This is a genomic window from Stenotrophomonas sp. GSD10 (genome assembly GCF_056172695.1).
Window position 1 is genome coordinate 1,886,326 of record NZ_JAOCMC010000002.1, and the last position, 227,601, is coordinate 2,113,926.

Consider the following 227,601-nt stretch of genomic DNA (forward strand, 5'->3'; position numbering starts at 1 on the left):
TCGATTGGCGTCACGCCATAGGTGCGGCGCGCGTAGTCCAGCCGATAGGAAAGATGATCCACCATGAAGATGGCCTCGGCCCCCAGCAGGCGGCAGCAGGCCGCGCTCATCAGTCCCACCGGACCGGCACCGAAGATGGCTACCGTCGAGCCCGGCTTGACTCCAGCGTTCAGGGCCGCCTGATAGCCCGTGGGCAGAATGTCCGACAGGAACAGCACCTGCTCGTCGGCCACACCTTCCGGGATGCGCAGGGGGCCCACATTCGCCTTGGGCACTCGCACGTACTCGGCCTGTCCGCCGGCGACGCCGCCATACAGATGGCTGTATCCGAACAGTGCGGCCGGAGGCAGAAGGCCCTTTTGATTCAGCGCGGCCCCCTGCCCGGGTTGGTCGTCTCGCAGGCGGCATATTCGGCCAGCCGACAGTGGAAGCACTCGCCACAGGCGATCACGAAGGGGATCACCACACGATCACCCGGCTTCACCTGGGTCACGCCGCTGCCCACCTCTTCCACCACGCCCATGAATTCGTGTCCCAGCACATCGCCGTTGTGCAGGTCGGGAATCTTGCCCCTGTACAGGTGCAGGTCAGAGCCGCAGATGGCGGTGGCGGTAACGCGCAGGATCAGATCGTCATCTGCCGCCAGCACCGGATCCGGCACGGTCTCGACGCGCACATCCTTGCGGCCGTGATAGGTCAATGCCTGCATCGTGCTTCTCCAGGGAATCGGAACTCCAGCATCGCAATGCCGCCATCCCTCTTCAGTGACATCCCGGTGTGCGCGGTGTTCATTCTGCGACGTCATCGCGTTAACCCGGGACGGCGCAGGGTTCTGTTTCCTGCCGCAGGAGTTTTTCCCATGAACGACAAGCTGCCTTTCAACCCGACGACGGACGTGGACGATCAATCGAAGGCGCACACGCCGGACAAGCGGCGCAATGATCGGGCCAGGTGGAAGGAACACGACATGCCCGACGACGGCGATGGACCCAAGGCCGTGCCAGAGGACTACGAGCGCCTCGATCCCGATCCAACGGGTAAGCGTTGAGCCCGCCTCACACGCTGGTCGCGCCGGATTCACGAGCATTTGTCGGCCATCCGAGCAGGCTGCATACCGCCCGCTGCAACGATCTGGACGGGGTGCTGCATGTGGAAACGTAATGGTCTCTCGCTGGTGCTGCTCACACTCACGGTCGCATTCATCATCGGGCAGGCGGTGGCGGGGCACCACGTGCACAATCAGGATCTGGTCCAGCACGGACAGGCTCCCATCGACCTTTGGCACTACCTGGCTACTGGGCACTTTGTCAGCGCTACCTTCGAGAACTGGGAGAGCGAATTCCTGCAGATGGGAATGTACGTTCTCCTGACGGTCAGCCTGCGCCAGCGCGGGTCGGCTGAATCGCGGCCCTTGGACCCGGATCAGGAGCAGAATCGTATTGAACCAGGACCCACGCCCTGGCCTGTGAGGCGCGGTGGTGTGTGGCGGGCGCTGTACGCCCATTCCCTTGCGATCGCCTTCGGCCTGTTGTTCCTGCTCAGCTTTACTCTGCACGCATTGGGAAGCTGGCGAGCGGAGCAAGCCGAACAGCAGCTGCAGGGCCAGCCGCCGCCGGGCTTCATGGAGCATCTGGCCAGCAGCACGTTCTGGTTCGAATCCATGCAGAACTGGCAAAGCGAGTTTCTGGCGGTGCTGTCCTTGGTGGTGCTGACCATCTTCCTGCGCCAGAAGGATTCACCGCAGTCCAAGCCAGTCGAGGCTCCCCATGCCCAGACAGGAGATTGAGCCATGGCGACGCATCCTTCGACCGCCCTGTTGATCATCGACATGTTCAGCCGCTTTGATTTTCCAGGCGCAGACGAGCTGACGCCGGTGGCAGAAAGAGCGGCCAGGCAGATCCTGCGGATTAGGGATCATTTCGACGAGCGGGGGTGGCCCGTGATCTACGCCAATGACAATTTCTCGGACTGGAAGAAGGACTTCCGCCAGCAAGTGGAGCAATGCCGGAAAGCGGGAGGCCACGCCGCGCGCATTGCCACGCTACTCTCTCCCCTGCCCGATCACTACTTCGTGCTCAAGCCCAAGCATTCTGCGTTTCTGGCAACGCCCTTGCCTATTCTGCTTGCCAAGCTGGGGGTGCGCCGCCTCTGCCTCAGTGGCATGACGGCCGAATCGTGCGTACTGGCCACCGCCCTGGATGCCAACGCCCGGGAGTACGAGGTCGTGTTGGCGCTGGAGGCTGTGGCAGGCACCCCTGATCAGAAGCGACGCGCATCGGCTCTGCTCGCTGGGTCTGGCGCAGCCCGGGTCGTTCGGTTGTCTTCTCTTGTCTCTGCGTGACGGTGCTGAAGGCCGCTCAGGCGCGGTCGGCTACGCCCTTTACGCCGGCATGACCGGCGCAATGCGCGCAGCAGAAGATCTGTCCGCTTCCTTCAATGCCGTGCCCGATGACCATGCAGCCGCAATGGCCGCAGCGCGGGGCGAACGCATGGATGGCGCACTCGAAGGAGTCGAAAGTGCCGCTGCGCCCGCCCTGCTGAACAGTGAAGCTCTTGTCGTAATTGTTGCCGCAAACATCACACGTGGCCATGTGACACCTCGTGCCGAGGAAGGGACTGCAGTGTCGCGAACCTGGATGTCGGCAGTCGTGAACGTGCCGTATTACTCGCGTGCAGAAGGGTGATGTCCTTCTACTTCGGGGTGTATAGGCCCGGGCATTCTGCGGCGCCTCACGGTCAGCGAAGAGGTTCAACCGGCAGCGAGTCAGACTCGATGCGGACCTCCACCGGCCCCTTCTTTCGAAGGTGCTGCAACCCGCCTTCTACTCGGCCCAGTCTGACCAGGCCTTTCGAGTAGGCAAACGGCCTATGGAAGATCGCCAGATTTCCCCATGGCGCATAGAAGGCGATGTCACCGGGCAACGGCGTGATTCCTCCGGCTCGCCCGTCACGTTGAGACGGCGCGGAAGTTGCGCGATCTTCTCGGTCTCTGCGTAGTCCTCCAGCTGCAGTGTCAGTGGCAACTGGGCGATGAACTCGCGTGCGGGAAGGCTGTCTTCCAAGGTGGCCGACAGCCGTTGATCGTTGATGATCAGTTGAATCTTCATGGGATGAACCTCTTGGTTGGCCCCAGCCTTGGTGGTCGCGATGGCTTGATGATCGGGCGCGGCAGAGCATGCTGCTGCCCCAAACGTAATGAAGAGCACGAGCAGCTGCGCGGCGATCGACGTAACGCGCGTCATCGCTTCAGAGCCTCCCTGCCAATCGCCGCTGACGGTGTGTGGACGTCCTCTGCCGCCGTGGCGTAGGCAAGCAGTGCCGCAAGCACGAGTAGACCCGCACTGGTCAGGAACGTACTGGCAAAGCCGAGGCTGTCGAACAGCAGTCCACCAAGAGCGGCGCCCAGCGCGATGGAACATTGCACCACCGCGACCATCAGCCCGCCACCCGCCTCGGCATTGTCGGTGAACGTGCGTGCCAGCCAGCTCCACCAGCCGACCGGTGCGGCCGTGGCCAGCAGGCCCCAGGCCGAAAGCAGCGCGGCAGTCGGCCAAGGATGGGACCCCAGTGGAATCAAGGTGACGGCAATCAGCGCCATCATGGCCGGAAGGGTCACCAATGTACGGTAGAGCCCGCGCCTGATGAGTGCACCGATGGCCAGTGTGCCCACGAAGCCGCTCACCCCGATGGCCAGCAGCACCCACGGAACAGCAGCCAATCCCGCATGGGTCACCCGCTCCAGAAACGGCCGCACATAGGTGAACAGGGCGAACTGCCCCATGAAAAAGGCAGCGCAGGCCATCATGCCCATTGCCACCACGCGTCGCCGGAACAGCACGACCACCCCGCTGCGTGATTGACCTTCCTCCGCGGCCATGGACGGCAGACAAACCCACTGCCATGCCAGGGCGACAGCGGCTACCGGCAGAAGGCAGAGGAAAGCGCCGCGCCATCCGATCATGCTGCCGAGATAGCTACCCAGTGGCGCCGCAATGACCGTTGCAAGCGCGTTGCCACTATTGAATATCGCCAAGGCTCGCGGGACCTCGGCCGCCGGTACCAGTCGCATCGCCGTTGCGGCGGACAATGACCAGAAGCCACCGATCACCACGCCGATCAGCGCACGGCCCGTCATGTAGACCGGATAGTTCGGGGCCAGCGCTACCACCAGGCCCGACACCGCCATCAACGCCGTGAGGATCAACAGCAACGTTCGCCGGTTCACGTTGCCCGCCAACCGGGAGATCGACAGGCTGGTCAGCACCGCAAAGGCACCCGAGATCGCAATGCCGTAGCCGGCCAGACCTTCGGTCACGCCCAGATCTGCCGCCAATGGAGTGAGCAGGCTCACCGGCATGAATTCCGAGGCGATCAGCGCGAAGACGCACAGCGTCATTGCGAGCACGCCGCCCCAGTTGGCGCGATCTGCGATGGCATCGGTGCGGCTCATTTCCCGGCCAAGCTGCGCTGGAAGAATTTGGCCAGCTTGTCAAAGGGAATCAGCGGGATGCGGTCGTAAAGATCCACGTGCCCGGCGTCCTTCACCCAGTAGAGCTCCTTCGGCCGCCCTGCCCTTCGATAGGCATCTTCGCTGAACTCGCGGGAATGCGCGGCGTCGCCGGAGATGAACAGCATGGGCCGGGGTGAGATCGTCTCAATGTCGTTAAAGGGATAGAAGTTCATGAATTTGACCAGGCTGCTGAAGAGCGGCTGGGTTGTGAGTTCGGCCTTGTCACCCTTTGGCGTGTAGGCGCCGCGCGGGGTGCGGTAGAAGTCGAAGAACTCACGCTGGATGGCGGGCGTGTCAGCAGTGAGATGGTTCACGGTGCCAGGTACGAACACCGGCGCCCCGCCCTTGAATTCGGCCAGACGCTGGTCTGTCGCGGACTGGATCACCGCCTTGCGCTGCTCCAGCGATTGGCCACTGTTCAGCCCCTGCCGTGCTGCCGCGCCCATGTCGTACATGCTGACCGTGGCGACGGCCTTGATGCGTGGGTCGATCTTGGCGGCGCTGATCACAAAGCTGCCGCTGCCACAGATGCCCAGTCCGCCGATGCGGTCAGGGTCGACAAACGACTGCGTGCTCAGGAAATCCACGGCTGCGCTGATGTCGTCCGAATAGATTTCCGGCGCCACCAGATGTCGAGGGGCGCCGGCACTCTCGCCCCAGAAGGAAAGATCGATCGCCAGCGTAACGAAACCCTGCTCGGCCAGCTTCTGCGCGTAGAGCTGGGAGCTCTGCTCTTTTACCGCTCCCATCGGTGCCCCACCACCAGCGCAGGGGCTCGCCTGCTGCCCGTCAGACCCTGGGGGCGGTACAGCGTGCCCACCACTTCCATCTGGTACTGGTTGAGGAAGGTCACGCGCTCCCCGGTAATGGTGGGGCTGCGGTAGAAATTGTCCGCCCCAGCGGGTCGGGCCGCCGACCGCACGTCAGCGGCAGAAGCGGAAATCGGAAGGATCTGGCTGGCAAGCAACGCCAGCAGGAATGTGGTGGGTTTCATATGAGTGCGGCCTCGGCGTGGGAGCTCAGGTCGCCACGATAGGCCTGCCCCGCTACTGCGATAAGCCGCCTTAAAGTTGATGCATTGCTGAGTTGAGCTCACAATTGACCGATGAGTACCGTGAAGACCAATGACCTGCAGGCCTTCTTGGTCGTGGCCCAGGAGCAGAGCTTCACCAAGGCCGCCGTTCGCCTAGGGGTTACGCCCTCTGCGCTGAGCCATTCGATGCGATTGCTGGAAGAACGCCTGGGCATCCGCCTGCTGGCCCGCACCACGCGCAACGTATCGCCTACCGAGGCGGGCGAGCGACTGATGCGCTCGATCGCGCCGCATTTCGAAGCCATCGGGGCCAGCGTGGAGGCGCTGGGGGACCTGCGCGACCGGCCCGCTGGAACGCTGCGGATCTCCTGCACCGACGATTCCATGGAGACCGTCATCCGCCCGCGGCTGGCCGGGTTCCTGGCCGAGTACCCGGACATCACGCTTGAGTTCTACGTGGACTACGGCTTCACCAATGTGGTGGAGCAGCGTTTTGATGCGGGCATCCGGCTCGGAGAGGCGCTGAGCAAGGACATGATCGCTGTCCGGGTCGGTCCGGATTGGCGCCTGGTGGTGGTGGGGTCTCCCGACTACTTCCAGAAGCATCCCAGGCCCAGGAAGCCTGCCGACATCACCCGACACCGCTGCGTGCACATCCGGCATCGCCCGAATGGAGCGATATACGCCTGGGAGTTTGAAGAAAAGGGCAAGGAATTCACGGTGCGCGGCGACGGACCGTTGGTCTTCAACAGCATGATCCACGTCATCAATGCCGCATTGGATGGTCTGGGCCTGGCCTACGTGCCGGAACCACTGGTGGCCGAGCACATCGCGCACGGCAGGCTGGTGGCCGTGCTGGACAGGTGGTGCGTCCCCTTCCCCGGATACCACCTCTACTACCCGAACCGTCGGCAGCCGTCGCCGGCATTTGCTGCACTGGTTGCGTGGTTGAAGGTGGATGTGTGATGTGGAGGACGATGCGGGCAATAGTCCTAATTCCCCTTAAGTGTCCTGTATGGGCTGGAAATGGTCACCAGCCCTTCCCCGATAAACATCCCTAATCCACGGGCGACCTTGGCCTACTTTGGCCTTCTGCCTTAAGGCCAGACCTAAACTTCGATTTCAGCCCCTAGCGTATTTGACTCCCGCGACCTAGATCTCTCCTAGATCCTTGAGCACGGCTTGCCCCTTCTGCAGGAACCCAACCAGCAGTCGACCTCCTGCTACTTTCCGGCCCAATTGCTCATTGAGGTAGCTGACCTGGAGACGCGCATGGGCCAGCAGATCCGTCTGGGCCATGCTAGGGGGCACGGCCTGGAGCGGTTCGCCCGGCGACGCCAGCTGCCCCCGATCGGCTGGACAACGCACGGGCGCCGGCTGTCACTCTTGGCATACGCCGTGGCCATCATCCGGCCGTTCTTCGGCGACCATCCACCAAGCACCAACTCAGTCCCGAGCTGCTCGATCGGCAATCCCGCTTCGGCTACCGCTTTCTCAAAGTTCGGCCACAGTTGGTCCACCACCAGCCCTAGCTCGGCAGATAGCTTTTCTATTGTGAAATCTGCGCGGAAGCTGGCCTGCAGTGCCAGCTCGTAGATGCGGAGGAAGAATTGCGTAGACCCACGCGTAGCAAGCACCACGTTGTGCTGAGGGATCAGCAGCAGCTTTGCCCCGCGGAATGTGCCCCTGTGAGAGCATCCTCTGCCAGGGTATCCGCTGCGACGACAAGGTGGTCACGAGTGAGCAGAACATTGAGGATGCTCATGGCGGGCTCGTCTAGACGTTTGCAGACTATCGCCTTCCCCTCCCCTCCTGTCCAGACTGCCATGACCTCTGAGATCACACAAATTCTTGATCGCCTCAATGCTTGCGAGACCGCACTTGAGATGCACCGCGGCTACCTCAAGGCAATGGAGTATGCTCTGCGGCTTTCGTTTCTAACACACCAAGATCCAAGGCTTCTGCTCGACACGTGGACCAGATTGCTCCCCTTGATCGCTCAAAGCCACGAGAGAGACGGCAGCCAGCCATTTGCGGCCGCATTCCAGCAATCCTTAGCAGTTCTCACAGAGCAGATTGGCGCGGAATGCAGTAGGCCCTAAGAAGCGGACAACGCGCTTGCTCGCGCCTGTTTTCGGTGCCGAAGGTCCTGGATCGCGTCTCGGACCGTGTGGTGATGCTGTCCGCGGCGCTTGCAATGGTCCTGACACTTGTCGCTCTGATTGGCGAGTGGGTTGTTCTCGCTGGTCGGCTCGGATGGGGCACGATTCTGCCGATGTGGGCTCTGTTGGGCATGGCATATGCGGGCCTGGTGACACCCGGCGGCCGCCTGCTGCGCCGGTCAGCTGAGTCCGCTGACTTGCCGTTCCTCTTCGCAGTCCAGTCTTCTCTGTCACACGTGTGCTGGCTGATCGCTTATCCGCTGGCTGGCTGGGTTGGAGCACGCTATGGATTGAACGTTGCGCTTGCAGCGCTGGCTGTTCTGGCGGTGCTGGGATTCATAGCGGCCTGGCGCAGATGGCCGGCACATGACCCCGATGAGATTACACATGAGCACGAGAACCTCGCGGAGGATGATCCACACGTTCTGGAGCACCGTGACGCTGAAGGCAAGCATCGCCACCACTTCGTCATTGACCACCTCCATACGCGTTGGCCGGGTTGACGTAGATAGTCTTTACCCAGTCAGGTGGGGCCTAGTCGCGGGTTTCGTTGCAGACATACATATCTACGTCGCTGTCGTAACGGCATGACAGGCCGCATTCGTAGGATCCCGCTGACGAAGGGCTGGCTGCAGGAGTGTGGTCACGCAAAGCGGCTATCGCAGCCGCTTTACAGTGTTCGAAAGTGTCGTAGTCACCAAGGGCGGCATGGCGAACATCCTGCGTCGTTGCGCCCGGCGGATAGACAAACGCGGTCCATCGATCCTGCGATCTGTTGCAGGCAGCTACGACCAAAGCCAGGGCAAGCACCCAGACAATCCGGCCAGCGTTCATGGCCGAATGCTAGCACCAGCTAGGTACTTAAGCTAACAGGTGGCGTATTCAGCTTGCTGGTGGGCCGCGCCCCAGGAGTCGTCAATCCCCACCCTCTACACCCTTTATGCTGGATCTGAGGGGGGGCGGCGCCGTCCGCCCGATACCCAGGTTACAGTCTGAAAGACAAGATGCCGCCTACAGATCCGTGATGGGGACCAAAGTCAACCTCAAGCCGAGTCTACGCCAAGCTTGGCACCGATTTCGACAAGCAACGCCTGCTTTGTCTGACTGGCCGGCATCGTTCGTACGAGATTGCGAAGCAATCCCAGATCCTGTGCGAGCCCTAGTCGATCACTGAGTCGATGCAGTGTCTTGAGTCGTCGGACAAGGCTGCGATCCTTCGGCTGAGTCTTCCAGAGACCGCCGAGCTCAGGCCCAATCTCCAGTTGCATGCGCAGCCGACGCACACGTCGACGCCAACGATGCACCGCCTCTGGTTCTCCATTGCGAGCCAAGACTTCCGCCCTGACTACCCTGCGGAGACTACGGGATAGCGAGGCGCGTACCTGCGATCGTTGCAATGTGTCCCAAGGCTTCTCCTGCAGAAGCGCCCGGACATGCTCTACGCTCTGCCGGCGGCGTGTAAATCCGGGGTCGGCCGCCAGGATGCGGCCCAGGATCGCTTCCCTGCGCGTGATCAGCCTTATGACGACGCCATTGCACGTGGCATCGCCGTGCGCGCCGTGTAGTTCCAGGGCGAGCTCCACAGCGACGTGGGCGTCGCGCAGGCGACCCAGCCGCTGCAGGGCGCGGTCTTCGTCCTGCAGTGCCATGGCGCCCTCGCTGAATAGTGCCAGCAGGGCGCGTGTTCGCCTGATTGCCTTTCGCGCAGTGTGGATGGACCGGTGGACATCTCCATCCGCAGACAGGGAGGCAGAAATGGACTGAAGCTCCCGCATCAGAACGGCCTTGGCTAGTGCGCCCGATTTGTCAGCCGACATGGGTCCATCCCGATTGGGGTTCGGCGAATCGTAGGCGCGTTGCTGTGGATCTGAAATGAGTACGGTCAATGCCCGATGCTTTCGAGGCTGGCTGGCCTATTAGCACCAACATCGCGAAACTTTGGCTAAGACCGGAGGGGGCGATTGCCGAACCCACGATAACGATCACTAATCGATATCCATGTCAATCATCAGTCCGAGGTAGACGGCGACACCCTGATGTACCCTTGGCCGTAGACCGCTCAAAGTGTTTCGGAGAGGGGCAAAAGCATGTCCTGCCCCTGCGTGACGGGCGATAGGCATTGCTCTTAGACTCAGTGCGTCAGAATCCTGAGGAACCTCCATGCCAGAGTCCCTGCGATGGCTTCAGCAACCGCTTGGAGTCACAATCTTCTGGCTGTTGCTGGCGTTCCACGTCGCGGTTCTGGTACGCGCGATCACCCGGCGTGACCGAACTCCAGCCTCAAGAATCGCTTGGGTGGCGGTCGTTCTTTCCCTTCCTGCACTGGGCACAATCGCCTACCTCCTCCTGGGCGAAACCAGCATTGGTCGCGGTCGGATATCACGCCTTCATCGGGCCGAACGGATGCTTGGAGCCATCCCGATACCCCAAGCTCCACTGCTGCCTCCTGCTGCTCAGTTACTGTCCAATCTCTGCGCGACCACCAATGGACTGGGGCCTGTCGGCGGCAACAGGATCGAGCTGCTGGGCTCGTCTTCCGCCCTACCGAACGAGCCGATGCTCGACTCCGATGCGGCCATCGAAAGGCTGATTTCCGATATTGCTGAGTCCCGTGATCACGTACATGTCAGCTTCTACATCTGGCTGGACGATGGCAATGGCGGCAGAGTTGCCGATGCCATTGCCGCAGCAGCTCTCCGAGGCGTGGCATGCCGGGTAATGGTCGATTCTCTGGGGTCACGGTCATTCATCCGTAGCCGACGCTGGCAACAGTTGCGGGAAGCCGGAGTTCGCTTGCTTGCAACGCTGGACGACATCCCTCGTATAGGGCATCTGGCGCTGGGGCGACTTGACCTGCGCAATCACCGTAAGCTGGTCGTCATCGACAATGCAATTGCCTTCTGTGGCAGTCAGAACTGCGCGGACCCTGAGTTCAGGGTGCTTCCAAAGTACGCTCCTTGGGTAGATATCTTCCTGCGATGCGAAGGCCCTGTAGTGAGACAGGCACAGTGGCTGTTTCTGAGCACCTGGATGGCTGAAACCGGCGAGGAGTTGGAGTCGCTACCGTCTCAGCGCCCTTTGCCGGCCCTCTTTGCCCAAGGTGCGGTGGCCCAGATGTATGGCTGCGGTCCGTCAACAGTTGGCGACGCCATGTCGGATTCATTTGTCGGCGCGGTGTACGCCGCACGGCGAGAACTGCTGATCACTACCCCCTACTTCGTTCCAGACGAGGCCCTCCTACGGGCACTGTGCGCTGCGCCGCGCAGGGGCGTAAGAACCACGATTGTGTTTCCGAAACGCAACAACTCACTGTTGGTGGCTTACGCATGCCGCAGTACCTACCGTGACTTGCTTCAGGCTGGAGTATCCATCTACGAGTATCCACTTGGGCTACTTCACACCAAATCACTGACGGCAGATGGGCAATTCGCATTGGTTGGATCCGCCAATTTGGATCGTCGTAGCCTGCAACTCAACTTCGAGAACAACCTCCTCATCATGGATCCACTGGCAACGTCGGCTATCACGCATCGGCAGGAAGGCTACGTAAGTGTGTCTGAGCAGATAGCTCTCGAGGCGGTGGAGGCGTGGCCTTTCCATATGCGGCTTCTTCAGAATGCCATCGGCATGATGTCGCCCGTTCTCTAGAGGCGCCGGGCGATCAAGCTACGCCAGCGTCACCACAACATTCACGACCGCGGCGAGTAGTACGGTGTTGAAGGCGAAGGCCACGAGCGAATGCAGCAGGCTCACGGCTCGAATCTTCGACGAAGAGATGGACACATCAGCCGTCTGTGCAGCGACTCCGATGATGAACGCAAAGTAGAGAAAATCGCGTGCCCCAGGCGGCTTGTTCCCGGGGAAAAGCAATCCCGCGTGATGGCCATCCTGCTCACCTTCGTTCTCGCAAGACTTATCCGACTTTCTCCAGTACATGTGCGCGTAGTGCCAAGCCATCATTGCGTGGATGGTGGCCCAGGCGAGAGGCAGTGATGCCAGGGTCAGCCCCAGTTCTAGAGGCTTGTGTTGCTTCCCGCTTACGGAGATGACCAGCCCCACCGCCAGAGCTGCCGCTGCCAATGTAATGATGAACACCATCCACAGGGGCTCATCCCGGTGGCCTGCGTTCAGTCGGAGCCGTTCAGCGTCGTAAGTGGGGACGGAAGCCAGTGTCCTTGCCAGATAGGCAACAAAGAAAGCATCCACGCCTACCACCAGGGCCAGATACGGCGCAGAGTGAACTGCCCAACCCCAGGCGAGAAACCCTGCTCCGGCCGCCAGGTAGAAGCTTGCCCTAGCATGCGAAAGCTTGATCACGTTCCGGCTCCATTTGATGTCCAGCCAGCGACCTGGCGGAGATTCGACGAGGCTTGCCTGTCATTTCCGAGCGTCATTGGACTGCGATTGCGGGGATAGTCCATCAACTGGCGCCTCATTCAGTCACCTTGTTTTGTAGAGTCTGGATGCGCAACTCGAACAATGGCGCTGGCCATGGCGACACCATTTGGAATCACGACCTCGTTCCCTTGTGCATCCCGGAGGGTTGTGAAACCCAGAGAGATGCCCTCTACCCGGGCTTCGATGACTCCATTGGGAGCATACACGCGGACGGTATCCCCCACGCGCATCGCCTTTGACATGAGAAGTGAGAATCCTGCTATCAGATTACCGAGGGTGTCCTGGGCCGCCAGTCCTACTACAACTGAAAGGATGCCCGCCCCCGCAAGCATCGTCGACCCGAGGGTCCTGAGCTCAGGGATAAGGTGGGCATAGAGGCCGACGGCCAGCAGGTAGATCAACCACTGTCCCAGTACGCTTGCAAACTGGAGCGTGGTCCCATCCGTAAGCCGTGCGCCGATACGACGAGCTGATCTCCTGAGAAGTGCGGCACTGATCATGGCGAGAAGTGCGATGAGCGCCCCAATGGCCACTGCGCCTATGATGGATGAGGGATTCACTAAGGCGTTGACAGTAGTCTGCATCTCAACCTGCCATTGCCGCGAGTGCGCTTCTGGACGGAACAAAGAAGACGTTGCCAGTCACAGCTCTTGAGAAATCAAGAATTCGGTCGTGAAGCGGCGGCGGGTTGCCGATGAACATTCGCTCAAGCATCTGCTCGACCACCCAGAGATGTCTTGAATAGCCAATGAAGTAGGTCCCGTACTCGGCATCTGACGGCCTTGCAAAAGGCATGTTGTCCCGCAGGATGTCGTGTTCGACCCCATCCTTTGTAATGGTACACAGCGTCTTGTGCGACTTCTGATCTGCCTCTGGTGCGTCTGGAAGCTCGGTGTTCGTGAACTTTCTGCGACCGATGATCTGCTCTTGGACTTCAGTACTAAGGCCCTTCCAGGCTTTGAGATCGTGAAGATACTTCTGTGTGACAACGTAGCTTCCACCCGCGTGCGCGGGATCTTCGCTTCCGACGATAGTCGCCTCGGGGAGCGCCAAACCTACTGGATTGGCAGTACCGTCGACAAACTCCAGCAGATCGCGACCGTCAAAGTATCTGAATCCACTGACTTCGTCCTGCGCTGCAACTGTCCCTTCCAAGCCCTCGAAGAGCATCTGCTGGAACGCGACGATCAGATCCATTGACTTGGCGCGGATATGGAACAGGAGATCGCCTGGTGTGGAGACTGCCACATGCGCTGCGCCTCGGATCTCCCTGAACGGGCGTAATTCAGCAGGTGGCGCCGTGCCAAGGAGCGGGCCCCATGCGTTCGCGCCAATCCCGACGTTGCAGGTAAAGGTGCCGGTCACATCTCTGACGAGCACGTTCTTGATCAGATCGTCCAGGCTGCACAGGACCGTTCGAACGGTAGATAGGGACGAGGCGTCCCGCTCAATGGTAAGAACCAGGAAGGATGCAGCGATCGACAGTGGTGCATCGATCGGTTGCGGTTCGGGGGATTGCGGCGTCGCGTAGCTCATTGAACGCTCCTGGAGTGGGTCACCGATCACGCATGGCCAGCAGCAACCGCCGCAATCCATGCACCTGCTCGATCAGTTGAAGCGCAACGTCCACCCCTGCCTCATTGACCTCCATTTCAAACATAAGGTCGCGAACCAAAAGTGCTCTACTGAGATCTACACGCGTGTAGATCAGTCCATCCTCACCCTGCTGTGGAGAGATCCACTCCAGCTGGACCCAATGGCTCAGCACAGCCTCCTCAACGCCGGCCTGGTCGAGGATATCCTGAACACTGACAACCTCATTCAATGCGCTCATGCTGCACCTCCTTCCCGCGGATTGAAGGACGCACCCGTCTCCCAGGTCTTCACGAACTGGGCCAGCTCCACGTCCATAGGCTTCTGTAGAACAATCTTCAATCGGACGAACTCATCGCCTCGGCCACCGGAGCGCAATGGCATGCCCTGCCCTTTCAGCCGAAGCCGGGTGTTGCCATCTGAGCCAGCAGGCACGCCCACCTCGGCATGACCGGTTGGTGTCGGCACGGTAATGCGTGCGCCCAACACGGCTTCCTTCAAGGAAATGGGCACATCAATCGTGAGCGAGTCGCCCTCGGCAAGGAAACGTGGGTCTGGTGCAATCTCCAGCTCTATGAAGGCATCGCCGTCTCCCCCGTACCAGCACCCTTTGCGCCCTTGCCTCGAAGGCGGAGTGTTTGCCCCTGGGTGACGCCCGGTGGAATGTTCACATCCAGGGTGCCGCCATCGCCCAGGACCACGCGCTCAGCGCCTCCCTCGATGGCGCGCGCCAGGCTGATTTCGAGGTGATAGCGGAGGTCCTGGCCACGGCGGTTTGCGCGGGCATTCGACGTGCGACGGAAGAACTCGGCGAACGGATCACCGGCTTCGGCAAAGTCCGCGTAGCCGCCAAAGCCGCCGTCGCCATAGCCGGCATCGGCCTGGGCATAGTCGCGGTAGTACTCGCGGCGCGGGCGCTCCGCTCCGGTTTCGTCGATCGCCCCTTGGTCAAACAGCGCCCGCTTCTCCGGATCGACGAGCAGCCTGTAAGCATTGGCGACATCTTTGAACTTTTCTTCCGCGGCCTTGTCGCCTGGGTTCAGGTCGGGATGCAGCTTCCTGGCCAACCTCCGGTACGCCTTCTTGATCTGATCCGTCGTGGCGTCACTGGCAACACCAAGCGTTTCGTATGGACTGCTCACTCCAACCTCCATTCGTTCATGTCATTTGAGGAATTCAACGCGCTGGGACGGTCCTCGGCCGCCTCTGGCATCCACAGTTCAACGACGGTCCCGGCTGGCCCCGTACTCGCCACAGAGAGGCTTCCGCTATGCCGCGACGCCAACATTTGGCTGATCGAAAGGCCGAGCCCGGTGCCCTGATGGTGCTTGGTCGTGAAGAAGGGCTCGAAGATCCGCTCCAGGATGTCCTGCGGGATGCCGCCGCCGGTGTCGGAAATCCGCAGCGCCACTCCAGGTGCACCGTGGATGTCATCCGTGTCCTCGGTGGCTAGTCCCAGGACACCGCCGCCCGGCATGGCATGGAGTGCATTGATCATGATGTTCACCAGGATCTGCTGGATTTCCCCTCTGTTGGCCCTGATGAGTCGGGTGGAATGAAACCTCTTCTCGATCATGACGGGCTGGCGTTTGGTCAGGTGCTGTACCAGCGGTAGCGTTTCCAGCAGCAGGGATGAAGGTTCCAACAGTTCGTATTCCGCTGCGTGCTCGCTGGGTTTTGAGAACTGAAGCAGCTTGGACACGATCGTACTGATGCGCTGGATTTGATCCTCGATGAGGTCAAACTCCTCCTTGCCGCCTGGTCCGAAATCCTGGAGCACGACTTCACGCAGGAGCTCCAGATTTCCCTGCATCACTGCGAGCGGATTGTTGATCTCATGTGCGACACCTGCGGCGATCTCGCCAATAGTTGCCAACTTCTCTTTCACAATCAGGTGCTGCGTTGCTTCCTCCAACTGACGGTTGGCAAGCAGCAGTCCCGCCGTCCGCTCCTCTACCCGCGTGTTGAGCTCCTCGTTCCAGGCCATCAGCTGCCGCTCGTTGTCCTGCAGCTGGTTGAGCATCTGGTCCAGCTGCGATGCCAGTCGCCCGATCTCGTCGTTGGAGCCACGCGCGCCTGCGCGGGCGTTGCGATCGCCGGCGTTGACCCGCGCAATGGCTGCGTCCATCCTTTCCAGCGGACGAAACACGCCGCGAGCGATATACAGAAACAGAGGGACGGTAATTGCCGCAACCAGCAGGCAACCGAGGACTATCATTCCGATGGCGTTCCGTCGCGCGGTAGCGAATGGCTCGTCCGAAAACCCAACGAAGAGCATGCCGACCGGCACACCCTCACCGTCCCGAATCGGCATATAGCCTGAGACATACCAGTCATTGACCACGAAGGCCTTTGCCAACCACGTTCTGCCTTGACCAAGAACCGCTGCGGCCACTTCCGCTGACGCTCTCGTGCCGGACGCTGGGCGCCCGCCGGGCAGCTTGGCATTCGTGCTGATGCGGGTATCGCCAAGGAAAAGGGACGCGATACCGGCACTTCCGGTGCGCATGCCGTTGTCCCGATAGATCAAGTCCGTGATCTGGTCGATGAAGTGCGTGTTGTGGTTCAGCAGTGTGCCCGCGACCAGCACTCCTGGTTGCTGGCCGGGCAAGTTCACTGGAGTGGCAGCCTGGATCATCAGTGCGCGCCGTTCATATGTGCTCGGCGGCGCCTGCTCTCCCGGCTCTGGCAGACGGACTATCTCCGCACGCGCCGCCAACTGGGGCGAGAGCGCTCGCAGGTCATCCTCTTGCACTACGCCTACCTGCACGTCGGAGACGCCGTTGAAGGCCTTCTCAATCACTGGCCACTTGAGCAACACGGCCTTCTCCGATGACGGTTCGCTGCTGGCCAGGAGATGGCCATCTCGATCAAGCAGCGCAATGAAGTCCAATGCACCTGGAAGGGCTTTTGATGCAAGCAATGTGCTGACAGCGTCCCTATCACCACCAACTGCGCTATGAAAGCCCTCCGAGTCAGCGATGGCAGCAAGTGATGCACGGTCGTTGATCAGCAACTGGTTCATGTACTGCCCAGCAATCTTCAGATCACTGCCGACCTTGGAGGACAGCAGTTCATCGAAACGCTTGTCCCACTTATAGATGAGCACGCCAACGATCATTGGCAGGATCACGACCATCGGAAGGATCGCGATCAGCAGCAGGCGATGGCGGACGGAGCGCACTCGTTTCATTGCCGTTCCCTAAGCTGATACGTTCCAGCTGGAACATTTGCGGTCGATGGTCTTCCGCGAAATCCCCAGAATGCCGGCTGCCTGTTCGCGATCTCCACCCGTTTCGCGTAGTACCGCCAGGATGTGCCGACGCTCGACCTCGGACAGAAGTCGACTGCGCGGATCAGACAGAGATTCGAGCCGTTCAAGATGCGACGGAAAATGGCCCAGGATAAGGCTGCGCTCCACGTAGTTGTGCAGTTCGCGGACATTGCCCGGCCAAGAGTAGTGCTGGAGATAGGCACGGGTTCGTTCATCGAACGGAATGGGATGTAGACCAAGCTGCAGCCCCAGTTCGCGCATGAATCCGGCCGCTAGTTCCAGTACGTCCGTCCCCCGGTCGTGCAGGCGCGGTATCTGCACCTCCAGTACATTGATGCGATAGAAGAGATCGGCCCGGAAGGTGCCGTCCTTCACTGCTGCGACCAGATTCTTATTTGTGGCGAAGACGAAACGGACATCGATGGGAGTCTCACGCTCTGCCCCGACCGGACGTATCCGCCTATCCTCAAGCATGCGCAGAAGCTTGCCTTGGAACGCCAGTGGTAGGTCGGCGACCTCATCGAAGAACAGCGTCCCACCTTGAGCATATGACACCAAGCCTTGGCGTGATGCTTGCGCCCAGTTGAACGCCCCCTTCAGATGGCCGAACAGTTCACTGTCAATCAGCTCGGCCGGGATCGCTGCGCAGTTGATAGGAATGAAGGGGTTCGAGGCGCGCGTGGAGAGCGAATGCAACGATCGTGCCGCCACCTCCTTGCCCACGCCGGACTCTCCAGTGAACAAAACACTGCTGGGCAAGGGCGCCACTTTTGCGATCAGGTCGCGAGTGGCTTGGATCACTCGCGAGCTGCCGGTGAGCTTGTCGCGCAGTGGTGAAGGCGCGCCCGATCCATGCAGTTCGTGGCGTAGAACAGCATTTTCGCGCTGCAGTCGACCGCGCTCCAGACAGCGAGACAGGGCCGCCAGCAGCTGGCTGGTTCGGAATGGCTTGAGTAGGAAATCAGCGGCGCCTGCACGGATCGCCCCGATGGCCGAGTCCAGGTCCGCGTAGGCGGTGATCAGAATGAAGTCAGCCGACGTACCCTCCCGGCGCTGCTCCTCCAGCCAGACGATGCCACTCTTCCCAGGCATCACGTTGTCGACAACGACTATGTCGAAGTGGCGCTCGGCCAGATGCTTCTCTGCTTCTTCAGTGTCTGCAGCCGCTTCCACAGCCTTGCATCTTGGCCGCAGGGCGCGTACCAAAAAACTGCGCATACCTGGCTCGTCGTCGACGATCAGGATCGACGAATCTGAAAGATCCGGCCAAGCGACATCGCCACCGGCGTGCTCTTCGGCTGCATGAATGGCGCTCTTGGGCGTCATATTTCCCTCGGTTCTGTATGTGCTGCGTTAAACGCTGTGTGATTTCAATCGGAGACGTGCGACGGCGCCTGCCACTTTCGTCGCCTCATCTCAGTGATCGTTCTGTCCGCTCGCTGGCAAGTTCTTCCCACGGCTTCCATTGCCGGCGTCGGTGTTGGCGAACTCTAGGATCGACATCATCTCGCGCTCAACTATCTGCCGCAGCGAATACAGTGGGAGCGCGTTGGGTGCAAGGCTGAAGGGTTCTTCCAGCTGGTGCCCGAGTGCGTCAAGACCAAAAAACGTGTAGGCCACTATCAATACTGGCAATAGCGTCCACCAGCCGAGTGACCCAGCCAGTGCGAACGGCAGCATGGTGCAGAACACGATGGCGGTGCGGTGCAGGAGCAATGAGTATGAGAACGGCACCGGCGTATTGAGGATGCGCTCGCAGCCCCTTGGATACGAGCTAGCGTGCTGAGTTGGCCGTCAAGGACAGAGTACTGGATCGAGTCGATCTTGCCGCTCCTGACGAGTTGCAGGCAATGATTTCCGACACTTTCAAGTACCGCATTTGTTGGATTGGGACCCTTTGCGGCGGCTCCGATATTGCACCAAAGGCCGATTGCGTCGGCCTCGCTGTTTCTCCGCAGCCTGGCCGTCAGGCCTGCCGTGAATCCACAGAGGCCATGAATGATCTGCGTTCGATCCTCAGGAGCAAGGGCCGCCGTCTGCCGTGCTAGCGATCTACAGGCGATGATCAGTTCTCCCCATAGATGCCTTGCTTCCCACCATCGGGAATAGCAGGCATTGTTGCGGAAGCTCATGAACACCGACAGCGCGATGCCAATTAGCGTGAACGGAACGGAGCCGAACCGGGCGAAGATACCCGGGTGCTCAAGCGACGCAAGAATGGCGATGATGCTGATCAACGCGATCAGCATCAAATGCCTCGCGATCTTCGGAAGAATCGTGCCTTTGACCGCAAATGCAATGTCCCACATCGTCGGTTGGCGCCGCATCCTCATTTCGACGTCCTGGCGTACGTTCCTCATGTCGACCTCTTGCTCGTCAATGGGACTGCCGTAACGCCCCGCTCCACTGAAGGGGCTTGTGGTCAGCGACATGGCTGCACTCTTCCTGCGATGGTCAGGCAGGTATGCAGGCCAGTAGCCTGGGGAGAGCTTTCGCTTGTTGACGGAATGATCATGTCAGTTGAGCCACTTGGGAAGCACCTGTTGCAGGAGTAAGGTGCACTTGGGGAAACTGGATTCACTGTTCGTCCGGATACCCTTCCCCAAACCCTGCATGAGCATTGACGGACAGGGGGAGGCACGTGGACGCATTGGTTGTAAAGACCTCTACCGAGAGATTGCGAGGCGGCAAGGGTGGGTAAACCTGGGCTACCAGCTGGACTATCTGGACATTACTGTCCGGAGCTGTACTGAGTTCTTTTCCGTGTACCACCTGGCCCGACTCCATATGCACTACCTGCTGCCCGAAGAAGCGGATGTCCTGAGGGTCGTGACTGATCAATAGCAGCGGGATGCTCGTCCGGGCCAGCACTGCCTGCAGTTCATGACGCAGGTGCTGGCGCAGGTCATGATCGAGCGCGGAGAACGGCTCGTCCAGCAGCAGCGCCCGGGGCTGGGTCACCAGTGCCCGCGCCAAGGCCGTGCGCTGCCGCTGTCCGCCGGAAATCTGTGATGGCAGCAGATCCCCCACCGTGTCGATGCGGAAGGCGTGCAACCACTGCTCCACCGCATCGAAGCGCTGGCCCACGCGCGGATTCAACCAGCCCTTCTGCAGCCCGAACGCCACGTTCTGGCGCACACTCAGGTGCGGGAACAACGCGTAATCCTGGAACACGTAGCCCAACCGGCGGCGCTGCGGCGGCAGGTCCACACCGGTGGCCGCATCGAAGAGGGTCTGCCCCTGCAGGCGCACATGGCCCTGCCCTGGCCGCAGCAGCCCCGCCACCGCCTTCAGGGTCAGGCTCTTGCCTGCACCTGAAGGTCCGAACAGCACCACCTGCCGCTGCATGCACTGCAGCGTGACGTCCAACACAAAATCCTGGCCGGCCGCCTGCAGGCGACGCTGCACCTGCAGGTCAAGCCACATCGCGCAGCTCCTGGCGACGCCCGCCTGCCAGCCGCGCGGCCAGCAACAGGGTCACGATGCAGACCACCGAGGTGAGGATCACCAGTGCATTGGCCTTGTCATCCTGTCCGGCCTGCACCGCCTCGTAGATGGCGATCGACAGCGTCTGCGTGCGGCCCGGAATGCTGCCCGCCACCATCAATGTCGCGCCGAACTCGCCCATCGCGCGCGCAAACGCCAGCAGCAGGCCGGCAAGAATGCCGCGCCACGCCAGCGGCAGCGTGACGCGAAAGAACACCGCTCCTTCGGACACGCCGAGCGTGCGCGCAGCCTGCTCCAGCTGCCCGTCCACGTTCTCGAACGCGGCGCGTGCCGGCTTGAACACCAACGGAAACGAGGCCACCGCCGCCGCGATCACTGCGGCCTGCCAGGTGAACACCAGGTTGATGCCGAACCACGATTGCAGCCACGCGCCGATCGGGCCGTTGCGGCCGACCAGCACCAGCAGGTAATACCCCAGCACCGTCGGCGGCAGCACCATCGGCAGGGTCAGCAGCGAATCTAGCAGTTCACGGCCGGGAAAGCGCCGACGCGCCAACAGCGCAGCCAGCGCCACGCCCAGCACCAGATTGATCGCGGTAGCCCAACCGGCCACCTTCAGCGACAACCCCAGCGCGCTCCAGTCCAGGTCCATGCGTCAGGGCTTGCCGAATCCGTGCCTGGCCAGGATCGCCTGGCCCTGCGCCGAACGCACGAAGGCAGCGAAGCGCCTGGCTTCCGCCGGCTGCGTACTGGCCTTTGCCACTGCCAGCGGATAGGCGATTCGCCCGGACACCGGCACCACGAACGCACGGCGCACCCGCTCGGGCATCGCCTGTGCATCGGTGGCATAGACGAAGCCGGCATCCACTTCGCCGCGCGCCACGTAATCCAGCGACTGGCGCACGTTCTGCGTGGTGATGGCCTTGCCCTGCACTGCCGGCCACAGCCCGGCCGCTTCCAGCGCGCCCTTTGCGTAGCGGCCGACCGGTACGCTGTCCGGGTTGCCCAGTGCGATGCGCTGCACGCCGGCACCGGTCAGGTCCTTCAAGGTACGCGGTGCAGCCTTGGCCTGCGGCGGCACCACGACCCACAGCGCGTTCACCGCGAACACCTCGCGGGTGCCGGCCGCCAGCAGATCCTGCTGCTGGGCCTGGTCCATGGTGATTTCATCGGCCGACGCGAACACATCCACCGGCGCGCCGCGGCTGATCTGCTGCAGCAACACGCCAGAGGCGGCGAAGTTGAAATCGACCTTGGTCCCCGGGTGCGCCTTCTCATAGGCGGTGCCCAGTTCGCGGAAGCTCTCGGTCAGGCTCGAGGCCGCCGACACCGTCAGATCGGCCGCCCAGGCCGGCACGGTCGCCAGCAATCCCAGCAACAGCAGTCCCACTCGCTTCATTATCGGATCCTTGGTCAGTGGGGTTGCGATCAGTTTCACCGCCAATCGTTCGTATCGCAGGCTATGCGTAGCCTTCCTTTTCCTGGCTCATTCTTGGACAGAGGGTGCGCGACGATGCGGACCTCGTTGGCGCAGGCTGTCTCGTACATCCACGTCGAACTGAATTTGCAACGAAATGTCATCGAGGGCGATGCTGAAACCCAGGCCATCTCGACAAGGCAATCTTGCAGCCAAGGTCCTAATCGCTTCGCGGGGAAGCACCAGACGGCAGTACTCACCTGCACTGAGGACCACAGCCTGTTCCCCAGCGTGCAGCGACAGCACGACGCCCCAACCGTAGTCGCCGCCGAGCCGCGTCATGTTTTCCAGTGACTCGCCAACCAGCAATCGCGCTAGCTCCTCCTCATCAACGCGCAGGCGAATTGCTTGCCGTTGCATCTGGACTTTCATGATGCGATGGACTCCAGATCGGCTGGGCTATTGCAGTTAAGAAGCAGCTTGCGTTCGTTGTCTGCCAGTGGCAGCTCGATCGCCCCCAAGCGTTCCTGAACAGCGCGCAGCGAACGGTGGGCTGGTGACTTCTCGATCAGTTCCTGCAACACACGCCGGCACTTGCTATCAATCTGCAACCGCATCGGCAATGGTTCGTCCGTGAACAGCGTGCAGGCTGCTGTGGGCTCAGCAAACAACCGCTGTAGTAGCCCTGGGGTCACATTGGGCATGTCCACCGGCAGCACCAACGTAGCGCCTTCGGGCATGCACATGGCCACGCTGTAGAGGCCACCCAGCGGGCCGCAGCGTGCCAAGCGATCTGCAATCCCCCCGAAGGCTGGATAGTTGCCACTCACCCATACCCGTCGGCAACCGGCCTGCCGCAGCAGGCCGCGCACGTGCTCAAGCAGGGTGCGTCCGTGCCACGGCAGCAGCGCCTTGTCGCGTCCCATGCGGGTGGACAGGCCGCCGGCCAGCACGATGCCATCAATGGGAATGTTCGTGATCGTGCGCATGGTCATGGCCGGGTTCGCTGTCGGCATGGCACAGGCTGCAGCCCTCGCTCCACGTACTGTCGCCGTCCTCGTAATGCTCCTGCTTCCAGATCGGGCACTGGTGCTTCACCACCTCGATCAACTGCCGACAGGCCCGGAACGCCTCGTCTCGGTGCGGGCTGCCGGCGGCCACCACCACCGCCACATCGCCGATGCCCAACCGGCCCTTGGCATGGGCCACATACAGCTTCAGCTTCGGCCCGAACGTGGCTTCGACCTCGGCGGCCAGGCGCTTGAACTCATTCAGCACCAGCGGCTCGAACAGGTCGTAGGTGATCCCGGTCACCCGCCGGCCCACATTGACGTCGCGCACCTTGCCGATGAACACATCGATGCCGCCGAAGCCCGGATCGGAGACCGCCGCGATGCCCTCGGCCGGATCGATCGCCGCCTGCGCGCGGTCCACTACCTTGGCGATGTTCTTCTCGCTCATCGGTCAGCCCCCACTTACCGGTGGCAGGATCGCCACCCGGCCATCGTCGGGCAGCGCGTCGTGGTCGCGCAGCACCTGTTGCTGGTCGGCGAATGCCGAGTAATCCAGCAGGCCGGCACGGAAACCCGGCCAACGCAGCGGCAGCAGCTCTCGCAGCGCCTGGCGCAGATCGCCCACGGTGCTGCCAGCCACCTCCACCGCGATTTCGCGGCTGGCATCCAGATCGGAAAACGCGCCGAACAACTGCAGATTTACCTGTCTCATCACGGCTCCTGGCTCGCCAGCTGCACCGGGTCATGATGACCCCAGCCCTGCACACGCACCGGCGTGCCGGCAGGGGCCAGACCGCCCTCGCCTTCCAGCACCACCCAGGCGTTGGCCTGCAGCATGGACATCAAACGGAACGACTCCTGCCCGGCGAGCACGCGCGCACTCAGCCGGCCCTGCGCATCCACTTCCACCCGCGCCCGCGCGTGGAAGCGCAGGCCAGGTGGCGTGCGGACGTCGGCCTGCAGGGGCAACGTCAACACCGGTTCCGGTGCCAGCCCCAGCAGGCGGCGCAGTACCGGCTCGACGAAGAAGCGCTGGCCGACCGCAGCCGACACCGGGTTGCCCGGCAGGCCGAAGTACAGCGCACCATTGGGCAGCACCGCGAACAGCAGCGGCTTGCCTGGGCGGATTGCCACCTTGTGGAAGATGATGATGGCTCCGCGCGCTAGCAGTGCATCGGGAACGAAATCGTAACGGCCGGCCGATACCGCGCCAGTGCTGATCAACAGCTGCGCACCCGCGTCCAGCGCTTCATCCAGCACCGCATTGAATGCGGCCACGTCGTCGCCCACCGTGCCCTGCCAGACCACCTCGGCACCGGCGGCCTGCAGGCGGCCGGCCAGATACGGCCGGTTGCTGTCACGGATCTGCCCGGATTCCAGCGTCTGCGCCGCCTCTGTCACAAGTTCCTTACCGGTGGCGATCACCGCGGCCCTTGGCCGTGCCACCACCGGCACTTTACCCACGCCGATGGCATGGAGCAGAGTGCGCGCGTTGATGTCCAGCACCTGCCCGGCCTGCAGCACGCGCTCGCCGTCGCTAACGTCTTCGCCACGCAGGCGCACGTTCTGGCCCGGCTTTACCGTGCCCTTCAAGGCAATGCGGGTCGGGCGTCCTTCCTCGCTGGCGAGGATCTCCACGTTCTCGACCGGTACCACCGTATCCAGCCCGGCCGGCATGCGCGCACCGGTCATGATTTCCCAGGCACCCTCGCCGCCTTCGGCACCTGCATCACCGGCTGCCTGCCAGCCCTGCACAGCGAACTCGGTACCAGCTTCGAACGTCGCGCCGTTGGCGCGCAGCGCGAAGCCGTCCATCGCCGAATTGTCGAACGGCGGCAATGACTGATCACTATAGATGTCACTAACCAGCGTTCGGCTATCGGCACTCTCGAGCGGCAAGCGCTCAGCCGGCAGCGGCGTGGCAGTAGCCAGCATTAACTGCAGCGCTTCGCTATAGCTGATCATGCGCCCTCCCGCTCGCGTTGATCGGCAGATTGGAGACCAGAGAAATGTCGCCCTCCCTCTACCATCGCCAGCGCATGACCCAGCACCGGTGCCAGGATGTCCAGGCACTGCGCCGCAGCCTTCGGGCTGCCCGGCAGTGCGAACACCAGCATGTTGCCCAGCTGCACCACCTCGGCGCGGCTCAGCCAGGCCATCGGCGTGTGCTGCGCACTCAGCGCCCGCACCATCTGCGCCAGGCCATGCACCGGCCGCGCGTTCAAGGAACGCAGCGCCTCCGGGGTCAGGTCACGCGGGCCCAGCCCGGTACCTCCGGTACACAGGCACAGGCGCACGCCCTCGGCGGCCAAAGCCTGCAGGTGACCCGCCAATGGCTCGATGCCATCGGGCAGTACTTCGGCGGCCACCACCTCGCCACCCAGCTTTTTCAGGCCGGTCACCAGGGTCGGGCCAGAGATATCCTCATAGGTGCCTTCGCTGGCGCGATCACTCAGCGTGATCACCGCGCAGGCCGCACCCTCCAACCCCTTTGGCGCACGCGGGTTGAAACGCTCACGCTCGGCCTCGTCCATGCCATCCGGGTGCAGCCAGACCCCGCGCTTGCCGCCTTCCTTGAACAGCAGGCGGATGCCTTCGATGCGCAGTGCCGGTTCCACTGGCTTGCTCAGGTCGTACAGGGTCAGCAACGCCGCGTTGACCCCGGCCAGTGCTTCCATCTCCACGCCGGTGCGCGCTTCGCTGGCGCACTCGCACCACACGCGGATCGCCTGCCGCTCCGGCACCGGCGCGCAGAACACCTGCACCAGTTCCAGCGGCAGCGGATGGCACAGCGGCATCAGCATCGACGCCATCTTCGCACCCTGCAGGCCGGCAATCTCGGCCATCACCAGCGCATCGCCCTTGGGCAGGCGCCGCTCGACGATCAGTGGATACGCCACCGGGCCGGCATGCAGCTCGCCCACCGCCACCGCACGGCGGCGGCTGATGCGCTTGTTGCGGACATCGGCCATGTGGAAGGCCGCGTTCAATTCCCCACTCATCGTGTTGCTCATCCTCCGATGGAGGCCAGGTGCGGGGTCAGCCCGGTCTGGCCCTGGTGCAGTCCGTGCCCGGCCGCTTTCAGGCCAAGCTGGGTAGTGATACGTGCCAGCAGCGCGTCATGGTCATCGTCGCGCTGCAGCAGCGGGCGCAGCGGCACGCCGAACTCGCCGAACAGGCACAGCCGCAGGTCGCCCCTGGCGGTCACCCGCAGGCGGTTGCAGCCCTTGCAGAAGTCACGCGAATACGGCGCGATGATGCCGATGCTGCCGCGATGGTCGGGGTGACCGAACTCGCGCGCCGGGCCGGCATCGGCCGCGCGCGGCTGCTCGTGCCAGCCCGCGGCCAGCAGCTGCTCGATCACCCGATCGGCGCGCAGGTGGTGGCGCTGGAAATAGGCTTCGTTGTCGCCGGTGCGCATCAGCTCGATGAAGCGCACGCTGAAGGGGCGGTCACGCAGGTAGTCCATCCACTGCGGCAGCTCGTCGTCGTTCAGGCCGCGCAGCAGCACCGCGTTGAGCTTGATTGCCGAAAGGCCCAGCGCCTGCGCCAGGGCCAGGCCCTGCTGGATCTCCGGCAGGCGGTCATGGCCGGTGATGGCGTGGAAGCGCTCGCGTTGCAGGCTGTCCATGCTCACGTTCAGCGCAGTCAGGCCTGCCCGGTGCCAACCCGGCAGGCGCCGCGGCAGCAGCGTGCCATTGGTAGTGATGGCCACCTTGCGGATGCCCGGCACCGCCGCCACGGTGGCGATGATCTCGTCCAAGTCCTTGCGCAGGCTGGGCTCGCCGCCGGTCAGGCGGATCTTGCTCATCCCCAGCGCGGCAAAGGCCCGCACCAGTCGCGCGATTTCATCCACCTGCAGGAAGCGCGGGTGGCTATCGGCCTGGTAACCGTCGGGCAGGCAGTAGCTGCACCGGAAGTTGCAGGCTTCGGTGAGCGACAAGCGCAGGTACGGAAAACTGCGACCAAAGCCGTCGGTGAGTTTCCGCGCAGGCTGCCCCGACCCGGCCGGGGCCGGCGCTTCTGGTACCCGGATGAGCTGGCCTGACATGTTTCCTCCTCCCGACGGCGCGTCGGAATTGTTACTGCGAAATGACCACGCGCACTGGGATCGACTTCGCTGCGGGGGTCCCGCTGATACGGTCGAAGTAGTCCAGCGGCAGCAGCGGATTGAGTTCAGGGTAGTAGCCCGCCACTGCGCCCCGTGGCATGGGATAGTCCAGCACAGTGAGACCATCGACCCGGCGGTGCACCCCATCGCTGGAGATCGTTTCCAGGCTGACCTGCCCTTCCTTGCTGATCCCGCGCGCCACACGATCCTCCAGGTTCATGAAGAGGATCATGCGGTCGTTGTACACGCCACGATAGCGATCGTTATAGCTGTAGATCGTCGTGTTGTACTGGTCATGGGAGCGCACCGTCGCCAGCCGCAGCATGGTCGGATCGTCGACCACATCATTCACTTCCAGTCCCGGGAACACCAGGATGTTGGCCTTGCCATTAGGTGTCGGCCATTCTCGACGGCGTGGCGGAATGTCCAGGTGGAAGCCTTGCTTCGCTTGGATCCGCTCATTGAAGCCTGTATAGATTTCGGGATAGACCGCCGCGATCAGATCGCGGACGTGGTCGTAGTCGTACATGCAGGCGGCCCAATCGACCCTGCTGTCGGGCAGTGCTGCCATTGCCATGCGGCATACGATCTCCACCTCCGGCAGAACATGCTCGCTCACCGGCTGCAGCACGCCTCGCGAGGCGGTCACATTCGACATCGCGTCCTCGATAGTGATGAATTGCTCGCCCAATGGTGTATGGATCCATTCCGACCGCGCTACCACGGGAAGGATCAACGCCTCCTTCCCGTGCACCAGATGGCCACGGTTGAGCTTGGTGGCAATGCCAACAGTGAGTTCCAGATTCCGCATGGCCCGGTAGGACACCTCGGTATCGGGCACGGCGTGGATGAAGTTGCCGCCCATGCCAATGAAGACCTTGGCAGTTCCCGCCAGCATCGCCTCGAGTGACTCCACGACATGGTGCCCATGCTCGCGTGGTGGCTCAAAGCCGAATACTTCACGGACCCGGTCGAGATAGCGTTGCGTCGGCTTCTCGTCGATGCCGACAGTGCGGTCGCCCTGCACGTTGGAATGTCCACGGATGGGTGCGATACCTGCGCCAGGCTTTCCGAAGTTTCCGCGCAGCATCAACAGGTTCGCCACCTGCTGCAGTAAGCGCGAGCCCTGCTGGTGCTGGGTCAGACCCATGCCGTAGCAGATGATGGTCGCACGGGAGCGGACGTATATCTCGGCGCAGCGCAGGATCTGTTCCTTCTTGATCCCGGACACCCGCACAATCTCGTCCCAGTCCTGCGCCATCACCTCGTCGCGCAACGCATCCAGCCCGACCGTGTGCTCGGCCAGGAATTGGTGGTCGAGCACCGTTTCACCGGCGGCTTCCCGCTCGAACATGGCCTTCATCATGCCCTTGATCAGGGCCAGATCACCACCAATCCGAATGTGAACGAACTCGCTGGAAATCTCGGTGGAACCGAACGTCGCCATCTGCACGACGTCCTGCGGCTCGGCAAAGCGGATTAGAGCGCGCTCTGGCATCGGGTTGACCGCAACGATCGGAACCTTGCGCTTTCGTGCCTCCACAAGGTTGGTCATCATTCGAGGTGAGTTCGTACCCGTGTTCTGCCCGATGACGAAGATGGCCTCCGCATGCTCGAAGTCATCCAGCACGATGGTGCCCTTGCCGATACCGATTGCCGGCGGCAGACCGCGGCTGGTTGGTTCGTGGCACATGTTGGAGCAGTCTGGGAAGTTGTTGGTTCCGAACTCCCGAACGAAGATCGAGTACAGGAACGCAGCTTCGTTGGGTGTGCGCCCAGATGTGTAGAACTCTGCCTCATGCGGGCTCGACAAAGAGCGCAGGTGACGTCCGATCGTCGCAAAAGCGTCATCCCAGCTGCATGGAACATAGTGATCGGTCGCCGCGTCATAGCGCATGGGCTCGGTTAGCCGGCCTTGCATCTCCAGCCAGTAATCGGATTGCGCCATCAGCTCCTGCACTGTGTGCTGGGCGAAGAACTCACGAGTCGCGCGATGCTTGGTCGCTTCCCATGCCAATGCCTTGGCCCCGTTCTCGCAGAACTCGAGCTTCTTGGTGTGATCAGCATCCGGAAACGCACAGCTGGGGCATTTGAATCCTCCCGGCTGGTTCATCGACAGCAGGGCCTTGGAGCCCTTGGTGATGACACTCTGCTGCATCAAAACCTTGGCTGTCGCACCTGCGGCTCCCCAGCCACCGGCGGGATGATCGTAGGCCTTGTAACGGGGGATCTTCTGCTCTGGCATGACAGGCACTCGCGACACAAGTTTTGGGAGTGAGCAAAGTTAAGCACGCAACAGATTCGGCAGCTACGGACAGTGTGTCCGGCCCTACCGGACAGTCCGCCCTCGCTGCGACCGGGCGCGACGCAGTGGCGCGGAAAATCACATTGACTGTCGCAAACTGTCAGAGGGTCGGTGACGGTTGAGCACAGTCATCACAAAATTTTCACATCGCGCACCATCAAAAGAATTCCTTTGAATTCAGACGCCTCTATGTCCCCTCGCCGCCTACATGGCACTCCATCGGCGTGCCGTGGCCCAAGCTGTCCGTTCATTTGCGTCAAATTGTCCATGCACGCGTATTCGCTGTTTTTGGACGTAGTAGCGTGCGCGTCCTAGGGATAGTCTCTCCAACATTGGAGCCCTACACGGATATCGTGGCGCCCTGCCCTGTCAACGGGCCGGCTGTCGCGTACACCCCGGCTCCCCAACTCGCCAGGCCACTTCATATGTTTGAGCCCAGCCCAGTGCTCGCGGGAGACACAGACGGCATCGCGCGCCGGCGGACCATCCAATGGCGTGGTGATGTACGCCGCTCGATCATGGACAGCGTCGCTGAAGAAGTCCCGGTGGCCATGCTCTACAACGATGTTGCGTTCTCGGTGATGATGTCGAGCCCTGCGAATCTGGAGGATTTCGCCCTCGGCTTCTCGCTGACGGAAGGACTGATTGCTGACCCAGCCCAGTTCCTAAGCGTAGAAGTCCGCCCGCGCCTGGAAGGCATAGAGCTGGCCATGACGGTTACCAGTGACGCGCCGGTCCTTGCTGCAGCCACAACAAACAGAGGGCGCAACCTGCCTGGCCGTAGTGGTTGCGGCATCTGCGGGGCCAGCCAGCTAGAGGAGGTCATTCGCAGGCCAACGCCACTTGACCATCCCGCAACCTGCTCTGCGGCTTCAGTGCGTTTGGCTTTGGCCTCGCTGAAGCAGGGCCAGCCGATGAATGCTGCTGCAGGCTCAACCCATGCGGCAGCTTGGGCAGACCAAGATGGCCGCATTCTGCAGGTTCGCGAAGACGTTGGCCGGCACAATGCGCTCGACAAGCTGATCGGCTCCCTCGCGCGACGCTCGATATCGACAAGGGCCGGCATCCTGGTGCTATCCAGCCGCGCCAGCTATGAAATGGTCAGCAAGGCTGCCATTGCCGGAATGGCAATCGTCGCTGCAGTTTCGGCTCCGACCGCGTTGGCTATCGACCTTGCAAAAGCAGCAGGGATCTGCCTCGTTGGCTTTGCGCGCAGTGAAGGCTTCAATGTGTACTCCCACACCAACCGTCTGTTGGAACTGGACTCCATTGCACTTGCTCATGCATGAGCACCTAGCCAGCACGATTTCCGATCACGTTGCCGAGACTGAGGGCGCCACGATGCCTCCCGAGTGCTTTGATCTATACACGAATCCAGCCCGCCCAACATTGGCGCTCTACGTGCGTAAAGGCGCCGGTCTTCCGGACCTTGCCGATTCGTCGGGCTGGTCGATCGAGGGTGAAATCTGGTCTAACGAAATTCCTCCCGATGTACTGAAGACCCTGGAAGCCAATGGGCACGTCTTCCAGGAGCTGGGTGCCTGATCTGATAAGCCCGGCCTTGCAGATGCCGGGCCAAGCGACGACCGCTATGCCTGGGCACGGTAGGCCTTTGCGGTTGGCTGAAGGACTTCAGCCTGTACGAACTGTGCATTTCACCGTTCGCGATGAAGTGCATGCTTCCAGCGACTTTCTGCCTCCTTTCTCCGCTCCATCGAACCCTCGAGACCTCTATGGACGCACTTATCCTGTCGCGGATCCAATTCGGCTTCCTCATCAGCTTCCACGTGCTGTTTCCGGCGTTCACCATTGGCCTGGCGAGCTGGCTGGGTTTCGTGGAGTGGCGATGGCTACGAACCCGGAACCCTGTCTGGCGTGAGCTCTTTTTCTTCTGGCAGAAGATCTTCGCAGTCTCGTTCGGAATGGGGGTGGTCAGCGGCATCGTCATGGCCTTCCAGTTCGGCACGAACTGGCCACGCCTGAGCCAGGTCGCAGGAACGGTGATCGGCCCGCTGCTGACCTACGAGGTCCTGACCGCATTCTTCCTGGAAGCCAGCTTCCTTGGGGTGATGATGTTTGGCTGGGGCCGGGTCTCGCCGCGTCTGCACTTCCTGTCCACTTGCATGGTCGCGCTTGGAACGCTCTTCTCGACCTTCTGGATCCTGGCATCCAACAGCTGGCTGCATACGCCTGCCGGATACGAAATGGTCAATGGCGTCGTGCATCCAGTGAACTGGGCGGAGGTGGTCTTCAATCCGTCGTTCCCGTTCCGCCTGGCGCACATGGCGCTGGGTTCCTTCATCACTACCTGCTTCGTCATTGGCGGCGTGGGTGCTTGGTACCTGCGACGCAAGGAGCACGCGGAGGCCGGCAAGAAAATGCTGAAAGCAGCAGTTGTCTTCGCCGCACTCATCGTCCCAATCCAGATTTTCGTAGGCGATATGCACGGCCTCAACACCCTTGAGCACCAACCAATGAAGATTGCTGCCGTTGAGGGCCATTGGCACCAGGGCCCGCCCGGCGAGGGCGTTCCGCTTGTGGTCTTCGCCGTACCCAACGAACAGCAGGAGCGGAACGATCTGGAGATTGCCATCCCGCGGGTCGGCAGCCTCATCCTTACGCACTCTCTGGACGGCACATTTGCGCCGTTGACGTCAGTACCTCCCAGTGAACGGCCGCCGGTGCTTCCTGTCTTCTATGCATTCCGGATCATGGTTGGACTGGGCAGCCTGATGTTACTGGTGGCTTGGCTCTCAGCACTCGCCCTGGTGCGCAAGAAGCTATTCGGGTCACCACTGCTGTTGCGCGTATGGAACTGGATGCTTCCAAGCGGCTTCATCGCGCTGGTCGCAGGCTGGTTCGTCACTGAGATGGGACGCCAGCCATGGATTGTCTATGGCGTTTTGCGTACCGCCGATGCGGTGGGGCCACAAACTGCCTGGATGACCGCGCTTTCGCTGGCGGTCTACATCGCAGGTTATGCATTCGTCTTCGGTTGGGGGATCTGGTATCTGGTCAAAATCCTGCGCTACGGCCCGCGCGCTCATGATGCCGGTCCATCGCTCGAGGGCGGCGACCGTACTCCGGCGCGCCCGATCTCCGCTGCCGATCAATCCCTCTGAGGAGCGCTGACATGGACTCGATCACGTGGTTGCCCGTTGCCTGGTTCGGCGTCATCAGCTTTGGTGTTCTGATGTATGTCGTTCTGGATGGCTTTGTGCTGGGTATCGGCATTCTGGCGCCGTTTGCGGAGGACGAAGAGCAGCTGGATGTCATGATGAACACCGCCGCCCCAATCTGGGACGGCAACGAAACCTGGCTGGTGCTGGGCGGCGCTGGATTGCTGGCGGCTTTCCCCAAGGCTTACTCCGTGCTGCTTTCGGCGCTTTACCTGCCTGTGCTTCTGCTTCTCGTATCGCTGGTTTTCCGCGGGGTGGCCTTTGAGTTCCGGTTCAAGGCTCATCGTTCGAAACGCCTCTGGAGTGTCGCGTTTGGCCTCGGCTCACTGTTGGCGGCGTTCTCGCAGGGCGTGATCCTGGGCACGGTGGTTCAAGGCGTGCCGGTGGTGAATGACGCATACGTCGGGGGTCCCTTCCTGTGGTTCAGTCCCTTTGCCATGCTCACCGGTGCCGCGCTGGTGGCTGGCTATGGTCTGCTCGGCGGTACGTGGCTGATCCTGAAGACGGAAGGGCGGACCCACGCCTTGGCCAGGCGCTTGACCCGCCCGCTGGTGGTCGCGGTGATCGTGGCGATGGGGCTGGTCAGCAGCTGGCTCCCGTTCCTCGACCTGCGGTTGATGGCCCGGTGGTTCAGTGACGGGAACTTCTGGTGGCTGTCCCCTGTTCCGCTGCTCACTCTGGCCGTCGCCGTGGCCCTGTGGCGGGCCGAGAAGCGTCCGGCACATCACCTAGCGCCCTTCGTGCTCAGCCTGTCGCTGTTTATTCTTGGCTATCTGGGCCTTGTGCTTGGGATGTGGCCCTATCTCCTGCCGCCGACACTGACGCTCTGGGAGGCAGCTGCACCGGCATCCTCGCTTGGCTTCAGCTTGGTCGGTCTGGCGGTCATGCTTCCCGTTATCCTGGGCTACACCGCGTGGTCCTACCGTGTCTTCCGCGGCAAAGTTAGTGCTGAGACCAGCTATCACTGAACACGTAACAAAGCCTGGATCGTAGGCGCCGGACAGAAACAGCAAGGGCGCAACGGGATTCCGTTGCGCCCTTGTACTGTCTGCCCTTGGCGTGTTGAATGGCGCGCCAAATTGCTTTTACTTGTCCTTGACCTCGGTGAAGTCCGCATCCACGACGTCATCACCGCCGCCGGCACCGTGGTCAGGACCACTGCCGCCCGCCTGTGGCTGCTCCTGCGACGTAGACGCTGACAGAAGCGGAGCGGCCACACGCTCCAGGGCCTGCGTCTTCGACTCAATCTGGGATCTATCTTCGCCCTTCATCGCCAATTCGACGCTGGACAGTGCCGCTTCGACTTCGCCGATGACTTCGCCGCCGACCTTGCTTCCATGTTCGCGTACCGCATTCCGCACCGTATAGACCAAGGCATCGGCTTGGTTTCGGGCAACAACCAGTTCCTGAAATTTCAGGTCATCGTCACGATGCTTCTCTGCATCGCCGACCATGCGTGCGATCTCTTCCTCGGACAGGCCTGAACCGGCCTTGATTTCGACCTTCTGTTCCTTGTTGGTCTTCTTGTCCTTGGCCGACACGTGAAGGATGCCGTTGGCGTCGATGTCGAAGGACACTTCCACCTGCGGCAGGCCGCGCGGGGCCGGCTCGATGCCGGTCAGGTCAAACTTGGCCAGCGACTTGTTGAAGCGGGCCTGTTCGCGTTCGCCCTGCAGTACGTGGACAGTTACGGACGGCTGATTATCCTCTGCGGTCGAGAAGGTTTGTGAAGCCTTGGCCGGAATGGTGGTGTTCTTATCGATGATCTTGGTGAACACGCCGCCCATGGTCTCGATGCCCAGCGACAGCGGGGTCACGTCCAGCAACAGCACGTCCTTGACGTCACCGGCGAGCACCCCGCCCTGGATCGCCGCACCCAGCGCCACGGCTTCGTCCGGGTTGACGTCCTTGCGCGGCTCCTTGCCGAAGAATTCGGTCACCGCCTGCTGCACCTTCGGCATGCGGGTCTGGCCACCGACCAGGATCACGTCGTCGATATCGCTCGACCGCAGGCCAGCATCGTTCAGGGCGACGCGGCACGGCTCGATCGACTTCTTGATCAGGTCGTCCACCAGGGCTTCCAGCTTGGCACGGGTGAGCTTGATGTTCAGGTGCTTCGGACCGGAGGCGTCAGCGGTAACGTACGGCAGGTTCACTTCGGTCTGCTGGGCACTGGACAGCTCGATCTTGGCGCGTTCGGCGGCGTCCTTCAGGCGCTGCAGGGCCAGCGGATCCTTGCGAAGGTCAATACCCTGTTCCTTGTTGAACTCATCCACAAGGTAGTCAATAACCCGCTTGTCAAAGTCCTCGCCGCCCAGGAAGGTGTCGCCGTTGGTGGCCAGCACTTCGAACTGCTTTTCACCGTCGACAGTGGCAATCTCGATGATCGACACGTCGAAGGTGCCGCCGCCCAGGTCGTACACCGCGATCTTGCGATCCTTGTTGTCGCCCTTGTCCAGGCCATAGGCCAGCGCGGCCGCGGTCGGCTCGTTGATGATGCGCTTGACGTCCAGGCCGGCGATGCGGCCGGCGTCCTTGGTTGCCTGGCGCTGGCTGTCGTTGAAGTAGGCCGGCACGGTGATGACCGCCTCGGTGACCTTCTCACCGAGGAAGTCCTCGGCGGTCTTCTTCATCTTTTCCAGCACCTTGGCCGAGATTTCCTGCGGGGCCATCTTCTTGCCGTCGCTGGTGGCCACCCACGCGTCGCCATTGTCGTGGGAAATGATGCTGAATGGGACCAGGCTAAGGTCTTTCTGGACCTCAGGATCCTCAAACTTACGTCCAATCAGGCGCTTTACGGCGTAGAAGGTGTTCTTCGCGTTAGTGACCGCCTGGCGCTTGGCAGGTGCGCCCACCAGGATTTCCCCTTCCTTGGTGTATGCAACGATCGACGGCGTAGTGCGATCGCCCTCTGAGTTCTCAATCACGCGAGCCTTTGTGCCCTCGATGATCGCCACGCATGAGTTGGTCGTGCCCAAATCGATACCAATGATCTTGCCCATCATCTTCACCTTGGGTTGTCTGGAACTGCAATGCCACGAGCGGTGATGGCCCTTGTCGATATGGTCACCCCGCTCGGCTCGATCAGGTACTCCTGAAGACCAAATGCCCGCCCTCATTGCCGACTTCGATGGTATCGCCGTTGACGAAGGCGCCCGACAGGATCTGCTGCGCCAGCGGGTTTTCCAGCTGCGACTGGATTGCGCGCTTCAACGGCCGCGCGCCATACACCGGATCGAAGCCGACGTTGCCGAGCAGGTCGAACGCTGCGTCGGACACCATCAGCTTCAATCCGCGCTCGGCCAGGCGCTTTTCCAGGCCACGCATCTGGATGCGCGCGATCTGCTTGATCTGCTGCGTGTCCAACGGGTGGAACACCACGATGTCGTCCAGGCGATTGATGAACTCCGGACGGAAGTGCGCCTGCACCACGCCCATCACCGCCGCCTTCATCTGCGTGTAGGCCTCCGGGCTGTCGTCGGCGCTCATGTCCTGGATCTGGTGCGAGCCCAGGTTCGAGGTCATCACGATGACGGTGTTGCGGAAGTCCACGGTACGGCCCTGGCCATCAGTCAGGCGGCCATCGTCCAGCACCTGCAGCAGGATGTTGAACACATCCGGATGCGCCTTCTCCACTTCGTCGAGCAGGATCAGCGAGTACGGACGCCGACGCACGGCCTCGGTCAGGTAGCCGCCTTCCTCGTAGCCAACGTAACCCGGGGGCGCGCCGATCAGGCGGGCGACGCTGTGCTTCTCCATGAACTCGCTCATGTCGATGCGGATCATCGCGTCGGCGCTGTCGAACAGGAACTCGGCCAGCGACTTGCACAGTTCGGTCTTGCCGACGCCGGTCGGGCCAAGGAACAGGAACGAGCCAGCCGGACGATTCGGATCGGACAGGCCCGCACGCGAGCGACGCACGGCATCGGAGACGACCTTGATCGCTTCCTCCTGGCCGACCACGCGGTTGTGCAGCACTTCTTCCATGCGCAGCAGCTTGTCGCGCTCACCTTCGAGCATCTTGTTGACCGGAATGCCGGTCCAGCGCGAGACGACCTCGGCGATCTCCTCGTCGGTGACCCGGTCCTGCACCAGCTTGAAGTCCTTGTGCTCGGCTTCCTGGGCGGCGGCCAGCTGCTTTTCCAGCTGCGGCAGCAGGCCGTACTGGATCTCGCTCATGCGCGCAAAATCCTGGCGGCGCTGCGCGGCTTCCAGTTCCAGCTTGGCCTGCTCCACCTGCTCCTTGATCTTCGTCGCGCCCTGCAGCGCGGCCTTCTCCGACTTCCAGATTTCATTGAGGTCGGAGAACTCGCGCTCCAGCGCATCGATGTCGTTCTCCAGGTCGGCCAGGCGCTGCCGCGAGGCTTCGTCCTTCTCCTTCTTCAGCATCTCGCGCTGGATCTTCAACTGGATCACACGACGTTCCAGGCGGTCCAGTTCTTCCGGCTTGGAGTCGATCTCCATGCGCAGGCGCGAGGCCGCCTCGTCCATCAGGTCGATGGCCTTGTCCGGCAGCTGGCGATCGGTGATGTAGCGGTTGGACAGCGTCGCCGCGGCCACGATGGCCGGGTCGGTGATCTCCACCCCGTGGTGCACCGCGTACTTTTCCTTCAGCCCGCGCAGGATCGCGATGGTGTCCTCCACCGACGGCTCACCCACGAACACCTTCTGGAAGCGGCGCTCCAGCGCAGCATCCTTTTCGATGTACTTGCGGTACTCATCCAGCGTGGTTGCACCCACGCAGTGCAGTTCGCCACGTGCCAGCGCCGGCTTGAGCATGTTGCCGGCATCCATCGCGCCGTCGGCCTTGCCGGCGCCGACCATGGTGTGCAGTTCGTCGATGAACAGGATGATCTGCCCTTCGCTCTTGGCCAGATCGTTGAGCACGCCCTTCAGGCGTTCCTCGAATTCTCCACGGAACTTGGCGCCGGCAATCAACGCGCCCATGTCCAGCGACAGCACGCGCTTGCCGCGCAGGCCCTCGGGCACTTCGTCGTTGATGATGCGCTGGGCCAGGCCTTCGACGATCGCGGTCTTGCCCACGCCGGGCTCGCCGATCAGCACCGGGTTGTTCTTGGTCCGGCGCTGCAGCACCTGGATCGTGCGACGGATTTCCTCGTCACGGCCGATCACCGGATCGAGCTTGCCGCTCTCGGCACGCGCGGTCAGGTCGATGGTGTACTTCTCCAGCGCCTGCCGCTGTTCCTCGGCGTTCTCCGACTGCACGTTCTCGCCGCCACGCAGCTTGTCGATCGCAGCCTGCAGGCGGGTCTTGTCAGCACCGGCGGCGCGCAGCGCCATGCCCAGCGTGCCGCCGTCTTCCAATGCCGCGAGCACGAACCACTCGCTGGCAATGAAGGCATCGCCGTTCTGCTGGGCCAGCTTGTCGGTCTGGTTCAGCAGGCGCCCCAGGTCATTGCCCATCGAGACGTTGCCGGCCTGGCCGGACACCTTCGGCAGTGCATCCAGCGCCTCGGTCAGGCGCTCGCGCAGCACCGGCACGTTCACCCCGGCCTGGGCCAGCAACGGGCGCGTGCTGCCGCCCTGCTGGTCCAGCAGCGCGCTGAACAGGTGAACCGGTTCAATGATGCTGTTGTCGCGGCCCACGGCCAGCGACTGTGCGTCTGCCAGCGCCTGCTGGAAACGCGAGGTGAGCTTGTCCATCCGCATTCGACGACCCCGATCGTTGATAAATGAATGTGCAAGGAGGGTAGCGCCTATGGGATATCCGACAGCCCACCACGGAACTTCAAGGGCTATTCAAGGCTTCCATAAGGTTGCTGCCCAGCCAGAACCGCATCGAATTCGTGACCAGCGTAGCCTGACGACCGATGCCCAAACAACGGCCAAAATGTCTGTGCGTGCGGACAATTTGTCCAATCCAAGACCATCACATGGAAACAACATTGTGGCGCCCAGTCTCCTGCTACGGAGGGGCCAGATGGCTCCTGAAGTACCCCGCGCCAAGCGATCCGAGACCCTCCCCTCTTCTGGGTCTCTCGCTCGTTATCCCATCTATCGATGTACTGACACATGAGGTGGTGCTATGGCAGAGAAGGACATTCCCGGCATCCGTAAGTACGACGCGCCGGCAGGTGGCTGGGGGGCGCTGCGTGCAACAGCAAAGGCAATCAGTGAACAGATGGTGGCGCCTGAGGCAGCAATCACGCTGTTCCGGACAAACAAGCCAGAAGGCTTTGACTGCCCAGGGTGTGCATGGCCAGATCGTAAGCACACATCGACCTTCCAGTTCTGCGAGAACGGTGCAAAGGCCGTGACATGGGAGGCCACGAAGAAGCGGGTGACCCCGGAATTCTTCGCTGCCAACACTGTTACGTCACTGCTGGAATGGACGGACTATCAACTGGAAGATCAGGGCCGCCTAACAAATCCGATGGCCTACAACCCAGAAAAGGACATCTTTGAGGCAGTTGATTGGGACCAGGCACTCAGTCGAATTGGCGGGATCCTGCAGTCACAAGCAGATCCGAACATGGTTGAGTTCTACACATCTGGCCGCGCCTCCAATGAAGCGGCCTTTCTGTATCAGATCTTTGCCCGTGAGTATGGGACCAACAATTTTCCGGACTGCTCCAACATGTGCCATGAGGCGACCAGCGTCGGGCTCCCTCAGTCGATCGGGATCGGAAAAGGAACCGTTTCGCTGGACGACTTTGACTCCTGCGAACTGATCATCGCCATGGGACACAATCCCGGCACGAACCATCCACGCATGATGGGCACCCTGCACGAGGTATCCAGGCGTGGCGCACCCATCATCGTATTCAATCCATTGCGCGAGCGAGCACTCGAGCGCTTTGCCGATCCGCAGGACGCATTGGAAATGGCGACCTTCGGTGCAACCGAGATCGCTTCAACCTATTTGCAGCCACGCGTCGGAGGTGATGCCGCGGCGCTGAAGGGCATCATGAAGGCCCTACTTGAGATGGATGCCATCCACGGGGAGGCCGCCAACATCCTCGATCGCGAGTTCATAAGTGGGCACACACACGGCTTTGAAGCCTTTGCTGACGATCTGCGCTCTACTGTTTGGGGCGATATCGAGACTCAGTCCGGCCTATCCGAAGACGACTTGCGCAAGGTCGCGGCAGCCTACGCCAAATCCAACGCAACCATCGTTACCTATGGGATGGGTGTGACCCAACACAGCACGGGAACCGAGAACGTTCAGCAGATTGCAAACCTTCTTCTGCTAAGGGGGAATTTTGGGAAGCCTGGCGCCGGCATATGCCCATTGCGGGGGCATTCAAACGTCCAGGGGGATCGCAGCGTCGGGATCACCGAGAAGCCTAGCGCAGACATGATCGACAGGATCGAGAAGCGGTTCGGGTTCCGTGCCCCAAGCCATCACGGTCACGACGCAGTTGCCGCCATGCAGGCGATCATTGACGGACGCTCACGGGCTCTCATATGCCTCGGCGGCAACCTGGCGGTTGCTCTGCCGGACTCAGACGCTTGCTTTGCAGGCATGCGAGGGTTGGAGCTGTCCGTGCACATTGCGACCAAGTTGAATCGAAGCCATTTGCTGGTCGGGAAGAACACATTCATCCTGCCGTGCTTGGGCAGAACCGAGCAGGATATGCAGGCGACAGGCCCCCAAGCAGTGACGGTCGAGGACTCCATGTCCATGGTGCACGCATCGCGTGGAAAGCTTAAGCCTGCCTCCGATCTGTTGCGATCGGAACCCGCAATCGTTGCAGGGATTGCCAGCGCGACCCTGCCGTCCAGCACGGTGCGCTGGTCGGACATGGTCGCAGACTACGACGTGATACGTGATGCAATTGAAGGGGTCTTCCCTGAATTCTCGGATTACAACGCCAGAATTCGCATCCCTGGTGGATTCCGCCTTCCTCTCCCTCCCACTGAGCGGGTGTGGCCGACCGCCTCGGGAAAGGCTGAGTTCATCCGATTCCGAGGATTGGCAGAGGATCCTACACCAATCGATTCTGCTGTCCTGAAGCTCGCCACTCTGCGCAGTCATGATCAGTACAACACCACCATCTACAGCCTCGATGACCGCTACCGCGGTGTGTTTGGCAGGCGCGACGTAGTCTTCATGAACGAAGATGACATGAGCGAGCGAGGCATCCAGCAAGGCGATCAAATTCGCATAACCACCGCGCTCGACAATGAGCAAAGCCGGGTCCTGGAGAACGTCATTGCCATTAGCTACAAGATCTCCCGCGGCTCCGTGGCAACATACTACCCGGAGGGAAATTGCCTAATTCCGCTGAACTACATTGATCCAGTGAGTGGAACACCTTCGTACAAATCGGTACCGGTCCACATCACCTTGGCGTAGACAGAGCTTCGCCTCAGGTTGCGAAGGCGGATAGAGCTTTTTGAGTCGGCCCATCACGATGGCAGTGTAGCTCGTGATGGGCCCCGCAGAGAGTCCGCGAAGGTAGATCCCTCGAGTACTTACTTGAGGTTCAATGCTCCGTTTCCATGGGATCGCAGCGTGCCCGCCATGCACTCTCGCTCCCGTGACGGCATCGCTATCACCTAGCCTGCTCAACATCCGCTATCTTCCGTAAGCAGGCGCAATCTCTACCTCTGATAACGCACCCTAATCGCAGGCCGATCTAGTGACTTGCGCTCGGCCGGCTCGACCATGGTCGGGCGATCGCACAGTTTGCTCCCGTCGTGCAGGCCATTAGTGCATCGCAGCGCTTGACTACCCGGCTGCCCTGCAGCCGTCCTGGTGCTGGATCCAAGATCTGCACCGCGTCGGGCCTGGCGAATCGCGGATAAGGACCGCGAAGGACGCTGAAAGATATCGGAAGATCAGATAGACGTCGGGGCGGCAACTTGCTATGCTTTTCCACTGGCGAGCGATTCGAGGGCAAAGTGGCCTATGTCGTTAACCAACCGACCCTCCTCGCAACCTGGCCAGAACTGGACACATTTGTTCGTTCGGTTGGCCCTCTGCTAGCGTGCGCATGGTGTGCGCTTGAGAGATCGAGGAATGAGAGCAGTCCGGTCGCTACTGAGGGGCTCGCGGCTCAAGCGCTTGAAACTCTCTCAAAGCTCCGGGTTCTAGATGCGGTTCCCCTCCCTCTTGCTGGCAATGCTGCGCGATCACGGTATGAGCCGCTCGCTTGGTCATACCGCGCCCCATGGAGTCGCCCTGATGTTGATCTCGGCTACGCCTTGACCACCATTCTCCTGGCCTGGGCTCGAGAGTGCTCGATCGACTCCAAGCGCCGGCTCTGGTTGACGCTGGCCGAAGGTGAAGCCAATGCGTACCTTACAAGCCTGCTGCGCAAGCACCGAATGGCCCCTGAGGCAGCGAAGCGCCTGCGCTCGCTAGCTGGCAGTGACTGGGAGCAACTCAGTCTTGGTCGGAAGCGCTATGTTCTATGGTCGAGCATGCGCGGCGCTGCCTCGGAGCTTCTTCGAACCGGCATGAGTGAAGATCGAGCGATCGCAGCCCTAGACCGAGAGATTAGAACAAAGTGTAAGTGGCTTCTGCAGCGCGAGCAGGCTGGCGGGCTTGCCCCTACTGACTATTGCTTCTTTCCCAGTCCAGACTGGCGTCGACCTTTGATACTCGATGTGGCGTTGGCGACTTTTCTCCCAATCGGGAACGCCTATTGGGCCTGGCCGGTCGGTCGCTGGAAGTTTTAAGTCCGCACATCGGCGGCGACCGTCGGCCATTCGTGCGGCTCATGGGGTGCCGCCAATCGTGCGGGAATGCTACCAAGGTGCTCGCGCATTTGCCCCCCTATTCCTCGCCGGGCAGCCCGCGCACCCATCCGTGCAGAAATGCCTCCTGATCTCGGGTCTCGATGGCGCCTGGGCGCACCGCTCTAACCATGCTCATCGCCTGTTCGGCAGTGACCGCTGCACCGGTCGCAAGCATTAGCATGCTCGCCACCGTTCCTGCGCGGCCAAGCCCTCCTTTGCAGTGAACAACCAAACGTCCTCCAGCGAACAGTTCCTGCACCAAAACTGGCTCCAGCGACTGCCACCGGGCAAGGAATCCATCATTAGGCGCTGCCCCGTCGCGAATCGGAAGTCCCACCCATGTAAGTCCATGGGTAGGTGCGACAGTCGGCAGCTGCGGGATCTTCAGCTCATCGAATTCCCACGGCTCAATCAGCGAGATCAGGCGCGTGCCGCCCCAAGTGCGGATTGCATTCAAATCGGCGTCCATGTCTCGCGCCCATTTGCCGGTCATCGCAGCATCTTGGTGCTTTCCGGGAGCGAATGTGACGCCGATCGCTCCACCATGCAGGCCGACAACCAGTTCAGCGATCTCAAGTGGATGCGTGTGGCTGGTACGGATCATTGGCGACCACGGGAACCTGACGGGCCCATTTCCGTGCATGTCGACTTGCTGCCTTCCGCGCCATGATCGACGCACCTGACACCAGTCAAAACACCCGGCCTCAGGCGGCGCCCGTTGGCAAGTGGGCGTGGATGGTGCCAACGCCACAGCGGGACATCGCAGCTGTTAGAGGAGGTGAAGGTCCAAGTGGGCGCGTTGGGTGTCATGATGCTCAGAAGATTGGGTAGTGGTTGTTGTGTGACCGAAGCACGGCGGGTCCGCACGGCTCTAGCGCAACCTCATATCTCAGAACTAAAGCTCGGCAAGCCTTCTACGCACATTCTGCAGCGCTTGGACCAGCCCCTGATCGCAGGCCTCATAGGGCGAGGCAAAAAGCGGCACGTGGACCCACCAGCGCTCTTGACCAGGGTGCACATAGGCGGCGTGGTCATCGAGCAGCAAAGCTGCACCAAGTTCTGGGGTGACAAAGCGCAAGTCCTTTGTCGCGCCATGCCACTGGGTGAAGTCCAGCCGGGAGAACCACGAAGGAGCATGCGCCTCCCGAGTCAATAGCTCCACGATGCTCCTCGCTCTGGGTTCCGGAACGCTGGTGAACAGCACCAGTCGTTCGAAATCATCATGAACGGAGCAAAGGAACTCACTCAGTCCCGGGCGCGGAATCTGACTGACGGCATTGGAGACCAGTGTCCCCTCCAGATCTAAAGCAAGTATGGTCGGTCGCATCCTTCACACTCCGGTACAACAGCGAGAGGCTTCCCGGCGCAGCAGTGGCAAGCACCGTCTGCCCGGTCATCAGCGCCCTGCCCTGTCGCTTTGATCATCGCCCCTCCAACATGAGGTATGAGGATATCTGGTTTTTAGATATCTGAGAACTGGATATAGCTTCGGAGGCCGCTCAGACAAGGCGCGGCCGTGACCAAGACCATCCATCGCAAGGAGTATTCGGCGCTGATCGAGGTGGTTCGCCATGCGCGGCTGGCGGCTGGCCTCACACAGGCTCAGGTTTCAAGCATGCTGGGACGCAGTCAGTCATTCATCAGCGATGTTGAGACTGGGAAGCGCAGACTTGACTTAGTTGAGCTAAGGGATATAGCTGAGTTGACGGGACAATCGCTCTCCAAGCTAGTCGCTAACTTCGAGAAGCGGATCAAGGGCTGAAACCCCGGTTCTGCCATCTGCTCCTCTCTGCGCCTCCCAACTTGGCCGTGGGCGTTCCACTCAGTGGTCGCCGTGCCTGTGCCTGCAGCAGCGCGGCAAGCAGAGCGTCCGCGGGACTCTTCATTCTTCGATCCAGCGTCGCGCGCGGCGCGAAGCGAATGCCTCAGGAATGGAGGCATGGTAGGTGACCAGCCTGATAGCGGCGGGCCGAGCCGGTTTGCCGCTTACTCCAGCCCCCTGCTTGTATCGTGTTGTCAGACTTTTCCTGATGGTGTCGCACGGCATCAGCGATTAACCTCACCCCATGCCTCATTCCTTGAGCGAGTATGTCGAGTAGCAACTCCGGCCGAGGGCCTTCTGCTGGAGGCCCCCTTCACTGCGCAATGGGCCAGACACTGCTCTCCCTTTCTCTTGCGCCAGAGCCAACCAGTGAGGGGCTTCGCGCCGCCGCCGCTGCGATAGTCAGCTGGCAAGTACGGCTCGATCTTGCCCGCAGACATATTGCTCCAGGCGGGCCCGTACCCCTCCAGATCATTGGCCTCACGGGCTCGATCTGCGGCGAGACCTTAATTCGTGCGGTCGTGCCGTTCGTGATGCATGAGCGAGCTCTTGTCCAACCCAGTGCGGCCGCATTGGTGCCATTGGACCGACTCTTGGGCGACAGTTGGCGCTGGACTACAGGAGATGTTAGGCCTGACGACGTCGATCGCCTGCGGGAGTGGCTCAGCCATCCAAATCGCAGTGACCTAATGCAAAAGGACGCGGCTAGCTATGTTGGCTTGCCTGCTTTGGGCATCTATTGGGCACATGAGGGCAAGAATCGAGTTCAATTCCTGCGCGACTGCGGGCACACGCATGTGCCTGCCCATCTGACGCTCTACGCATACCCTAGCCACGAGCGCATTGATCTCTTTAGGGTCCTTGTCTCGGGGCGAATCGAGCTCTGGGCGGTTCTAGAGCGTCGATGGGTCCAGCCTATTTTGCTGCCTGAGCTTGGCGAGCGGCTGCTAAGAGAATACGGCGTTGCTCCGCCTTCTCGTTGGCCCGCGAACTGGCCGGACGCAGCTTCAGTGGCCGAAGAACTCTATCGACATGTAGATCCTGAGTGGCAAGGGCCATTTAACTGCATCGACCTACTTCCACTAGAGAGACGCCGCCTCCTTAGAGTGCGCGGCCGTGAGAAAGTACACGCGTCAGTTATGGATTTGGAGGGCGTGGGCCCTAGGTGGAAGTACATTGGAAAGCTAGCCTTGGCTTCCGCAGCGCTTGCCGGGTTAGGACGCGTCATCGGGTCGGACTCAGGCGGAATCGTGACGGGAGTGGGTATTGGTTTCGGCCTGATGTTGCTCGCGCTAATTTCTTGGCCATTGTTGGAGACAAGTCGAAGAATGTTGAAGCCTACTATCGATGACATTGCCAACCAGGACATGGCACCTCTTCAGCCCCCGCGCGATAAAGGTTCGTCGTTGAGAGCGTGCGATGATCATTGTTGCCCTGACTAAGGTCAGGCAGCATAGTGTCGAGTCGGCTTGTCAGCGCGACATAGGGCTATGAAGATACAGACGTCATCGACGCAAGAGCTTTGGTTATATCTGCTCTTCTTTGAATGGACGAAGTTGTCGCTCGGCGATCTACTTCGCATTGGCAAGCCCAGATGCACTGCGCTCTGATGCAGTAGTCGACCTGGTTTTGAGCTCAACAACCGTGCGCCTTTCCCCTCGCCTTTTTCTTGATTGGCAGGAACGAACAGCCGATCAAGGATGGCTAACCTTCAGTCATCGAAGCTAAAGCCGAAAATCTGACGCCTCACTGCTTTGGGGGCCACACGCTGTCGACTACCGCTATCAAGGATCTCTTTGCCCCACGCCTTTAACGCTGTGCGGGTGGCAACAAACCTTGCCGCGTCTACTGATGTGGCACCCGGCCTGAGCTTGTACCCGGGTGAGAGCCCGTGGAGGAGGTCATCGCCCAGGGAGCCGTCCAGCATCATTCGCCACCCTGAGGTGTCCCCAGGCTGGTGATCTCCAACCTCCCCCTCATCTTCCAGCCGCGTCTGATGGACGAGGAAATCATCTGCGGTGGCCAGCACGTCCATCAAAGATGGGTTGATGATCACGTCATCTGAACTCGCCAAGGGAAATACGTGCCTGTGAAAGAATGCGATGAGGGAGGATCGCATGAGGAATGGAACGCCAGACGATACCGTCATGAGTAGGATTCCGTGAAGGTGGGCACCGACCTCTAGACACGTCTGCTGATCGCCATTTTCGCAGGCATCGCGTAGCACCCAGACTGCTGCGCAAAGCGCTTCAATGCCGTTGACGCAGGCAGCTAGTTCATCAAGGCAGAGGTCTTGGAGCGCCTTGGTCTTAAGGACCCCCGACCGCTAGCGGCCCGGTTGAACAACGCATCGAAAATAGCGGGTGCTAGCTGCCTCAGCGCACCCTCATCCGCATGTAACGGGCGGGAGCAGTTGAGCAATCGCCAGTGAGGTGCGTCAATCCAGTCTCTCGCGCCAGGAGTCAGCAGATCAAGCTGGTTGAGTGTCCGGACAGTTGGCCGATGTATGCCGGCGGCATATCGCGACCATTTGTTCGTTGTATAGCCGTCTTTCCCTGGAATGTAAGTCGTGGGTTCCAAGCACTTGCCTACAGCGTAAGCGGTAAGCGGGCATCCGCTTTCGTTCGTGCCCACGCTCAGACGAACGGCCTCAAACCAAGCGCCGGTCTCGAGCACACTTATTTGCCTGTCTGCAAAGCGAACAGGGTCCCCGCCCTCCACGCGGCTAAGAATCACGGCCGCGCGCTTGAGGTCATATGTTGCGTAACCGTTATCGGACATCAGGGCGTCTCCAATGAGTGGCCCAGTAGTACCAGAGTAAAGTTCGCGCTCAACTTTACTCTAACCCCTCCAGTCAAAGGTGGGCTACCGTTGTCTAGACGAACCTGCGTGGAGGTGGTCAGTGAGTGGCGCGCTATCAGCTAGCCGGTCGTTCTCCAGAGAGGATCTCGAAGATATCCTGGCCCGGGACTTGCTTTATCGCTATGGCCCACTACTCGGTCAAGACGAGCTTTGGCGCGCCCTCGGTTACATGTCCTTGGACGGCCTGCGCCAGGCGCAGGCCCGCGGAACTGTTCCAGTCCACGTATTCAGCTTAGAGAAGCGGCGAGGGAAATTCGCACTGTCACGGGATGTGGCCCACTGGCTCGCCTCTCAGTTCCTGGCTCCTGACCAGGCAGTACCAACCTAAAGCTCCTGAGCACGTCTGCGATCCATGGTCCGCCGCAGCCATGGTCGAAACAGGTGAATGCGCCGACCTAACACGGGCGCCCCAAGAGCATGTTGTAGCGGCAGATGCCAGAAATGAAAACGCCCGGCGGCAACCGGGCGTGGAGTAGCTCTAGGGCGTGCATTCCAAGCCCGAAACTACTCCCATTTCGCCCCTTCGTCCACCCCTTTCTTTCAGAAAGTTCGGGTGCGGGAAAGAGCTGACTGGAGTAGGAGAATGGCTACGAAATCGGAATCATCTCAAAAGGGTGCGCCTGAATCTGCGGGACCTGGTCGCCGGCTAGATCGGGTGCGTCATGACTAGCCCCCGCTCTGACGCCACGCAGGCTCCGTCTCACCTCCCCTATTCAGCGAGGAACCTCTCGGCCAGGGAGCAGATCAGGCTTGACGCCTATCACTTCCTCTCGCCGAAGAACGGCGGCCGACCCATCGCCGTTGTCGAGCCCTGCCGGCTGGCCCTAGCCTTAGAGCTAGAGTTTGACTTGTCGGTGGCGAGCTACGTGGAACGTCCTCGCACTCTCGCCGTCGAAGGCCGTGAGATCGAGCTTTGCTTCTGGCTGGCCAAGACTGATGGAGCGGAGAGCTTCATCGCGTTCCGACGGCAGACTAAGCCCACTACCAACGCAGAACGCGCTGAAAACACGGCTTGCGCCAAGCTCATGGAAGCAGCGAAAGCCACTGGAATCGCCCTGACGATCCGCAAGCCGCAGTCACTGCTCACGGCACGGATCGCCAATGCGACACGTCTTGAACTTCTACCGTATGTCCAGTCTGCGGCCGACCTCAAGGCCGTGGATGTGTTCATTGACGCTGTTTGCCTTCACATGAATGCCAACCCCTTGAGTTCGTTCTACGGCATTGAGACCAGTCTGAACGGTACGTTCGACTGGCGGGATGTTCGGTGTGTTACATGCCTGCTAATCCATAGGGGCGTACTCAGCATCAATTTCAGTGAGCGCCTCACCGCGAGAACACAGGTGCGCCTAGAGGTCGCAGGCATATGAGCATGCTCACTCTGAAGCAGATCTCATCATGGGATCTGATTGCTCCATCACAGCTGACGCCGAAAGCCTATCGAAGCTACAAGGCCCGATGTGAAGCCCTTCAGGCCGTAGCCGCAGGCGTTCCTATCGCATGCGCAGCTAGGCGTCATGGGGTCAATCCCGGCACGTTAGGATCCACAATCAGAAACGCGTTGCAGATGGCCCCCGACGGTAGGCCTTGGGGTTGGCGTGCGTGCTTGCCGCACAAAATCCGAAACAACATCGCCGCCTCACCCGCAGACTTTCCCAAGTTGGCAGGCCCCGGAGCCTTCAAGAAGGTGCTGAAACTGCTCCCCGAGCTTGAAGAGCGACTGACAGCCTACTCAGGGCAGCTGCCAAAGCGGAACATTCCCAGCAGAACTTTCGAGAACTTCTTCAAGAAGATTAAGCGCCTCGTTCGCAAGTTGGTTCCAGGTGATCGTTACCCCGCAAACGACACAACTTGCGCCCGACGTAGCATCGTGGAGTTCATCAAGGATTCTCGCCGCGGCACACCTTTCGTCGACGAAGACTTTGAAGTGGAAGACGCTGTCAGCGCCGGCCAGTTGCAGACGGTCTTTGCTCTCCAGTACGGCGATTGGGTCCAATACGATGGTCACAAACTAGACGTCTCCTTCTCCGTAGAGGGCCACGATGCCGATGGCAATCCGTTCATGCAGAAGATCGACTGCGTTTGGCTTATCGCTGGGTGCTTTGCGCTACTTCGCATGTGCTGCAGTTGGACACTGGCATTCGCAAAGAACTACAACGGCACTGACTTCAACACAGTTTGCGCGAACACACTTCGGAAGTGGGAGCCCAAGGATCTGGTGTGTCCCCGCATGAGGTACGTCCCGGGTAGCGGAATCGGCACCGCACCTGCGCTCGGCTTTGTATCAAGTGGAGCTATCACAAGCCTAGACAATGCTATGGCTCACCGGCTTGGTGTCAATCGCCAGCGCATGATCTCGGAATTACGGGGGTCATCCACTTCGGCGCAAGTGGAGTTCCGGAAACGCGTGGCCTTCTTGAGGCATGGAACAAGCGCAAGGAAGAGACTGCGATCCGCCTACTGCCTGGTGCGTTTCGCCCCCGGGGCGAGGAAGCAGAGAAGAGCCTCACCAGTGGCAGCGATCCAGATCACTATCCTCTGCAGCGAGACGCACTGGAAGATCTCATGGATGTGATTGCTGCCGCTTCGAACGTCGAAGGCCATGGGTCTCACCAAGGACGCGATCCTTACGAGGTCCTCCGGAACTACGCAGCATCCGGAGGCTGGCTTTTCGCGACCCGAAACAATGAGGAGCGGGCAGTTGCCATGTCGATCATGAGCACTCGAGCCCGGATCAAGGGTGACAAGGGCCGCCGCCGGCAGCCCTATGTTCAGTTCGCACACACGCGATATCGGTCAGTCGCACTGAAAAATCGATGGGACTTAGTGGGTGCTGTCTACTCTGCTGAAGTGGACATCACTGATGGCCGAACAATGTACCTCTACACCGAGGAAGGAGAGCTGTTCGTTGTGCTTCGGGCACTGCGTCCATGGGCAAGGACGCCGCACAGCCTTGCCTTGCGCAGGCTAATCCACAGGCGGGCCGCTCGAGGTGATATTGACCTATCGGGCGTCGAGGATGCAGTTCTAGCCTATAAGGAACACTTGCGGACGCGCTTCCGTGACAGCAAAGAAGCGGCTTCCATTCAGATGCAGCACAAGAACAGCCTCGACGCGGCCGAGACTCCTGAGGGACCCCGAAAACGATCGCTAATCGTCCACTTCAAGGCACGCCTCAAGCAGCCATCATCGCGGAACTGGTAATTCCCCTTTCGGGAAGGGTGAAGCTCGGCAGGAGGGGGCATAAGCAATGAATGCCAATCACGAAGTGAATCTCGATCCGGGCCTGGGAACGTTCAAAACAGTTTTTTCTGAAAGGGGGAGCCCATTATTGAAACCGTCGCGATGGAAGAGGCCCTAACCAAGATCGTCCTTGCGATTGAGAAGGGATACCGCGGCATTGGGTTGCATTCACAAACTCGCTATGGCAAGACTTTTCTCTCCCAGTACATCTGCAAAAACCTCGACTGGTGCCCCTTCAGTTGCGTTGCCGTGTCTGCAATTGTTCGCGCAATTGGCATCACCGAGTCTGCATTTATGGATTGGACGATAGCCCAGTTGGGGCAGCGGCCTATCGCGAGACAGTCGGCCCAGAACAGAGTTGATCGTGTCATCAATACCATCGAGATGATATTGAACAACGCCAACGTGGATCGACTGCTCTTGGTCATCGATGATGCCAATTTGATTGAAACAGCAGCGCTGCAGCATTTCGCAACACTTGACAACGAACTGGAGAAGCGCGGGAAATCGATCTTTGTAATATTTCTGTTCCAGGATAACCATACTTCCGACAAGCAAGAGGCAATCAACAAGCTCCATGCCCCGCCTCAGATCAGGGGGCGCTTTTTCACGCAGTTTCATCAATTCCATGGTATTCGCTCGGCAAAAGACCTCGAGGTCTTTCTTGAGCGTTTTGAAGACGACGCTGAGATGGCTCCTGGGGCCGGCGTAACATTGCCTAGGAGTCTGGCACCGCACCTCTACGATGGCGCGTTCAGGATTGCCAAATGCAGCCAAAGATTGTGGGATTGCGGAGTACAGCAGAGAGCCGCTGCCGGTCGGAAGGAATACGATGAGTGGCCGCTGCAAGCAGTGAGCGTTATGGCTCACTACATTGCAAGACGGATCATCACCAGGCCTGGCTTTACTGAGATGACAGACAGGGATCTCAAGATGGCCATCGGGTACTCGGACCTCGTTGAGTACGACAGTGCCTGTGCGGAGCTGAACTTCACCCCTGATCGGGGAAACCTGGCTGGCCCTGAGGGCGAGGTGGAGTATGGCGATGTCTGACGGAGGTTCGTTCGATGCGATTCTTCACCATTCCCCCGACCGACTGCTGGGCATCTCACCATTAGGATTTGTAGCTCAGACTCTCAGGCTCAACTGCTTAGACTGCCATGACAGTTTGGGCTTGCTAGGGGTTAGGCCAAGGTACTCGGATGATTGGTGCAGACACCTCTGTCATTCACACAGTGCACAGACCGCGATCATACACAGGGTGCCGGCGGCCAATGCGTTGGCAGCATTGTGGGACCCACGGAAGTGGCAAGCGCTCAATGGTGCGGCTGCTCAATGGAGGCCCTATCTAACGGTCTGCCCGGAGTGTCTCAAGAGCAGTTATCATTCGATGCTGTTCCAGCTACCCTGGGTCAATCGGTGTCCCTGGCACCGGGTTCGTACGGTCGCTCAGTGCGCGTCTTGCGGAGCGCCCCTCTGGAAATCTTTTCAATCTGACGCTGCGCCTTTCATCTGCTCTTGCGGGCGCGACCATGTTCGACCGTCTCTACTCCTGTCCGATCCAGAGGGGAAAGATGGGGCGCGAGAATTCCATGTGCGGCGATACCTTGCGTGGGCTGATGCAAGTCGCTCGCGTCGGGACCTCTTTGGCTGCGAGGGAGACTCCCGCGTGACCGAAGCGACCTCTGGGTTGTTCGTCCCGCGAGGAGCTGCCTGGCATGGAGGAGCTGAGGGAAGTTCAGGCCTACTCGTCCGCTCGTCGGTGGTAAAGCACCCATGCACGCCAGGGCAGTCCTTGTCATCAGAAGCTCTAGCGGGTTTGGCACCAGCCATTGCGGATGCAGCGGAGTTTTTCTAGAACTCCCTCAGGAAATGCGGAATGCCCTTGAGAGGATCACATTCTCCATAGCCTCAAAGTTCCCGCCGGGGGACTTCTCTGAACGTGAAAGGCGTTTGCTAGGCATGTCGACCACTGATGATTCGCCGCGCCGATTCTCAAGAGTCAACGTCATCCTCCTGGTTGCGTATGCTGTCCACGGAAGGCTCTTCTTCGACGGGAGGGTGCTGTCACGATCCGCTCAAGCGACATTGCGGGAGATAGCCGAAGCAATTTCCAGGCGCACCGGCGAGGGTTCACGATTGGCCGCTTACCACCGCGCGTTTAGTCGCATCCTATTCAGGGCCTATGCGCGGGCCGCATTTCAGGTCCTAAGCGAGGTTGAATACTCCGCATGCAAAAGGCCGCCCCGCCGCTGCGACCTATTGCGCTGACACGAAGCAGGCTGCGCTTCAGTGACGTAAAGCTTCTCTGGATACCGGAAGCAACCTCAAAGTGAGTGGCCTAGTACCGCCCGGCCTGAACAAGGCCCCGGAGACTTGCCACGCGTGCTGGCATAACATGTGTGTCACCAGATCGCGTCGGGAGTGCTGAGTCCATCTGGTGGCTCTAAAGACGCACCGGCGCGCTGAAAAGTTCTGCAATGGTCAGCCGCAAGTCACTTTCTTCTGCGATGATCGTCGGAGCATCAGTGATTTCTACGATGATCTTTGGTGCATCAAAATGTTCTGCAATGAACAGTCCTGAGTCAAAATTGTCTTCAATGTCCGACGCAGATATGCCCTTCAAATTGACGGGCTGCTCCCTGTAAATCAACAAGATGCACGCCGCAGGCTACTCGGCGACGAACAAATGTGGTCTATCTGAGCCCTGGGCCATGTACAACCCGAATTCATTGCTCGCGGCAACGCTGCCACCCACCGGCAGGCGCGGAAACCTGTTCCCAACCATTTCGGAGTTTCCGGAACGCTTGGCCGCCAATGCAGGCGAATCCTGAGCGCTTAGCCGCATCGCTCCCGAGTGACGGCAGCGACACGACGCTATCGGATGGACCGGGGCGGCCTGCGCGGCGCGCTTCGTCCTGGAGAGTGCGCGCCTCAAGACCGTCGCAGTACAGCTTCATGCCCGGGTGAGGGTGATTTGGCCAACGGTACTGCTCACAGTTGAATGGCGTTGTGGTCTTTGCCATTGAATTGTGTGCGGCCTTGGGGGCCGCTGGGATTGGCTTTGGTGCCGGGCCTCTGGCCGAATGAATCTGCTGCGCTGAAGCTGAGGTGGCAACGGCCAACAGTACGCACATCGCCCCAAGTCGAATATCCATATTCCCCCTTTTTCTGCAGGAGATGGTACTCGATAAACGTGATGCATCACGTCAGAAGCGTGGCGGCACGATCATGCCGATCCAGCAGCCACGACGCGATGCGAGCAGCACTGATGGAGGCGGTGGCAATGGCCGCCAGCAGCACAAGGGCCAGCACAGGCTCCGTCATGGCAGAATCCCACGCACTACACAGGTGCCACAGGGGGTGGCGTGAAGATCGAGATCAAGCTTGGGCTGAACCAGTCTTCGATAACCCTTCTTTTCTTCTCCGGCTTCTTGCTTGGCGTGGTGATCGCCGGCGTTGCATTGCTCGGGAGCCAGATCCCCCTGAAGTGCTTCGAGGCGGGCAATGCCGCAGATTGGGCTGCCGCAGCAGGTACATGGGTTATCGGTTACGGTGCGTGGAAGTACGCGCGAGTTGCTCATCTTCAGCGCGTCAGGGAGCACCGTCTTTCCGAGCGGAGTTTCATCGAGGCCAAGATCCGCCGATTCAACATGATCTATCTCAAGCTGATAAAGGTCCGGAGCATGGGGAAGGCGGCGCGACATTCCCTGCCGAAGGAGGCCTCTGGACCACTGCAAGATCCCAGGATAAATACGTCCTTGTACGTAGTTTCTATTCTGCTCAAGACCATTGAATGGCCCGCAGAGGAAGTGGTTCTTCTCAGTCTTGAATCGCAGGCTGCCCTTAGTCGTATCGAAAGGCACCTTCTTGCGATTGATGCCAGCATCAAGATCATGAAAGAGCGTGACAAGGATGTCGGTCCATTCCAGTTCTGCGTCGACTATGCCGCGATTTCAGGCAGCCTCCGCACATGCGCGGACGAGGCAAATGCGCTTGCCGGACGAGTGAAGTCGCGCCTCAAGGAGTTGGAGGCAGAGATAAATTCGTTGCGGATCTAGCACTTGCTTTTCACTTCTTGGCCTCCGATAGGTTCGGCCTGTTCAAGTAATCGATCAGCCACTCAAGCTCTCGTCCGTACGCAGTGGGCTCCGACTCAGCGTCGAAGCCCTTCTCGCACAGTTCGGCCGCAATCACTTCGATGATCGCTTTGCGGTCATTCGACGTAACCTGGCCACCTGCCAATCGCTCTGCAAGCAGAGGCGCAGCATGTCGAGCGGCAAGAACCCTTTCGGCCAAGGACAACATCTGTTGTTCGCCTTTCGCAGAACGTGCAGTCATCGAATCTCCGCTGCGCTTGTTGCCCAGGAGGTGATCACCTTCCCTTGGTGGTTGACGATCACCACCGCATCTCTCCCCTTGATCGTGAAGCGCGCACGACATAGTGACACGCAGCGCCCCACCTCGCAGAGCCCAACCCAATTAACGTGACGCGTCACGCCCAGTCACCCCACCCCATTGGCGCCCCACCCCACCCCTCTATAGTTCCAGCCCCCACACGGACGAGGCGGCACACATGCCCTATATCGGACTCGGGCTCCACGTACTGGCAGCTATCTATTTCGCGGTGCACGCCATCCGCTCAGGCCAGAGCCTCTACTGGCTGATCCTGCTTTTCTCCTTCCCGCTGCTGGGCAGCGTGGTCTACTTCCTGGCGATCTACTTCCCGGAAGCGCGCAACTCGCGCGGCGCGCGTCAGGCCATCCGTTCGGCCAAACAGCTGATGGACCCGGGCCAGGACCTGCGTAACGCTCGCGCCGAGCTGTCGCGAACGCCCACACTGCAGAACCGGGTTCGCCTGGGCATGACGCTGCTGGAGGCCGGCCAAACGGAGGAAGCCAGAACGTTGCTCGAGCAGGCCGCCACCTCGCCGCTCGGCGACGATCCCTACATCCTGACCGGGCTGGCCCGTGCGCGCCTGGAGTGCGGAGACGCCGCGCCTGCGGCCGAGACACTGGATGGCCTGTTTGCCCGCTGCCCGGATGTGCAGCGCAAGCCGGAACAGACGCTGCTATACGCGCGGGCACTGGCCTCGGCCCAGTCGCCCGACACGCGCGCCGCGTTCGAGCGCGCGGTGGAATGCGGAAACGATGCGGCCGCCCGCTGCCTGTACGCCGAATGGCTGATGGCGCAGCCACAGCCCGACGACCGCGATCAGGCCCGCAGCCTGTTTGCCAGCATCATCGACGATGCCCAGCACTGGTCGCGCTATGCCCGTAGCCACAATGCGGCCTGGTTGGAGCGGACCAAAGCCGCATTGAAGGCGCGCTGACTGTCGCATTCGCCTCGCCCACATGCCCGCCGGGTGGATGACGACAGGCAGCACACCCATACCACCGGCATCGCCGATCGCATTGCAGCGCAAGGCTCCACACGCACTGCGCGATCTACAACGATTCTGAAAACGTTGAATGTGGTGACGGCATCGGCCTTACTGGATTGGCATCGCGCACAACCGGGCGTATTCCTTGGCGTGCCACCGGAAACGGGTGGTCGGGGCTTCGAATCCCCGGTTCTACGCTGAAGTAAGCGCTTGCCAGTCGGCATCACTCCCTGGGTGATGCCGGCTGGCAACCGTCGGCCGACTATGGCGGGCGGTGCGTGGGGGCCTTGTGCCCGCCGGCTTAGCGTAGACCGGGTTCGAACCACGCATCGTCCGCCACCTTTATCGGTGGCGGCTTCTGCCTGCACGCAAGGAGCCCAGCCATGACCCAGCATCACTCCCTGCCCCGCAACCCGTCCACGACACGCCGGTAGAAAGCCAGGCGCTGGACCCCAACACCCTCATCGCCCTGCTGCACAGCATCGGCGCAGGCGCCGCCTCCGATGGCCAGCCCTGGCCAGAACGCCATCAACTGCCCGGCCGACGCATCGCCCTGGCCGATACCGACTGTTCGCTGGCGGGCCTGCGCGTGGTGATGGAGATTCTGCTGGCCGCACAACGCGCCCGCGAGAACGGCGAGCTGGCGCAGTACGTTGGCCCCCGGGTGATGGAGGGCCTGATCATGGCCGGACTGGGGCTTACCGCGCACGCCAGTACGCGGGTGCGGCCGGAGACCTGAGGGTGGGCTGGCGTTGGGCGGCCACGGCGCTGTGCCTCGCAGTGGCGGTGGCACCGCCCGTCCTTTGGCTGTCGCCGTCCGTGCCCGAGCGGCTGGCGTTCCAGGGCATCGCGGATGATCGCTTTTCGCAGCTGCGCCAGCAGGCGATGGCGTTCGTGGAGGCCCGGCAAAGGCAGGGCTTCCGGTTCGTCGAGACGCAGCGGGGTGCGTCGTTGCAGATTCACTGCAAAGGCGTTCCGGTGCTGTGGCTGGAGCGGCGGCCTCAGCATCTGACGATGCGGGTATCGCTGGATGCGGGGCAGCGAGCGCCCGATGTTCTGCTGTTGCGGTCGCTTCTGGAGCGGCGGCTGGAGCCCTTGGACTACATGGAACAGGTGCTGGTTGGGGTGCCGGAGCCGGTCTTGATGGATCGCGTGTTGTTGGCGATGGCGGGTGATGTGGCTGGGGATGCGCGTTGTGAGGGTTGGTCGTAGTCGAGCAAGCTCGACTCTACGGGGCGGTGGGCGGCGTGGGCTCGGGTTCGTGGGTGGAGCCTTCCAGCAGGGCGACGTAGGTGTCCAGGCGCGTGCGCAGCCCGGTCAATAGCCATCCTGTGAGGTAGAGCAGTACGAGCGCGTAGATGAGGAATGCGCCCAGCTGGCCGACGTCAAAGGCGCTGCTCCAGTCGCCCCATTTCCACTCCCGGAACTGCAGGTAGAGGGCGATCAGCAGCGGAAATGGACCGAGGCGTTGCAGGCCGCCGTAGATCAGCCCCATGCGCTCGATCATGCTTGTGCGCAGGTGGGTGACGTACTTGAGGCGCCGCTCACGCTCGACCCTGGGAAATCCGCGAAGCTCGGCGATCACCGCTTGCCATTGGGCAAATTCGCCATCCATTTCCTGCGCATGCGACAGCCGTGGCTGCACGAACTGGCGGATTCCACGGCGGGCTGCGAGAAACCCGCCGATGACAAAGCCTCCGATCTCCACCGCCAGGCACACCCTGACCAGAAGCAGCGCGGCTGTAAGCGGCAGCCATCGATCAGGCAGCTGACTGCCGAGAATGCCGATGGCGGCCGCCAGGGCGCCCACGCGCAACGACCACCTCTCCAGCCGGCTGGCCTTGGGGTAGATGCTGTGCGCAGCCAACCCCTGCACCCGCTGGTAGAGCCAGTGGAAGGTCAGTTCCTGCTGCTTCGTCTGGTCCGGCGAATCGACTCCGGTCCTTGCCTGCATGTCCATTGCGTCCCCTGCCCCGCCGGCGCGGATGCCGGCGGCACCATCCTAGCCGACTGCCGCGACAGTTGCTTCATGCAGGGGCAGCTGCCTGCCTGGGGATCACCTTCTGCTGTTGGCGATCGTTGGTGACAGGCCGGGTGAGGCGCGATGTGAGGGTTGGTCGTAGTCGAGCAAGCTCGACTCTACTTACATGAAGTACGGTTTGTCGCCGTCGCTGCCTGGCTTGTTCACTCCCAGGTTTGCGCCGGCGTGGCGAGCCGGATTGGCGATGATCTGGTTGATCAGGTCGGCCACGCTCCTGCGGGAAACCACGGTTCCCTTGAACGGCTGGCCCTTTTCAGTGGTCTCGTAGTCCACTTCGTCCTCGTCGGTCAGCCAGGCCGGGCGCAGGATCGTGTAGTCCAGCCCGGACGCCTCGATGGCATCGGCCGCACGCCGGAACGGTTTGAGATCTTCGCCGATGATGGCGTTGTTCCATTCACCGAACTTGCCCGGAACCTCGTCATGGATGCCCAGCGAGAGAACGAAGATCAGGCGCTCGACACCTGTGGCCTTCATCGCCGCGATCACCGCCTGCGCCTGCTTGTCCAGGTCTTCGCCGGTAAGGTTGGCATAGACGATGTCCTGCCCGGCCACGGCATCGTTCAGCAGCTTCTTGTCCAGCACATTGCCGATGACCACCTTCGCGTTGGCCGGCTCCTTGCCCGTCAGTTTCTTCGGGTCACGCAGCAGCAGGGTCTGCTGCACATCCTTCTCTGTGGCGAGCGACGTGATCACCCACCGGGCAATCTGGCCGGTTGCGCCCAGGATCAGTACGTTCTTCATGATGCAACTCCTTTATGGTCAGGCGCCGATATAGGCGCCGTTGTCCACCACCAGTACCCGCCCGGTGACGGCGCGTGCCATGTCGCTGGCCAGATAGAGGATGGCGTTGGCCTGGTCCTCGGGCTGGGTGAACGGCAGGGTCTGGTCGGTGTGCCTGGTGATGTAGGGAACCATGGTCGATCCCCCAGTGAGCTTGCCGGCTGCCCAGTCGCGGGCCATCGGCGTATCGGTGTTGCCCGGCGCCACCGCGTTGCAGCGGATGCCGGTGCCTGCGAAGCGGACCGCGATGTTGGTGGTCATCGCGTTCACGGCGGCCTTGGTGGAGACGTACGCCAGGCCGCCCAGCGGCAGTGATCCGTTCACCGAGGTGACATTGACGATGGTTCCGGTCCCTCGCGGCATGAAGTGCCCGACCGCCTCGCGGCAGAAGCGGAATACACCGGCGTAGTTCACCTGCACCACTTCGTCGAAGTGCTCGTCGGTGTACTCCTCGATGGACATCATGTCGCCATACCCGGCGTTGTTCACCAGGATGTCGACCTGCCCGAACGCTTCGATTGCTTTGCCGAACACACGCCCAGGTGCTGCAGGATCGGCCGAGTTCGCGACGATGCCCAGCGCGTGGCCGCCTTTGGCCTGGATGTCTTCCACGACCGCATCCAGTTCGGCCTGATTGAGGGCGGTGAGGACGACGTTGGCGCCGTGCTCGACAAACAGCGTGGCCGTGGCCAGGCCGATACCCTTGCTGGCGCCGGTGATGACGGCGGTTTTTCCAGACAGAAGAGCATTCATGTTCACGTCCTTTGCTTGCGGATTGACGACCTGCCGGCCGGTCAGAGATGGGCCTTGAAGAACGGAACCACCTGGGCCATCGCGATCGCGACCGGCTCCGGCTTGTCGTACAGGTCGTAGTGCGACCAGCCTTCGGCCACCACGATCTGCTTGTGCTCGGACGCAGCGCGGCCGTAGATCTCCCAGCCATCGCGATAGGCGCCGAAGCCGCCGGGCTTGTCACCGATCACCACCATCAGCGGCTGGGTCAGCAGCACCTCGGCATTGAGGAAGGCATCCCAGCCCATCGCCGCGCCGCTGAAGGACATCAGTTGGCGGGTGGCGCCGTTGGGCTGTTGGCCGCGTGCGGTCTTGTAGTACTCGGTGGCCTCCAGTACATCGATATCCGTGATGCCCGCAGCCCTGCCCGCTTCCACCGAATCCGGCAACAGGTTGGCAACATCACGCGCAGCGCCCTGCGCCTGGGCCGTGCGCATGCCGGCGATGTCGGCCGCCAGCTGGCGCGGCTTGAACTGTGCAAAGCCCTCGCGGATCAACCGGCCGTAGTTCACGCCGGTGATGGACACCAGCGCCTGGAGGCGGTGGTCGGTGATGCCGGCGTGGATGGTGTAGGCCCCGCCGCCGCAGACGCCGATGGCACCGATGCGGCCGGCATCGACATACGGCAGCGACTGCAGGTAATCCACGGCGAAACGGATATCCGAAACGCGGATCGCCGGATCTTCAATGAAGCGCGGCTCGCCGCCGCTGGCACCCTGGAAGCTGGCGTCGTGCACCAGCACCACGAAACCCTGCTCGGCCAGGCCCTTGGCGTACACATTGCCCGCCGTCTGTTCCTTGCAGCTGCCGATGGGATGGGTGCTGACGATGGCCGGGTATTTCCTGGCTTCATCGAAGCCGGCCGGCAGATAGAGATCGGCCGCAGTCTGCCAGCCCAGGTTCTGATAGCTGACGGTCTTGATCGAAATGCTGTTCATGGCGTTCTCCTGATCGTGCGCCGGACTTACTTCAGGCGGCTCTGGAAGAACGGGGCCAGCACCGAGACGGCTTCATCCACGTAGTTCGGCACGTCGTACAGCGACATGTGGTTGGCCCCTTCCACAACGTGCAGCGCCTTGTCCTTACTTGCGGCCCGCGCCAGCAGGTCATCGCTCATCCACTTGCTGCCGGCCACGCTGCCGGCCACCGCCATGATCGGCTGGGTCAGGAACGCTTCGGCCTTGTTGTAGGCGTCGTAGGTGATGATCTGGTTGAGGTTGCGGGTGAGCGCGAAGCCCGGGGCGTTGGGGTGCTCGGCGCGCGGGGTGTGGTAGTACTCCCAGGCTTCGCGCAGCTCGGCATTGGGCGCGTCTTCTTCGCGCAGCGGTGCCAGCGGGATGGTGGCGAACTGGCCAGAGGCGATGTCGGTGGTGCGTGCATTGGAGCTGAAGTCCAGGTAGCCCAGGGCATCGGCATCCTTGACCGTGTTCTCCCAGCCGTTGCGGAACATCTGGCCGATGTTGACCGCACTGACCATGCCCAGCGCCTTGATGCGGCGGTCGTTGATGGCGGCGTTGGCGCTGTAGCCTGCACCGGCACAGATGCCCATGGCACCGATCCGGTCCGGGTCGACATACGGCTGCGTGGTCAGGTAGTCGATGACCGCACTCACGTCTTCGGTGCTGATGTACGGGTTTTCCAGCTGACGTGGCTCGCCGGTACTGGCACCCTGGTAGGAACGATCAAACGCGATCGTGATCAGACCGGCGTCGGCCAGCTTCTTTGCATACAGGCCGGCGGTCTGTTCCTTTACGCCGCCGCCCGGGTGGGACACCACCACGGCGGGGTACGTGCGGGATTCGTCAAAGCTTTCGGGGAAGTACAGGGTGGCCGCCGTGGTGACGCCCTGGCCGTTGAGATTCTTGAACGTGACGTTGCGCATGTGCCTGCTCCGCTGCGGGTAATGGGGTGGCCGGTGCTTGTACCGACGAAGCCCATGCTATTGACCGGATTGGGCCGGATAAATAGTCTTCCGAAGACATGAGCCGTAAGTGGAGCTAAACAATGCCCATCGAACCCTCTCTGGTCAGCTCGCTGACCTGGTTCGCCCACATCGCCCGGCACCGCAGCTTCACCAAGGCGGCCACCGAGATGGAGATCACCCGCGCCGCCCTCTCCCAGCACCTCAAAGCGCTGGAAGAGCGGCTGGACGTCAGGCTGCTGCACCGAACCACCCGCAACATGTCGCTGACCGAAGAGGGGCAGCAGTTGCTGTACGTGCTGCAGCCGGCATTGACCGCCATCGAACGGGCGGTGGAAGAACTGGGCGAAGTGCACGCCGAGCCCTCGGGGGTGATCCGGATGAATTCTTCGCGGATCGCCTCACGGCTGCTGCTGGAACCGCACATGGGCGAGTTCCTGGCGCGTTACCCCAAGCTGCGGCTGGAACTGGTCATGGATGACGGCTTTTCCAATCTGGTGGCCAACGGCCTCGATGCGGGCATCCGGCTTGGCGAGAGCCTGGATGAGCACATGGTGGCCGTTCCCATCACGCCGCCCCTGGAGATGGCGATTGTCGGCTCGCCGGCCTACTTCGAGCGGCACGGTCTGCCGCAGAGCCCGGCCGATCTGATCCGGCACAACTGCCTGGCCTACCGCTTCACCTCCAGCGGCGCCATCGACCACTGGACGTTCGCGGCACCAGGCAGCGAGGGGCGAAAGCTGGTGTTCGAGCCGCAGGGCAATGCGGTATTCAACGACGATGACAGCATGCTGCGGGCGGCACTCCAGGGGTGGGACTGGTTCGCCACATTGATCTGTGCGTTCGCGAGCACCTCGACAGCGGCGCGCTTGTGCGTGTCCTGGCGCCGTGGTGCCGGCCTTTCCCGGGCTTCTTCCTGTACGTGCCATCCCGCGCGCAGATGCCGGCAAAGATCCGGGCACTGATGGACTTCCTGGTGGAACGCCGCGAGCAGCTGGTTTCTCCTCGCCACCCGCGCGTCGCCACCGAGGATCGTCGCGTGAAAAGAAGGCATGGCAGCCGGGGCAGGACGGTGTCGGGCCAATAGCAGGTTGCGCTGGCGGTCGATAGCCGAGCATGGCTCGGCGCTACAGAGGAGGCAGCTCGCGCGCCAGGAACGGCGCCGTCCTGCTGCCTTTGGCCCGGGCGACCTGATGCGGCGTTCCCTTCGCCACGATGGTGCCACCGGCACCGCCTGCACCCGGCCCCACGTCAATCACCCAGTCGGCCTGGGCGACCGCGCGCATGTCGTGCTCGATCATCACCACCGTGTTTCCCGCGTCCACCAGCCGCTGCAGCTGCACCAGCAGCCTGTCCGCGTCCGACGCGTGCAGGCCGGTGGTGGGTTCGTCCAGTACGTAAAGCGTGCGCCCGCGCTGGCTGCGCTGCAGTTCGGTGGCCAGCTTGATGCGTTGCGCCTCACCGCCGGAGAGTTCGGTAGCCGGCTGGCCCAGCCGCAGATAGCCCAGGCCGATTTCCTGCAGCAGCTGCAGCGGCCGGGTGATGGGCGCTTCCTCGATGAAGAATGCCTGCGCCTGGTCCACCGTCATCTGCAGGACCTCGGCGATGTTGCGGTTGTTCCACAGCACCTTCAGCGTGGCTTCGTTGTAGCGGGCGCCGTGGCAGGTGGGGCACGGCGCATAGACGCTGGGCATGAACAGCAGTTCGACGCTGACGAAGCCCTCGCCTTCGCAGGTCTCGCATCGGCCCTTGGCCACGTTGAACGAAAAGCGGCCGGCATCGAAGCGGCGACGGCGCGCGGCCGGGGTGGCGGCGAACAGCTTGCGCACGTGGTCGAACAGGCCGGTGTAAGTGGCCAGGTTGGAGCGAGGCGTACGGCCGATCGGCTTCTGGTCCACTTGCACCACCCGCTGGATGGCGTCGACATCGCCTGCCAGCTGGCCGTGTGTGGCTTCGATGACGGTGGGTCCTTCGGCAGGCGCGTTCTCCGCGCCGTCGTCCACCGGTTCATGGCCCAGGTGCAGCAGCATCAGCTCCGGTAATGCCTGGGCCATCAGGCTGGATTTTCCTGAGCCTGAAATGCCGGTCACTGCGGTCAGCACCCCCAGCGGCAGCTGCGCATCCACGCCCCGCAGGTTGTGGCGGTGGATGCCCTTCAGCTCCAACCAGCTGGCGGCGCTGCGCTGACGGCTGGCCGCTGCCGGCACCTGATCGAACAGGTACAGGGCGGTGCGCGAATCCTGCACCTGACGCAGGCCGTCGGGTGTGCCGCTGTACAGCACGCGGCCTCCCCGCTCTCCGGCTTCTGGTCCCACATCCACCAGCCACTGCGCGCGGCGCATCAGTTCCAGATCATGTTCGACCACGAACACCGAGTTGCCGCCATCACGCAGGCGGTCCAGCGCGTTGTCCAGCGCCTGGCTGTCGGCCGGATGCAGGCCCGCCGAGGGTTCATCGAGCACATACAGCACGCCAAACAGCAGCGAGCTGAGCTGGGTGGCCAGCCGCAGCCGCTGCAGTTCGCCGGCCGACAGCGTTGGCGTGGCGCGATCCAGCGAGAGGTAGCCCAGGCCCAGCGCACGCAGGTGCCGCACGCGCGCCATCACCCCTTCAGCCAGCCGCTGTGCCGCCAGCCGCTTCTCTTCAGACAGGGCCGACGTCAGCCGCACATCGGGAGCCGTCGCATGGACGGCGCGGCCACTGGCTGCCCGCGCGGCGCGGTCGCGACGTGTGGCGTTGCCGCTGGCGCGTGCGCCTTGGCGCTGCGCGCGGAAGTCACCCTGCGCGATGGGCTCCAGCAGATCGGCCAGTTGATCCAGCGGCAGCCGCATGAACTCGCCGATATCCACGCCGGCAAAAGTGACCGAGAGTGCTTCCGGCTTCAGGCGCTTGCCGTGGCAGGCCGGGCACAGCTTGCCTTCCATGTAGCGCGAGACCCGCTTGCGCATCAGCGCGCTCTGGGTATTGGCAAAGGTGTGCAGCACGTAGCGACGCGCGGCGGTATAGGTGCCCATGTAGCTGGGTTCGAGCTTCCGCTTGAGCGCGGCGCGGGTTTCGGCAGGCGTGAAGCCGGCATAGACCGGCACGCTCGGCGTTTCCTCGGTGAACAGGATCCACTCGCGGTCCTTCTTCGGCAGCTTCTTCCACGGCACGTCGATGTCGTAGCCCAGCGTGACCAGGATGTCACGCAGGTTCTGCCCGTGCCACGCCGGCGGCCACGACGCGATGGCGCGCTCGCGGATGCTCAGCGATGGGTCCGGCACCATCAAGGCTTCGGTCACCTCATAGACGTGCCCCAGCCCGTGGCAGGTACTGCAGGCGCCCTGCGGCGTGTTGGGCGAGAAATCCTCGGCGTAGAGCATCGGCTGGTTGGCCGGGTATGCCCCGGCGCGCGAATACATCATGCGCACCAGGCTGGACAGCGTGGTGACGCTGCCCACCGATGAGCGTGCATTGCTGGCACCGTGCTGCTGCTGCAATGCCACCGCGGGCGGCAGCCCGTCGATGGCATCCACATCGGGCACGCCGGCCTGGTCGATCAGGCGCCGGGCATAGGGCGCGACCGATTCGAAGTAGCGCCGCTGCGCCTCGGCGAAGATGGTGCCGAACGCCAACGAGGACTTGCCGGAACCGGAGACGCCGGAGAACACCACCAGCGCGTTGCGCGGTATGGAGACATCAACGTTCTTGAGGTTGTGTTCGCGCGCGCCACGCACCTCCACGAAGCCGCTCGCGGCGGCGGCACATGGCGATCCAGCAACGGGGGTGTGGGACATCTTCGCGATCCTGCAGGCAGTGAGCGACGCGCACCCGTGCGCGTCCAGAACTGCATTCTCGCTGCTGCAGGGTGAATGCGGGTGATGGGAATGATCGCGTGACGCATCGCGCGTCACGTCCGAACCTGATCCGCGTGCCGGCTAGGCAGCCTGCACGTGTGGCGCCACGGCGGCCGCCAGTACATCGATACCCCACACCGAGCCTTCGATGTTCTCCGGTTCGCTGATCTTGAAGCGCGACCAGTCAGCCCGCGCCAGCCTACCCACCAGAAGCTGGTCGGCGGGAAGCTGCTGCATCGACCAATAGGGGAACTGCCGGGTTGAAACACGGCCTCGCGCCAGCTCGACTAGGCCGGTATGGCTGCTCGATTGCAGCACACGCTCATACACGCTGGCCACCCCGTCTTCGGGGCCTTCGAAGTACTGCACGAACCGAACGCCATCGTGCAGCAGCACGCCGGTTACGCCGGCAACCCGGTTGAACCTCGCCGCATCGGCGACGAGCGCTTCCAGGTGCTCAATCGAAAGACCCTCGGCTACTTCACTTGCATATACAACGGCCCGGATGGGCATGGTCTTCGCCTTGGAAAAGCAGTGCCACGTCGGCACGCACTCACACTCTAGCATCCCGTTCAAGATGCAACCCGGCGCTGCATTCTTAACTCTTCAGAATTCACCCGGCCCTGGGTCGTGTGCCAGCAGGCATGATGGGCGCCTCACGTTCAGGGCTTTGTTCATCTTCATGCGTGACATCGGACAGTTCTATGTAACAAGCGTCGAAGGAGTGACACGTGCAGATGGCACCCTGCTGCAGGTCACCCGCATTGATTGCGCCTGCTTGAAATGCTCAAGGCAGTTCCGCGCCATTCCCGGCCACGGGCTGGTCGACCTCGATGGGGCGGCTGCGCTCAGCTGCCCGGGTTGTGGCAATCACCAGTCGGTCAGCCGTGCCAGGCTTGAAGAATTCAATTCGCGTGGTGGTGACTGAATCCGGTTCCACCTCGCCTCAACACCGCATCAACGCGCCTGCCCTCTGCCCGGCCCTATCTTTCTGCTGTAGACCTATTCTGGCGTTCCGATGAGTCATACCGGCATTTTCAAGATCACCAACCTCACCTATCGGCTGGGCGCAGAGGGCGGGTTGGCCCGTGCGCTGCAGATTGAAGCCACCTGCACGGCCTGCGGCGCGGCCAGCGTCTGGAGCGAGCAGGACATGGAGCATGTGGCCGGGGGCACTGTGCTGGCCTGCCCTGCCTGCGGCACGCGGCAGGCGATCAGCAATGCCGGCCTGGTGAGTTGCCCGCCAGACATGCGCCATCCCCAGCGTTGACCGGTACGACAGGCTTCACGCGCCACGTGAGCAATTGGCTCTGCGCGCGGCACCGCGATGGCGACGCAGATGCGACTACGTGTCGTATATGACCTCTTTTGCTCCTCGACCCTCCGGGCGAATGGGGCTCAGGGCCCACGGGCGGGCCAACTGCTGGCATCCCTTGCTGGGCAAGCGTCTGGCGCCTTTCCGTGGTGTGCGACAATGCCAAACGCGTCAAACACCGTGACGGCATTGACCTCACTGTGTTGGCATCTCGTGCAGCCGGGCGTAATTCTAGCCAGGCCACCGAAAACGGGTGGTCGGGGGTCGAAATCCCGGTAGCACGACTGTTGTTTGCACCTGCCAGCCGGCATCACCTAGCGTGGTGTCGGCTGGCACTCCGTCGGCCGGCTATGGCGGGCGGTGCGTGGGGGCCTCGTGCCCACCCGGTCTAGTCGTGCTCCGGATTTCGAACCACGCATCGTCCGCCACCTTTATCGGTGGCGGCTTCTGCCTGCACGCAAGGAGCCCCGCCATGACCACGCCGCACTCCCCTGCCCCACACCCGATCCACGACGCGCCTGCGAATGGGCCCGCGCCGGACCCGAACACGCTCATCGCCCTGCTGCACAGCATTGGCGCAGGCGCCGCCTCCGATGGACAGCCCTGGCCAGAGCGCCATCAACTGCCCGGGCGGCGTATCGCCCTTGCGGACACCGACTGCTCATTGGCGGGCCTGCGGGTGGTGATGGAAATCCTGCTGGCCGCGCAACGCGCCCGCGAGAACGGCGAGCTGGCGCAATATGTTGGCCCCCGGGTGATGGAGGGCCTGATCATGGCCGGCTTGGGGCTGACCGCGCACGCCAGTACGCGGGTGCGCCCGGAGGTCTGAATGGTCTGGTTCCGCTGGGCCACCACGGTGCTGAGCCTTGCCGTGGTGGTGGCGGTGCGGCTTCGATGGCCAACGCCGCCCGTGCCCGAGCAGCTCGTGTTCCAGCTCATCTCCGACGATCGCTTCCTGCAGCTGCGCCGTCAGGCAATGCAGTTCGTGGAGGAGCGGCCACGGCAGGGCTTTCACTTCGTCGATACGCCGAGAGGCGCGTCTTTGCAGATTCACTGCCGCGGCGTTCCGGTGCTGTGGCTGGAGCGGCGGCCGCAGCGTCTGCTGATGCAGGTATCGCTGGATGCCGAGCAGCGGGCGCCGGATGTTCTGCCGTTGCGGGCCTTCCTGCGATGGCAGATGGAGCCGTTGGGCGCGCTGGACCAGATGTCTGCCGGCGTGCCGCAGCCTGTTGTGATGGACCGGGTGTTGCAGTGGTTGGCAGGTGGCGTGGCTGAGGATGATCGATGTGGTTGAGAGCTTTAGCCGAGCATGGCGATGCCGGCCGTCCTGGCCGGCATCCTTCGGGCCGTCGCCAGCGACGTTGGCGGCGGCTCCTGCCGCCACCTTCGGCTCTACAAAGGGGGCTCTGGCTCATTACCGACTCGATCCAGTCGATGTAGCGCGAGACGCGGACGTTGTAGACCATCTGGCCGTAGAAGCCCGCTTCCAGCGCATGCTCGGGCACGGCGGTGATCCACGAGCCCAGACCGATCAGCTGCTGTCGGTCGCCCACGGTGATCAGCAGCGGTCCACCACTGTCGCCGCCGCCCAGCACGCCTTCCAGCGGCAGCCCCTGCGGCGGCGCATCGAAGCGATACCAGAGATAGCGATCATTGCCACCGGTAATGGCGTTGTAGGCCCGGCGCAGCGACGTGCGATGCGACCCGCCCGGCACCAGCCCAGTGGCGCCGGTGCCGGTGGCGCCCTTCCCGATCAGCACGGCAACCTGCCCGGCTTCGCCGGCGCCGCGATAGAGCGCGACCGGCGGCACATCGTTGACCGGCGTCGCCAACCTGACCAGCGCGATGTCATCGGAGGTCGCCAGGAACGCATGGATCTTCGACGCGCTGCCCGTGGCCATCGCCTCTTTCCCCAGGGCTTCCGGCATGCGCTTGAAGCCGGGATGCAGGACGACCCGTTCGACGCCGTAGTTCGCCCCGTTGATGGCGACGGTTGCGCCCATGCCTTCCATCGGCGCCGCATGCGCTGCGGTAAGTACCCAGCGCGGCGCAATCAGAACGCCATGCCCTTCGCCCGGCATGTCGGCCAGTGCCGGGAACGCGGCGGCCTCGATGCGGTAGCGGGTATCGTCAACGTCATGACGGATCACCACGGCACCGGCGGCGCAGGGAAATGTGGCAAGGGCCAGCAACAACCATCGGTTCATGGGTCCCTTCAATCTGGCAGTCAGTGCGCGCAGCCTAGCCGAACCCGCCGCTGCGGAAGAAGACCTGCGACGAAACGCCTCTGTGGCTTGACGAAGCCCGCAAAAGCGGGCCTCGATCGTGCGCGGGCCAGATCGTTCAGCGGCTGCCTGGGGTGCCACGCTGCCGATACGCATCGATCCAGTCCAGCGAGGGGGCGACGCCGCCGAACGGGAAGACGTGCGGGCTGACCGGGCCATCGTCGTCGCGCAAGCCCTGCATCAGACGATCCACGAACACCTCCGGGCCTGCGGTTCCCAGCAGCCGGCCAATCGAAATGCCATAGCGGGCCAGCATCGAGGTGCTGGCACCCACGCCGCACATCGTGGCGTAGCGCACCAGCCGCGCAATGCTGGCGGGGCCCGGCACGCCCAGCAGCACCGGATGGCTGATGCCGTGGCCACGCAACGCGTGCAGCCAGGCCAGCACCAGGTCGGCATCGAACGCGAACTGGGTGACGATCTTCGGCGCCATGCCGCGTGCTTCGATGGCCTGGCATTTGTGCGCCAGCACCTGCCAGCGCTGCGCATCGTCCATCACCGGGTGGCCTTCCGGGTGCCCGCCGATGCCGACCGACTTGATGCCGGCGCGCTCGAGGATGCCGGTAGCGATGATCGAGGCACTGTCTGCGAAGGGTCCAGCGGGCGTGGACAGATCGCCGGCAATCAGCAGGCAGCGCTCGGCACCGGCCTCGCTGACGGCGCGGCCGATGAAGCGCTCAAGCGCCGCGCGCGACGGCACGCGGCGTGCAGAAACATGCGGCATCGGCGCAAAGCCCAGTTCGCGCACCGTGCGCGCCGCGGCCAGCCGTGCCTCGTCGTCTTCGCTGGCCAGATAAGGGATGGAGACCAGCGTGCCGGGTGCGATGCGGGCAGCCTGTTCGCGCAGCGCCGGCAGCGCCTTGGCGCTGACTTCCAATGAAAAGGCGTTGATGAAGGCGCGCGCCCGCGCGGAAAGCAATGCGGACATCAAGCAACCCCGTGTGCGGCGCGGGCGATGGGCGTGCTGTGGCGGGCCAGCTCGATGAAGGCCTCCAGGTAGTCGATGCCGGTGTCGCTCTGGCGCGCGCCCAGGTAGATCTGCTTGGGGATGCCTTTTGCCCCCAGGCGTACCGGCACCACGTCCATGCGCGCGGCGTACTCCTCCACCAGCCAGCGCGGCATGGCCGCCACGCCGCGGCCACTGGCCACCATCTGCATCATGATGTCGGTGGTTTCGATGGCCTTGTGGCGCCGCGGGGTGATGCCGGCCGGTAGCAGGAACTGGTTGTAGATGTCCAGCCGCTCGAACGGCACCGGGTAGCTGATCAGCACTTCCTGGGCGAGCTGGCGCGGCTTTACATGATCCACCCTGGCCAGGGCATGGTCCTTGGCCACCACCAGCACCTGTTCGTAATCGAACACCGGGACGAACTTCAGGCCGGGCTTCATCAAGGGATCGGGGGTGACCAGCAGGTCGATCTCATAGCCGAACAAAGCGCCGATGCCGCCGAACTGGAACTTCTGCTTCACGTCCACATCCACATCCGGCCACGCGGCCAGGTACGGCGAGACGATCTTCAGCAACCACTGGTAGCAGGGGTGGCATTCCATGCCGATGCGCAGCGTGCCGCGCTCGCCCTGGGCGAACTGGCCCAGCCGCTCTTCGGCCAGGTCCAGCTGCGGCAGCACCCGGTTGGCCACGGCCAGCAGGTATTGCCCGGCCTGGGTCAGCCGCAGGCTGCGGCCCTCGCGCAGCCAGATGTCGGTGCCCAGCTGCTGCTCCAGCTTCTTCATGCTGTGGCTCAGCGCCGATTGGGTGAGGTTGAGCACGCCGGCGGCGGCGGTGAGCGAGCCCTGCTGCTCGACCTGCTGCACGATGCTCAGGTGGATCCGCTCCAGCATGACGATGAATCCTGCTCATGGATTGGTGAAGTAATACCATTTTACGTCATGGAAGGGCGTGGCTATCATCGGCTCATGCTTTCGCCTACCCGCCCCCTCCGCACCGTCGCCGTTTCCGGCGGACTGCAGCGCCCCTCCCGGGCCGCCACACTGTGCGAGCACCTGCTCGATGTGATTGGCGAGCACGCGCCCAGCGACCCGCACCTGATCGAGCTGGGCCAGCTGGCCCCGCATCTGGCCGGTGCATTGTGGCGCTCACAGCTGCCGGACGCCGTGCAGCACGCGCTGGCCAGCGTCGAGCAGGCAGATGTGCTGGTGGTGGCCACGCCGGTCTATCGCGGCTCGTACACCGGCCTGTTCAAGCACTTCTTCGACTTCATCGACCAGGACGCGCTGGTCGATACCCCGATCCTGCTGGCTGCCACCGGCGGCAGCGAGCGCCACGCGCTGATGATCGACCACCAGCTGCGGCCGCTCTTCAGCTTCTTCCAGGCCCGCACCCTGCCGTTGGGTGTGTACGCCACCGACCGCGATTTCGCCGACGGTCGGCTGCACAGCCACGCCCTGATCGAGCGGGCGCGGCTGGCCGTGCAGCGGGCGCTGCCGCTGCTGGCGTTACCGCGTCGCTGCGCGCCGGCCCTGGCCGCGACCGCTGCCGCTCTTTGAATGCCGAACGCCCTCCCCTTTGCCTTCGGATGCCACCTTGCACCACGGAACGCCGCCCATGACCACCGACGCCTTCACCTTCCGCATCTCGCGCATTCCCTTCAACGAGGACTACCAGCCCGCTGACGGCACGCGCATCACCACCAATTTCGCCAACCTGGCCCGAGGCGACGCGCGCCAGCAGAACCTGCGCAACACGCTGGGGATGATCAACAACCGCTTCAACGATCTGGCGCACTGGGACAACCCGGGCGCCGATCGCTACAGCGTGGAGCTGGACATCATCTCGGTGGAGATGCACATCGACGATGCCAGCGATGCAGACCCTTTCCCGCTGATTGAAGTGCTGCGGCCGACCATCGTCGATACCCGCACCGGCGCGCGCATCGAAGGCATCGTCGGCAACAACTTCTCGTCCTATGTGCGCGACTACGACTTCAGCGTGGTGCTGCCGGCCAGCAACGAAGGCAAGGCGACGTTCGGCATACCGGAAGGCTTCGGTGACCTGCACGGCAAGCTGTTCAAGCACTTCCTGCAGTCGGAGGCCTACCGCGCCAACTTCAGCAAGGCGCCGGTGATCTGCATCAGCGTGTCCAGCAGCCAGACCTACCATCGCACCGGCAACCACCACCCCATCCTGGGCATGGAATACCGCCAGGGCGAGTTCTCCGCCACCGACCAGTACTTCGACAAGATGGGCCTGCAGGTGCGCCACTTCATGCCGCCGGGCAGCGTCGCGCCGCTGGCGTTCTATTTCCGCGGCGACCTGCTGGGCGACTACTCCAACCTGGAGCTGATCGGCACCATCAGCACCATGGAAGCCTTCCAGAAGATCTACCGCCCGGAGATCTACAACGCCAATTCGGTGGCCGGCAAGGTCTACCAGCCCAGCCTGAAGCACCAGGACTATTCCTCCACCCGCATCGTCTACGACCGCGAAGAGCGCAGCCAGCTGGCGGTCAAGCAGGGTCGGTTCACCGAGGAACACTTCATCAAGCCGTACCGCGCCGTGCTTGAGCAGTGGGCCGCCCGCTGATCCATCGCTTTTCATTCGCCGCCTAGGAAACACGCCGCAATGCCGACGAAGATACTGCTCCCCACCTCCACCGCGGGCAGCCTGCCCAAGCCCTCCTGGCTGGCCGAGCCAGAAACGCTGTGGTCACCCTGGAAGCTGCAGGATGACGGCCTGGTTGAAGGCAAGCAGGACGCCCTGCGCCTTTCGCTGCAGGAACAGCAGCACGCCGGCATCGATATCGTCAGCGATGGCGAGCAGACCCGGCAGCATTTCGTGACCACCTTCATCGAACACCTCAGCGGTGTCGACTTCCAGAAGCGGGAGACCGTGCGCATCCGCAACCGCTACGACGCCAGCGTGCCCACCGTGGTCGGCGCGGTCAGCCGCCCCAAGCCGGTGTTCGTGGAGGACGCGACGTTCCTGCGCCGGCAGACCGCGCAACCGATCAAGTGGGCGCTGCCCGGCCCGATGACCATGATCGATACGCTGTACGACGCCCACTACAAGAGCCGCGAGAAGCTGGCCTGGGAGTTCGCCAAGCTGCTCAACGAGGAAGCGAAGGAGCTGGAGGCGGCCGGCGTGGACATCATCCAGTTCGATGAGCCGGCCTTCAACGTGTTCTTCGATGAAGTGAACGACTGGGGCGTGGCGGCGCTGGAACGTGCGGTTGAAGGGCTGAAGTGCGAGACCGCCGTGCACATCTGCTACGGCTATGGCATCAAGGCCAACACCGACTGGAAGCAGACGTTGGGTTCGGAATGGCGCCAGTACGAAGAATCGTTCCCGAAGCTGCAGCGCTCCAGCATCGACATCATCTCGCTGGAATGCCAGAACTCGCATGTGCCGATCGACCTGATCGAGCTGGTGCGCGGCAAGAAGGTGATGGTGGGCGCCATCGATGTGGCCTCGCACACGGTCGAAACACCGGAGGACGTGGCCAACACCTTGCGCAAGGCGTTGCAGTTCGTTGATGCCGACAAGCTGTACCCGAGTACCAACTGTGGCATGGCCCCGCTGCCGCGCGCGGTGGCACGCGGCAAGCTGCGCGCACTCAGCGCGGGGGCGAAGCTGGTGCGTGAGGAGCTCTCCGCTCTGGCCTGATGCCGGGCAGCGCGTCCTCCTTCAGGGGGACGCAGCCGGGTTCGCTGCGGTTTCGCGCGCGGCGATCCTTTGCACAAGCGAATCGACGGCCGCTTCCATGGCGTGCGCGGTCTGCTCGCCACTCTGGTTGGTGATGACGAAGATGCCCAGATCATGCTTCGGCATGATGTAGATGTAGCACTGCGAGCGGGGCACGCCGCCATGATGGGCATAGTAGGTGCCCTTCAGGCGATCGCCGGCAACGATGTTCCAGAAGTAGCCGACGCTGAATTCGTCGTCGAACCGGGCCAGGGTGCGGTGCGATTCCTTCACCACCGGCCCGTTGGCCAGTTGGAACTGCAGGTACTTCACCATGTCGGGCACGGTGGCCTTCACGTTGCCGGATGCTCCCCATGGCAACCCCGGCATGGGCGTGGTCGGCACCGGGTTGTCGCTGTGGTAGCCGACCGCCAGTCGCGAGGCTTCGGCGTCACTGAGGGTGATCGTGACGCCGGTCATTCCAGCCGCGTCGCTGAAGAACGCGCGTTGCAGCGCCTCATAGTCACGCCCATGGACCCGTTCCAGGAGGTGTGCGGTCAACTGGGATCCGGCACTGGAGTACGCGTACTCCTTGCCCGGCGCCCGGGGAATCCGCACGGCGTGCAGATCGTTGAGGAAATCGACCTTGCCGTAACCGGCGTAGAGGGCATTGAGTTCAGCCGGTGTGCGGTGATCGGTGAAGTCGGCCAGTATCGTGTTCGCGCGCTCGGGCAGCATGTTCGGCAGGCCACTGGTGTGCGTCAGCAGGTGGCGGATGCGGATCGGCGCGCCCTGGTACTGCAGGTTCGGATAGTCGCCCTGCAGGTAGGTGCGAACGTCGTCATCCAGCCCCAGCTTGCCTTCCAGCACCGCATTGGCCACCAGCGCGCCGGCCAGGGTCTTGCTCAACGAGCCGATCTCATAGAGGGTGGCATCGGTCGGCGCGTCGGGTTTTCCGGGCTGCATGGTGCCGCGATGACGGATGAACGTCTGGCCACGGTGGACCACGCCGATCGAGGCCGAGTGCAGCAACGGCTGCTCGATCAGGGTCTGGGCCACCTGGTCGATATCCGTACCCAGATCGTTGGCTGGCACCGTTGTATCGGCGCAGCCGGCGGCCAGCAGCGCGGTGGACAGGACGAAGGCATGAAGCCTCCATCGGGTTCGGGCCGTGTTCGGTGTGGCGTCCATGCGCTGGCACGTGGGAGCGGTTGGGGCGCTCACGATAGCGGATCGGCGGCGGTGGCCGGAGGTGCCATCCGGCACCTCCGACCGATCCGCCTCAACCCGGCGCTCAACCCTGCCCGCTTGCTCAGCGCTGGTAATCCTTCAGGAACAACCAGGTGATCAGCGTGGCATCGGGCCCCTTCGGGTCGGTGAACGGCAGCCCCGACTGGCTGCCACTCCAGGCATGGCCCATGCCCTGCACCACATAATGCTGGGCCAGCGTGCGGCCGCCGTAGCGGTAGGTATCCACGGTATAGGCGCGCCCACCCGGTACCTGGCCGTGATAGGTGCTGGTCGGCTGGTGCTTCACTGAATCGTTGTCCAGGCCATCATCGGCCAGGTCGTTGGTCTGCAGGAACTGGCGCACGGCCTGCTGCCCGTTGACCGGGTTGACGGTGAGATCGGCGCTGCCATGGAACACCAGTACCGGCAGCGGCCGTGGCGAGGGCGAGCCCGAGCACTGCCAGGCTAGGCGCCCGTTGCTGTCCGGCGAATAGATGCTGCCGGCCAGGAGCGCATAGGCGCTGCCGGAGATGGTGGTGGCGCCCTTGAACATGCCACCGGAATGGATGGCGCCGGCGGCGAACACATCCGAGTAGCAGGCCAGCATGATCGAGGTCATCGCACCGCCGGCCGAAATGCCGGTCACATAGACCCGATGCGGATCCACGCTGTAGTCGGCCTTCACCTTGTCGACGATGCCGGCCAGGATCGACGGCTCGCCGCTGTCGCGGGCCTGGTTGATCGGCAGCTGCCAGTTCCAGCAGCGTGCCGGGTTGGAGGTAACGTTCTGCCGTGGATAGACCACGAGGAAGCCCTCGGTGTCGGCCACATCGTTGAACCCCGAGGCCTCGCCCATCAGGTTCGGGCCGTTGACGCAGCCGTGCAGGACCAGCAGCAGCGGCAATGGCTGGGCGCCGTCGTAGCCGGCCGGTACCCAGACCTGATATTCGCGGGCACCGAACAGATTGCCGTACAGGGCGATGTCCCAGTGCCCGGCCGGCGCGGCAGCGAAGGCGCTGCCCATCGTGGCCAGGCCGGCGCACAGCACCAGCAACATCGCCTTGATTGAATCGACTGCGGATTTCATGGCCAGATCCTCCTGCATGAGTCGTGGATGACGGGGTACCGGGCAGCACGTGCGGCGGGGGGCGCGTGGCCAGTATCCGCATCCGCACGCGCCTGCCGACTGGACCTAGGTCCACTCGTGAGCGCCGGATGACACCGCTAGCCTTGGCAGCAGGGGTGGCATCGGGCCATCTGCAATGGACCTGCCTGGGGAGGATGGAATGAAACGGAACGGCTTGAGCCTGATGATCGGCATGCTGCTGGCCTCCGCGCCGGCGCTGGCGCAGGAGGCGCCGGCGACCGGACCGGCCACGGCCCGCTCTGCCACCCCGACCAACCTGGACAGCATCAAGGTGACCGCGCGCAAGCGCGAGGAAACCCTGCAGGAGGTGCCGGTGGCGGTCACCGCGTTCACCTCCGAGGCGCTGGACAGGATGAACGTGCAGGACATCAGCGACCTCGATGCGCAGGTGCCCAACCTGACCATCTATGCGGCACGCGGCGCCAGCAGTACGGTCACCGCCTATATCCGCGGCATCGGCCAGTCCGACCCGACCTGGGGCGCCGACCCCGGGGTGGGTATCTACCTGGATGATGTGTATATCGCCCGGCCGCAGGGGGCGCTGCTGGATGTGTTCGATGTATCGCGCATCGAAGTGCTGCGCGGGCCACAGGGCACGCTGTACGGCAAGAACACCATTGGCGGTGCGATCAAGTACATCTCGCGCGGCCTGCCCACCCAGACCGAAGGTTTCGCCCAGATCACGGTGGGCAACTACAGCCAGCTCGACGCCAAGGCCGCCCTTGGTGGCCCCATCGGCGGCGCAGACAGCGGCCTGCGTGCCCGCGTGGCGGTGGCCAGCATGAACCACGATGGCTTCGGCGAGAACACCTTCACTGGCCAGCCGGTCAGCGACAAGCAGATCAACGCGGCGCGCCTGAACCTGGGCGCCTACGCCGGCGATGACTTCGACGTGCAGTTTGCACTGGACTGGATCGATGACCAGTCGGGCATGCGCGGCTCGAAGATGCTGGCGCCCAACCCGTTCCTGCGTGCCTACCCACCAATGGACAGCCGTTACGACATCCGTTCGGGCATGCGCAACCTCAACAACGTCGAGACCAAGGGCGCGTCGGCCACGGTGAACTGGCGACCGGACGAAAACGTCGCCGTGAAGTATGTGGTGGCCAAGCGTGAATCGGACAGTGAAGCCAACATCGACTTCGACACCACGCCGATCAAGCTGGCCGACGTGGGCGGCACCTACCACGACGAGCAGGTCAGCAACGAGGTGCAGCTGAACTACGATGCCGGCGGACGGGTGCGCGGCGTGGTCGGCCTGTACCAGTTCAGCGGCGAGGCCGGTGGCCAGATCCAGAACAACTACTTCAGCGCACAGTTCGCCGACAACCAGGGCAAGGTACTGACCGACAGCATCGCCCTGTATGCGGACTGGACCTTCGACCTGACCAGCGCGCTGAAGCTTGACCTGGGCGCGCGCTACACCGACGAGGACAAGCGCGCGATCGTGCTCAACCGCCTCTACGCCGACCCGGGCTTCAGCCGGCCGGTGGCGGTGACGGCGGACTTCGACAAGAAGACGAACTTCAAGAACGTCTCGCCCAAGGTCTCGCTGGACTACCAGATCACCCCGGACATCATGGTCTACGGGCTGGCCACGCGCGGCTTCAAGTCAGGCGGCTACAACATCCGCGCCAATGCCGTGGCGGTGCCGCGCTCGGCCGAGCCGTTCGATGACGAGACCGTGGACAGCTATGAGGTGGGCAGCAAGATGGCCTTCCTCGACCAGCGCCTGTTCCTGAACCTGTCGGCCTTCTACAACAAGTACAAGGATATCCAGCTGTCGGTGTTCACCGGGCTGGATACCAATGGCGATGGCATCGACGATTCCTTCTTCGGCGACTTCACCAATGCCGGCGCCGGCACCGTCAAGGGCCTGGAACTGGAGTACCAGTACCTGCCCAGCCGGCACTGGCTGATTTCTGGCAACCTGGCCTGGTTGGACACGAAGTACGATGAGTACATCGACCGCGGCGTCAATGTGGCCGACCAGATGAAGTTCACCAATGCTCCGGACTTTTCCGGCGCGTTGAACGTGGAGTACCGCACCGACCTGGCCAACGGCGGCAATCTCTCGGCGCGGGTGAGCTACAGCTACCAGAGCGAGGTCTGGCCGACCACCGACCTGAGCCCGGTGATCCGCCAGGACGGTTATGGGCTGGTCAATGCCGGTGTGATCTGGCGGTTGGATGACGCCTGGACGTTCTCGCTGCAGGGCACCAACCTGGCCGACAAGGAGTACCGCACCACCGGTTACAACATCCCGGCGGTCGGCACCCTGATTGGCTTCTACGGACCGCCGCGCCAATATAGCCTGAGCGTCCGCTACGATTTCTAGGAAACCTCTGCATGATGCAGTCCTGCGTAGATCTGTACTGGAACAGCAGCGATGGCCTGCGCCTGCATGCGCGCGACCATGCCCCGGCCGCCGGGCAGGCGCCGCGCGGCACGGTGGTCTGCATCCCGGGCCTGACCCGCAACGGTGCCGACTTCGATGCGCTGGCCGATTCACTCACTGCGGCGGGCTGGCGGGTGATCGCCGTTGACCTGCGCGGGCGCGCCGGCTCGGAACGTGCGAAGGACCCTGCCAGCTACAACCCGCGCACGTATGCCGATGACATGGTGGCGCTGCTGCACTCGCAGAACATCGACTCGGCGGTGTTCGTCGGTACCTCGCTGGGCGTGCTGGTCACCATCACCCTCGCCTCGCGCGCACCGGGGCTGATCGCTGCGGCGGTGCTCAACGATGCCGGCCCCAAGGTGCCGCGCGAGGCACTGGCGCGGATCGGCAAATATGCCGGCAAGCCGGTGCCGCCGATGGATCTGCCGCAGGCCACCGCCTACGTCGAATCGATCGGCAATGCGGCCTTCCCGCGTTTCGGGCCGGACGACTGGCGCGCGATGGCGGTGCGCACGTTCCGGCCGCGCGGCGATGGATTGCTGGAACTGGACTACGACCCGGCGGTGATCCGCACCACCCGGCCATGGCTGCTGTGGCTGTTGCGTCCGGTGCTGTGGCGGGCGGTGCGCGGCCTGACTTCGCGGGTGCCGGTACTGGTGGTACGCGGCGCACTGTCGGACATTCTGCCGGCCGATGTTGCCCGGCAGATGGCCAGCAGCTCGGACACTGCACGCCTGGTGGAAGTACCCGAGGTGGGCCATGCGCCGATGTTGAACGAGCCCGAAGCGCGTGAGGCGATCCTGGCCCTGCTGGACCGGGTGCGATGAGCGACGGCGCGCTGCCCGCCGCGCTTGTGCCCCTGCAGCAGTGGGCTGCACGCGAGCGGCTGGGACGCGCCACGCAGCTGGCGCAGTCGCGCATTGATGCCTTCGCCGATGCAACCGGCGACCACAACTGGATCCATGTCGACCCGGCGCGGGCGCGCAGCCACCTGCCCGGCGGGCAGACCATCGCGCACGGCTTCCTGCTGCTGTCGCTGATGGTGGAGGACGACGTGGCGGCCCTGACCGGCTTCCCCGGCATTGCGCATGTGCTGAACTACGGTTTGAACAAGGTGCGCTTCCTGGCACCGGTAGCCAGCGGAGCCGAAGTGCAGGTGCGCTCGCGGCTGATTTCGCTGCAACCGCGCCAGCCCGGGCAATGGCTGCTGACCCAGCACAAGGCGGTCGAGCGGGTTACCGATGGCGCGCTGGCAGTGGTGGCTGAGCAGCTGTCACTGATCGTGCTGGCCGGCTAGCGCCGCCCGGTCCGGGTTCTCTCTACACTGGAGCGATGTTGACGCCTTCTGTCGTCCTGTTCGCCTGCATTGCGTGGACCGTACTGCTGTTCGGCGTAGCGCTGTGGGGCGAGCGCCGCGGGCATCGGCTGGCCCGGGTCTGGCCGGTGATCTATGCGCTGTCGCTGGCCGTGCACTGCACGGCGTGGACCTATTACGGGGCGGCCTCGCAGGGCGTGCAGTGGGGCGTCCCGATTCCGCCGACGCTGGTCGGCATGGCGCTGATCTTTGCCTTCGGCCTGCCCTTCCTGGCGCGCCTGGGGCGGCTGGCCAGGCAGCACAACAGCGCCACCATCGCCGACCTGGTGGTGGCACGCCTGCGTGCCGATCAGGGGCTGGGCATCACCATCACCCTGGTGGCGCTGTTGGGCATCATTCCCTACATCGCGCTGCAGCTGAAAGCGGTCAGCCAGGGCCTGGGGGCGCTGCTGGGCGATCGCTTCGCGCCTGCGGGCTGGCAGCTGGACATGTCCTTCTGGTTCGCGTTGACGATGGCTGCGTTCACCCTGCTGTTCGGGGCGCGCAAGGCCTCGGCCACCGAGCACAACCACGGCATCGTGGTGGCGCTGGGGCTGGAATCGATCCTGAAGCTGGTGGCGTTGCTGGCCATCGGCCTGTACGCCGCGCATTCGGTGCAGCAGGCCGGAACGCCGCTGCTGCAGAAGATGGCGCAGCTGCCAGCGCCGGCCGTGGTGCCGGACTACCTCACCATGGTCGCACTCGGTGCGATCTCTGCCTTCACCCTGCCCCACCAGTTCCACGTGGGCGTGGTGGAGCTGCGCCAGCCGTCGGACCTGAAGACGGCGCGCTGGATGTTCCCGGTCTACCTGCTGCTGATCGGACTGCCGTCGGTACCGATGGCGCTGGCCGGCAGCGCGGCGTTGCCTGCATCGGTAACGCCGGATCTGTATGTGCTGGCCCTGCCGCAGGCCGGCGGCCACCACCTGCTGGCCCTGCTGGCCTATCTGGGCAGCCTGAGCGCGGCCACCGGCATGATGATCCTGTCCGGCCTGACGCTGTCGATCATGCTCGGCAACCATGGCTTCGGTTCGCGCCTGCTGGGCGGGATCGAACGCGGCGTGGCCAGCGCCGACCTGCGGCCGCGCGTGCTGGCGTTCCGCCGCGCCGGCATTGTTGCCGTGTTTTTGATGGCGTGGCTGTACAGCCGCGCGATGAGCGGCACCGAGGCGCTCAGCGACTTCGGGCTGATGTCGTTCACTGCGCTTTCGCAGCTGGCACCGGCCGTGCTGCTGGCGGTCTATCGCCCGCGCACGCCCTCCCCGGCAATCATCGCCGGCATCGTGCTGGGCTCGCTGGCCTGGCTGTGGCTGGTGCTGCTGCCGATGGTGATTCCCACCGCATCGCCGTCGTCCGACACCGACGCGCTGCACTGGCTGAGCGTGGTCTCGCTGCGCCTGCAACCGGGGCATATCGCGCTCAGCATGGGCGCCAGCCTGGCGGTCAACCTGCTGACCGTGGCCCTGGTGGCGCGCGCGGTGCGGCCGGCACTGCCGCCCCGCCAGGACGCGGTGGCGGCGGCCTCGCTGCGCAGCACCGCAGGTCGTTTCCTGGGGCAGGAACGTGCGCGCCAGTTGATGGGAGGGCACGCCGGACAGCTGCTGGATGACGATCGGGTCACGGCCATCGAACGCGAGCTGACGGCGGTGGTCGGCGCCGGCATGGCCCGGCTGCTGGTTGAAGCCGCACGCGACGGCGGTGCCGCCCCGCTGGAAGCGGTCACCCGCGCGGTGGGTGAAGCCACCCAGGTGCTGCGCTTCAACCAGCGCCTGCTTGAGGCGGCGCTGGAGAACATGAGCCAGGGCATCAGCGTGGTCGATGCGCAGTTGCAGCTGGTGGCCTGGAACAGCCGCTATGCCGCGCTGTTCAAGTTCCCGCCGGAGCTGCTGCATGTGGGGCAGCCGGTGGTGAACCTGACGGCGTGGGCGCTGGGGCAGCTGGACATCGGCAACACGGCCGGTGATTCGCCCGCCAGGGCATTGCAGCGTCGCGTGGCGCACATGCGCCGCGGCACACCGCATCTGTCCGAGCGCGTGTTCCCGGATGACACGATCGTGGAGATCCGCGGCAATCCGATGCCGGGCGGCGGCTACGTCGCCACGTTCACCGATGTCACCGCGTTCCGTCGTGCCGAAGATGCGCTCAAGCGCAGCAATGAAACCCTCGAGCGTCGGGTGCAGGAGCGCACCGCGCAGTTGCAGCATGCCGTGCAGGAGGCCGAGCGCGCCAATGTGGCCAAGACCCGCTTCCTCACCGCGGTCGGTCACGACCTGATCCAGCCGCTGCACGCGGCGCAGCTGCTGACCGATGCGATGTCGCAGCACATCGAATCGGAGTTCCTGGACAGCTTCCTGCGCCAGATCCGCAGCGCCCTGGATTCCACCGATGACCTGCTGTCGGGTCTGCTGGACATCTCGCGCCTGCAGGCCGGCGGACTGGTCGCCGATCCGCGACCGTTCGCCTTGTCGAGCGTACTGGACCCGCTGGCCCGGGAATTTGCCGTGCTTGCCGCAGCCCGCGGGCTGCATTTCGGCTACGCGCGGACCCGTGCCTGGGTCCACAGCGATCCCCTGCTGCTGCGCCGGGTGCTGCAGAATTTCCTGGCCAATGCGATCCGCTATACCCGCCACGGCGGCGTGCTGCTGGGCGTGCGCCGGCAGGGGAGCGGTTGTCGATCGGCGTGCACGACAGTGGCGCGGGTATCGCCGCGGAGCAGCAAACGGTTGTGTTCGAGGAGTTCCATCGGGTCGACCGCAGCAACGGCCAGGGACTGGGCCTGGGCCTGACCATCGCCCGCGGCATCGCCGACCTGCTGGACGCACCGCTACAGCTGCGCAGCGCGCCGGGGCGCGGCTCGGCCTTCTCGATCAGCGTGGCACGCGCCACGCCACCGGCCACGCCAAGCACCGCGCCCGCGGCCATCGGCAACAGCACCCTCAAGGGCGTTCACGTGCTGATTGTGGACAACGACGAAGAGGCGCTGCAGGCGCTGCGGCAGCTGCTGCTGTCCTGGGGGTGCGAGGTCACTGCGGTGACGGACGCCTCAGCCATCGGGCCCTCGGCGCAACAGGCTGCGCTGTGGCTGTTCGACTACCACCTGGATGAGGGCGATACCGGCGTGGCGCTGTGGAAGCGCCTGGCGGCCCGGCACGGCCCCCGCCCCACCGTGATCCTGAGCGCCGATACCGGCAGCGCCACCCGCGACGCGGTGCGGGCGGCGGGCCTGTCGCTGTTGAGCAAACCGTTCAAGCCCCTGGCCTTGCGCTGGGCGATCAACCATCTGCTGGCAACGGCCAGCACCACCTGATCGTCAACGGTCCGGCGCTGCTTCGATCTGCCGCGACGGATCGGCGAGACCCATTTCGTGCAGCACGCGAATGGCCTGTGCGCGGTTGCGCACGCCCAACCGCTCCATGATGCGGGTCATGTGCGCCTTGACCGTGCGCAGCTGCACGCCCAGCCGATCGGCGATCTGCTTGTTGAGCAGGCCTTCGGCGACCAGGCCAAGTACCCGGTACTGATGCGCGGACAGGCTGGCCAGGCGCGCGGCCAGGTCGGCGTCCTTGCTGAAGGGCGCCACGCGTGCCACCGGCTCGCGCAGCAACGGCGGGATCCAGCGCTCACCTTCCAGCACCGAGCACAGTGCGGAGTGGAGTTCGGTCAGGCCCGAGCTCTTGGGCAGATACGCCGCCGCGCCGAGATCGAGGGCGCGTCGGATGACCTGCGGCTCTTCATTGGCCGAGACGATGATGACGGCCAGGCCGGGTTGCAGGGCGCGCAGCGTGGCCAATCCGGCCAAGCCGTGATTGCCGGGCATGTGCAGGTCGAGCAGGAGCAGATCGACCGACTGGTGTTCGAGGATCTCCAGCATTCCATCGAGTGATGCGGCTTCGCTGATCTGCAGGTCGGCAACCACCTCCTCCGCCGCGCGGTGCAGGGCCGCGCGGAACAGCGGGTGGTCATCGGCGATGAGCAGAGTGGGCATGTCCTGGCGAGCGTAGCAAAAGGCCGGCAGGCCGGCACGGGGACCTAGGTACGCTGGCGCGCACCGCTGGCAGGACTAGTGTGGGCTGACACACGCCGGCCGCAGGCCGGGTTCCCACAAGGAAGCGCCATGCCATCCACCTCTGATCACACTGCACATGCCTATCCCCTGCTGATCAAGCAGCTGCTGCTGACGCCACTGGCGATGAGTCCCCAGCAGGAGATCGTGTGCGGCGACCATGTCCGCTTCGACTACCGCACGTTGCAGGAGCGCATCGGCCGGCTGGCGGGCTTGCTGACCGCGCTGGGCGTGCGGCAGGGCGATACCGTGGCCGTGATGGACTGGGACAGCAACCGCTATCTGGAGAGCTACTTCGCCGTGCCCATGATCGGCGCGGTGCTGATGATGGTGAACATCCGCCTGGCCCCGGAACAGATTGCCTATACCCTCAACCACAGCGGCGCGGGGGTGCTGCTGGTCCATCGCGAGTTCCTGCCCTTGCTGGACAGCCTCGACGGGCAGCTGCCGGACATCCGCACGCGCGTGCTGCTGCAGGATGACGATGGCCCGGTGCCGGCCGGCTTCGCCGCCGAGTACGAGGCGGCTCTGCGCCAGGCCACGCCCGTCACGGATTTCCCGGAGTTCGACGAGAACACCCGTGCGACCACGTTCTATACGACCGGGACCACCGGCCTGCCCAAAGGGGTCTATTTCAGCCATCGGCAGCTGGTGCTGCATTCGCTGGCGGCGATGGCCGCGCTGGGCAGTGCCGCCAGCCAGGGCCGGCTGCACCGGGATGATGTCTACATGCCAATCACACCGATGTTCCATGTGCACGCGTGGGGGTGCCCTATGTGGCCACGCTGCTGGGCATCAAGCAGGTCTACCCGGGGCGCTACCTGCCGGGCACGCTGCTGGCACTGATCGCGCGCGAAAAGGTGACTTTCTCGCACTGCGTTCCGACCATCCTGCATATGCTGCTGGAGCATCCCGCCGCCGCGGGTACCGACCTGAGCCGCTGGAAAGTGATCGTCGGCGGCGCCGCGCTGCCGCGTTCACTGGCACAACGGGCGTTGGCGCGCGGCATCGACATCTTCGGCGGCTATGGCATGTCCGAGACCTGCCCGCTGCTGACCCTGGCCCAGATCGACATCGACGCCGCTGACGGGCCGGAGCAAGCGCTGTCGCTGCGCACCAAGGCGGGCATTCCGGTGCCGCTGGTCGACCTGCGCATCGTCGATGGCGACCTGCGTGATGTTGACCACGACGGCATCGCCACCGGCGAGGTAGTGGTGCGTGCGCCCTGGCTGACCCAGGGCTATCTGCACAACCCGGACGCCTCGGCCGCGCTGTGGGACGGCGGCTATCTGCATACCGGAGACATCGGCAACATCGATGGCGGCGGCTACCTGCGGGTCACCGACCGTATCAAGGATGTGATCAAGACCGGCGGCGAATGGATCTCCTCGCTCGCGCTGGAGGACATCATCGCGCTGCATCCGGCGGTGAGTGAGGTGGCGGTGATCGGCATCGCCGATACGAAATGGGGCGAACGCCCGCTGCCGCTGGTGGTCACCCACGCCGGCAGCGAGGTGACCGAGGCCGAGATCATCGAGCAGGTGGCGGCGCGCAGTCGCGCCGGCGACATCTCCCGCTACGCGATTCCCGAACGCGTGCAGTTCGTGGCCTCACTCGAGCGCACCAGCGTCGGCAAGATCAACAAGAAGAAGCTGCGCTGCCTGCATGACCCGGCGGTGGGAAGCCCTGGCTGAGGGCGGTTGCGCGCCTGCGGGTGGGGTGGCCGGTGCGTCAGGCCAGCTGGCGGAATCCAACGTGGGTGCCGGTTTCGTGCTCGTCCTCGATGACGAATGCCACCGCTTCATGCGGAAAGTGGATTCGCTGCTTGATGGTGCGGGCACCGTGCATGAACGAGCGCACCGCGAACAGGTAGGTGGGGTGCGAGGCATCAAGCTCGGAGCACACCACGCATGGCTGGCCAAACCAGGTGCCGTCCGGGCCCTTGCTGGCGTAGCACCTGCTGGTGGTGGATTGCGGGTCGAGTACGACCAGATAGCGCATGGCGGAATCCTGTAAGGGGGTGATCCACCGCAACGCTAACGGGCCAAAGGCCCGATGAACATCGTACTTTTCCGAAACTGCATCGCCAGTCCGGCAGGAGGCACCCGGCGTTCAGCCGGGCGGCGTCTCCTGCGCGAACCGGCGGCCATTCACGGGGTCTTGCCGTTGGACAGTACGCGCTGCTTGGCGGCTTCGAACTCGGCCTCGGTAAGCGCGCCGCTGGCCTTCAGCTCGGCCAGCTGCTTCAGTTCATCGGCAAGCGAGCCTGCGCTGCCGCTGCCGCTGCCCGCGCTGCCTGCTCGCGTCGCGGTTTCCGCCGGTGCCGGCGGCAGTGAGGCCACGGCCTTGGCGCACGCCGTACCCACCAGGTCCAGTTCGCGGCTGTTGCCCATTTCCAGGTACTTCACCTGGCCCTCTTCACCCAGGACCACGACAAACGCATTGGTTCCCACATAGCCGCCCATGCGGTTCTTGGCGTTCACCGTGCCGCAGGTCCAGTAACCGTCCACGGCCTTCTGCAGCAGCGGCCTCCAGCTGCCGCGCAGGAAACCGTAGGGCATGTCGATGCGGGCAGATTCCGGGTCGAACAGGCGGCCACGCACCGCTTCCTGGGCAATACGGCGGAACTGGCTCTGGTCGATCTCGGTGCGCTTATAGAGCGTTTCCGCCCCCGGCCAACGCTCGGTTGCTGCCACCAGCTCGGCGTATCGGTTCTCGCCCAGGTACTTTTCGATCAGCACCCGCTGCTTGCGCATGACATCGATCATGTTGCTGCGCGCGTCCGGCTCCCACTGCGCCTCGGCGATTCGCTGCTTCAGCGCTTCGTGGATCAGTTCGGCCTGCCGCGACGGGCCGATGCTCTTGGCGGCTTCGCCACACTGCGCCGCCAGCACGGCCATGCTGCCACCCAGATCCTTGCGTGCACTGAGCGTATCGGCGCACGCCTGGTAATTACCGCTCGCAGCGGCATCCAGGCCGCTCAGCACCGCCTCCATGCGCGACCGGGCATTGCCACACGGCAGCGACAGCTCCGTGCGGGTGCCGGCGCGTTCCACCACCACCGGTACGGTCACGTCGGGTCCGATACCCCTGAGCACGACACCCACTGCATCCTTGGATCTGCCGGCGACATCCTGGCCGTTGAGGGCAAGCAGGCGGTCGCCCGGCTGCAGTACGTTACCGCCGGAAACACTGGTGACTACCGCCGTGTCATTGGTGGTGGCCGCCAGATTGCAGCGATCCATCGGCTCTCCCAGCCTGCGCATCTCCTTGGCTGCCGCCTTGGCCTGACTCTTGAGCGAGCCGCTCTGCGCGGAACTGGTAAAAGGCGTGGCCAATGCTGCAACCAGCAGCAGCGATCCGCCGAGAATTCCGTTCTTCATTGCTTCCCCCTGGGAATCCGTTCGCATTGATGAATCCGGCGATTGTAGCGTGTGCCGATGGCCGGCAGCCGCCTCGCGCAGCGATGGCCTGGCGGACGCTACGGGTGCGCGTTGTGATCCTGTGCACTGTCGACCGGATCGACCAGTGCGCCCAGGACTGGGGCATGCCAGGGGTCGGTTACGATCCGCACGTGCGAGTAGCCCAGATCGATGAGCGCATACAACCGGTGCCGTCCATCGACGATGCGTACCCGTCCGTGTTCGCTGCCCAACCATGGGGTGTAGATCGGGGCGCCCTCAAGGATCGTCGCCATGGCGCCGTCGTACTTCCACGCCTTGAAGGTTTCGTCATCGCGCTGGAACGCCGTGTCCGCCCAAAGCGAGTTGCCGCGCAGTGCGTTGCGCAACAGGGTGAGGTTGACGCGCAGGTAGACCTGCTCTTCGGATTGCGTTGTTGTATTCAGGTAATGGGGATAGTCCTTCGTCGCGGCCCCCGCACCTTCCCATGCACGTCTCCATGCGGATGAGTGGAATCCATTGCTGCTCCATTTCCTGTGGTCGCTCCCGCTAGCGGCCGCAGACCGGCATTCTTGAGCCCTCACCCAAAGCGCTGCATCCATCTGCGTGCCGGCAACGTAGCTTAGGTGCCCGCATCTGGTGGGCGCCCAATCGAGGGACGTACCGTGAACGTTCTCCAGCGTATTGCCACTGCCGCAGGTCTGGCTGTATTCGCTTCCGCCGCAACGATCAGCTTTGCAGCCGGCCCGGTCATGGTCGGTGGTGCAGAGATGTATCCGACCCGCACCATCGTCGCCAATGCGGTCAATTCCAAGGACCACACCACCCTGGTGGCTGCCGTGAAGGCCGCCGGCCTGGTTGACACCCTGAATGGTGCAGGCCCCTTCACCGTTTTCGCACCCACCAATGCGGCCTTCAACAAGCTGCCGCCCGGTACGGTGGATACGCTGGTGAAGCCTGAAAACAAGGCCCAGCTGACCCGGATCCTCACCTACCACGTGGTGCCCGGCAACTACAGCGCCATGCAGCTGATGGCCGATGCCCGGAAGCATGGCGGCAAGGCCACCCTGAAAACCGTCGAAGGTGAGCCACTGACCGTTGCGCTGCACGACGGAAAGCTGTGGCTTGTCGATGCCAAGGGCGGAAAGGTCGCGGTCAGCATTGCCGACGTCGCCCAGTCCAATGGCGTGATCCATGTAATTGATTCGGTACTGATGCCGAAGTAGCGGCGGCACTGCGGCGGATACGCTCGCCGTGTCCGCCGTGGCCGTCTGTCTGCGTGACGCGTCACGCCAGCGTTCACACCCTGCCGCCACGTGCTCGGCAATAGTGGCGTTCTCCCGCCTTGGAAGGTGAAACCCTGATCCTGATGCGCTACCGGCACTGGCCCCGACCGTTACGCGTGGCGCTGCGCGCACTGCTTGTGGTCTATGCCGTCTATCTGCTGGCCGGCAACCTGTTCCTCAATACACCGCTGTTCGATCAGGTCACCAACCGTAAGCCCCAGAAATTCGTGATGACCACGGGTCCGGCCATCACCGTGCTGCCCGGGCATGTCATTGCCTGGAACGTGCATATGCGCGGGCATGTGAACCATACGGTGTACGTGCTGCACGCCGAGCGCGCCAGCGCCCGGCTGGCCGTGCTGCCGCTGTTCCAGCGCCAGGTGCGGGTGCCACGACTGCAGGCCACCGGCGTTTCAGCCGAGATCAGCCGCGTGCAGGAGGCCATTCCCTCGCCACCGCGCAGCGACCAGGGCTGGACACTGCGCTTTGATGCGATTCACAGCGACAGCATCCGCAGCGCCCGCTTTGGCAAACTGCTGATCATCGGTCAGGGCCAGGGCACGGTCGGTTTCGTCAAGCAGCTGCGCGGTGGCCCGTCGGAACTGCTCGACTCCACCGTCACCTTCAAGGAAGCCGACACCAGCTTCGATGGCGTGCAGTTGCTGGGCGACATGAACCTCACTGCGCGCTTCAGCTATCCGCGCCACTATCGCGACCAGGCGCCGGGCCTGGCCAAATTGAAGCTGCTGACCGCCGCGCTGAGCGTCGATGCCCGCAGCCAGGGCCTGCGCATGGATACCGAGGCGCTGCGGCCGAAGGTTGCCAGCTCGCCCGTGGCCGGCCGGCTGCGCGCCGAGTTGCATCTTGCCAACGGGCAGCTCCAGCCCGGTGACCATGCGCTCTGGCATGTGCCCTTGCAGATGGGCGACGGTGCACCCGATCGCGGCGTGCTCGCGCTCCAGCTGAATGTGGCCGACGATCTGCGCCTGCAGGCGCGCCTGCCGCCACGAACGGGCTCGGGTGCCGAAGTCGACGCGGACCTGCATATCCTCGGCCGCGACATCCCGTTCCAGCAGCCCTCCCAGCTGCTGGAGCGCAGCTCAGGCACGGTGCGTGGCGAATGGGCCTTCACGTCGCTCAACTGGATCCCTGCCCTGTTCGTGCGCAAGCCCTGGCTGCAACTGGACGGCGGCGGCACGCTGAAAGCCGACCTGCGCCTGCGCAATGGCGAGCTGATCGAAGGCAGTACGGTGGACATTCCTGCCGCTGAGGCGGTGGCCGAGGTCGCCGGCGTTCGTCTCGCCGGCACGGCCAGTGCACATGGCGAGTTGAAGGCAGGCACACCCCGCCAGGCGCTGCTTGCGGTGCGCCTGCCACGCTTCAGCGCACGCCCGAGCGACGCCAGGGACGTGCGACTGTTCGATGGCCGGGACCTTGCGCTGGACCTGAGTGGCGATGGACGCCTGCAGGAACTGCGCAAGGGTGTACGCGCACGGCTGCGCTTCAGCGAGGCCGACATTCCCGATCTGGCCGCCTACAACCGCTATCTGGGCAGCCGGCAGGTCCGACTGCTGAAAGGCTCGGGCGTGCTGACCGGTGATGTCACGCTGGATACCGAAGGCCGCGTCGGCCACGGCAGCGCACGCCTGCTCGGACGCAGTGCGAGGGCCGAGGTGGCCGGCTTGGGCATGGGCGGTGACATTGAAGTGAATGCCACGCTGCGACGGGGCGATTTCAGCCAACGCCATTTCGACCTGTCCGGCACCTCCGTCGCGCTGCGTAATGTGCAGGTCGATGGGGCACCGCGCACGACGTCCTGGCAAGGCGATGTGGCCTTCCGCCAGGGACGCATCGACGCGCAATCCCCGTTCCAGGTGGATGCCACCACTGACCTCACGCTCAGTGATGCCCGGCCCTTGCTGGCGCTGTTTGCCGAGCGCACCGACTACCCGCGCTGGACACTGTCGCTGCTGGATTCGGGCCGGGTGGACGCGCAGGCGCGACTGCAATGGCGCCCGGGCCATCTGGTCGTGGATGGCCTGAGGGCGGAGAACCAGCGCTTGTCGGTGCGTGCACGGCTGGACCTGCTGGAGCGCCGCAAGCGCGGCGACCTCTATCTGCGCTGGGGCGTGCTCGGTGCAGGCGTCGAGCTGGAGGGCGACCGGCGTCAATGGCACCTGATCAACGCGCGCGAGTGGTTTGATCAGCGCCCGCCGCTGCTGCCTTCCAGCGACGGGCCGGGTGCCACCGGCGCTGGAGGCTGATCTGCCCTGCCGGCCCGTCGTGGGGAGTCAGTTTGGGCAGGATCCGTCGTTGATCCAGCAGCCACCCTAAAGCTTCACGAACCGCTGGATCTTCCGCGCCAGCCAGCCACTGAACACCAGCGGTGCATCCAGCGCAGACACGCAGATGCAGGGCACGCCAGGAGCCGTCACCGGTTGATGCTCGATGTCCTCATCCAGATCGGCCATGTCGCCCGGGGTGAACAGGCCCAGTGCATCGTTGTAGGAGCCCTGCAGAATCTGGGTCAGTTCCGAGCGGCCGTGGCTGTGCATCGGCAGGCATTTGCCGGGGGCGATCTTCAGCATGATCAGCGACGGCATCTGCTCGGCGCGGATGCAGTGCACGCCGGGCGCCATCCAACGCCACGGCAGGCTGCGCAGCGAGCGCCCGAAGTACGGATGCAGCGATGCCGGCAGGGCGTCGGGATCGGCGCCGGGCTCGACGCGGCCACGGGGCGCAGGCGCACGGCGCGGGGTGGCCTCGCCGGCCAGATCCAGCTGCGCCAGCATGGCGCCGCGCAACTGCGCGTGCCGCGATTCCTGCGTCACCGGCTGGGTCTGTTCCAGCAGGGCCGCGCCGATGGCTTCAGCCTCACGCAATCGCTTCCGGCAGTGTGGGCATTGCTCAAGATGGACGCCTGCCACCACGCTCAACGGCGCAGGCAAGGCGCCGGCGGCGTAGCTCATCAGAGTAGATTCGTGCAGGTGGTGGCGCGGGCTCATGCGCCACCCCTACCCTCGCCTGCAGCTGCAGGAATGCGCGCCGCAGGTGCGATTTCACCGTGCCCAGCGGCATCCCCAGCGCCTGCGCGATCTCGGCATGGCTCTTGGCTTCGAAGTACGACATGCGCACCAGCCGTGCCTGTACGGCTGGCAGTTCATTGATGCGCTGGCGAAGCCGCATCTGGTCGGCGAACTGTTCTGCGCTGCTGCGCTCCACCAGATCGGCGCTGGCAGCCTCTTCCACCGCCGCCTGCACCTGCATCCAGCCGCGCTCATGGCGCACCCGGTCGATGTGCAGGTTGCGCGCGATGCGATACAGCCAGGTACTCAGTGCGCCCTGGGCGGGGTCGAAATCGGCCGCACGCAGCCACAGCCGCAGCAGGCATTCCTGGGCCAGTTCCTCGGCCACCGCAGCGGGAGCGCCCAGACCACGCAGGTAGACGCACAGCCGCGGCATGAAGTGGTCGTAGATGCGCATGAAACAGTCGCGGTCGCGCAGGCGCGCGACGCCGTCCATGTCGCCGCTCCAGTTCATCGGCTCGTTGTTCGGCTGCTGGGAACTGGACACGATGCGGGCGGTGTCGAAGTCATGGGAGGTGGGGGCGGCGTCAGGGTACATCTGCGTTCGCGGCGGGCGGGTGAAGGTTCGCCTCCTCTACGGCAGAAGGACGCAACTGGATGCAGGCCACCGCTGCATCCATCTGCCTGAGCCGGCCGTAGGCTCTGCAACCCCCACCGGAAGCAAGCGCATGCGTATCGCCTGGCTCCTGTTGTGCCTGCCCCAGGCGGCCTGGTCCACCCCGATGCTGCGAACCGAGGGAGCGGCCAGCCTCGCCGATGGCACGCCGGCCTATCGCGAGGTGCACTGGATGCAAGGCACCGAGGAAGGTGCCGAACGCTGGGTGCAGTATCTGTGCCCGGAGGGCGCCCCTTTCGCCCGCAAGCGGCTGCCCTCCAGCAACCTGGTGCAGGCCCGCGGCTATCAGCTGCAGGACCGGCGCAGCGGCCAGGAGGCGAGCGTGCGCGTCGATGGCCCCAAGGTGGAGGTGCTGTGGAAGGAATCGCAGTCCGCCACGGCGCGCACGGGTGAGCTCGAACTGCCCGAGGGCGCCGTGGTCGATGCCGGGTTCGACGCCGCGATCCGCCTGCATTGGCAGGCGTTGATGCGCGGTGAGGTGGTGCGCATGCCCTTCCTCGTGCCTGGCCGGCAGCGCTTCTTTCCGGTCAAGGTTGTCCACCGCGGCGCGGTGCGCTGGAAGAACATCGCCGCGCAGTCCTTCGAGGTGGGCCTGGATGCGTGGTATGGAAGCGTCGCGCCGCGCCTGGCACTGACCTATGCCGATGCCGATCGACGCCTGCTCGAATTCCGCGGCACCAGCAATCTGCGCGATGCCCACGGCCGCTACCCACAGGTTGTGGTGCGCTTTGCCACCGCACCAGAGCCGAGCGACGAAGCGCAGTGGCGGCGCGCATGGGCACAGCCGCTGGTCGCCACTTGCGCTGTTACGGAGAAGTGAATTCCACACGCTCTGCATCCAAACCCGCCGATGCTGCGTAGAGGATGCAGACGCCCACCCGGATCGCATGATGGCCGCTGTCGAGTCCCTACCCCGTCGTCGCCATCGCCTGTTGCGCACACTGCAACGGTGGTTCGACACCGGCAGTGCGCCCGACGCTGCAATCGAGCGCGGCGAGCGTATTGACTGGCTGCGTGCGGTGCCGTTCGCGCTGATGCACCTGGCCTGCCTGGCGGTGATCTGGGTGGGCATTTCGTGGACGGCGGTCATCGTCGCCGCGGCACTCTACGCGGTCCGCATGTTTGCCATCACCGCGTTCTATCACCGCTATTTCTCCCATCGCACCTTCCAGACCTCGCGGGGGTGCAGTTCGTGTTTGCGGCCATCGGTGCCGCCAGCGTGCAGCGCGGGCCGCTGTGGTGGGCCGCGCACCATCGCCATCACCACCGCCATGCCGACCAGCCGCTGGATCCGCACTCGCCGCGCGAGGGCGGCTTCTGGCGCAGCCACATGGGCTGGTTCCTGACCCGTGACGCCTTTGCGACCGATCTGTCACGGATACCGGATCTGGCGGTCTTTCCCGAGCTGCGTTGGCTGGACCGCTTCGATACTGCGGTGCCGGTGCTGCTCGCTGCCAGCCTCTATGCCACCGGTGAAGCATTGCAGCGCTGGGCGCCGGCGTTGCACACCGATGGGCCGCAACTGCTGGTGTGGGGCTTCTTCATTTCAACGGTGGTGCTGTTCCACGCCACCGTCACCATCAATTCGCTGGCACACCGTTTCGGTCGCCGCCGCTTCGATACCCGTGACGACAGCCGCAACAATCTCTGGCTGGCCTTGCTGACCTTCGGCGAAGGCTGGCACAACAACCATCACTTCTTCCCCGGCACGGTGCGCCAGGGGTTCCGCTGGTGGGAGGTCGACCTGACCTGGTACGGCCTGCGCGTGATGGCGCTGCTGGGCCTGGTGAAAGGACTCAAGCCGATTCCGGCCTGGGTGCTGGCCAAGGCGAGGTACTGACATGCGCATCGCCATTGTCGGATCGGGCATTGCAGGGTTGGCCAGTGCCTGGTGGCTGGACGGAGAACACGAGGTCACGCTGTTCGAGGCGGGCGACCATCTGGGCGGCCACACCCATACCCACCAGGTGGACGTCGACGGCCTTCAACTGGCCGTGGATACCGGCTTCATCGTCTTCAACCCGCTGCATTACCCGCTGCTGACGGCCCTGTTCGATGAACTGGGGTGGCCTCGCAGCCGACCACCATGAGCTTTTCGATGCACAGCGAGCGCAGTGGCGTGGAATACAACGCCACCTCGCTCGACGGCCTGTTCTGCCAACGCCGCAACCTGGTCTCGCCACGCTTCTGGGGCATGCTCTCGGATCTGCGCCGGTTCTATCGTGATGCGCCACGATTGCTGTCCGAGTCCGAAGGGCCGACGCTGGGGCAGTACCTGCGCAGCCAGCGCTACGGCAGTGCCTTTGTCGAAGAGCACCTGCTGCCGATGGCATCGGCCTTGTGGTCCTCGCCCAGCGCCACCGTAGAGGCGTTTCCTGCCCGCTACCTGGCCCAGTTCATGGCCAATCACCAGATGCTGCAGATTCGCGGCCGCTCGCCCTGGCGGGTGGTCAGTGGCGGCTCCGCGCGTTATGTCGATGCGTTGCGCCAGCGCTGGCGGGTGCATGAACGGCTGCATTGCCCGGTCCATTCCATCGAGCGCATGGCGCACGGCGTGCGGGTGCGCAGCGCAGCCGGCGTGGAGGGCTTCGATGAGGTGATCCTGGCCTGCCACAGCGATCAGGCACTGGCGCTGCTGCGCGATGCCGACGCTACCGAGCGCGAGGTCCTGGGCGCCATCCGTTACCAGGACAACGAGGTGGTGCTGCATACCGACGCCTCGTTGCTGCCGCGCAACCGCAAGGCCTGGGCCGCCTGGAACGCCCATGTGCCGCGCGACCCCGATGCGGCCTGTACCGTCAGCTACTGCATGAACCTGCTGCAGGGCCTGCCGGGGCGCACGCCGCTGGTGGTCACGCTCAACCGCAGCCAGGCCATCGACCCGGCCAAGGTGCTGCGCACCCTGAACTACGCCCACCCCGTACACGACCACGCCGCAGTGCGCGCGCAACAGCGCTGGGCCGAGCTGCAGGGACGGCGCCATACGTGGTTCGCCGGGGCCTACTGGGGCTGGGGCTTCCATGAGGATGGCATCCGCAGTGCGCGGCAGGTGGTGGATGCATTGCGCGGACAGATGCAGCAACGGCCGGTGCCGGTACCGGGAGAGGTGGCTGCGTGAGCGCCAGCGCCCTCTACTTCGGCCAGGTGGTGCATCGCCGGCACCAGCCACACCCCCATCAGTTCCGCTACCCGGTCGCGCAGCTGCTGCTCGATCTGGACGAACTGGAGTCGGTGTTCGCCGGTCGCTGGTTGTGGTCGGTGAACCGCCGTAACCTGGCCGAGTTCCGCCGCAGCGATTACTTCGGCGATGCGGCCAGGCCGTTGGCCGAGGCGATTCGTGATCAGGCCGCGGCCACCCTCGGCCATCGCCCGGCCGGGCCGGTGCGCCTGCTGACCCATCTGCGTTACGGCGGGCATGTCTTCAATCCGGTCAGCTTCTACTACTGCTATGCCGCTGACGGCAGCACGCTGGAGTGCATCGTTGCCGAGATCACCAACACCCCATGGAAGGAGCGGCACGCCTACGTCCTGCCGGTGGCGACCGCCAGCCGCGAAGGCGCTTCGCTGCGCTGGCAGTTCGACAAGAGCTTCCATGTCTCGCCGTTCATGGCCATGGACTGCCGTTACGACTGGCGCTTCAGCCTGCCCGGGCAGGATCTGCGCGTGCACATGCAGGTGCTGCAGGACGGCGTGCGCCAGTTCGACGCGACCCAGACCCTGCGGCGGCGCCCACTGGACGGGCGCGGCCTGGCGCGGGTCCTGGCCTGCTATCCGCTGATGACCGTGCAGGTGGTGGCGGCCATCCATTGGCAGGCCCTGCGCCTGTGGTTCAAGCGCAACCCGGTGCACGACCACCCTTCCCTTGCCGAGAAGCCACGATGAACGACGCAACCCCCGCCGTGGCCCTGCCCCGGCCTGGCGCCCTGGATACCTTCCTGCGCCGGCGACTGCTGGCACAACTGGCACCGATGCGGGGTGGATGCCTGTGTGTGCGCGATGCGCTCGGCGAGGTCTGGCTGGGGAAACGGATGCCGCGCTGCGGGTCACGCTGCACATCGACGATCCGACCTTCTTCCGCAGGGTGGCCGCACAGGGCAGCGTCGGCGCCGGTGAGAGCTACATCCTGGGCGAATGGCAGTGCGATGACCTGGTCGGGCTGGTGCAGCTGCTGGTGCGCAACCGCGACCTGCTGGACGGCATGGAGCACGGCCCGGCCCGTATTGGCGGCTGGCTGCTTCGCGGGTGGGGCCGGTTGCGCCGCAACAGCCGCGAAGGAAGCCGCCGCAACATCGCGGCACACTACGACCTGGGGAATGATTTTTTCAGTCTGTTCCTGTCGCCCGACCTGATGTACTCCTCGGCCCTGTTCGCCAGTGAAACCGAATCGCTGGAGACGGCCTCGCAGCGCAAACTGGAACAGGTCTGCCGGCAGTTGCAGCTGGGGCCCGGGGACCGGGTGATCGAGATCGGCACCGGCTGGGGCGGTTTCGCCCTGCATGCCGCGCGCCATCATGGCTGTCATGTCACCACCACCACGCTTTCGGCCGAGCAGCACGCGTTGGCCACCCAGCGCGTGCACGCCGCCGGCCTGCAGGACCGCATCACCCTGTTGATGCAGGACTACCGTGACCTGGAGGGACAGTTCGACAAGCTGGTGTCCATTGAGATGATCGAGGCCATCGGCGCCGAGTATCTGGACACCTACATGGCCACCCTGCAGCGGCTGCTGAAGCCCGATGGCCTGGCGCTGCTGCAGGCGATCACCATCGAAGACCACCGCTACGAACAGGCGCGACGCAGCGTGGACTACATCAAGCGCTACGTGTTTCCGGGCAGCTTCATTCCTTCGATCAACGCGATCATGACCGCCAAGACCCGCGCCAGCGATCTGCAGCTGATCGCCCAGCAGGACTTCGGCCATTCCTATGCGCTGACCCTGCGGGCCTGGCGCCGGCGCTTCCTGGCCCAGCGGGCGGCGGTGCATGCGCAGGGCTTCGATGAGCGGTTCTGCCGCCTGTGGGAGTTCTACCTGGCGTACTGCGAGGGGGCTTCCTGGAGCGCTCGATCGGGGTCTCGCACCTGCTGATGGCGCGACCGGATCACCGACCGAGCCTGGCGCCGGGGCGGGAAGGCTGAGATGCGCCGGCCCTGGGTCAACCTGGTGGGCAACCAGCTGGTGTGGCTGTGCGCCGTGGCCGGCGCGGGCCGCGGTTGGCAGTGGCCTGCGCTGCTGAGTGCGGCGTTGTACATCGGCAGCCAGCTGTCGAGCTCTCCCCACATCCGCCTTGACCTGCGGTTGATCCTGCTGGCGATGGCGTGCGCCTGGCTGGTGGATGCCAGCGCCGCCGCCAGCGGCACCGTGCGCTATGCCGCAGCACCGCTGGGCTGGGCGCCACCACCGTGGATCCTGGCGCTGTGGGCGGCGTTCGCGATGACGCTCACCTCGTCGATTCGCTTCCTGCAGCGCCATGCCGCGCTGCCGTTCCTGTTCGGCCTGCTGCTGGCACCACTGGCCTATCTTTCCGCCGCGCGCGGCTTCGACGCCGTTCGGTTCATCGCGCCGGCCTGGCGCGGCGTGCTGCTGCTCGGCGCAGGCTGGAGCATCGCGCTGTCTGTGCTGTGCCTTGCCGCTCGGCGCTGGGCACCGGCGACGCCGACGCCACCGCTTGCAGGAGTGTCACCATGAGCGCGCTGCTGTGGGTGCTGCTGTACGCGGTGCTGATCATGTGCTGGGGCTGGGCCTGGCAACGTCGCCACCGCAATATCGGCGTGGTCGATGTGCTGTGGGCCAAAGGCGTAGGCGCATCGGCCCTGCTGCTGGCGGTACTGGGTGACGGCGCGACGGCGCCACGGGTGGCACTGGGCGTGCTCGGCGGCCTGTGGGGCAGCCGGCTCGCGCTGCACCTGTGGCATCGCGTGCGCCATGAAAGCGAGGACGGGCGCTACCGCTACCTGCGCGAGCACTGGCAGGGCGATCAACGGCGGATCTTCGGTTTCTTCATGGCGCAGGCGCTGCTGGTGGCCCTGTTCGCCCTGCCCTTTGTGGCCGCTGCCGCCAACCCACGCGCGGGCCTGTCGCCCTGGCTGCTGGCGGCCGTGGGTGTGTGGCTGCTGAGTGTGGGCGGTGAAGCGCTGGCCGACCGCCAGCTGGCACGCTTCCGCGCCGATCCGGCCAACCAGGGCCGGACCTGCCGTACCGGCCTGTGGCGGTACTCGCGGCATCCCAACTACTTCTTCGAATGGCTGCACTGGTTCACCTACGTGCTGTTGGCGGTGGGCTCACCGCTGTGGTGGCTGGCCTGGACCGGGCCCCTGTTGATGTACGTGTTCCTGCGCTACCTGAGCGGCATCCCGTTCACCGAGAAACAGGCCCTGCGCAGCCGCGGCGACGACTATCGCGATTACCAGCGCAGCACGCCGATGTTCTTCCCGTGGTTTCCCCGTCGTACCCAGGAGCAGCCAGAATGACCGCCACCGTTGCATTGCCCGCCAGCGACACGAAAGAGACCGGCCTGATCGCCTGGGCCGAGCGCGGCCTGGTGCCCGATGCGGCGCTGCGCGCGGGCATCCGCCGCCTGTGCGCGCAGCGCCTGCATGAAGAAACGCGCGGCGGCATCGAGAGTCAGTCCGCGCGCTTCCGGCAGCGCCTTGCCGAGCTGGCCGGCAGCGCGGTGGCACTGCACACCGACGCGGCCAATCGCCAGCACTACGAGGTGCCCGCTACCTTTTTCAGGCCTGCCTGGGCAAACGCCTGAAGTACAGCAGCTGCTATTACGCCAGCGGGCAGGAAAGCCTGGACCAGGCCGAGGAAGCGATGCTGGCGCTGTATGGCGAGCGCGCTGCGCTGGCCGATGGCCAACAGATCCTGGAGCTGGGCTGTGGCTGGGGCTCGTTGACGCTGTGGATGGCCGAGCGTTATCCAGATGCGCGGATCACCGCCGTATCCAACTCGCACAGCCAGCGCGAGCACATCCTGGCGCAGTGCGCTGCACGTGGGCTGGGCAACGTCGAGGTCCTCACCTGTGACGTCAACCAGCTGGCGCTGCCCGACGCGCGGTTCGACCGCTGCGTTTCGGTGGAGATGTTCGAGCATGTACGCAACTACCCGCAGCTGCTGCAGCGCATCGGCCGCTGGCTGAAGGCCGATGGCGCGCTGTTCGTGCACATCTTCGCGCATCGCACCCTGATGTACCCGTTCGAGACCGATGGCGGCGACAACTGGATGGGCCGTCACTTCTTCACCGGCGGCCTGATGCCGGCGGCCGACACCCTGCTGCATTTCCAGCACGACCTGCGGCTGGAGCAGCGTTGGCTGCTCGATGGCACCCATTACCAGCGCACCGCCGAGCATTGGCTGGCCAACCAGGATGCGGCACGCGAGCGGGTGATGCCGGTGCTGATCGCCACCTACGGCGAGGCCGCCGCCCGGATCTGGTGGCAGCGCTGGCGGATGTTCTGGATGGCCTGTGCCGAGTTGTTCGGCTACGACGGCGGCCAGCAATGGCTGGTGGCCCACTACCTGTTCCGCCCCCGCTGAGGTGATCCATGCGCCTGTTCTCCCTGCTCCCGTTGCTGGCCGTGGGCCTGTTCGGTTCCGGCTGCAGTGCCCAGGACACCCGTGCGCTGCCACGCCCGCCCTCGGTGGATGTGCCACGCTTCATGGGCGACTGGTACGTGATCGCGCACATTCCCTCGTGGCCGGAGCGCGAGGCCTACGACGCGGTTGAGAGCTACGCGTTGCGGCCGGACGGGCGCATCCAGACCACCTTCACCTATCGCAAGGGCAGCTTTGCCGCGCCGCAGCGGTCGATGCACCCGATCGGACGCGTAGAGAAGGAGGGCCAGGGCGCGGTCTGGGGCATGCAGTTCATCTGGCCCATCCAGGCCGAATACATCATTGCCTGGCTGGACGATGACTATGGCCAGACCATCGTCGCGCGCAGCAAGCGCGACTACGTCTGGTACATGGCGCGCACGCCGAAGGTGTCCGAGCAGGATTACCAGCAGGCCGTGCAGCGGATCGCCCAGATGGGCTACGACGTCCGCCGGCTGCGGCGCGTGCCGCAATCGATTCGATAGCCGCCAGGCGGCGCAAGGCCGCCGCGGCAATCACCGTTTGAGCCGCTGAGGCAACGCCCGGCCTGTCCAGGCCCGGGCGGCGCGCGCGCGTTGCCCGCGCAGGGCGTGCGGCGCAATCAATGCATCGATTCGACCGGGTTCCGTCGAATCGCACCGCATTTTCCGTGGCTGGCGCCAATCGTCCGTTCCGACCGGTCCCTAGAGTGATTGCACGTCAATGCAACGTGCCGTGGTCCAAAGCGCTGTGTTGCCGCCTCCACCCCTCAAGCCCGCAGGAGCGAGACATGGCAACGCCTTCGTGGAACCCAACAGCAGCGTGGTGCACAGCCACCGTCCCTCATCGTCTTCTGCGAGTGGGAGGGTGATGCCATGAACCAGGTCTATGTCGCTTTATGGGATGGCGACCACTATCTGATCACCCGCAAGCGGGTGTTCAACAGCTGGTGGGGCAGCAACGCCGTCGTCGTGCTCTCTGCCGAGGCGATGGTCGCCGTGCTGGCCATCTGCACCTCCGGTACCGCCGCCACCGAACAGCAGTGGAACCAGGCGGCGGACCTGTTGTCCGATGCCCTGCGCGCCGCTGATTCAGTGGCGCGCGATGGCGAGCGTTCGCTGCCGCAGACCGGCGACGCGCTGGCGCAGGCCCGCGACAACGCGGATCACAGGGCGCCCATTGCCGAGGTGGCATTGCAGACCCTGGCCGCGCTTGAATTGCTGTACACCGAGCGCCCGGAGACACCGCCGCCTGGCAGTGTGGCGCGTACCACCGTGGCTGAGTTGTCGGCGGCGTTGCAGCCCGAGGCGGGAACCGCGCCGGACTGGGCCGGCGCCCAGGTGCTGGCCGCGCGCCTGGTGGTGGAGGTTCGCGAATGGTCGGATGCGATCGTGCCGGTGCTGGTCAACCAGGCAGGCCAGTGGTCGTTGCCCGGCGGTGGGCGCTTGAACGACGAATGGCGCGAGCACACCGCACGCCGCGAGTTTGCCGAAGAGCTGGGCATCTGGCTGTCGCAGGGACACGCTGCGTGTGACCTGCGTGCACGCGTGTTCCCGGAAGGCGGCGGCAGTTTCTCGCTCGTCCGCTTCCGCACCACACCGCACGAGCTGCAACGGGTTGCGGATCTGGCCGCGCGCAACACCCGCGGCCTGCTCGGCAGTGCGCGCCCTGCGGCAACGGCTGTTTCGGACTGGGAAGTGGACACCGCCGTGCTGGTCGCCACCCGGGATATGCGCCGGTATCTCGGTGTGCGCATACCGGTATCGGTACCCGGCGCGGCCCGCGCGTTGGCGCGTGCCCGGCGCAGCAGCCAGGCCATCGACTGGTACGGCGCGATCGCCGCACTGCTGGCCCCGCGCTGAGCCGCCCCCTGCCCCACTCTCCCTGCGAGGCTCCCCATGAAAGAAAGCACGCCGGAACGCGAGGCGCGTCGCCACATCAGCAAGCAGCTGACTGCGCAGATCAACAACGCCCAGGCGTACCCGGAGGTGCGCTCGGTGGTGGTCAAGGCCCTGTCGGACATCAAGGACCGCCTGCGCAGCCTGGTCAGCACGGTCCGCCGCGACTACAACCTGAGGCCTGAGCAGGCGCTGCTGTTTTTCTACGTAAAAGGTGGCAACGCCCTCGACGCGTTGATCGAACGCCCGGCAGAGCCGCCGCCGACCCTGTTCGACTTCGGCAGGTCCGACTGGGACACCCAGGTGGTGATCAATCCCTGGATTCCGATTCCGGCGCAGGACGCCCTGCACGGAGGTGTGGAGGACATCGTGATCGAGGTGATGGGCCCGGCCGGTCTGAACATCGCGCTGGAGATCAGCCTCGCCCCGCCCGCGCAGAACCCCTTGTGCGGCCAGGTGGTGGATCTGACCACGGTCGACATCTACGTTCCGCCGGGCCAGTCGTGCCTGGTGACCTGTGACAACCCGCAGACCTTCCGCAAGGTCTACGAGCGCGACCGCGCCGGGCTGCATCTGTTCACCAGCACGCCGTTGAAGGGAATCGGATCGACCAAGGCAGCGACCGCGCCAGCCAATGCGCCGGTGCTGCCGGCGCCGGTGCCGCCGGGGGTGCCGCCGGTGCAACCCGCGCCGGCGCCCCCACCTCCACCGGGGATCATCCTCAACGATGGCATCAAGCCGTTCGTGCTGTATCGCCTGGGGTACACCTGGCATGCGCGCTGGGTGAAGGATCCGCGCGCGCCCACCGGCGATGACCCGGTGACGCCACGGCCGATCCTGATGGAACTGATCGATGTCACCACGCCGCGCCGCGACACGGTTGAAGCCATCACGGTGTGGTCGGACATCGTGCGCAACCACCTGGTGATCACCGAAGATGCCGGTGCCGATGAGCGCTGGCGCCTGCCGCTGCCCAGCATGGAATATCACCTCTGGGAAGGCTTGACGATGCTGTGCGAGATCGCGGCCTATCCGAACTGGCCCGGCGCCGACAAGCTGGACAAGCGCCGCCGCAACGTACAGCGCATCCACGACTGGTATCTGAATCAGCAGCGTGATCTGTCGGTGTTCCAGCGGGTGATCGACGGCATCTCCGCCACGCCGGTCCATACCGCTGGCGCTGACTGCATGAAGCAGGTCGACGCCTGCATGACGGCGGTGAAGGACGCCATGCGCGATGCCATGGCAGGCGTCGAACAGGGTGCGCTGACCGTCCGGCAACGGAATCAGCTGATGGCCGGGCGCCAGTGGGGCATGCAATGGATGGAGACACTGCTGCAGCGCTTGGGTGCCCCTCTCGGTACCGCCTGCGGTTTCAGCGATGACCTGGCGCTGGTGGCAACACTGGCGCAGAACCCTTACCTGGACCTCAACCGGGTGCCGGTCTCCGGCGTGGACTACGCGGTGGTCATCCGCACCGACTACGCCACGCTGTGCCGTGCGACGATCGCCAACTGCATGCAGGCGCTGGACTGGATTGACGGTCGGCACGTGACCATCGAAGACACCCTGCACTCGACGGTGCGCCCCACCGGCATCAGCTACGAGCGCACGCTGGTGATCTTCCACGCCAAACGCGCGCCCTCGGCACGCCTGGCCAAGGCGATCATCACCCTGACCACCGCCGATGCGGTCGGCTGCCCGTTCCGTGACTCCCCCACCGGTGCCGGACAGGTCGCCCCGCTGCTGGACATGGACAACCAGCGCAAGGTGGCCGCGTCGATCATCCAGGGCTTCGTGCAACGGGCCACGCTGTCCAAGCAGCACGAGGCGATCCGGACCCTGCTGCCACAGCCGCTATGAGCTGTGGCATGCAGGCTGCCGGTGCGCCTCAGTGCAGCGGCACCTTCAGCAGCGAGGGCGACGCGGCCGGCGAGCTGAAGGTCACCGCTCCGCCCAGCTGGCTGATGCCGGCGTAGCGCAGATCCACCGTGTCGATCACCAGCGTCAAGCGGCTGCCGGCCGGCAGGTTCCAGCTGCTGGCCTCCAGGCGCAGGTCCAGGGTCTGCGCCTGGCCCGGCGTCGCATCGCGCAGCGTGTAGGGTTTGTGGCTGATCAGCTGGCCATTGCCAAGTACGTCTTCGGCGTACAGGTAGGCATACAGCGTTGTATTGGCGCGGCTGGGCGTCACCGTGACGCGCAGCTCGGGCGTGCCATCGAGGCGGCGCGCGCTCCACTGCACCGGGCCCTGCCAGACGCCGGCGGCACTGCGGCCCACGAACGGAATGTACGCGCCCGGTGGCAGGTTGATCATCTGCAGGGCGCCCGAGGCCATCGCCACGCCCGAGTTGGCAGCGGTCAACAGGCCACTGCCGATGCGATAGTTCCAGCCGGTGCTGCGGCCGTTCTCGGCCAGGCCGCCGGTGGGCAGCAGCAGGCCGCCGGGTGCAGTGAGCGCGTAGCTGACGGCGCCATTGCCGGTGGCCTGCCAGCTGGGATAGCGGCTCCACAGCCCCTTCTGCGACTTCAGCTGCACCGGCGCCTGGCGATCGATGCCGTTGTCCACGCCCTTGAGGTAGTGATCGAACCAGTCGCCCGCCTGCTCATAGACTTCATTGGGAATACCCAGCGCACCGAGCAGCTCGTTGAGTGCGTGATCGCCGTGGCGCAGCTGCAGCTGCTTGGGCCCTTGCAGACGGTTGAAGAAGTCCACCAGCTGTCCGGGTGGGAACAGGCTGTCATTGAAGGCATTGGCGAGGAACACCGCCGGCCGGTTGGCATTGATCTCGTCCACGCTGCTGGCCGGGCTGCGCTGGGCCGCGACCGGCAACAGCGAATCGACTGCACCCTGGAAATTGCCCAGCAGCACGTTGTGGTTGATGGTGGCCAGCTCGGAGCCCGGGCGGCCGGTGGCCAGCCCGGCCGCCACCAGCAAGGCGATGCCCTGCGCGCTGGGGGTGCGGTTGCTGTACAGCGAGGCCTCCAGGTCGGCCCAGCCGCTCAAGGCGGCCACGACCTTGATGCGTGGATCACGCGCGGCCGCCAGCAGGCTGGTGCCGGCGCCATAGGAGATACCCGAAACGCCGATCCGCGCCGGGTCGGCGCGTGTGTTGTCCAGGGCCCAATCGATCAGCGCACTGACATCTTCGACCGTGGCCGGGCCGGCGATGTCGATGCTGCCGCCCGACTCCCAGAAGCCGCGCGAGCTGTAGCTGATGACGATGTAGCCTCGGCGGGCCAGGGCCTGCGCCACGCCCACGTATTCGGCGCTGGGCACAGCCCAGCTGCTGGGCATCACCAGCAGCGGGAACCGTCCGCTGCCGGCGTCCTGTGGCTCGATGACGAAGGCGCCAAGTGGCGTTCCGTCCCAGCTGTTGATGGTGGTATGGGTGGTCTTGACCGTGGCCGCCCAGGCGGAGGGTGCCAGGCCCGTCAGCAGGATCAACATCAGCACCAGCTTGCGCATCGTCGTCTCTCCCCGTTGTTGGTATGCAACGGGCTGGACCGTACCAGTGCGAATGGTGGCTGGCACCTTGCGACGCAACATGCCGTTGGCGGCATGTTGTCGGGCATTCAATGCTGAACAGGGGCGTTACCCGCCCCTGCCCGCGTCCCTCGACTACAGATCGACGCCGAAGCCCATGCCCGCCGACTTCTCGCCATTGCTGAAGGCCCCACCCAGCGAGAACGAAGCGCGCTCGCCGATGCGCTTGCCGTAGCCGATCGACAGCGCCTGCTCACCGCCCTGGAAGCCGGCACCCACCGCAATGCGACCGCGCGGGCTCTGCGAGCCAGCCGCATTGATGGCCATGTTCAACATCGCCGAACTCATGGCGCCCATGCGATCGATGCGCTGATCCTGGTGGCGCAGCCGGCGCTCCATCTCCTGGCGCAGGCCGTTGTTGTCCACGGCGAACTGGGCCAGGCGCTGATCGGTGTAGGCGTTGGCCGTGGTGACCGCCTGCGCCGATTTGGTGTCGGTGTAGCCATTGGCCGACGACAGCGTGGCTGCGCTGCTGGCATCGGTATAGGCGTTGGCGGTGGTGACGGCGGCCGCGGCGCGGGTGTCGGCGTAGCCGTTGGCCGAGGACAGCGTTGCTGCACTGCTGGCGTCGGTGTAGGCGTTGACCGAATTGATCGTGGCGGTCGCGCGCGCATCGGCATAGCTGTTGGCCGACGACAGGGTGGTGGCGTTGGCGGCATTCATCTGGTTGAGATTGACTGCATCGGTGCCCTGGGTGGCAGCGGCCACATTGGTCAATTGACGTTCGTTGCCGGCACTGCCGACCGAGACCGAGTTGGCACGATCGGCCACCGAGCCGTTGCCGAGTGCAACGCTGTCGTTGGCCGAGGCCACGGCACCGTTGCCCAGTGCGCTGCTGTTGGTACCACTGGCTTCGGACAGACTGCCCACCGCCGTGCTGTTCTCGCCGCTGGCCGTGCTGCCGGCACCGGACGCCGTTGCGAACGAACCGGTGGCGGAGCTGCCGGAGCCGCTGGCGCTGCTGAAATCACCACTGGCGGTGCTGCTGTCACCGATCGCGGCGCTGTTGGCGCCGGACGCAGAGGCGCCCACGCCGACCGCCGCGCTCTGGTCGCCCGAGGCACTGCTGGCGGCACCAATGGCGGTGCTGCCGGTGCCGCTGGCGCTGGCGCCGGTACCGACGGCAGCGGACAGATCGCCACTGGCATCGGCGCCATTGCCACAGGCCATCGACGCGGCGCCGCCGGCGGTCGCGCCGCCACTGGAAACGCCACCGAACCCATCGTCCAGCTGGCAGGTATCACCGGCCCACGCCGGCGCGGTTGCCATGGCCAGCGCCACGGCAAGGATGTGCTTGTGCATCGTCTTCACGGTACCCCCAAGGTCCATCAAGGAAGGTCTCCGGCCACGGCCGGAAACGCTGGAGAACGGGCCGGCCCCGGCGGGACCGGCCCGGATGCTGCGCGCGCCTTACGGTGTGACCGTCAACGCAACACGCACGGCGGTCTTCGGCGTGGTCGGGTCATTGCTGCCCACGCAGACGAAGCCGGAGTAGTTGCCTGGCGCCAGCCCACCGGCGTTGATCTGCACCTGCGTGGTCTGGTTGGCACCGGCCACGATGCGGCCAAGCGCGCGCGAGGGCGTTCCGATCCAGCCGGCACCGCAGGCGTTGCTGCCGCCCAGCCCGTAGGCCAGGCCCGGCGCACCGGTGGTGGCCGACCAGGCCCCGCTGCCGTCCGGGTTGATGATCGCGCCGCGGTACACGCTGTCGCCGCTGGTGGCGTTGAACCAGAACCAGCTGGTGGCCAGCGGTGCGCGCACTGATACCACCAGCCAGTAGCGGCCCGCAGGCAGGCTGACGTTCTGCCCGGCGGCGGCCATGTCCAGGTTGATGCTGGCCAGGGTGGCAGACGTGCTCACGCCCGCGCTGCCAACGGTCGCGGTATGCGACCACACCGCCAGTTGCGGGCTCGATTCCGGATTGCCTTCCGGATTGCCGCCGACGTCGCGGAATATCGACCAGTTGAGGTTGGTCGAGGTGGCCAGCGAGCCACCGTTGACGAAGCCATCGGCCACGATGCGGGTAATGCCGGTGGTCTCGCCAAGGGTGAAGTCATCGGCGGACAACTGCGCGCGCGCACCGACCGAAGCGGCATCGGTGAAGCGCGTGGAGCGGCGCCCGTTGGCGTTGTTCGGCGCCTGCGCGACCAGCGTGCGGGTGCCTACCCCGGAGTTGTCGATCTGCCATTCCAGCGGCGAACCGCCGGTGTTGGTGATCTGCAGGTTCACCGAGCCACTGCCACCGGTCGGCAGGGTCAGCGCGCTGGTCGGCGGCGTGGCGGCGATCTGCGGCGGCGGCACCGAAACCGCAATCGGCAGGCGCAGCAACGGCTGGCTGGTGTCACCGCCCTGCGGCGCCACGGTCAGGCGTGCGAACCGCCAGCTGCCATCGTTGGGCACCGCACCGGTGGTGACGATCACCCGAACCGCCTTGCTTTCGCCTGGCGCCAGGGTGAACACCGACGGCGACACCACTGCGGTCAGGCCGGTCACCTTCGCCGTCCAGGTCTGCCGGGTCGGCAGCACGTTGCGGAACACGCGGGTGAAGCTGCAGCTGTCCGGGCACTTGCGCTTGCCCATGCTGGCGATGTTGAGCGAGGCCACATCGCCGCCGTTGGCGGGGTTGGCGGCCAGGAAGTTGGTCTTGGTCTCGTTCAGCACCAGACCGGCGCGCAGCGCCTGATCGACCTGGATGCGACCGGCGCCCATCGCGAACGGATCGGCCGGGGTGACGCCGTCTTCCTTCATCACCTCCTGGCGCGCCGTCATCATCAGCGCCGAACGCGCTTCCTGCACGGTCCAGTCCGGTCGTGCCTGGCGCAGCAGCGCGGCCGCACCGGCATGATGCGGTGAGGCCATCGAGGTGCCGTCCATCAGACCGACCGCGTTCTCCGAGCCGGTCACGCTGGTACCGGCCACCACCGCCAGCACGCGCACGCCCGGCGCGGTCACGTCCGGCTTGACCAGATCGAACACGCCGGCCGGGCCACGCGAGCTGAAATCACCGAGCACATCCGGCGTGTTGCTCACCTTGGTGGCCGGATAGGCGATGCCGCCGGTAGCGGCATTGCCCACGCTGTTGGCAAAGGTGCGCAGCGCATTGGCGTCGGCCTGGTCGATGGCGAAGGCCGGGATGGTGGCGCCCGCCACGTTGGGCAGGATCGGCGTGGGCTGGTTGTTGGCGATCAGCACCGCGATGGCACCGGCACCGGCCGCATTGTTGACCTTGTCGCTGAAGTTGCACGAGCCACGCCGGATCACCGCGATCGCGCCCTGGAAGGTGTTGGCCGGGAATGCGGCGCAGCCATCATTGGCGGTGTCGATGCCGGCACTGACCCGCAGCGGCGTGCTGGCGGCAATGGGCGTGGTGAACGGCACGCCACCGGAGCCCTCGGTCAGCAGGATCACACTCAGCTCCGGCGGCACTACGCCAGGCCCGCTCACCGCGGCGTACAGCTCGATGTCGCCGCGCCCGTGGGTAGCTGCGGCGGTGCTGCCGGTCCACGGTTCCAGATGCCCCAAGGTATTGGGCCCCGGGCCGGAGTTGCCGGCCGAGGTCGCCACATAGATGCCCGCATCGGACGCATTGAGGAAGGCCAGCGACACCGCTTCACCCCAGGGTGCGGTGCCGCCGGCAATGGAGTAATTGATGACATCGACCACACCGTCGGCCAACGCCTGGTTCACGGCCGCCAGTGTCGAGGTGTTGGGGCACAGGCCACGGCCGCTGGACACCTCGGTGTAGCAGGCGTCATAGGCGATCAGGTTGGCGCGCGGGGCCACACCGGAAATGTGGATCTGGTTGCCACGGTAGGACGCGGTGTGCGGATTGCCCGCCGCAGTCGACGCGGTGTGGCTGCCATGACCGTTGGTATCGCCGAATCCAGGCTCTTCGCGCACATCGGCCACGCCACACTGGTTGCCCGGTGCGGTGCAGACAAAATCGTAGCCGCCGATCAGCTTGCTGTTGCAGCGTCCCTCATCGACACCACCGGGGGCACAGGTGCCCAGATAGGTGCCAGCCCCCAGCGGATTGATGTGCTCGTAGCCATCTTCAGCGCGGGCAGTGAAGGCCGGGCTGCCGAAGTTGATGCCCGAGTCGATGACGCCGACCACAATGCCCTCACCGCGATACGGCGTCGGGGTGGCATTCCACAGCGCGGTGGCACCGATCAGCCCCGGACCGACATCGGTGTCCTGTTCGTACTCCTTGTACTCCTCCACCAGTTCCACTTCGGGCAGCTGCCGCACCTGCTCGGCTTCCTGCGGATTCATCTGCAGCACCGAGGCGTTGATCGCGTGCTGCATCCGGCGCTCCACGCGCACGCTGCGGCCGAGCGTGGCGTTGATGCGCGCTTCGTGCTGCGCCTGGCGACCGGCCAGGAAGCGCACGTAATCGCGCGAGCGTGCGCCCTGCACGGCGATGCGCGGGGTGGGCGTATTGCCGGTGGCCGCCGCGGCGCGTGCAGCGCTGGCCGAGGGTCGCAGGCGTTCCGGCGCTGCCAGGCCCTGGATGTCCCCCTTGTAGGTGGCCAGCGGTTCCTCGCGGTAGACCACGATGTAGCGGTTGGACAGCTCACCCAGGCTGCTGCCGGGGCCGGTGGCGGCCGGACCGGCAGGGTTGCCGGCACGTGCGTCCACCGAGGGATTGCCGGTTTTCGACTGGGTAGCGGTACTACGCACGCCGACGGCAGCGGCCGCCAGAGCGGCACCGGCCACCAGTGTCAACGCGACCCATTTGCTTCGTTTGATCCATGCATTGCGCATCGAATACCCCTTCAATGAAAGCCCAAGATGCACGCCGGCGCAGCGCCGGCGCTGTGGTGTCTGGTGCTTCAATTGCTGGTGCCGCGCGTCGTCCCCAACGCTGCACACCTCGCTGCGTCCCCGGCAGCGACCCCGACACTACCCTAAAATTTGACGTGTCGCACAGTTTTTGCGGCACGGCGGCTCGGCGCCTCGCTGTACGCCCGGGTATGGAAGGCACCATCGCCCCGCCAACGATGATCGGCCGCAACCGCTACCATGCGCGCACGCCACACACCGATGCAGGGATGCCATGGAGTTGCGACGTTACGCACTGATGTGCCTGTTGCCCTGCCTAATTGGGCGGGCGGGCGCGGTTGAAACACCGATGACCGATGCTGCGGCGCATGCTGTTTTCAGGGAAGCCGATGCGCTGTGCCGCGCTGACGACGGCGCGCTGTGGGGCGCATCGCTGTGTGGACCGATGATGCTGGTCGATGCCGCCAGCCGTGAACTGACGGCATCGCAGCAGGACGCGCAGGGCGCCCTGAGCGCGCGTGGCGCGATCTTCGTCGGCCTACTGCCCGCCGATGCACTGGTGGCCAACACCGCCATCGACTGGTCCGGCACACGCTGGACACAGCTGCTGTGGCCACTGCCACAGGATGACGCGCGGCGCCGCACGTTGCTGGCGCACGAGATGTTCCATCGCCTGCAGCCGGCACTGCCCATCGCCACGCCGGCCGAAGGCGGCAATGATCATCTCGACACCCTCGATGGGCGCCATCTGCTGCAACTGGAATGGCGGGCACTGGCCGCTGCACTGTCGGCCAACGACGGCGACGCCCGACGCGTCGCGGTGAGCGACGCCCTCGCCTTCCGGGCCGAGCGCCATCGTCGTTTCCCTGCTGCCGCGAAGGAGGAAGCGGCGCTGGAATTGAACGAGGGCCTGGCCGAATACACCGGCGTGCGGGTCGGCAATCCGACACCGGCCGCACGTATCGAGGCCGCGCTGCACGATCTTCGCGCACACGTCGACGACCGCAGCTTCGTCCGATCCTTCGCCTATGCCACCGGCCCGGCCTACGGCCTGCTGCTGGACCAGGCCGCACCGCGCTGGCGCAGCGCGCTCGGCCAGCACGCCCGCGATCTCGGCACGCTGCTTGCGCAGGCGTCGCACATCGAACCGGCCCTGGACGAACCGGCGATGCGCGCGGCGGCCAACCGCTACGACGGTGCAACGCTTCACCGCGCCGAAACGCTGCGCGCGCAACATCGGCAGGCACAGATTGAACGCAACCACGCGCGTTTCGTGACCGGGCCGGTGCTGCGGCTGGATCTGCGCCGCATGCGCATCCAGTTCGACCCCAACAGCGTGCAGCCGTTGCCGGGCAGCGGCGCGGTGTATCCGACGCTGCGCCTGACCGATGACTGGGGCACGCTGCAGGTGACCGACGGTGCGCTGATGCAGAGCGACTGGAAAGCCGTGTTCGTGCAGGCCCCGGCAGCAGACGGGCCGCTCTTGCAGGGCGACGGTTGGTCGCTGCAGCTCGCGCCGGGCTGGTCGGTGGTGGCCGGCGCACGCGCTGGCGACTACGTACTGAAGGCGCAGCCCTGATCTGTTCGGCAGGCACGGCCTGGCCTTAGCACGCACGCATTTCACCCACCCATCGCCTGATCTGACACGTTGCCAGTGCTTGCGCACTGTCACAGCTTCGCCTTTTCCTCGTTGACCGAAAGCCGACAGCTTGTGACGCTTGTGACACCGCACGGCCGGTCTGGCCGCTTCGCCGCGGTCACGCTCCACCGCAATCGGCAGCACCCGCATTCCGCATCCGCAGTGTCTCCCCATGACCTCGCCACGGCCAGGTCGAGGCGGACGGCTGCGCCCTGAATCTTCTGCTGGAGAACCGCAATGCGCTTTGCAAGCTTCGTCTTCGCGTTGGTCCTCAGTGCCTTCGCCGGCGCCGCCCAGGCCCAGGTCGTCACCCTCAACAAGGGCGGCTTCGTGCTGACCTACGATTGCAGCATCCACAGCGCCACTCGTTACGAATACACGCTCACCGCTGACACCGGTTCGGCGGCGCGGCCGTCCAGCTTCTACAAGGACCCGGACCTGCCGGCCGGTTGCCTGGGCCAGAACAGCACCGCCTCCTACGCCAGCATCCGCTCCGGCTACGACCGCGGCCATCTGGTGACCTCCAACCACATGGACTACAACGCGACCTACATCCGTCGCGCCAACTACATGACCAACATCGTTCCGCAGGAATCCAGCTTCAACCAGGGCATCTGGGTGAAGGCCGAGAACGTGGCCGAGTGCTACCGCGACATCGCGCCGGTGGACGTCTACGGTGGCGTGGTCTACGGCGATGCCGCCAACGACTACTTCCTGGCCAGTCATGGCATTCCGACCCCGGAGTTCTTCTGGAAGACGATCATCACCCGCGACCCGAACACCGGTACCGCCAAGGCGATCAGCTGGATCATCCCCAATGAAGCCAACCTGGGCAGCCTGGACAGCTACCTGGTGACCATCGCCGATCTGGAGGAGCTGCTGGGTGCCAGCTACGTGGCCATCAACGCACCGGCCTCGCTGAAGAACATGCTGCCGGCCACCACCTGGCCGCAGCCGGCCGGCTGCGACCTGGGCTGAACGGCGCAAGGGCGGCATCCGGGCATGCGGCACTGAGCGCATGCCCGGCTTCGAACGCTGTGGGACAATGGCCGGTCATTGCAGCGCAGCCTTGTTCCAGGAGCTTCAGATGTCCACCTACCCCTTCGATGCCGTGCTGTTCGACTGTGACGGCGTGCTGGTCGATTCCGAGCCGCTGGTGGCCCGCGTGCTCTCGGAGATGCTGACCGAGCGCGGCTGGCCGTTGACCCCGGCCCAGGCCGGCGAAGTCTTCCTCGGCCAGTCGGTGGCCCACCTGGCCGGGCTGATCGAAGAACGCACCGGCAAGCCGTTCACCGAGGCATGGCTGGAGGAATTCCGCCTGCAGCGCAACGTTGCGCTGGAGCGTGACCTTCAGCCGATCCAGGGCGCGCCGGCGGCGGTGCGTGCGATCGCCGCGGCAACCGGTGGGCGTATTGCCTGCGCGTCCGGCGCCGATCTGCACAAGGTGCAGCTGCAGCTGGGCAAGGTCGGCATCCTCGATGCCTTCGGCGGCCACGTCTACAGCGGCCAGGACCAGCCGAACACCAAGCCGCACCCGGACGTCTACCTGGCGGCTGCGGCCGCGTTGGGCGTGGACCCGAAGCGCTGCGCGGTCATCGAAGACACCGTGACCGGCGCGACCGCCGGCATTGCGGCCGGTGCCACCGTGTTTGGCTTCAGCGAAGGCGGCCCGCACCACAGCACGCCAGAGGCACTGCGTGCGGCCGGTGCCCAGGTGATCTTCCAGCGCATGGAGGATCTTCCGGCACTGCTGGCGGCCTACGCCGCCAACGCTGCAGCCTGAGCCTGCATCACCCCGCAGCACCGGGCGCGGTGCTGCGGCGTCTGCCTGCGTAATGCAACGCGAACAGGTACAGGCCGGTGAACAATTGCAGGAACAACGGCGGCAACGGCGAATAGGTGATCCACGCCGCCGGCTCCCCTGTCCCAGGCCACGGGCAATGAAATTGGCGATCACCGCCACGGTGAACACGATCGAGGTCCAGCGATGCACCGGTCGCGCCCAGCTGCCGCGGCTCATTGCCGCCGCCTCACTTCGGAACGGGCTTCAATCATCTTCCAGCCGTTGCCGGAGGGGTCACGGAATCCGGCATCGATCGCACCGAAACGCTCGATCGGTTCCTGGGTGAACTCCACGCCCTGCGCCTGCCATTGCGCATGGCGCGCCCGGCAATCCTCCACGGCCAGCACCAGCGGCGGCATCGCGCCCTTGGCCACCAGCTGCTGCAGGGCCTGTGCCGTCGCCGCATCGTGGGTCGGCGGTCCGGGCACGAACAGGCCCAGCTGGAATCCGTCCTGGCCGGGACTGCGCACAGTCAGCCAGCGATAGCTGCCGTTGCGGACATCGGTATGGACTTCGAAGCCCAGTTTGCCAACGTAGAAATCGAGCGCTTCATCCTGGTCGCGTACATACAGGCCGACCGTGTTCACAGTGTTCGTCATGGGACCTCCCTCAGGTGGGGTCCACGTTAGCAACCGCCTGGCGGCGACGCTTCTCCAAAACTGCGATGTTCAGGTCCGGCGCTGCGCGGCGCGGGCGTGGCATTCGGGAACGTGATCGGCGCCCGCATGGCCGGACCGCTCGCGCAGGCGCACATTGCCCGGGCTGTCGCCGGTGATGTCACGGAAGATCCGGCCGAAGGTACCGAGGCTGGCCCAGCCGGTCTGCACCGCGATCTCGGTAACTGGAAGATCGGTGTCGCGCAGCAGCGCCACCGCCCGCTCGATGCGGCGGCTGAGCAGGTAGCGATGCGGCGGCAGGCCGAAGGCCTGTTTGAAGGCCCGCGCGAAATGCGCCGTCGATACCGCACTGACCTCGGCCAGGCGCGAGACCGGCCAGTCTTCGTGGCTGGCATGGTCCATGCGGTCCTTGGCACGCAGCAGGCGGCGCAGCAGTTCAGGGCTCTGGCTCATGGCATCACCGCACGGGCCAGGTGCTGGCGTGCAGTACGCCGGGCCTGATCGGCCTGCTCGCCAAGCCAGTCACGGAATGCGCAGACCTTCCCGCTGCGACTGCGTGCAGACGGGGCCACGAACCAGAAGCTGCGCCCGTCGCTGGCCACGCCCGGATGTGCCTGCAGCAGGCGTCCACTGTCGAGCTCGGCCTGGAACAGGATCGGCGACCCGATGGCGATGCCCTGTCCTGCAATCGCAGCACCGATATCCAGATGCTCGGCGGCAAACGGGCTGACCACGCTCTCCGGCGCTGGCGCGGGAACATGCCCGTGCGCGGCAAACCACAGGGCCCACCAGTCCGGCCGCCCGAGCAGCGGAACATCCAATACCCGACGTCCAAGATCCGCAGCCGCAGGCAGCAGGGAAGGCGCGCACAACGGAGTGAAAATGCTGGGAAACAGCAGCGTGGCCTGCAGCCCGGGCCACTGGCCATGCCCGTTGCGGATGGCCGCATCGAAACGCCCGGCGGCCAGGTCCTGCGGCTCGGCCGACAGGTCCAGCTCCAGCACGATCTGCCGATGGCGCGCGCGGAAGCTGCCCAGCCGCGGCGTCAACCAGCTGGTACCGAGTGTCGGCAGCGCGGAGAGGCGCAGATGCGACGCATCCATGCCCGCCGCACGCATGAAGCCGGCACGAAGCGCATCGAAGGCCCGTGTGGCCTCCTGCGCGGCGCTGGCACCGGCTGCGGTCAGTTCCACATGCTGCGCATGTCGCAGGAACAGGCAGGTGCCGGTCTGCGCCTCCAGCCGCCGTACGTGGTAGCTCACCGACGCCGCGCTGGTGTCCAGTTCCTCGGCGGCACGGGCAAAACTGCCCAGCCGCGCCGCCGCCTCGAAGGCGCGGATGGCGACAAGCGACGGCAGCTGGCGTTGGTTCACCATAAGTGTGGCTTAGCCTGAGCCCCGATACCTGTGTGGTCAATCCCCCTGCCACCGCAAGCATGGGGCATCTTCGGCGCAGGATCACGCACATGGATCGACGGCAGTTCCTGGCCTCCCTGGCCATCGCAGCAGCCACCCGTGCGCTGCCCTCCGGCGCCGCACCCGCAGGCCCCGGCGAGGATTGGCGCTGGCTGCAGGGCAACTGGCAGGTACGCCACCAGCGGCTGAAGGAGCGCCTGGTGGGCGATACGCGCTGGGAGTCCTTCGCTGGCAGCAGTGCGGTCTGGCTGACCCTGGGCCGACGGGGAACCATCGATGACAATGTGATGGCTCTGCCTTCAGGCGCCTATCGCGGCCTCGGCGTGCGCGCCTTTGATCCGGTGTCATCCACCTGGTCGATCTGGTGGATCGATGGACGCAACCCTGGGCGCATCGAGCCGCCCGTGCGGGGGCGCTTCAACGCAAACGGCGGCACCTTCAATGGCACCGATCGGCTCGACGGACGGCCCATTGACGTGCGGTTCCGCTGGCACGACATCCATGGCAAGGAACCGTGGTGGGAGCAGGCCTTCTCCGCCGATGGAGGCATGCACTGGGAGATCAACTGGCGCAACTGGTTCCGCCGTACCGCTGCGGCACCGGATCCCCTTCCGACGCTGCCGGATGCCCCGGCTGATTTCGACTTCCTGGTGGGCCACTGGAACGTCCACCATCGCCGTCTGCGTGCCCGTCTGGTGGGCAGCGATGCCTGGGAGCATTTCAACGGAACCCTGCACAACTGGCCGGTGCTGGGCGGGTACGGCAACGTGGGCGACAACCTGATGGACGTGCCTGCTGCGCCAGTGCGCGGAATGGGCATCCGCGCCTGGAACGCGCGCAGGCGGCACTGGCTGAGCTGGTGGCTGGATGGTCGCGCACCCACCCGGATCGGCGCCCCCTGCGAGGCGCCTTCGAGCGCGGTGTCGGAAGGTTCTTCGGTGAAGAGCAGCACAACGGTCACGCGGTGCAGACACGCGTGGTCTGGTCGCGCATCACCCCACGTTCGGCGCGCTGGGAGCAGGCCGCCTCCGTCGATGGCGGACGCAGTTGGGAAACCAACTGGGTCAGCGATTTCGAGCGACAGGCATGAAGGCGCTGCTGGCTACGGTGCTGCTGGCATCGACAGTGCTCGTGCCCTCACTCTCCCGGATGCTGAAGTTCCTCGATCCGGTCGAACGCTTCGCGCCCGGGGTCGCATCCACGCGCTACGACGAGGTGCGGTTGACGTTGAGCCCCGACGGCAACACCGCGCTGTGGTTCAGCCGCAACCGCCCCGGCGGTCCCGGCGGCCATGACATCTGGATCTCGCGGCGTGATGGAGCACGCTGGCGACCGGCGACGCCGGCGCCGTTCAACACGCCTGGACGTGATTTCGATCCCGCATTCTCTGCGGACGGGCGCGTGGTGTATTTCTGCTCGGACCGCGCAGGCGGCCAGGGCGGTGACGATCTGTACCGGGTCAGCATGGATGGCGACGGCCGCTTCGGCCACCCCGAGAATCTGGGGCCCGCAGTGAACAGCGCGGCAGACGAGTTCGCGCCGATGCTCTCGCCGAACGGTCGTACGCTGTTGTTCTCCAGCGATCGCGCGGGCGGCGCCGGTGGACATGATCTCTACAGCGCCGGCATGCAGAACGGGGAGGCTGCGCCTGCGCGGCGGCTGCCAGGAGACATCAACACCGCCGCGCAGGAGTTCGATGCTACCTTCCTCGACGATGGCCACACGGTGGTGTTCGCGCGCGCCCTGGACTTCGGCAAGGCACCGGTCCGCCAGTTCATCGCCTCCGCATACGGCGGCCGCTACGGCGCGGGCGACCCCTTGCCCTCGCCGGTGAACGAGCCCACAGGCGACAGCTACGGTGCCATGCTGGATGGTTCGCACCCCAGCACGCTGACCTACTCAGCACGACGTCCCGGTGGCGAAGGGCTGGACCTGTACCGGGTCCGCTACCGCATGGAGCCGCCTTGAAGGCGGCGGTTGTCGATTTCCGGCATGGCGGTTCGTCGAGAAGGTGAACACCCCAGGAGAAGATGCAGATGCCGTCTCAACAGTTGCTGGCCTGCGCCTGCGGCCAGGTGCGCCTGACCGTCACGGGCAGCCCCATCGCCACCGTCGAATGCTGCTGCGACAGCTGCCGCAGGGCGGGTGTGCAGCTGCAGTCGCGGCCCGGCGCCCCCGAGGTGCTGGGGCCGCATGGCCAGACGCTTTTCGTCATGCATCGCAAGGATCGCGTCAGCATTGACGCAGGGCACTCCCTGCTGAGCGCGCTCCGGCTATCGACCCAGGGCGGCAGTCGTCGCGTGCTGGCACGCTGTTGCAACACACCGCTGTTCCTGGAGTTCAGCGGTGGCCACTGGCTGAGCCTGTACGGACTGCTTTGGCCCGCATCGGCAAGACCGGCCGTGGAAATGCGCACGATGGTCGGTGACCTTCCCGATCCCTCGGCCCTTCCCAACGATGTGCCGAACCTGAAGACCCGCTCCCTGTGCTTCTACGCCCGCCTGATGAAAGCATGGATCGCCATGGGCCTGCGCAGTCCGCGCATCGAAATCGCCGGAGACCCTCATGGCTGAGTCCGGGCGGATCGAGATCGAGAGCATCACCACGCCCGGCCACACCCAGCGCGTGGATCGCGCCAAGTACATAGCCATGCGCAGTGCCTTGCTAGACGCGCTGCCAAAGCAACCGCCGGGGATGACGGTGGCGCAGGCCAAGCAGGCGCTGCTGCCGGGGCTGCCCGCATCGCTGTTCCCGGCCGGTGCAACGGCCGGATGGTGGTTGAAGGCCGTGCAGCTGGACCTGGAAGCCAAGGGCGTGATCGAACGTGTCCCGGGCAAGCCGCTTCGGCTGTTCAAGCACATGGCCGCGGACTGATCAGCGCTGCGCAGGCAGCTCCAGCCGGTGCTTGCGGCACAGGCGGTACACCGTCACCCGTGAAATCTGCATCTGCCGGGCGCATTCGGACACGTTGTAACCGGTCTGGCGCAGGGTCTGCAGCAGCACATCACGCTCGGCCTGGCCGCGCGCATCGTGCAGCATCGCACCGGGCAGCGCCTGCACCGGTGCGCCCAGCTCCAGATCACGCTCGTTGATCAGCTCGCCCTCGGCCATGATCGCCGCCCGCTGTACCCGGTTCAGCAGCTCACGGACATTGCCGGGCCAGTCGAAGCGGCGCATCGCCTGGATCGCCGCCGGCGAGAAGCCACGCGCGCGTACGGCATGGCGCAGGCGGAAGCAACGCAGGAAGTGCTCGGCCAGCAGCTGTACATCGGCGCCACGCTCGCGCAGGGGCGGCATCAGCAAGCGCAGCACGTTGAGGCGGTAGTAGAGGTCACTGCGGAAGCGGCCATGGGCCACCGCGTGTTCCAGTTCCACGTGGGTCGCGGCCAGCACCCGCACATCGGCGCGCAACGGCTGGCTGCTGCCGACCCGCTCGAAGGTGCCTTCCTGCAGCACGCGCAGCAGGCTGGTCTGCGCCTCTGCCGGAAGATCGCCCACTTCGTCGAGGAACACCGTACCGCCCTGCGCGGATTCAAAGACACCGATCTGGCGCTTGTCGGCGCCGGTGAACGAGCCGCGCTCGTGCCCGAACAGCTCCGACTGCACCAGATTGGCCGGAATCGCCCCGCAGTTGACCGCAATGAACGGCTTGCCCGCACGCCCGGACAGCGCGTGCAGCGCGTGTGCGGCCAGTTCCTTGCCGGTACCGGTCTCACCGGTCACCAGCACCGGCAGCTCCACCGGAGCGAACTTGTGCAGTACCGTGCGCACCGCATGCAGCGCAGGGCTCTCGCCGATCAGTGCGCGCGGCCCCTGGCCGCTGCACGCCGCATCAGCGGGCAACGGGTCCGCATCGAACTGCTGGCGCATCGCGCTGACCAGATCCTGCAAGCCGAATGGCAGCGTGAAGCGTGCCAGGCAGTGCTGCAGCAACGGCAGCCACGTTGCCGGCATGGCACCTGCGCTGGGCGGCAGAACCGCCAACCATGGCAGATGCTGGTGCTGCTCGATCCACGGCATCAGCAGCTGCAACGCGGCTGCATCCAGATGGCGGAGGTCCAGCACGGCCAGCAGCCGGTCACGCCCGCGCAGCCCAATGGCCATGCCTGGATCAGGATGGATGCTGCGCACGTACCAGCCTGCGGCCGCCAGCGCACTGCGCTCAATCGCCAGCGGTTCACCAAACCAGAGTACGCAACGCGATGTAGAAGCCTCCGGGACCGCCGCCATGCTTCCCCCAGCAACCGGACACCGTCGGCGGACTGTCGGGCAATCACCGGCGTGCCGCCCCCGCCGGGACCTCTAACGGCCACCACGGCGGCCTTTGTTGGGCGGATCCTAGCGCTGCGCTAAACGGCTGCGCAATGAGCGCCGCGTCAAGATGTCGCCGGCTGAAGCGGCACCGTTGCAGTCGGCGGCCGCACCTGTAACAGGAATGCGACAGGCCGCTGCCCGCCTTGCCCTGCGGCACTTGGGGCTGCGCAATCCCAACACTTTTCCCACACCGTTGTAACACCCCGGCGCCACCCCGGGCGCGCACGCCCCGGCCATCTGTTGGCGGGCGGGCCTCCTGAAGTTGGCACGGTTGATGCGTCCCTCCGCCGCACCCACCGCGGGAGATCGGCATGGACGGCACTACCCTCATTCGCAGCCTGGCAGCCGCACTGGCGCTGGCCTCGTTGTCGGCTGCCCCCAGCGTCGGCGCCTCCGGTGCCCGCCAGGGGTGAAGGCGCAGCCGGGCGAAATTGTCCTGCTGCGCGACGTAGCGGCGCGGCCGGCCTACCGGATGGCCCCGCCGGGCATGGCCCTGATCGCCGACCCGAAGCCCCAGCGCGAAATCGCCACCTCACTGGGCACCGGTGCCGCGGGCGGCGGGATGGACGAACTGAGCGAGGAAGACTACGCCGGCATGGGCGCCGGCCGCAGCGCCGGGCCCGCAGCGCCACACGGCACCACCGTCGAGCGGGTGACCCAGCAGGCCCTGGGCGGCACGCTCGGCCGCAGCAGCGAGGGCATGCTCGGCAGCAGCCTCGGGGGCGCCATGAGCGGTCCACTGGGCGCGGTCGGCAACAGCACACGTGGCATCGGCGATACCGTTCGCGGTGCGCTTGCGCAGTTCCCGCTGCAGGGCCCGGCCCCGGCAGGTGGCAAGTGAAACGCCACTGCTGGCCTCTGCTGATGGTGGCCCTGGCGCCGCTGCAGGCACACGCTGATGACTACACCGGCATGCTGGCCTACCTCGACGTGACCCGCATCGACGGCCGCGCCCTGGCCGGCGCCAGCGGTGCGATCGCGGTGAACCAGGCCGCCGGCGATCTCAACCTGCAGGGCAATCTGCGCGGCATCGCCAGCGGCGAGCGCGCCGACGTGGCCATCAACGCGCAGCAGGTGCACGCCGGCAACCGCGTGCTGTCGGCGCCACTGCATGCACGCGCCGACATCGGCGGCGATGCACTGGCGGGCGCCAGCGGCATCGCATCGATCAACCAGGCCAGCGGCATCGCCAACACGACGCTCAACGTCGTCAGCGCGACGCTGGCCCGACAGGGCATACGCGAAACCGACGACACGGCCTTGGCCGCCGAAGGTTCCGCGTTGGCAGAGGGCGGGACGACGCCGGTCGCGGCGTTGCGACGGGCACCCGCAGCGCCGGTGTAGCCAGCACCGCGCTGCGGGGATTCGACGGAGTCCTGCAACTCAATCAGGTCGCGGGCAGCGGCAACGATACGGCCAACGTACTGGGCCTGGTCGTGCAGGACCGCCCGTGACAACCACCCAAGCGATGCACCATCCGATGAGAGAGAGGGCACCATGAAAGCGACCGTCAAACAGACCATGCTCGCCATGGCGATTGCCACTGCCTCGACCGCCGCTGCGGCCAATGGCTGGGACAACCAGAACGCCAACGCGAACATCAACCACAACCACACCGTCAGCGAGACCCGCAACGACACCCACAACCACACCGACAACGACGTGCGCAACCGCACCGTCAATGTCAACGTACAGAAGCACAGCAACATCCAGGCCGACGAACGCAAGGAAAAGAACAACCACGGCGTCGACGTGAACCTGGAAAAGGACCTGCGCCTGAGTACCGACGTCAATTTCTCCGGTGACCCGAGCATCAGTGGCGACATCGACCTGGACTCGGCCGCGATCGCGGTGATCGACAACCGGCAGTCGATCAGCAACAACGCCACCAGCAACAGCCTGGTCACCAACAGTGCGTCGATCGGTGACAGCGTTGGTGCCGGTGCCTCGGGCAACCTCGGCTTCAATGTTGTCTCTGGCGACAACAATGCGCAGGACAACGCGGCCTCGCTGTCGGCGGCCGACGCCTCCTTCAGCTTCGGCATGGCCGACGCCGAAGTGTTCGTCAACCAGGCCGGCTTCGGCAACGCCACCATGAACTCCGGTGTGACCAACGCCGCGGCGCTGGGTGGCAATGCCTTTGGTGGCGCGTCGGGCAACATCGGGGTGAACATCGCCTCGGGCAACAACAACGAGCAGAAGAACGCACTGGCCGCATCGGTGGCCACCACCGCCGTTGCCCAGTCCAGCATCAGTTCCAACCAGGTCTCCACCGGCAACACGGTCAGCAATGCCGGCTTCGTGCAGTCCTACACCGATACGGTGCAGGTCGGCATGCACGGTGGCGTCAGTGGCCTGACCCTGGCCTACGGCGCCGGCACCTACCGTGGCACCGGCAACGCCTACCAGATGGCCAACTACTACCTGGATACGTGGAGTGGCGATCTGCCGCACCCGGGTGGCAACAGCACCGGCCATATCGATCTGGACAGCGAGATCCAGAACGCCACGATGAACCCCAACCGGCCGGGGGTGGGCGGCCTGGGCTTCGATACGCGTGAAAGCGGCACCAGCCAGTTCGTCGAACTGGGGGTGGCCGACCTGTACGCCAGCCTCAGCGGCACGGTCAGCACCACGCGCTGGGTGAACGTCAATGCGACCAACACCTCGGCGCTGTCGGGCAGTGCGTTCTCCGGCGCCTCCGGCAACATCGGCGTGAACGTTGCCGCCGGCACCGGCAACCTGCAGGCCAACAGCCTCGCCCTGGCGGTCGCCCAGCCCAGTACGGGCGGCGGTGGTGGCAACGGCGAGTAAGCGCAACACCCCGGCCGTCCGCCAATGGCCGGGTCCCCGGGAGCCCCTGTTCCTCCTCCCCTTGGAACAGGGGCTCCCCCTGCTGACGGAGAACGACATGTTCGGTTGTCGCGCGTGGTTGCTGCTGATGACCCTGTTGCTGCTGGGCACGGGCCCGGCGTGGGCGGGCGATGTGCGCTTCAGTGGCGTGCTGCCCAACGGCGCACTGTTGCAGCAGAAGGTGGAGAGCATGCAGGAGCGGCGCTACCGCAACGTGGTGCGCCAGCACACCGACTACAGCTGCGGTGCGGCGGCGCTGGCCACCATCCTGCGCCACGCCTACCACCTGCAGACCGATGAGGCGACGGTGATCGAAGGGATGATGGGGGTATCGGATCCTGCGCTGGTGGCCGAGCGTGGCTTCTCGTTGCTGGACATCAAGCGCTACGTGGAGTCGCTGGGCATGCGCGGGCGTGGCTATCGCATCGACGAGGCGCGGCTGCGCACACTGCGCGTTCCCGGCCTGGTGCTGATGGATGTGCGCGGCTTCCGCCACTTCGTGGTGCTCAAGCAGGTGCGCGACGGCTACGTGGAGGTGGCCGACCCGATTCTCGGCAATCGCAGCCTGGCCCTGCCCGACTTTCTGGCGGCCTGGCCATCACGCGCCGTGTTCGTGGTGATCGGCAGTGATTTCGACCGCAACACCGTCCTGCTGCAACCCAGCGAACGGCCCAGTGCACGCGCGCTCTACGCGCGACAGGGGCCGATCACCGATGCGGAACTGGTCGACTTCGGCTTCAGCCACGCCGACCTGTTCTGAAGGAGGCATGCACATGTTTCGTCAATGTTGCTGGATGGCCCTGCTGCTGGCGACGCCTGCCCTGCCGATCCGGGCAGCGGAAGCCGCCCCGGCCGTGGCCTGACCGAGATTCCAGACCCGGAACTGAACCTGATGCGGGGGCGCTACACCGTGGGCGGCAACACGGTGGCCTGGTTCGGGGTGACCATGGTGTCGCAGTGGCAGGCCGGCAATGGCGCCGCACTGCAAGGCGCACTGACGCTGGGCATGGATTTCCGCGGCGGCGGCGCCCCCGGCTGAGCTTCCAGCCCAGCGTGCAGGTCACCGCGGCCGATGCGCCGCTGCCGGACACCTCCGGCCGCAGCATCGACAGCAGCGGGCTGGCCAATGCCAGCGGACTGGTGCAGAGCGTACAGGTGGCCGGCGATGGCAACGTGGCGCGCAACGCGACCACGCTGACCGTGCGCGATGGCGCCGTGCCTGCCGGCTTCACCGACGGCGCGCATTCGGCCAGCGCACAGCAGGCCGGCATCAATGCCACTGCGGCATTGGATGGCAACCAGGCGCGCCTGCTGTTGCAGGTGGATGGACAGGGCCTGGTGCAGCAGTGGATACGCAACGGCAGTGTCGGCCAGGGCATTGCCCTGGTGGGCGATGGCCAGAGCGCCAGCAACCAGCTGCGGCTGGAGCTGGTACGCGATACCGCGGGTGGCAACCTGCCGTTGAGCCAGAACGTGGCCCAAGCGATTGCACTGAACCGCGGCATGGGGCCGGGCCAGTAACAGCGGCCCGGCATTGGGGGAAGCGAGTCACAACGCAGGGCACGAACATGCACACCCTACTGAGGATCACCCCGCTGGCGCTGGCGGCGCTGGCAGGCACCGCGCTTGCCGCGCCGCCCACACCCGGCGCTGGCGCCGACGATGGCGCCGACGTGCAGGCACTGGCCAACCAGCTGGAGCAGCTGAAGAGCAACTATGCCCAGGAAGTGCGACGGCTGCGCGAGCTGGACATGCAGGTACAGGCGATGCAGGCCCGCCTGGCGGGCCGGGCCGGTCCGGACGCCGCCGCTCCTGCGGCGCCGCTGGCACAGGCTGCGGCCGCCGCCGTTCCTCCCAGCAGTGAAGGCTATGCCAGCACTGCCGCCGAGGCACAGCAGGCCAAGCAGGAATCGCGACGCAGCGTGGATGATGTGAAGCAGCAGCAATCGGCGCTGTTCTCGCGTCGCTTCACTCTCGAAAACAGCCTTACCTACGCGCGCTACGATCGCAAGCAGCTCACCCTCAACGGCTTCCTGGCGCTGGATGCGATCTTCCTGGGCAACATCGCCATCGAGAACGTGGAATCCGATTCGCTCACCTACAACCTGGCGGCGCGCTGGGGCGTCAGCCCGAACCTGACGTTGAACCTGGACGTGCCGTACCTGGCGCGGCGCACCGTCTACCAGAAAGGCGGCGCCGGTGGCGCGGCGGCGGCGATCGCGCAGGAAGAGACCAACGGCAATGGCCTGGGTGACATCGGCCTGAGTGCGAACTACCGGTTGTTCGGGGAGCGTGGCTGGCGCCCGGAAACCGTGCTCACCGCCGGGGTGACCGCCCCCACCGGGCGCGCACCGTATGGCCTGGACTGGAAAGTGATCGAACGCGACGACGATGACTACATCCGCTTCGCGGTGCCACGCGAGCAACCCACCGGCAACGGCGTCTGGCAGGCCAACCTGGGCCTGTCGATGGTGAAGACCGCCGATCCGGCCATCCTGTTCGCCAATGTGGGTTACGTGCACTCGTTCGCGCGCAGTTTCGACGATATCGACAGCAACCCCGATACGGTCAATCCCGGTGAAGTGAAGCTGGGCGGATCGGTGTACTTCGGCGCGGGCGTGGCCTTCGCCTTCAACGAGCGCACCAGCCTCAGCCTGTCCTTCAGCGACCGCATCAGCGCCCGCGCCTCGACCCGCTTCGAGGGCGGCCAATGGGTGAAGGTGATCGGCAGCGACGCCAACGCCGCGTCGCTGAACCTGGGCGTGACCTATGCGCTGAACCAGCACACCACCCTGGTGACCCTGCTGGGCATCGGCCTGACGCCGGATGCCCCCGACTTCACCCTGGCGTTCAAGATCCCGTACATGCTCTAGCAGCCCCTGCGCTGCACCGGCAGGGGCGCACGGCCCCCTGCCCCGCGGCATCGACGGTGCCGATCAGCAGATCCACCGCATCCCGGCCGCGCCTTCACGGGGATCGCCCCGCATTCTTCGTCGATTCCGCCAATCCGGCGGCGTCGTCATTTCCTACGCTGGGCCCACGGTGAAGCACAGGCAGTTCCCCCAAGGCACCGTGACTACCCCGCACTTCCACTTTCCGCAGGAGCAGCACATGGCATTTCCAACCGCGGTAAACGACCAGATCACCGACTCGGTCACCCAGGCCAACACCAAGGTGCTGGGCGATGCGCCCGCCGTGGCAGTGGGCAATCTCTACCAGGCCACCGCACAGGCGCTGGCCAACGCCGCCCACAACGCCACCAACGCGCAGCAGCAGTCCTACGTGACCGCGCAGTCGGCGACCACCATGGGCGTGGCCACGCTGTACTCGATCGATACCGCCACCACCGCCGTGGCCAGCAAGGAAATCCTCAGCACCCGCGTGCGCGGGCTGGGTTCCTGATCCGTCGTTCCGCCGCTGACCCGCCAACCCAAAGGAGCAAGACATGGCATTCCCGACCGCTGTCAACGACCAGATCACCGATTCGGTCACCCAGGCCAACACCAAGGTGCTGGGTGACGCCCCCGCCGTGGCGATGGGCAATCTCTACCAGGCCACCGCGCAGGCGCTGGCCAATGCCGCCCACAACGCGACCAACGCGCAGCAGCAGTCCTATGTGACCGCGCAGGCGGCCACCACCATGGGCGTGGCCACGCTGTACTCGATCGACACGGCCACCACCGGCGTGGCCACCAAGCAGATCCTCGGCGCGTAACGCGCCGGCAGGCAAGGAGCTGATCCATGGCGTTTCCCACGGCCGTCAACGACCAGGTCACCGATTCGGTCACCCAGGCCAACCTGCAGGTGCTGGGCGTGGCACCGGCCACGGCGATGGGCACCTTGTACCAGGCCACCGCCCAGGCGCTGGCCAATGCCGCCCACAACGCGACGCTGGCCCAGCAGCAGATGTATGTCACCGCCCAGGCGGCCACCACGATGGGCGTGGCCCTGCTCTATGCCGTCGATACCGGCGCCACCGGCGCCGCAACCCGGAAGATCCTCGGCTGATCCAGCTGAATGTCGTCGATCTCCGTCCCTGTAGTGCAGTCCATCCAAGGAGCTTTCACCATGGCATTTCCCACCGCCGTCAACAGCCAGATCACCGACTCGGTCTCGCAGGTCAACACCAAGGTTCTCGGTGATGCGCCGGCGATCGCAATGGGCAACCTGTTCGTGGCCACCAGCCAGGCGCTGTCCAACGCCGCCCACAACGCCACCAACAACCAGCAGCAGTCCTACGTGACCATGCAGGCGTCGACCACCCAGGGGGTGTCCACGCTGTATGCGATCGACACCGCCTCCAATGGCGTGGCCACCCGCGAAATCCTGGGCCTGCGCTGACGTGTTGGCCCGGCGTGACGTCGCCCACCGCGCCCCCGCCCCGGGTGGCGTCACGCCGGGCCCCTGATTGATGGCCGCCCCGCCCGCCATCGGCTACCTGCTGGATGCCACCAGCAGTGGGTCCGCGCTGGCGATCGGCGTTGCCCCGTCGTTTGCGATGTCCGCCACCTACCTGGCGATGGCCGACAGCATCGGCCTGGCGATGCAGAACGCGGTGGCAAACCAACAACGTGGCCAGGTAACCGCCGGCGCGAGCCTGGCCCAGGTCCTGGCCCTGATCATCCAGAAGGGAGCCGTTCCATCATGAGCAGTGACAACACGGTCAACAGCCAGATCGTCGACAGCGTCAGCGCCGCCGCAACCTTGCTGGTCGGCCAGGCGCCGGCGCAGGCCTTCGGCATGCTGGACATGGTGATGCTGGAGACCCTGGGCACGGCCATGCACAACGCGGTCGCGCGCCAGCAGGGCGCCGGCATGGTCAGCTCGGCGGCGGTGACCGCCGCCTGCGCGAAGATGATCAACGCGCCGTGGCCGGTACCGCCGCCGCCGCCCGCACCGGCACCGCCACCGAACGTGATCCCGCTGCCCGGCCCCGTGCCGGCCCCACCCTCGCCGACGGCGGTGATCGCCGCGGCCACCGCAGAAGGAAAGACCGCCATCAGCGTCCTGCAGGCACAGACCCACGGTGCCACCGCCGACGCTGCGGCCGCCACCGCCAGCCTGCACACGCTTGAACAGCTTGCAGGTGAAGGCGCGGCGCCCGCGCCCGGTCCTGCGCCCGACTCCACGCCCGGTCCGGATCCGGCAGCGGGTCCCGCCCAGGACCCCGCGCCCGACTCCCCTTCCACCCCGGCGAGCGACGGCACTGATCCCGCCGCGTGACGCCGCGCCGGATGCGTCCGGCCGCCCACCGCCCCTCAAGGAGCCTGTATGGACCCGAGCAACGTCAACGCCCAGGTCATCGATGTGATCAACCAGGTGCAGACGGCCACCATGGCCAGCACCGTGGTCAAGACCAGCGGTGCCGGCAAGGCCTACCAGTCGGTCGCGCAGTCGGCGGCGATCGCCGTCCAGGATGCCGCCGATGCGCTTCGCAACGTCTCCACCATCGCCACCACCGCCGCCGGTGTGGCCATGGCCCAGTACCTGGCGACGGGAGACGAAAAGTATGCGAGGGTACTGACCCAGGCGCAGACCATGATGCAAGGGGCTACCGACGACTTCACACGGGTCGGCAGTGCGGCTGCGACCGTCCTCAAGGATTTTCCGGCCGCATAGGGCCGCAAGGAGAGCCACGCATGAGCGTTTTCATTGACGGTCGTTCCATTCCTCACCTCGGCCAGCTCGGTCCACGCACCCGGCGCGTGCTGCACTTCATCGACGGCGGCCACTACTGGCTGCAATGGGCGATCGATTCCCACGAACACCGCTACATGTTCGCCGACGAAGGCGCGATGCTGGACGGCGTACAGCAGGGCCTGCATGGTTCGCGCATGACGTGGTTGCCGCAGGCTGGCCTGCAGGTCAGCCCCATCAAGCTGCTCAGCCTGGGAAACGACGAACTGGATGTGCTGCGCCAGCTTGAGATGGGCCCGTCCAGCAGCCCGCTCGTCAACGAGACTCACGCGGTGCTGACCCGACACGGTCTGCTGAGCAACACCCAGCTGGAAGCCTTCCGCCCGTTCCTCGTGGCCGTCGGCGCTGGCGATGCGCCGCTGCTGCGCCAGCTCGATTTCCGTGAGTCGCTGGCGTTGTACCAGCTGGCCGCCGAGCAGGGCAGCACGGGCCAGGCGACCGAGGCCCAGGCCGAGGCAGCGCGGTTCGCCCTGCTGCATGCGCGCAGGCCGATCGAATTTGCCGACTACTATCGCTTCTACCAGCGCGTGCACCCGACCGGCAGCAGCAGCGAACTGCGCATGGAACGCGCTACGCATGCGCTGCAGACGCTGTTGCCGATGCTGTTCGGTTACCTGGATGGGCCGCAGCTGCCCAGCCTGCCGTCGCCGGACCAGGTGCGCGCGGCGATTGCCGAGACCCTGGCCGCGAACCGCCAGATCGGCTACGCGCGCATCTCGCTGGCGGCGCAACAGGTCGCCCTGTTCCTCAACGATGGTTCGGGTCTGCCGCCGGACGGTGAACGCCTGCGCGAGGCCACGCGGCGACAGCTGCGCAGCGCGCAGGTCTTCCTCAACGAACATCCGGTTGCCCGTGGCCAGCTTGGCCAGGATGGCGCAAGCCTGCTGTTCGCGATCGATGGTTCCAAGGAACAGGCGCGCGTGCAGGTGGAGGACAACGTCATCACCCTGCAGGACTATCGGCGTATCCGCCATTTCATCCACGATGAAGCCGAGCAGGGCTTCGAGGCGGGCGCAGTGTGAGCCCGGACCGGCCTGCCGCGCCCGAAGACGGCGTTCCGGCCGCCACCGCCGCTCTGGCCAGCGCCGCCGGAGTGGCCGTGGCCGCTGGCCGGCTTGCGGCGCGGCAACAGGCGCAACAGATCCTGGCCGATGCCCAGGCGGCATTGCGCCACATCCTGGGCGGCCACCGCGACGGCGCCCCATCCCCAGCCCCAGAAGGAGTTCCTGCGATGACCTTCCCGACCCCGCTGCCCTCACCGCCCACCCCGGACAACCCGGGTGGCAAGACACCGATGCAGATCGCGCAGGAGATGGCCGACGCGGCCATGGCCGCCAGCGAGGCCGGCATCCGCGCGGCGATGGCGGTCTCACAGCAGGCGGTCGAGGCCGCCAGCGAAGCGGCGCGGCGTGCCGACGAGGCGGCCGAAGAAGCGGTCCGCCGGGCAACCGAAGCGAACGCCAGGTAGCGCCCGCTGCGGCGGTGACTCGGCCCGGCCAGGCTTGCGCCTGCGCCGGGCTTTTTCATTGCTCCGGCGTGCGGCGGTAGCTGCGCGGGCTCACCCCGACCACCCGGCGGAAGCTCTTCTCGAAGTGGCTCAGGTCACCGAAGCCGACCTGCAGGGCGACATCGGTGATACGCAGGCGCTGGCCGCCGCGCAGCAGCTGCTTGGCATGTTCGATGCGCAGTTGCTGCAGCAGCAGCTTGAAGGTGGTGCCGAGTTCGCTGCGGAACAGGAACCCCAGGTGCGACTGGCTCACATGCGCCTGGCGGGCCAGGTCGCCCAGCGTCACCGGCTCGGCGGCATGGTCCTTCAGATAGGCCAGCGCCCGTTTCAGGCCATCATGCAGCCCTTCATGTGCCGACACCGGCGCGGCCACCGCGTCGTCCTGCCGGCTGGCCTCGGCCGCAGGCGGGTCGATCGCCGCCAATACCGGCACTGGAGGCGCTCCATCGGCGCTGGCCACCAGTCCCGGCGCGTGGCGCAGCACGTCCTCGCGACGGATGCTGCGTCCACCGGTCATCACCGCCAGCCGCACCACCACCCGTTCCATTTCCAGCAGGTTGCCGGGCCAGTGGTGGCTGCGCAGGGTTTCCAGCACGTCACCGCCGATGACCTGCGGGTTGAACCCATGCATCTGCAGCGAACGCGCCACCAGGGCACCGATGTCTTCGGTGCGCTCGCGCAGCGGCGGAATGTCCACGGTGAGGAATTCCAGCCCGGCCAGCAGCGCACGCGAGAACTGCCGCTCGCGCACGCGCTGTTCCAGGTCGGCGCTGGTGGAAGCGATGACCCGGATGGCGTGCACCGGGTCGGCGTCGACCGTTGCTGCCTGCAGGCCGCGGATGCTGTGCGAAAGCTGGCCCTGCAAAGCGGCAGGCAGCTCATCCACTTCATGCAGGTACAGGGTGCCGCCGCCGGCACGACCGAACCAGTCGGCCGGCTCACCCTGGGCGTGCGCACAGTTGATCTCCACGAACGGCCCGCGCCGTCTCGGGCCGCCGCTGTGCAGCGCCGCGGCCAGCTCCATCTTCTCGGTGCCGAACTCACCGCGCAGCAATACCGGCAGACGGCTGGCGGCTGCGCGTTCGACAAACTCCTCCATCCGCTTCAGCGCGTCACAGGCACCCACCAGCAGCAGCGGCCGGCTCAGGGCCTGCTCGGCCCAGGCCTGCGCTTCGTAGCGCTTGATCAGATGCGCACAGCGGTGCGCGAACAGCTCGCCCAGCGCCAGCGCCCGGCTGTCCAGGCCGCCGGGCTCTCCTCCAGCTGCAGCTCACCCAGCACCTCCCCCGTAGCGGATCGGCACGCGTTGGCTGGCACCAGGTGCCTGCGGCGGCGACGCTGCAGTCGCCGCGTCCTCCGCGCTGCCGGTGCCACGCAGATGTACGCGCCCACCACGCAGGGCCTGATGCTGCGAGAACTCCTTCACGAACGCGCCCAGCAGATCGGGCAAGGACCGGTGTGGTCGATAGGCGCGCTGCAACATCTCACTGACTTGCCTGTGCATTGAAACTCCCCTTTCGAATGGCGACCCGGTGCCGTTGCACCAGCCGATCGCGCAATGCGTAGCGTTCTGGCCTCATTGCGTGATGCTGCGATGCCGTCGCCGCACCCCGCGCCAGCCGTTGCATACGCAGATCAACGTTCACGCTGTCCGCCCCCATGCCCCCAGGGAGTTGCCGTCGGTAGCTCGACGATGCGGACGTCGGACGGATCGGAATACCTGCAACACCCTGGCCGGCGTCGCTGCTCCCGATTATCGAAAGCGAGTTTCATGAAAATCGTGATGATAATCACGTGAATATTCAGGCCCGGCGTGTCGCTCCCCGTAATGGAGGCGCCAATGGCAGGCCTGGACATTGCTTTGGCGCCTGCCAGTGATGACTGGTCATCGCTCAGTGTTCAGCCCGTTTCCAGCGCCGTACGCGGCGTACATAATCCGCGGCCCAATCAAGGAGATTCACTGCATGGAACGCATCACCGGCACCACCACGGCCCCGAAGAACTACCTGATGTGGGCCATCCTGAGCATCTTCGGTGGCTTCTGGCCGTTCGGCATCGTCGCCACGGTCTACGCCAACCGCACCTCGTCACTGGTGGCCGCCGGCCAGATCGGTGCCGCCACCGTGGCCTCGCGCAAGGCACTGCGCTGGCTGATCGCTTCGTTCGTCACGCTGCCGTTGTGCGTGCTGCTGCTGGTCGGTTACGCGTTGATCCTGCGCGCCGGCGCCTGAGCCAGGCAGGACCGTTCTGCGGCATGATGGGCGCCCTGCCATGATCCGGAGCCTGTCATGCCTGTTGGATTCATCGGCCTGGGCGTGATGGGAACGCCGATGGCAGGTCACTTGGCGCGCGCAGGCACTGCGGTGCTGGGCTGGTCGCGCTCCGGGCGTACCTATCCCGCCGCGCAGGCGGCGGGCATCGGGGTGTGCGCATCGCTCGATGAGGTGTTCGCGGCGTGCGACACCCTGATCCTGATGCTGGCCCATGACGAGGCCATCGACAGCGTGCTGGAGCGCCACGGCGCGGCCTTCCGCCAACGCGTGCAGGGCCGCCTGCTGATCAACATGGGCACCAGTTCCGCCGCGTTTTCACACGCCTTGTGCGAACAGGTGCGCGGCGCGGGCGGGCGCTACGTCGAAGCGCCGGTGTCCGGATCGCGCGTGCAGGCCGAGGCCGCACAGCTGGTCATCCTGCTGGCCGGGGCGCAGACCGATGTCGAGCAGGCCACAGCCCTGCTGGCGCCACTGGGCCGGCAATGCGTCGCCTGCGGACCGGTTCCGTCGGCGCTGCGCATGAAGCTGGCGGTGAATCTGTACCTCATCACGCTGGTCACCGGGCTGGCCGAGGCGGTGCACTTCGCCGAAAAGCACGGCATCGCGCTGGAGCGCTTCGCCGAGGTGCTCAATGCCGGGCCGATGGCCAGCGACGTGTCGCGGATCAAGCTGGACAAGATGATCCGCGACGATTTCCTGGTGCAGGCATCGATCACCGATGTGCTGAAGAACAGCGGCCTGGTGGCCGGCGCGGCGCGCGAGGCCGGCATGCACGCCGCACTGATCGAGGACAGCGACGCGCTGTTCGCCCGTGCCCAGCAGATGGGCCTGGGTGGGTTGGACATGGCTGCCGTACTGCTGGCCATCCGTGCCGGCCGGGACGGCACCGACCGGCACTGACCCGCGCTGCCCCGGGTTCATCTTCCGGCACCACAGCGGTCGGCGCCCGCTGCTATATTCGGTCCAGCTTGGCAGGCATGGTGCCTGCCCACGAATCTCAGGGAGCGGATCATGGGTCTGGTACAGGCAGTGAAGGGTGCGGTCGGCGGCGTGCTGGCCGACCAGTGGAAGGACTTCTACACCGTGCCGACGGGGCTGCCGTCCACCGCCGCACTGTTCGCCGCGGTGGCCCAGGGCACCAATGCCGGCCGCGGCTCCAACACCAGCGGCTCGTCCAACATCATCAGCAACGGCTCGAAGATCATCGTGCCGGAGGGCTATGGCCTGCTGCTGTTCCAGGACGGTGCCATTACCGCGTTCGTTGCTGAACCCGGCGGCTATGAGTGGCGCTCGGACGATCTGAATTCGCAGTCGATCTTTGCCGGTGACGGCCTGGTCAGCACCTTCATCAAGCAGAGCTGGGAACGCTTCAAGTTCGGTGGCCAGCCGGGCTCGCAGCAGGCCGCCTATTTCGTGTCGTTGAAGGAACTGCCGGACAACCGCTTCGGCACCCAGTCGGAAATCTATTGGGACGACGGTTTCCTCAATACCCAGGTCGGCGCGGTCACCCGTGGTTCGTACACGCTGAAGATCGTTGACCCGATCCTGTTCGTGAAGAACTTCGTACCGGCCAGCTACCTGCGCCCGGGCCAGGTGTTCGACTTCACCGACCTGGACAATGCGGCGGCCAGCCAGCTGTTCAATGAAGTGGTCGGTTCGCTGGCGCCGGCGTTCAGCCTGTACACCAACGATCCCGGCAAGGGCAACCGCATCACCAAGCTGCAGCAGGATTCGCTGGGCTTCGCGCAGAGCCTGTCGGCCGCGGTGGAACAGGGCTACCAGTGGAAGTCCGACCGCGGCCTGGCCATCGTCAAGACCGCGATCGTCTCCATCGAATACGACGCCAACACCCGCGAACTGCTGAAGACCGTGCAGCGCGCCGATGCGCTGTCCGGTTCGCGCGGCAATTCCAACCTGCAGGCCAGCGTGGCCCAGGGCATCCAGTCGGCCGGCGAGAACGGTGGCGCGGCGGGCCTGGTGGGCGTCGGCATGGCCTCGGGCATGTTCGGCGTGGGCGGCATGCAGCAGCCGGTGACGCCGGCCGCCGATGATCCGGTGGCCAAGCTGAAGAAGGCCAAGGAGATGCTGGATCTGGGCCTGATCACCCAGAGCGACTACGACGCGCTGAAGGCCAAGGCACTGGGCCTGTAACCGGCAGGACGCACGACGACCATGTCCGATCCCCGAAACGGCCCACCGCCGCTGCCCGGATCCGCGCCTGCGACACCGCCGCCGCTGCCGGCGGCGTCGCTCGATGGCCCGGGTTCGCCGCAGGACGTGCCTCCCCTGCCCGGCAGCTTCCCGCTGGATACCTCGAAACTGCCACAGGCGATCCGCGATGAAGTGGAAGCGCCCGACCCGCTGGCCATCGATACCTCGGCCAGCGAACTGAAGGACGGCCTCAACCGCTGCCCCAAGTGCGGCGCCACCGACATCCGGCCCAAGCCCGGCACCGACATCCTCATCTGCCTGTACTGCCGTCACCAATGGCATGGCGAGCGGGTGGAAGAGGCATTCGGGCTGGGCGAGGACATCGACCAGCTGCGAGGCACCGTCATCGCCTCCGGTGCGCGCGACATCGATGCCGATACCTCAGCGCTGATGACCTTCAAGTGCACCGGCTGTGGTGCCGAGGTGACGGTCAACACCGAAAGCACCATGACCGCGCGCTGCCACTGGTGCCGGCATGTGTTCGGCGTCAACGAACAGATCGCCAACGGTGCCGTGCCCGACGCCGTGCTGCCCTTCCATATCGGCAAGGACGATGCGGTGGCGCGCATCCGCCAGTTCGTGGACAAGCGCCGGCTGTTCGCGCTGAAGGCCTTCAAGCAGCAGTTCACCCCGGAAAACGTGGTGGGCGTGTACCTGCCCTACATGATTGTCGACAGCAATGTCAGCGCAGCGGTGGCCGGCAAGGGCGAGATCCAGACCCGCAGCTACGAAGTGGGTAACGACAAGAACAAGCGCACCGTGTATGACGCCGATGTCTACCAGATCGAGCGCCAGGTCGATTTCACCGTCGACGATCTGCAGATGGAATCCTCGGCCGAGCGCGGCAACCTGGATGTCAGCGCCAACACCAACAACATCATCAACACCATCCTGCCGTTCGACACCAAGAACGCGGTGAAGTGGAACGCCTCCTACCTGGCCGGCTTCACCTCGGAGAAGCGCAACGTGGACGTGGAGAAACTGCGTCCGCGGCTGGAGGACCAGCTGCTGTCGATCGCGCGCGCGCAGGTGGAAGCATCGGTTCGCGGCTACAACCGCGGCGTGCGCTGGGAGCAGGAGCAACTGGACGTCCACGGCACCCGCTGGGTATCGATGTACCTGCCGGTCTGGTTGTATTCCTACCACCAGCCTGGCCGCAATGGCGGCATGCTGCACTACATCGCAGTGAACGGCCGTACCGGCGAAACCATGGGCAGCGTGCCGGTACAGCAATGGAAGATGCTGCTGGCGGCACTGGCCGCCGGCACCGTCATCGAAACCCTCGCAATTGCAATCCTGATGGCAACCTCATGAGCGACGATAGTGGCCTCTGGCTGTTGGCGGCAGGCCCGGCCGGCGCAACCGCGCTGTACTGGGCGCTGTACCGCTACTACCGCAACACCGACAAATCGCACGCCTTCGAGCACGAGACCGAGATCAAGGCGAAACCGGTCACCGGCTCCAACCAGAAGGTGGGCCAGGTGCGGGGCACTGAAGCCACGCGCATCGACGGCGACAACGTGTACGAGTATCGACGGCGCGTGGTCCGCGTGAAGCCCGAGCCGTAGCGCCAGGCCATGCCTGGCTGAGATCCGAAGACGCCCCGACGACGACGGTGAACAGCTTCAGCCGCGGCGCGGTGCGCGCGCCACTGTCTGTGGCCTGCTTCGCAGATCGTCGCGAAGGCGCATGCCTATACTACCGCCGCTTCCACCCCGGCCATCACTGCGCCCGCCGGTGGAAGCGGCGGGGCTGGATGGCCCCGTCGGGCCGGCCGCCCTGCTGCCGTCGGCCCTGCCAGTGATTTGTAACCCAATGCGGTTCAACCAATCACCAGGGGAAGGCTATGCGCTACACACGTCGTGATTTTCTTGCCAGCACCGCCAGTGCGTCGCTGGCGTCACTGATCGCACCCGGGGCCTGGGCCAGCGGCGCAGAACGGGCCGGCCCGGCCAAGAAGGTGAGCTACCACCGCTACAGCATCACCAGCCCAGAAGGCCAGCGCATGCTGAAAAGCTACGCGCGCGGCATCGAGGCCATGCTGAAACTGCCGGCGGATGATCCGCGCAACTGGTTCCGCAATGCCTTCGTGCACCTGATGGACTGCCCGCACGGCAATTGGTGGTTCTACGTCTGGCACCGCGGCTATGTGGGCTACTTCGAGCAGACCATCCGCACGCTCAGTGGTGATCCGCAGTTCGCGATGCCCTACTGGGACTGGACCGAGCTGCCGCGCATTCCGCCGGCGATGTTCGATGGGGTGCTGTCGCCCACCGACAGCGCCTACGCCCCTACACGCGCAACCTTGCGGTGTTTACCCGCTTCATGCGGCCGGCACTGCAACGTTACTGGGAATCGCTCGATGCCGGGCAGCGTGGACAACTCAAGCTGCGCGGCTATCTCACCGCGGACGATGTGTGGAACGATGTGACCGGCTACAGCGCCACGGAGAAGACCGGCATCTCCGGCAACGCGGCCTACGCGATCACCTGCGGCGCGCGCTATCTGTGGCGGGAAAATCCCGGCTTCGACGACAAGACGCGCTCGGCGGTTTCACCCGACACCATCCATGCCGGGCTGTCGCCGGTGGAGTTCTACAACGCCGATGTCAGCCGCAGCTTCACCAGTTCGCGCACGGCCTCACATGTGGTGCAACCGGATGGCGCCACGAAATTCTCGGTGCTCGAAGGCTTCCCGCACAACAAGGTGCACAACTGCATCGGCGGTGTCGGCGCGGTCGATCCCGGCCCGTACGGCAACATGACCAACTTCCTGTCGCCGCTGGATCCGATCTTCTACCTGCACCACGCCAACATGGACCGCCTGTGGGATGTGTGGACGCAGCTGCAGTATCAGCGAGGCAAGCCGATCATGCCGGTGGACGTCGAGCAGCGGCGCCAGTTCATGAACGAGCCGTTCCGCTTCTTCGTCAACGCGCAGGGTGGCTTCGTCGGCGAGAGCCCGGCCAGTGCGTTCTTCTCCACCACGGCCTTCGACTACGACTACGTCTACCCGGGCCGCAACGACCTACTGAAGACCGCCGCGCAACCGGCCGCCGCCGGTGCGATGCGGATGGTGCGCGGCACGCGTTCCGATGGCGCGGTGCGCGTGGCCATCCCCGATGAAGCGGTGCGCGCGCACCTGGCATCGGCAGGGCCACGTCAGCTGATCGCCGAGGTGACGCTGGAGCGACCACGCGGGTTGAACAACACCCGCGAGTTCGACGTGCTGATCAACGCGCCTGCAGGCACCACCTCGGTAGCGGCCGACAGCCCCTACTACGCGGGCACCGTATCCTTCTTCGGCCCGAGCATGCCCGGCATGGACCACAGCCATCCCACCACGTTTGCGGTGCCGCTGCCGCAGAAACTGGGGGCACTACAGACGCTCAACGCCGCCGCTGGCGGCACGACCACGCTGGAGATCCGTCTGGTTGCCTCGTCAGGCCAGGTGCCGCAGACATTCCCGGTGCTGGATGCGTCCATCCTGGTGGCACCGCAGTAATCGCAGCCGGCATGCGGGGGGCGGCTGGCCCCGCCTCCTGCATGCCGCGCCGCGTCACCGCGTACACTCGGCCATCACCGATGATCGCCCGGTATCAACATGGCCAAGCCCGCCGCCCTGCCCTTGGTGCTCCTGCTCGCTGTGACCACGCCCTGCGCCCTCCACGCGGCACCCGCCCTGCCCCTGCCCCAGGGCTGCACCACCGCAGATGCGGCGGGCGCGCCGGCACTCGAAGGTGCCGGCGCGAGCACGGCATTTCCGCCGCCGCAGCTGGAGGTGCGCACGCCGGTGGCACCTTCCGTGTTCGATGCAGGCGGCCTGCACTACCTGGTCTACGAGCTCCAGCTGTTGAACGCCTCGGAGAGTCCGATGCTGATCCAGGCGCTGGACATCACCGCCGACAGCGCGGACGGCCCTCGCCTGCTGCGCTCGCTGTCTGGCGCGGGGTTGTCTGGCGCACTGCGCATGATCGGCGGTGGATCACTGGACGCGGCACAGCCACTGCCGGCCGGGCGCTCGGCCACCGCCTACCTCTGCCTTGCGTTTGCGCGCACGCAGCCGGTTCCCACGCAGCTGGGGCATCGCCTGCGGCTGGACAGCGGCATCGCCGACGGCCCAGCCGTGTCGACCCGGGGCACCCGGGTGAACGTGCTTGCCAGCCCCGTACGTGGCGAGCACTGGCTGGCCGACAATGCCCTGGCGCTGGACCGTCATCATCGGCCCGGCCTGTTTGTGGCCGGCGGCCGCGCGCAGATCTCGCGGCGATACGCCATCGACTGGAAACGGCGCATCGATGCGGCCGTCCTGCACGGTGATCCGCTCGATGTGCACAGCTACCACGCCTATGCGCAACCGGTATTCGCCGTGGCCGACGCGGTGGTGGTACAGGCGCGCGACGGGCTGCCCGACAACGTCCCGCGCACCGCCGCCGGCTTTACCCCGGCGCTGCCGTTGAGCATGGACACCCTGGCGGGCAACACCGTGGTCCTGGACCTGGGCGACGGGCAGTACGCCCACTATGCGCACCTGCAGCCCGGCAGCGTGACGGTCAAGGCCGGCCAGCGGGTGAGCGCTGGCCAGCACCTCGCACGCATCGGCAATTCGGGCGACGCACGCTGGCCGCATCTGCATTTCCAGGTGTCTTCCGGCGCCGACATCATGAACAGCGAAGGACTGCCCTTCGTGATCCGGCAGTTCCGTGCCCGCGATGCGCAGGGACACTGGACCGAGCGCGCGAACGAGTTCCCGCTGGGTGATGGCGAGCTGGCCTTCGGCGATCCATAGATCCGGTGACGGCCCGCCACCGGCATGCCGTACAGGGCGCTGCCTGGCGCCCTATGATGGATCCCTCGCGCCCGCCCGGCGCCACCCAACCGGGAATTGCCGCATGACCTGCCGCACCCTGTCCGCCGCCGTCCTGATGTTGCTGGCGGCACCGCTGCCTGCCGCTCCCGCCTCCACCCCCGCTTCGGCCCCGGTCGAGGCGCGGGTACCGTTCGCGCCGTCGGTGTTCACCGGCAGTGACGGTGCCCGCCACCTCGCCTATGAACTGCATGTCAGCAATTTCTATGGCGATACCGGCCCCCTGTTCCCGGAGGATCTACAGGTATTCGCTGACGGCGACACGCAACCGCTGTTGAATCTGGATGCCAAGGGGCTGTCGGCCTGGACCCGCCCCGCCCCTGCCGACGGAGCCCCGGTCACCGTCGCCGCCGGCAAACGCGCGGTCATCTATCTGTGGTTGTCACTGCCGCCAGGCACGGCGGTGCCGACCACACTTCGCCACCACATCGATTTCCGCAACGATCATCAGCAACGGTTTGCCCTGGACGGCGCTGTGATCGCGACGCAGCCGATCGTTCCCCCGTACTCGGCCCACCCTTGCGCGGAGGGCGCTGGCTCGCCCACGAAGGCCCCGGCGCGGCGCAGTCGCATCACTGGGGCAGCCTGGTGGCGGTGAACGGCGCGCTGACCATCCCGCAGCGGTTCGCGCTCGATCTGGTGGGGGTGGACGCACAGGGCCGCGCGGTGCACGCCGCCCCCGAGCGCCTGCAGCACACGCGCCACCAGGACTGGGTCGGTTACGCCGCACCGGTCATCGCGGTGGCCGACGGCGTGGTGCGCGATGCCCGCGATGGCGAACCGGAGCATGCGCCGCTCACCGCGCAGCCGGAGCCCACATCGCTTACCGCAGCCGGCCTGTTCGGCAACTACGTGGTGCTGGAAATCGCGCCCGGCGTGTTCGCCAGCTATGCCCATCTGCGCAAGGGCAGCATCACGGTCAAGCCCGGGCAGACCGTTCAGCGCGGGCAGGCCCTGGCCGAGCTCGGCCAATCGGGCAACTCGGCGGCACCGCACCTGCATTTCCAGCTGAGCAACAGCGTGCACTTCGAGGGCTCGGAGGGAATTCCCTATGTCTTCGATCGTTTCCAGTACTTCGGTCCGGAATCGGAGGGGCAGCTGTTCGGGCAAGGGCCTGCCTGGAACAGCCCGCCGCCGCAGCTACGCCGGCAGCAGCTGCCGCTCAACGATGTGGTGATCGGCTTCTGATCGAGGCGATGCGCGCGGACCAAAGGCCGCCCTCGCCTCACACTGGCATCACCCGCGCTTGGCACTAGATAACACCGGCGGCGCTAGCATCGCCGGTGCCGTCGCAGCCTCCCGCCCACGCCCCTGCCCTGTCACGCACCATGGACGAAGCCGACCGACTGCTTGAAATCGACCGACTGAGCCTTCTGGATACGCCGCCGGAGCCGGTGTTCGACGCCATCGTCGCAGCGGCCCGTTCCGCCACCGGAATGACCATGGGGCTGATCTCGGTGGTCGCCGAACAGCGCCAATGGTTCAAGGCCAACATCGGCCTGGAAGGTGTCAGCGAGACCTCGCGCGACATCTCGTTCTGTACTCATGCCATCGAGCAGGACACCCTGTTCGAAGTGGCCGACGCGCGCCAGGACCCACGGTTCTCCAGCAACCCGCTGGTCACCGGCGGCCCGCGCATCCGCCACTACGTCGGCATCGCGCTGGGCTCGGCCTACGGCGCGCGCATCGGCACCCTGTGCCTGCTCGACCCGATGCCGGGCGTACTGTCACCCTCGCAGCGCGAACTGATGGTGCACCTGGCGCGGGTCACCAGCCAGGTGCTGGAACAGCGCAGCGCACTGCTGGCGCAGGTCGGCCAGGCCAAGGCACTGCATCGCGAACTCAAGCGCAGTGAGGATTTCCTGGAGCGCACCAACCGCGCCGCGCGCGTGGGGGCTGGGAACTGGACCTGCACAGCAACGAGGTGCGCTGGACCCGCGAAACCAAGCATATCCACGGCGTCCGCGGCAATTACCAGCCCACACTGGAATCAGCACTGTCGTTCTATCGCGCCGACAGCCGCAGCATCATGCAGAGCGCGGTGCAGCGCTGCATCGACGAAGGAACTCCGTGGGAAATACAGGTGCCGATGACCACTGCCGACCATCGCAACATCTGGGTGCGCGTGGTGGGTGGGCGGCAGCAGGTGGATGGCCACACACGCCTGGTCGGCGCGATCCAGGACATCACCGACGAGCGCGCCGTGCTGGATGCACTGGAAGCCAGCGAAACACGCTATCGGCGCCTGTTCCATTACAGCCTGGGCCTGATCTGCACGCATACCCTCGACGGCACGCTGACCTCGGTGAACCCGGCGGCCGTGCAGTCGCTGGGCTTCGAGGAGAGCCAGATGGTCGGGCGCAGCCTCGGCGCGCTGATGCCCGCAGACCGCCGTGATGCGTTCGACGCCTACCTGGCACGCATCGCCGCGGCGCACACCGATTCGGGCGTGATCGAGCTGATCGGTACCGATGGCCATCGGCGCTACTGGGCCTACCACAACGTGCTCGACGAAGAGGCCGATCCGCCCTATGTGCTGGGGCATGCGCAGGACGTCACCGCGCTGCGCCAACAGGAGCGCATCCTGCGCGAGCTGTCCCAGCGCGACCCGCTGACCCATTGCCACAACCGCCGCTACCTGCATCGGCTCGACGCCCAGGTTGACGCGAGCTGGGCCTGCCTGCTGTTCGACCTGGACCATTTCAAGCAGATCAACGATCTGCAGGGGCATCGGCGCGGCGACGCGGTGCTGGTGGAGTTCGCCACCTTCCTGCGCCGGCCGCTGGCCGAACGCGAGGTCGTGGTGCGGCTGGGCGGCGATGAGTTCCTGGTCGTGCTGGATGCCCCGCCCGCGCGCCTGGCCGCGCTGGAAGGCTGGTACCGGCAGCATGCCGCCGCCGCGCCCACGCCGTTCTCGATGGGCAGCGCCGAGCACCGCCCGGGTGAGGCCGTGGCCGAGACCATCCATCGCGCAGATACCCAGCTGTACCGGACACGCGCCCGCATCCGCCAGCAGATGCGTCCGGCGCAGGCGCCCGATTCCGGGCACTGAACGCCACCTCCAATGTCGCCGGCGCTAGCGCCCGGCGACCTCCAGGAACACGCGCATCCGCTCCAGCTCGTCCTGCAGCGCCTGGCCGAACACCCGATCGCGCGCCAGCGATCGGCCGGCATAGCCCACGCTCGAGGCCAGCTCGCCGTCGCGCACGCTGAGATTGGCCCAGCCCACCACCTGGTCGTGCCACAACAGCGGCAGTGCGTAGTAGCCGTACTGGCGCTTGGGCGCAGGCGTGTACGCCTCGAACCGGTAGACCCAGCCCCACAACTGCTCGAAGCGGCGGCGATCCCACACCACCGGATCGAACGGTGCCAGCAGGCGCACCTGCTCGTCCGGCGCGTGCCGGCGGGAGCGTGGATTCTCATCCGCCGGCCAGTACCACGTAGTGCCGTCCAGCGTGCAACTGGCAAGTTGCTGCCTGGCCAGTTTCAACGCGTGCCGGGTCTGCTCGGCCAAGTGCGGTGCGCCATAGCCCAGCAGGCGCACCAGATAGGTCAGGCTGGCCGACGGCAGCGGCGCGTACTTGCGCACCACCAGGTTGACCAGCGCCACCGCGCGCTCGATCTGCGCGGCCTCGCTGGCATCGGCCTCGGCGTGTTCGGCCAACGTGTAGATGCGCGTGCCACTGTCGCGGCGCTGCACGCGCAACAGTCCGCGGTAATGCATGCCGTCAAGCAGCTGGGTGCTGGCATTGCTGGTGCCCCCAGTAGTTGGTCACCCGGCCATGCGCGAAGGCCTGATCGACTTCGCGCGGGTGCACACTGCCGCGTTCGCGCACGAAGGCCAGCACATCGGCTGCACGGCGCCGGGTCTGCGCATCCCACGCGCGCCGGGACACGCGCGGATGCATCAGCGCCAGGTGTTCACGCGGCAGGAAACCGTAGTTGACCAGACAGTCTTCTTCCACCGGCAGGCGCGCATAGCGCCGTTCCAGATCCCCCGCGCGGTAGTCCTTCACCCGGTGCCGCAGGGTCAGGTCCTGCGCACGCGCCGGGGCGCGGATCGGGTCGGCCTGGACGAAGCCGAGCCGCCGGATCGCCGCCATCAGCGTGGTGGGTGCGAACAGGGTGCGCGCCACAGCGAAGCGGCGCAGGTCATCGAGGGTGGGCGTGGCAGGCATGGCCGCATTGTAGATCCACGCCATGCGTGGATGCGGTCACGGCAATCGGTCCGCGCCGTCCTCTTTCAAGACCTGCAACGACCCGATCACCAGCGCACGCAGGCCCTGCTTGAACTCGGTGATGACCTGGCCATTCTCATCGTCGGCGATTGCGTAGATGGTGTCGGCACCGGCGATGCAGTGGAACGCCAGGGTCGCCAACAACCAACGCGCCTTGTCGATCGGCAGCCCGTACACCTCGGCCACATGCACCTGGTGGGCGGCGATCTTTTCCAGCATCGGCGTGGTCGCCACCGAACGCCGCAGCAGATACGGCGGCAGCCCGGGATGCGCCTTCACCACCTCGCACAGCGACGCCACGAAGGTCAGCAGGTAGCCCTGCAGTCCGCCCGCGGCATCACGCGATGCGCGCGGGATCTGCCAGCGCTGGAACACGGCATCGGCCACCAGCCGTTTCAGCGCCTCCAGATTGGCCACGCGCTTGTACAGCGCGGCCTGGCTCACCGCCAGTTCGGCGGCAACGGTGGCCATGGTCAGGCCGGGCAGGCCCAGGCGGATGCCGATGTCGGCCAGACGCTCGGGAGTGATGGTGGGCGGCCGGCCACGGGGCGCCAGTGCTGGGTCGGATTGCGTACTCATAGCGTTGGCAGGGTGACAGCAAAGGGACCCTCTTGTCCGCTTCCTGTGATTTAGTTTATTTTACTCAACTAAATGGAAGTGCGCCCGGCTCGTCACCGTGGCCCACACCCGAACCGAGCCGGTGGCTCATCTCCCGCCAGGTCCCCACCCAGCCAACAACCCTGCGCTGCGCCCTCTCCCCGTGCTTGCCGATGGCAGCGCGCCAGGCGCGTTCGCGCCTGCGATCTACAGGAACCTGGCATGACCGTGTTTGATCTACCCGCTTCGCCTGTCCGTCCGGCCATGGCCGCTGCGCGGCTGCCGACGCCCCCGCCTGGCGCGGACCGGCGCCACCGCGTTTCGGCCCTCGCGCTGGGCCTGCTGGCCTCGTTCGCCGCGTTGGCCGAATCTGCCGAATCGGCACCGTCCACCCTGCCCTCGGTGCAGGTGCAGGAACAGCGGCGGGTCACCAGCGACTACGCCGGCGGACAGGTGGCCGGCGGCGGCCGTGTCGGCCTGCTCGGTGACAAGGACTTCATGGACACACCGTTCAGCACGGTCAGCTACACCGAGGCGTTCATCCGCGACCGCCAGGCCAAGGACATCACCGAGGTCATCGCCGCCACCGACCCCACGGTGTTCAGCAACGGCGTCACCGGCTCTTGGAGCGAGAACTACGCCATCCGTGGCTTCGCCTCCAGTACCAGCGATACCACCTTCAACGGTCTCAGCGGCATGGCGCCGTTCTACCGCACCTCGCCGGAAATGTTCGAGCGCATCGAGGTGCTCAAGGGCCCGTCGGCGTTGCTCAACGGCATGCCGCCGGGCGGCTCGGTGGGCGGTGCAGTGAACCTGGTGCCCAAGCGTGCCGGCGAGCAGCCGCTGCTGCGGGTCAGTGCCAACTTCGCCTCCGATGCGCAGTTCGGCACCCACGTGGACGTCGGCCGCCGGCTGGGCACCGACAGGCAGTTCGGCATCCGCTTCAACGGCGCCTGGCGTGATGGCGATGGCGCTGTCGGCAAGCAGCGCAAGAAGGTGCAGCTGGGGTCGCTGGCACTGGACTGGCGCGGTGATCGCACCCGCCTGTCGGCCGATCTGTACAGCGCCGACGATCGCGTGGACGGCCCGGCCCGTGGTGTCGGCCTGGCACCGGGCGTCGCCATTCCCCGCCCGCCGCGGGGCGACACCCTGATCAACCCGGACTGGGCCTACGTGGACAGCCAGGACAAGGGCGTGATGCTGCGCGGCGAGTTCGACATCAATGACAGCCTGATGGCCTACCTGGCCTATGGCACCAGCAGGACCGACTACCGCTACAACGGCTCGATCAGCGCGCAGATCCTCAACCCGGCCGGCGACTTCAGCACCGTGATCGGCCAGCTCGCGTTCGACATCAAGAAGCAATCCGGTGACGCCGGCCTGCGCGGCAGCTTCCGTACCGGTAGCGTGGGCCACCAATGGGCCGCCAACGTGACCCACTACCAGCACACCCAGAACGACTATGGCCGCCGCAGCGTGCCGGGCTGGGACTGGACCACCAACCTCTACCACCCGGTGTGGGGGCCGGCCGCGCCGTTCATCGCGCCGCACATCTCGCACACCGAGCTGCGCCTGGACAGCCTCGGCGTCGCCGACACCCTGTCCTTCGCCGATGAACGCGTGCAGCTGACGCTGGGCGTGCGTCGCCAGCAGGTGCTCAGCGAGACCTTCAACGTGGCCACCGGTGCGCGCACCTCACGCTATGACGAGAGCGCCACCACCCCGGCGGCCGCGTTGCTGGTGAAAGCCAGCGACAACGTCTCGGTCTACACCAACTACATCGAAGGCCTCAGCCAGGGCGCCACCGCACCGATGACCGCGGCCAACGCGGGCGATGTGTTCGCACCCTTCCGCACCAAACAGAAGGAGCTGGGCCTGAAGCTGGACCAGGGCAGTTTCGCGCACACCTTCAGCGTGTACGAGATCAAGCGTCCGAGCAGCTACACCGACCCGGTCACCAACATCTTCTCGTTCGGTGGCGAGCAACGTAACCGTGGCCTGGAATGGGGCTTCTTCGGTTCACCGCTGGACGGCGTGCGCCTGCTGGGCGGCCTGGCCTATGTGCAACCGAAGCTGACCCGTACCGCCGGCGGCGTGAATGAGGGCCGCATCGCCACTGCCGTGGCCCAGCGCCAGGCCAAGCTGGGTGTGGAATGGGATGTGCCGACGCTGCAGGGGCTGACCCTGACCGGCAATGCGACGGCCATGTCGAAGCAGTACATCAGTGCCGACAACCGCCTGTCGGTGCCGGGCCGCACGCTGTTCGATGTGGGCGCGCGCTACAGCACGACGCTGGCAGGGCGGCCGCTTGCACTGCGTGCCACGGTGAACAACGTGACCAACAAGGCGTACTGGGGCATGCCGTTGCTGTCGAGCCTGGCACTGGGTGCGCCGAGAACGGTACTGCTGTCGGCGACGATGGATTTCTGAGGCGCCGGGCCTGTCCAGGACGCGACGTTGCCGGGCGCCGCACCGGCAACGTCGCGGGATCATGCGCCGGGTGTCGGCGACGGCTCCAGCAGTTCATCCAGCATCAGCAGGCGACGGCGGCGGTTCTGCAGTCGATCCAGGAACACGCCGATGCCCGAGCCCCCATGCCAAAGTCGTTGCAGAGGCGATAGTGTGCCGGCCCGGCAAAGGCAATGCCTGCCTCACAGTCGATCGCGTGTGGCAGGATCGCTTCAGCCTGGTAGAAAGCGGCATGGCCGAAGCGCTCATCGCCGAGAAAATGCGCCATGTCCAGCATGAACTCACCGAAGCCGGCATTGCCGCTGTCCTGCCAGATCTTGTTGGTGACCCGTGGCCGCACCGAATGCGCGCAGTCCAGCGCCGCCTCGCGGAAACGCTCACTGCCGGTAGCGACGAAGTGACGCACGCAGGCCATGCCGATGCCTGCCGATCCGAAACGGGTATGCGGGCTGGCCGGCGCGGCCGGTCCGCTTTCAACGTGCGTGGGCCATACCGTTCTGCCGGCAATGCGCAGGCCATGGGCGAGATCGAAATCCAGTGCATCAGCGGCGGCATCGAGATAGCGCTGCGCGCCGGTCGCCTTGCCCAGATAGGTGAGGAACAGCGCGATCCCACTCTGCCCATCGCCCAGCCCCAGGCCGGTGCGGTCCCCGGCCTTCCAGTGCACGCCGATGGCACCGCGCTGCCCCTTCTGCAGCAACGCGTCGCCGATGCGCGCAGCCGACTCAAGGTAGGACGGGTCGCGCAACGACCGCCAGGCGTGCAGATTCAGCAGGCCCAGTCCCGCGGCGCCAAAGTACAGCCCGGGCAGCACCCGCGCGGCCGGGTCATCGTTGATCTCGGCCAACAGGCGGCGCGCCGTGTCCGGGCGGCCTGCAGACATCATCAGCAAGGCGACGCCGCCGCGGCCGGAGTACAGGCCGCTCGGACATCGTTGCGGGGTGGCGCCGCGTTCGATCCAGTCCAGCACAGCCGGCTGCAGTCGGCCTCCCCGTTGCAGGAGGAACATGGCAACGCCGGTCGCGCCGAACTGCAGCGAGACCGGGTTGGTCATGAACATCTGCAGGCCTGCCGGCCACAGGCGATCGCTGCGTGAGAGATCGCAGGTCGAGGCCAGGTAGCGTTCGTAGCCGTCCAGTACGTCAGCAATGCGCGCCCGCGTCTCCGCCGCCGGTGCGGCCACCTCCAGCAGTTGCGCGCGTGTCGGGAACATCAATCTGTCCGGTGCGGGCGCCGGCGCCTTGGCCAGGTGCGCCAACGCACGCGCGATGCTCCAGCGCTCATCCACGTCCTGAAGCGTCAGGCCCGTCACGATCTCGTGCAGATCGGCGGGCAGGCCCAGATCATCCAGCACCTGGCGCAGCTTGCGCTCAAGCAGGGCCTGTCGGCACAGATCCAGGCCGGAGGCACAGAAGGTGATCATGTCCAGAATGAGTGCGCCGAACGCGTAGTGATCCTCCTGCACCGTAGGGCGCTGCGCTTCCAACTGCTGCTGCGAAGCGTAGCCCGGCGTCCAGCCCTTGGCCCAGCGCGAGTCGACACCGATCTCGTGCGCGAACTCCAGATCGATGAATTTCACTTCCCCATCAGCGGTGAACATCACGTTGCTGCGGGTCAGGTCGCGCAGCACGACGTCGTGGTCGTGAACGCGCTGCAGCGCCTCGCCGATCTGGCGGATCTTCGTGCGGATACGCTCAAAACCGTCGCGCGAACGCTGATCCTCATCGGCGAAGTAGAACGCCATCGCACTGTCCCACAGCGTGATCGCCTCCAGCTGCTCCTGGACCAGGAACCAGTTGTTCCATTCCTTGAACAGGTCCACATACACCGGCACCCGTCCGGTGCCGGACAGTTTCTGCAGGATCCGGGCCTCGCGCTGGATCGCATTGACCATGCCGTTGGGCACATCGCTGCCATCGGCGGCGGAAAAGCCACGCACCTCGCGGATGACGACCTTGCGCCCGGTCGCGGTATCGCGCCCGTGATAGATGCCGCCGGTGCCGTTGAACTTCAGCACCCCCTTCACTTCATAGCGGGCGTTGAGGGTGATCGGCCCCTGCGGTGACTGCGGCGCCGCTTCGGCGGCGCGGGTGACCGGATCGATGACGCCGGGCGGCAGCCGGAATGCCGGGCCACGCACGTCTTCCTGCCATGCGCCGTCACTGAGCGGGTAGCCCTGCTGCAGACTGCCGTAGGGATCCGGCCGCGATACGCCGGCATGCGCGCCATACCGGTAGTAGACCACCGTGCTGTCGGCGTAGGGGCGATCGGTCAGCACATGCGGGCCGGCCAGATCGCAGGTGGCCTGATGCAGCTGTGGCAGCAACGCCTGGAACTGCTGCGGGTCCTGCGGGTAGATCGTGATGAACTTGCCCACCTGGAAGCGCGACCATCCCTTGCCCAGCGAAAGCCCGAGCATGAAAGGATCGGAGCAGAACTTGAACGCCACGCCGGCCTCCAGAACCACCGGCAGGATCGCAGACAGCGTGCGTTCGGCGTTCTCAGGAATGCTGGACAGATGGATCTTCCAGCCGTGGCTGGCCGCTACGCTCTGTGCGGGACGACAGGTGGTCCAGAAGCCCCGCGCCTGCATCGTCCAGCTGGAGGGCAAGCGGCTGCGCGCGATCGCTGCATACTCTTCGGTGGGCCGGTAGCGGTCCGGCGATTCAAAATGCAGGCTGTCAGCCAGCGTGTACAGACGTGCCGTTACCTCACTCACTTCACACCTCCTTGTCGACACGGCGGGATCCACCGTGTCCGCATCGCACGCGCCGACAGACTGCACCGTCCACCCAGGCGAACGGCGCAGCGACTTCAACCATTGAAGACTTCGCCACCGGCGCGACGGACGCCGGCCGGTGGCAGAAGGTTCAGGGCAGCCCGATGGACTACGCCTTGTCCGAACCTTCGTCGATGCCCAGGCCCGAGCTGTACCAGGACAGGCAGACCACACACTCGGCTTCAGCTTCCAGCGACTCGATTTCCAGCGACTGCAGAGCAAGTACGTTGTTCATTCTTCACTTCCTTATTTTGTTGGGAGATGAACACTGCTGAATGCGGCGTCATGATTGATCCTTGTCAACGCCGCCTGAAACTTATAAGCGCGACTCCAAATGCTGTCAAACGCGCTTGCAGCAATTTTCAGTTGCGCATGCATCGCACCGTGTGTACGCGCATCGGCCAGTGCATTTGCAGCATCGGCAATGTGGCATGCCCTGTGCGGGCACGCAGAGGGCGCTATGCTGGCTGCCCCGTTCGTGAGACGCCTGCCATGCGCACCCTGTATCCCGCCATCGAGCCCTACCGCGAGTTCACGCTGCCGGTCAGCGATCTGCACACCCTGCATGTCGAAGAGTGCGGCACGCCCGATGGCATCGCGGTGGTGTACCTGCACGGCGGGCCCGGCGCTGGCATCTCGCCCACCCATCGACGCTTCTTCGACCCGGCGCGCTACCGCATCGTGCTGATCGACCAGCGCGGCAGCGGACGTTCCACCCCGTTCGGCGAACTGCGCGACAACACCACGCAGGACCTGGTGGCCGATATCGAGAAGGTGCGCGAGCACCTGGGCATCGAACGCTGGCTGGTCTACGGCGGCTCGTGGGGTTCCACGCTGTCGCTGGCCTATGCGCAGGCGCATCCCGAGCGCGCCACCGGGCTGATCGTGCGCGGCGTGTTTCTCGGCCGCGAGATCGAGAACCGCTGGTTCGCCGAAGCCGATGGCGGTGCGCGCTGGATCTTCCCGGAGCGCTGGGACCGCTACGAGGCCCATATTCCCGAGGCCGAGCGCGGCAACATGATCGAGGCCTACTGGGCGCGGCTGGACAGCCCGGATGAGGCGACCCGCATCGCCGCGGCCCAGGCCTGGCTGGGCTGGGAAGACAACGCCGCCACGCTGGAACACCAGGTGGACGCCGAATCCAGCGATGACCCGCTGGATACGCTGGCCAAGGCACGCATCGAAGCGCACTACTTCCGCAATGGCATTTTCCTGGAGCCGGACCAGCTGCTGCGCGGTATTGACCGTATCCGCCACCTGCCGGGCGTGATCGTGCAGGGGCGCTACGACATCATCTGCCCACCGCGCAGCGCCTGGGATCTGGCCAAGGCCTGGCCGGAAGCGCAGCTGCTGATGGTGACCTCAGGCCACAGCGCCAATGAAGCGGCCACCACCGATGCACTGGTGCGCGCCACCGATGCGTTTGCGGACAGATTCTGACGGCCCCTCGCCAGCGAAATTTTTTCAGCCGACGACAGGCTCAGCCCGTGATGGCTGGCGCCCCCGTTCTTGGTAGAGTCGACCGTTGGTCGACTCACGCGCGCAGCGCCGGTTTTTCGCGTTCGCGCGAAGAGCAGTCGACCAACGGTCGACTCTACCCGGCGGCGTTCCTTCAGCCGACACTGAATCCCACCGTGGTCAGCCCGTCCTGGCTGGCCACGAATACTTCACCGCCGTGCAGTATGGCGATGGCCTTGACGATGGACAGGCCCAGCCCGTGGTGACGCTCTCCGCGGTACTCGCGGGCTTCATCCACCCGGTAGAAGCGCTCGAACAGCAACGGCAGGTGTTCGCGGGCGATGCCGTCGCCCTCGTTCAGCACCGCAATGCGGGCACCGTTGCCTTCGGCCTGCAGCTGCACCCGCACCACGCTGCCAGGCCGCGCGTGCTGCACGGCGTTGTGCAGCAGGTTGGTCAATGCACGCCTCAGCAGCGACGGATCGATGCGTGCGCTGGCATCACCTTCAATGCGCAGGGTCAGCCCGGCCTCTTCGAACAGCAGCTCAAGGAACTCTCCGGCCGTGGCCACCTCCTCAGCCAGGGACACGGTGCGGGTGTCCATGGCGATGTCACCCTGCCCGGCACGCGACAGGAACAGCATGTCGTTGACGATCGCGCGCAGGCGCTCCAGTTCCTCCAGATTCGACTGCATCACTTCCTGCAGGTCGGCGCTATCGCGCGGCCGCGACAGCGCGACCTGGGTCTGGCCCATCAGGTTGGCCAGAGGCGTGCGCAGTTCATGCGCCACGTCCGCATTGAAGGCATCCAGCCGCGTATAAGCGGCTTCCAGTCGATCCAGCGCGCCATTGAAGGCACCGGTCAGGTGACCCAGCTCGGCCGGCAACCCCGCAGTGTCCAGCCGCTGCGACAGTCGCTGGGGACTGAGTGAGCGCGCTTCGTCGGACAGGGCCCGCAAAGGTGCCAATCCCAACCGCGCGATCCAGTAGCCCAGGCCAGCCACCAGCAGCACGCCCAGCACGCCGGCCACCCACAGCGCTACAGCAAACCGCTGCAGTGCATGCGTATAGGGCTCGGAGTCGATGCCGATCCACAGGTCCACCGGCGGCCGCACGCCTTTGCCCGGCACGCGCTCGTAGAGCGTGCGCAGCCGGTGCGCACCGTCGCGTTGCAGCGTCCCCATGCCTCCGTCATGACTGCCGGGGGTGCACCTGCGGCTGCGCACTGCCGATACGGAACGTCGGATCATCGCTCCAGGCCCACACCAACGTGTCGCGGTCACCGGAAATCAGGTTGCCGACCTTCTCGCGCACCTTGGTCCAGCGCTCACGGGTATCGCACATCGCCACGCTGCCGCTCACTGCGTGCAGCTTGGTCTGCAGCTCGGCATGCTGATAACGCACGACCTGCCGTTCGAGCACGCCATACACACCGATGCCAAGCAGGGTGAACACCAGCAGCGCGGCCAAGGCGAACATCGCCGACAGGCGCTGCGCGATCGACCACCTCATCGCGGCCCGTCCTCGTCCTCGCGCACTTCCAGCACATAGCCCATGCCGCGCACGGTGTGCAGCAGTTTGCTGGGGTACGGGCCATCGAGCTTGCCGCGCAGGCGCTTGATCGCCACTTCCACCACGTTGGTATTGCTGTCGAAGTTGATGTCCCAGACCTGTGCGGCAATCACCGTCTTGGACAGGATCTGTCCACGCCGCTGCGCCAGCAGGGCCAGCAGCGCGAACTCCTTACCGGTGAGGTCCAGGCGCGCACCGTCACGATAGGCCCGGCGTGCCAGCAGGTTCACCTGCAGGTCGCCGACCTGCAGTTCGGTCGGCTCCTGCTGCCGGCCACGTCGCACCAGTGCCTGCAGACGTGCCAGCAGCTCGATGAACGAGAACGGCTTGACCAGATAGTCATCGGCGCCCTGCCCCAGCCCGTGCACGCGGTCATCCACGCGATCACGCGCGGTCAGCATGATCACCGGGGTCTGCTTGCTGCGGCGCAGCTCGCGCAGCACGTTGAAGCCATCCATGCCTGGCAGCATCACGTCCAGCACGATCACGTCGTAGTCGAATTCGCGGGCAAGGTGCAGGCCGGTCACGCCGTCGGCGGCCAGGTCCACCGCCCAGCCCTGCTCACCCAGGCCGGTGCGCAGGTAATGGGCGGTCTTGCTCTCATCCTCGACAATCAGCAGTTTCATCCGGGCTCCGTCAGCGCGGCACCTTCGGCTGCCCTGCGCTCGCGACGACGTTGCAGGAACAACCGGTCCAGGGCCAGGTAGATCACCGGGGTACTGTACAGGGTCAGCAGCTGGCTGATCAGCAGGCCGCCGACCACCGCCACGCCCAGCGGCTGGCGCAGCTCCGACCCGGTGCCAAAGCCAATCATCAACGGAATGGCGCCCAGCAGCGCGGCCAGCGTGGTCATCATGATCGGGCGGAAGCGGGTCAGGCAGGCCTCGTGGATCGCCTGCAGCGGCGACAATCCGCGGTTGCGTTGCGCGTCCAGCGCGAAGTCGACCATCAGGATGCCGTTCTTCTTGACGATGCCGATCAGCAGCACGATGCCGATCAACGCCATGATCGAGAATTCCAGCCCCCACAGCCACAGCATCAGCACCGCGCCGATGCCGGCCGAAGGCAGCGTGGACAGGATCGTGAGCGGGTGCACGAAGCTCTCGTACAGCACGCCGAGGATGATGTAGACCGCCAGCAGCGCGGCCAGGATCAGCCATGGCTGGCTGGCCAGCGATTCCTGGAACGCCTGCGCGGTGCCCTGGAAACGGCCGCTGATGCTGGCCGGCATGCCCAGCTGGACCTGGGCCTGATCAACGAGCTGCACCGCCTCACCCAGCGATACACCCGGGGCCAGATTGAACGACAGATTCACCGCCGGCAGCATGCCGTTGTGGCTGATCGACAGCGGCCCGTTGCCCGGCGGCTGCACCTGCGCCACCGCCGACAGCGGCACCATCTGCCCGGTCAACGGCGAGCGCAGGTGGAAGTAGGACAGCGCGTCGACCTCGCCGAGCAGGCTCGGTGCGATCTCCAGGATCACCCGGTACTGGTTGGTCTCGGTCTGGAACTCGTTGATCTGGCGTTGGCCGAACGCATCGTAGAGCACCTGGTCGATGTCATTGGCGGTCAATCCGAACCGCGCTGCCGCAGTGCGATCGATCTGCAGCCGGGTCACGCTGGCGCCGACCTGTTGGTCATTGGATACATCGCGCAGCTGCGGCAGCCCGCGCAGGCGTTCGGTCAGCTGCTCGGCCCAGCGTGACAGTTCGCGGCTGTCCTGGCCGCGCAGTGCGTACTGGTACTGCGTGCGCGCCGGCCCTGCGCCCAGATTGATGTCCTGCGCGGCGCGCATGTACACGGTGATGCCCGGCACGCTGGCCATCTTCGCGCGCAGGCGGTCGATGAACGCATGCACGTCCACATCGCGGTCGCCGCGATCCTTCAGCACGAACCAGAAGCGGCCGTTGGACAGGGTCTGACTGCCGCCGGTGGCACCCACCGCATGATTGTAGGCCTGCAACGCCGGGTCCTCGGCAGCGATAGCGGCCAGCTGCCGGTGCTTGGCCGCCATCTGCTCGTAGCCGATGTCCTGCGCCGCCTCGGTGGTGGCGATCACGAAGGCGGTGTCCTGCAACGGGAAGAAGCCCTTGGGGATCATCACGTAGGAGGCCACCGCTACCGCCACCGTGGCACCGAAGCCAAGCAGCACCGTGCGCTGGTGGCCCAGCGCCCATTGCAGGCTGCGGTCGTAGCCGGCCAACAGGCGACCGGCCAGCGTGTCCTGGCCGTCTCGATGGGCGGGCATGCGTTTCATCAGGTGCGCAGCCATCATCGGCGCCAGCGTCAGCGAGGCCACGATCGAAATCAGGATCGCCACCGTGATGGTCAGCGCGAACTCGGCGAACAGGCGCCCGACCACGCCGCCCATGAACAGCAACGGGATGAACGCGGCGATCAGTGACAGGCTGATCGAGACTACGGTGAAGCCGATCTCGCCGGCGCCCCTCAGCGCCGCTTCCATCGGCCCCAATCCGGCCTCGCGATGGCGGTGGATGTTCTCCACCACCACGATCGCATCGTCCACCACGAAGCCGACCGCGACCACCAGCGCGACCAGGGTGAGGTTGTTCAGACTGAAACCGGCCACGTACATCGCCGCGAACGTGGCCACCAGCGCGACCACCAGCACCGCACCGACGATCAGCGTGGCCGACAGCTGACGCAGGAACAGCCCCATCACCAGCACCACCAGCACGATGGTCAGCACCAGGGTCACTTCCACTTCGTGCAACGAGGCGCGGATGGTGCGTGTGCGGTCGTTGAGCACCTCCACATCGACACTGGCCGGCAGATTGGCGCGCAGCACCGGCAACGCGGCCAGCACCGCATCGGTGGTGCGCACGATGTTGGCCCCCGGCTGGCGGCTGATGATCAGGCCCACGCCCGGCTGCCCGTTCGGCCACGCCTGTACATATGCGTTCTCGGCACCGTCCACCACCTGCGCCACATCGCCGAGCGTTACCGGCGAGCCGTCGCGGTAAGCGACCACCAGCTGCCGATAGTCCTGCGCGTCGAACAGCTGGTCGTTGGCCTCGAAGGTGGACGTGCGCTGGCCGCCCATCAGCGCACCCTTGGCCTGGTTGAGGCTGGCGTTCTGGGCCACGCCGCGCAGATCCGACAGGGTCATGCCCATCGCTGCCAGCCGCTCGGGCTGGGCCTGGATGCGGATGGCCGGGCGCTGCTGGCCGACGATGTTGACCTCGGACACGCCGCTGATCTGGCTGATCGAGCGCGCCAGCCGGCTTTCGGCCAGATCGCTCAGTTCGGTCATCGACATCTGCGCCGAGACCACGCTGAGCACCAGGATCGGACTGTCGGCCGGGTTGACCTTGCGCCAGGTCGGCAGGTTCGGCAGATCGCTGGGCAGGCGCCCGGCGGCGGCATTGATCGCCGCCTGCACTTCCTGCGCGGCGGTGTCGATGTCCTTTTCCAGATCGAACTGCAGGGTGATCGAGGTGCTGCCCAGCGCACTGGTGGAGGTCATCTCGATGATGCCGGGCACGCCGGTCAGCTGCGTTTCCAACGGCGTGGCGACCGCCGAGGCCATCGTTTCGGCGCTGGCACCGGGCAGGTTGGCATTGACCCGGATGGTGGGGAATTCCGCTTCCGGCAGCGGCGCCACCGGCAACCGCGGCAATGCGGCCACGCCGAGCAGGATCACCGCCAGCGTCAGCAGCGTGGTGGCCACCGGATGCCTGACGAACCAGCTGGACAGCGAAACCCGCGCGCTCATGGTGCGGCCCCGCGCTTGGCCGCCGGCGCCGAAGCAGCCTCGGCAACCACCACGCCCGGGCGCAACCGCGACTGGCCATCACGGACGATCACATCGCCCACCCGCAGCTCGCCCTGCACCGCCACTTTGCCGTTCTCGGATTCACCGACGCTGACCGGCAGCACCTCAACGCTGCCATCGGCCACTACCCGATAGACAAAGCTGCCCTCGATGCCACGCTGGATCGCCGCGGCGTCCACCACCAGCGTGGCCGCGCTCTGCCCGGTACGCACGCGCACGCTGACCAGCTGGCCCGGCCACAGGCGATCATCGGCATTGCCAAAGCGTGCGCGCAGGCGCACGGTGCCGGAGGTTTCCTCCACCTGGTTGTCGATCACCTGCAAGGTGCCGTCGGCCAGCAGCTGGCCACCATCGCGGTCCAGCGCCTGCACCGGCACCACCCCGGCCGCAAGGGCCTGGCGCAGCTGCGGCAGCGCATCCTGCGGCAGCGCGAAGACCACCGAGATCGGATCGGTCTGCTGTACGGTCACCAGGCCCTGGGTATCGCTGGCGCGCACCAGGTTGCCCGGGTCGACCTGGCGCAGGCCGATGCGGCCGTCCATCGGCGCCAGGATGCGGGTATACGACAGCTGCACCTGGGCGGCATCCACCGCCGCCTGGTTGCCGCGCCCGGTGGCCTGCAGCTGCTGTACGGTGGCGGCCTGCTGCTCCAGCATCTGCCGCGACACCAGCTGGTCGCTGGACAGGTGCTGCAGGCGCGCCAGATCGGAGCGCGCGGCATCCAGCGTGGCCCGATCGCGGGCCAACGCGGCCTGCGCCCCCAGATCGGCGCGGATCGCCCGATCATCAATGCGTGCCAGCAGCTGTCCCTCGCGTACCTTCTGTCCTTCCTCGAACAGCACCTCGGTCAACACGCCATCCACCTGTGGTCGCAGCACCGTGCTCTGCAGCGACTGCACGGTGCCCACGCCACTTCGCCAATGGGCGATGTCCTGCTGTTCGACCCGGCCGGTGACCACCGGCACCGGCGGTGGCGCGCTGGCCGGTTGCGCATCTCCGCGCGACACACCATGGAACAGCATCAGCAGCGAGAGCACGACCAGCAGCAGCGCCCCCAGAGCCAGGTGACGACGACGCAATCGTGCGGACAGCAACGGGATTCGCATTGTGAGGGTCCATGCCGGTGCCGGCGCGGGGGCTGCGCAGGCCTGTTGCCATCCTCTCCGGCCGGCTCCAGCACCCTGCTGTCGCCTGGCTGACAATTTCGACAGGTGGATCTCCGATTGCTGCGCGCAGGCGCGGGTGAACGCGGTCCCAATGCCAGCGCCGGCAGCGCACGATTCTTCGCGTACCCCTTACAGATCGGCGCCGATCATCCGGCCGTGGGCGCCGTGGTGGCTGCCCCCGCCAACAGGAGCACGCCATGACCGGTTTCCGTTTCGTTCCCGCCGCCCTCGTTGTTGCAGCCGGCCTGCTGCTGGGAGCGTGTTCCAAGCCACAGGAGCCCAGCAAGACCTCCGCCGCCGATGAGGTGACCCAGGTGAAGCTGATTCCGCCCTATGAATCGCTGGACAAGGACAAGGACGGCATCGTCACCCTGGCCGAGGTCGACGCGGTGGCACCCGATTGGGCGCAGCGCCTGCATGCCTGCGATACCGACCGTGACAAGACACTGACCCGCGGCGAGTACGACGTGTGCAGGAACACCAGCGGTTCGCACTGATCACGATTCCGGCGCGGCCAGGCAGCCGGCTATACCAAGGTATAGCCCGGCTAACCCACGGGCCTCTAGGACTGCCCCATTCAGGGGCGGACAATAGCGCCACTGGCCAGGGCAACCCCGGCCCGCCCCTTCCCTCAAGGAGACGCAGATGGATCCCGACCCTGCCGGGCGCGATGCGCCCCGCACGCCCGCTTGCTGCCTGTTCCTGGCGCCTGCCCGCCGGTCCCTGCCTGCCTGAGTGACGGGGGATCGCCAGGCGCCGCCTGCCTGGAGATCGCCCCCATGTCCTACAAGATCCTCTACATCACCTTGCGCCGCCTGATCGGTGAGCGCGATGTCGCCGCCCTGCGCAGCCAGCTGCTGCAGCACGGCCCGGTCATGTTCGCCCGCGCTCTGTCGCTGGGCTCGCCACGCGTGGTGGCCGATGCGCTGTCACTGCTGCCGATCAGCGAGCGCATCAACGTGCTGCGCCACCTGCCCTACCCGCTGCGCGATGCGATGAAGCCACTGTGCATCGGCGGCAGCCAGCGCCTGCACATGCAGCCATGGTCGCCGGCCGTGTTGGCCATGCGCCACGCCTGAACTGTTCCATTCCATCCGTTCGTGTTCCGGCCACGGCCGGCTCTGACATTCGAGGAGTTCCCATGAGCCTGCTCAACGCCTGGTTCAATGCCTTCCTGCGCAGCCGTCGCGCGGGCAATCTGTTCGGCCGCCGCGCAATGCCCGAGGCTGGTTTCGGCCCGGGCAGCGCGGACGCTGCACCTTTCACGCTGACTACCGGCCTGGTCACCCTCGCCCAGCAGGATGAAGCCCAGCTTCTGGACACGATGGCCTCGCACGCCGATGGCCTCAGCGCGCACGAGGCCGAGGCACGGTTGGTCTCGCTCGGCCCCAACGAGGTGGATCACGAAAAGCCGCTGCCCTGGTGGCGGCACCTGTGGCAGTGCTACCGCAATCCGTTCAACCTGCTGTTGAGCGTGCTGGCAGCCGTGTCGTGGCTGACCGAGGACGTCAAGGCGACGATCGTGATCGGTGCGATGGTACTGCTCTCCACCCTGATCCGCTTCGTGCAGGAAGGCCGTTCCAACCGTGCCGCCGAGCGGCTGAAGGCGCTGGTCGGCAATACCGCGCGTGTGCTGCGACGCAATCCGGGCACCGAGGCGGCCGATGTGGCCGACCAGTACTTCGGCGCGCATCTGCACAGCCGAGGCCCGGCACGGCTGTTGGACCTGCCGATCCGCGAGCTGGTGCCCGGTGACCACATCGTGCTGTCGGCCGGCGACATGATTCCTGCCGACTGCCGCGTGCTGACCGCCAAGGATCTGTTCGTGGCACAGGCGGCGATGACCGGCGAGTCGCTGCCGGTGGAGAAGTTTGCCCACCCGGGCGACGGCCTGGCCGGTCTGCTGGAACAGCACAACCTGTTGTTCATGGGTACCAATGTGGTCTCCGGCACCGCCACGGCCGTCGTGCTGGCCACCGGTAACCGCACCTACTTCGGCACGCTGGCCCAGCGCAGCACCGCCACCGACCGTGCGCCGACCGCCTTCCAGGCCGGCGTCAACAGCGTCAGCTGGTTGTTGATCCGTTTTGCGCTGGTGATGGTGCCGTTCGTGCTGCTGATCAACGGCTGGACCAAGGGCGACTGGACCGAGGCGTTCCTGTTCGCGCTGTCGGTGGCGGTGGGCCTGACCCCGGAAATGCTGCCGATGATCGTCACCTCCACCCTGGCCAAGGGCGCCGTGCTGCTGTCGCGGCGCAAGGTGATCGTCAAGCGCCTGGATGCGATCCAGAACTTCGGCGCGATGGAGGTGTTGTGCACCGACAAGACCGGCACCCTCACCCAGGACCGGATCGCGCTGGAGCGGCACACCGATGTGTTCGGCCATGACTCGGAGGACGTGCTGAAGTTCGCCTACCTCAACAGCCACTTCCAGACCGGGTTGATCAACCTGCTCGACCGCGCCGTGCTGGAGCACGTGGAGCTGCAGAGCTCGCTGAGGCTGTCGCAGGATTACCACAAGGTGGATGAGATCCCGTTCGACTTCCAGCGCCGCCGCATGTCGGTGGTGGTCTCCGAACGCGAGGACCACCATGAGCTGATCTGCAAGGGCGCGGTGGAGGAGATGCTGGCGGTGTGCAGCACCGTGCGCGAGAACGGCCAGGACATGCCGCTGGACGAGCAGCGCCTGGCCCGCGTGCGGCAGACCACCGAAGAACTGAACGAACAGGGCCTGCGCGTGGTGGCAGTGGCGATGAAGGAGACCGCCGCCAGCCAGAGCGTGTACTCGCAGGCCGATGAGTGTGCACTGACCCTGGTCGGCTACGTCGCCTTCCTCGACCCGCCGAAGGAATCGGCCGCACAGGCGCTGCAGGCACTTGCCACGCACGGGGTGGAGGTGAAGGTGTTCACCGGCGACAACGAGCTGGTCACCGCCCGCGTGTGCGCCCAGGTCGGGCTGGATGCCGACACCATCCTGACCGGCCCGCAGATCGAGCGCATGGATGACGCTGCGTTGTCGCGGGCGCTGCACCACCACCGCGTGTTCGCCCGGCTGACGCCGCTGCACAAGGAGCGCCTGGTGCGCGAGCTGCGCGCCCAGGGCAAGGTGATCGGTTTCCTCGGTGACGGCATCAACGACGCCCCCGCGCTGCGTGCGGCCGACATCGGCATCAGCGTGGACAGCGCCGTGGACATTGCCAAGGAGGCCGCCGACATCATCCTGCTGGAAAAGAACCTGATGGTGCTGGAGGAAGGTGTCATCCAGGGCCGGCGCACGTTCAACAACATGCTCAAGTACATCCGCATGACCGCCAGCTCCAACTTCGGCAACGTGTTCTCGGTGCTGGTGGCCTCGGCGTTCCTGCCGTTCCTGCCGATGCTGCCGTTGCAGCTGCTGGTGCAGAACCTGCTGTACGACATCTCGCAGATCGCCATTCCGTTCGACAACGTGGATGAAGAGCTGGTGCGCAGGCCGCTGAAGTGGAATCCGGCCGACATCGGGCGCTTCATGGTGTTCTTCGGGCCGATCAGCTCGATCTTCGACCTGACCTGCTTTGCGCTGATGTGGTACGTGTTCGACGCACGTACCGCCGCCGATCAGAGCCTGTTCCAGTCCGGCTGGTTCGTGGTTGGCCTGCTGACCCAGACCCTGATCGTGCACATGATCCGTACCCCGAAGCTGCCGTTCCTGCAGAGCATCGCCGCACCGCCGCTGCTGCTGATGACCTGCCTGATCATGGCCATCGGCGTCGCGTTGCCGATGAGCCCGCTGGCTGGCTACTTCAAGCTGCAGGCCCTGCCGGCCGGCTACTGGCCGTTCCTGGTGGCGATCCTGTTCGGCTATGCGGTGCTGACCACCGCGCTGAAGCGCTTCTACATCCGCCGCTACGGCTGGCAGTAACGGCCCGCCGCCTTGTCCAGGGAGAAACCTATTGGACATCAATCCGAACCTGCCGGCGTTCAACGCCGGCGCGACCCTCAGCTCGCTGATCAGCCTGTCGGTGGCCTTCGTGCTGGGCACGGTCATCGGCCTGGAGCGGCAGCTGCGCCAGCGCACCGCCGGCCTGCGCACCAATACGCTGGTGGCGGTGGGCGCAGCGGTGTTCGTCGACCTGGCCGTGCGCTTCCATGACCTGTATGGCGGCCCGCCGTCGCCGCTGCATGTGGTGGCCTACGTGATCTCCGGCGTCGGCTTCCTCGGTGCCGGCGCGATCATGAAGGATGGCGCGCAGGTGTCCGGCCTGAACACCGCCGCCACCCTGTGGGGTTCGGCGGCGGTGGGCGCATGTGCCGGCATCAAGCTGCTGCCGGAAGCGGTGATGGCCGCCGTATTCGTGCTGGCTGCCAATACCCTGCTGCGGCCGGTGGTGAACCGCATCCAGCGGCAACCGCTGCCGGAAGCCTTCAGCGAGGCAACCTATGCGATCAACGTGGTCTGCCAGCGCGAGCAGCAGGCCGAGGTGCTGGACCAGCTGTTGCTGCTGCTGGAGCAGGCGCAGTATCCGGTGCGTGCGGTGGACCAGCGCCCCTTCGGCGAACGGGATGTTGAACTCGAAGCGGTGCTGTACGCCACCACGGTCGATGCCGCCGAGCTGGATGCGGTGCTGGCGACCCTGGCCACCACGCCCGGCGTGCTGCAGGGATTCTGGAACGCCAGCCTGGAATAGTGCCGGCCGCTGGCCGGCAGCCCCGTGGCCTCCGGGCGCGCGCGTGCCGACCGACGGCGCTTTGCTATCCTTTCCACCCACGCCAGGGAGCTGTCCCGATGCCATCGCTGTCGCCCCGCCGCCCCTTGGTGCTGCTGGCCCTGATCGTCGTGATGGCGGCGATCTTCCTGCTCGATACCGTCACCGACTACGCCGTTGCGGCGGCATGCTTCTACGCGGCGGTCATCCTTGCCGCCTCGCGCGTGCTGGGCGCGCGCGGGCTGATCACCCTGGCCATCGCCTGCGTCGCACTCACCGCGCTGAGCTTCTTCCTCACCCGCTTCGGCACCTACCGCATCGGCCTGGTCAATTCGGTGATCGGCATGCTGGTCATCGGCATCACCACCTATCTGGCCTTGAACATGGAAGCGGCCAAGGCGGCGGTGCAGGAAGCGCAGGGCCGGCTGCTGCGGGTCGCGCGGGCGTCCACCGTGGGCGAGCTGACCACCTCCATCGCGCATGAAGTGAACCAGCCGCTGGCGGCCATCGCCAGCAGTGCCGAGGCCTGCCAGCGTTGGCTGGCGCAGGACCCGCCGAACGTGGACAAGGCGCGGCAGACCGTGGCCCGGATCCTGGCCGACGCGCATCGCGCCGGCGATGTGATCGCCCGCATCCGTGGCCTGACCCAGGGCGCGGCGCCGGAACGTCGCGCCTTCGACCTGAATCAGGCCGTCGAGGAAATGCTCGCGCTCTCGCGCAGCGAGCTGGATCGGCATGGCGTGGTCGTCTCCCTGCTGCTGGAGGCCGATCTGCCCCCGTGCGGGCCGATCGTGTGCAGGTGCAGCAGGTCATCGGCAACCTGATCCTCAACGCCGTGGACGCCATGGAGCCAGTGCCCACCGCCGACAGGCGCCTGTCGCTGCACACCCGGCGCGACGGCCCTCGATCAGCCTCAGTGTGCGCGACCGCGGCGTGGGCCTGCCGGCCGACCAGCACGAGCGGGTGTTCGATGCGTTCTGGACCACCAAGTCACATGGGCTTGGGCTCGGCCTGAGCCTGAGCCGTTCGATGATCGAGGCCAACCACGGCCGCATTCGCGCCGAGCGACCCGCCGGCGGCGGCGCCTGCTTCGTGTTCGAGCTGCCCATCGCCACGGAAGCGCCCCATGCGTAAGCCTGCTGCCCCCGCGCCGATCCGGCACCCATCGTCTACGTAGTCGACGACGATCCGTCGGTGCGCGCCGCGCTGGAAGACCTGCTGGCCTCGATGGGCTTGCAGGTTCGGGCCTTCGCCTCGACCCAGGCCTTCCTCGAACACGAACGGGAAGATGCACCGGCCTGCCTGGTGCTGGACGTACGCATGCCCGGCCAGAGTGGCCTGGAGTTCCACCGCACGATGGGCAGCCTCGGCCTGCAGCTGCCGGTGGTGTTCATCACCGGCCACGGTGACATCGCGATGGGCGTCAACGCGATCAAGGACGGCGCCATCGAGTTCCTGACCAAACCGTTCCGTGACCAGGAACTGCTGGATGCAATCCACAAGGGCATCGACATCGACCGCCAGCGGCGCCGCGAAGGCGAGGCACTGGACGCGCTGCAGCAGCGCTGGAACACGCTCAACCCAGGCGAGCGCGAGGTGGTTGATGGCGTGGTACGCGGCCGCCTCAACAAGCAGATCGCCGGCGACCTCGGGGTCAGCGAGATCACGGTGAAGGTGCGTCGCGCGCAGGTGATGCGCAAGATGGGCGCGCGCACCCTGGTCGATCTGGTGCGCATGTACGACCGCCTGCAGGCCGGCGCGGGCTGACTGCGGTCAGTCGTCTAGCCCGCATCCGGCAGGCTGTACAGCAGCCGGTAGTCGTGGCGTCCCTGGGTGATGCTGATCTCCAGCGTCCCGGCCAGGCCCTGCAGGCCATCGCTGCCCGAATCAGGCACCACCACCACGCTCAGCGTCGGCGTGCCGCGGGCCATCAGCCCGTTGTGCTGCAGGGTGAAAGCGCCCTCGCGGCCGGCCAGTACCGCGGTCACCCGCTCCATCGCCACGTAGCCGGCCGAGCCTTCCACCGGCGTGCGGAATGCCAGCATCTGCCCGACGCTGCTGCCCTGCAGATCGCCGTGGAAGATCTTGTCGATCGACAGCACGCCGATCGGGCCGTCGTTGCCGCCGATCGGCAGCAGATTCACCTCAAACGTACCGCGCGCTTCACCCTGCATGCTGTTCTCCCATGGGGAACGTAGCGGACATCACTACTTTTTCGTGGCCAGCACGATGACGCCGGCCAGCACCAGGCCGATGCCGCTCCATTCGCGCAGGCTCGGCCGCTCATCCAGCAGCAGGTAGGCCAGCACGATCACCAGCACCACGCTGAACTTGTCGACCACCGCCACCTTGGCCAGTTCGCCACTCTGCAGCGCGCGGAAGTAGAACCACCACGAGGCGCCGGTCGCCAGCGCCGACAGTACCAGGAACAGCTGGGTACGGCCGGGCAGGAGCAATGGGTTGGACCATTTACCGGTCATCACCACCAACGGCACGATCACCGCAGCGACCACCAATGTGCGGATGGCCATGGCCAGGTCCGAATCAACCCCCTTGACGCCAACCTTGGCGAACAACGCGGTCAGCGCCGCGAACACGGCGGACAACCCGGCCCACACCAGCCACTGCGGTAGGTTCTGCACGGTCGCCTCGCCGGTCGCCCTCGATGGGCGTCCGGCAAACGCTACTCCACCCTGCCATCGGTGGGGCTTCACCTGACCCTCACCCTCGCTACAATGGGCCCAGAATCGCCAGGGGCGATCTGCAGGGAACGCGTCATCCATGTTCGACCAGGACACCCTCCGCGCCCGCATCGGGCCGGTGGCCCTTGCCCGGGCCACCCTGCCGCGCAGCCGATGGCTGCCGCGTCCCATTCCCTTCGTTGCGCAGCACCCTGCCCGCTCGGCGCGGCAGGTTCCTCATTGCACGCCCTGACCGGAGCCATCGACATGTCCGACAACACCCTCCTTGCCACGCCGACCGCTGCGGCGCCGATCAAGTATCTGGACCGCGCCATGGCCACCCTGCGCAGCCTGGGCCTGGCCGCACCGCAGGAGAACAACGCACCTGCCGTCGCGCTGGTCTCGCAGCTGGCGACGCTGGACCAGGGCCGCGTGGTGGCCATCGCACGCGTGCTGCAGCAGTCGGGGCATTTCAACGCCGTGATGCGTGATGAAATCAGTTCGGCCAAGGTCTCCGACCGCTACACCGATATCATCCGCGCCTTCGACAGCATCCGTGACGATGCCAGCAACATGGTCAAGCAGGTCAGCGACGGCAAGATCGACATGGGCGAGCGCCTGCAGAACCTGTGGATGAAGGTTACCCGCGGCGACATTCCCAGCCGCTTCGAAAAGATCCGCCACACCTTCCTGGACGTGAGCCGCGATGCGGCCGAGCAGCTGCAGCGCGAGTCGCGCGTGCTGGAGATGTACGGCGATTTCCGCCTGTCGATCAAGGACGCCGAAATCCAGGCCCACGAGCTGCTGAAACTACAGGAGCAGGCGCTGGCCGATGCGCGCGACGTACTGAAGCAGGCCCAGCAGCGCGTCGACTCCGCCGACCCGTCCGCCGATGCCGCCGACACAGGGCGCCTGGTGATGGCGCGCGATGAGGCCCTGCGCAATCAGCAGACCGAGGAATCGCGCTTCCAGCTGGCCAAGGACCTGGCCGAGAACCTGCAGGTGAACTACGCCACCTCCGAGGCGATCATGCTGCGCGTGCACCAGTCGCACGAGGTCAAGCGCCGCGTCAACGAGCGTTCGGTGGTGTTCTTCTCCACCAACGAAACCAGCTTCACCGCCTTGAATCTGGCCTTCACCACGCAGATGGGCCTGCACGAATCCACCCAGGCGCTCAACGCGATGACCGAAGGCACCTCGAAGGGCCTGGAAGCGGTCGCCAGCATCGGCGACGAGGTACTGCACCAGGGCCTGAAGGCCGGCTACGGCGGCACCATCGGTGTCGATTCGGTACGCAAGCTGGTCGATGCGGTGGTGCGTTTCCAGGAGACGTCGCTGCAGGAGATCGAGCAGCTGCGCAGCCAGGCCACCCGCGATTCGGCGGAGATCGCCAGCTATGTCGAACAGGGCAAGCAGCGCTTCGCCGCCCTGCTGCAGGCACCGCCGAGCCCGGAGCCGCGCTGACGTGAGTGCGACGATGGCGCCTGCCGAGCTGCAGGATGCGCTGCTGACCATGGATGTGGTCGACCAGCTGCGCTACCGCAATGCCGAGATGAAGGCACTGGCCGACAGTGGCCACGACAACGCGACACTGAAGCAACGCCTGCTCGAGCTGTACCGCTCGCAGGGCATCGAGGTCTCCGACGAGATCCTCGAGGCCGGCATCCAGGCCCAGCGTGAACAGCGCTACCTGTACACCGCGCCGAGTGGCTGGAAGGCGTGGCTGGCCAGGCGCTGGATCGATCGCAGGCGAGTGCTCAGATGGGCGCTGACGGTCGCGGCGGCGCTGCTGGCGCTCGGCATGGTGCTGCTGCTCGCGCGCGGCTTCGGCGCCTTCGTGCGTGAGGCCAACATCGAGAAGAATGTCCAGGTCCTCAACGACAGGGTCACGGCGCAGCAGCAGGCCATCGGTCTCGCACGCCACGCGCTGGCCGCGCAGGAACAGGCGCTGCAGGGGCTGTTGCCGCGTACCACGGCCAGTGGTGAACGCCTGCAGCCGCTGACCGAAGGGGCACAGGCTGCGCTGTCTGAAGCGCAGCGGCGCTTCGCCGAGGTGCCGGCAGCGGACGCCCTGCTGCCAACCCTGGTACGCCGCGACCAGGTCACCCGGGTCAGCCACGGCAGCACGGCCACCGCCGGCCAGGCCGCCGACTGGGTGGAACAGCAGCGCCAGGCCGCCGAGCAGGCGCTGACGCGGGCACAGCAAGCCCTGCCCGTCCTCAGCGAACGAGTCGCCACGCTTGGCCAGGCCACCGATGCAAGCGAACTGCTCGATGCCACCAACCTTGCCGCCAAGGCCGCACGGCTGACCCCGGATGCAGAGCGGCTGCGCGCCCGCACCTATACCGACGGCGACGTGGCCCTGCGTGCCGGCGACATCGCAACGGCCGGTCAGGCCACGGCCACCCTCAAGGAGCTGATCGGCAGTGCCGGCAAGCTGGCCGCGCTCAATGAGCGCCTGGCCCAGCTCAGGACCGATGGCCTGGCCACCGGGGTTGCCGGCGACGACCGCAAGCGCCTGCAGCGTGCGCTGGATCATGCGGCCACCCTGATCCGCGTCGAGACACTGGCCGAAGCCGGGCCGGCGCTGGACCAGGTCGCCGGGCTGGTGGCGATGCTGCAGCAGACCCTGGTCTACCGCATCGTCAACCGCGACGATGAGCGCACCGGCGTATGGCGCTACAACGAGAACGCCAATGGCGGACGCAACTACTACCTGGTGACCGAGGCACTCGACGAAGCCGGCAACGCCGTCACCATCACCGTCCGCAACGAAGAAACCGGCAAGGACGAACAGGTCACGCTGTTTGCCGTGCGCGTGCCGCAGGCCACCTACAACCGTGTAGCGGCCGACAAGCAGGACAACGGCATCATCGAAGACGACCAGATCGGCAGCAAGCCGCGCGGCAGCCTGTCGCCGCGCTTCCGCATGCCCACCACCGGCGGCTACATCACCCAATGGTGATGCCTGAGGAACTGACATGAGTGACCTGAATACCGCGATGGCTGACGTCGAAGCCGAGATCGCCGACCTGCAGGCCCGCCTGGCCACGCAGGGCAACCAATGCCGGGAGCTGGTCAAGGAACAGGACGTGCTGCGCGAGCAGACCCGTGCCGATTTCGATGCACTGGCCCGGCTGCAGGCCGAGGCCAGCAACGAGGTTGAACCTGCCGTTGCCCGCGATCTGCTGCTGCAGTCGCGTGCCGACCTGGACCGCCGTGAACGCAAGGGCCGTACGCTGGAGGGCGAACTGCAGCGGCTGCTGGATGAGGAGCAGGCATTGCAGCAGCGCTCGCTCGATGCCGCGGCCGCGCGTGATGCCGCCGGCGAGCGGTTGCAGCAGCTGCAGGATCAGGTGGAGGCCACGCTGCGCAATGACAGCGACTTCCTGGCCCTGCTGGACACCCTGCAGCTGGCGCAGGCGCGGTGGGATACCGCCGAGCGCATGGCCGGTTCGGCCCAGGCCGAACATGATGCCAAGGCCGGCGCCTACCAGGCCGATCCGATCTTCATGTACCTGCTGTCGCGCGACTTCGGTGGCAGCGGCTACCGTGGTTGGCCGCTGCTGCGCACCGTCGATGGATGGCTGGCCGAGCTGTGCGGCTACGACCGTGCCCGCCGCGAGTACCGTACCCTGACCGAGCTGCCGGGCTACCTGCAACAGCATGCGGCGCAGGCCCGCGAACAGGCCGAGCAGGCGCACGCCCCGGTACAGGCCGCCCGCGATTCAGCCGCGGCGCTGTCCGGTGGCGGTGTGCTGCGCAGCATCCTGCGGGATGCGCAGGGTGCCCTGGCCCAGGCGCTGCTGGACGAACAGCGGCAACGCCAGGCGGTGGATGCCCAGCAGGCGAGGATCACCGACTTCCGCAGCTGGTCCGACACCGAGGGCCGTTCGGTGCTGGTCACCCTGGCGCGCGCCCTGTCCTCGCGCAACCTCGACGATCTGTACCGCCGCGTCGCCGCGACTGCCACGGCCGAGGACGATGCGGTGCTGGAGCGGATCCATGCCCGCCGCCTGCGCCTGACCGAGATCGAGGGAAGCGTTGGTCAGCACACGAGCGACATGGAGACGCTGAAGGCGTCGCTGGCATCGCTGCAGGCCACCCGCCGCAGCTACCAGCTCGCGCTCGATGCCGAGCGCAGCAGCTATCGCGCCCCGGCCCGCAGCGTCGCCGAGCCGATCATGACCTCGCTGTTCGCCACCGCCAGCAGCCGCCCGCGGCGCTCCAGCACCGCCTCCTCCGGCGGGTTGTTCGATTGGGGATCGAGCAGTTCCAGCAGCTCGGACTCCCGTTCGAGTTTCTGGTCGGGCTCCGGCTCCAGCTCCAGCTCCAGTTCCAGCTCCAGCTCGGGCTCCGGTTCCAGCAGCGGCGGCTTCCGCAGCGGTGGCGGTATCAGCGGCGGTGGCGGCTTCAAGACCGGCGGCGGCTTCTAGCTGCTTGCCTGCTGGATGCGCCGTTTCAGCCGTGTATCCAGCAGACCCACACCCAGCAGCACCAGGCTGGTCAACCAGCCGGCTGCCAGCAGGTGGGTCAGTGGCAGCAACAGGCCCAGCACCAGCAGTGCCACGGCACCGAACAGATGCGAGCGTGGCGCCCGGCCATACACCACGCGTTTGTACAACGCGCTGCCCAGCAGGTAGATCAGCGGGCCGGCCACCATCAGCGCGGCATACGCCGGCGTCACCGCCGCCCCCGGGTGGTCCATCACCAGGTCGTTGCCGACCGCGGTGGCAATGATGCCGGCGATCAGCAGCGCATGCACATAGTGGAAGTTGGCGCCCATCCGGCCCGGATCGTCGGCATGGGTGATCGCCTCGGTGGCGTCGCCGCTGGAGATGCCGAAATACAGCCACCACATGGCGAGGGTTCCGGCGAAGGTGGCCAGCACAGCCGAGACCACCGCACCACTCCAGTGCTCCACCTCGCTGAGCACACCGCCGGTGGCCAGCAATGTCTCTCCCAGCGCGACGATGACGAACAGCTGGCAGCGCTCGGCCAGATGCCCACCTTCGATCGTCCATTCGCGGGTGTGCGAGCGGCCCAGCCCGGGAAAGGCAAAACCGAACATCGGCGAAACGTACTCGCAGGCCACCGCCAGCGCCCACAGCGCCAGCCGTGCATGGCCCTCGGCCGCCGCACCGGCCAGCCAGAAACAGGCCGACACGCACACCCAGGCCAGCATGCGGCGGAAGTTCGGCGTCAATGCATGCGTGCCGCCCACCTCGTACAGCACAAAGGCGGTGCGCCCCACCTGCATCGTCGCGTAGGCCCCGGCGAACACCCAGGCGCGGTCGGCAAAGGCCTCGGGAATGGACGAGGACATCAGCAGTGCCAGCAGCATCGTGGCGAACAACAACCCGCGGATGCGCGGCGCCTGCGGGTCGAACCAGTTGCTGACCCAGCAGGCGTACTGCCAGCCCAGCCAGACCGCAAACCACAGCACCAGCGTCTGCAGCACCCCGGCCAGGCCCAGGTGGTGCAGCAGGTGGTGGCTGAGCTGGGTGACCGCGAACACGTACACCAGATCGAAGAACAATTCTTCGTAGGTGACCCGGGCGTGGTGGCCATCGCGCTGGCGCAGCGCCGGCAGGCGCAGGGGTGTGCTCATCGGAAGCCCTCAGCGCGCCAGGCGCCAGTAGGCAAGGCCGGCCAACAGCGCCGGCACCGCAAATACCAGCAGCAGGATCGGCACCTCTTCCCTGAAGGCGTAGCCGGCCCGGTAGACCCCCACCCACAGGTTGGCCAGCGCCAGCACCAGCCAGGTGGCAACAAAGGCCAGCAACGCCGCCGGCAACTGCGAGCTGCCCACGCTCCAGAGACGCCCGAACAGCATGAACACCGCCAGCAGCAGCACACCGGCGATGATGACCAGAAGTACGTGCATGTCTCGCTCCCTCAGCCCGGGTGCAGGCTGGCACGGGCCGATTCTGCGCGCCAGACGATGATCGTGTTTTCACCATCCAGGCCCACCGAACAATGGCCTGCATGCGGTATGGATGGCAAATGCGAACCGTTCCCATTAATATTCCATCACCGCGCAGGGATCGTCCTGTTGCGCGACCCGCCTTTCACCCTCGCCCGTTCCGGATGCACGAGTCGCCCTCATCGCCACTGCCCGCCGCACCGCTGCTGTCGTCACTGGTGCGCCACTACGAGGAACTGGTCGACTACCTGCGCCGTCGCTTCCGCTCGCCCGGATTGGCCCGCGAAGTGGTGCACGAGGTCTGTCTGCGCCTGCTCGAGCGCCCGGCCGTACAGGACGCACGGCAACCCATCGCGCTGTTGCGCCGCATCGCCCACGACGCTGCGGTCGACCGTTGCCGTGCCGAAGACCTCCGCCGGCACTGGGTGGAGCCGCGCGCCGAACTGCCCGATGGCGCCTGCGCGCGACCCGGGCCGGAACAGCAGGCGCAGGGACAGCAGGCGCTGCAGCGCTTGAGCACCACCATTGAACGCATGCCCTGCCGGCGCCAGCAGGTGTTCATCCTGCACAAGATCCACGAGCTGCCGCAGGCCGAAGTGGCACAGCGCATGGGGATCGGCCTGAAGGCGGTCGAGCGCCACCTGCGCCTGGCCATGGCCGATTGCCGACTGCACGCCGGGCCGCAATGAAGCCGGTGCCTCCACCGCAGCCGCCGACCGAGCCTGCCCCCACCGAACAGGTGCTGGAGCAGCACCGCGATGCGCTGAAGCAGCGCTTTCCGCTGCCGCCGCCGGCCGCCCTGCAGCGCCGACGCGGCGGACGCATCGCAAAGACCGTCCTGCCCGTGCTGCTGGTGGCCATCAGCGCCGTGTGCATCGCCGACCCGGCCTGGCAGGTGCGCGACTACCAGACCGCCGTGGGCGAACGGCGCCAGATCACGCTGCCCGATGGCAGCCATGTCCTGCTCGATGCCGGTACCCGGCTGCAGGTACGCCGCCACCTGCGTTCGCGGCAGGTGCTGCTGGCACAGGGCCAGGCGCGCTTCGACGTGCGGCATTCGGCGTGGCGGCCGTTCCAGGTCGAGGCCGGGCCGGTGCACGTGCGCAACTACGGCACCGTGTTCGATGTTGACCGCCAGGGCGACCTGAGCGAGGTGACCCTGTGGCGCGGTGAGGTCGGCGTGCGCGTGGAAGGCGGCGGCGCCGAACAGCGGCTGAAACCCGGACAACGCGTGCTCGCCCAGGCCGGCTCACTGACACCGCCGGAGCCGGCCAGCCCGGATCGCGCCGACTGGACCCGCGGCCGTCTGCAGTTCGATCGCCTGCCGCTGTCCGAGGTGTTGCGCATCCTGCAGCGCTATCACGACCGTCCGATCGTGCTGGACGATCCAGCGTTGGGCCCCTTGCAGGTCTCGGGCGTGTTCGATGCCGACCGCGCCGAAACCGCCGTGGCGCTGTTGCCGGAGATCCTGCCGGTACAGGTGCATACCGCCGCCGACGGCAGCCTGCACCTGCGCGCGCGCCGGTGATCCTCCCAGCAAGGCTGAGGGTGGGTTGCGCGCCGTTCCATCCGGCAGGTGCGTGAACCCCTCTGAAGGACCCTGCATGACCCGCCCCGTTCCGCCCGCCGCCCTGCGCCGGCTGGCCCCCGCCCTGCTCGCGGCCTGCCTGTGCGCCGCGTTGCCCGTTGCCGCGCAGACCCGCGCTCCCACCACCGTGGAACTGCACCTGCCGGCTGGGCCACTGCAGGCATCGCTGAACGCACTGGCCCGGCAGAGCGGCATCCAGCTGCTGTTTGCCGCCGACAGCACCCGCGGCCGCAGTGCGCCCGCGCTGGAGGGCCGCTACACCCCGCGCGACGCGCTGCAACGCCTGCTGGCCGGCCACGCGCTGACCCTGCAGGAACGTTCGCCCGGCGTGTTCGTGGTGAGTGCCGCTGCGGCACCGGCACCGGCACCCGCCAAGGCCAGCGCCTCGGCACGGGCCACCCCGGCTGCGGGCCCGACCTCGCTGGCACGCGTCACGGTCTCGGCTTCCACCGCGCGCATGCCGCAGGGTGAAACCGCCATGCCCAACACCATCACCGTGCTGACCCGCGAGGACATCGCCCAGCAGCTGGCGCTGGGCTCGGACGTATCGCGCGTGCTGTCGGCGCAGATTCCGGCCTTCGCGCCCGCGCGCGAGAAGATGTCCAACTACGGCGAGAGCATGCGTGGCCGCGGCATCCTCTACATGGTCGACGGCGTGCCGCAGTCCACCCCGCTGCGTGATGGCTCGCGCGATTCGCACACCATCGACCCGGCGATGATCGAGCGCATCGAGGTCATCCACGGCGCCAACGCGTTGCAGGGCATCGGCGGCACCGGCGGCATCGTCAACATCATCACCCGCAGCGCCCCCACCGAGCCCGGTGCCTTCCTGCTGGACAGCAACCTGACCTACAGCAGCGCCCTGCCCAACCGCCACGATGACAACGGCCAGCGTGCCTCGGCCCTGGTGGGCGTGCGCGGCGATCGTTTCGACCTCGTCGCCGGCCTCGCCTACGAGCGCCAGGGCCTGTTCCATGACGGCGAAGGCCGTTCGATCGGCACCAATGCGCAGGGCGAGCTGATGGATTCGACCTCCACCAACGTGTTCGCCAAGCTGGGCTGGAACCTGGCCGAGGGCCATCGCCTGCAGGTGATGGCCAATCGCTACGAGCTGCGCGGGCTGGACAACTACGTGGCGGTGAATGGTGATTTCCGCAGCGGCCGGCCGACCCTTTCAGTGCCCGGTGATACACCGCTGGACCCGCCGATGAACCGCTCGCGTTCACTGACCGTGGATTACAGCGCCGCCGATCTGCTGGGTGGCCGCTTCCAGGCCCAGGCCTTCGCGGTGGATTTCGAAGGACGCTACGGCGCCAGCCAATGGGACCCGTGGGGCAATACCGGTGCCAACGCGGCCTGGGACCAGACCCAGAACGAATCGGACAAGCGCGGCTTCAAGCTGACCCAGAGCTGGACCCGCATCGCCGATACCACGCTGGATGTGACCGTGGGCCTGGATGGCCTGCGCGATCGTACCCATCAGGTGTTGCTGGCCAGCGGCATGAACTGGGTACCGTTGACCACCTACCAGAGCCTGTCGCCGCTGCTGCAGCTGCACTGGTGGCCCACCGATCACCTGATGCTGTCCGGCGGCCTGCGTTACGAGAAGGGCGAGCTGGAAGTGGGTGACTACACCACCCTGCCGCGCTACGGCGCGCGCAAGGTGGCCGGTGGCAAGCCGACCATGAGCGAGACGCTGCCCAACATCGGCGCAGTCTGGTACATCAACGACCGCCTCAACGCCTACGCCTCGTACTCGGAGGGCTACACGGTGGCCGACGTCGGCCGCGTGCTGCGCGCGATCAACCGCGACGGCCAGCGCGTGGACAACCTGGTCGACCTGTCGCCGGTGGTGTCGGACAACCGCGAGATCGGCCTGGAGTACGACGACGGTCGCTTCAGCGGTGACATTGCCTACTACACCTCCGAATCGAAGCTCGGCTCGGTGCTGGTCTACGATGCCGGCATCGACGCCTACAACGTGCAGCGCCAGGCCACCCGCGTGGAAGGGTTCGAAAGCAACCTGCGCGTGCGCCTGGGTGATGCCCGCCTGGGCCTGGGCTATGCGCGCGCCAACGGACGCTACGACGCCAACGTCGATGGCCGCCTGGACAGTGACCTGGCCGGTGTCAACATCGCACCGAACCGGCTGACCGCGTTCTGGGAACAGAACTGGACCCCGCAGCTGAGTACGCGCCTGCAGGCCAGCCATGCCTTCGACCGTGATTTCGACCAGCTCGGCAACCGCGTGGCGACCTTCAACGGCTACACCACGATGGACCTGGTGGCGCGCTATGTGTTGGACAAGCACAGCTTCACGCTGGGCGTGCAGAACCTGGCCAACAAGCAGTACATCAGCTACTACTCACAGACCACGCCGTCGAACCCGAGCTACTTCGCCGGCCGTGGGCGGGTGCTGAGCCTGGGCTGGCAGTACCGGTACTGAGCCATGGCGCCCTTATGGGAGCCATGAAATCTATGCGCGACGCGATGAAGGAGGCCCATGCTAGTTTCTGGGCCTCCTTCAGACGGACATGCACCATGCGCAGTTCCCTGCTTGCTTTCGCCCTCGCTGCCACACTGCCTGTCATCCAGGCACATGCCGCTGAGGCACCGCTGCCGCAGCTGCGCGCCTATACCGTCGACGCCTCCTGGCTGCAGCCGATGGCACCGCTGCAGATTGCTGACCACACCTGGCAGATCGGCACCCAGGAGCTGACCGCCCTGCTGGTGCAGACCGCCGACGGCGCGGTGCTGCTGGACGGTGGCATGCCGCAGATGGCCGACCACCTGCTGGCCAACATGAAAGCGCGTGGGGTGGCCCCGCAGGATCTGCGATGGATCCTGCTCAGTCATGCGCATGCCGACCACGCAGGACCTGTGGCGGAACTGAAGCGGCGTAGCGCTGCGCATCTGGTCGCCAATGCCGAATCGGCCGTGCTGCTGGCACGCGGCGGCAGCAACGATCTGCACTTCGGCGATGGGATCACCTACCCGCCGGCCAGCGCCGACCGCATCATCATGGACGGTGAGACTGTCTCCCTCGGCGGCATCACCTTCACCGCCCACTTCATGCCCGGCCACACCCCGGGCAGTACCGCCTGGACCTGGACCGACACGCGCGGCGGCAAGCCGGTGCGCATCGCCTACGCCGACAGCCTAAGCGCGCCGGGCTACCGGTTGCAGGGCAATGACCGCTATCCGCGCCTGGTCGAAGATTACCGGCGCAGCTTCGCCACGGTGCGCGCCCTGCCCTGCGATCTGCTGTTGACCCCACATCCCGGCGCCAGCCGCTGGGATTATGCGGCCGGCAGCAAGGCGGCGGTCAACGCAATGACCTGCAAGGCCTACGCCGATGAGGCCGAGAAGAAGTTCGACGCGCAGCTGGCCAAGGAAACGGCCCGGGCTCGCTGATTCTGTAGAGTCGAGCTTGCTCGACTGAAGCAGAGCAGTCGAGCAAGGCTCGACTCTACAAAGAGCAAGCCGAGCGTAGGCTCGGCTCTACAGGGAAGGCGATTACGGGTGCTGGGCGAACGGCTCGGTGCTGCCATCGGTGCGCACCAGCTCGACGGTGTACGGCTGCACGTAGCCATCGGGCATTTCCATCCCCGGCGAACCGGCCGGCATGCCCGGCAACACCAGCCCACGCGCAGCCGGGCGTTCGGCCAGCAGGCGCTTGATGTCCGCGGCCGGAATGTGGCCTTCCACCACGTAGCCGCCGATCTCGGCGGTGTGGCAGGAGGCCTTGCCGACCGGCACGCCAAGGCGGACCTTGATCGGGTTCATGTCGTCGGTGTCGCGCACCTCCACCTGGAAGCCGGCGGCTTTCAGGTGGTCCACCCAGACGCCGCAGCAGCCACAGCTGGCGGTCTTGTGCACGATCGCAACCGGCAATGCCGGATCGACCTGGGCCACGACGGCCGGTGCAGATACAGGTGCAGCTTCGCTGGCGACCGGGGCGACGCTGGATTCGTCGGCAGCGCGCGCGCAGGCGGCGGTGGTCAGAACGGTGCCCAGCAGCAGGCCGAGGGAGAGAGAACGGTTCATGGAATGATTCCTTTGCAGTAGCGGGCAATGCAGCCCGCCGCCCGCGCGTTGAACGCACAGGCAGAGACAAGAATGTGTCGTGCAATCGAGACGGACGCAGCGCGCCCGCAGGGAATCAACCGATGGGGGGCCGCAACGGGTCGAGCATTGGCGGCGGCGCGCGTTGCGACGGACTCGCCGCCAGCGGCGCCTCGCGCCAGGGCGAGGCCGGTGTTCGATTCGCGGTCGCCAGCATGCCCAAGCAGGCAGGCGGGCACTCACACTCTCCGCTCTGGCAGGCCATCAAAGCCGCATCACCGCAGCAGCCAGCCGCGGTCATCGCGGCCGAGTGCGGTGCGGCACAGTGCTCCTGCCCGGCTGTTCCGCTGTACGCAGGCACGGCAAACGCCAGCGCCGGTGCATTCAGCACCAGGGCAACGAGCAGCATCCATCGCAGCAGCAGGCCAGGCAGGTTCACTCGTCGATGATAGCCGATGCGGATGTCACGCAGAGGCCGTTGCCATCGCCCGCATCCGCACCGGAATCGACTTGGCCGCCGGGGTGCCACTGATCCGGTCGTAGTAATCCAGCGGCAGCAGCGGATTCAGTTCCGGGTAGTAGCCTGCCAATGCACCGCGCGGCATCGGGTAATCCAGCACGGTCAGGCCCTCGATGCGCCGGTCCACGCCGTCGGCGCTGATCGTTTCCAGGCTGACCAGCGCTTCCTTGGCCAACCCGCGCGCCAAGCGGTCTTCGATGTTCATGAACAGCACCATGCGGTCGTTGTACACGCCGCGGTAGCGATCGTTGTAGCTGTAGATGGTGGTGTTGTACTGGTCATGCGAGCGCACGGTCGCCAGCCGCAGCATCTCCGGGTCGTCCACCGGGTCATCCACGTCCAGCCCGGGCATCAGCAGGATGTTGGCCTTGCCATTGGGCGTGGGCCACACGCGGCGGCGCGGCGGGATGTCCAGATGGAAACCGTGCGCCTGCTGGATGCGCGTGTTGAAGCCGGTATAGATCTCCGGGTACACCGCGGCGATCAGCTCGCGGATGGGCGCATAGTCGTACATGCATCCTGCCCAGTCGACCCGGCTGTGCGGCAACGTGGCCATCGCCATGCGGCAGACGATCTCCACCTCCGGCAGCACCTGCGCGCTGACCGGTTCCAGCACGCCGCGCGATGCGGTGACGTTCGACATCGCATCCTCGATGGTGACGAACTGCTCGCCGGCGGGCGTCACGATACGTTCCGAGCGTGCCACCACCGGCAGGATCAGGGCATCACGGCCATGCACCAGATGCCCGCGGTTGAGCTTGGTGGCGATGCCCACGGTCAGCTCCAGGCCGCGCATCGCCTCATAGGCGCGTGGTGTATCGGGCACGGCATGGATGAAGTTGCCGCCCAGGCCGATGAATACCTTGGCGCTGCCTTCCAGCATCGCCTCGATCGACTCGACCACATGATGGCCATGTTCGCGCGGCGGATCGAAACCGAACACCTGCTGCACGCGATCCAGGTAGGCCGGCTTGGGCTTTTCGTCGATGCCGACGGTGCGATCGCCCTGCACATTGGAATGCCCACGGATCGGCCCGATGCCCGCGCCAGGCTTGCCGAAATTGCCGCGCAGCATCAGCAGGTTGGCCACCTGCTGCAGCAGGCGCGAGCCGTACTGGTGCTGGGTCAGGCCCATTCCATAGCAGATCACCGTGGCCTTGGAGCGGATGTAGATTTCCGCACAGCGGCAGATCTGCGCCTGCGAAATGCCGGAGACCTGCACGATCTCCTCCCAGTCCTGCGCCATCACATCCTCGCGCAGCGCCTCCAGGCCCACTGTGTGTTCGGCCAGGAAGTCGTGGTCCAGGACGCGATCGCCCTGTGCTTCACGCTCGAACATCACCTTCATCATGCCCTTGATCAGCGCCAGGTCGCCGCCGATGCGGATGTGCACGAACTCGCTGGTGATCTCGGTCGAACCGAAGGTGGCCATCTGCACCACGTCCTGCGGCTCGGCAAAGCGGATCAGGGCGCGCTCGGGCATCGGGTTGACCGCCACGATTGGAATGCCGCGTTTACGCGCCTCGACCAGGTTGCTCATCATCCGCGGCGAATTGGTGCCGGTGTTCTGGCCGATCACGAAGATCGCCTCGGCGTGCTCGAAGTCCTGCAGCACGATGGTGCCCTTGCCCACCCCGATGGCCGGCGGCAGCCCCCGGCTGGTCGGCTCGTGGCACATGTTCGAGCAGTCCGGGAAATTGTTGGTGCCGAACTCGCGCACGAAGATCGAATACAGGAACGCCGCTTCGTTGGGCGTGCGCCCGGAGGTGTAGAACTCGGCCTGATGCGGGCTGTCCAGCGCCTGCAGGTGACGGCCGATCAGCGCGAACGCCTCGTCCCAGCTGCACGGCACGTAGTGATCGGTGGTCGCATCGTAGCGCATCGGCTCGGTCAGCCGGCCCTGCATCTCCAGCCAGTAGTCGCTCTGCGCCATCAGCTCGGTGACCGTGTGCTGCGCGAACAACTCGCGGCCAGCGCGGAACTGCGTTGCCTCCCAGGCCAGGGCCTTGGCGCCGTTCTCGCAGAACTCCAGCTTCTTGCGCTCGTCGGCATCGGGAAATGCGCAGCTGGGGCATTTGAAGCCGCCCGGCTGGTTCATCGCCAGCAGCGCCTTGGAGCCCTTGCCGATCACGCTCTGCTGCAGCAGCACCTTGGCAGTGGCGCCGGCGGCACCCCAGCCACCGGCCGGCTGGTTGTAGGGCTTGTAACGCGGCGGCTTCTGCTCGGACATGTTCGGCGACCTGGTCTGAGGAACTCAACGACGAACGGCCGCACAGAATCGGCCGCCTGCGGGCGCCTTGCCCGCCGCTTCAGTCAATCACGGCCCCTGCCAGCGCGCCAGAGGCCCGTGCTGCCCGGCGGCCAGCCTGGCATGGCAACGGTTACACCTGCGTCAGCACCCGGGTACTGCGCTATCCTCGATTTCGCAGGCACTTCGTTGCCTGCGCACCTTCCCTGCCCGGATGCGCTGCATGCCCGACCCGACCCCGCCACACACCCCGCCTGCCGGCACGGCCCAGCGCCCGCTGCATCGCTGGCGTGGCGGACTCCCGCAGCCGCAGCTCGACGTGGTGGCCGAGGAGGTACCGGTTGCGATGCGTTACAACGGTGCCGCGTTCTCGGTGATGATGGCCACGCCGTGTGACCTGGAGGACTTCGCGCTGGGCTTCTCGCTCAGCGAGGGCTTGATCGCGGCGCCCGCGCAGCTGCTGGCGGTCGAGGTGAGGCCGCAGCTGGAAGGTATCGAACTGCAGATGACCGTGGCCGCGGATGCGCCCGGCGCCGCGCTGGATCCGGATGAAGAACGCCTGCTGCCCGGTCGTGGCGGCTGCGGCCTGTGCGGCACGCGCCAGCTTGAGGATGTGCTGCGGCCCCTGCCGCCGATCCGCGAACGCCGCACCTACGCACCGGCTGCGCTGCAGCGTGCCCTGGCCGCACTGGCACAGCACCAGCCGATGAATGCGGCAAGCGGCGCCATTCACGCCGCCGCCTGGGCCGACGCCAGCGGGCGGATCGGCTGGGTGCGCGAAGATGTTGGCCGCCACAATGCGCTGGACAAGCTGATCGGCGCCTTGCACCACAACGAGCACGCCATCGACGGCGGCCTGCTGGTGATTTCCAGCCGCGCCAGCTACGAGATGGTCAGCAAGGCAGTGCGCGCCGGCGCCAGCGTACTGGCCGCCGTGTCGGCGCCGACCGCACTGGCGATCGACCTGGCCCGCAGCGCCGGGCTGTGCCTGGTCGGGTTTGCGCGTGAGAGCGGCTTCAATGTGTACACCCATCCCGAGCGGCTGCAGGCGGGCGAACCGCTTGGGTAGAGTCGACCGTTGGTCGACTATCGCGCGAAGCGCGGGGTTCTCGCTGTCTGATGGAAGAGCAGTCGACTAACAGTCGACTCTACCGAAAGGCAGTCGACCAGCGCGCCGACCAACCACTTGGGTAGAGTCGACCGTTGGTCGACCAACGCGCGCAGCGCGGAGGTTTTCGCCGACCGAAACGCGAAACGGTGCGTCAGCGCAATGCCACCTTCGGGAAATCCACCGGCACATCGAAGGCCACGTTGACGTAGTTGGTGAACAGGTTGAGCGCCACATGCGCCAGGATCTCGACGATCTGCTCATCATCAAAGCCCACCGCTCGCAAGGCCTGCACGTCGCCGTCTGCGATCTGCGCACGCTGCTCGACCACCTTCAGCGCGAACGCCAGCGCGGCCGCAGTGGCCGGATCGCTGGACTGGCCGACCTGCGCGGCCGCCATCTGCTCGCTGCTGGCCCCGGCCTTGCGGCCCAGCGCGGTGTGCGCGGCCAGGCAGTACTCACACGCGTTGCGGTTGGCGATGGCCACGGCAATCTGCTCACCCAGCAGCGGCGACAGTCGCCCGCCCGCCAAGGCGCCGAACGAAGCCCACATGCTCTGCAGGGCGGCCGGCGAGTTGGCCACGGCGCGGAACATCGCCGGGGTGGCGCCAAAGGCGGCGTGGACCTGGCCCAGCAGGGCCTGGCGATCGGCCGTGGTGTGGGTGGCATCGATCAGGGGGATACGGGACATGGGGAATCTCCTTGGAAACGCGCCCGGGATTGGACGACCCGGCCATCCTAGGTAGACTCCATGGACGATACGCGCCACATCAGCCACATCCATTGTCCATTCGTCCATGAGCGTCTCCGCCGACCCCGCTGGCCGCCCGGCGCCTGATCGCCTCTCCTCCCTGCTGGAGCGCTTCCGCGTGCAGGCCGCGCTGTTCCACAGCGGGCCACTGTGCGGGCGTCATGTCTTCGCGCCGCAGCCCGGGCGCGCCTTCCTGCACATCCTGCGCCAGGGGCAGATGGAAGTCCGGCACCCCGATGGGGATGCGGTCCTGCCACGGCTGAAGATCGACACCCCCAGCCTGCTGCTGTACCCGCAGCCGCTGCACCATGTGTTCCACAACGCGCCGCTGGACGGCCCGGACTTCACCTGCGCCACGCTGGATTTCGATGGTGGCGCGCGCAACCCGATCGTGCAGTCGCTGCCGCCGGTGATGGTGGTACCGCTGGCCGCCGTCGGCGAGCTGGACGACACCCTGCGCCTGTTGTTTGCCGAGGCCGACCGCCAGCGCTGCGGGTCGCGGTTGCTGACCAATCGCCTGTTCGAAGTGGCATTGATCCAGATCCTGCGCTGGGTGGTCGATCATCCGGATGCGGCGGGGGTCAGCCATGGGTTGATGCGCGGGCTGTCCGATGCGCGGCTGGCACGCACACTGGTGGCGATGCACCAGGCGCCCCAGGACGAATGGACGCTGCCACGCATGGCTACGACCGCCGGGATGTCGCGCAGCGCGTTCGCTGCGGTGTTCAAGGAGGTGATGCAGGCCACACCGGCCAGTTATCTGCTGGACTGGCGGCTGAGCCTGGCGTGCGCGCAGTTGCGGGCCGGCGTGGCCGTCAAGCAGGTGGCGATCGAGGTGGGGTTTGCCGATACCGCGTCACTGTCCAAAGCCTTCCGCAAGCGGCTGGGCGCATCGCCGCGTGCGTGGTTGGCCGCAAGCGCAGCACAGGCTGGGTAGATGGATGAGAGGTAGAGTCGACCGCTGGTCGACTATCGCGCGAAGCGCGGGGTTTTCGCTGTCTGATGGAAGAGCAGTCGACCAACAGTCGACTCTACCAACGCGGCATTTCGGTGGCCTGACCGGAAGGCAGTCGAGCATGGCTCGACTCTACAAGTGCAGCGCCACCGGGGTCAGCCCTTCGCCAGCAGCCCGGCGATGCGCTCGGCCACCTGCGCGCGCACCCCTTCATCCAGCTGGCCTTCGTACATTGCTTCGTAGATCCACAGGCCATCGGCCGCCAGCCGCGCCACGAAATTGTCGAGCGCGGTGGAATCAACACGGCCTGCTTCCGGCGCAGAGGGGGCCCAGCGGCGTACCGCCGGTCCCCATGGGCGCTCACCGGCCTCCGGGTCGGCCGATTCGAGCATGAACATCAACTCGGCGCGGGTGGCGCTCTGCGCCGACACCCGCACGAAGGTCTGGTAACGCTCCAGTGCGGTCGCCTCATCCGCACGCTTGCCCAGCAGCGCCTCCATCGACGCCTCCCAGGCCTGCACCAGATGCTCGTCAATACCGCGCAGCAGCGCTTCGCGCGACGGAAAGTGGTACAGCAGGCCGCCGCGGGTCAGCTGGGCTTCGGCCGCTACCGACTCGAAGGTCACCGCACGCACCCCGTCACGATTGATCACGTTGACGGCGGCGTCGAGGATGCGGTCGCGCTTGCTGGTTCTCATCGCGTCATTTTACGCGATCGGCCGCACCCTCGCGGCCACCGACCCGGCCACGCAGCAGGCGCGCGATGATCGCCGCACCTGCGGCCAGTACCACGGTGATCGCCAGCAGCACGATCTGGTAACCGCGGTCATAGGCCGCCGCGGCCAGCGCGAACCACTCGCCCTGCCCGTCCGCACGCGCGGCATGCAGCGCCTGGGTGAAGCCTTCGCGGGCCAGCGCCGGAATCCCGGCCGAGTCCGGCAGGAACGCGCTGTACATGGCCGCGCTGAGGCTGCCCAGCATCGCCACTGCCAACAACCCACCGAATTCGTAGGACACCTCTTCCACCGACGAGGCCATGCCGGCACGGTGGGGCGGCACGTTGTTGAGGATGGCCGTGGACGCCACCGAGATCGCCGCGCCCATGCCCAGGCCGGTGATCGCCATGCCCGCCACCACCCATTCCAGGCCGTGCGGGAAGCCGAAGGCCACCACCGCCACACCCAGCGCGCCCGCCGCCAGCCCGCCGCAGATCAGCGGGCGCAGGCCAACGCGATGCAGGATGCTGCCGCCCAGCAGCGCGCTTGGCAGGCTGCCCAACGCTGCCACCGACACCAGCAGGCCAGCCTGCAGGGGCGTGAAACCGGCCACCAGCTGGAAGCGCTGGGTGGTGAGCAGCTGCAGTCCGGCCATCGCGAACAGGGTGAACACCGCCGACAGCGTGCCGGCCAGGAACGCTGGATTGCGGAAGATCGCAAAATCCAGCAACGGATACGGCAGCTGCTGCTGGCGGCGTGAGAACGCCGCGCCGGAAACCATGGCCAGCAGCAGTGAACCGGCGCCCAATGCGTACGACGGCGGCGTGGCGATCAGCGATTTGATCGCCAGCACCAGCCCGGACAGCGCCGCCAGTGCCAGCAGCGAGGACAGCAGATCCCACGGGCGCGCGGTGTCGCGCTGCCCTTCCGGCGCCAGCAGCACGGTGGCCACGAAGGCGACCACCACCACCGGCACGTTGACCAGGAACACCGAGCCCCACCAGAAATGCTGCAGCAGCCAGCCGCCGATGATCGGGCCCAGGGCCGCACCGACGATCGCCACCGAGCCCCAGATGGCGATGGCGATATTGCGCTCGCGTTCTTCGTGGAAGCTCAGGCCGATCAGCGCCAGCGTGGCCGGCATCATCGCCGCCGCGCCCACCGCCAGGAACGCACGTGCCGCGATCAACTGCGCCGCGCTGCCAGCGAAGGCCGCGCCCAGCGAGGCGATGCCGAACACCACCAGGCCGATCAGGAACATGCGGCGATGGCCGATGCGGTCGCCCAGCGTGCCTGCACCCAGCAACAGGCCGGCCATCACCAGCGGATAGGCGTTGATGATCCACAGCGCCTGCCCGGCACTGGCCGAAAGCTCTTCGGTCAGCGTGGGCAGCGCGGTGTACAGCACGGAGTTGTCGAGCGTCACCAGCAGCAGGCCGGCGGCAACGGTGAACAACAGCGCCCAGCGACGGGCGCGCGACAGGGCCGGAGCGCCGGCCAAGGGCTGGGACAAAGCCATGGGACAACCTGACAAGGAGGGATACCGCCATAACTATACCGGATGTCCTGTATAGTTATATGGGATCAGTGCAGCGATTCAGGTTGGCTGGCGGGCAATGTTCATGTTCCGACGCACCCCGGCGTCACCGACAGTCCTGCGGCAACGCGACGATCGCGGCCACCACCGCCGCCTGCATGCCCTGCCCCACGGCCGGGTCCAGCTCACCGCCGATGCCGCCATGCTGGCGACGCAGCTCGTCCTCGCACAGACCGCGCACCCGCGCGCGTGCATTCGCGCGCAGGCTGCTGCACCGCCAATCGGTACCGCCCAGCGGCAGCACCGAGTACACCACGCTGTTGCAGGCGTTGTTGGCCCGCTGTTGCAGCGGCAACCCTGCGAAGTCGCGCGGCTCACTGCTGCGCTGCGGGTCGAAGTAGCTGTCGGGGAAGGTACGCGCGTACTGCTCGACATCCACCGCCATGCTGCCACCGGCTGCCAGCGGCATCCGCAGCGGCTGGCCACACTGCACCTGGTCGGCGCGATGCTGGATGTACTGGTAGATCGGCCGATCCAGGGTCGGATCCTGCGCCGTCTCCGCGCTGACCGCCGCCAGCACCGGCAATGACGCACGATTGGCCATGCGCGCCAGCAGGCCCGCCTGCGCCGGTTGGCAGCGGTCGCGCAGCGTGGCCGCCAGCAGGAACAGCACGTCGTTGCGGAAGGCGATGTCTTCCACCAGCCGCTGTTGAATGCGCCGCGCGGCGTCGGCGGCCGGCGCAGGAAATGGCACCGCCGTGGGCCGTGGCCAGCACACCACCCGCACCGCAGCCGCTGCCAGCAGGCCCGCAGCCAGGATCCAGCGCGCACGCATCAGGTGCCGATCGCCGTCAGTGTCGCCGCTGCTGCATCGTAGGATGCACTGGCGATGTCCGCATCGAAGCGCTTGACCTGCAGGCGCCCGGCCAGCCGGTACGGGTCCCACAGGTTGCCCAGCGCAATCGGCGTGGCCAGGGTTACATGGATGATCTGGTTCGGCGGCGGTGGTGGCACATGGATGCAGGCCCCATAGAACGGCACGAACAGAAGCTCGTCCACCAACCCGGCATCATTGGTACCCAGCGGCACCACAAAGCCGTCCAGATCCACCGTGCGACCGTCGAGGGCATCGACCACGCGCGAAGAACCGAACTGCCTGGCCCGCTCCGGGCTGGAATGGTCGATGGCCTGACCGGGCGGCGTACCGGAACCGGTGTCGTCGATCAGGCCGCCCACGCCGTCCATGCCGTTGCGCGACAGGCCGATCTGCGGCGGCAGTCGCTGGTAGGTCACCTCATCGGGGCGCAACGCATCCCAGCGCTCGATGGGGGCATCGTGTGCGTCTGCGCTGGCCGCAGGTGCAGCCCGTGCTGCTGTCACGTCATCGTCAACGCGCGGCCCGCAGCCGGCCGACGCCAGGCAACCTGCGAGTACCAACAGATGTCTACGGTTCATACGCCCTCAGCTGCGCATTGCGCATGGTGTAGGCCGAGCCGGCCAGTTCGTCATCCAGCCGCTCGGCCTGCAGGGTGCCGGCCAGGAAGAAGGGTGAGTACATGTCCGGCATCGCGATCGGGCGCGACAGCAGCACATGCACGATCTGGTTCGGCGGTGGCGGCGGCACGTGGATGCAGGCGCCGTAGTACGGCACGAACAGGAATTCGGTCAGGCGCCCGTCCTGCGCAGTGGCCAGCGGCACCACGTAGCCCGGCAACCGCACCGGCCGCTGCAGCACCGCGCCCACGGTGCGGAACGTGCCGAACTGTGGCATGCGACGGTTGCCGTTGTGTTCAACCTGCGGGCCCTCGCCGCGCTCCAGCGCTGCCAGCTCGTCACCGGGCATCATCTGCAGCCAATCCAGTTCCTGCTCCTGCATCGCCACCGCAGCTTCGTGATCGACCACCGGCGACGGTGGCAACGCCTGTACACCGGTATCGACCGGTCGCTGGCAGGCCGCCAGCACCAGCATCATCGGCAGCCGCCGCAGAGCGCGCATGCTCAGCCCCCGGCGACAGGCCATCGGCCAGCGTACGGCGGTAGGCCAGCCACGCAGGCAACAACCCGGCCAGCGCGCTGATCGCCAGCACGCCTGCCAGCCAGACCACCTCGCGCAGCTCCGGCCATACATGGGTGATCGACAGGCCGAAGGTGGCCAGGGCCCAGCCGCGCCCGGCAATGCTGGCAGCCACCAGAAGCGCCAACGCCAGCACACAGGCCACTGCGCTGGTGGCCACCGCTTCCACCACCAGCAGGCCGGCGATATAAGCCGGCCGCGCGCCGATGGCACGCAGCACCGCCATCTCGCGACGCCGCTCCTGCAGCGTGGAAACCAGCAGTGCCACCAGCGAGACCATGCCCAGCAGCACCACCATCGCGCTGATCAGCTGCAACGCCCGCTCGGCCGTGCCCAGCGACTGCCACAACTGCTGCAGGGTCACACCGGGCAATATCGCCAGCATGGCTTCGTCGGGATACTCGTTGATCCTGCGCTGCACCGAGAAGGTCGCCACGCGCGAGTTCAGCCCGAGCATGAAGGCGGTGATGCTGGTCGGAGTCAGGTCCAGCTGGCGGGCCTGGTCGGCGCTGACATGCTGGCCGGGCAGCTGCATCCCGGAACGCCAATCGACATGGATCGCCTCGATGGCTGGCAGCGAGACCAGCAGCGATGAATCGACCGGCGTGCCCGTCCGCTGCAGGATGCCCGCCACCCGGAAGGGCTTGTCGGCATGCGTGGCCAGGGTCACCGCGCCGGTGCCGTGGGCCAGTACGACCTCATCACCGATGCCGATCTTCTGCGCGCGCGCCACCTCCGCGCCGATCACCGCATCGTACAGATCGTCGAACGCATGCCCGCGCGTGAATGCCAGTGCGTGGCCCGCACCGTAGCGGTAGTGCTCGAAGAAACCGTCGCTGGTGCCGACCACCCGGAAGCCGCGCCAGGAATCGCCCAGCGACAGCGGCACCGCCCACTTCACCTGCGGCAGCGATGTCAGTGCCTGGTAGGACTGCCAGGACACATTGTTGGTCGGGTCGCCGATGTGGAACACCGAGTACAGCAGCAGATTCACCGGCCCCGAACGTGCGCCGACGATCAGATCGGTACCCGAGACGGTGCTGGCGAACCCTTCGTGTGCCTGCGTGCGCACGCGTTCGACGCCCAGCAGCAGCACCACGCTGAGGGTGATCACCAGTACCGCAAGGCCCACGCTCAACGCACGGCTGCGCAGGCTGGCCCAGGCAAGCTCAAGCATGGGCCGCCCCTGCCTGATTGATCGCCGACAGCGCGATCGTACGGTCGAACAGCGGTGCCAGGTTGTCGTCATGGCTGACCACCAGCACGGTGGTACCGGCGGCCTGGCATTGCGAAGACATCAGCCGCAGGAACGCGGCGGCCGCCTCACGGTCGAGCGCCGACGTCGGTTCGTCGGCCAACAGCAGCGCCGGACGACCGATCAGCGCACGCGCGGCGGCCACCCGCTGCTGCTGGCCGACACTGAGCGTGCCGGCCGGGCGCCGCATCAGCGCCGGGTCCAGTTGCAGGGCGCGCAGCAGGCGCAAGATCTCGTGATCCAGCGGTCCACTGATGCGCGCACTGCGCAGCGGAGAGAAACGCAATCCCAGCGCGATGTTGTCGCGCACGCTGAGGAAGGGCAGCAGATTGAACTGCTGGAAGATCACCCCCAGGTGGTCGGCACGGAAGCGGTCGCGTGCCGGCCCGCGCATGCCCGGCAGCGCGTGGCCAGCCACTTCCAGCCTTCCCCGGCTCGGCAGCAGCACCCCGGCCAGCAGGCCCAGCAGGGTGCTCTTGCCGCCTCCGCTGATGCCACGCAGCAGCACGCTGCTGCCCTGTTCGATCCACAGCCGCGGAATATCCAGTACCAGACGCAGCCCGTAGCCGAACTGCACCTCCTCCAGCGCGATCACCGGCCGAACGCTCACGGTGCCAGCACCACGCGCAGATTGCCCGCGTTGAGCACGCTGCGACCCTGGCCACGGTCGGTGGCAGTATTGACGATGACCTCGTGCAGGCCCGGGAACAGTGTCGGCAGGCGCACGACCAGAGCACGCAGCGCCACCGGGTTCGCACAGCGGTACTGCAGACTGGCGCTGAAGCCGGCATGGCGGTGCTGCCCGGCCGCTGCGGCGGCTTCAAAGCCCTCGGCCTTCGCGCTGCTGCTGGCCAGGCGGCAGTGCGCTGCGGTGGGCAGGGTCACCCAGCTGCCACTGTTGAGCACAGCGGTGGCGCGTGCCAGCGCTGCGCGCTCGGCAGCACTGGCCGGTGCGCGCTCGAAATCGACGATGCCGATACCAGGCGCCTGCAGCTCCAGCGCCAGGGTGGCCTGGTCCAGCGCCAGATCGACGGTGGCCTGGCCGTGGACGTGCGCACCCGGGTGGCGAACGTCGTGGGCCTGCGCAGTGCTGGCAGCCAGCAGCAGGAAAAGAGCAGCAGGGCGTTTCATGGGGAGGCTCCAATTGTTACTATGTAACATTATGGACCACAACCCCTCGACGCCCGCAAGGGCCCTGCCCCAGCCGCCAGCATCGGCACGCTGGCATCCCCGCTTCGATCTGGCCGGCGCCGGGCTGTCGCTGGCCTGTGCCGCGCACTGCGTTGCCCTGCCCCTGCTGCTGGCCTTCGTGCCGGCGGCGATGATGGCGCTTCGTTCATTCCAGCATCCCGGCCACGCGGTGATGACGACCCTGCTGCTGATGTCGCGTTGGGAATGGCTGTTCGCGCTGCTGGCCTCAGCGATCGCCCTGGTCAGCACCCTCGCCGGTTCGCACCGCCACGGCCAACGCTGGCCCCGGCGCCTGGCGGTGGTCGGCGCCGCGCTGCTGCTGTCCGCATCGCTGTACGCGCCGTTGAAGGAATCGCTGCTCTGGCATGGCCTGGCGACCGCCTGTGGCGGCGCGCTGCTGGCGGCGGCGCACCTGGCGAACCGAAGCGCATTGCGCAGCCGGTAGTGCCGGCCGCTGGCCGGCAGGAATCTGGCATCCCCGCATGGCGTGGATCTACCACAGCTGGCGGGCAACGCCTACCAGCGGCCGGCCCAACCCCTCTCTATTCGTCGAACGGGCGCTGCCCCAGCGTCTGCGTCACGTGGTCGACGAAACAGGTGATGCGCGCGGCCAGCGCGGTATTGCGGTAATACACCGCGTTGATCGGCTGCCGTACCTCCTGCGTCTGCCGGGCGAACAACTGCACCAGCCGACCCTCACGCCGGTCCTGGCGGGTCAGGAAGTCGGACAGGCAGGTGATGCCCAACCCGGCGACTGCCATCTGCCGCAGCGTCTCGCCACTGGACGAAGCAATCGCTGGCTCGATCACGAAAGGCCCGCCATCGGCATCGTGCAGCGGCCATTCGTTCAACGAACTGGGCTGGGTGAAGCCCAGCAGGTCATGCGCGCGCAGCTGCGCCACGCGCGTGGGCGTGCCGTGCCGGCGCAGGTACGCGGGGCTGGCCACCACGCGGATGCGGCTGTGGCCGATCGGTCGCGCATGCAGGGTGGAATCACGCAGCACGCCGATGCGGAACGCCACGTCGGTGCGCTTCTCGATCAGGTCGGTGATGCCTTCATTGGAATTCAGCTCCAGCTCCACCTGCGGATAGCGCTCGCGGAAGCCCTCCAGCAACGGCACGATCACGTGCAGCATGAAGGGCGTAGCGGCGTCTACGCGCAGGCGCCCCACCGGCTGCAGCCGCCGCGCGGCCATCTGTTCTTCTGCCTCGTCCACGGTGGCCAGGATCGTGCGCGCGTACTCCAGGAACGCCGCGCCCTCCTCGGTCAGTTCCAGCCGCCGCGTGGTCCGGCGCAGCAACGTGGTCTGCAGCTTGTCCTCCAGCCGCGCCAGGGTGCGGCTGGTGGCCGAGATGGTCAGCTCCAGCGCCTCGGCCGCCGCGGTGATCGAACCACTGTCGACCACGGCGACGAAGGCCTTCAGTTCATCCAGGGTCGTTTTCATTTTTTACCTGTGCGCAAAAGCATTTCCCGTATACACGGCTTAATAAACAAATGTAAAGCACCCACACTTCGCCCTGTCCCGAGCCCATCGGCTCTCAATGAAGTCCCTGGAGTCCAACATGCGCGTTCCTTCCTTTGGCGTCGGCACCTTCCGCCTGACCGGCCAGACCGTCATCGACTCGGTGCGCAACGCCCTCGAGATCGGCTACCGGGCGGTCGATACCGCTCAGATCTACGGCAATGAAGCCGAGGTCGGCCAGGCCATCGCCGAATCCGGCGTGCCACGCTACCAGCTGTTCCTGACCACCAAGGTCTGGGTGGACAACTACGCCGCCGAAAAATTGATCCCGAGCCTGCGCGACAGCCTGGCCAAGCTGCGTACCGACTACGTGGACCTGCTGCTGATCCACTGGCCGGCGCCGGGCAATGGCGTTGAACTGCGCGAGTACATGACCGCGCTGGCCGAAGCCAAGGCGCTGGGCCTGACCCGCCAGATCGGTGTGTCCAACTTCAACATCGCGCTGACCCGGCAGGCCATCGAGGTGGTTGGCGCCGGCGAGATCGCCACCAACCAGATCGAACTGAGCCCCTACCTGCAGAACCCGGCACTGACCGCTTTCCTGCAGGCGCAGGGCATCACCGTCACCTCCTACATGACCCTGGCCTACGGCAAGGTGCTGAAGGACCCGGTGCTGGCCGCCATCGCCGACAAGCACCAGGCCACCGTGGCCCAGGTCGCGCTGGCGTGGGCGCTGCAGCAGGGCTACTCGGTCATCCCGTCCTCGACCAAGCGCGAGAACCTGGCCAGCAACCTGCTCGCCCAGGACCTGCACCTGGATGCCGATGATCTGGCCGCGATCGCCGCGCTTGACCGCAATGGCCGCGAAGTCGATCCGCCGGGCCTGGCGCCGGCCTGGGACTGAGGCGCCTGGCCATGCGCAGTGCATTGACGCAGCTGCACGCCGGTGGCTTCAGCATCGGCATCGAAGCACCGCTGGACAATGACTGGACTCCGCTGGGCGAACAGGCACGGCGCGCCGCGCAGCGCCTGCCCGGCGAACCGGACCTGCAGCGCCATGCGGAGCTGGCACGGTTGGCCGACCGCCTCGGCTTCCGTGCGCTGTGGGTGCGCGACGTGCCGGTGTACGACCCGGCCTTCGGCGATGCCGCACAGGTGTTCGAGGTGTTCAGTTACCTCGGTTACCTGGCCGGCATCACCGAGCACATCCTGCTGGGTACCGCTGCGGTGGTGCTGCCGATCCGGGAGCCGCTGCTGACCCTGAAGTCGGCGCGCAGCGTGCAGCGACTGAGCGGTGACCGCCTGCTGCTGGGCGTGGCCAGCGGCGATCGCCCGGTGGAGTACCCGCTGTTCGGCCGCGATTTCGACAACCGGGGCAGCCGCTTCCGCGAGCAGATCGCACTTCTGCGCGAAGGCGCCGCCGCGCACCTGCCGCAGGGCCTGGATGTGCTGCCCGCAGAGGGTCCGGCCTTGCCGCTGTTCGTGGCCGGCCTGGCCCAGCAGCAACCGGCTTGGATCGGCCGGCACATGGACGGCTGCCTGGCCTACCCGGGCACGCCACAGGATCATGCACAACGGGTGGCGGCCTGGCGCGCCGTGGCCGGCAACAAGCCCTATGCCAGCTTCATCCATCTGGACCTGATGGCCGATGCCGATGCCCCGCTGCAGCGCTGGCGCTTCGGCCTGCGCGGCGGCCGCAACGCCCTGCTGGCCGAGCTGCACGCCCTGCAGGCAGCCGGTGTCGACCACATCGGCCTGCAGTTCCGCCGCAACGAACGGCCGTTGGCCGAGACCTTCCACGAAATCGCCGAGTACGTGCTGCCGCACTTCCCGGCCCATGCCGGCGCCGCCGCGACGGCCTGACCGTCAACAGTTACCGGAGCTTTGCCATGAAGATGAAGACCCTGGCCGCGCTTGCGCTGGCCACCCTGCCGCTGTCTTTCCAGGCCACCGCCGAAGCCTGGTATCCCTCTGCCTACGGCGCGAACGACGAGATCGGTGCGGCCAACCTGCTGACCGCAGAGGTGGTCAAGCATGCGGTCTCGCTGGTCAGGACCGGCAAGACCTATCCGCTGGCGGTGCCGGTGGACAAGAACCTGCCTGCGTTCCGCCATCGCAGCTTCCGCCTGTACAACGTGCAGGTCGGCCAGCAGGCTGGCACGTCGCTGGGCCCCAACAAGTTCACCTTCAACGATGAACTGGTCAACGCCTGGACCGGCGTTGGCACCCAGCTCAATGGCATCGGCCACATCGGCATCGACAACGTCTACTACAACGGCAACCAGGCCGCCGACTTCGTCACCGTGGACGGCGTGCGCAAGCTCGGCGTCGAGAAGGTGCCGCCACTGGTCACCCGAGGCGTCGTGCTGGACATGACCGCGTACTACGGCAAGGCGATCGTGCCCGGCGGCACCGAATTCAGCGTGGCCGACATCCAGGCCGTGCTGAAGAAACAGGGCTGCGCCTGCGCAAGGGCGACGTGGTGCTGTTCAACACCGGCTGGCTGGAACTGATCGGCAAGGACGACGCACAGTTCCTGGCAGTGGAACCCGGCATCGGCATGGAGGCCGCGAGGTGGCTGGCCGACCAGGGCATCGTTGCCTTCGGCGGCGACACCTGGGCCTCGGAGGTCTACCCGAACCCGCACGGCGCCGAGGAGTTCCCGATCAACCAGTACATGCTGGCCAAGCGCGGCATCTACAATCTTGAGCTGATCGACAGCCGTGCACTGGTGCGCGACAGGGCCTGGGAATTCCTGTTCGTGCTCGGCCAGCCGCTGTACGTCGGCTCGACCCAGGTCAATATCAACCCGGTGGCGATCCGATGAACACCGCCACTGACCTTCCGGTGTTCGCCGGCCGACGCTTCCGCGTCAGCTACGACGGACTGGCCGCCGACAATGTCTACAGCGCCGATGGCCGGCACGTGCAGTACGCCATCGTCTCCGGCGCCTATGCCGGTGCGCAGGGCGAAGCCGCCTGCCAGTGGCAGCGGATCAACGAAGGGGTCTACGCCATTTCATGGCAGGAAGCCGATGGCGCTACGGTCGTGCATGTCGATGACTTCGTGGGCGGGCGTTCGCTGGCCTGGTTCACCGCCACCGATGGCAGTTTCCATCGCATGCAGGGGCCGCTGCACGCGATGTGATGCCGGCCAGCGGCCGGCGCTACCTGTGGGCGGGCGGAACCTGACAGATCGGTAATGTACGGGTCAGGGCAACGAAAGGCGCGGCCCTCCACCCTGAGGGCCATGTCTTCCACAGGTAACCCATGCATGGCCCGCCCCCTGCTGCGCTCCACCGCCCTTGTTGCCCTCATGTCCGGCCTCGCGGTTGCGCCACTGGCCCTGGCCCATCCCAGCCTGGTGCGCTCGACGCCGGCCGCCGACGCGACCGTGGCCCCGGCCAGCCAGGTCGAGCTTCAGTTCAGTGAAAAAGTGATGCCCCGTGCCACGCGCATCGAGCTGAGCATGGACCATGGCCGCATGAAGATGGCCATGCCGACCGCCACGCAGGAGATCTCCGAAGATGGACATACCCTGCGTGTCCGCTTCGCCGCGCCACTGCCCGCAGGTAGATACGCATTGCAATGGCGTGCAGTCGGCCAGGACAGCCACCCGATCACCGGCAGCTACCGATTCACTGTGAAGTAGGCCCGGGTCATGGCCGAGCTCTCGACGTATGCGCTGCGGCTGGCGCTGTACCTGGCGCTGATGCTGCTGTTCGGGCGGACGCTGTTCGTGCGGCCCGCGCTGCCGCGCGCTGCCGGATGGGCACTGCCCCTGATCGCGCTGGCACTGGTGATCATCGACGCGGTAACCCGTCTTTCCGGCGTGCTCGGCGTTGCGCCGCTCGACATTGATCGCGAAACGGCGCACTGGTTCTTCACCGGTACACCGGTGGGTGAGGCGGGGCTGCTGCGCATGCTCACCGTGCTGCCAATGCTGCCGCTGCTGGCCTGGGACCGGCCGCTGCAGGGGCTGCGCCGGTTGGTCGCACTCGTGCTTGCGGCCACGGCCCTGGCCAGTCTGTCCTGGAATGGGCACGCCGCCGCCGGCGAGGGGTTGGGCGGCACACTGCGGCAGATGGCCGGCATCGTGCACCTGCTGGCGGCCGGCGCCTGGGTCGGCGCGATCGCCGCCATCCTGCAATTGGCGCTGCGCCCACAGGGCCTGCGCCTGCGCGAACGCACCCATGCGCTGTGGCAGGCCGCGCACGGGTTTGCACTGCCCGGCACGATCATTGTTGCCACCCTGGCGATGACAGGCACCTACACCTATGTCGATCTCGGTGGCTCCGCGCAGACCCTGACCGGCACCGCGCATGGGCGCTGGTTGCTGTTGAAGCTGGCACTGGTGGCCGGCATGCTGGGGCTGGCTGCGCTGCATCGTTGGCGCTTGGTGCCGGCGCTGGCCACCTCCATCCGTGGCGGCTGGCAACCGCGTCCGCTGCGCGCGCTGCGCCAGAGCCTGGCCTGCGAGTCGGCGCTGGTGCTGCTGGTACTGGCCTGCGTCGCTGTACTGGGCACGCTGGACCCGCTGGCATGAACCCTGCCTGCCGATGACAGCTCAAACTGCGATGATGGGCGCACCATGAAGCTGCTGATCGTCGAAGACGAACCCAAGACCGGAAACTACCTGCGCCAGGGCCTGATCGAGGCCGGCTACGTGGTCGATCTGGCCTGCAATGGCCTTGATGGCCTGCACCTGGCGAGCGGCGGCGAGTACCAGCTGGTCATCCTCGATGTGATGCTGCCGGGCATGGACGGCTGGAACGTGCTGTCACGCCTGCGCGCCGCCGGCGGGCAGGTGCCGGTGCTGTTTCTCACAGCGCGCAGCAGCATCGCCGACCGGGTGCAGGGCCTGGAGCTGGGTGCTGACGACTACCTCGGCAAACCCTTCGCCTTCGCCGAGCTGCTGGCGCGCGTGCGCACCCTGCTGCGCCGTGGCCAGGTGCTGCCGCAGGCCGAACGCATCGTCATCGCCGACCTGGTCGTGGACACCCTGCGCCGCCGGGTGGAGCGTGGCGGCCAGCGCATCACCCTCAGCTCGAAGGAATACACCCTGCTGGAGCTTCTCGCTCGCCGCAGGGGTGAAGTGCTGCCGCGCTCGCTGATCGCCTCGCAGGTGTGGGACATGAATTTCGACAGCGACACCAACGTGATCGATGTGGCGATCCGGCGCCTGCGCGCGAAGATCGACGATGGCTTCGACGCCAGGCTGATCGTCACCGTGCGCGGCATGGGGTACGTGCTGGAGGCGCCTGACGATGACGCCGCTCACGCAGGATGAGCCTGCGCCGTTCCATCGCGGTACGCCTGACGCTGCTGTTCGCCACCGTCGCTACGCTGGTACTGGCGACGCTGGGCGTGGCGATCTATTTCAGCGCCCGTCACGATCTGGTGGCGCAGGACTTCATCGAACTGGAGAACAAGGCGGCATTGATCCGCGACCTGGCCGGCAACGGGTCTGCGTCCGCACGCGCGCAGCGCCTGGGCGAGGCGCTCGGCCATCATCCCGATATCGCGTTCCATATCGTCGATGGCCACGGAACCGTGCTGTTCTCCACCGCGCCGGCACTGCTGCGCGAGCACGCACGCGGCCAGCCCATCGACGCCGCGCCACGGCGGCACGACTGGATCCTCGCCGATGGTCGTTGCATGCATGCCCTGCACCTGCGCCAGGCGCTGGCCGACGGCGGCCAGCTGGTCACCCTGCTGGCCATCGATGACAACCGCCATGCCGACTTCCTGCAGCGCTTCCGCCACCTGCTGGCGATCGCCATCATCGGCGCCGCCGTGGCCAGCAGCCTGCTCGGCGGCTATGTCGTGCGGCGAACGCTGCGGCCGCTACGCACACTGGCCGATGAGGCAAGGCAGATCACCGCTGGCCGGTTGCAGCGCCGCCTGAGCGCGCGCAGTGCACCGGCCGAACTGGAGCAACTGGCGCAGACCCTCAATGGCATGCTGGCGCGCCTGCAGCAGGACTTCGCGCGCCTGACCGAGTTCTCCGGTGATCTCGCCCACGAGCTGCGCACGCCGATCACCAATATGCTTACCCAGGTGCAGGTGGTGCTTGCGCACCCGCGCAGCAATGAGGCCTACCGCGAGACGCTGGCGTCCTGCGCCGAGGAACTGCAGCAGCTGGCGCAGACCGTGGGTGACCTGCTTTACCTGGCGCAGGCTGAGGCACCCGGCGCGCTGCCTTCGCGCGAGCCGGTGGCGCTGGACGCGGTGGTGGATTCGCTGCTGGAGTTCTACGACCTGCTGGCCGAGGACCGGCAGTTGACCTTGCGCCGCGAAGGCACCGCACGCGTCGAGGGCAACCGCTTGATGCTGCACCGTGCGATCGCCAACCTGCTGTCCAACGCATTGAAGCACGCCACTGCCGGCAGCGAGGTGCGGGTGCGGCTGGCCGAGGCCGATGGCGTGTGCAGGGTCAGCGTGCACAACGTCGGCACCCCGATTTCCGCCGAAGCGCTGCCGCGCCTGTTCGATCGTTTCTACCGCGGCGAGCGCGGCCGCCACGAAGGTGCGGGGCTGGGCCTGGCGATCACCCACGCCATCGCACAGGCGCACGGCGGCAGCGTGAGCGTTGCCTCGGATGACACCGGCAGCGTGTTCGAGCTGGTATTACCGGGCGCCGCAACCCGGTAGTGCCGGCCGCTGGCCGGCACCCCCGGTCTGCTCGAACACCCCAGCCACCCAGTCGATGAACACCCGCAACCGTGGCGACGGCGTGCGGTTGCGCGGGTAGACCAGGCTCAACGGGCTCGGCGTTGGCGGTGCCTCCGGCAACAGCTCAACCAGCTGCCCGCGCGCGATGTATGGGTCCATCCGGTAGCGCGGTGCCTAGATGATGCCCAGGCCCGCCAGTGCGGCGCCGAGGAAGGCATCCGCGCCGGAAACGCGCATCCGCGCGGGCAGCGGCACGTAGCGCACCTGCCCACCCTGCTGGAACTCCAGAGGAATCAGCTGGCCGGTGGCGCCGGAGCGGTAGCCGATCATCTGGTGGCCGTCCTGCAGCGCATCGATGCTGCCCGGCATGCCCATGGCCTGCAGGTAGCCTGGCGAGGCCACCGTGACCTCGCGCAGCAGGGTCAACCGGCGCGCTGCCAGGTCGCTGTCGGCCAGCGTGCCCACCCGCAATGCTGCGTCCACGCCTTCGCGCAGCAGGTCGACATAGCAGTCGCCTTCGCTGACCTCCAGTTCGATCTCCGGATAGCGCTGCAGGAATTCCGGCAGGTGCGGAAACAGCAGATGCCGGCCCAGCGTGCCATGCACTTCAATGCGCAACGGACCACGAGGCGGCGCATCACGGAACGCGGCCTCGGCATCGTCCATGTCGGCGATCAGGCGCAGGCACCTCCCATAGAAGGCCTCACCTTCCAGCGTCGGCACCACCAACCGCGTAGTCCGGTGCAGCAGGCGCACGCCCAGCCGCTGTTCCAGCGCCTTGATCGCGTCGGTCACTGAGGCCCGCGGCAGGCCCAGGTCCTCGGACGCGCGGGTGAAGCTGCGGCGCTCGACGATTCGGACGAAGGCGCGCATGGCAGTGAAGCGATCCATTGTTCGCCCAGTCGGATAATGCTGACGAATTATGCACGATTATCCGAAACGGCAATGCCGCGAAGATGGCCCTGCGCCACTCCGGCGCGCTCCGCTGGAACCGATCATGACCCTCTCCCCGCCCGCTCCGTCGCCCTGGTCACCGGCGGCTCCCGTGGCATCGGCGCCGCCATCTCCCGCCGGCTCGCCGCCGATGGCCACGCGGTCGCGATCAACTACGCGGGCCGTCGCGACGACGCCGAAGCCTTGGCGGCCGAGCTCAACGCAGCCGGGGCGCAGGCCATCGCGCTGCAGGCCGACGTGGCCGATCCACAGGCCGTCCGCCAACTGTTCGACGCCATCGAGTCCCGTTTCAGCGGCATCGACGTGGTGGTCAACAGCGCCGGCGTACTGCAGTTGGCGCCACTGGCCGACACCGACGACGCCCTGTTCGATCGGGTGATCGGCATCAACCTCAAGGGTGCCTTCAACGTGATGCGCGAAAGCGCGCGACGGGTGCGCGACGGAGGCCGGCTGATCACCCTGTCCACCAGCGTGGTCGGCATCCGGCTGGAGAACTACGGCGTGTACGCCGCCAGCAAGTCAGCGGTGGAGACGATGGGCGCGATCCTCAGCAAGGAGCTGCGCGGGCGCAACATCACCGTGAATGCGGTAGCGCCCGGCCCGACCGCCACCGACCTGTTCCTGGATGGAAAATCGCCCGAGCTGATCGAGCGGTTGGCGAAGATGAACCCCCTGGAGCGGCTGGGTACACCGGAGGACATCGCCGGTGCAGTTGCGTTCCTGGCCGGTGCCGATGGCGGATGGATCAACGGCCAGGTGCTGCGCGCCAACGGCGGGATGGTGTAGATCGCGGCCGTCGCACACCGGTAGTCGCCCACCTTGGTGGGCGTTTCACCGTCTGCCAACCATGGTTGGCATCTACCGGGCGGAGAACCGGATATCGCCGTCAGCCCGTCCGTGCCTCGCGGCGGCGATGCACCCAGTAGTACAGCGTGGGAAGCACCAGCAACGTCAGCAGCATCGCCGACAGCAGGCCACCGATCACCACCACCGCCAGCGGCTTCTGGGTCTCGGCACCGATGGCATGCGAGGTGGCCATCGGCAGCAGCCCGAACATTGCCAGCAGCGCGGTCATCAGAACCGTACGCAAGCGCTGCAGCGAGCCCTGCACAACCGACTGCAGCAGGTCCATGCCCTGCTCTCGCAGCTGCGCGAAGCGACTGAGCATCACCACCCCGTTCAGCACGGCCTGCCCGAACAATGCAATGAAGCCGATCGCCGCCGACACCGACAGTGGAATGCCGGTCAACCACAGCGCCAGGATGCCGCCGATCATCGCCAGTGGCACGTTGGCCAGGATCAGGGCGGCACTGCTGATGTCCTTGAAGGCATCGAACAGCAGCACGAAGATGATCAGCACCGACAGCGGGATCACCCAGCCCAGCCGCTTCATCGCACGCTGCTGGTTCTCGAACTCGCCGGACCACTCCAGCCGGTAGCCCTCGGTCAGCTGCACGCTGGCGTCCACGCGCTTGCGCATGTCGGCCACGACGCTGCCCATGTCACGCCCGGCAATGAAGATGCTGACCGCCTTCACCCGTTGGGCGTTCTCGCGCGAGATGTTGATCGCGCCGCTGGCCATGCGGAAATCAGCCACGTCGGACAGCGCCACTGTATGGCCGTCGCCGATGCCGACCGGCACCATGCGCAGGTGTTGCAAGTCACGGTCAGCGTCGTCCAGGCGCAGCGTGATCGGGAACCTGCGGTCGCCTTCCCACAGTTCGCCGACCTGGCGCCCGCCCAGTGCGGTCTCGATCACCTCGTCGATGTCGCGCACGTTCAGGCCATAGCGCGCAGCACGGTCGCGGTCGATCTCGATCTGCAGCTGCGGCAGCGAACCGTCGCGGTCGACGAAGGCGCTCTCCACGCCCTCCACGCCACGCACCTGGCCCAGGATCGCCTGCGCCTGCCGGTTCAGCACGTCCAGGTCCGAGCCGCTGACCTTGATCACCACCTGACCCTTGATCTGCGAAATGCTCTCCAGGATGTTGTCTCGCACCGGCTGCGAGACCGAGAACTCCGGCCCGGGAATGCGTTGCTCCAGCGCACGTTGCAGGTCACTCACCAGCTGCCGCTTGTCCACGCCCCTCGGCCACTCCTTCTCCGGCTTCAGCGCTACCAGCGCCTCGATCTGGTTGGCGCCCTTGGCATCGGAGCCGTCTTCCGGGCGGCCGAGCTTGGCCACCACCGTCGACACCTGCGGGAAGGTGCCGACCAGCTCGCGGATCCGCCGCGACTGCTGCTGCGCTTCGGCCAGACTGGTGCTGGGATCGAGTGTAGCGGTCAGCCAGATCGAACCCTCGTCCAGCTCCGGCAGGAACTCCGAACCCAGCCGCGTACCCAATGCCAGCGTGCCGGCCAGCAACGCAACCGCGGTCAGCACCACCGCACGCGGTCGCGCCAGTGCGCGCTCCAGCACCGGCTGGTACCAGCCGGCCAGGCGGTCCATCAACGGATTGCCGTCGCGCATGCGGTCGCGCCGCAACCACCAGTAGCAGAACAGCGGCACCACGGTCAGCGCCAGGATCAACGCACCAATCAGCGCCGAGGTCACCGAGTAGGCCATCGGCGCGAACATGCGGCCTTCCTGGCGCTGCAGGGTGAAGATCGGGATGTGCGCGGCGATGATGATCAGCATCGAGAAGAACGTCGGCCGCCCCACTTCGGATGCGGCCGAGAGGATGGTCGAGAAACGCGTCTTCCGGTCGGCGTTGGGTGGCAGCTTCGAGAGTCGCGAAACGATGTGCTCAGTCACGATCACCGCGCCATCGATGATGATGCCGAAGTCCATCGCACCCAGCGACAGCAGGTTGGCCGGCACGCCCCACAGGTGCAGGCCAAGGAAGGTCGACAGCAGCGCCAGCGGCATCATCGCCGCCACGATCAGCGCGGCTCGCGCGTTGTACAGGAACAGCCACAGCACCAGGAACACCAGCACCGCACCTTCCAACAGGTTGCGGAACACCGTCTTCAAAGTGGTCGAGACCAGCCACGAGCGATCGTAGAACGGCTCGATGCTTACCCCGGCCGGCAGCTGGTTGGCCTGGATCTCGGCAATGCGTGCATGCAGCGCATCGAGCACGTCGGACGGGTTCTCGCCCTTGCGCATCAGCACCATGCCGAACACCGCATCGTCGTTGTCGTCCTGTCCAACCAGGCCCTGCCTCGGCAATCCGGTATCGGCGATGCCGGCCAGGTCGCGTACCAGCACCGGCGTACCCCCGCGCTGCGCCACCACCACGTTGCCGATGTCGGCCGGCGTGCGCATCAGGCCAACACCACGAATCAGGAACTGCTGCTGGCCACGCTCCACATAGCCGCCACCCGCGTTCGAGCTGCCTTTCTCCAGCGCCTCGGCAAACTCGCCGAGACTGACACCGCGGTCGCGCAGCTTGTCCAGGTCCGGTTTGACCTGGAACGTTCTGGCGAAACCGCCGAAACTGACCACATTGGCCACTCCCGGCACGGTGCGCAGTCCACGCTCCATCACCCACTCCTGGGTGGTGCGCAGCTGGGTGGACGTCATGTGCGGGCCTTTCAGCACGTAGCGGTAGATCTCGCCCACCGCCGAACTCATCGCCTCCAGCTCCGGGGTCACCCCTTCCGGCAGTTCCACACCCTGCAGGCGCTCCAGCACCTGCTGCCGCGCGAAATAGTCATCGGCCTTGTCGTCGAAGGTCAGGATGATCATCGACAGGCCGAACTGCGTATGCGAGAACACCCGAACCGAATGCGGAATGCCGGACAGCGCCACTTCCAGCGGCATCGTCACCTCGCGTTCCACCTCTTCGGCGGCACGGCCCGGGTGCAGCGACACCACGGTCACCTGGGTGTCGGACACATCCGGGAAGGCTTCCACCGGCAGCACGCGGAACGCGGCGATACCGGCGCCGATGAACAACAGCAACGCCAGCATCACCATCAACGGCTGGCGCAGGCAATAGGCAATCAGGCGATCGATCATGGCGCGGCATGCCCCGTGCTACCCACGGTAGCCGCAGCAGCCGGTGCGCTGTCCACCAGCTGCTGCAGCAGCAGCCCGCCCTCGACCACCACCCGGCTTCCGGCCGCCAGGCCCTCACGTACCCACAAGCGGCCATCACCGAGTTCTTCGGCATGCACGGCATGGCGCACGAAACGGCCCCTGCCTTCTTCCACGAACACCACCTGCTTGCCATCGATCAGCAGCACCGCCGCATCCGGCAGGCTGACGCCACCCTCGGCCGGCAGCGCCACCTGCGCGCGCACGTACTGCCCGGCCTTGAATCCGCGCGTGCGGTTGTCCAGCTCGGCGCGTGCCTGCACCACGCGGCGCTCGCTGTCGACGAAGTCGTCCACGTGCTGCAGCGTGGCTTGCAACGGCGTGCCGTCGGCGCCAGGTACGCTCACCTGCATGCCGGCCTTCAAGCGTCCGGCCAGGCTCTCGGGAATGTCCAGCAGCAGCCACAGGCGATCCGGGTCACCGATCACCGCCAACGGCTGCTCGCTGTCCGCGCTGACCGCCATGCCCGGGCTCATCCGCCGCTCCACCAGCACGCCATTGATGGGCGCGCGCAACGGCAGGCGCTGATCGACGTGCTGGCCATTGCCATAGGCCTTGGCAAAGGCGGTTGCGCGCGCGTGATCGGCCTGACTTCCGGCGAAGTTGACCTCGGCCTCGTCCAGCTCGCGCCCGGACGCTACGCCTGCGGCGTGCAGCTCGCGGGTGCGTTCCAGCTCCTTTCGCGCCTGCTGCAGTTCGGCGCGGCCGCGTGCGCCCTCAGCCTGCGCCTGGCCGAACTCCGGCGAGGTGATCCAGGCGATGACCTGGCCGGCCTTCACCTGCTGCCCCGGCTGCGCCTCGATGCGCGCCACCTGCCCCGGCAACGGCGTGCGCAGTGCACTGGAGCGGGTTTCATCCCAGACCACGCGGCCCGGCAACTGCAGGCTGGCACTGGCACCGGCGGTCACCGCCTCGCTGCGCAGCACCTCCAGCTGGCGGCTGTCGGCCGGGAACTGGATCTGCCCGGCACTGACCTGCGGCGCATCCTCGGTGTACGACGCCGGCTCGCGACCGCAGCCGTTCAGCAACAGAAGCGCCAGCAACACCGGCAGCACGGCACGTCGCGCCCGCGGGCGATGGGCGAAGGTGGACTTCATCGGGATTCTCCTTCAGCAACGGATGTGGCCGCTTCCCAGCGCGCCAGGGCAATGGCATGGTCAGCGCGCGCTTCGATCAGCGCGGCCTCGAAGTCGCGCCAGCTACGGCGCGCATCCAACAGATCGGTCAGGCTGGCAGCACCACGGCGGTAGGCCAGCTCGATGCCCTGCACCGCCTTGCGTGCGGCGTCGGCGTGCAGCCCTTCATAGTCGGTGCGGCGCTGCGCGGCGGCCTGCGCGCTGGCCTGCAGCTGGTCCAGTTCGGCACGCGCCTCACGCTGCTGCACCTGCAGTTCCAGCGCGGCCGTGTCCCGATCGGCTTCGGCGCGCTGGATCGCACCGCGTGCACGCGCCGGGCCGCCGAGCGGAATGGTCAACGACACGCCCCAGGTAACGCCACTGATATCAGTCGGCTCACGTTCGGCCTCCACGCCCAGCTGGATATCCCGGTGGCGCTCGCTGCGTGCCAGCGCCACGCCGGCATCGGCGGCGGCCAGACGCGAGCGCGCGGCTCGCAGATCGGCGCGCTGCTGCGGATCGAAGGCCCGCGTACCGGCCACATCGGCGGCGTCCGGCCACGCGTCATCGGCGCTCAGTTCGCCGCTGTCATCGCGGCCGAGCAACAGGCCGAGCGTGTGCCGCGCATCGCGCAGGTCCAGCGCCGCCTCGCGTGCTGCGTCGGCCACTGCCAGATCGTCCACCGCCAGCCGCGCGCGATCCACCGGCGCCATCGCACCGGTGGCCACCTGCTTGTCCGCCGCTGCCATCTGCTCGGCCGAACTCTGCCGGTTGGCCTCGGCGATCTGCGCGCGCTCCTGTGCGCCCTTCAGCCCGAAATAGGCTTCATGCAATGCCACCTGCTGGCGGCGACGGGTATCAAGCATCTCCAGCCCGGCCACCTGCAGCAACGCATCGGCCTGGCGGATGCGCAGCGCTCGCTTGCCGCCACGCTCCCAGGTCCAGCCCAGGCCCAGCGTGCTGTCCACCCGCTTGTCCTGCCAGCGACCGGGGCCGATGCCATGCTTCGGGCTGACCTTGCTGCTGCCGATCGACAGCTCGGCTGCCGGCCGCAGCGCGGCACTCTGCGCATCGCCCTGCACTCCGCGCAGCTCCAGTGCCGCCGCACGCAGGTCCGGGTTGTGGGCGTCCATCGCACGCTGCGCTTCGGCCAGCGACAACGCTGACGCCGTGGGTGCGCACACAAGGGCGGCCAGCACGGCCGCAACATGAAGGAGAAATTCATGCACGTCACGTTAAGGTGACGGACTTGCGCCAAACTTGCCCCAACCTTGCACGAAGCTTGCAATGCGAATCCTGCTGATCGAAGACGACGCCGCCCTGGCCGATGGACTGATCCGCGCCCTGCAGGGTGCCGGCCATCTGTGCGACCACCTGTCGCGCGGGCTGCATGCACCCGCAGCACTGGCCAGTGCACCGTATGACGTGATGGTGCTGGACCTCTCGCTGCCCGACGTGGACGGGCTCGATCTGCTGTCGCGGCTGCGCAACGATGGCGTCACCCTGCCGGTGTTGATCCTTACCGCACGCGACGGCGTGGAGGACCGCATCCTTGGGCTGGACCGCGGTGGCGACGATTACCTTGCAAAACCCTTCGCGCTGGGCGAACTGGAAGCGCGCCTGCGTGCGCTGTCACGCCGGCGCAGCGATGCACCGGCACAGAAACGGCTGGGCCGCTTGTGTTTCGACAGCATCCGCAACGAGGTGCAGGTGGAGGGCCAGCGCGTCGAGCTGACCGCACGTGAGCTGGCGCTGGTGGAGGCGCTGATGCAGCATCCCGGTCGCACCGTCACCAAGCAGCGCCTGTTCGACGCGTTGTACAGCTGGGACCACGAGGCCAACCTGTCGGTGATCGAGGTGCATGTCAGCCGCCTGCGTCGCAAGCTGGAACAGGCGCGCGCCGGCGTGGGCATCCGCATGCTGCGCGGCCTCGGCTACCGGCTGGAGGCCGGCGGTGGCTGAGCGCGTGCACAGCCTGCGCGGCCTGCTGCTGCGCCGCCTGTGGCTGCCGCTGCTGGTGCTGATGCTGTGCAGTGCGGTCGGCTCGTTCGCGCTGGCCCGCTTCTACGCCGGCCAGGTCTACGACCGTTGGCTGCTGGACTCGGCGATGTCGTTGTCCGAGCTGGTGAAGGTGCAGGACGACCGGGTCTCCATCGAGATCACGCCGGCGGTCTCGCGCATGTTCACCTGGGACACCGCCGACGAAGTGCATGGCGAGGTAGTCGATGCCACCGGCGGGCGACTCTATGGCGATCTGCCCGAGGCATTGCCGCGCCCAGCGGTCGCCGCCGAAGGCAATGACGCCGTCTACTACGACGCTCGCCTGCGCGGCCAGGCGGTACGCATGGTGGAAGTGGTGGTCAGCGCCGGGCCTGGCCATGAGATCCGTCTGCGCGTGGCCGAGACGCTGCGCAAGCGCCATCGGCTGGAACGCAAACTGCTGATGACCAGTATTCCCTTTCAGGCCGCGATCCTGGCACTGGCCGCATGGCTGGCCTGGTCGGGCACCGGCGCCGCCGCACGCCATGCCAACCAGGTCGCGCGCCGGCTGGCCAGCCCACGTCCGGACCCGTTGGCGCCGCTGGACCCTGCACAGGAAGCACCGCGCGAACTGTGGCCGGCGGTGGAGGCCTACAACGCCCTGCTGCAACGGCTGGACGCGATGCAGGACGCACAGCGGCGCTTCGTCAGCAATGCAGCGCACCAGCTGCGCACACCGTTGGCGGCCATGCAGGTGGAGCTGGAAAGTTCGTTGCGCCAGCACGACCCGCAGGCGCAGCAGCTGGCCTTGTCCGGCACACTGGCCGGACTGGCGCGGCTGCAGCACCTGGTCAATCAGTTGCTGATGCTGAGCCGTTCCGAGGATTCGCAGGGCAGCGCGCTGTCATTGCAGCCGGTGGACTTGGCCTCGCTTGCCCGGGGCGTGGTTGAACGCTATGCCGACCGGGCGCTGGCCGCGGGCGTGGACCTGGGTTACGACGGGCCGGACGAGGGTGTACAGGTGCAGGGTGATCCACAGCTGTTGCGCGAAGCGCTGGGCAATCTGCTGGACAACGCATTGCGCTATGGCGCCGCGCGCGGCGTGATCACGCTGGGTGTGCAGCGGGATGCCGACGGCGTGCAGGTGTGGGTGGACGATGATGGCCCCGGCATCGCCGAGGCCGAGCGTGGACGTGTCACAGAACGTTTCTACCGCGCCAGCAGCGAAGGCGACGGCTGTGGACTGGGGCTGGCGATCGTGGCCGAGATCGCGCAACGGCATGGCGCAGCGCTGGCGATCGGTACCGCCCCCATCGGCGGCGCGCGGGTCAGCCTGCGATTCGCCTGACGGCTACCAAACACCCCTGTAGAGCCGAGCCCACGCTCGGCTGCCGTTGGCGCAACACCCGGGTAGACGCCAACCGTGCCAGGTGCCGACCAGGAGCGAAGCACAACCTGGTAGCGGCCAACCTTGGTTGGCACCCACCACAAGCGGAGATCTCCGCATGGCAACCGTCAACGCATCATCGGCTCATCGAATACGGCGCCTGCGCGCCCTGCCCCGGCCATGCCTTGTTCGGTTCGGCCTGCATGCTGAAGCGCAGCTCTCCACCGGCAAGAATCTCATCATGGCGCAGGAAGGTGCGCTGCAGCGGCTTGCCGTTGAGGCTCACACTGCCCACATAGGTATGCGCGTCATCCAGCCCGTCGGCCACGATGGTGAAGGTCTTGCCGTTGGGCAGGCGCATTGCGGTCTTCGGCAGGAACGGGCGGCCGAGGATGTACTCGCCCGAGCCCGGTGCCACCGGGTAGAAACCCAGCGCGGTGAACACATACCACGCCGACATCTGGCCTACGTCGTCATTGCCTGCCAGGCCATCGGGGCGGTCGGCGTACTGGGTGTCCATGATCTGCTTGAGGCGCGCCTGCGTGCGCCACGGCTGGCCGGCGTACGAGTACAGATACGCCACATGGTGGCTGGGTTCGTTGCCGTGCGCATACCAGCCGATCAGGCCGGTGATGTCTTCCATGTGCGCGAAGATCGAGGGATCGACTGTGGCGTTGAACACGTCGTCCAGCCGCGCGAGCAGCTTATCGCTGCCACCGTGCACTGCGGCCAGGCCGGCCACGTCCTGCGGCACGTACCACGAGTACTGCCAGGCGTTGCCTTCGGTGTAGTCGGTGCCGTAGCCGCTGGCACTGGGGTCGAACGGGGTGCGGAAGCTGCCATCGCGCTTGCGTGCGCGCATGAAGCCGGTGTCCTTGTCGAAGGCGTTGCGCCAGTTGCCGGCGCGCTTGTCGAAGGTCGCCGCCACATCGGTCTTGCCCATCGCCTGCGCCATGCGCGCGATGGTCCAATCGTCAAACGCGTATTCCAGCGTCTTGCTGGCCGCTTCGCCTTCCTCATCAATCGGCACGTAACCCAGCTCGCGGTACTGCGCAATGCCGTCATACGGGCCGTAATTGGCGGTCTCCACCATCGCCTTCAGCGCCTTGTCCGCATCGAAACCACGAATGCCCTTCACGTAGGCGTCGGCGATCACCGGCACCGCGTGGTAGCCGATCATGCACCAGTCTTCCAGGCCGTGGAACGACCATACCGGAAGCATGCCGTAGGGGCTGTGCTCGTGGTGAGCCAGCATCGAGTTGATGAAGTCGCTGTTGCGCTTTTCCGGCTGCACCAAGGTCAGCAGCGGGTGCAGCGCCCGGTAGGTGTCCCACAGCGAGAACGTGGAATAGTTCGTGTAGCCCTCGGCCTTGTGCACGGCATTGTCCGAGCCGCGGTACTGGCCATCGGCGTCCATGAACAGCGTCGGCCCCAGCATCGTGTGGTACAGCGCAGTATAGGCGCTGCGGCGCGCATGCTCGGGCGCGTCGATATCCAGCACCGACAGCGCCTGCGTCCATTCCTGTTTGGCCTGGGCGCGCACGCGGTCGAAATCGAAGTCGGCCACTTCGGCATCGAGGTTGGCGATGGCACCGGCCTCGCTGACCGGCGAAATCGCAACCTTCACCACCAGCGGTGCGTCCAGCTTGCCAAAGTTGAAGGTGCCGACCAGCTGCCGGCCTTCAATCTGCGCACGCTGTGCCGGGTCCTTCTCGCCCGGCGGCGGGAAGCCCTTGTAGACGATGTCCTGCTCGGTGTTGTGCAGTTCGTGGCCCGACAGCGGGCGCGAGAAGCGCATCGCAAAGTACAGCTGGCGGCCGGCGGCCCAACCACGGGTCTCGCGGAAGCCGGTCACCGTGCCATCGGAACGCACCCGTACCCGCGACCACAGGATCTTGCCCGGGTAGTCGTACATGCTGGTGCGCATGTCCAGCAGCACCTTGGCCTCGGTGCCCTTGGGGAACGCGTAGCGATGCACGCCCACGCGCGCGCTGGTGGTCAGCTCGGCGCGCACCTTGTAGTCGTCCAGGGTGACCGCGTAGTAGCCCGGCTCGGCTTTCTCGTCGTCGTGGCGGAAGCGCGAGGCGTAACCACTCCTGGGCTTCTCGGGGTCGCCGCGCTCCAGGCCCGGGTTGCCGGTGAACGGCATCAGCAGTATGTCGCCCAGATCGGAATGGCCGGTGCCTGAGAAATGCGTGTGCGAGAAACCGACGATGCTGCTGTCGTCGTAACGGTAGCCCGCCGCCCAGCCATAGGCCTTCTCACGCGGCTGGATGCGCGTGTCCGGGCTGAGCTGGACCATGCCGAACGGCACCGTCGCACCCGGATAGGTATGGCCTTCGCCTCCCGTACCGATGAACGGGTCCACCGAGGCATAGGCCTTGTCGGCGGCAGTCCGCGCAGGCGCCGCAGCGGCCAGACCGGAGGCGAACATCGCCGAAGCGGCGACAGCGAGCAGGAAACGACGTTCCAACATGAGCATCGGCATTTGGATCGATTCAGGTGGTGGTCAGGAGCCTAGCACTGCCCTCCCCACCCTGCATGCTGCGGCGCAGCTGAACGGCTCCGTATGCGACAGGACCTGTCCTATTTCATCTGCAACTTTTTGTATTTATCCGCGTGTTGCCGATCCGCAGACTGCGCCGGTGCCTCAAGGGCGCAGCGGAGCGGCAACCCGGCAAGGAGCGTCGGCGGCCGGGACGGGATTCGAACTCCGCTGCGCCCTGGGCAGGAAAACAAATCCGTATCACGTCGGCTTCACGTTATCTGAGTGCCTCATTCAGTCGAACGATGTGAACACGGCAGTTTTCCTGAAGTCTTTCCCTCTGCAGGAGTTCCGTCATGAAGATCGCTGTCCGTCGTTCGCTGGTGCTGGCTGTGGCCAGCTCCCTCTCCATGTGCCTTGCAGCGCACGCCGGCACGCTCACCCCGGGTCAGTCAGCCGTGGTCGGTCCTGGTGACCCAACCGAGGCATGGACTGTCGACAACGCCGACCTGAGCATCACTGCAGGCGGGAACGTGCTCTCCATAACCGCGTCCAACGGCGCACGCGTTGGCATGACCGGCGCCACTATCAGCGCCAATACCTCCGCCCTCATCCGTTCCTCCAGCGGCCAAGTCACCCTCACCGACACGACCCTGGTGAACACGGGGGACGAGCGCTGTTGATGACAAGCAACAGCGGAAGCGGACAGGCCAGTATCGCCGGGAGCAGTCTGGTCGGTAGCGGCATCGGCGCCAGCACTGTGGACAACAATTCCCTGAACCTCAGCAGGTCACGACTTGAGGGGCTTGCGCGCGACAGCACCGATCTGAACGCTGGCACCGGCCTGTTCATTGCTGGAAACAGCCAGGTAAGTGCGACCGATGGCAGCGAGATCCTGGGCGATGCGCAGGGAATCTTCCTGCGATTCGACTCGTTCTCCAATCCTGCCACTGGCCCCGCGCGGGTCACCGTGGACGGATCACGCGTTGAAGGAAGGACAGGCGCGGGCATACTGGTCGCTGCAGCCCGTCCAGGCGATGCCCCAACCATTGTGGAATTGACGTTCCGCAACGGCGCAAGCCTGATCGGCGGCAATGGCAATCTGCTGGAGGTGCTGGCCACAGATGCGCGGATCAACCTGGCGGTCGATGCCTCTTCACTGGCTGGCAACATCGTCAATGCAGTGGGTAGCACGGTGGACGTCGCACTGTCCAACAACGCCAGCATCACCGGTGCGATGACCAACGTCACCAGCGTGGCGCTGGATTCCGCAATCTGGAACATGACCGGAGATTCCTCGGTCGGCTCGCTCAACCTCGGCAACGGCAATGTATCGCTCGGCAACGGCGCCAGCTTCAACACCCTCAATGTGGCCGGCAACTTCACCGGCAACGACGGCACCCTCGTGTTCAACACCGTGCTGGCCGGCGATAGTTCTGCTTCGGACAAGCTCATCATCGGCGGCGACACCAGCGGCACGGCCAATGTGCGCGTGAACAACGTCGGCGGTGCCGGCGCGCAGACCCGCCAGGGCATCGAGCTGATCCAGGTCGGTGGCGCTTCCAATGGCCAGTTCAACCTGGCCGGCCGTGCCGTGGGCGGGCAGTACGAGTACTTCCTGTTCAAGGGCACCGGCGCCGATGGCAACTGGTACCTGCGCTCGCAGCTGCCGACTCAGCCGGACCCGTGCGAGACCGACCCGACGCTGCCCGAGTGCAACCCGGTGCTGCCGGGCCCGGATCCGGACCCGGTGCTGCGCCCCGAACCCGGCGCCTACCTGGCCAACCTGCAGGCCGCGCAGAGCATGTTCCGCATTGGCTACCACGATCGCCATGCCGGCCAGAAATCGGGCCGTGCCTGGGCCCGCGTGGATGGCTCGCGCAATGGTTTCGATGCCATCAGCCGCCAGCTCGACATCCGTGGCAACAGCCAAGCGCTGACCGTCGGTGCCGATCTGTGGCGCGCCGATAATGGCAGCAGCGTGGGCGTGATGCTGTCCAGCGGCAACGCTACCAGCACCTCCACCAATGAGCTGACCGGCTACTACGCGCGCGGCAAGGTGAAGGGCGAGGCGCTGGGTGTGTACGGCACCTGGCGTGGTGGCAACGGTGGCGATCCGTATGCGGGCTTCTATGTGGATGGCTCGGTGCAGCGTGCGCAGTTCCGCAACCGCGTGGAAGGTATCGGCCTGGACGCCGAGCGCTATGACAGCCGCGCCTGGCAGGGTGCGGTGGAAACCGGCTATGCGTTCCGCGTGGGTGGCGCCAGCAATGGCGGCATCTATCTGGAGCCGCAGCTGCAGGTGGGTTACAGCCGCTGGGACAACTACCGCCACACCGAAACCAACGGCACGGTGGTGAGTGCCGAGAATGCCGATGGCCTGTTCGGTCGCGCGGGCGTGCGTCTTTCCGGCGTGACCCGCTGGGGCAACGGTACCACCGAGGTGCAGCCGTATGTGGCCGCCAACTGGCTGCACACCCGCAGCGAATCGCAGATCCGCATGGATGATGAAGTGGTGGATGCGCGCATTCCGCGTAACCGCGGCGAGTTCAGTGCCGGTGCGTCGTTGAAGTTTGCCAACGGCGTGGGTGCCTGGGGTGGGCTGTCGCTGCAGAAGGCAAGTGGCTTCCACCAGACCAGCGCGCAGGTGGGTCTGAGCTACAGCTGGTAAAGGCCCTGCCCGGCCTGCGTGGCCCGTAGAGTCGAGCTTGCTCGACTGCTTCTCGCGCGGAACCACGCCACGCCCGGCTGCTGGTTTGTAGAGTCGAGCAAGCTCGACTCTACGAATGGCGCACATACGCCGATCCCAGTGTCAGTTACAGCTGGTAATCAGTCGCCTTCAGCCCGTGATCGCTTCGATTGCGGGTTGATCTGGGGGCGAGAGGTGTGGCTGGAGAACAGGAGTTTCTGGCCACTGTATGCAAGGCGCGACAGGGATGGTCGCGCCTGACATGTTTTAGCGGGAGTGAGTCGTAGTGACTGATGTGATCTTTCGATTGCGCCCATTCGGCAGCAAACATCAATGGGTGTTTCGCGCCGTGATGTGTGCACGATGGCACCGCAGCGGGGATTCCGCTGCCGGGATTGGAACCCCCGCATGAAACTGGAGAACTGCCTGTCGTGACTACGGCGGGCGCTGCGTGTGGCCGTCTGGCCATCGGAGTTCTCCAGTTTCTCCGGGTTCCAACCTCGCATCGCCCGCCACCCTTGCGGTGGCCTTCGCTACCCAAGGAGTTTCCGCATGACGTCCGAACGCACGCTCAGCCCGGCCATGGAATCGCTGTTCCATCGTATCGAACAGGCATTCAACAGTGCCGAAGGCATGGCCATCCTCATCGGCGAGCAGTACGGCCCCGAGCCGAAGCCGCCGGCACCGATGGACTACAACCCGAAGCAGATTGCCACGGCGATGGTGATGCTGAGCCAGCACGGACGATGCCTGCTGCAGGAGCTGCGGGCGGAAGCGGAAAAGGTGACGTATCACTGACGGTGCGGCGGCGGGTGACGCAGACGAAGCGGAGGGCATCGACGGCATCGACCGGGTAGAGTCGACTGTCAGTCGACTGCGCTTCGCGTCCGCCAAAGCCCGCGCTTCGCGCGATAGCCGACTAGCAGTCGGCTCTACCCAGTCGGCCCATCCATCCCGCCGGTTGATCCATCCCGCCGGTTGATCCATCCCGCCGGCTGAGCCATCCCGCCGGTATATATCCAGGCGCCTACGCGGCAACCGCCTTCTGGATGTCAGCCAGGGGTGCGTTGGTCAGATCCTTGGCGATATCGCCCAGCAGCCGCGCCTGGGTCTCCTTGTGCAGCAGCGGGCGGATGCGCCCCAGGGTGGTCGGGTCGGCCACCAGCACCAGATGGGCGTAACGGTTGTTCAGGGCGTCGTCGTTGAGCTGCTCTGCCACCTGTTTGGCGAAGGTGGCTTCGTTGAGCTGCGACACGGACATATCCTTCGGCACTGCACCGGCCGGGCCCTGCCCCGATACGCCCTGCGCGCTGATGTCCTGCAGGCGTAGTTCGCCTTCCTGCTTCAAGGTGAGCTCGCGATCGCTGCCCACGTTGGTGAACACGCGGGCCGAGCCGCCATCGGCGACAACAATCAGGGTTCCTTCGGGAATGGTGCGGGCCATTGCAATCTCCAGCAGACAGGGGATGTGGGGTGTGGTCCAGCCTAGGCAGCACGATGTAAGCGCAACGCGCACGGCCTGTGATGCACGCCTCGCAATCTGCAACTGGGGCTAAATTTGCACGTTGCGCGGCCGCTATGGCCTGCATCTTCGCGAGGTACGTCTGTGTACGCTGGCTCCGTGTTCCCCGTTTCCCTTGCCACCAGCCTGGCCATTGCCGGCTGTGCCGGTTGCATCCATCAGTTCCTGCGCGGCGAGCCGCTGCTGGCATTGGCCATTGTCTTTTCGATGCTGGCCGTGGTGGGCGCGGCGTTGGTCAGCCGGCGGCTGACGGTGCCGGCTTGGCTTGCGTTGGCCGGCACGGTGCTGGGCATGGTGGCCCGCGCGGGGTGATTCAAGCGTGCGAACCAAGGTTCGCACCCACCAGAGCGGTTGGTCGCACCCACCAGAGCAGTTGGTCGCACCCACCACACTTCCCTGCGCTCAGTCGTGCGCGCTGTTCAACTCCATGGCGCGCATCACGATGGGCTTGGCCCAGTCCGGGGTGTGCAGCAGCTCGGCCACGGACACCGGGTACTGCAGCTGCCCGTGTTCCATCGCCAGCACCGGCAGCGGCTCGACGCAGCCTTCGGCGTCGGCCGGGGCGCTGTTGTCGTAGACGTGCAGCTCGGCCAGGTACGGCAGCAGATCCAGCAGGTTCTCGCGTGCCGAATCGAAGCGGGCGTGGATCTTCTCCACGGGAATATCGTGGCCGCCCGCGGCCACCCGTGCGGCGACACGGGCGATGTGCAGCTCCACGGTTGCCAGGCCGCAGAACCAGATGGCCACCTGGTGGTGATCGCAGGCCTCGCGCAGCAGGCGGGGAATGGTGTTGCCGCCCAGCGTGGTCTCGAACGCGAAGTCGCTGCCCTCGGCCATGGCCTGGCGCAGCCGCCGGGTGCCTTCCTGCCACGCTTCGGCGTTGGCCTCGGCCAACGGCCAGCCGGCCTCGACCAGGCGACGGGTGAAGCTGTCGGGGTTGAACCAGGCCAGGCCGTCGGCTTCCAGCCAGGTGCCCAGCAGCGAACTCTTGCCGGCGCCATTGACGCCGGCCAGTACCAGGATCCGCCCCATCGGTCAGAGCGGGCGGCCGAGGGCCACCTTGCGGCCGCGGCGGATCGGCTTGCCCAGCACCTTGCCCAGGCCCTGCCCGCGCTGCAGCCCGGCCAGGGTCTGGTCGAACTCGGTGCGCAGGCGCAGCAGTTCCTCGCTGCGCTCATCGGCATCGCCGCCGGCGGCCTTGGCCAGCAGTTCCTGGTAGGTGCGGATGTCCACGATCACCGCTTCGGGGTGGTTGTGGTTGGTGATGACCAGCGCCTGCTTCTCGCGCACGGTGCGCATCAGGCTCGGCCAGCCACGGGTCTTCACCGACGAGGCAGGGGCCTTTTCCAGGCCAGGCAGGTCCAGCGGAAGGGTCATGGCACGGCTCCAGGCGGGAACGATTGAGCCCATTATGCCCAATTTGGCCCAATTGCGGATAAATGCCCCAGTCCCCCTGCGTCAGCCCCCCGACCGGGCCTGCGGGGCGTCGGTCTGCAGCAGGCTGCCGCGTTCCCGCAAGGGGAAGCCGATGCGGGCATCCAGGCCCTCCGGCCCGAAGCGCAACTGGCCGCTGCCGGCCAGCTCGTACGGCACCCGCTGCTCGATCAGGGCCCGACCCAGGCCGCGCTGGCGCGGCAGCTCCCAGCCCTCCACCTCGGCGTGACGCTCGCGCCAGTGCAGTTCCAGCCAGGGCTCACCCTGCCGCTCCTGCAGCCGCCAGCTCACCTGGATGCGGCCGTCTTCATGGGCCAGCGCACCGTGCCGCAGCGCATTGCTGGCCAGCTCGTGGATGGCCAGGGACAATACCTCAGCCGCCTTCGGTGGCAGCAGCACATCTTCGCCCTGTAGCTGGCAGGCCGCCGCCGCAGGCACCTGCGCCGCGATCTCCTGCTCCAGCATGCCGCGCAGGCAGACGCCCGCGTTGGCACCGCGGGTGAGCAGGCTCTGCGTGCGCGCCAGCGACATCAGGCGCCCGCACAGCCGGTCGGCATACTCATCCACGCTGCCGACCGATTCGCGGGTGCGCCAGGCGATGGCATGGATGGTGGACATGATGTTGCGTACCCGGTGCTGCAGCTCGGCCAGCAGCACCGACTGGCGCTCGGTGGCGCGCTTGAGATCGTCGATGTCCACGGCAATGGCAAACACGCCGCTGACCTCCCCGTCGGCATCACGCAGCGGCGCGGCCGCCACCCGTGTCCAGAGGGTGCGGCCATCGTCATGCAGGAACTGGAACTCCAGCCCCGGCACCACGGTTTCGCCGCGCATGGCCCGCGAAATGGCGAAATCCTGCGCTTCGATCGGTGTGCCATCGGCATGCCAGCCACGCCAGCGGTACTGGTTGGCCGTGTCGGCCGAGGGCACCTTGCCGGTGGGCAGGTAGGCACGCATCTGGTCGTTGGACAACTGTATGTGGCCCTGAAGATCGACGATGCACAGGCCCACCGGCAGTACCTTGAAGGCCAGTTCCAGGCGCCGTTCGCTCTCGCGCCGGCGCTGCTCCTCGCGTTCGCGCGCCGCCAGCGCCCGATGCGCGGCGGTGGTCTCGAACAGGGTCACCAGCACCCCGCAGATGCGCCCTCCTCGCCACGGATCGGGCTGCAGGTCAGGGTGAACCAGCGGTCCTCCAGGCGGCCCTGCCGCGCCAGCGGAAAGCGCTTGTCCTCGAAGGTGAGTGTTTCGCCCTGCCAGACGCGCGTGTAGAGCGGGCCATTGATGTGCCACACCTCCGGCCAGCATTCGCGGGCTGGCTGGCCGAGCCCCGCAGGGTGGCGGTCGTCCAGGATCTCGGCATAGCCATCGTTGTACAGCTGCACCCGCTGTTCGCCCCACAGCACGATCATCGGGAAGCCGTGGGCCAGCATCAGATCGACCGTGGCGCGCAGATGCGGCGGCCAGTGCTCGATGGCGCCCAGCGGCGTGCTGGACCATTCGTGCTGGGCAATGCGTGCGGCCATGCCGTCGCGGCGCGCGCGCCGATGCAACGGTGCGGGCATCGAGCCCCGCAGGCCGTCGGCATGTATGTCGTCGCTACGGCGTGCCATGCGCTGCGATCAACGCACGCACGCAGACACCTGCGGAGCTGCCACCAGCCCAGCCAGCTGCTGGACCAACGCCTCGATGTGGTAGGGCTTGGTGCAGCGTGGCGCCGCCGCGAAGCGGCTGGGCAGGTTGTCGTCGTAACCGGAGGTGAGCAGGAACGGCGTGCCGGCTTCGGCCAGGCGATCTGCCAACGGATAGACCTGTTCCCCCCAGGTTGATGTCCAGCAGCGCCACGTCGATGGGGTGGGTATCGACCAGCTGTCCCAGCGCCTGCAGATCCCCGGCCGGCCCGACCACCTGCGCCCCTTTCAATTCCAGGTAGTCCACCAGGAACATCGCGATGGCGAACTCATCCTCCGCCACCAGCACACGCAGCCCTTTCAACCCTTCCGCTGTGTTGCCTGCTTCCCGCACGCGCCGCACTCCTCGGTACCCGCGGCCTGTCGCGCCGCAACGTGGGCAGGATGCGCGAACTGGACTACAAGGGCGCGTGACGATCTATGAGGATCACGCCCACGGCGCATTCACCCAGGGCACGCACACGGCTCAGAACGCACGCTCCCACTTCAGGCTGAACAGGCTGCGGTCATGGCTGTACAACCAGCCGACGTTGCTGTCGATACGGGCATAGCGCAGGCTCAGGCTGGGCACCAGACCGGCCACGGCCAAGCGCTCGCTGCGCACGATGGCGATCAGGTTCTGTTCGTCGTCCTGTCGGCGCGCTTCCAGCAGCGGGCTCCAGGCGTCGTAGTCACGTTGGCGCAGCGAAACGAACACGGTGGCGGTGGTGCCGCTCCACTGGCGTGCCGCGCCCAGCCGCACGCCGCGCTGGCGGTAACCGTTGGCGTCGTCGGCAGCATGGCTGTCGGTCAGGTCCACGCCGGCAAACACGGTCCAACGCGGGTTGAGCGCGCGGAACCAGGTGGCATACAGCGCGGCCAGCTCACCATCGTAGTTGTCGGCCAGGCCCGGCTGCCGATAGCGCTGGCGTTTCCAGTCGGCCTCCAGTTTCAGCAGGCTGCGGGCATCGAGTGCGTACTGCCACTCGCCATGCATGCCGCTGCCGCCCTGCAAGGCGTGGTTGCCCAATGCCTGGTAATCGTAGCTGGGCGCCAGCAGCACGGTGTGTCGCGCACTGCGCCAGCTGTAGCCCGCCTGCACACTGGCGTTGAGTTCGTTGTAGGCGCTGTGCCCGCGCCACGCCTGGCCGAACGCCAACCCACGCACGTACAGGCCATGATGGCCGGCCAGCGCCCAGCGCCGCTCCAGGCTGGCATCGTAATCCAGGCCGACGGCGTGCTGTGCCTTCGGCAGTGTGCGTTCGATGATGCAGTTGTCGCCCACGCCGAACAGGCAGGTGCGGCTGGCCGAGCTGCGATTGATGTTGTCGCTCCAGGCAGGCCCGGCCGCCACCGCGCCTTTCCAGCGCTGGCGCGCCTGCAACGCGGCCAGATAACCATCGACCCGTGCGCGCACGCCGGCAGTGGCCGGATCGTCGCTGTCGATGCCGGCCGCGATCGCCGCGAACAACGCCGCCGCCTCACGGTCGCGCTGGTCCTCGGCGTAGACGCGCGCCAGTTCAAGGCGGGCCGGCAGGAAGTCCGGCTGCGCCTCCAGCAGGGCTTCATACTCGCGCGCGGCACCGCGATGGTCACCGGCCACCCGGGCCAGCGCGCCCTGTGCGTAGTGGCGCAGCAACGGGTCGTGCCCGGGTAGTTCGATGTACTCGCTCAGGAACGCTGCGGCGGCCTGCCATTGCTGGTGCTGCAACGACAGATACAAGGCCTGGCCGAGGTCGTCGATGGTGCGCTCCACGCGCACCGTCTGGCCGTCGACGGTGATGGTCGGGCGTTGTGATTCGGCCTGTTGCAGGCGCTGCTGGTCCTGCTGCTGATGGCGCAGTTCGCTGCCCTGTTCAAGCACACGACGCAGATCGTCCTGCTGGGCGCGCACATCGGCGACGGCCAGCAGCAGGACGAGAAGGAGGATGGGATGGCGCATGGTCGATCCGTGATGATGCATGCAGCGGGCCGAAGCAGGGACTGGCGGATCGCGGCTTGTCCCTGCCCTGCCCCGTCAGGGGCGTGGCGATCAGTTCTTGCTGCCGCCGAAGGCGGTGTCGTACTGGCTGTTGCCGGCGAAGGTAGCGATGCCGGCCAGGGTGGCGGCGTTGGCGCCGAAGAACTGGCCCTGGGTGGTGCCGGTGACCGAGCCGTTGGCGGTGGCCGAGCCGGCGAACGAGGCGTTGGCGCTGTTGATGGAGGCATTGACCGCAACCGACAGGCCGCCGCCGCTGATGCCACCGGCCAGCGTGCCGTTGCCGAAGTTGGCGCGGAAGGTACCCGACAGCAGGTTGCTGCCGTTGAACTTGTTCAGGCCCGCCACGCTGTAGGTGGCCACGCCGGCCGGCAGCGTGGTGCCGGTGCGGTCACCGACGAAGTAGACCTGGCGGTTGTTGAAGCCACCGGCGGCGCCATCCTTGGACCACTCGCCGAACCACACGTCGCCGCTGCCGACCTTGACGAAGTTGAAGTGGCCCATGCCCGAGTGGCTGCCCGGTGCGCCGGTGATCGGCATGGCCAGGGTACGCACGGTGGTGCCGTTGACGGTGGTCGGCACCGAGTAGGCCGACAGGCCCTGGAAGTCGACACGGCGGGCGCCGGAAACGGTGCCGACGCCGATACCGGCCTTGCCGGCCGAGTGCGGGCCACCGTTGACCTGGGAATCGCCGACGGCCACGTACAGCTCGGCGTCGGTCACCGGGCTGGCCGCACCGACGATATCGGCCGCCTGCGCGGCGCCGGCCAGGGCGAAGGTGGCTGCAACGGCAAGAACCGAACGGGAGATCATCTTCATGGTATTGCTCCTTGGATTGAGGGAACTACGGGTGAAACGCTTGAATGCGGAAAGTCAGAAGCGCGCGGTGACGCCGAGCTTGATCGTGCGGCCCGGCGCCGGCAGCGTGGAGCGGGTGGCCGGGTCGACGTAGTAGCGGTTGCCGAGGTTGCTGCCGACCAGCTCCACGCTGGCGTGCTCGTTGAAGCGCCAGCGCGCATAGGCATCGACGGTGGTGATGTTGCCCCAGGTGAACGGCACGTTCTGCCAGAGCAGGCTGCTGCCGCCGGCCAGCAGGCGGTCGCGGTAGGCCTGCAGGTCCGGGTTGTCGTGGCGCTGGTAGTGCACGATGCGGCTGCCCAGTTCCAACCGCTCATCGAACAGGCGGGTGCCCAGCGACAGGTTCACCGACAGTTTCGGAATGGCCTGGGTCAGCAGGTAGCCACCGACGAAACCATCCTGCACGCAGTTCGGAACCAGTCCACGGTTGGCATCGAGCAGCACCGCGGTGCTTTCGTCGCACACTTCGTTTTCCAGCGTGCGCGCGATGCCCAGCTCGGTGAAGTAGCGCCGGTTGTCGAAGCGTGCCTGCAGCTCGATGCCACGGATGGTCTGCTTGTCGATGTTGTCGAACAGGAAGTACGCATCACGCTCGATCACATCGCGGGTCTTGTGCACGTAGTAGGACAGCTTCACGTCGGCGTCGGCGGTGTTGCCGAAAACCCCTGACAGGTTGTGCACGTAGGCCAGCTCGTAGTTGTAGGCGTGTTCGGGCTTGAGCGCATACAGCGGGTTGAGGCTGCTGGAGAAGGCGATGGTGCTTTCGAACATGCTCGGGAAGCGCACCGCCTCGCTGTAGCGCAGGTAGACACGTGCGGCCGGCGACAGGTTCACCGTGGCCGAGAAGCTGGGCAGCCAGGCATGGTCACGACGGCGTTCGTTGCGCCCGTCCACCGGTCGCGACTGCAGGGTGCTGCCGATGCTGCAGACCAGGTCGCTACCCGCGTAGAGCGGCAGCGCACCGGCAATGCCCGCCACCCGGCCGTTGAGGCAGGGGTTGGTGGCGCGGCTGTAGTTGCCATTGGCATCGGGCTGCCAGGCGATGCGGTGTTCCACCGCCTGGGGCGTTTCGTAGTAAGCCAGCAGGCCACGCAGCGAATCATCGACGAACCAGCCCATGCCGATGCTCTCCCAGAACTCGCGCTCGGATTCCAGCGCATCGATCTGCGCCTGCAGGCTGGCCGGGCGCTCGGGCAGCTCGTTGGTCCGGTAGGTCGCTTCCTTGCTGCCCACGCCCTTGGTTAGCAGCTCCGGATGCGCCTGCAGGAAATCGTCGAACGCCCAGTAGCGGCTGTAGCGCACGCCCGCGTTGAGGGTGAGGAACTCGAACGGGCGCCATTCCAGGTTGAGGTAGCCCTCGCCTTCCTGGCGGCGGCCGGCACGCGGGAACATGCGCCAACCATCGGAAGGACCGAAGTACGGGTCACGCGAGCCCAGCGATTCGTACTGCCAGTTGCCGCCCACGGTCAGATCCAGGGTGGAATGCAGGGCGAAACGGTTGCTCAGGGTCAGGCCGGTGCGGTCGTTGCGCGCATTGGCCAGCGCGGTGTTGCGCAGGATCGGGCTGGCGTCCGGGTTCCAGGCCGGGTTGCCCGGCGCGAAGTTGGGAAAGCCGCCTGCGGTGTAGGTGTCGCTGTCGGTCTCGGTGCGCCACAGGTTGGCGTACAGATCCAGCCAACGGCTGCCGGCTGGCTGGAAGCGGTATTCCAGGTTCCAGGCATCGGAGGCGACGCGGCTGAGCGGCCACTGGATGCGGCCATAGTCCGGCGCCGACAGGATGCGCGAGGGCATGATCTCGCCGTAGTGCGACAGCGTTCGCCGCCACGTGGCCTTCAGCTGCTGGTCGTCGTTGATCTGCCAGCTGCCCTTGAGCAGCCACGATTCCTGTTCGCTGGAGGTGTTGGGCACCTCATCACCGGGCTTGAAGTAGCGCGCCAGCGTGGTGATGTAGTCGATGCCCTGGTACTCGTACTGCTCGCGCGGGTCCTGGTCGTAGTAGGCGCTGCCCTTGCTGCCGGAGAAGTAGTTGCCACGCTTGCGCCAGGCATAGGCCGCCATCAGGTCGACGGTGTCGCCGCGGTAGCCGAGTGCCAAGCGCCAGGCCTGGTCCTCGCCGTCGAAGGGATTGTTGCCACTGCGCGACTTCACCGGCACCACCAGGGTGCGGTCGTCATAGGGCGAGGCCGGCGAGCCCTGCGGGAAGCCGGATACCGTGCGGTAGTCTTCGCCGGTGTGCAGGCGTGGCAGGCGCGGCGCCACCGCATTGCTGCTGCCTTCGATCTTCAGCTCCCCGCCGAAGCGCTCGCCGGCGGCCACGATGTCATCGACGTCGATGGTCTTGATCACCAGCGCACCGCCGATCCCGCTGTGCACATCGCGCACCAGCCCTGGCCCCTTGATGACCTGGATGCCACCAATCAGGTTGGGATCGATGTAGTTGCGGTTGCTGACCCCGTTGTAGCCTCTCCAGACGGTGAGCGCCTGTTCGCCACCATCGATGCTGACCGGCACCCGCCCCGGCCCCTGGATGCCACGGATGTTGATATCCAGCGCGCCGCTGTTGCGTGCGTCGCCACTGAACACACCGACCAGATCCTTGACCACGTCGGCCGGATTGGAGCCGCGATAGCGCTCCACCCGGTCACGCCCCGAGTACGCCGTGGTCAGGTCGAGCGCGAACACATCATCGTAGCCACGCCGATCGCGGGCCTCGCCCCCTCCGCTTGCAGGCGACCGGCCACGTCCAGCGTGTCGGTCACCCGCACCCCTCCCCTCGGCTGCCTCCGCAGCCGCGCGCAGGCTCCAGGTACCATCCGTGCCGCGCTGCGCACGCACCCCGCTGCCGCGCAGCAGCTGCTGCAGGGCCTGCATCTGGCTGTACTCGCCGTTCACCGCGCTGGAGCGGCGGCCTTCCACCAGATCGCTGCGGAACACCACCTGCACGTCGGCCTGGCGACCGAACGCCCGCACCGCGTCAGCCAAGGGTTGTTCCGGAATGGCGTACGCGCGCAACGGCGCGATGACCGCCGGTTGCGCCTGCGCGCTCGGCGCCCAGGCCATCGGCAGCAGTGCGGTGGAGATGGCCAGGGCCAGAACGGTGGCGCGACGATGACAGGCAGATGCCGTGGACGGCATGGACAGGAACTCCTCAAGCGGGGCGGAACCACGGGCAGATCCGCTGCCGGTGGTGGGTCTGGCTTGAGGAGAAACGGTGTTTCGCTCTGGCTATACCTCTATAGACAGCGGGGTGCAGCGGCTGCCCACGGTTTCTTCATGTTTTTTTCATGCGGCCGATTCGTCCACGCGCCGCCCCTATCACCACAGCACCATGGCACCGCCTGGCAGGCGCTGCACACGCAGGCCCGCCTGCGCGGCCACGGCATTGATGGCGGTTTCCGGCTGCTGTACGTGGAACAGGCCGCTGACCCGCACCTGCGCACCCTGCCCGCCCAGCACCCACACCGGTGCACGGCGATAACGCGCCAGATCGGCAATGGCCAGCGCGGCAGGGCGATCATCGATGGCCAGTTCGCCACGGCGCCAGGGCGCGATGCCTTCCGGCACACGCTGCTGCACCGGCAGCAGCCAACGGCCGTCACGGAACGTCCGCGCCTGCCCGGCGTGCAGGCGCTGAACGCTGCCGTCGCCCGGACGCACCTCGACCACGCCTTCGCTGACCTCGGTGCTGACGCTGTGGTCGTGCAGGGACACGCTGAATGCCGTGCCGATATCGTGGATCTGGCCGCCACCGGCGTCGACCCGGAACGGCCGCGACTCGTGGGCCACCTGGAACCAGGCCTGGCCGCGCAGCAGGCGCAGGCGGCGCTGCCCATCGTCGAAGTCCAGCGCCAGCGCGGTGCCCGCATCCAGCACGGCGGTACTGCCGTCGTCCAGCTGCACCACACGCGGGGCGTCGCTGCTGCGCAGGTCACTGCGCGCCAGCAACAGCGCGTGCGGTGCCGCTGCGACCATCAGTACCACCGCAGCCGCGCTGGCCAGCAGCCAAGGCAGCCGACGGCGCGGCGCGATCGGGCGCAGGCCCCGGTCATCGGCAGTTAGCGCCGGCAGCGCCGCCAGCACATCGGGCCCGGCGGCATCGAGCCGCTGCCAGAACGCCTGTTGCTGGCGCCAGGCCTGTGCATGCTGCGGATCGGCCTGCAGCCAGCGCTGCAGGGCTCGTTGCTGGCGATCGGGCAGCGGGCCTGCACTGCACCGGATCACCCAGCGCAACGCCTGCCTGGCCTGACGCGGCGAGGGTTCGGACGTGATCATGGTTGTGGCCTGCCGCACCACGAACGGGTGCACCTTCCTGTTGTGACAACGGCGGGGGCCATCTGCCCACGGCAATCGCGGCTCATCGGCGGGTTCCCTGCTGGTGCTGCTGGATCAGCAGCGCCGCGCGCAGCACGTACTTGCCGACCACGCTCTTGGAAATGCCCAGGCGGGCGGCGATCTCGCGCTCGCTCAGGCCCAGGTAACGGTTGAGCACGAAGCACTCGCGCACCTGCGCCGGCAAGGCCAGGATGGTCTGGGTGATCTCGCGCAGCTGCGCCTGGTCCAGCACGTGGGCCTCACCGTCGTGGCCGGCATCGGCCATGTCGGCGGCGTACTCGGCCATCGCGCGCCGCTCGCGGGCGTCGGCCTGGCTGCGGTTGAGCGCGTGATGGTAGGCCATCCGGTACAGGTAGCCGCGCGGCTCCAGGATCGGCGGATCGCCGGGCACGCTGCTGGCCTTCAGGTACAGGTTCTGCAGGGTGTCCTCGGTACTGGCCGGGTCGAGGTAGCGTGCGATGAAACGTGACAACGCACGGCGCTCGCGGATCAGCAGCTCGACCAGCGCCAGGGCATTGGGAGACATAGGTGCCAAGGCCGGACCGGGGAATGATGGGCGTGATGGCGACGGTCCGGAGGTGGATTGTGGGCTGCGCGGCCGCACGCGGCAAGCAAGGTTACGGGCATCCGCCGCGCGCAGCGTCAGGTTCGTAGATCCACGCCATGCGTGGACGGCAGGCCTACGGCTCGTCCAACGCCTCGAAACGCTCGGCCAGATAATCGATCAATGCGCGCACCGCCGGCAGCAGGCCGCGCCGCGACGGAAACACCGCATGCACGATGCCGTGCTTCGGTGCCCACTCCTGCAGCACCGGCACCAGCGCGCCACTGTCCAGTTCATCGGTGATCATCATCCTGGGCAGCATCAGCACGCCCACCCCGGCCACCGCTGCCGCTCGCAGCGCGATCATGTCATCGCTGACCAGGCGCGGCCGGTGATGCACGCTGGCCTGCACCTGATCGGGCCCGCTGTAGTCCCACACATGCAGCTGGCTGGGCGAGGCCAGATCCACCGTTGGAAGCACCGCCAGATCGGCCGGCACCTGTGGTGTACCCAGGCGTTGCAGCAAGGCCGGGCTGGCACTGGTGCACCAGGCCCGTCGTGCCAGCACGCGCACTACCAGGTCGCTGTCTTCCAGTGGCGGCGGTCGCACCCGGATGGCCACATCCATGCCCTCGCCCACCACATCGACGCGACGATTGGTGGCGTCCAGCTGCAGCGTCACCTGTGGGTGCAGGGCCAGGAAGTCGGCCAGCATCACGCCGATGCGTGCATGCAGGATCGCGATCGGGCACGCCAGCCGGATCGTGCCGCGCGGTTCGGCGCGTGACATCGCGATCGCCTCTTCGGCTGCTTCGGCCTCGACCAGCATCGCCTTGCAGTGGCGGTAATAGTCCTGGCCGATCTCGGTGACGGAAAAACGCCGGGTCGAACGCTGGATCAGGCGCACGCCCAGCCGCTCCTCCAGCAGTGCGATGCGCCGGCTCAGCTTGGACTTGGGCATGGCCAGGGCGCGCCCGGCCTGGGAGAACCCGCCATGCTCGACCACCATGGCGAAGTAGAACAGGTCGTTGAGGTCACAACGGCGGATATCAGCGATGAACATGGAGCGATCTCCTGCGGCGCGTGGCCTGCCGGCATTGTTCACTAGATAGGACTATGACGGCAAATATTGGCGCCTACCGGCCCAATCGTTGCAGCCCTATCGTTTCCGCAACGAACAACAGCGGCCGGCAGCCCCGGCCAGGAGATCGCCATGAAGCGCGTCACCGGTACCTACAGCGCCCCCGCCCGCACTGGGTGGGCGACGGATTCCCCGCCCGCTCGATGTTTTCCTACAACACCCACGGCCAGCACCTGAGCCCGTTCCTGCTGCTGGACTACGCCGGCCCGTACAGCTTTGCGCCCAGCGATACCCCGCGCGGGGTCGGCCAGCATCCGCACCGCGGCTTCGAGACGGTCACCATCGTCTATGAGGGCGAGGTCGCCCATCGCGACTCGACCGGTGCCGGCGGCACCATCGGTCCGGGCGACGTGCAGTGGATGACCGCAGCCTCGGGCATCCTTCACGAGGAGTTCCATACCCCGGAATTCAGCAGGCGCGGCGGCACGCTGGATATGGTCCAGCTGTGGGTGAACCTGCCGGCGCGCGACAAGATGGGCGCGCCGGGCTACCAGACCCTGCTCGACGCGCAGATCCCCTCGGTCGCCCTGCCTGACGGCGCCGGCCGCGTCCGTGTCATCGCGGGGCTGTTCGATGGCCACGCCGGCCCGGCGCGCACCCACACGCCGATGGATGTCTGGGACATCCGCCTGCTGCAGGGCCAGCATGCCGAGTTGCCAGTGGCCGAGGGCCGCACGCTGGCGCTGGTGGTGCTGAAGGGCGCGGTGCGGATCAACGGCGGCGCACCGGTCGGCGAGGCACAGCTGGTCACCTTCGACCGCAGCGGCGAGGACGTGTTCGTCGACGCTGACAGCGATGCCACCGTGCTGCTGCTCAGCGGCGAGCCGATTGACGAGCCGGTGGTGGGCTACGGCCCCTTCGTGATGAACAGCCAGGCCGAGATCGCCCAGGCGGTCAACGACTTCAACAGCGGCCGCTTCGGCCAGATCGCGCACTGAGCGCTTCGATGCGGCGGGCGATGACCCGCCGCAACCCTCGGGCCATCGCCCACCTTCCCCGGAGATAGACCATGAGTACCCCCGCCAACTTCAACGGTGCCCGCCCGGTGATCGACCCGGACAACGCCGCGATGCTGCTGATCGACCACCAGAGCGGACTGTTCCAGACCATCGGCGATATGCCGTTCACGGCCGTCCGCGCCCATGCCACCGCACTGGCGACGATGGCCACGCTGGCGAAGATGCCGGTGATCACCACCGCGTCGGTGCCGCAGGGCCCCAATGGCCCATTGATTCCGGAAATCCACGCCGCTGCACCGCATGCGCAGTACGTGGCGCGCAAGGGCGAGATCAACGCCTGGGACAACCCCGACTTCGTTGCCGCGGTGAAGGCCACCGGCCGCAGGCAGCTGATCATCGCCGGCACCATCACCAGCGTGTGCATGGCGTTCCCGTCGATTGCCGCCGTGGCCGATGGCTACCAGGTGTTCGCGGTGATCGACGCCTCGGGCACCTATTCAAAGATGGCCGAAGAGATCACCCTGGCCCGCGTGGTGCAGGCCGGCGTGGTGCCGATGGATACCGCCGCGGTGGCCTCGGAGATCCAGCGCAGCTGGAACCGCGACGATGCGCAGCAGTGGGCCGAGGTCTATACCAAGATCTTCCCCAACTACTCGCTGCTGATCGAAAGCTACCTGAAGGCGCAGGACGTGCAGAAGCATCACGAGCGGCTTGATTCGCAGCGCGGCTGAACTGATCTCGCATTCTGCATGGGGATGAAAGCCACAGGCATCCAGTTCCCGTACGATCGTACGGAGTGAGCGCCGTTGAGCATGGCTCGACGCTACAGACAGAAGGAGACCCCGATGGCTTACGCACGCGTTGTTTCGACCGCCGACAATTACCTGCACCACATCAGCAATGGCAGCTTCGATGTGGACGCGGACGAGCCCGCCTCACTGGGCGGCCAGGGCAAGGGCTTCGCGCCCTTTGATCTGTACCTGGCTTCGCTGGCGGCCTGTACGGCCATCACCCTGCGCATGTACGCACAGCGCAAGGGCTGGGACCTTGGGGAGTTCCATGCCGAACTGCGCTCGGAGCGCGACGCCGACGGACGCTTCCACGTGCACCGCGTGCTGCACGCCAGCGCCGGACTGAGCGATGCGCAATGGCAGCGCTTGCTGGAGGTGGTGGAGAAGACGCCGGTGACGCTGGTGATGCGTGAGGGTGCGCGCATCACCAGTGAGCGCGGGGCGACCGCGTAGCCCCATCCACGCATGGCGTGGATCCACTGTAGAGCCGAGCCCATGCTCGGCTCCGCAGCATGCCGCCGGGCATGGGCTCGGCTCTACAGGCCGATCAGCGCCGTGAGTGCAACACGGTGCGCTGGCGCATGGCGTTGAATTCCTGTTCCACCTGCTGGATGTCCTCGGCCTGGAAGCCGGCCGCATCCAGCAGCTGATCGGCCGCCGCAGCTGCCAGCGGATCGTCCTCACGCTGGCGCCAGCAGCGCGCCGGCAGGAAATAGCCCACTTCGCTGCGCCCGCGCATGATCACCACCGGCCGGCCCGCATACAGCAGGAACTCCGCCAGGTGCTGGCGCAGGCCCTCCACCGAGACGTAGGCCGGGCCGATGCCCAGCGACTGGCTGGACGGTTCGGGACTCTCGAACAGCTTGCGACGGCTCATCCACTCCTCCTTTTGAACAACGCGTGGTCTCCTCTCCTTAGACGGGCGCATCGCTGCGCCCCCGCCACGTGCCGCGTGACCGCCATCACGCCCACTGTCTAGAACCCGGTGTTGAACTCCAGCTGGAAGACATCGATCGACAGCGGCGCCCCGGACACCTCCTTGGCCGCCATCCACTTGCCGCTGATCCAGCTGCGCGCATCCAGCGCGTAAGCACCGCCCACGTAGTAGCCGCGCGCATTGGTGCCACCCAGGTGGAAGTTCGGATCGTTGTAGGCATCAGGCAGCGCGTCGGCCTCGATCCGCTTGTAACCCAGCAGCGCCTGCCACTGGCCCTTTTCCCTCAACTCGGTGGCGCCGAAGGTGGCCTGCAGCATCCACGCGGTATCGCCACTGCGGAAGGTATCGATGCTGGCGGCACCGCCGGCACCGTAGTTGTTGACGATGCCATTGTTGGCGCGGTTGAACATCGCCTGCTTGTCGTAGGCAAGATTGCGGATGTAGTCGCCGTCCAGGCGCAGTCCGACGCCCTGCGCCAGCTGCGTATCCCAGCGCAGGTTCAGCGTGGCCAGGCGGAATGCGGAGGCCAGGCCGACGTACTGCGGGGTTGGCGTGTTGGCCGGATCCAGCGGGTTGCGCGC

At 65.8% G+C, this 227,601-nt stretch carries 188 protein-coding genes and 32 pseudogenes (2 of these 220 cut by a window edge); 114 read left to right on the plus strand and 106 right to left on the minus strand.

The genetic code is table 11. The features are described from left to right. Positions 1 to 709 (minus strand): annotated as a pseudogene (locus N4G47_RS08960) (zinc-dependent alcohol dehydrogenase); it reaches 454 nt to the left of the window's first position. Positions 710 to 859: 150 nt separating this feature from the next. Here N4G47_RS08960 and N4G47_RS08965 point away from each other — a divergent pair. From N4G47_RS08965 to N4G47_RS08975, 3 genes are all read left to right on the plus strand, one after another. Further along, the gene (locus tag N4G47_RS08965) at positions 860 to 1,048 is read left to right on the plus strand and encodes a hypothetical protein (protein WP_475286551.1); all 189 of its coding nucleotides are present in this window, start codon (positions 860 to 862) and stop codon (positions 1,046 to 1,048) included. 99 nt (positions 1,049 to 1,147) lie between these two features. Beyond that, positions 1,148 to 1,786 (plus strand): DUF6766 family protein, encoded by a 639-nt coding sequence (locus tag N4G47_RS08970; protein WP_475286553.1) that lies wholly within the window; start codon positions 1,148 to 1,150, stop codon positions 1,784 to 1,786. 3 nt (positions 1,787 to 1,789) lie between these two features. Then, positions 1,790 to 2,341, plus strand: coding sequence for a cysteine hydrolase family protein (locus tag N4G47_RS08975; RefSeq protein WP_475286555.1), 552 nt, complete (start codon positions 1,790 to 1,792; stop codon positions 2,339 to 2,341). Between the two features lie 16 nt (positions 2,342 to 2,357). Here the strand turns inward: N4G47_RS08975 and N4G47_RS08980 are convergent, their stop codons facing one another. From N4G47_RS08980 to N4G47_RS09000, 5 genes and pseudogenes are all read right to left on the minus strand, one after another. After that, positions 2,358 to 2,591, minus strand: a complete 234-nt coding sequence (locus N4G47_RS08980; protein WP_475286557.1) for a hypothetical protein — start codon at positions 2,589 to 2,591, stop codon at positions 2,358 to 2,360. 145 nt (positions 2,592 to 2,736) lie between these two features. Next, positions 2,737 to 3,242, minus strand: a pseudogene (locus N4G47_RS08985) (cyclophilin-like fold protein). Next, on the minus strand, positions 3,239 to 4,450 hold the full coding sequence (locus tag N4G47_RS08990) for an MFS transporter (protein WP_475286559.1): 1,212 nt from the start codon (positions 4,448 to 4,450) through the stop codon (positions 3,239 to 3,241). The pseudogene N4G47_RS08985 and the gene N4G47_RS08990 overlap by 4 nt, the downstream one beginning before the upstream one ends. Next, complete coding sequence (locus tag N4G47_RS08995; RefSeq protein ID WP_475286561.1) at positions 4,447 to 5,259, minus strand: alpha/beta hydrolase; 813 nt, start codon at positions 5,257 to 5,259, stop codon at positions 4,447 to 4,449. The genes N4G47_RS08990 and N4G47_RS08995 overlap by 4 nt, the downstream gene beginning before the upstream one ends. Beyond that, entirely contained in the window at positions 5,247 to 5,504 is a 258-nt protein-coding gene (locus N4G47_RS09000) for a hypothetical protein (protein ID WP_475286563.1), read from the minus strand. Before N4G47_RS09000 ends, N4G47_RS08995 begins: the two co-directional genes overlap by 13 nt. A gap of 111 nt (positions 5,505 to 5,615) precedes the next feature. Between N4G47_RS09000 and N4G47_RS09005 the strand changes: the two genes are divergently transcribed. Next, entirely contained in the window at positions 5,616 to 6,509 is an 894-nt protein-coding gene (locus N4G47_RS09005; protein WP_475286565.1) for a LysR family transcriptional regulator, read from the plus strand. Between the two features lie 1,171 nt (positions 6,510 to 7,680). Continuing rightward, the gene (locus tag N4G47_RS09010; protein ID WP_475286567.1) at positions 7,681 to 8,208 is read left to right on the plus strand and encodes an MFS transporter; all 528 of its coding nucleotides are present in this window, start codon (positions 7,681 to 7,683) and stop codon (positions 8,206 to 8,208) included. 540 nt (positions 8,209 to 8,748) lie between these two features. Here N4G47_RS09010 and N4G47_RS09015 read toward each other — a convergent pair. Continuing rightward, the gene (locus N4G47_RS09015; RefSeq protein WP_475286569.1) at positions 8,749 to 9,591 is read right to left on the minus strand and encodes a CHAD domain-containing protein; all 843 of its coding nucleotides are present in this window, start codon (positions 9,589 to 9,591) and stop codon (positions 8,749 to 8,751) included. A gap of 274 nt (positions 9,592 to 9,865) precedes the next feature. On the opposite strand from N4G47_RS09015, the gene cls reads away from it, so the two are divergent. Then, the gene (cls, locus tag N4G47_RS09020; RefSeq protein WP_475286571.1) at positions 9,866 to 11,353 is read left to right on the plus strand and encodes a cardiolipin synthase; all 1,488 of its coding nucleotides are present in this window, start codon (positions 9,866 to 9,868) and stop codon (positions 11,351 to 11,353) included. Positions 11,354 to 11,371: 18 nt separating this feature from the next. Here cls and N4G47_RS09025 read toward each other — a convergent pair whose 3' ends face one another. The 20 genes and pseudogenes from N4G47_RS09025 to N4G47_RS09120 form a co-directional block, all read right to left on the minus strand. Continuing rightward, the gene (locus N4G47_RS09025; RefSeq protein ID WP_475286573.1) at positions 11,372 to 12,022 is read right to left on the minus strand and encodes a DUF1345 domain-containing protein; all 651 of its coding nucleotides are present in this window, start codon (positions 12,020 to 12,022) and stop codon (positions 11,372 to 11,374) included. A gap of 119 nt (positions 12,023 to 12,141) precedes the next feature. After that, complete coding sequence (locus N4G47_RS09030) at positions 12,142 to 12,687, minus strand: mechanosensitive ion channel family protein (RefSeq protein ID WP_235643828.1); 546 nt, start codon at positions 12,685 to 12,687, stop codon at positions 12,142 to 12,144. 1 nt (position 12,688) lies between these two features. After that, positions 12,689 to 13,639, minus strand: coding sequence for a Dyp-type peroxidase (locus N4G47_RS09035; RefSeq protein WP_475286576.1), 951 nt, complete (start codon positions 13,637 to 13,639; stop codon positions 12,689 to 12,691). Between the two features lie 19 nt (positions 13,640 to 13,658). Beyond that, positions 13,659 to 13,937: a chaperone modulator CbpM gene (locus N4G47_RS09040; protein ID WP_061479473.1), complete on the minus strand. Its 279-nt coding sequence runs from the start codon at positions 13,935 to 13,937 to the stop codon at positions 13,659 to 13,661. Next, on the minus strand, positions 13,934 to 14,272 hold the full coding sequence (locus tag N4G47_RS09045; protein WP_475289918.1) for a DnaJ C-terminal domain-containing protein: 339 nt from the start codon (positions 14,270 to 14,272) through the stop codon (positions 13,934 to 13,936). Before N4G47_RS09045 ends, N4G47_RS09040 begins: the two co-directional genes overlap by 4 nt. Next, positions 14,269 to 14,838 carry a DnaJ domain-containing protein gene (locus N4G47_RS09050; RefSeq protein ID WP_475286578.1) on the minus strand — a complete coding sequence of 190 codons (570 nt, stop codon included), beginning with the start codon at positions 14,836 to 14,838 and terminating at the stop codon, positions 14,269 to 14,271. The genes N4G47_RS09045 and N4G47_RS09050 overlap by 4 nt, the downstream gene beginning before the upstream one ends. Beyond that, on the minus strand, positions 14,835 to 16,889 hold the full coding sequence (locus N4G47_RS09055) for a sensor histidine kinase (protein WP_475286580.1): 2,055 nt from the start codon (positions 16,887 to 16,889) through the stop codon (positions 14,835 to 14,837). Before N4G47_RS09055 ends, N4G47_RS09050 begins: the two co-directional genes overlap by 4 nt. A gap of 9 nt (positions 16,890 to 16,898) precedes the next feature. Then, entirely contained in the window at positions 16,899 to 18,296 is a 1,398-nt protein-coding gene (locus N4G47_RS09060) for a sigma-54-dependent transcriptional regulator (protein ID WP_475286581.1), read from the minus strand. 90 nt (positions 18,297 to 18,386) lie between these two features. Continuing rightward, a pseudogene (locus N4G47_RS09065) lies at positions 18,387 to 19,402 on the minus strand (bestrophin family protein). 334 nt (positions 19,403 to 19,736) lie between these two features. Next, positions 19,737 to 20,396: pseudogene (locus N4G47_RS09070) on the minus strand (ATP-binding cassette domain-containing protein); the annotation flags it as partial. Continuing rightward, the gene (gene modB / locus N4G47_RS09075) at positions 20,386 to 21,069 is read right to left on the minus strand and encodes a molybdate ABC transporter permease subunit (RefSeq protein WP_475286582.1); all 684 of its coding nucleotides are present in this window, start codon (positions 21,067 to 21,069) and stop codon (positions 20,386 to 20,388) included. The pseudogene N4G47_RS09070 and the gene modB, both read right to left, overlap by 11 nt. Before the next feature lie 3 nt (positions 21,070 to 21,072). After that, entirely contained in the window at positions 21,073 to 21,816 is a 744-nt protein-coding gene (modA, locus tag N4G47_RS09080) for a molybdate ABC transporter substrate-binding protein (RefSeq protein ID WP_475286584.1), read from the minus strand. Positions 21,817 to 21,903: 87 nt separating this feature from the next. After that, a complete protein-coding gene (locus N4G47_RS09085; protein WP_475286586.1) occupies positions 21,904 to 22,266 on the minus strand; it encodes a hypothetical protein in 363 nt (120 codons plus the stop codon). Continuing rightward, on the minus strand, positions 22,263 to 22,829 hold the full coding sequence (gene mobA, locus N4G47_RS09090; protein WP_475286588.1) for a molybdenum cofactor guanylyltransferase: 567 nt from the start codon (positions 22,827 to 22,829) through the stop codon (positions 22,263 to 22,265). Before mobA ends, N4G47_RS09085 begins: the two co-directional genes overlap by 4 nt. Further along, complete coding sequence (locus N4G47_RS09095; protein ID WP_475286589.1) at positions 22,795 to 23,295, minus strand: molybdenum cofactor biosynthesis protein MoaE; 501 nt, start codon at positions 23,293 to 23,295, stop codon at positions 22,795 to 22,797. Before N4G47_RS09095 ends, mobA begins: the two co-directional genes overlap by 35 nt. A gap of 3 nt (positions 23,296 to 23,298) precedes the next feature. Then, entirely contained in the window at positions 23,299 to 23,559 is a 261-nt protein-coding gene (locus N4G47_RS09100) for a MoaD/ThiS family protein (RefSeq protein ID WP_235643812.1), read from the minus strand. Beyond that, positions 23,559 to 24,812, minus strand: coding sequence for a molybdopterin molybdotransferase MoeA (locus N4G47_RS09105; RefSeq protein WP_475286593.1), 1,254 nt, complete (start codon positions 24,810 to 24,812; stop codon positions 23,559 to 23,561). Before N4G47_RS09105 ends, N4G47_RS09100 begins: the two co-directional genes overlap by 1 nt. Next, entirely contained in the window at positions 24,809 to 25,849 is a 1,041-nt protein-coding gene (gene moaCB, locus N4G47_RS09110) for a bifunctional molybdenum cofactor biosynthesis protein MoaC/MoaB (RefSeq protein WP_475286595.1), read from the minus strand. Before moaCB ends, N4G47_RS09105 begins: the two co-directional genes overlap by 4 nt. An 8-nt stretch (positions 25,850 to 25,857) precedes the next feature. Next, on the minus strand, positions 25,858 to 26,898 hold the full coding sequence (gene moaA, locus N4G47_RS09115) for a GTP 3',8-cyclase MoaA (protein WP_475286597.1): 1,041 nt from the start codon (positions 26,896 to 26,898) through the stop codon (positions 25,858 to 25,860). A 31-nt stretch (positions 26,899 to 26,929) separates the two neighbouring features. Beyond that, positions 26,930 to 29,203 (minus strand): FdhF/YdeP family oxidoreductase, encoded by a 2,274-nt coding sequence (locus tag N4G47_RS09120; RefSeq protein WP_475286599.1) that lies wholly within the window; start codon positions 29,201 to 29,203, stop codon positions 26,930 to 26,932. Between the two features lie 485 nt (positions 29,204 to 29,688). Between N4G47_RS09120 and fdhD (N4G47_RS09125) the strand changes: the two genes are divergently transcribed. The 4 genes from fdhD (N4G47_RS09125) to cydB all read left to right on the plus strand — a co-directional run bounded on the left by fdhD (N4G47_RS09125) (position 29,689) and on the right by cydB (position 33,410). Next, complete coding sequence (fdhD, locus tag N4G47_RS09125; RefSeq protein ID WP_475286601.1) at positions 29,689 to 30,552, plus strand: formate dehydrogenase accessory sulfurtransferase FdhD; 864 nt, start codon at positions 29,689 to 29,691, stop codon at positions 30,550 to 30,552. Next, positions 30,545 to 30,808: a hypothetical protein gene (locus N4G47_RS09130; RefSeq protein WP_475286603.1), complete on the plus strand. Its 264-nt coding sequence runs from the start codon at positions 30,545 to 30,547 to the stop codon at positions 30,806 to 30,808. The genes fdhD (N4G47_RS09125) and N4G47_RS09130 overlap by 8 nt, the downstream gene beginning before the upstream one ends. Before the next feature lie 188 nt (positions 30,809 to 30,996). After that, complete coding sequence (locus tag N4G47_RS09135) at positions 30,997 to 32,385, plus strand: cytochrome ubiquinol oxidase subunit I (RefSeq protein WP_475286605.1); 1,389 nt, start codon at positions 30,997 to 30,999, stop codon at positions 32,383 to 32,385. 11 nt (positions 32,386 to 32,396) lie between these two features. Continuing rightward, positions 32,397 to 33,410 carry a cytochrome d ubiquinol oxidase subunit II gene (gene cydB, locus N4G47_RS09140; RefSeq protein ID WP_100465344.1) on the plus strand — a complete coding sequence of 338 codons (1,014 nt, stop codon included), beginning with the start codon at positions 32,397 to 32,399 and terminating at the stop codon, positions 33,408 to 33,410. Between the two features lie 117 nt (positions 33,411 to 33,527). Here cydB and dnaK read toward each other — a convergent pair whose 3' ends face one another. Together dnaK and clpB are read right to left on the minus strand one after the other, a co-directional pair. Next, complete coding sequence (dnaK, locus tag N4G47_RS09145; protein ID WP_475286607.1) at positions 33,528 to 35,444, minus strand: molecular chaperone DnaK; 1,917 nt, start codon at positions 35,442 to 35,444, stop codon at positions 33,528 to 33,530. An 82-nt stretch (positions 35,445 to 35,526) separates the two neighbouring features. After that, complete coding sequence (gene clpB, locus N4G47_RS09150; RefSeq protein ID WP_475286609.1) at positions 35,527 to 38,112, minus strand: ATP-dependent chaperone ClpB; 2,586 nt, start codon at positions 38,110 to 38,112, stop codon at positions 35,527 to 35,529. Positions 38,113 to 38,488: 376 nt separating this feature from the next. Here clpB and N4G47_RS09155 point away from each other — a divergent pair, with 376 nt between their 5' ends. Continuing rightward, complete coding sequence (locus tag N4G47_RS09155; protein WP_475286610.1) at positions 38,489 to 40,765, plus strand: FdhF/YdeP family oxidoreductase; 2,277 nt, start codon at positions 38,489 to 38,491, stop codon at positions 40,763 to 40,765. Between the two features lie 1,425 nt (positions 40,766 to 42,190). Here the strand turns inward: N4G47_RS09155 and N4G47_RS09160 are convergent. Beyond that, entirely contained in the window at positions 42,191 to 42,757 is a 567-nt protein-coding gene (locus tag N4G47_RS09160; RefSeq protein WP_475286612.1) for a cyclin-dependent kinase inhibitor 3 family protein, read from the minus strand. A 291-nt stretch (positions 42,758 to 43,048) separates the two neighbouring features. Then, on the minus strand, positions 43,049 to 43,480 hold the full coding sequence (locus N4G47_RS09165; RefSeq protein ID WP_418080868.1) for an NIF family HAD-type phosphatase: 432 nt from the start codon (positions 43,478 to 43,480) through the stop codon (positions 43,049 to 43,051). Positions 43,481 to 43,669: 189 nt separating this feature from the next. On the opposite strand from N4G47_RS09165, the gene N4G47_RS09170 reads away from it, so the two are divergent. Next, the gene (locus N4G47_RS09170; protein ID WP_418080867.1) at positions 43,670 to 43,915 is read left to right on the plus strand and encodes a helix-turn-helix domain-containing protein; all 246 of its coding nucleotides are present in this window, start codon (positions 43,670 to 43,672) and stop codon (positions 43,913 to 43,915) included. A gap of 1,771 nt (positions 43,916 to 45,686) precedes the next feature. On the opposite strand, the gene N4G47_RS09175 is transcribed toward N4G47_RS09170, so the two are convergent. Next, complete coding sequence (locus N4G47_RS09175; RefSeq protein WP_475286615.1) at positions 45,687 to 46,124, minus strand: hypothetical protein; 438 nt, start codon at positions 46,122 to 46,124, stop codon at positions 45,687 to 45,689. Between the two features lie 1,375 nt (positions 46,125 to 47,499). Between N4G47_RS09175 and N4G47_RS09180 the strand changes: the two genes are divergently transcribed. From N4G47_RS09180 to N4G47_RS09195, 4 genes are all read left to right on the plus strand, one after another. After that, the gene (locus N4G47_RS09180) at positions 47,500 to 48,207 is read left to right on the plus strand and encodes a hypothetical protein (protein WP_418080865.1); all 708 of its coding nucleotides are present in this window, start codon (positions 47,500 to 47,502) and stop codon (positions 48,205 to 48,207) included. A 2-nt stretch (positions 48,208 to 48,209) separates the two neighbouring features. Then, positions 48,210 to 49,412 (plus strand): hypothetical protein, encoded by a 1,203-nt coding sequence (locus tag N4G47_RS09185; protein WP_475286617.1) that lies wholly within the window; start codon positions 48,210 to 48,212, stop codon positions 49,410 to 49,412. Next, a complete protein-coding gene (locus tag N4G47_RS09190; protein WP_475286619.1) occupies positions 49,403 to 50,041 on the plus strand; it encodes a hypothetical protein in 639 nt (212 codons plus the stop codon). Before N4G47_RS09185 ends, N4G47_RS09190 begins: the two co-directional genes overlap by 10 nt. 141 nt (positions 50,042 to 50,182) lie before the next feature. Beyond that, a complete protein-coding gene (locus N4G47_RS09195; protein ID WP_475286621.1) occupies positions 50,183 to 51,133 on the plus strand; it encodes a P-loop NTPase family protein in 951 nt (316 codons plus the stop codon). Between the two features lie 1,393 nt (positions 51,134 to 52,526). Here N4G47_RS09195 and N4G47_RS09200 read toward each other — a convergent pair. Both N4G47_RS09200 and N4G47_RS09205 read right to left on the minus strand, forming a co-directional pair. Further along, the gene (locus tag N4G47_RS09200; RefSeq protein ID WP_475286623.1) at positions 52,527 to 52,736 is read right to left on the minus strand and encodes a hypothetical protein; all 210 of its coding nucleotides are present in this window, start codon (positions 52,734 to 52,736) and stop codon (positions 52,527 to 52,529) included. Positions 52,737 to 53,284: 548 nt separating this feature from the next. Then, positions 53,285 to 53,407, minus strand: a complete 123-nt coding sequence (locus N4G47_RS09205) for a hypothetical protein (protein WP_475286625.1) — start codon at positions 53,405 to 53,407, stop codon at positions 53,285 to 53,287. A gap of 41 nt (positions 53,408 to 53,448) precedes the next feature. Here N4G47_RS09205 and N4G47_RS09210 point away from each other — a divergent pair, with 41 nt between their 5' ends. Continuing rightward, complete coding sequence (locus tag N4G47_RS09210) at positions 53,449 to 54,141, plus strand: hypothetical protein (RefSeq protein ID WP_475286627.1); 693 nt, start codon at positions 53,449 to 53,451, stop codon at positions 54,139 to 54,141. A 10-nt stretch (positions 54,142 to 54,151) separates the two neighbouring features. Here N4G47_RS09210 and N4G47_RS09215 read toward each other — a convergent pair whose 3' ends face one another. Then, positions 54,152 to 54,421 carry a hypothetical protein gene (locus tag N4G47_RS09215; RefSeq protein ID WP_475286629.1) on the minus strand — a complete coding sequence of 90 codons (270 nt, stop codon included), beginning with the start codon at positions 54,419 to 54,421 and terminating at the stop codon, positions 54,152 to 54,154. A gap of 235 nt (positions 54,422 to 54,656) precedes the next feature. On the opposite strand from N4G47_RS09215, the gene N4G47_RS09220 reads away from it, so the two are divergent. From N4G47_RS09220 to N4G47_RS09230, 3 genes and pseudogenes are all read left to right on the plus strand, one after another. Then, a complete protein-coding gene (locus tag N4G47_RS09220) occupies positions 54,657 to 55,412 on the plus strand; it encodes a tetratricopeptide repeat protein (RefSeq protein WP_475286631.1) in 756 nt (251 codons plus the stop codon). Between the two features lie 434 nt (positions 55,413 to 55,846). Beyond that, a pseudogene (locus tag N4G47_RS09225) lies at positions 55,847 to 56,202 on the plus strand (hypothetical protein). Positions 56,203 to 56,204: 2 nt separating this feature from the next. Then, positions 56,205 to 56,675, plus strand: a complete 471-nt coding sequence (locus tag N4G47_RS09230; RefSeq protein WP_475286633.1) for a hypothetical protein — start codon at positions 56,205 to 56,207, stop codon at positions 56,673 to 56,675. A gap of 16 nt (positions 56,676 to 56,691) precedes the next feature. Here N4G47_RS09230 and N4G47_RS09235 read toward each other — a convergent pair whose 3' ends face one another. The 5 genes from N4G47_RS09235 to N4G47_RS09255 form a co-directional block, all read right to left on the minus strand. After that, positions 56,692 to 57,423 carry a hypothetical protein gene (locus tag N4G47_RS09235; protein ID WP_309340750.1) on the minus strand — a complete coding sequence of 244 codons (732 nt, stop codon included), beginning with the start codon at positions 57,421 to 57,423 and terminating at the stop codon, positions 56,692 to 56,694. A 183-nt stretch (positions 57,424 to 57,606) separates the two neighbouring features. After that, positions 57,607 to 58,245: an SDR family oxidoreductase gene (locus N4G47_RS09240; protein WP_475286635.1), complete on the minus strand. Its 639-nt coding sequence runs from the start codon at positions 58,243 to 58,245 to the stop codon at positions 57,607 to 57,609. A gap of 18 nt (positions 58,246 to 58,263) precedes the next feature. Beyond that, the gene (locus tag N4G47_RS09245; RefSeq protein ID WP_309340754.1) at positions 58,264 to 59,037 is read right to left on the minus strand and encodes an SDR family NAD(P)-dependent oxidoreductase; all 774 of its coding nucleotides are present in this window, start codon (positions 59,035 to 59,037) and stop codon (positions 58,264 to 58,266) included. A gap of 41 nt (positions 59,038 to 59,078) precedes the next feature. Further along, positions 59,079 to 60,014 (minus strand): alpha/beta hydrolase, encoded by a 936-nt coding sequence (locus N4G47_RS09250; protein ID WP_475286638.1) that lies wholly within the window; start codon positions 60,012 to 60,014, stop codon positions 59,079 to 59,081. A 26-nt stretch (positions 60,015 to 60,040) separates the two neighbouring features. Next, a complete protein-coding gene (locus N4G47_RS09255) occupies positions 60,041 to 60,958 on the minus strand; it encodes an alpha/beta hydrolase (RefSeq protein ID WP_475286640.1) in 918 nt (305 codons plus the stop codon). A gap of 122 nt (positions 60,959 to 61,080) precedes the next feature. Between N4G47_RS09255 and N4G47_RS09260 the strand changes: the two genes are divergently transcribed. Further along, positions 61,081 to 61,962 (plus strand): LysR family transcriptional regulator, encoded by an 882-nt coding sequence (locus tag N4G47_RS09260; RefSeq protein ID WP_475286642.1) that lies wholly within the window; start codon positions 61,081 to 61,083, stop codon positions 61,960 to 61,962. A gap of 162 nt (positions 61,963 to 62,124) precedes the next feature. Here N4G47_RS09260 and N4G47_RS09265 read toward each other — a convergent pair whose 3' ends face one another. Together N4G47_RS09265 and N4G47_RS09270 are read right to left on the minus strand one after the other, a co-directional pair. Next, the gene (locus tag N4G47_RS09265; RefSeq protein ID WP_475286644.1) at positions 62,125 to 64,773 is read right to left on the minus strand and encodes an excinuclease ABC subunit UvrA; all 2,649 of its coding nucleotides are present in this window, start codon (positions 64,771 to 64,773) and stop codon (positions 62,125 to 62,127) included. 141 nt (positions 64,774 to 64,914) lie between these two features. After that, positions 64,915 to 65,346: a BLUF domain-containing protein gene (locus tag N4G47_RS09270; protein ID WP_475286646.1), complete on the minus strand. Its 432-nt coding sequence runs from the start codon at positions 65,344 to 65,346 to the stop codon at positions 64,915 to 64,917. Between N4G47_RS09270 and N4G47_RS09275 the strand changes: the two genes are divergently transcribed. The 3 genes from N4G47_RS09275 (at position 65,345) to N4G47_RS09285 (ending at position 66,977) form a co-directional block, all read left to right on the plus strand. Further along, on the plus strand, positions 65,345 to 65,761 hold the full coding sequence (locus N4G47_RS09275; protein ID WP_475286649.1) for a hypothetical protein: 417 nt from the start codon (positions 65,345 to 65,347) through the stop codon (positions 65,759 to 65,761). The two genes, N4G47_RS09270 and N4G47_RS09275, sit on opposite strands and share 2 nt — an antisense overlap. Before the next feature lie 90 nt (positions 65,762 to 65,851). Next, positions 65,852 to 66,103, plus strand: coding sequence for a hypothetical protein (locus N4G47_RS09280; RefSeq protein ID WP_107230574.1), 252 nt, complete (start codon positions 65,852 to 65,854; stop codon positions 66,101 to 66,103). A 517-nt stretch (positions 66,104 to 66,620) separates the two neighbouring features. Further along, positions 66,621 to 66,977 (plus strand): hypothetical protein, encoded by a 357-nt coding sequence (locus N4G47_RS09285; RefSeq protein WP_475286651.1) that lies wholly within the window; start codon positions 66,621 to 66,623, stop codon positions 66,975 to 66,977. A 580-nt stretch (positions 66,978 to 67,557) separates the two neighbouring features. Here N4G47_RS09285 and N4G47_RS09290 read toward each other — a convergent pair. The 3 genes and pseudogenes from N4G47_RS09290 to N4G47_RS09300 all read right to left on the minus strand — a co-directional run. Continuing rightward, a pseudogene (locus N4G47_RS09290) lies at positions 67,558 to 68,355 on the minus strand (trypsin-like serine protease); the annotation flags it as partial. Positions 68,356 to 68,491: 136 nt separating this feature from the next. Next, positions 68,492 to 69,361, minus strand: a complete 870-nt coding sequence (locus tag N4G47_RS09295) for a methylenetetrahydrofolate reductase (protein WP_475286654.1) — start codon at positions 69,359 to 69,361, stop codon at positions 68,492 to 68,494. Then, a complete protein-coding gene (locus tag N4G47_RS09300) occupies positions 69,361 to 70,275 on the minus strand; it encodes a LysR family transcriptional regulator (RefSeq protein WP_309340776.1) in 915 nt (304 codons plus the stop codon). Before N4G47_RS09300 ends, N4G47_RS09295 begins: the two co-directional genes overlap by 1 nt. Before the next feature lie 75 nt (positions 70,276 to 70,350). Here N4G47_RS09300 and msuE point away from each other — a divergent pair, with 75 nt between their 5' ends. The 3 genes from msuE to N4G47_RS09315 are packed head-to-tail and all read left to right on the plus strand — an operon-like array spanning position 70,351 to position 73,057. After that, positions 70,351 to 70,941, plus strand: coding sequence for an FMN reductase (msuE, locus tag N4G47_RS09305; protein ID WP_475286656.1), 591 nt, complete (start codon positions 70,351 to 70,353; stop codon positions 70,939 to 70,941). Between the two features lie 58 nt (positions 70,942 to 70,999). Beyond that, positions 71,000 to 71,977, plus strand: coding sequence for a DUF1852 domain-containing protein (locus tag N4G47_RS09310; protein WP_475286658.1), 978 nt, complete (start codon positions 71,000 to 71,002; stop codon positions 71,975 to 71,977). A 39-nt stretch (positions 71,978 to 72,016) separates the two neighbouring features. Further along, positions 72,017 to 73,057, plus strand: coding sequence for a methionine synthase (locus N4G47_RS09315; RefSeq protein WP_475286660.1), 1,041 nt, complete (start codon positions 72,017 to 72,019; stop codon positions 73,055 to 73,057). A gap of 21 nt (positions 73,058 to 73,078) precedes the next feature. Here the strand turns inward: N4G47_RS09315 and N4G47_RS09320 are convergent, their stop codons facing one another. Both N4G47_RS09320 and N4G47_RS09325 read right to left on the minus strand, forming a co-directional pair. Next, entirely contained in the window at positions 73,079 to 74,266 is a 1,188-nt protein-coding gene (locus N4G47_RS09320) for a serine hydrolase domain-containing protein (protein WP_475286663.1), read from the minus strand. Between the two features lie 121 nt (positions 74,267 to 74,387). Beyond that, positions 74,388 to 75,392, minus strand: a complete 1,005-nt coding sequence (locus N4G47_RS09325) for an extracellular catalytic domain type 1 short-chain-length polyhydroxyalkanoate depolymerase (RefSeq protein ID WP_475286665.1) — start codon at positions 75,390 to 75,392, stop codon at positions 74,388 to 74,390. A 199-nt stretch (positions 75,393 to 75,591) separates the two neighbouring features. Here N4G47_RS09325 and N4G47_RS09330 point away from each other — a divergent pair, with 199 nt between their 5' ends. The 4 genes and pseudogenes from N4G47_RS09330 (at position 75,592) to N4G47_RS09345 (ending at position 82,514) form a co-directional block, all read left to right on the plus strand. Beyond that, positions 75,592 to 77,790, plus strand: coding sequence for a TonB-dependent receptor (locus N4G47_RS09330; protein WP_475286667.1), 2,199 nt, complete (start codon positions 75,592 to 75,594; stop codon positions 77,788 to 77,790). An 11-nt stretch (positions 77,791 to 77,801) separates the two neighbouring features. Next, positions 77,802 to 78,680, plus strand: a complete 879-nt coding sequence (locus tag N4G47_RS09335; protein WP_475286669.1) for an alpha/beta fold hydrolase — start codon at positions 77,802 to 77,804, stop codon at positions 78,678 to 78,680. Further along, positions 78,677 to 79,150, plus strand: a complete 474-nt coding sequence (locus N4G47_RS09340) for a MaoC/PaaZ C-terminal domain-containing protein (RefSeq protein WP_475286672.1) — start codon at positions 78,677 to 78,679, stop codon at positions 79,148 to 79,150. The genes N4G47_RS09335 and N4G47_RS09340 overlap by 4 nt, the downstream gene beginning before the upstream one ends. Positions 79,151 to 79,185: 35 nt before the next feature. Next, a pseudogene (locus N4G47_RS09345) lies at positions 79,186 to 82,514 on the plus strand (PAS-domain containing protein). Between the two features lie 3 nt (positions 82,515 to 82,517). Here N4G47_RS09345 and N4G47_RS09350 read toward each other — a convergent pair. Continuing rightward, complete coding sequence (locus N4G47_RS09350) at positions 82,518 to 83,192, minus strand: response regulator transcription factor (protein WP_475286674.1); 675 nt, start codon at positions 83,190 to 83,192, stop codon at positions 82,518 to 82,520. Between the two features lie 129 nt (positions 83,193 to 83,321). On the opposite strand from N4G47_RS09350, the pseudogene N4G47_RS09355 reads away from it, so the two are divergent. Continuing rightward, positions 83,322 to 84,964: pseudogene (locus N4G47_RS09355) on the plus strand (fatty acid--CoA ligase). 37 nt (positions 84,965 to 85,001) lie between these two features. Here N4G47_RS09355 and N4G47_RS09360 read toward each other — a convergent pair. The 3 genes from N4G47_RS09360 to N4G47_RS09370 all read right to left on the minus strand — a co-directional run bounded on the left by N4G47_RS09360 (position 85,002) and on the right by N4G47_RS09370 (position 87,273). Further along, a complete protein-coding gene (locus N4G47_RS09360) occupies positions 85,002 to 85,271 on the minus strand; it encodes a hypothetical protein (protein ID WP_475286676.1) in 270 nt (89 codons plus the stop codon). A 149-nt stretch (positions 85,272 to 85,420) separates the two neighbouring features. Beyond that, positions 85,421 to 86,653 (minus strand): SHOCT domain-containing protein, encoded by a 1,233-nt coding sequence (locus N4G47_RS09365; RefSeq protein WP_475286678.1) that lies wholly within the window; start codon positions 86,651 to 86,653, stop codon positions 85,421 to 85,423. Between the two features lie 98 nt (positions 86,654 to 86,751). After that, the gene (locus N4G47_RS09370; RefSeq protein ID WP_475286680.1) at positions 86,752 to 87,273 is read right to left on the minus strand and encodes a hypothetical protein; all 522 of its coding nucleotides are present in this window, start codon (positions 87,271 to 87,273) and stop codon (positions 86,752 to 86,754) included. A gap of 63 nt (positions 87,274 to 87,336) precedes the next feature. Here N4G47_RS09370 and N4G47_RS09375 point away from each other — a divergent pair, with 63 nt between their 5' ends. Both N4G47_RS09375 and N4G47_RS09380 read left to right on the plus strand, forming a co-directional pair. Next, positions 87,337 to 87,897 carry a fasciclin domain-containing protein gene (locus N4G47_RS09375; RefSeq protein WP_475289919.1) on the plus strand — a complete coding sequence of 187 codons (561 nt, stop codon included), beginning with the start codon at positions 87,337 to 87,339 and terminating at the stop codon, positions 87,895 to 87,897. Between the two features lie 143 nt (positions 87,898 to 88,040). Continuing rightward, positions 88,041 to 90,221 (plus strand): AsmA family protein, encoded by a 2,181-nt coding sequence (locus N4G47_RS09380; protein ID WP_475289920.1) that lies wholly within the window; start codon positions 88,041 to 88,043, stop codon positions 90,219 to 90,221. Between the two features lie 66 nt (positions 90,222 to 90,287). Here the strand turns inward: N4G47_RS09380 and N4G47_RS09385 are convergent, their stop codons facing one another. Beyond that, entirely contained in the window at positions 90,288 to 90,962 is a 675-nt protein-coding gene (locus tag N4G47_RS09385; RefSeq protein ID WP_475286682.1) for a ChrR family anti-sigma-E factor, read from the minus strand. 1 nt (position 90,963) lies between these two features. Beyond that, positions 90,964 to 91,581: pseudogene (locus N4G47_RS09390) on the minus strand (sigma-70 family RNA polymerase sigma factor); the annotation flags it as partial. Between the two features lie 130 nt (positions 91,582 to 91,711). On the opposite strand from N4G47_RS09390, the gene N4G47_RS09395 reads away from it, so the two are divergent. From N4G47_RS09395 to N4G47_RS09445, 11 genes and pseudogenes are all read left to right on the plus strand, one after another. Further along, complete coding sequence (locus N4G47_RS09395) at positions 91,712 to 92,479, plus strand: hypothetical protein (RefSeq protein WP_475286684.1); 768 nt, start codon at positions 91,712 to 91,714, stop codon at positions 92,477 to 92,479. 70 nt (positions 92,480 to 92,549) lie between these two features. After that, positions 92,550 to 93,499 (plus strand): annotated as a pseudogene (locus tag N4G47_RS09400) (acyl-CoA desaturase). 1 nt (position 93,500) lies between these two features. Then, positions 93,501 to 94,777, plus strand: a pseudogene (locus N4G47_RS09405) (NAD(P)/FAD-dependent oxidoreductase). Continuing rightward, positions 94,774 to 95,541 (plus strand): DUF1365 domain-containing protein, encoded by a 768-nt coding sequence (locus N4G47_RS09410; protein ID WP_475286686.1) that lies wholly within the window; start codon positions 94,774 to 94,776, stop codon positions 95,539 to 95,541. The pseudogene N4G47_RS09405 and the gene N4G47_RS09410 overlap by 4 nt, the downstream one beginning before the upstream one ends. Continuing rightward, positions 95,538 to 96,795 (plus strand): annotated as a pseudogene (locus N4G47_RS09415) (class I SAM-dependent methyltransferase). The gene N4G47_RS09410 and the pseudogene N4G47_RS09415 overlap by 4 nt, the downstream one beginning before the upstream one ends. Position 96,796: 1 nt before the next feature. After that, the gene (locus tag N4G47_RS09420) at positions 96,797 to 97,345 is read left to right on the plus strand and encodes a DUF2878 domain-containing protein (protein ID WP_475286688.1); all 549 of its coding nucleotides are present in this window, start codon (positions 96,797 to 96,799) and stop codon (positions 97,343 to 97,345) included. Continuing rightward, on the plus strand, positions 97,342 to 98,127 hold the full coding sequence (locus N4G47_RS09425; RefSeq protein ID WP_475286690.1) for a DUF1295 domain-containing protein: 786 nt from the start codon (positions 97,342 to 97,344) through the stop codon (positions 98,125 to 98,127). Before N4G47_RS09420 ends, N4G47_RS09425 begins: the two co-directional genes overlap by 4 nt. Beyond that, positions 98,124 to 99,196, plus strand: a pseudogene (locus tag N4G47_RS09430) (SAM-dependent methyltransferase). The gene N4G47_RS09425 and the pseudogene N4G47_RS09430 overlap by 4 nt, the downstream one beginning before the upstream one ends. Before the next feature lie 8 nt (positions 99,197 to 99,204). Beyond that, a complete protein-coding gene (locus tag N4G47_RS09435) occupies positions 99,205 to 99,738 on the plus strand; it encodes a lipocalin family protein (protein WP_475286692.1) in 534 nt (177 codons plus the stop codon). 369 nt (positions 99,739 to 100,107) lie between these two features. Beyond that, positions 100,108 to 101,094: a hypothetical protein gene (locus tag N4G47_RS09440; protein ID WP_475286694.1), complete on the plus strand. Its 987-nt coding sequence runs from the start codon at positions 100,108 to 100,110 to the stop codon at positions 101,092 to 101,094. A gap of 36 nt (positions 101,095 to 101,130) precedes the next feature. Then, positions 101,131 to 102,993, plus strand: a complete 1,863-nt coding sequence (locus N4G47_RS09445; protein ID WP_475286696.1) for a hypothetical protein — start codon at positions 101,131 to 101,133, stop codon at positions 102,991 to 102,993. A 28-nt stretch (positions 102,994 to 103,021) separates the two neighbouring features. On the opposite strand, the gene N4G47_RS09450 is transcribed toward N4G47_RS09445, so the two are convergent. From N4G47_RS09450 to N4G47_RS09465, 4 genes and pseudogenes are all read right to left on the minus strand, one after another. Beyond that, positions 103,022 to 104,596, minus strand: a complete 1,575-nt coding sequence (locus N4G47_RS09450; protein ID WP_475286698.1) for an alpha/beta fold hydrolase — start codon at positions 104,594 to 104,596, stop codon at positions 103,022 to 103,024. 153 nt (positions 104,597 to 104,749) lie between these two features. Then, positions 104,750 to 105,010: pseudogene (locus N4G47_RS09455) on the minus strand (YadA C-terminal domain-containing protein); the annotation flags it as partial. A 318-nt stretch (positions 105,011 to 105,328) separates the two neighbouring features. Continuing rightward, a pseudogene (locus tag N4G47_RS09460) lies at positions 105,329 to 106,003 on the minus strand (YadA family autotransporter adhesin); the annotation flags it as partial. A gap of 81 nt (positions 106,004 to 106,084) precedes the next feature. Next, positions 106,085 to 109,441 carry a S8 family serine peptidase gene (locus N4G47_RS09465; protein ID WP_475286700.1) on the minus strand — a complete coding sequence of 1,119 codons (3,357 nt, stop codon included), beginning with the start codon at positions 109,439 to 109,441 and terminating at the stop codon, positions 106,085 to 106,087. 367 nt (positions 109,442 to 109,808) lie between these two features. On the opposite strand from N4G47_RS09465, the gene N4G47_RS09470 reads away from it, so the two are divergent. From N4G47_RS09470 to N4G47_RS09480, 3 genes are all read left to right on the plus strand, one after another. Continuing rightward, complete coding sequence (locus tag N4G47_RS09470; RefSeq protein WP_475286701.1) at positions 109,809 to 111,038, plus strand: hypothetical protein; 1,230 nt, start codon at positions 109,809 to 109,811, stop codon at positions 111,036 to 111,038. Positions 111,039 to 111,335: 297 nt separating this feature from the next. Then, positions 111,336 to 112,076 (plus strand): DNA/RNA non-specific endonuclease, encoded by a 741-nt coding sequence (locus tag N4G47_RS09475; RefSeq protein WP_475286703.1) that lies wholly within the window; start codon positions 111,336 to 111,338, stop codon positions 112,074 to 112,076. A gap of 109 nt (positions 112,077 to 112,185) precedes the next feature. Continuing rightward, entirely contained in the window at positions 112,186 to 112,881 is a 696-nt protein-coding gene (locus tag N4G47_RS09480; protein ID WP_475286705.1) for an HAD family hydrolase, read from the plus strand. Positions 112,882 to 112,888: 7 nt separating this feature from the next. Here the strand turns inward: N4G47_RS09480 and N4G47_RS09485 are convergent. From N4G47_RS09485 to N4G47_RS09500, 4 genes and pseudogenes are all read right to left on the minus strand, one after another. Beyond that, positions 112,889 to 113,118: pseudogene (locus N4G47_RS09485) on the minus strand (hypothetical protein). Continuing rightward, positions 113,115 to 113,540: a VOC family protein gene (locus tag N4G47_RS09490; RefSeq protein WP_475286707.1), complete on the minus strand. Its 426-nt coding sequence runs from the start codon at positions 113,538 to 113,540 to the stop codon at positions 113,115 to 113,117. Before N4G47_RS09490 ends, N4G47_RS09485 begins: the two are co-directional and overlap by 4 nt. A 10-nt stretch (positions 113,541 to 113,550) precedes the next feature. Continuing rightward, positions 113,551 to 114,011 (minus strand): annotated as a pseudogene (locus N4G47_RS09495) (helix-turn-helix domain-containing protein). Next, positions 114,008 to 114,934 (minus strand): LysR substrate-binding domain-containing protein, encoded by a 927-nt coding sequence (locus N4G47_RS09500; RefSeq protein ID WP_475286709.1) that lies wholly within the window; start codon positions 114,932 to 114,934, stop codon positions 114,008 to 114,010. Before N4G47_RS09500 ends, N4G47_RS09495 begins: the two are co-directional and overlap by 4 nt. A gap of 898 nt (positions 114,935 to 115,832) precedes the next feature. Here N4G47_RS09500 and N4G47_RS09505 point away from each other — a divergent pair. From N4G47_RS09505 to N4G47_RS09520, 4 genes are all read left to right on the plus strand, one after another. Next, positions 115,833 to 116,063, plus strand: a complete 231-nt coding sequence (locus tag N4G47_RS09505; protein ID WP_475286711.1) for a hypothetical protein — start codon at positions 115,833 to 115,835, stop codon at positions 116,061 to 116,063. Further along, a complete protein-coding gene (locus N4G47_RS09510; protein WP_475286713.1) occupies positions 116,060 to 116,941 on the plus strand; it encodes a TolB family protein in 882 nt (293 codons plus the stop codon). The genes N4G47_RS09505 and N4G47_RS09510 overlap by 4 nt, the downstream gene beginning before the upstream one ends. A 62-nt stretch (positions 116,942 to 117,003) precedes the next feature. After that, on the plus strand, positions 117,004 to 117,546 hold the full coding sequence (locus N4G47_RS09515) for a GFA family protein (RefSeq protein ID WP_475286715.1): 543 nt from the start codon (positions 117,004 to 117,006) through the stop codon (positions 117,544 to 117,546). Further along, complete coding sequence (locus tag N4G47_RS09520; protein ID WP_475286717.1) at positions 117,539 to 117,847, plus strand: DUF6958 family protein; 309 nt, start codon at positions 117,539 to 117,541, stop codon at positions 117,845 to 117,847. The genes N4G47_RS09515 and N4G47_RS09520 overlap by 8 nt, the downstream gene beginning before the upstream one ends. Here N4G47_RS09520 and N4G47_RS09525 read toward each other — a convergent pair whose 3' ends face one another. Further along, positions 117,848 to 119,203: a sigma-54 interaction domain-containing protein gene (locus N4G47_RS09525; RefSeq protein ID WP_475286719.1), complete on the minus strand. Its 1,356-nt coding sequence runs from the start codon at positions 119,201 to 119,203 to the stop codon at positions 117,848 to 117,850. Positions 119,204 to 119,598: 395 nt separating this feature from the next. Between N4G47_RS09525 and N4G47_RS09530 the strand changes: the two are divergent. From N4G47_RS09530 to N4G47_RS09600, 15 genes and pseudogenes are all read left to right on the plus strand, one after another. Continuing rightward, positions 119,599 to 120,128: pseudogene (locus N4G47_RS09530) on the plus strand (hypothetical protein). 23 nt (positions 120,129 to 120,151) lie between these two features. Further along, positions 120,152 to 120,741, plus strand: a pseudogene (locus N4G47_RS09535) (hypothetical protein). 43 nt (positions 120,742 to 120,784) lie between these two features. Next, positions 120,785 to 122,101, plus strand: a complete 1,317-nt coding sequence (locus N4G47_RS09540) for an adhesin (RefSeq protein WP_475286721.1) — start codon at positions 120,785 to 120,787, stop codon at positions 122,099 to 122,101. Between the two features lie 97 nt (positions 122,102 to 122,198). After that, positions 122,199 to 122,900 (plus strand): C39 family peptidase, encoded by a 702-nt coding sequence (locus N4G47_RS09545; RefSeq protein WP_249843938.1) that lies wholly within the window; start codon positions 122,199 to 122,201, stop codon positions 122,898 to 122,900. A 13-nt stretch (positions 122,901 to 122,913) separates the two neighbouring features. Further along, positions 122,914 to 123,661, plus strand: a pseudogene (locus N4G47_RS09550) (hypothetical protein). Between the two features lie 47 nt (positions 123,662 to 123,708). Then, positions 123,709 to 125,013, plus strand: a complete 1,305-nt coding sequence (locus tag N4G47_RS09555) for a transporter (protein WP_107230624.1) — start codon at positions 123,709 to 123,711, stop codon at positions 125,011 to 125,013. A gap of 238 nt (positions 125,014 to 125,251) precedes the next feature. Continuing rightward, entirely contained in the window at positions 125,252 to 125,542 is a 291-nt protein-coding gene (locus tag N4G47_RS09560) for a RebB family R body protein (RefSeq protein WP_005416648.1), read from the plus strand. Between the two features lie 43 nt (positions 125,543 to 125,585). After that, positions 125,586 to 125,855, plus strand: coding sequence for a RebB family R body protein (locus tag N4G47_RS09565; protein WP_005416649.1), 270 nt, complete (start codon positions 125,586 to 125,588; stop codon positions 125,853 to 125,855). Positions 125,856 to 125,881: 26 nt separating this feature from the next. Beyond that, a complete protein-coding gene (locus N4G47_RS09570) occupies positions 125,882 to 126,148 on the plus strand; it encodes a RebB family R body protein (protein WP_107230625.1) in 267 nt (88 codons plus the stop codon). A 60-nt stretch (positions 126,149 to 126,208) separates the two neighbouring features. Further along, on the plus strand, positions 126,209 to 126,481 hold the full coding sequence (locus N4G47_RS09575; protein WP_005416651.1) for a RebB family R body protein: 273 nt from the start codon (positions 126,209 to 126,211) through the stop codon (positions 126,479 to 126,481). A 70-nt stretch (positions 126,482 to 126,551) separates the two neighbouring features. Then, a complete protein-coding gene (locus N4G47_RS09580) occupies positions 126,552 to 126,788 on the plus strand; it encodes a RebB family R body protein (RefSeq protein WP_475286724.1) in 237 nt (78 codons plus the stop codon). Next, positions 126,785 to 127,363 carry a RebB family R body protein gene (locus N4G47_RS09585; RefSeq protein WP_475286727.1) on the plus strand — a complete coding sequence of 193 codons (579 nt, stop codon included), beginning with the start codon at positions 126,785 to 126,787 and terminating at the stop codon, positions 127,361 to 127,363. Before N4G47_RS09580 ends, N4G47_RS09585 begins: the two co-directional genes overlap by 4 nt. Positions 127,364 to 127,411: 48 nt before the next feature. Then, entirely contained in the window at positions 127,412 to 127,759 is a 348-nt protein-coding gene (locus N4G47_RS09590) for a hypothetical protein (RefSeq protein WP_107230628.1), read from the plus strand. A 20-nt stretch (positions 127,760 to 127,779) separates the two neighbouring features. Then, on the plus strand, positions 127,780 to 128,859 hold the full coding sequence (locus N4G47_RS09595) for a hypothetical protein (RefSeq protein ID WP_475286729.1): 1,080 nt from the start codon (positions 127,780 to 127,782) through the stop codon (positions 128,857 to 128,859). Positions 128,860 to 129,068: 209 nt separating this feature from the next. Then, the gene (locus tag N4G47_RS09600) at positions 129,069 to 129,305 is read left to right on the plus strand and encodes a hypothetical protein (RefSeq protein ID WP_475286731.1); all 237 of its coding nucleotides are present in this window, start codon (positions 129,069 to 129,071) and stop codon (positions 129,303 to 129,305) included. 55 nt (positions 129,306 to 129,360) lie between these two features. On the opposite strand, the pseudogene N4G47_RS09605 reads toward N4G47_RS09600, so the two are convergent. Next, positions 129,361 to 130,848: pseudogene (locus tag N4G47_RS09605) on the minus strand (helix-turn-helix domain-containing protein). A gap of 460 nt (positions 130,849 to 131,308) precedes the next feature. Here N4G47_RS09605 and N4G47_RS09610 point away from each other — a divergent pair. The 11 genes and pseudogenes from N4G47_RS09610 (at position 131,309) to N4G47_RS09660 (ending at position 141,746) form a co-directional block, all read left to right on the plus strand. Next, positions 131,309 to 131,575: a CD225/dispanin family protein gene (locus N4G47_RS09610; protein WP_475286732.1), complete on the plus strand. Its 267-nt coding sequence runs from the start codon at positions 131,309 to 131,311 to the stop codon at positions 131,573 to 131,575. A gap of 57 nt (positions 131,576 to 131,632) precedes the next feature. Beyond that, complete coding sequence (locus N4G47_RS09615; protein ID WP_475286734.1) at positions 131,633 to 132,517, plus strand: NAD(P)-dependent oxidoreductase; 885 nt, start codon at positions 131,633 to 131,635, stop codon at positions 132,515 to 132,517. A gap of 111 nt (positions 132,518 to 132,628) precedes the next feature. Then, the gene (locus N4G47_RS09620) at positions 132,629 to 133,768 is read left to right on the plus strand and encodes an SPFH domain-containing protein (protein WP_475286736.1); all 1,140 of its coding nucleotides are present in this window, start codon (positions 132,629 to 132,631) and stop codon (positions 133,766 to 133,768) included. A 21-nt stretch (positions 133,769 to 133,789) separates the two neighbouring features. After that, positions 133,790 to 135,142, plus strand: a complete 1,353-nt coding sequence (locus N4G47_RS09625; protein ID WP_475286738.1) for a TFIIB-type zinc ribbon-containing protein — start codon at positions 133,790 to 133,792, stop codon at positions 135,140 to 135,142. After that, a complete protein-coding gene (locus tag N4G47_RS09630; RefSeq protein ID WP_475286739.1) occupies positions 135,139 to 135,396 on the plus strand; it encodes a hypothetical protein in 258 nt (85 codons plus the stop codon). The genes N4G47_RS09625 and N4G47_RS09630 overlap by 4 nt, the downstream gene beginning before the upstream one ends. A 392-nt stretch (positions 135,397 to 135,788) precedes the next feature. Further along, positions 135,789 to 136,259 (plus strand): tyrosinase family protein, encoded by a 471-nt coding sequence (locus N4G47_RS09635; protein WP_475286741.1) that lies wholly within the window; start codon positions 135,789 to 135,791, stop codon positions 136,257 to 136,259. Further along, positions 136,154 to 137,332, plus strand: coding sequence for a tyrosinase family protein (locus tag N4G47_RS09640; RefSeq protein WP_475289921.1), 1,179 nt, complete (start codon positions 136,154 to 136,156; stop codon positions 137,330 to 137,332). The genes N4G47_RS09635 and N4G47_RS09640 overlap by 106 nt, the downstream gene beginning before the upstream one ends. A 99-nt stretch (positions 137,333 to 137,431) precedes the next feature. Then, positions 137,432 to 138,616 (plus strand): M23 family metallopeptidase, encoded by a 1,185-nt coding sequence (locus tag N4G47_RS09645; protein WP_475286743.1) that lies wholly within the window; start codon positions 137,432 to 137,434, stop codon positions 138,614 to 138,616. A gap of 103 nt (positions 138,617 to 138,719) precedes the next feature. Then, entirely contained in the window at positions 138,720 to 139,292 is a 573-nt protein-coding gene (locus tag N4G47_RS09650; protein ID WP_475286744.1) for a hypothetical protein, read from the plus strand. Further along, positions 139,283 to 139,882, plus strand: coding sequence for a M23 family metallopeptidase (locus N4G47_RS09655; RefSeq protein ID WP_475286746.1), 600 nt, complete (start codon positions 139,283 to 139,285; stop codon positions 139,880 to 139,882). Before N4G47_RS09650 ends, N4G47_RS09655 begins: the two co-directional genes overlap by 10 nt. Before the next feature lie 140 nt (positions 139,883 to 140,022). Continuing rightward, positions 140,023 to 141,746, plus strand: a pseudogene (locus N4G47_RS09660) (sensor domain-containing diguanylate cyclase). A gap of 24 nt (positions 141,747 to 141,770) precedes the next feature. Here the strand turns inward: N4G47_RS09660 and N4G47_RS09665 are convergent. Both N4G47_RS09665 and N4G47_RS09670 read right to left on the minus strand, forming a co-directional pair. Beyond that, positions 141,771 to 142,872, minus strand: a pseudogene (locus tag N4G47_RS09665) (DNA glycosylase AlkZ-like family protein). Between the two features lie 36 nt (positions 142,873 to 142,908). After that, positions 142,909 to 143,511: a TetR/AcrR family transcriptional regulator gene (locus N4G47_RS09670; protein WP_475286748.1), complete on the minus strand. Its 603-nt coding sequence runs from the start codon at positions 143,509 to 143,511 to the stop codon at positions 142,909 to 142,911. Positions 143,512 to 143,793: 282 nt separating this feature from the next. Here N4G47_RS09670 and N4G47_RS09675 point away from each other — a divergent pair, with 282 nt between their 5' ends. After that, complete coding sequence (locus N4G47_RS09675) at positions 143,794 to 145,959, plus strand: TonB-dependent receptor (RefSeq protein WP_475289922.1); 2,166 nt, start codon at positions 143,794 to 143,796, stop codon at positions 145,957 to 145,959. Between the two features lie 103 nt (positions 145,960 to 146,062). On the opposite strand, the gene N4G47_RS09680 is transcribed toward N4G47_RS09675, so the two are convergent. After that, positions 146,063 to 148,717 (minus strand): class III lanthionine synthetase LanKC N-terminal domain-containing protein, encoded by a 2,655-nt coding sequence (locus N4G47_RS09680; protein WP_475286750.1) that lies wholly within the window; start codon positions 148,715 to 148,717, stop codon positions 146,063 to 146,065. Between the two features lie 169 nt (positions 148,718 to 148,886). Further along, positions 148,887 to 149,012 carry a hypothetical protein gene (locus tag N4G47_RS09685; RefSeq protein WP_012511180.1) on the minus strand — a complete coding sequence of 42 codons (126 nt, stop codon included), beginning with the start codon at positions 149,010 to 149,012 and terminating at the stop codon, positions 148,887 to 148,889. Between the two features lie 257 nt (positions 149,013 to 149,269). On the opposite strand from N4G47_RS09685, the gene pip reads away from it, so the two are divergent. Beyond that, positions 149,270 to 150,217: a prolyl aminopeptidase gene (pip, locus tag N4G47_RS09690; protein ID WP_475286752.1), complete on the plus strand. Its 948-nt coding sequence runs from the start codon at positions 149,270 to 149,272 to the stop codon at positions 150,215 to 150,217. Positions 150,218 to 150,389: 172 nt separating this feature from the next. Here the strand turns inward: pip and N4G47_RS09695 are convergent, their stop codons facing one another. Genes N4G47_RS09695 through N4G47_RS09715 form a run of 5 tightly spaced genes read right to left on the minus strand, consistent with a single transcriptional unit; the run spans position 150,390 to position 156,708 of the window. Further along, entirely contained in the window at positions 150,390 to 151,418 is a 1,029-nt protein-coding gene (locus N4G47_RS09695) for a heavy metal sensor histidine kinase (RefSeq protein ID WP_475286754.1), read from the minus strand. Between the two features lie 7 nt (positions 151,419 to 151,425). Beyond that, complete coding sequence (locus tag N4G47_RS09700; RefSeq protein WP_475286756.1) at positions 151,426 to 151,746, minus strand: hypothetical protein; 321 nt, start codon at positions 151,744 to 151,746, stop codon at positions 151,426 to 151,428. Then, positions 151,743 to 152,432 carry a heavy metal response regulator transcription factor gene (locus N4G47_RS09705; protein WP_107230645.1) on the minus strand — a complete coding sequence of 230 codons (690 nt, stop codon included), beginning with the start codon at positions 152,430 to 152,432 and terminating at the stop codon, positions 151,743 to 151,745. Before N4G47_RS09705 ends, N4G47_RS09700 begins: the two co-directional genes overlap by 4 nt. Then, positions 152,429 to 155,542, minus strand: a complete 3,114-nt coding sequence (locus tag N4G47_RS09710) for a multidrug efflux RND transporter permease subunit (RefSeq protein ID WP_475286758.1) — start codon at positions 155,540 to 155,542, stop codon at positions 152,429 to 152,431. Before N4G47_RS09710 ends, N4G47_RS09705 begins: the two co-directional genes overlap by 4 nt. Further along, complete coding sequence (locus N4G47_RS09715) at positions 155,539 to 156,708, minus strand: efflux RND transporter periplasmic adaptor subunit (protein WP_475286760.1); 1,170 nt, start codon at positions 156,706 to 156,708, stop codon at positions 155,539 to 155,541. The genes N4G47_RS09710 and N4G47_RS09715 overlap by 4 nt, the downstream gene beginning before the upstream one ends. A 257-nt stretch (positions 156,709 to 156,965) precedes the next feature. Between N4G47_RS09715 and N4G47_RS09720 the strand changes: the two genes are divergently transcribed. The 6 genes and pseudogenes from N4G47_RS09720 to N4G47_RS09745 all read left to right on the plus strand — a co-directional run bounded on the left by N4G47_RS09720 (position 156,966) and on the right by N4G47_RS09745 (position 163,220). Beyond that, a complete protein-coding gene (locus N4G47_RS09720) occupies positions 156,966 to 157,265 on the plus strand; it encodes an EF-hand domain-containing protein (protein WP_475286762.1) in 300 nt (99 codons plus the stop codon). A 282-nt stretch (positions 157,266 to 157,547) separates the two neighbouring features. Continuing rightward, the gene (locus N4G47_RS09725) at positions 157,548 to 157,847 is read left to right on the plus strand and encodes a hypothetical protein (RefSeq protein WP_107230649.1); all 300 of its coding nucleotides are present in this window, start codon (positions 157,548 to 157,550) and stop codon (positions 157,845 to 157,847) included. 62 nt (positions 157,848 to 157,909) lie between these two features. Further along, complete coding sequence (gene mgtA / locus N4G47_RS09730) at positions 157,910 to 160,669, plus strand: magnesium-translocating P-type ATPase (protein WP_475286764.1); 2,760 nt, start codon at positions 157,910 to 157,912, stop codon at positions 160,667 to 160,669. Between the two features lie 31 nt (positions 160,670 to 160,700). Next, positions 160,701 to 161,435, plus strand: a complete 735-nt coding sequence (locus N4G47_RS09735; protein ID WP_475286766.1) for an MgtC/SapB family protein — start codon at positions 160,701 to 160,703, stop codon at positions 161,433 to 161,435. A 98-nt stretch (positions 161,436 to 161,533) separates the two neighbouring features. After that, a pseudogene (locus N4G47_RS09740) lies at positions 161,534 to 162,587 on the plus strand (sensor histidine kinase). Then, positions 162,580 to 163,220: pseudogene (locus N4G47_RS09745) on the plus strand (response regulator transcription factor). The pseudogenes N4G47_RS09740 and N4G47_RS09745 overlap by 8 nt, the downstream one beginning before the upstream one ends. A 14-nt stretch (positions 163,221 to 163,234) precedes the next feature. Here the strand turns inward: N4G47_RS09745 and N4G47_RS09750 are convergent. Further along, positions 163,235 to 163,627, minus strand: coding sequence for a DUF3224 domain-containing protein (locus tag N4G47_RS09750; protein WP_475286768.1), 393 nt, complete (start codon positions 163,625 to 163,627; stop codon positions 163,235 to 163,237). Between the two features lie 33 nt (positions 163,628 to 163,660). Continuing rightward, on the minus strand, positions 163,661 to 164,095 hold the full coding sequence (locus N4G47_RS09755) for an EamA family transporter (protein WP_475286770.1): 435 nt from the start codon (positions 164,093 to 164,095) through the stop codon (positions 163,661 to 163,663). Between the two features lie 306 nt (positions 164,096 to 164,401). On the opposite strand from N4G47_RS09755, the gene N4G47_RS09760 reads away from it, so the two are divergent. Genes N4G47_RS09760 through N4G47_RS09770 form a run of 3 tightly spaced genes read left to right on the plus strand, consistent with a single transcriptional unit; the run spans position 164,402 to position 168,570 of the window. Continuing rightward, positions 164,402 to 165,598, plus strand: coding sequence for a cell surface protein (locus N4G47_RS09760; RefSeq protein WP_475286772.1), 1,197 nt, complete (start codon positions 164,402 to 164,404; stop codon positions 165,596 to 165,598). 1 nt (position 165,599) lies between these two features. Further along, positions 165,600 to 167,099 (plus strand): DUF6384 family protein, encoded by a 1,500-nt coding sequence (locus N4G47_RS09765; protein ID WP_475286774.1) that lies wholly within the window; start codon positions 165,600 to 165,602, stop codon positions 167,097 to 167,099. Between the two features lie 16 nt (positions 167,100 to 167,115). Then, positions 167,116 to 168,570, plus strand: a complete 1,455-nt coding sequence (locus N4G47_RS09770) for a hypothetical protein (RefSeq protein WP_475286776.1) — start codon at positions 167,116 to 167,118, stop codon at positions 168,568 to 168,570. Here the strand turns inward: N4G47_RS09770 and N4G47_RS09775 are convergent. Both N4G47_RS09775 and N4G47_RS09780 read right to left on the minus strand, forming a co-directional pair. Then, the gene (locus N4G47_RS09775; RefSeq protein ID WP_475286778.1) at positions 168,567 to 169,745 is read right to left on the minus strand and encodes a low temperature requirement protein A; all 1,179 of its coding nucleotides are present in this window, start codon (positions 169,743 to 169,745) and stop codon (positions 168,567 to 168,569) included. The two genes, N4G47_RS09770 and N4G47_RS09775, sit on opposite strands and share 4 nt — an antisense overlap. Positions 169,746 to 169,754: 9 nt before the next feature. After that, entirely contained in the window at positions 169,755 to 170,021 is a 267-nt protein-coding gene (locus N4G47_RS09780) for a hypothetical protein (protein ID WP_475286780.1), read from the minus strand. A gap of 203 nt (positions 170,022 to 170,224) precedes the next feature. On the opposite strand from N4G47_RS09780, the gene N4G47_RS09785 reads away from it, so the two are divergent. The 4 genes from N4G47_RS09785 to blaL1 all read left to right on the plus strand — a co-directional run bounded on the left by N4G47_RS09785 (position 170,225) and on the right by blaL1 (position 175,062). Further along, positions 170,225 to 170,749, plus strand: a complete 525-nt coding sequence (locus N4G47_RS09785; RefSeq protein ID WP_107230660.1) for an RNA polymerase sigma factor — start codon at positions 170,225 to 170,227, stop codon at positions 170,747 to 170,749. Next, positions 170,746 to 171,588, plus strand: coding sequence for a FecR family protein (locus N4G47_RS09790; RefSeq protein WP_475286782.1), 843 nt, complete (start codon positions 170,746 to 170,748; stop codon positions 171,586 to 171,588). The genes N4G47_RS09785 and N4G47_RS09790 overlap by 4 nt, the downstream gene beginning before the upstream one ends. Before the next feature lie 76 nt (positions 171,589 to 171,664). Continuing rightward, positions 171,665 to 174,094 (plus strand): TonB-dependent receptor, encoded by a 2,430-nt coding sequence (locus N4G47_RS09795; protein ID WP_475286784.1) that lies wholly within the window; start codon positions 171,665 to 171,667, stop codon positions 174,092 to 174,094. Positions 174,095 to 174,189: 95 nt separating this feature from the next. Continuing rightward, a complete protein-coding gene (gene blaL1 / locus N4G47_RS09800) occupies positions 174,190 to 175,062 on the plus strand; it encodes a L1 family subclass B3 metallo-beta-lactamase (protein ID WP_475286786.1) in 873 nt (290 codons plus the stop codon). 102 nt (positions 175,063 to 175,164) lie between these two features. On the opposite strand, the gene N4G47_RS09805 is transcribed toward blaL1, so the two are convergent. After that, positions 175,165 to 175,695, minus strand: coding sequence for a DUF411 domain-containing protein (locus N4G47_RS09805; RefSeq protein ID WP_475286787.1), 531 nt, complete (start codon positions 175,693 to 175,695; stop codon positions 175,165 to 175,167). Between the two features lie 482 nt (positions 175,696 to 176,177). Continuing rightward, the gene (locus tag N4G47_RS09810) at positions 176,178 to 178,463 is read right to left on the minus strand and encodes an FdhF/YdeP family oxidoreductase (protein ID WP_475286789.1); all 2,286 of its coding nucleotides are present in this window, start codon (positions 178,461 to 178,463) and stop codon (positions 176,178 to 176,180) included. Positions 178,464 to 178,704: 241 nt separating this feature from the next. On the opposite strand from N4G47_RS09810, the gene fdhD (N4G47_RS09815) reads away from it, so the two are divergent. Further along, complete coding sequence (fdhD, locus tag N4G47_RS09815; RefSeq protein ID WP_475286791.1) at positions 178,705 to 179,550, plus strand: formate dehydrogenase accessory sulfurtransferase FdhD; 846 nt, start codon at positions 178,705 to 178,707, stop codon at positions 179,548 to 179,550. Between the two features lie 193 nt (positions 179,551 to 179,743). Here fdhD (N4G47_RS09815) and N4G47_RS09820 read toward each other — a convergent pair whose 3' ends face one another. After that, positions 179,744 to 180,280 (minus strand): carboxymuconolactone decarboxylase family protein, encoded by a 537-nt coding sequence (locus N4G47_RS09820; RefSeq protein WP_475286793.1) that lies wholly within the window; start codon positions 180,278 to 180,280, stop codon positions 179,744 to 179,746. Positions 180,281 to 180,386: 106 nt separating this feature from the next. Between N4G47_RS09820 and N4G47_RS09825 the strand changes: the two genes are divergently transcribed. Further along, positions 180,387 to 181,277, plus strand: coding sequence for an AraC family transcriptional regulator (locus tag N4G47_RS09825; protein ID WP_475286795.1), 891 nt, complete (start codon positions 180,387 to 180,389; stop codon positions 181,275 to 181,277). 173 nt (positions 181,278 to 181,450) lie between these two features. Here the strand turns inward: N4G47_RS09825 and N4G47_RS09830 are convergent, their stop codons facing one another. The 8 genes and pseudogenes from N4G47_RS09830 to N4G47_RS09865 form a co-directional block, all read right to left on the minus strand. Then, a complete protein-coding gene (locus tag N4G47_RS09830; RefSeq protein WP_475286797.1) occupies positions 181,451 to 181,993 on the minus strand; it encodes a TetR/AcrR family transcriptional regulator in 543 nt (180 codons plus the stop codon). Between the two features lie 4 nt (positions 181,994 to 181,997). Then, complete coding sequence (locus N4G47_RS09835; protein ID WP_475286799.1) at positions 181,998 to 183,530, minus strand: MFS transporter; 1,533 nt, start codon at positions 183,528 to 183,530, stop codon at positions 181,998 to 182,000. A 124-nt stretch (positions 183,531 to 183,654) separates the two neighbouring features. Further along, positions 183,655 to 184,383, minus strand: a complete 729-nt coding sequence (locus N4G47_RS09840; RefSeq protein ID WP_475286801.1) for a hypothetical protein — start codon at positions 184,381 to 184,383, stop codon at positions 183,655 to 183,657. Beyond that, positions 184,383 to 185,003, minus strand: coding sequence for a DUF3299 domain-containing protein (locus N4G47_RS09845; protein WP_475286803.1), 621 nt, complete (start codon positions 185,001 to 185,003; stop codon positions 184,383 to 184,385). The genes N4G47_RS09840 and N4G47_RS09845 overlap by 1 nt, the downstream gene beginning before the upstream one ends. Next, complete coding sequence (locus tag N4G47_RS09850; protein WP_475286805.1) at positions 184,993 to 185,544, minus strand: DUF3299 domain-containing protein; 552 nt, start codon at positions 185,542 to 185,544, stop codon at positions 184,993 to 184,995. Before N4G47_RS09850 ends, N4G47_RS09845 begins: the two co-directional genes overlap by 11 nt. Before the next feature lie 7 nt (positions 185,545 to 185,551). Beyond that, positions 185,552 to 186,799 (minus strand): annotated as a pseudogene (locus N4G47_RS09855) (ABC transporter permease); the annotation flags it as partial. Beyond that, positions 186,792 to 187,487, minus strand: a complete 696-nt coding sequence (locus N4G47_RS09860) for an ATP-binding cassette domain-containing protein (RefSeq protein ID WP_475286807.1) — start codon at positions 187,485 to 187,487, stop codon at positions 186,792 to 186,794. The pseudogene N4G47_RS09855 and the gene N4G47_RS09860, both read right to left, overlap by 8 nt. Beyond that, the gene (locus N4G47_RS09865; protein ID WP_475286808.1) at positions 187,484 to 188,008 is read right to left on the minus strand and encodes a ZrgA family zinc uptake protein; all 525 of its coding nucleotides are present in this window, start codon (positions 188,006 to 188,008) and stop codon (positions 187,484 to 187,486) included. Before N4G47_RS09865 ends, N4G47_RS09860 begins: the two co-directional genes overlap by 4 nt. A 31-nt stretch (positions 188,009 to 188,039) precedes the next feature. Between N4G47_RS09865 and N4G47_RS09870 the strand changes: the two genes are divergently transcribed. Then, the gene (locus N4G47_RS09870) at positions 188,040 to 188,513 is read left to right on the plus strand and encodes a MerC domain-containing protein (protein ID WP_475286810.1); all 474 of its coding nucleotides are present in this window, start codon (positions 188,040 to 188,042) and stop codon (positions 188,511 to 188,513) included. 97 nt (positions 188,514 to 188,610) lie between these two features. Here N4G47_RS09870 and N4G47_RS09875 read toward each other — a convergent pair whose 3' ends face one another. Continuing rightward, the gene (locus tag N4G47_RS09875; protein ID WP_475286812.1) at positions 188,611 to 189,513 is read right to left on the minus strand and encodes a LysR substrate-binding domain-containing protein; all 903 of its coding nucleotides are present in this window, start codon (positions 189,511 to 189,513) and stop codon (positions 188,611 to 188,613) included. A gap of 118 nt (positions 189,514 to 189,631) precedes the next feature. On the opposite strand from N4G47_RS09875, the gene dkgB reads away from it, so the two are divergent. From dkgB to N4G47_RS09915, 8 genes and pseudogenes are all read left to right on the plus strand, one after another. After that, entirely contained in the window at positions 189,632 to 190,435 is an 804-nt protein-coding gene (gene dkgB, locus N4G47_RS09880; protein WP_475286814.1) for a 2,5-didehydrogluconate reductase DkgB, read from the plus strand. An 11-nt stretch (positions 190,436 to 190,446) separates the two neighbouring features. Continuing rightward, on the plus strand, positions 190,447 to 191,394 hold the full coding sequence (locus N4G47_RS09885) for a TIGR03571 family LLM class oxidoreductase (RefSeq protein ID WP_475286816.1): 948 nt from the start codon (positions 190,447 to 190,449) through the stop codon (positions 191,392 to 191,394). Between the two features lie 32 nt (positions 191,395 to 191,426). After that, positions 191,427 to 192,358, plus strand: a pseudogene (locus N4G47_RS09890) (cyclase family protein). After that, positions 192,355 to 192,678, plus strand: a complete 324-nt coding sequence (locus N4G47_RS09895; protein ID WP_475286818.1) for a MoaF-related domain-containing protein — start codon at positions 192,355 to 192,357, stop codon at positions 192,676 to 192,678. Before N4G47_RS09890 ends, N4G47_RS09895 begins: the two are co-directional and overlap by 4 nt. A 126-nt stretch (positions 192,679 to 192,804) precedes the next feature. Beyond that, on the plus strand, positions 192,805 to 193,182 hold the full coding sequence (gene copC, locus N4G47_RS09900) for a copper homeostasis periplasmic binding protein CopC (protein ID WP_475286820.1): 378 nt from the start codon (positions 192,805 to 192,807) through the stop codon (positions 193,180 to 193,182). A 9-nt stretch (positions 193,183 to 193,191) separates the two neighbouring features. Next, on the plus strand, positions 193,192 to 194,076 hold the full coding sequence (gene copD, locus N4G47_RS09905) for a copper homeostasis membrane protein CopD (protein ID WP_475286822.1): 885 nt from the start codon (positions 193,192 to 193,194) through the stop codon (positions 194,074 to 194,076). Positions 194,077 to 194,121: 45 nt separating this feature from the next. Beyond that, positions 194,122 to 194,820: a heavy metal response regulator transcription factor gene (locus N4G47_RS09910; protein ID WP_475286823.1), complete on the plus strand. Its 699-nt coding sequence runs from the start codon at positions 194,122 to 194,124 to the stop codon at positions 194,818 to 194,820. After that, positions 194,817 to 196,184 (plus strand): heavy metal sensor histidine kinase, encoded by a 1,368-nt coding sequence (locus tag N4G47_RS09915; RefSeq protein WP_475286825.1) that lies wholly within the window; start codon positions 194,817 to 194,819, stop codon positions 196,182 to 196,184. Before N4G47_RS09910 ends, N4G47_RS09915 begins: the two co-directional genes overlap by 4 nt. Here the strand turns inward: N4G47_RS09915 and N4G47_RS09920 are convergent. After that, positions 196,161 to 197,096, minus strand: a pseudogene (locus N4G47_RS09920) (LysR family transcriptional regulator). The gene N4G47_RS09915 and the pseudogene N4G47_RS09920 sit on opposite strands and share 24 nt — an antisense overlap. A 54-nt stretch (positions 197,097 to 197,150) precedes the next feature. Between N4G47_RS09920 and N4G47_RS09925 the strand changes: the two are divergent. Further along, positions 197,151 to 197,945 (plus strand): SDR family oxidoreductase, encoded by a 795-nt coding sequence (locus tag N4G47_RS09925; protein WP_475286827.1) that lies wholly within the window; start codon positions 197,151 to 197,153, stop codon positions 197,943 to 197,945. Positions 197,946 to 198,045: 100 nt separating this feature from the next. On the opposite strand, the gene N4G47_RS09930 is transcribed toward N4G47_RS09925, so the two are convergent. The 3 genes from N4G47_RS09930 to N4G47_RS09940 are packed head-to-tail and all read right to left on the minus strand — an operon-like array spanning position 198,046 to position 203,449. Beyond that, the gene (locus tag N4G47_RS09930; RefSeq protein ID WP_475286829.1) at positions 198,046 to 201,123 is read right to left on the minus strand and encodes an efflux RND transporter permease subunit; all 3,078 of its coding nucleotides are present in this window, start codon (positions 201,121 to 201,123) and stop codon (positions 198,046 to 198,048) included. After that, the gene (locus N4G47_RS09935) at positions 201,120 to 202,298 is read right to left on the minus strand and encodes an efflux RND transporter periplasmic adaptor subunit (protein WP_475286831.1); all 1,179 of its coding nucleotides are present in this window, start codon (positions 202,296 to 202,298) and stop codon (positions 201,120 to 201,122) included. The genes N4G47_RS09930 and N4G47_RS09935 overlap by 4 nt, the downstream gene beginning before the upstream one ends. Then, a complete protein-coding gene (locus tag N4G47_RS09940; RefSeq protein ID WP_475289923.1) occupies positions 202,295 to 203,449 on the minus strand; it encodes a TolC family protein in 1,155 nt (384 codons plus the stop codon). The genes N4G47_RS09935 and N4G47_RS09940 overlap by 4 nt, the downstream gene beginning before the upstream one ends. 154 nt (positions 203,450 to 203,603) lie before the next feature. Here N4G47_RS09940 and N4G47_RS09945 point away from each other — a divergent pair, with 154 nt between their 5' ends. Continuing rightward, positions 203,604 to 204,278, plus strand: coding sequence for a response regulator (locus N4G47_RS09945; RefSeq protein ID WP_475286832.1), 675 nt, complete (start codon positions 203,604 to 203,606; stop codon positions 204,276 to 204,278). Continuing rightward, positions 204,271 to 205,644 carry a sensor histidine kinase gene (locus tag N4G47_RS09950; RefSeq protein ID WP_475286834.1) on the plus strand — a complete coding sequence of 458 codons (1,374 nt, stop codon included), beginning with the start codon at positions 204,271 to 204,273 and terminating at the stop codon, positions 205,642 to 205,644. The genes N4G47_RS09945 and N4G47_RS09950 overlap by 8 nt, the downstream gene beginning before the upstream one ends. Positions 205,645 to 205,819: 175 nt before the next feature. Here the strand turns inward: N4G47_RS09950 and N4G47_RS09955 are convergent, their stop codons facing one another. After that, positions 205,820 to 208,171, minus strand: a complete 2,352-nt coding sequence (locus N4G47_RS09955; protein ID WP_475286836.1) for a GH92 family glycosyl hydrolase — start codon at positions 208,169 to 208,171, stop codon at positions 205,820 to 205,822. A 353-nt stretch (positions 208,172 to 208,524) separates the two neighbouring features. Between N4G47_RS09955 and N4G47_RS09960 the strand changes: the two genes are divergently transcribed. From N4G47_RS09960 to N4G47_RS09970, 3 genes are all read left to right on the plus strand, one after another. Next, positions 208,525 to 208,851 carry a hypothetical protein gene (locus N4G47_RS09960; RefSeq protein ID WP_475286837.1) on the plus strand — a complete coding sequence of 109 codons (327 nt, stop codon included), beginning with the start codon at positions 208,525 to 208,527 and terminating at the stop codon, positions 208,849 to 208,851. Then, entirely contained in the window at positions 208,851 to 210,839 is a 1,989-nt protein-coding gene (locus N4G47_RS09965; protein WP_475286839.1) for an autotransporter family protein, read from the plus strand. The genes N4G47_RS09960 and N4G47_RS09965 overlap by 1 nt, the downstream gene beginning before the upstream one ends. A gap of 570 nt (positions 210,840 to 211,409) precedes the next feature. Next, positions 211,410 to 211,655: a hypothetical protein gene (locus N4G47_RS09970; RefSeq protein ID WP_475286841.1), complete on the plus strand. Its 246-nt coding sequence runs from the start codon at positions 211,410 to 211,412 to the stop codon at positions 211,653 to 211,655. 229 nt (positions 211,656 to 211,884) lie between these two features. On the opposite strand, the gene N4G47_RS09975 is transcribed toward N4G47_RS09970, so the two are convergent. Then, positions 211,885 to 212,301 (minus strand): host attachment family protein, encoded by a 417-nt coding sequence (locus tag N4G47_RS09975; RefSeq protein WP_107230698.1) that lies wholly within the window; start codon positions 212,299 to 212,301, stop codon positions 211,885 to 211,887. Positions 212,302 to 212,478: 177 nt separating this feature from the next. Here N4G47_RS09975 and N4G47_RS09980 point away from each other — a divergent pair, with 177 nt between their 5' ends. Continuing rightward, positions 212,479 to 212,691: a hypothetical protein gene (locus N4G47_RS09980; protein WP_309341000.1), complete on the plus strand. Its 213-nt coding sequence runs from the start codon at positions 212,479 to 212,481 to the stop codon at positions 212,689 to 212,691. Positions 212,692 to 212,781: 90 nt separating this feature from the next. Here N4G47_RS09980 and N4G47_RS09985 read toward each other — a convergent pair whose 3' ends face one another. The 10 genes and pseudogenes from N4G47_RS09985 to N4G47_RS10030 form a co-directional block, all read right to left on the minus strand. Then, a complete protein-coding gene (locus N4G47_RS09985; RefSeq protein WP_107230700.1) occupies positions 212,782 to 213,411 on the minus strand; it encodes an ATPase in 630 nt (209 codons plus the stop codon). Between the two features lie 3 nt (positions 213,412 to 213,414). Beyond that, complete coding sequence (locus N4G47_RS09990; RefSeq protein ID WP_107230701.1) at positions 213,415 to 213,756, minus strand: type II toxin-antitoxin system prevent-host-death family antitoxin; 342 nt, start codon at positions 213,754 to 213,756, stop codon at positions 213,415 to 213,417. An 81-nt stretch (positions 213,757 to 213,837) separates the two neighbouring features. Then, positions 213,838 to 215,423, minus strand: a pseudogene (locus N4G47_RS09995) (sensor histidine kinase). 9 nt (positions 215,424 to 215,432) lie between these two features. After that, positions 215,433 to 215,835: pseudogene (locus tag N4G47_RS10000) on the minus strand (response regulator). 132 nt (positions 215,836 to 215,967) lie between these two features. Then, positions 215,968 to 217,422, minus strand: a complete 1,455-nt coding sequence (locus N4G47_RS10005) for a surface lipoprotein assembly modifier (protein WP_475286844.1) — start codon at positions 217,420 to 217,422, stop codon at positions 215,968 to 215,970. A gap of 90 nt (positions 217,423 to 217,512) precedes the next feature. Beyond that, the gene (locus N4G47_RS10010; protein ID WP_107230705.1) at positions 217,513 to 218,277 is read right to left on the minus strand and encodes a Slam-dependent surface lipoprotein; all 765 of its coding nucleotides are present in this window, start codon (positions 218,275 to 218,277) and stop codon (positions 217,513 to 217,515) included. A gap of 54 nt (positions 218,278 to 218,331) precedes the next feature. Continuing rightward, positions 218,332 to 221,451, minus strand: a pseudogene (locus tag N4G47_RS10015) (TonB-dependent receptor). Positions 221,452 to 221,631: 180 nt separating this feature from the next. Then, entirely contained in the window at positions 221,632 to 222,588 is a 957-nt protein-coding gene (locus N4G47_RS10020; RefSeq protein ID WP_475286846.1) for a FecR family protein, read from the minus strand. Positions 222,589 to 222,670: 82 nt separating this feature from the next. Continuing rightward, positions 222,671 to 223,174: an RNA polymerase sigma factor gene (locus tag N4G47_RS10025; protein ID WP_249843860.1), complete on the minus strand. Its 504-nt coding sequence runs from the start codon at positions 223,172 to 223,174 to the stop codon at positions 222,671 to 222,673. Positions 223,175 to 223,328: 154 nt separating this feature from the next. Then, positions 223,329 to 224,255: a LysR family transcriptional regulator gene (locus N4G47_RS10030; RefSeq protein ID WP_475286849.1), complete on the minus strand. Its 927-nt coding sequence runs from the start codon at positions 224,253 to 224,255 to the stop codon at positions 223,329 to 223,331. 150 nt (positions 224,256 to 224,405) lie between these two features. Between N4G47_RS10030 and N4G47_RS10035 the strand changes: the two are divergent. The 3 genes and pseudogenes from N4G47_RS10035 to N4G47_RS10045 all read left to right on the plus strand — a co-directional run bounded on the left by N4G47_RS10035 (position 224,406) and on the right by N4G47_RS10045 (position 226,536). Continuing rightward, positions 224,406 to 225,271: pseudogene (locus N4G47_RS10035) on the plus strand (pirin family protein). A 71-nt stretch (positions 225,272 to 225,342) separates the two neighbouring features. Then, complete coding sequence (locus tag N4G47_RS10040; RefSeq protein WP_475286851.1) at positions 225,343 to 226,023, plus strand: isochorismatase family protein; 681 nt, start codon at positions 225,343 to 225,345, stop codon at positions 226,021 to 226,023. A 114-nt stretch (positions 226,024 to 226,137) separates the two neighbouring features. Continuing rightward, a complete protein-coding gene (locus N4G47_RS10045) occupies positions 226,138 to 226,536 on the plus strand; it encodes an OsmC family protein (RefSeq protein WP_475286853.1) in 399 nt (132 codons plus the stop codon). A gap of 94 nt (positions 226,537 to 226,630) precedes the next feature. Here the strand turns inward: N4G47_RS10045 and N4G47_RS10050 are convergent, their stop codons facing one another. Continuing rightward, positions 226,631 to 226,960 (minus strand): hypothetical protein, encoded by a 330-nt coding sequence (locus N4G47_RS10050; RefSeq protein ID WP_475286855.1) that lies wholly within the window; start codon positions 226,958 to 226,960, stop codon positions 226,631 to 226,633. A gap of 98 nt (positions 226,961 to 227,058) precedes the next feature. Then, positions 227,059 to 227,601, minus strand: partial view of a putative porin gene (locus N4G47_RS10055; RefSeq protein WP_475286857.1) — the final stretch only. Its footprint extends 1,203 nt past the window's final position; 543 of the gene's 1,746 nt are visible here — the last part of the coding sequence; its start codon lies beyond the right edge, outside the window — the gene reads right to left on this strand; the stop codon is at positions 227,059 to 227,061.

What these genes read in the sequence shown, in the direction of transcription:
- N4G47_RS09275 (WP_475286649.1), top strand. Translation starts at nt 65,345, where the DNA reads ATGGTCTTCGCCTTGGAAAAGCAGTGCCACGTCGGCACGCACTCACAC.
- N4G47_RS09685 (WP_012511180.1), bottom strand. Translation starts at nt 149,012, where the DNA reads ATGAACAACGTACTTGCTCTGCAGTCGCTGGAAATCGAGTCGCTGGAA.
- N4G47_RS09040 (WP_061479473.1), bottom strand. Translation starts at nt 13,937, where the DNA reads ATGAGCGCATTGAATGAGGTTGTCAGTGTTCAGGATATCCTCGACCAG.
- N4G47_RS09365 (WP_475286678.1), bottom strand. Translation starts at nt 86,653, where the DNA reads ATGAAGAACGGAATTCTCGGCGGATCGCTGCTGCTGGTTGCAGCATTG.
- N4G47_RS09160 (WP_475286612.1), bottom strand. Translation starts at nt 42,757, where the DNA reads ATGATCCGTACCAGCCACACGCATCCACTTGAGATCGCTGAACTGGTT.
- N4G47_RS09240 (WP_475286635.1), bottom strand. Translation starts at nt 58,245, where the DNA reads ATGAAGAACGTACTGATCCTGGGCGCAACCGGCCAGATTGCCCGGTGG.
- N4G47_RS09315 (WP_475286660.1), top strand. Translation starts at nt 72,017, where the DNA reads ATGCCGACGAAGATACTGCTCCCCACCTCCACCGCGGGCAGCCTGCCC.
- copD (WP_475286822.1), top strand. Translation starts at nt 193,192, where the DNA reads ATGGCCGAGCTCTCGACGTATGCGCTGCGGCTGGCGCTGTACCTGGCG.
- N4G47_RS09925 (WP_475286827.1), top strand. Translation starts at nt 197,151, where the DNA reads ATGCCGCGAAGATGGCCCTGCGCCACTCCGGCGCGCTCCGCTGGAACC.
- N4G47_RS09845 (WP_475286803.1), bottom strand. Translation starts at nt 185,003, where the DNA reads ATGAACCGTAGACATCTGTTGGTACTCGCAGGTTGCCTGGCGTCGGCC.
- N4G47_RS09095 (WP_475286589.1), bottom strand. Translation starts at nt 23,295, where the DNA reads ATGAGCGAGAAGAACATCGCCAAGGTAGTGGACCGCGCGCAGGCGGCG.
- N4G47_RS09480 (WP_475286705.1), top strand. Translation starts at nt 112,186, where the DNA reads ATGTCCACCTACCCCTTCGATGCCGTGCTGTTCGACTGTGACGGCGTG.
- mobA (WP_475286588.1), bottom strand. Translation starts at nt 22,829, where the DNA reads ATGACCATGCGCACGATCACGAACATTCCCATTGATGGCATCGTGCTG.
- N4G47_RS09645 (WP_475286743.1), top strand. Translation starts at nt 137,432, where the DNA reads ATGGCCAAGCCCGCCGCCCTGCCCTTGGTGCTCCTGCTCGCTGTGACC.
- N4G47_RS09035 (WP_475286576.1), bottom strand. Translation starts at nt 13,639, where the DNA reads ATGAGCTACGCGACGCCGCAATCCCCCGAACCGCAACCGATCGATGCA.
- N4G47_RS09775 (WP_475286778.1), bottom strand. Translation starts at nt 169,745, where the DNA reads ATGAGCACACCCCTGCGCCTGCCGGCGCTGCGCCAGCGCGATGGCCAC.
- N4G47_RS09120 (WP_475286599.1), bottom strand. Translation starts at nt 29,203, where the DNA reads ATGCCAGAGCAGAAGATCCCCCGTTACAAGGCCTACGATCATCCCGCC.
- N4G47_RS09610 (WP_475286732.1), top strand. Translation starts at nt 131,309, where the DNA reads ATGGAACGCATCACCGGCACCACCACGGCCCCGAAGAACTACCTGATG.
- N4G47_RS09760 (WP_475286772.1), top strand. Translation starts at nt 164,402, where the DNA reads ATGTCCGACAACACCCTCCTTGCCACGCCGACCGCTGCGGCGCCGATC.
- N4G47_RS09670 (WP_475286748.1), bottom strand. Translation starts at nt 143,511, where the DNA reads ATGAGTACGCAATCCGACCCAGCACTGGCGCCCCGTGGCCGGCCGCCC.
- N4G47_RS09245 (WP_309340754.1), bottom strand. Translation starts at nt 59,037, where the DNA reads ATGAATGCTCTTCTGTCTGGAAAAACCGCCGTCATCACCGGCGCCAGC.
- N4G47_RS09350 (WP_475286674.1), bottom strand. Translation starts at nt 83,192, where the DNA reads ATGCCCACTCTGCTCATCGCCGATGACCACCCGCTGTTCCGCGCGGCC.
- N4G47_RS09465 (WP_475286700.1), bottom strand. Translation starts at nt 109,441, where the DNA reads ATGCGCAATGCATGGATCAAACGAAGCAAATGGGTCGCGTTGACACTG.
- N4G47_RS10020 (WP_475286846.1), bottom strand. Translation starts at nt 222,588, where the DNA reads ATGATCACGTCCGAACCCTCGCCGCGTCAGGCCAGGCAGGCGTTGCGC.
- N4G47_RS09395 (WP_475286684.1), top strand. Translation starts at nt 91,712, where the DNA reads ATGCGTATCGCCTGGCTCCTGTTGTGCCTGCCCCAGGCGGCCTGGTCC.
- modB (WP_475286582.1), bottom strand. Translation starts at nt 21,069, where the DNA reads ATGGACCTGGACTGGAGCGCGCTGGGGTTGTCGCTGAAGGTGGCCGGT.
- N4G47_RS09420 (WP_475286688.1), top strand. Translation starts at nt 96,797, where the DNA reads ATGCGCCGGCCCTGGGTCAACCTGGTGGGCAACCAGCTGGTGTGGCTG.
- N4G47_RS10010 (WP_107230705.1), bottom strand. Translation starts at nt 218,277, where the DNA reads ATGAAGATGATCTCCCGTTCGGTTCTTGCCGTTGCAGCCACCTTCGCC.
- N4G47_RS09135 (WP_475286605.1), top strand. Translation starts at nt 30,997, where the DNA reads ATGGACGCACTTATCCTGTCGCGGATCCAATTCGGCTTCCTCATCAGC.
- N4G47_RS09515 (WP_475286715.1), top strand. Translation starts at nt 117,004, where the DNA reads ATGCAGATGCCGTCTCAACAGTTGCTGGCCTGCGCCTGCGGCCAGGTG.
- N4G47_RS09615 (WP_475286734.1), top strand. Translation starts at nt 131,633, where the DNA reads ATGCCTGTTGGATTCATCGGCCTGGGCGTGATGGGAACGCCGATGGCA.
- N4G47_RS09710 (WP_475286758.1), bottom strand. Translation starts at nt 155,542, where the DNA reads ATGAGCGCGCGGGTTTCGCTGTCCAGCTGGTTCGTCAGGCATCCGGTG.
- N4G47_RS09360 (WP_475286676.1), bottom strand. Translation starts at nt 85,271, where the DNA reads ATGCGCTATCTGGTCGTACTCGACCCGCAATCCACCACCAGCAGGTGC.
- N4G47_RS09940 (WP_475289923.1), bottom strand. Translation starts at nt 203,449, where the DNA reads ATGGACGCCCACAACCCGGACCTGCGTGCGGCGGCACTGGAGCTGCGC.
- N4G47_RS09960 (WP_475286837.1), top strand. Translation starts at nt 208,525, where the DNA reads ATGAAGATCGCTGTCCGTCGTTCGCTGGTGCTGGCTGTGGCCAGCTCC.
- N4G47_RS09285 (WP_475286651.1), top strand. Translation starts at nt 66,621, where the DNA reads ATGACCACGCCGCACTCCCCTGCCCCACACCCGATCCACGACGCGCCT.
- mgtA (WP_475286764.1), top strand. Translation starts at nt 157,910, where the DNA reads ATGAGCCTGCTCAACGCCTGGTTCAATGCCTTCCTGCGCAGCCGTCGC.
- N4G47_RS08990 (WP_475286559.1), bottom strand. Translation starts at nt 4,450, where the DNA reads ATGAGCCGCACCGATGCCATCGCAGATCGCGCCAACTGGGGCGGCGTG.
- N4G47_RS09560 (WP_005416648.1), top strand. Translation starts at nt 125,252, where the DNA reads ATGGCATTTCCAACCGCGGTAAACGACCAGATCACCGACTCGGTCACC.
- N4G47_RS09215 (WP_475286629.1), bottom strand. Translation starts at nt 54,421, where the DNA reads ATGACTGCACGTTCTGCGAAAGGCGAACAACAGATGTTGTCCTTGGCC.
- N4G47_RS09330 (WP_475286667.1), top strand. Translation starts at nt 75,592, where the DNA reads ATGAAACGGAACGGCTTGAGCCTGATGATCGGCATGCTGCTGGCCTCC.
- N4G47_RS09975 (WP_107230698.1), bottom strand. Translation starts at nt 212,301, where the DNA reads ATGGCCCGCACCATTCCCGAAGGAACCCTGATTGTTGTCGCCGATGGC.
- N4G47_RS09220 (WP_475286631.1), top strand. Translation starts at nt 54,657, where the DNA reads ATGCCCTATATCGGACTCGGGCTCCACGTACTGGCAGCTATCTATTTC.
- N4G47_RS09885 (WP_475286816.1), top strand. Translation starts at nt 190,447, where the DNA reads ATGCGCAGTGCATTGACGCAGCTGCACGCCGGTGGCTTCAGCATCGGC.
- N4G47_RS09555 (WP_107230624.1), top strand. Translation starts at nt 123,709, where the DNA reads ATGCACACCCTACTGAGGATCACCCCGCTGGCGCTGGCGGCGCTGGCA.
- cls (WP_475286571.1), top strand. Translation starts at nt 9,866, where the DNA reads ATGCCAGAGTCCCTGCGATGGCTTCAGCAACCGCTTGGAGTCACAATC.
- N4G47_RS09060 (WP_475286581.1), bottom strand. Translation starts at nt 18,296, where the DNA reads ATGACGCCCAAGAGCGCCATTCATGCAGCCGAAGAGCACGCCGGTGGC.
- pip (WP_475286752.1), top strand. Translation starts at nt 149,270, where the DNA reads ATGCGCACCCTGTATCCCGCCATCGAGCCCTACCGCGAGTTCACGCTG.
- N4G47_RS09805 (WP_475286787.1), bottom strand. Translation starts at nt 175,695, where the DNA reads ATGAACCGTTCTCTCTCCCTCGGCCTGCTGCTGGGCACCGTTCTGACC.
- N4G47_RS09575 (WP_005416651.1), top strand. Translation starts at nt 126,209, where the DNA reads ATGGCATTTCCCACCGCCGTCAACAGCCAGATCACCGACTCGGTCTCG.
- N4G47_RS09750 (WP_475286768.1), bottom strand. Translation starts at nt 163,627, where the DNA reads ATGCAGGGTGAAGCGCGCGGTACGTTTGAGGTGAATCTGCTGCCGATC.
- N4G47_RS09985 (WP_107230700.1), bottom strand. Translation starts at nt 213,411, where the DNA reads ATGGGGCGGATCCTGGTACTGGCCGGCGTCAATGGCGCCGGCAAGAGT.
- N4G47_RS09770 (WP_475286776.1), top strand. Translation starts at nt 167,116, where the DNA reads ATGAGTGACCTGAATACCGCGATGGCTGACGTCGAAGCCGAGATCGCC.
- N4G47_RS09470 (WP_475286701.1), top strand. Translation starts at nt 109,809, where the DNA reads ATGACCGATGCTGCGGCGCATGCTGTTTTCAGGGAAGCCGATGCGCTG.
- N4G47_RS09965 (WP_475286839.1), top strand. Translation starts at nt 208,851, where the DNA reads ATGACAAGCAACAGCGGAAGCGGACAGGCCAGTATCGCCGGGAGCAGT.
- N4G47_RS09545 (WP_249843938.1), top strand. Translation starts at nt 122,199, where the DNA reads ATGTTCGGTTGTCGCGCGTGGTTGCTGCTGATGACCCTGTTGCTGCTG.
- blaL1 (WP_475286786.1), top strand. Translation starts at nt 174,190, where the DNA reads ATGCGCAGTTCCCTGCTTGCTTTCGCCCTCGCTGCCACACTGCCTGTC.
- N4G47_RS09725 (WP_107230649.1), top strand. Translation starts at nt 157,548, where the DNA reads ATGTCCTACAAGATCCTCTACATCACCTTGCGCCGCCTGATCGGTGAG.
- N4G47_RS09600 (WP_475286731.1), top strand. Translation starts at nt 129,069, where the DNA reads ATGACCTTCCCGACCCCGCTGCCCTCACCGCCCACCCCGGACAACCCG.
- N4G47_RS09260 (WP_475286642.1), top strand. Translation starts at nt 61,081, where the DNA reads ATGCCCATCGAACCCTCTCTGGTCAGCTCGCTGACCTGGTTCGCCCAC.
- N4G47_RS09865 (WP_475286808.1), bottom strand. Translation starts at nt 188,008, where the DNA reads ATGAAACGCCCTGCTGCTCTTTTCCTGCTGCTGGCTGCCAGCACTGCG.
- N4G47_RS08975 (WP_475286555.1), top strand. Translation starts at nt 1,790, where the DNA reads ATGGCGACGCATCCTTCGACCGCCCTGTTGATCATCGACATGTTCAGC.
- N4G47_RS09130 (WP_475286603.1), top strand. Translation starts at nt 30,545, where the DNA reads ATGCATGAGCACCTAGCCAGCACGATTTCCGATCACGTTGCCGAGACT.
- N4G47_RS08970 (WP_475286553.1), top strand. Translation starts at nt 1,148, where the DNA reads ATGTGGAAACGTAATGGTCTCTCGCTGGTGCTGCTCACACTCACGGTC.
- N4G47_RS09585 (WP_475286727.1), top strand. Translation starts at nt 126,785, where the DNA reads ATGAGCAGTGACAACACGGTCAACAGCCAGATCGTCGACAGCGTCAGC.
- N4G47_RS09915 (WP_475286825.1), top strand. Translation starts at nt 194,817, where the DNA reads ATGAGCCTGCGCCGTTCCATCGCGGTACGCCTGACGCTGCTGTTCGCC.
- N4G47_RS09790 (WP_475286782.1), top strand. Translation starts at nt 170,746, where the DNA reads ATGAAGCCGGTGCCTCCACCGCAGCCGCCGACCGAGCCTGCCCCCACC.
- N4G47_RS09385 (WP_475286682.1), bottom strand. Translation starts at nt 90,962, where the DNA reads ATGAGCCCGCGCCACCACCTGCACGAATCTACTCTGATGAGCTACGCC.
- N4G47_RS09565 (WP_005416649.1), top strand. Translation starts at nt 125,586, where the DNA reads ATGGCATTCCCGACCGCTGTCAACGACCAGATCACCGATTCGGTCACC.
- N4G47_RS09935 (WP_475286831.1), bottom strand. Translation starts at nt 202,298, where the DNA reads ATGAAGTCCACCTTCGCCCATCGCCCGCGGGCGCGACGTGCCGTGCTG.
- N4G47_RS08965 (WP_475286551.1), top strand. Translation starts at nt 860, where the DNA reads ATGAACGACAAGCTGCCTTTCAACCCGACGACGGACGTGGACGATCAA.
- N4G47_RS09320 (WP_475286663.1), bottom strand. Translation starts at nt 74,266, where the DNA reads ATGGACGCCACACCGAACACGGCCCGAACCCGATGGAGGCTTCATGCC.
- N4G47_RS09895 (WP_475286818.1), top strand. Translation starts at nt 192,355, where the DNA reads ATGAACACCGCCACTGACCTTCCGGTGTTCGCCGGCCGACGCTTCCGC.
- N4G47_RS09180 (WP_418080865.1), top strand. Translation starts at nt 47,500, where the DNA reads ATGACTAGCCCCCGCTCTGACGCCACGCAGGCTCCGTCTCACCTCCCC.
- N4G47_RS09540 (WP_475286721.1), top strand. Translation starts at nt 120,785, where the DNA reads ATGAAAGCGACCGTCAAACAGACCATGCTCGCCATGGCGATTGCCACT.
- N4G47_RS09265 (WP_475286644.1), bottom strand. Translation starts at nt 64,773, where the DNA reads ATGTCCCACACCCCCGTTGCTGGATCGCCATGTGCCGCCGCCGCGAGC.
- N4G47_RS09340 (WP_475286672.1), top strand. Translation starts at nt 78,677, where the DNA reads ATGAGCGACGGCGCGCTGCCCGCCGCGCTTGTGCCCCTGCAGCAGTGG.
- N4G47_RS09720 (WP_475286762.1), top strand. Translation starts at nt 156,966, where the DNA reads ATGACCGGTTTCCGTTTCGTTCCCGCCGCCCTCGTTGTTGCAGCCGGC.
- N4G47_RS09435 (WP_475286692.1), top strand. Translation starts at nt 99,205, where the DNA reads ATGCGCCTGTTCTCCCTGCTCCCGTTGCTGGCCGTGGGCCTGTTCGGT.
- N4G47_RS09780 (WP_475286780.1), bottom strand. Translation starts at nt 170,021, where the DNA reads ATGCACGTACTTCTGGTCATCATCGCCGGTGTGCTGCTGCTGGCGGTG.
- N4G47_RS09190 (WP_475286619.1), top strand. Translation starts at nt 49,403, where the DNA reads ATGGATGTGATTGCTGCCGCTTCGAACGTCGAAGGCCATGGGTCTCAC.
- N4G47_RS09945 (WP_475286832.1), top strand. Translation starts at nt 203,604, where the DNA reads ATGCGAATCCTGCTGATCGAAGACGACGCCGCCCTGGCCGATGGACTG.
- N4G47_RS09595 (WP_475286729.1), top strand. Translation starts at nt 127,780, where the DNA reads ATGAGCGTTTTCATTGACGGTCGTTCCATTCCTCACCTCGGCCAGCTC.
- N4G47_RS09280 (WP_107230574.1), top strand. Translation starts at nt 65,852, where the DNA reads ATGAGTCATACCGGCATTTTCAAGATCACCAACCTCACCTATCGGCTG.
- N4G47_RS09590 (WP_107230628.1), top strand. Translation starts at nt 127,412, where the DNA reads ATGGACCCGAGCAACGTCAACGCCCAGGTCATCGATGTGATCAACCAG.
- fdhD (WP_475286791.1), top strand. Translation starts at nt 178,705, where the DNA reads ATGCCCGACCCGACCCCGCCACACACCCCGCCTGCCGGCACGGCCCAG.
- N4G47_RS09185 (WP_475286617.1), top strand. Translation starts at nt 48,210, where the DNA reads ATGCTCACTCTGAAGCAGATCTCATCATGGGATCTGATTGCTCCATCA.
- moaA (WP_475286597.1), bottom strand. Translation starts at nt 26,898, where the DNA reads ATGTCAGGCCAGCTCATCCGGGTACCAGAAGCGCCGGCCCCGGCCGGG.
- N4G47_RS09650 (WP_475286744.1), top strand. Translation starts at nt 138,720, where the DNA reads ATGACCTGCCGCACCCTGTCCGCCGCCGTCCTGATGTTGCTGGCGGCA.
- N4G47_RS09450 (WP_475286698.1), bottom strand. Translation starts at nt 104,596, where the DNA reads ATGCGCAAGCTGGTGCTGATGTTGATCCTGCTGACGGGCCTGGCACCC.
- N4G47_RS09675 (WP_475289922.1), top strand. Translation starts at nt 143,794, where the DNA reads ATGGCCGCTGCGCGGCTGCCGACGCCCCCGCCTGGCGCGGACCGGCGC.
- dkgB (WP_475286814.1), top strand. Translation starts at nt 189,632, where the DNA reads ATGCGCGTTCCTTCCTTTGGCGTCGGCACCTTCCGCCTGACCGGCCAG.
- N4G47_RS09325 (WP_475286665.1), bottom strand. Translation starts at nt 75,392, where the DNA reads ATGAAATCCGCAGTCGATTCAATCAAGGCGATGTTGCTGGTGCTGTGC.
- N4G47_RS10040 (WP_475286851.1), top strand. Translation starts at nt 225,343, where the DNA reads ATGAGTACCCCCGCCAACTTCAACGGTGCCCGCCCGGTGATCGACCCG.
- N4G47_RS09695 (WP_475286754.1), bottom strand. Translation starts at nt 151,418, where the DNA reads ATGGGGACGCTGCAACGCGACGGTGCGCACCGGCTGCGCACGCTCTAC.
- N4G47_RS09930 (WP_475286829.1), bottom strand. Translation starts at nt 201,123, where the DNA reads ATGATCGATCGCCTGATTGCCTATTGCCTGCGCCAGCCGTTGATGGTG.
- N4G47_RS09640 (WP_475289921.1), top strand. Translation starts at nt 136,154, where the DNA reads ATGCGGCCGGCACTGCAACGTTACTGGGAATCGCTCGATGCCGGGCAG.
- N4G47_RS09165 (WP_418080868.1), bottom strand. Translation starts at nt 43,480, where the DNA reads ATGCGACCGACCATACTTGCTTTAGATCTGGAGGGGACACTGGTCTCC.
- N4G47_RS09440 (WP_475286694.1), top strand. Translation starts at nt 100,108, where the DNA reads ATGAACCAGGTCTATGTCGCTTTATGGGATGGCGACCACTATCTGATC.
- N4G47_RS09490 (WP_475286707.1), bottom strand. Translation starts at nt 113,540, where the DNA reads ATGACGAACACTGTGAACACGGTCGGCCTGTATGTACGCGACCAGGAT.
- N4G47_RS09990 (WP_107230701.1), bottom strand. Translation starts at nt 213,756, where the DNA reads ATGACCCTTCCGCTGGACCTGCCTGGCCTGGAAAAGGCCCCTGCCTCG.
- N4G47_RS09520 (WP_475286717.1), top strand. Translation starts at nt 117,539, where the DNA reads ATGGCTGAGTCCGGGCGGATCGAGATCGAGAGCATCACCACGCCCGGC.
- N4G47_RS09105 (WP_475286593.1), bottom strand. Translation starts at nt 24,812, where the DNA reads ATGATCAGCTATAGCGAAGCGCTGCAGTTAATGCTGGCTACTGCCACG.
- N4G47_RS09175 (WP_475286615.1), bottom strand. Translation starts at nt 46,124, where the DNA reads ATGACGGTATCGTCTGGCGTTCCATTCCTCATGCGATCCTCCCTCATC.
- N4G47_RS09195 (WP_475286621.1), top strand. Translation starts at nt 50,183, where the DNA reads ATGGAAGAGGCCCTAACCAAGATCGTCCTTGCGATTGAGAAGGGATAC.
- N4G47_RS09085 (WP_475286586.1), bottom strand. Translation starts at nt 22,266, where the DNA reads ATGAAAGTCCAGATGCAACGGCAAGCAATTCGCCTGCGCGTTGATGAG.
- N4G47_RS09700 (WP_475286756.1), bottom strand. Translation starts at nt 151,746, where the DNA reads ATGAGGTGGTCGATCGCGCAGCGCCTGTCGGCGATGTTCGCCTTGGCC.
- N4G47_RS09475 (WP_475286703.1), top strand. Translation starts at nt 111,336, where the DNA reads ATGCGCTTTGCAAGCTTCGTCTTCGCGTTGGTCCTCAGTGCCTTCGCC.
- N4G47_RS09205 (WP_475286625.1), bottom strand. Translation starts at nt 53,407, where the DNA reads ATGACGGAGCCTGTGCTGGCCCTTGTGCTGCTGGCGGCCATTGCCACC.
- dnaK (WP_475286607.1), bottom strand. Translation starts at nt 35,444, where the DNA reads ATGGGCAAGATCATTGGTATCGATTTGGGCACGACCAACTCATGCGTG.
- msuE (WP_475286656.1), top strand. Translation starts at nt 70,351, where the DNA reads ATGCTTTCGCCTACCCGCCCCCTCCGCACCGTCGCCGTTTCCGGCGGA.
- N4G47_RS10030 (WP_475286849.1), bottom strand. Translation starts at nt 224,255, where the DNA reads ATGTTCATCGCTGATATCCGCCGTTGTGACCTCAACGACCTGTTCTAC.
- N4G47_RS09875 (WP_475286812.1), bottom strand. Translation starts at nt 189,513, where the DNA reads ATGAAAACGACCCTGGATGAACTGAAGGCCTTCGTCGCCGTGGTCGAC.
- fdhD (WP_475286601.1), top strand. Translation starts at nt 29,689, where the DNA reads ATGTTTGAGCCCAGCCCAGTGCTCGCGGGAGACACAGACGGCATCGCG.
- N4G47_RS09005 (WP_475286565.1), top strand. Translation starts at nt 5,616, where the DNA reads ATGAGTACCGTGAAGACCAATGACCTGCAGGCCTTCTTGGTCGTGGCC.
- N4G47_RS09630 (WP_475286739.1), top strand. Translation starts at nt 135,139, where the DNA reads ATGAGCGACGATAGTGGCCTCTGGCTGTTGGCGGCAGGCCCGGCCGGC.
- N4G47_RS09795 (WP_475286784.1), top strand. Translation starts at nt 171,665, where the DNA reads ATGACCCGCCCCGTTCCGCCCGCCGCCCTGCGCCGGCTGGCCCCCGCC.
- N4G47_RS09850 (WP_475286805.1), bottom strand. Translation starts at nt 185,544, where the DNA reads ATGCGCGCTCTGCGGCGGCTGCCGATGATGCTGGTGCTGGCGGCCTGC.
- N4G47_RS09155 (WP_475286610.1), top strand. Translation starts at nt 38,489, where the DNA reads ATGGCAGAGAAGGACATTCCCGGCATCCGTAAGTACGACGCGCCGGCA.
- N4G47_RS08980 (WP_475286557.1), bottom strand. Translation starts at nt 2,591, where the DNA reads ATGGCCACGTGTGATGTTTGCGGCAACAATTACGACAAGAGCTTCACT.
- N4G47_RS09055 (WP_475286580.1), bottom strand. Translation starts at nt 16,889, where the DNA reads ATGAAACGAGTGCGCTCCGTCCGCCATCGCCTGCTGCTGATCGCGATC.
- N4G47_RS09705 (WP_107230645.1), bottom strand. Translation starts at nt 152,432, where the DNA reads ATGAAACTGCTGATTGTCGAGGATGAGAGCAAGACCGCCCATTACCTG.
- N4G47_RS09785 (WP_107230660.1), top strand. Translation starts at nt 170,225, where the DNA reads ATGCACGAGTCGCCCTCATCGCCACTGCCCGCCGCACCGCTGCTGTCG.
- N4G47_RS10045 (WP_475286853.1), top strand. Translation starts at nt 226,138, where the DNA reads ATGGCTTACGCACGCGTTGTTTCGACCGCCGACAATTACCTGCACCAC.
- N4G47_RS09625 (WP_475286738.1), top strand. Translation starts at nt 133,790, where the DNA reads ATGTCCGATCCCCGAAACGGCCCACCGCCGCTGCCCGGATCCGCGCCT.
- N4G47_RS09270 (WP_475286646.1), bottom strand. Translation starts at nt 65,346, where the DNA reads ATGCCCATCCGGGCCGTTGTATATGCAAGTGAAGTAGCCGAGGGTCTT.
- N4G47_RS09445 (WP_475286696.1), top strand. Translation starts at nt 101,131, where the DNA reads ATGAAAGAAAGCACGCCGGAACGCGAGGCGCGTCGCCACATCAGCAAG.
- N4G47_RS09810 (WP_475286789.1), bottom strand. Translation starts at nt 178,463, where the DNA reads ATGTCCGAGCAGAAGCCGCCGCGTTACAAGCCCTACAACCAGCCGGCC.
- N4G47_RS09820 (WP_475286793.1), bottom strand. Translation starts at nt 180,280, where the DNA reads ATGTCCCGTATCCCCCTGATCGATGCCACCCACACCACGGCCGATCGC.
- N4G47_RS09715 (WP_475286760.1), bottom strand. Translation starts at nt 156,708, where the DNA reads ATGCGAATCCCGTTGCTGTCCGCACGATTGCGTCGTCGTCACCTGGCT.
- N4G47_RS09250 (WP_475286638.1), bottom strand. Translation starts at nt 60,014, where the DNA reads ATGAACAGCATTTCGATCAAGACCGTCAGCTATCAGAACCTGGGCTGG.
- moaCB (WP_475286595.1), bottom strand. Translation starts at nt 25,849, where the DNA reads ATGAGTGGGGAATTGAACGCGGCCTTCCACATGGCCGATGTCCGCAAC.
- N4G47_RS09910 (WP_475286823.1), top strand. Translation starts at nt 194,122, where the DNA reads ATGAAGCTGCTGATCGTCGAAGACGAACCCAAGACCGGAAACTACCTG.
- N4G47_RS09425 (WP_475286690.1), top strand. Translation starts at nt 97,342, where the DNA reads ATGAGCGCGCTGCTGTGGGTGCTGCTGTACGCGGTGCTGATCATGTGC.
- N4G47_RS08995 (WP_475286561.1), bottom strand. Translation starts at nt 5,259, where the DNA reads ATGGGAGCGGTAAAAGAGCAGAGCTCCCAGCTCTACGCGCAGAAGCTG.
- N4G47_RS09255 (WP_475286640.1), bottom strand. Translation starts at nt 60,958, where the DNA reads ATGCGCAACGTCACGTTCAAGAATCTCAACGGCCAGGGCGTCACCACG.
- N4G47_RS09100 (WP_235643812.1), bottom strand. Translation starts at nt 23,559, where the DNA reads ATGAGACAGGTAAATCTGCAGTTGTTCGGCGCGTTTTCCGATCTGGAT.
- N4G47_RS09510 (WP_475286713.1), top strand. Translation starts at nt 116,060, where the DNA reads ATGAAGGCGCTGCTGGCTACGGTGCTGCTGGCATCGACAGTGCTCGTG.
- N4G47_RS09370 (WP_475286680.1), bottom strand. Translation starts at nt 87,273, where the DNA reads ATGGATGCAGCGCTTTGGGTGAGGGCTCAAGAATGCCGGTCTGCGGCC.
- N4G47_RS09380 (WP_475289920.1), top strand. Translation starts at nt 88,041, where the DNA reads ATGCGCTACCGGCACTGGCCCCGACCGTTACGCGTGGCGCTGCGCGCA.
- N4G47_RS09000 (WP_475286563.1), bottom strand. Translation starts at nt 5,504, where the DNA reads ATGAAACCCACCACATTCCTGCTGGCGTTGCTTGCCAGCCAGATCCTT.
- N4G47_RS09970 (WP_475286841.1), top strand. Translation starts at nt 211,410, where the DNA reads ATGACGTCCGAACGCACGCTCAGCCCGGCCATGGAATCGCTGTTCCAT.
- N4G47_RS09830 (WP_475286797.1), bottom strand. Translation starts at nt 181,993, where the DNA reads ATGAGAACCAGCAAGCGCGACCGCATCCTCGACGCCGCCGTCAACGTG.
- modA (WP_475286584.1), bottom strand. Translation starts at nt 21,816, where the DNA reads ATGAAGCGAGTGGGACTGCTGTTGCTGGGATTGCTGGCGACCGTGCCG.
- N4G47_RS10025 (WP_249843860.1), bottom strand. Translation starts at nt 223,174, where the DNA reads ATGTCTCCCAATGCCCTGGCGCTGGTCGAGCTGCTGATCCGCGAGCGC.
- N4G47_RS09300 (WP_309340776.1), bottom strand. Translation starts at nt 70,275, where the DNA reads ATGCTGGAGCGGATCCACCTGAGCATCGTGCAGCAGGTCGAGCAGCAG.
- cydB (WP_100465344.1), top strand. Translation starts at nt 32,397, where the DNA reads ATGGACTCGATCACGTGGTTGCCCGTTGCCTGGTTCGGCGTCATCAGC.
- N4G47_RS10050 (WP_475286855.1), bottom strand. Translation starts at nt 226,960, where the DNA reads ATGAGCCGTCGCAAGCTGTTCGAGAGTCCCGAACCGTCCAGCCAGTCG.
- N4G47_RS09620 (WP_475286736.1), top strand. Translation starts at nt 132,629, where the DNA reads ATGGGTCTGGTACAGGCAGTGAAGGGTGCGGTCGGCGGCGTGCTGGCC.
- N4G47_RS09955 (WP_475286836.1), bottom strand. Translation starts at nt 208,171, where the DNA reads ATGCCGATGCTCATGTTGGAACGTCGTTTCCTGCTCGCTGTCGCCGCT.
- N4G47_RS09235 (WP_309340750.1), bottom strand. Translation starts at nt 57,423, where the DNA reads ATGGACATGCAGGCAAGGACCGGAGTCGATTCGCCGGACCAGACGAAG.
- N4G47_RS09580 (WP_475286724.1), top strand. Translation starts at nt 126,552, where the DNA reads ATGGCCGCCCCGCCCGCCATCGGCTACCTGCTGGATGCCACCAGCAGT.
- copC (WP_475286820.1), top strand. Translation starts at nt 192,805, where the DNA reads ATGGCCCGCCCCCTGCTGCGCTCCACCGCCCTTGTTGCCCTCATGTCC.
- clpB (WP_475286609.1), bottom strand. Translation starts at nt 38,112, where the DNA reads ATGCGGATGGACAAGCTCACCTCGCGTTTCCAGCAGGCGCTGGCAGAC.
- N4G47_RS09335 (WP_475286669.1), top strand. Translation starts at nt 77,802, where the DNA reads ATGATGCAGTCCTGCGTAGATCTGTACTGGAACAGCAGCGATGGCCTG.
- N4G47_RS09870 (WP_475286810.1), top strand. Translation starts at nt 188,040, where the DNA reads ATGGACCACAACCCCTCGACGCCCGCAAGGGCCCTGCCCCAGCCGCCA.
- N4G47_RS09835 (WP_475286799.1), bottom strand. Translation starts at nt 183,530, where the DNA reads ATGGCTTTGTCCCAGCCCTTGGCCGGCGCTCCGGCCCTGTCGCGCGCC.
- N4G47_RS09825 (WP_475286795.1), top strand. Translation starts at nt 180,387, where the DNA reads ATGAGCGTCTCCGCCGACCCCGCTGGCCGCCCGGCGCCTGATCGCCTC.
- N4G47_RS09840 (WP_475286801.1), bottom strand. Translation starts at nt 184,383, where the DNA reads ATGCGTGCGCGCTGGATCCTGGCTGCGGGCCTGCTGGCAGCGGCTGCG.
- N4G47_RS09525 (WP_475286719.1), bottom strand. Translation starts at nt 119,203, where the DNA reads ATGGCGGCGGTCCCGGAGGCTTCTACATCGCGTTGCGTACTCTGGTTT.
- N4G47_RS09310 (WP_475286658.1), top strand. Translation starts at nt 71,000, where the DNA reads ATGACCACCGACGCCTTCACCTTCCGCATCTCGCGCATTCCCTTCAAC.
- N4G47_RS09295 (WP_475286654.1), bottom strand. Translation starts at nt 69,361, where the DNA reads ATGTCCGCATTGCTTTCCGCGCGGGCGCGCGCCTTCATCAACGCCTTT.
- N4G47_RS09030 (WP_235643828.1), bottom strand. Translation starts at nt 12,687, where the DNA reads ATGCAGACTACTGTCAACGCCTTAGTGAATCCCTCATCCATCATAGGC.
- N4G47_RS10005 (WP_475286844.1), bottom strand. Translation starts at nt 217,422, where the DNA reads ATGCGCCATCCCATCCTCCTTCTCGTCCTGCTGCTGGCCGTCGCCGAT.
- N4G47_RS09570 (WP_107230625.1), top strand. Translation starts at nt 125,882, where the DNA reads ATGGCGTTTCCCACGGCCGTCAACGACCAGGTCACCGATTCGGTCACC.
- N4G47_RS09500 (WP_475286709.1), bottom strand. Translation starts at nt 114,934, where the DNA reads ATGGTGAACCAACGCCAGCTGCCGTCGCTTGTCGCCATCCGCGCCTTC.